The organism is Paenibacillus sp. FSL R5-0701, assembly GCF_037973995.1.
In the GTDB taxonomy this organism is placed as follows: domain Bacteria; phylum Bacillota; class Bacilli; order Paenibacillales; family Paenibacillaceae; genus Paenibacillus.
In genome coordinates, this window is sequence record NZ_CP150230.1 from 4,726,836 (window position 1) to 4,957,521 (window position 230,686).

Annotated in this window: 214 protein-coding genes, 4 tRNA genes, 1 other RNA gene, 1 pseudogene and 2 other annotated features (2 of these 222 only partly in view); of the genes and pseudogenes, 31 read left to right on the forward strand and 189 right to left on the reverse strand. The window is 46.3% G+C overall.

The window, feature by feature from the left end; translation table 11 throughout:
• Positions 1-71, forward strand: partial view of an aminotransferase class I/II-fold pyridoxal phosphate-dependent enzyme gene (locus MKZ13_RS20845; RefSeq protein WP_047844430.1) — the end only. It extends 1,405 nt beyond the left edge of the window; only the last 71 of its 1,476 coding nucleotides appear in the window; the start codon falls outside the window, past its left edge; the stop codon is at positions 69-71.
• 208 nt (positions 72-279) lie between these two features.
• On the opposite strand, the gene MKZ13_RS20850 is transcribed toward MKZ13_RS20845, so the two are convergent.
• The 5 genes from MKZ13_RS20850 to MKZ13_RS20870 form a co-directional block, all read right to left on the reverse strand.
• Entirely contained in the window at positions 280-597 is a 318-nt protein-coding gene (locus tag MKZ13_RS20850) for a DUF1292 domain-containing protein (protein WP_036614722.1), read from the reverse strand.
• 97 nt (positions 598-694) lie between these two features.
• Positions 695-1,249 carry a copper amine oxidase gene (locus MKZ13_RS20855; RefSeq protein ID WP_036614723.1) on the reverse strand — a complete coding sequence of 185 codons (555 nt, stop codon included), beginning with the start codon at positions 1,247-1,249 and terminating at the stop codon, positions 695-697.
• Positions 1,250-1,723: 474 nt separating this feature from the next.
• The gene (locus MKZ13_RS20860) at positions 1,724-1,903 is read right to left on the reverse strand and encodes a hypothetical protein (RefSeq protein ID WP_017687398.1); all 180 of its coding nucleotides are present in this window, start codon (positions 1,901-1,903) and stop codon (positions 1,724-1,726) included.
• Positions 1,904-2,012: 109 nt separating this feature from the next.
• A complete protein-coding gene (locus MKZ13_RS20865) occupies positions 2,013-2,579 on the reverse strand; it encodes a YdhK family protein (RefSeq protein WP_339177861.1) in 567 nt (188 codons plus the stop codon).
• Positions 2,580-2,751: 172 nt separating this feature from the next.
• The gene (locus MKZ13_RS20870) at positions 2,752-3,171 is read right to left on the reverse strand and encodes an organic hydroperoxide resistance protein (protein ID WP_017687397.1); all 420 of its coding nucleotides are present in this window, start codon (positions 3,169-3,171) and stop codon (positions 2,752-2,754) included.
• A gap of 219 nt (positions 3,172-3,390) precedes the next feature.
• Between MKZ13_RS20870 and MKZ13_RS20875 the strand changes: the two genes are divergently transcribed.
• Entirely contained in the window at positions 3,391-4,602 is a 1,212-nt protein-coding gene (locus tag MKZ13_RS20875; RefSeq protein ID WP_339177864.1) for a chromate transporter, read from the forward strand.
• Positions 4,603-4,726: 124 nt separating this feature from the next.
• Here MKZ13_RS20875 and MKZ13_RS20880 read toward each other — a convergent pair whose 3' ends face one another.
• The 5 genes from MKZ13_RS20880 to MKZ13_RS20900 form a co-directional block, all read right to left on the reverse strand.
• On the reverse strand, positions 4,727-5,413 hold the full coding sequence (locus tag MKZ13_RS20880) for a hypothetical protein (protein WP_339177866.1): 687 nt from the start codon (positions 5,411-5,413) through the stop codon (positions 4,727-4,729).
• A gap of 2 nt (positions 5,414-5,415) precedes the next feature.
• Positions 5,416-6,414: a hypothetical protein gene (locus tag MKZ13_RS20885; protein ID WP_339177869.1), complete on the reverse strand. Its 999-nt coding sequence runs from the start codon at positions 6,412-6,414 to the stop codon at positions 5,416-5,418.
• 1 nt (position 6,415) lies between these two features.
• Positions 6,416-6,673: a hypothetical protein gene (locus MKZ13_RS20890; protein ID WP_339177871.1), complete on the reverse strand. Its 258-nt coding sequence runs from the start codon at positions 6,671-6,673 to the stop codon at positions 6,416-6,418.
• Positions 6,674-7,013: 340 nt separating this feature from the next.
• Positions 7,014-9,224, reverse strand: coding sequence for a M1 family metallopeptidase (locus MKZ13_RS20895; protein WP_339177874.1), 2,211 nt, complete (start codon positions 9,222-9,224; stop codon positions 7,014-7,016).
• A gap of 183 nt (positions 9,225-9,407) precedes the next feature.
• Positions 9,408-9,480 (reverse strand) — tRNA-Val (locus MKZ13_RS20900).
• Positions 9,481-9,698: 218 nt separating this feature from the next.
• Between MKZ13_RS20900 and MKZ13_RS20905 the strand changes: the two genes are divergently transcribed.
• From MKZ13_RS20905 to MKZ13_RS20915, 3 genes are all read left to right on the forward strand, one after another.
• A complete protein-coding gene (locus tag MKZ13_RS20905) occupies positions 9,699-9,881 on the forward strand; it encodes a hypothetical protein (RefSeq protein WP_339177877.1) in 183 nt (60 codons plus the stop codon).
• A 238-nt stretch (positions 9,882-10,119) separates the two neighbouring features.
• A complete protein-coding gene (locus tag MKZ13_RS20910; RefSeq protein WP_036614958.1) occupies positions 10,120-10,563 on the forward strand; it encodes a GNAT family N-acetyltransferase in 444 nt (147 codons plus the stop codon).
• A 113-nt stretch (positions 10,564-10,676) separates the two neighbouring features.
• Positions 10,677-10,913, forward strand: coding sequence for a DUF3892 domain-containing protein (locus MKZ13_RS20915; RefSeq protein WP_105410271.1), 237 nt, complete (start codon positions 10,677-10,679; stop codon positions 10,911-10,913).
• A 423-nt stretch (positions 10,914-11,336) separates the two neighbouring features.
• On the opposite strand, the gene MKZ13_RS20920 is transcribed toward MKZ13_RS20915, so the two are convergent.
• From MKZ13_RS20920 to MKZ13_RS20935, 4 genes are all read right to left on the reverse strand, one after another.
• Positions 11,337-11,618 carry a hypothetical protein gene (locus tag MKZ13_RS20920; RefSeq protein ID WP_339177881.1) on the reverse strand — a complete coding sequence of 94 codons (282 nt, stop codon included), beginning with the start codon at positions 11,616-11,618 and terminating at the stop codon, positions 11,337-11,339.
• Complete coding sequence (locus tag MKZ13_RS20925; protein WP_017687387.1) at positions 11,602-11,823, reverse strand: hypothetical protein; 222 nt, start codon at positions 11,821-11,823, stop codon at positions 11,602-11,604. Before MKZ13_RS20925 ends, MKZ13_RS20920 begins: the two co-directional genes overlap by 17 nt.
• 147 nt (positions 11,824-11,970) lie before the next feature.
• Positions 11,971-12,291, reverse strand: a complete 321-nt coding sequence (locus MKZ13_RS20930) for a DUF3889 domain-containing protein (protein ID WP_221825383.1) — start codon at positions 12,289-12,291, stop codon at positions 11,971-11,973.
• Between the two features lie 56 nt (positions 12,292-12,347).
• A complete protein-coding gene (locus MKZ13_RS20935) occupies positions 12,348-12,656 on the reverse strand; it encodes a hypothetical protein (protein ID WP_339177885.1) in 309 nt (102 codons plus the stop codon).
• A gap of 259 nt (positions 12,657-12,915) precedes the next feature.
• Here MKZ13_RS20935 and MKZ13_RS20940 point away from each other — a divergent pair, with 259 nt between their 5' ends.
• Positions 12,916-13,818, forward strand: coding sequence for a manganese catalase family protein (locus MKZ13_RS20940; RefSeq protein ID WP_036614750.1), 903 nt, complete (start codon positions 12,916-12,918; stop codon positions 13,816-13,818).
• Positions 13,819-14,042: 224 nt separating this feature from the next.
• Here MKZ13_RS20940 and MKZ13_RS20945 read toward each other — a convergent pair whose 3' ends face one another.
• From MKZ13_RS20945 to MKZ13_RS20985, 9 genes are all read right to left on the reverse strand, one after another.
• The gene (locus MKZ13_RS20945; protein ID WP_047843715.1) at positions 14,043-14,336 is read right to left on the reverse strand and encodes a DUF6809 family protein; all 294 of its coding nucleotides are present in this window, start codon (positions 14,334-14,336) and stop codon (positions 14,043-14,045) included.
• Positions 14,337-14,476: 140 nt separating this feature from the next.
• Positions 14,477-14,656 (reverse strand): ribbon-helix-helix domain-containing protein, encoded by a 180-nt coding sequence (locus MKZ13_RS20950; protein WP_017687382.1) that lies wholly within the window; start codon positions 14,654-14,656, stop codon positions 14,477-14,479.
• A 186-nt stretch (positions 14,657-14,842) separates the two neighbouring features.
• Positions 14,843-15,928, reverse strand: coding sequence for a DUF3626 domain-containing protein (locus tag MKZ13_RS20955; RefSeq protein WP_339185423.1), 1,086 nt, complete (start codon positions 15,926-15,928; stop codon positions 14,843-14,845).
• A gap of 178 nt (positions 15,929-16,106) precedes the next feature.
• Positions 16,107-16,688: a DUF3221 domain-containing protein gene (locus MKZ13_RS20960; protein ID WP_339177889.1), complete on the reverse strand. Its 582-nt coding sequence runs from the start codon at positions 16,686-16,688 to the stop codon at positions 16,107-16,109.
• Between the two features lie 125 nt (positions 16,689-16,813).
• Positions 16,814-17,143, reverse strand: coding sequence for a hypothetical protein (locus tag MKZ13_RS20965; protein ID WP_339177891.1), 330 nt, complete (start codon positions 17,141-17,143; stop codon positions 16,814-16,816).
• 231 nt (positions 17,144-17,374) lie between these two features.
• A complete protein-coding gene (locus MKZ13_RS20970) occupies positions 17,375-19,090 on the reverse strand; it encodes an ABC transporter ATP-binding protein (protein WP_076250814.1) in 1,716 nt (571 codons plus the stop codon).
• 44 nt (positions 19,091-19,134) lie between these two features.
• Positions 19,135-20,166, reverse strand: a complete 1,032-nt coding sequence (locus MKZ13_RS20975) for an iron ABC transporter permease (protein WP_074095819.1) — start codon at positions 20,164-20,166, stop codon at positions 19,135-19,137.
• 2 nt (positions 20,167-20,168) lie between these two features.
• Positions 20,169-21,224: an iron ABC transporter permease gene (locus MKZ13_RS20980; RefSeq protein WP_339177895.1), complete on the reverse strand. Its 1,056-nt coding sequence runs from the start codon at positions 21,222-21,224 to the stop codon at positions 20,169-20,171.
• A gap of 278 nt (positions 21,225-21,502) precedes the next feature.
• On the reverse strand, positions 21,503-22,240 hold the full coding sequence (locus tag MKZ13_RS20985) for a glycerophosphodiester phosphodiesterase (protein ID WP_339177896.1): 738 nt from the start codon (positions 22,238-22,240) through the stop codon (positions 21,503-21,505).
• Positions 22,241-22,471: 231 nt separating this feature from the next.
• Here MKZ13_RS20985 and MKZ13_RS20990 point away from each other — a divergent pair, with 231 nt between their 5' ends.
• Positions 22,472-22,738, forward strand: coding sequence for a hypothetical protein (locus MKZ13_RS20990; protein ID WP_339177897.1), 267 nt, complete (start codon positions 22,472-22,474; stop codon positions 22,736-22,738).
• 219 nt (positions 22,739-22,957) lie between these two features.
• Here the strand turns inward: MKZ13_RS20990 and MKZ13_RS20995 are convergent, their stop codons facing one another.
• From MKZ13_RS20995 to MKZ13_RS21015, 5 genes are all read right to left on the reverse strand, one after another.
• Complete coding sequence (locus MKZ13_RS20995) at positions 22,958-23,086, reverse strand: hypothetical protein (RefSeq protein ID WP_255319930.1); 129 nt, start codon at positions 23,084-23,086, stop codon at positions 22,958-22,960.
• A gap of 120 nt (positions 23,087-23,206) precedes the next feature.
• Entirely contained in the window at positions 23,207-23,791 is a 585-nt protein-coding gene (locus tag MKZ13_RS21000; RefSeq protein ID WP_339177898.1) for a TIGR00730 family Rossman fold protein, read from the reverse strand.
• A 231-nt stretch (positions 23,792-24,022) separates the two neighbouring features.
• The gene (locus tag MKZ13_RS21005) at positions 24,023-24,442 is read right to left on the reverse strand and encodes a hypothetical protein (protein WP_017687369.1); all 420 of its coding nucleotides are present in this window, start codon (positions 24,440-24,442) and stop codon (positions 24,023-24,025) included.
• 19 nt (positions 24,443-24,461) lie between these two features.
• Complete coding sequence (gene ung / locus MKZ13_RS21010; protein WP_339177899.1) at positions 24,462-25,130, reverse strand: uracil-DNA glycosylase; 669 nt, start codon at positions 25,128-25,130, stop codon at positions 24,462-24,464.
• 240 nt (positions 25,131-25,370) lie between these two features.
• Positions 25,371-26,591, reverse strand: a complete 1,221-nt coding sequence (locus MKZ13_RS21015) for a MalY/PatB family protein (protein ID WP_339177901.1) — start codon at positions 26,589-26,591, stop codon at positions 25,371-25,373.
• Between the two features lie 248 nt (positions 26,592-26,839).
• Here MKZ13_RS21015 and MKZ13_RS21020 point away from each other — a divergent pair, with 248 nt between their 5' ends.
• Positions 26,840-27,547, forward strand: a complete 708-nt coding sequence (locus MKZ13_RS21020; protein ID WP_221825411.1) for a helix-turn-helix transcriptional regulator — start codon at positions 26,840-26,842, stop codon at positions 27,545-27,547.
• 154 nt (positions 27,548-27,701) lie between these two features.
• Here the strand turns inward: MKZ13_RS21020 and MKZ13_RS21025 are convergent, their stop codons facing one another.
• Positions 27,702-30,623, reverse strand: coding sequence for an insulinase family protein (locus tag MKZ13_RS21025; protein WP_339177903.1), 2,922 nt, complete (start codon positions 30,621-30,623; stop codon positions 27,702-27,704).
• Between the two features lie 1,152 nt (positions 30,624-31,775).
• Between MKZ13_RS21025 and MKZ13_RS21030 the strand changes: the two genes are divergently transcribed.
• Positions 31,776-32,732 (forward strand): IS30 family transposase, encoded by a 957-nt coding sequence (locus MKZ13_RS21030; RefSeq protein ID WP_076210700.1) that lies wholly within the window; start codon positions 31,776-31,778, stop codon positions 32,730-32,732.
• Here the strand turns inward: MKZ13_RS21030 and MKZ13_RS21035 are convergent.
• The 3 genes from MKZ13_RS21035 to MKZ13_RS21045 all read right to left on the reverse strand — a co-directional run bounded on the left by MKZ13_RS21035 (position 32,640) and on the right by MKZ13_RS21045 (position 35,587).
• A complete protein-coding gene (locus MKZ13_RS21035) occupies positions 32,640-33,500 on the reverse strand; it encodes an MBL fold metallo-hydrolase (protein WP_339177905.1) in 861 nt (286 codons plus the stop codon). The two genes, MKZ13_RS21030 and MKZ13_RS21035, sit on opposite strands and share 93 nt — an antisense overlap.
• Before the next feature lie 1,088 nt (positions 33,501-34,588).
• A tRNA-Leu gene (locus MKZ13_RS21040) sits at positions 34,589-34,674 on the reverse strand.
• 463 nt (positions 34,675-35,137) lie between these two features.
• The gene (locus MKZ13_RS21045) at positions 35,138-35,587 is read right to left on the reverse strand and encodes a general stress protein (protein ID WP_253501886.1); all 450 of its coding nucleotides are present in this window, start codon (positions 35,585-35,587) and stop codon (positions 35,138-35,140) included.
• Between the two features lie 207 nt (positions 35,588-35,794).
• On the opposite strand from MKZ13_RS21045, the gene MKZ13_RS21050 reads away from it, so the two are divergent.
• Positions 35,795-36,019, forward strand: coding sequence for a hypothetical protein (locus tag MKZ13_RS21050; protein WP_017687353.1), 225 nt, complete (start codon positions 35,795-35,797; stop codon positions 36,017-36,019).
• Positions 36,020-36,212: 193 nt separating this feature from the next.
• Here the strand turns inward: MKZ13_RS21050 and MKZ13_RS21055 are convergent, their stop codons facing one another.
• Both MKZ13_RS21055 and MKZ13_RS21060 read right to left on the reverse strand, forming a co-directional pair.
• The gene (locus MKZ13_RS21055) at positions 36,213-36,695 is read right to left on the reverse strand and encodes a NucA/NucB deoxyribonuclease domain-containing protein (RefSeq protein ID WP_339177911.1); all 483 of its coding nucleotides are present in this window, start codon (positions 36,693-36,695) and stop codon (positions 36,213-36,215) included.
• Between the two features lie 109 nt (positions 36,696-36,804).
• Positions 36,805-37,953 carry an ATP-binding protein gene (locus tag MKZ13_RS21060; protein ID WP_339177913.1) on the reverse strand — a complete coding sequence of 383 codons (1,149 nt, stop codon included), beginning with the start codon at positions 37,951-37,953 and terminating at the stop codon, positions 36,805-36,807.
• Between the two features lie 314 nt (positions 37,954-38,267).
• Between MKZ13_RS21060 and MKZ13_RS21065 the strand changes: the two genes are divergently transcribed.
• The 3 genes from MKZ13_RS21065 (at position 38,268) to MKZ13_RS21075 (ending at position 39,824) form a co-directional block, all read left to right on the forward strand.
• Positions 38,268-38,456 (forward strand): DUF6199 family natural product biosynthesis protein, encoded by a 189-nt coding sequence (locus tag MKZ13_RS21065; RefSeq protein ID WP_145323098.1) that lies wholly within the window; start codon positions 38,268-38,270, stop codon positions 38,454-38,456.
• A 144-nt stretch (positions 38,457-38,600) separates the two neighbouring features.
• Complete coding sequence (locus MKZ13_RS21070) at positions 38,601-39,230, forward strand: MFS transporter (protein ID WP_339177915.1); 630 nt, start codon at positions 38,601-38,603, stop codon at positions 39,228-39,230.
• Positions 39,231-39,260: 30 nt separating this feature from the next.
• Positions 39,261-39,824: an MFS transporter gene (locus tag MKZ13_RS21075; RefSeq protein ID WP_339177918.1), complete on the forward strand. Its 564-nt coding sequence runs from the start codon at positions 39,261-39,263 to the stop codon at positions 39,822-39,824.
• A gap of 41 nt (positions 39,825-39,865) precedes the next feature.
• Here MKZ13_RS21075 and MKZ13_RS21080 read toward each other — a convergent pair whose 3' ends face one another.
• The 21 genes from MKZ13_RS21080 to pyrR form a co-directional block, all read right to left on the reverse strand.
• A complete protein-coding gene (locus MKZ13_RS21080; RefSeq protein WP_339177921.1) occupies positions 39,866-40,195 on the reverse strand; it encodes a DUF1904 family protein in 330 nt (109 codons plus the stop codon).
• A gap of 159 nt (positions 40,196-40,354) precedes the next feature.
• Positions 40,355-40,480, reverse strand: coding sequence for a sporulation protein YjcZ (locus MKZ13_RS21085; protein WP_083657089.1), 126 nt, complete (start codon positions 40,478-40,480; stop codon positions 40,355-40,357).
• 116 nt (positions 40,481-40,596) lie between these two features.
• Positions 40,597-41,271 carry a hypothetical protein gene (locus MKZ13_RS21090; protein WP_339177925.1) on the reverse strand — a complete coding sequence of 225 codons (675 nt, stop codon included), beginning with the start codon at positions 41,269-41,271 and terminating at the stop codon, positions 40,597-40,599.
• A gap of 171 nt (positions 41,272-41,442) precedes the next feature.
• The gene (locus MKZ13_RS21095; protein WP_339177927.1) at positions 41,443-41,622 is read right to left on the reverse strand and encodes a hypothetical protein; all 180 of its coding nucleotides are present in this window, start codon (positions 41,620-41,622) and stop codon (positions 41,443-41,445) included.
• Between the two features lie 138 nt (positions 41,623-41,760).
• The gene (locus tag MKZ13_RS21100) at positions 41,761-43,317 is read right to left on the reverse strand and encodes a tetratricopeptide repeat protein (protein WP_339177929.1); all 1,557 of its coding nucleotides are present in this window, start codon (positions 43,315-43,317) and stop codon (positions 41,761-41,763) included.
• A gap of 240 nt (positions 43,318-43,557) precedes the next feature.
• Complete coding sequence (locus MKZ13_RS21105) at positions 43,558-43,983, reverse strand: hypothetical protein (protein WP_237174401.1); 426 nt, start codon at positions 43,981-43,983, stop codon at positions 43,558-43,560.
• Positions 43,984-44,164: 181 nt separating this feature from the next.
• Positions 44,165-44,238 (reverse strand) — tRNA-Ile (locus tag MKZ13_RS21110).
• 56 nt (positions 44,239-44,294) lie between these two features.
• Positions 44,295-44,368: transfer RNA gene (locus MKZ13_RS21115), tRNA-Met, on the reverse strand.
• A 71-nt stretch (positions 44,369-44,439) separates the two neighbouring features.
• On the reverse strand, positions 44,440-44,604 hold the full coding sequence (locus MKZ13_RS21120; RefSeq protein ID WP_017687342.1) for a hypothetical protein: 165 nt from the start codon (positions 44,602-44,604) through the stop codon (positions 44,440-44,442).
• A gap of 131 nt (positions 44,605-44,735) precedes the next feature.
• Entirely contained in the window at positions 44,736-46,187 is a 1,452-nt protein-coding gene (locus MKZ13_RS21125) for an extracellular solute-binding protein (RefSeq protein ID WP_339177932.1), read from the reverse strand.
• 21 nt (positions 46,188-46,208) lie between these two features.
• Positions 46,209-47,072, reverse strand: coding sequence for an ABC transporter ATP-binding protein (locus MKZ13_RS21130; protein WP_036614799.1), 864 nt, complete (start codon positions 47,070-47,072; stop codon positions 46,209-46,211).
• Positions 47,073-47,074: 2 nt separating this feature from the next.
• A complete protein-coding gene (locus MKZ13_RS21135) occupies positions 47,075-49,999 on the reverse strand; it encodes an FtsX-like permease family protein (RefSeq protein ID WP_307534351.1) in 2,925 nt (974 codons plus the stop codon).
• Entirely contained in the window at positions 49,999-51,108 is a 1,110-nt protein-coding gene (locus tag MKZ13_RS21140; protein WP_339177937.1) for an efflux RND transporter periplasmic adaptor subunit, read from the reverse strand. Before MKZ13_RS21140 ends, MKZ13_RS21135 begins: the two co-directional genes overlap by 1 nt.
• Positions 51,071-52,000 carry an ABC transporter ATP-binding protein gene (locus MKZ13_RS21145; protein ID WP_339177938.1) on the reverse strand — a complete coding sequence of 310 codons (930 nt, stop codon included), beginning with the start codon at positions 51,998-52,000 and terminating at the stop codon, positions 51,071-51,073. Before MKZ13_RS21145 ends, MKZ13_RS21140 begins: the two co-directional genes overlap by 38 nt.
• A 289-nt stretch (positions 52,001-52,289) precedes the next feature.
• On the reverse strand, positions 52,290-52,931 hold the full coding sequence (gene pyrE, locus MKZ13_RS21150; protein WP_339177940.1) for an orotate phosphoribosyltransferase: 642 nt from the start codon (positions 52,929-52,931) through the stop codon (positions 52,290-52,292).
• Complete coding sequence (pyrF, locus tag MKZ13_RS21155) at positions 52,928-53,668, reverse strand: orotidine-5'-phosphate decarboxylase (RefSeq protein ID WP_272907465.1); 741 nt, start codon at positions 53,666-53,668, stop codon at positions 52,928-52,930. Before pyrF ends, pyrE begins: the two co-directional genes overlap by 4 nt.
• A 103-nt stretch (positions 53,669-53,771) precedes the next feature.
• Positions 53,772-56,990 (reverse strand): carbamoyl-phosphate synthase large subunit, encoded by a 3,219-nt coding sequence (gene carB, locus MKZ13_RS21160; RefSeq protein ID WP_047843734.1) that lies wholly within the window; start codon positions 56,988-56,990, stop codon positions 53,772-53,774.
• Position 56,991: 1 nt separating this feature from the next.
• Entirely contained in the window at positions 56,992-58,134 is a 1,143-nt protein-coding gene (gene carA, locus MKZ13_RS21165; protein ID WP_047843735.1) for a glutamine-hydrolyzing carbamoyl-phosphate synthase small subunit, read from the reverse strand.
• Between the two features lie 455 nt (positions 58,135-58,589).
• Positions 58,590-59,894, reverse strand: a complete 1,305-nt coding sequence (locus MKZ13_RS21170; RefSeq protein WP_145323139.1) for a dihydroorotase — start codon at positions 59,892-59,894, stop codon at positions 58,590-58,592.
• 126 nt (positions 59,895-60,020) lie between these two features.
• Positions 60,021-60,935: an aspartate carbamoyltransferase catalytic subunit gene (locus tag MKZ13_RS21175; RefSeq protein WP_339185424.1), complete on the reverse strand. Its 915-nt coding sequence runs from the start codon at positions 60,933-60,935 to the stop codon at positions 60,021-60,023.
• Positions 60,932-61,495 (reverse strand): bifunctional pyr operon transcriptional regulator/uracil phosphoribosyltransferase PyrR, encoded by a 564-nt coding sequence (gene pyrR, locus MKZ13_RS21180; protein WP_017687330.1) that lies wholly within the window; start codon positions 61,493-61,495, stop codon positions 60,932-60,934. Before pyrR ends, MKZ13_RS21175 begins: the two co-directional genes overlap by 4 nt.
• 707 nt (positions 61,496-62,202) lie before the next feature.
• Here pyrR and MKZ13_RS21185 point away from each other — a divergent pair.
• Positions 62,203-64,878, forward strand: coding sequence for a YhgE/Pip domain-containing protein (locus MKZ13_RS21185; RefSeq protein ID WP_339177944.1), 2,676 nt, complete (start codon positions 62,203-62,205; stop codon positions 64,876-64,878).
• Between the two features lie 98 nt (positions 64,879-64,976).
• On the opposite strand, the gene MKZ13_RS21190 is transcribed toward MKZ13_RS21185, so the two are convergent.
• The 8 genes from MKZ13_RS21190 to lspA form a co-directional block, all read right to left on the reverse strand.
• Positions 64,977-66,281, reverse strand: a complete 1,305-nt coding sequence (locus MKZ13_RS21190) for a DUF6080 domain-containing protein (RefSeq protein ID WP_339177947.1) — start codon at positions 66,279-66,281, stop codon at positions 64,977-64,979.
• Positions 66,282-66,312: 31 nt separating this feature from the next.
• Complete coding sequence (locus MKZ13_RS21195; protein ID WP_339177950.1) at positions 66,313-66,633, reverse strand: EamA family transporter; 321 nt, start codon at positions 66,631-66,633, stop codon at positions 66,313-66,315.
• Positions 66,620-66,949: an EamA family transporter gene (locus MKZ13_RS21200; RefSeq protein WP_017687326.1), complete on the reverse strand. Its 330-nt coding sequence runs from the start codon at positions 66,947-66,949 to the stop codon at positions 66,620-66,622. The genes MKZ13_RS21195 and MKZ13_RS21200 overlap by 14 nt, the downstream gene beginning before the upstream one ends.
• Complete coding sequence (locus MKZ13_RS21205; RefSeq protein WP_339177952.1) at positions 66,937-67,569, reverse strand: HAD family hydrolase; 633 nt, start codon at positions 67,567-67,569, stop codon at positions 66,937-66,939. The genes MKZ13_RS21200 and MKZ13_RS21205 overlap by 13 nt, the downstream gene beginning before the upstream one ends.
• 18 nt (positions 67,570-67,587) lie before the next feature.
• Complete coding sequence (locus MKZ13_RS21210) at positions 67,588-68,478, reverse strand: decaprenyl-phosphate phosphoribosyltransferase (protein ID WP_339185425.1); 891 nt, start codon at positions 68,476-68,478, stop codon at positions 67,588-67,590.
• A gap of 203 nt (positions 68,479-68,681) precedes the next feature.
• Positions 68,682-69,935 carry an LL-diaminopimelate aminotransferase gene (locus MKZ13_RS21215; protein WP_036674844.1) on the reverse strand — a complete coding sequence of 418 codons (1,254 nt, stop codon included), beginning with the start codon at positions 69,933-69,935 and terminating at the stop codon, positions 68,682-68,684.
• Between the two features lie 110 nt (positions 69,936-70,045).
• Complete coding sequence (locus tag MKZ13_RS21220) at positions 70,046-71,017, reverse strand: RluA family pseudouridine synthase (RefSeq protein WP_221822048.1); 972 nt, start codon at positions 71,015-71,017, stop codon at positions 70,046-70,048.
• Positions 71,001-71,495 (reverse strand): signal peptidase II, encoded by a 495-nt coding sequence (gene lspA / locus MKZ13_RS21225; protein WP_091028497.1) that lies wholly within the window; start codon positions 71,493-71,495, stop codon positions 71,001-71,003. Before lspA ends, MKZ13_RS21220 begins: the two co-directional genes overlap by 17 nt.
• A gap of 222 nt (positions 71,496-71,717) precedes the next feature.
• Here lspA and MKZ13_RS21230 point away from each other — a divergent pair, with 222 nt between their 5' ends.
• On the forward strand, positions 71,718-72,455 hold the full coding sequence (locus MKZ13_RS21230) for a TraR/DksA C4-type zinc finger protein (RefSeq protein WP_076211518.1): 738 nt from the start codon (positions 71,718-71,720) through the stop codon (positions 72,453-72,455).
• Between the two features lie 31 nt (positions 72,456-72,486).
• On the opposite strand, the gene MKZ13_RS21235 is transcribed toward MKZ13_RS21230, so the two are convergent.
• The 37 genes from MKZ13_RS21235 to MKZ13_RS21415 all read right to left on the reverse strand — a co-directional run bounded on the left by MKZ13_RS21235 (position 72,487) and on the right by MKZ13_RS21415 (position 115,551).
• Positions 72,487-72,846, reverse strand: coding sequence for a DUF5665 domain-containing protein (locus MKZ13_RS21235; RefSeq protein ID WP_017687319.1), 360 nt, complete (start codon positions 72,844-72,846; stop codon positions 72,487-72,489).
• A 165-nt stretch (positions 72,847-73,011) separates the two neighbouring features.
• Positions 73,012-76,110, reverse strand: coding sequence for an isoleucine--tRNA ligase (gene ileS, locus MKZ13_RS21240; protein ID WP_339177955.1), 3,099 nt, complete (start codon positions 76,108-76,110; stop codon positions 73,012-73,014).
• Between the two features lie 338 nt (positions 76,111-76,448).
• Positions 76,449-76,740 (reverse strand) — a binding site (T-box leader).
• A 57-nt stretch (positions 76,741-76,797) separates the two neighbouring features.
• A complete protein-coding gene (locus MKZ13_RS21245; RefSeq protein WP_017687316.1) occupies positions 76,798-77,307 on the reverse strand; it encodes a DivIVA domain-containing protein in 510 nt (169 codons plus the stop codon).
• Positions 77,308-77,545: 238 nt separating this feature from the next.
• Entirely contained in the window at positions 77,546-78,328 is a 783-nt protein-coding gene (locus tag MKZ13_RS21250; RefSeq protein ID WP_091014083.1) for a YlmH/Sll1252 family protein, read from the reverse strand.
• A 199-nt stretch (positions 78,329-78,527) separates the two neighbouring features.
• Entirely contained in the window at positions 78,528-78,776 is a 249-nt protein-coding gene (locus MKZ13_RS21255; protein ID WP_339177960.1) for a YggT family protein, read from the reverse strand.
• Between the two features lie 28 nt (positions 78,777-78,804).
• Positions 78,805-79,272: a cell division protein SepF gene (locus tag MKZ13_RS21260; protein WP_036614853.1), complete on the reverse strand. Its 468-nt coding sequence runs from the start codon at positions 79,270-79,272 to the stop codon at positions 78,805-78,807.
• Positions 79,263-79,964, reverse strand: a complete 702-nt coding sequence (locus MKZ13_RS21265) for a YggS family pyridoxal phosphate-dependent enzyme (protein WP_339177963.1) — start codon at positions 79,962-79,964, stop codon at positions 79,263-79,265. The genes MKZ13_RS21260 and MKZ13_RS21265 overlap by 10 nt, the downstream gene beginning before the upstream one ends.
• 6 nt (positions 79,965-79,970) lie before the next feature.
• On the reverse strand, positions 79,971-80,870 hold the full coding sequence (gene pgeF, locus MKZ13_RS21270; protein WP_339177967.1) for a peptidoglycan editing factor PgeF: 900 nt from the start codon (positions 80,868-80,870) through the stop codon (positions 79,971-79,973).
• A gap of 51 nt (positions 80,871-80,921) precedes the next feature.
• Entirely contained in the window at positions 80,922-81,314 is a 393-nt protein-coding gene (locus MKZ13_RS21275) for a YlmC/YmxH family sporulation protein (protein ID WP_017687310.1), read from the reverse strand.
• Between the two features lie 174 nt (positions 81,315-81,488).
• Entirely contained in the window at positions 81,489-82,271 is a 783-nt protein-coding gene (gene sigG, locus MKZ13_RS21280) for an RNA polymerase sporulation sigma factor SigG (protein WP_017687309.1), read from the reverse strand.
• Positions 82,272-82,382: 111 nt separating this feature from the next.
• Positions 82,383-83,105 carry an RNA polymerase sporulation sigma factor SigE gene (gene sigE / locus MKZ13_RS21285; RefSeq protein ID WP_017687308.1) on the reverse strand — a complete coding sequence of 241 codons (723 nt, stop codon included), beginning with the start codon at positions 83,103-83,105 and terminating at the stop codon, positions 82,383-82,385.
• Positions 83,106-83,116: 11 nt separating this feature from the next.
• Positions 83,117-84,097, reverse strand: a complete 981-nt coding sequence (gene spoIIGA / locus MKZ13_RS21290; protein ID WP_091014080.1) for a sigma-E processing peptidase SpoIIGA — start codon at positions 84,095-84,097, stop codon at positions 83,117-83,119.
• Between the two features lie 261 nt (positions 84,098-84,358).
• Entirely contained in the window at positions 84,359-85,474 is a 1,116-nt protein-coding gene (ftsZ, locus tag MKZ13_RS21295; protein ID WP_017687306.1) for a cell division protein FtsZ, read from the reverse strand.
• Between the two features lie 150 nt (positions 85,475-85,624).
• Complete coding sequence (gene ftsA / locus MKZ13_RS21300; protein ID WP_036614863.1) at positions 85,625-86,908, reverse strand: cell division protein FtsA; 1,284 nt, start codon at positions 86,906-86,908, stop codon at positions 85,625-85,627.
• Positions 86,909-87,201: 293 nt separating this feature from the next.
• Positions 87,202-87,969: an FtsQ-type POTRA domain-containing protein gene (locus MKZ13_RS21305; protein WP_091014077.1), complete on the reverse strand. Its 768-nt coding sequence runs from the start codon at positions 87,967-87,969 to the stop codon at positions 87,202-87,204.
• Between the two features lie 58 nt (positions 87,970-88,027).
• Positions 88,028-89,311, reverse strand: coding sequence for a UDP-N-acetylglucosamine 1-carboxyvinyltransferase (gene murA, locus MKZ13_RS21310; RefSeq protein ID WP_221822039.1), 1,284 nt, complete (start codon positions 89,309-89,311; stop codon positions 88,028-88,030).
• Between the two features lie 17 nt (positions 89,312-89,328).
• Positions 89,329-90,234: a UDP-N-acetylmuramate dehydrogenase gene (gene murB, locus MKZ13_RS21315; protein WP_221822038.1), complete on the reverse strand. Its 906-nt coding sequence runs from the start codon at positions 90,232-90,234 to the stop codon at positions 89,329-89,331.
• A gap of 149 nt (positions 90,235-90,383) precedes the next feature.
• Complete coding sequence (murG, locus tag MKZ13_RS21320; protein ID WP_076211539.1) at positions 90,384-91,493, reverse strand: undecaprenyldiphospho-muramoylpentapeptide beta-N-acetylglucosaminyltransferase; 1,110 nt, start codon at positions 91,491-91,493, stop codon at positions 90,384-90,386.
• 7 nt (positions 91,494-91,500) lie between these two features.
• Positions 91,501-92,598: a stage V sporulation protein E gene (spoVE, locus tag MKZ13_RS21325; RefSeq protein WP_339177975.1), complete on the reverse strand. Its 1,098-nt coding sequence runs from the start codon at positions 92,596-92,598 to the stop codon at positions 91,501-91,503.
• A gap of 48 nt (positions 92,599-92,646) precedes the next feature.
• Positions 92,647-94,068, reverse strand: a complete 1,422-nt coding sequence (murD, locus tag MKZ13_RS21330) for a UDP-N-acetylmuramoyl-L-alanine--D-glutamate ligase (protein WP_339177978.1) — start codon at positions 94,066-94,068, stop codon at positions 92,647-92,649.
• Between the two features lie 3 nt (positions 94,069-94,071).
• Positions 94,072-95,040: a phospho-N-acetylmuramoyl-pentapeptide-transferase gene (mraY, locus tag MKZ13_RS21335; protein WP_047843751.1), complete on the reverse strand. Its 969-nt coding sequence runs from the start codon at positions 95,038-95,040 to the stop codon at positions 94,072-94,074.
• Positions 95,041-95,052: 12 nt separating this feature from the next.
• A complete protein-coding gene (gene murF / locus MKZ13_RS21340) occupies positions 95,053-96,465 on the reverse strand; it encodes a UDP-N-acetylmuramoyl-tripeptide--D-alanyl-D-alanine ligase (RefSeq protein ID WP_339185426.1) in 1,413 nt (470 codons plus the stop codon).
• A complete protein-coding gene (locus MKZ13_RS21345; RefSeq protein ID WP_339185427.1) occupies positions 96,465-97,952 on the reverse strand; it encodes a UDP-N-acetylmuramoyl-L-alanyl-D-glutamate--2,6-diaminopimelate ligase in 1,488 nt (495 codons plus the stop codon). The genes murF and MKZ13_RS21345 overlap by 1 nt, the downstream gene beginning before the upstream one ends.
• A gap of 139 nt (positions 97,953-98,091) precedes the next feature.
• A complete protein-coding gene (locus MKZ13_RS21350; RefSeq protein WP_237174383.1) occupies positions 98,092-100,044 on the reverse strand; it encodes a stage V sporulation protein D in 1,953 nt (650 codons plus the stop codon).
• A gap of 94 nt (positions 100,045-100,138) precedes the next feature.
• The gene (locus tag MKZ13_RS21355) at positions 100,139-102,481 is read right to left on the reverse strand and encodes a penicillin-binding transpeptidase domain-containing protein (RefSeq protein ID WP_339177980.1); all 2,343 of its coding nucleotides are present in this window, start codon (positions 102,479-102,481) and stop codon (positions 100,139-100,141) included.
• Positions 102,482-102,493: 12 nt separating this feature from the next.
• On the reverse strand, positions 102,494-102,922 hold the full coding sequence (locus MKZ13_RS21360) for a hypothetical protein (protein WP_339177983.1): 429 nt from the start codon (positions 102,920-102,922) through the stop codon (positions 102,494-102,496).
• 27 nt (positions 102,923-102,949) lie between these two features.
• Positions 102,950-103,900 carry a 16S rRNA (cytosine(1402)-N(4))-methyltransferase RsmH gene (rsmH, locus tag MKZ13_RS21365; protein ID WP_036614882.1) on the reverse strand — a complete coding sequence of 317 codons (951 nt, stop codon included), beginning with the start codon at positions 103,898-103,900 and terminating at the stop codon, positions 102,950-102,952.
• 18 nt (positions 103,901-103,918) lie between these two features.
• Positions 103,919-104,356 carry a division/cell wall cluster transcriptional repressor MraZ gene (gene mraZ / locus MKZ13_RS21370; protein ID WP_017687291.1) on the reverse strand — a complete coding sequence of 146 codons (438 nt, stop codon included), beginning with the start codon at positions 104,354-104,356 and terminating at the stop codon, positions 103,919-103,921.
• Between the two features lie 273 nt (positions 104,357-104,629).
• The gene (locus tag MKZ13_RS21375) at positions 104,630-105,895 is read right to left on the reverse strand and encodes an adenosylhomocysteinase (RefSeq protein ID WP_047843755.1); all 1,266 of its coding nucleotides are present in this window, start codon (positions 105,893-105,895) and stop codon (positions 104,630-104,632) included.
• 44 nt (positions 105,896-105,939) lie between these two features.
• Complete coding sequence (bshC, locus tag MKZ13_RS21380; protein ID WP_339177985.1) at positions 105,940-107,571, reverse strand: bacillithiol biosynthesis cysteine-adding enzyme BshC; 1,632 nt, start codon at positions 107,569-107,571, stop codon at positions 105,940-105,942.
• A gap of 157 nt (positions 107,572-107,728) precedes the next feature.
• The gene (locus MKZ13_RS21385) at positions 107,729-109,498 is read right to left on the reverse strand and encodes an ABC transporter ATP-binding protein (protein WP_339177986.1); all 1,770 of its coding nucleotides are present in this window, start codon (positions 109,496-109,498) and stop codon (positions 107,729-107,731) included.
• A 17-nt stretch (positions 109,499-109,515) separates the two neighbouring features.
• Positions 109,516-110,442, reverse strand: coding sequence for an ABC transporter permease (locus MKZ13_RS21390; RefSeq protein WP_017687287.1), 927 nt, complete (start codon positions 110,440-110,442; stop codon positions 109,516-109,518).
• 2 nt (positions 110,443-110,444) lie between these two features.
• A complete protein-coding gene (locus tag MKZ13_RS21395) occupies positions 110,445-111,377 on the reverse strand; it encodes an ABC transporter permease (protein WP_339177988.1) in 933 nt (310 codons plus the stop codon).
• 189 nt (positions 111,378-111,566) lie between these two features.
• On the reverse strand, positions 111,567-113,264 hold the full coding sequence (locus MKZ13_RS21400; RefSeq protein WP_339177991.1) for a peptide ABC transporter substrate-binding protein: 1,698 nt from the start codon (positions 113,262-113,264) through the stop codon (positions 111,567-111,569).
• Between the two features lie 153 nt (positions 113,265-113,417).
• Positions 113,418-113,792 (reverse strand): DUF3397 domain-containing protein, encoded by a 375-nt coding sequence (locus tag MKZ13_RS21405; protein ID WP_339177993.1) that lies wholly within the window; start codon positions 113,790-113,792, stop codon positions 113,418-113,420.
• The gene (locus MKZ13_RS21410) at positions 113,792-114,751 is read right to left on the reverse strand and encodes a 2-dehydropantoate 2-reductase (protein ID WP_339177995.1); all 960 of its coding nucleotides are present in this window, start codon (positions 114,749-114,751) and stop codon (positions 113,792-113,794) included. The genes MKZ13_RS21405 and MKZ13_RS21410 overlap by 1 nt, the downstream gene beginning before the upstream one ends.
• A 149-nt stretch (positions 114,752-114,900) precedes the next feature.
• Positions 114,901-115,551 carry an RsfA family transcriptional regulator gene (locus MKZ13_RS21415; protein WP_076211575.1) on the reverse strand — a complete coding sequence of 217 codons (651 nt, stop codon included), beginning with the start codon at positions 115,549-115,551 and terminating at the stop codon, positions 114,901-114,903.
• A 314-nt stretch (positions 115,552-115,865) separates the two neighbouring features.
• Between MKZ13_RS21415 and MKZ13_RS21420 the strand changes: the two genes are divergently transcribed.
• Entirely contained in the window at positions 115,866-116,102 is a 237-nt protein-coding gene (locus MKZ13_RS21420; protein ID WP_017687281.1) for a DUF2626 domain-containing protein, read from the forward strand.
• Positions 116,103-116,286: 184 nt separating this feature from the next.
• A complete protein-coding gene (locus MKZ13_RS21425; protein ID WP_339177996.1) occupies positions 116,287-117,366 on the forward strand; it encodes a hypothetical protein in 1,080 nt (359 codons plus the stop codon).
• A 23-nt stretch (positions 117,367-117,389) separates the two neighbouring features.
• Here the strand turns inward: MKZ13_RS21425 and MKZ13_RS21430 are convergent, their stop codons facing one another.
• Both MKZ13_RS21430 and MKZ13_RS21435 read right to left on the reverse strand, forming a co-directional pair.
• A complete protein-coding gene (locus MKZ13_RS21430; RefSeq protein WP_339177997.1) occupies positions 117,390-118,661 on the reverse strand; it encodes a hypothetical protein in 1,272 nt (423 codons plus the stop codon).
• Between the two features lie 221 nt (positions 118,662-118,882).
• Positions 118,883-120,217 (reverse strand): PhoH family protein, encoded by a 1,335-nt coding sequence (locus MKZ13_RS21435; protein ID WP_024628438.1) that lies wholly within the window; start codon positions 120,215-120,217, stop codon positions 118,883-118,885.
• Between the two features lie 152 nt (positions 120,218-120,369).
• Here MKZ13_RS21435 and MKZ13_RS21440 point away from each other — a divergent pair, with 152 nt between their 5' ends.
• Positions 120,370-121,065 (forward strand): YhcN/YlaJ family sporulation lipoprotein, encoded by a 696-nt coding sequence (locus tag MKZ13_RS21440; protein ID WP_339178000.1) that lies wholly within the window; start codon positions 120,370-120,372, stop codon positions 121,063-121,065.
• A gap of 7 nt (positions 121,066-121,072) precedes the next feature.
• Here the strand turns inward: MKZ13_RS21440 and MKZ13_RS21445 are convergent, their stop codons facing one another.
• The 6 genes from MKZ13_RS21445 to MKZ13_RS21470 all read right to left on the reverse strand — a co-directional run bounded on the left by MKZ13_RS21445 (position 121,073) and on the right by MKZ13_RS21470 (position 126,848).
• The gene (locus MKZ13_RS21445; RefSeq protein WP_076211583.1) at positions 121,073-121,525 is read right to left on the reverse strand and encodes a pyridoxamine 5'-phosphate oxidase family protein; all 453 of its coding nucleotides are present in this window, start codon (positions 121,523-121,525) and stop codon (positions 121,073-121,075) included.
• A gap of 97 nt (positions 121,526-121,622) precedes the next feature.
• The gene (locus tag MKZ13_RS21450) at positions 121,623-122,684 is read right to left on the reverse strand and encodes an LCP family protein (protein ID WP_036614987.1); all 1,062 of its coding nucleotides are present in this window, start codon (positions 122,682-122,684) and stop codon (positions 121,623-121,625) included.
• Between the two features lie 90 nt (positions 122,685-122,774).
• On the reverse strand, positions 122,775-123,071 hold the full coding sequence (locus MKZ13_RS21455) for a YlaH-like family protein (protein WP_036614990.1): 297 nt from the start codon (positions 123,069-123,071) through the stop codon (positions 122,775-122,777).
• A 304-nt stretch (positions 123,072-123,375) separates the two neighbouring features.
• Complete coding sequence (gene typA / locus MKZ13_RS21460; RefSeq protein ID WP_036674819.1) at positions 123,376-125,220, reverse strand: translational GTPase TypA; 1,845 nt, start codon at positions 125,218-125,220, stop codon at positions 123,376-123,378.
• 177 nt (positions 125,221-125,397) lie between these two features.
• Entirely contained in the window at positions 125,398-125,892 is a 495-nt protein-coding gene (locus MKZ13_RS21465; protein WP_143781059.1) for a hypothetical protein, read from the reverse strand.
• Positions 125,893-126,188: 296 nt separating this feature from the next.
• Positions 126,189-126,848, reverse strand: a complete 660-nt coding sequence (locus MKZ13_RS21470; protein WP_339178005.1) for a TerC family protein — start codon at positions 126,846-126,848, stop codon at positions 126,189-126,191.
• Between the two features lie 87 nt (positions 126,849-126,935).
• On the opposite strand from MKZ13_RS21470, the gene MKZ13_RS21475 reads away from it, so the two are divergent.
• Complete coding sequence (locus tag MKZ13_RS21475; RefSeq protein WP_221822006.1) at positions 126,936-127,646, forward strand: TerC family protein; 711 nt, start codon at positions 126,936-126,938, stop codon at positions 127,644-127,646.
• A gap of 121 nt (positions 127,647-127,767) precedes the next feature.
• Here MKZ13_RS21475 and thiI read toward each other — a convergent pair whose 3' ends face one another.
• The 6 genes from thiI to MKZ13_RS21505 form a co-directional block, all read right to left on the reverse strand.
• Positions 127,768-129,009 carry a tRNA uracil 4-sulfurtransferase ThiI gene (gene thiI, locus MKZ13_RS21480; protein ID WP_339185428.1) on the reverse strand — a complete coding sequence of 414 codons (1,242 nt, stop codon included), beginning with the start codon at positions 129,007-129,009 and terminating at the stop codon, positions 127,768-127,770.
• Between the two features lie 5 nt (positions 129,010-129,014).
• Positions 129,015-130,163, reverse strand: a complete 1,149-nt coding sequence (locus MKZ13_RS21485) for a cysteine desulfurase family protein (RefSeq protein ID WP_339178007.1) — start codon at positions 130,161-130,163, stop codon at positions 129,015-129,017.
• A 173-nt stretch (positions 130,164-130,336) separates the two neighbouring features.
• A complete protein-coding gene (locus MKZ13_RS21490) occupies positions 130,337-131,089 on the reverse strand; it encodes a lytic transglycosylase domain-containing protein (RefSeq protein WP_339178010.1) in 753 nt (250 codons plus the stop codon).
• A 189-nt stretch (positions 131,090-131,278) separates the two neighbouring features.
• Positions 131,279-131,620, reverse strand: coding sequence for a hypothetical protein (locus tag MKZ13_RS21495; RefSeq protein ID WP_339185429.1), 342 nt, complete (start codon positions 131,618-131,620; stop codon positions 131,279-131,281).
• A gap of 108 nt (positions 131,621-131,728) precedes the next feature.
• Positions 131,729-131,947 carry a DUF1540 domain-containing protein gene (locus MKZ13_RS21500; protein ID WP_074095869.1) on the reverse strand — a complete coding sequence of 73 codons (219 nt, stop codon included), beginning with the start codon at positions 131,945-131,947 and terminating at the stop codon, positions 131,729-131,731.
• 166 nt (positions 131,948-132,113) lie between these two features.
• Positions 132,114-132,620, reverse strand: a complete 507-nt coding sequence (locus tag MKZ13_RS21505) for a YpuI family protein (RefSeq protein WP_017687263.1) — start codon at positions 132,618-132,620, stop codon at positions 132,114-132,116.
• Between the two features lie 283 nt (positions 132,621-132,903).
• Between MKZ13_RS21505 and MKZ13_RS21510 the strand changes: the two genes are divergently transcribed.
• Positions 132,904-134,778 carry a S8 family peptidase gene (locus tag MKZ13_RS21510; RefSeq protein WP_339178015.1) on the forward strand — a complete coding sequence of 625 codons (1,875 nt, stop codon included), beginning with the start codon at positions 132,904-132,906 and terminating at the stop codon, positions 134,776-134,778.
• Positions 134,779-134,878: 100 nt separating this feature from the next.
• Here MKZ13_RS21510 and MKZ13_RS21515 read toward each other — a convergent pair whose 3' ends face one another.
• Both MKZ13_RS21515 and MKZ13_RS21520 read right to left on the reverse strand, forming a co-directional pair.
• The gene (locus tag MKZ13_RS21515) at positions 134,879-135,136 is read right to left on the reverse strand and encodes a hypothetical protein (RefSeq protein WP_076211601.1); all 258 of its coding nucleotides are present in this window, start codon (positions 135,134-135,136) and stop codon (positions 134,879-134,881) included.
• Positions 135,137-135,222: 86 nt separating this feature from the next.
• Positions 135,223-136,726 (reverse strand): annotated as a pseudogene (locus MKZ13_RS21520) (PLP-dependent aminotransferase family protein).
• Positions 136,727-136,833: 107 nt separating this feature from the next.
• Between MKZ13_RS21520 and MKZ13_RS21525 the strand changes: the two are divergent.
• Positions 136,834-138,063, forward strand: a complete 1,230-nt coding sequence (locus tag MKZ13_RS21525; RefSeq protein ID WP_221821996.1) for a PLP-dependent aminotransferase family protein — start codon at positions 136,834-136,836, stop codon at positions 138,061-138,063.
• Between the two features lie 255 nt (positions 138,064-138,318).
• Here MKZ13_RS21525 and rnpB read toward each other — a convergent pair.
• From rnpB to MKZ13_RS21645, 24 genes are all read right to left on the reverse strand, one after another.
• An RNA gene (rnpB, locus tag MKZ13_RS21530) (RNase P RNA component class A) lies at positions 138,319-138,728 on the reverse strand.
• An 82-nt stretch (positions 138,729-138,810) separates the two neighbouring features.
• Positions 138,811-139,926 carry a Nif3-like dinuclear metal center hexameric protein gene (locus MKZ13_RS21535; protein WP_339178018.1) on the reverse strand — a complete coding sequence of 372 codons (1,116 nt, stop codon included), beginning with the start codon at positions 139,924-139,926 and terminating at the stop codon, positions 138,811-138,813.
• Positions 139,902-140,660, reverse strand: coding sequence for a class I SAM-dependent methyltransferase (locus MKZ13_RS21540; RefSeq protein WP_339178021.1), 759 nt, complete (start codon positions 140,658-140,660; stop codon positions 139,902-139,904). The genes MKZ13_RS21535 and MKZ13_RS21540 overlap by 25 nt, the downstream gene beginning before the upstream one ends.
• 184 nt (positions 140,661-140,844) lie before the next feature.
• Complete coding sequence (gene rpoD / locus MKZ13_RS21545; protein ID WP_017687256.1) at positions 140,845-141,984, reverse strand: RNA polymerase sigma factor RpoD; 1,140 nt, start codon at positions 141,982-141,984, stop codon at positions 140,845-140,847.
• A gap of 43 nt (positions 141,985-142,027) precedes the next feature.
• Positions 142,028-143,848, reverse strand: a complete 1,821-nt coding sequence (gene dnaG / locus MKZ13_RS21550; RefSeq protein ID WP_221821991.1) for a DNA primase — start codon at positions 143,846-143,848, stop codon at positions 142,028-142,030.
• A gap of 47 nt (positions 143,849-143,895) precedes the next feature.
• A complete protein-coding gene (locus MKZ13_RS21555; RefSeq protein ID WP_047843776.1) occupies positions 143,896-144,384 on the reverse strand; it encodes a YaiI/YqxD family protein in 489 nt (162 codons plus the stop codon).
• Between the two features lie 208 nt (positions 144,385-144,592).
• Entirely contained in the window at positions 144,593-146,668 is a 2,076-nt protein-coding gene (gene glyS / locus MKZ13_RS21560; RefSeq protein ID WP_339178029.1) for a glycine--tRNA ligase subunit beta, read from the reverse strand.
• Entirely contained in the window at positions 146,661-147,548 is an 888-nt protein-coding gene (gene glyQ / locus MKZ13_RS21565) for a glycine--tRNA ligase subunit alpha (RefSeq protein ID WP_017687252.1), read from the reverse strand. The genes glyS and glyQ overlap by 8 nt, the downstream gene beginning before the upstream one ends.
• Before the next feature lie 410 nt (positions 147,549-147,958).
• Positions 147,959-148,711: a DNA repair protein RecO gene (recO, locus tag MKZ13_RS21570; protein ID WP_339178032.1), complete on the reverse strand. Its 753-nt coding sequence runs from the start codon at positions 148,709-148,711 to the stop codon at positions 147,959-147,961.
• Between the two features lie 33 nt (positions 148,712-148,744).
• Positions 148,745-148,885, reverse strand: coding sequence for a YqzL family protein (locus MKZ13_RS21575; protein WP_074095877.1), 141 nt, complete (start codon positions 148,883-148,885; stop codon positions 148,745-148,747).
• 104 nt (positions 148,886-148,989) lie between these two features.
• Positions 148,990-149,889: a GTPase Era gene (gene era, locus MKZ13_RS21580; protein WP_076211614.1), complete on the reverse strand. Its 900-nt coding sequence runs from the start codon at positions 149,887-149,889 to the stop codon at positions 148,990-148,992.
• A gap of 37 nt (positions 149,890-149,926) precedes the next feature.
• The gene (locus MKZ13_RS21585; protein WP_076211616.1) at positions 149,927-150,340 is read right to left on the reverse strand and encodes a cytidine deaminase; all 414 of its coding nucleotides are present in this window, start codon (positions 150,338-150,340) and stop codon (positions 149,927-149,929) included.
• 300 nt (positions 150,341-150,640) lie between these two features.
• Complete coding sequence (locus MKZ13_RS21590) at positions 150,641-151,009, reverse strand: diacylglycerol kinase family protein (protein WP_339178036.1); 369 nt, start codon at positions 151,007-151,009, stop codon at positions 150,641-150,643.
• Complete coding sequence (gene ybeY, locus MKZ13_RS21595; protein ID WP_036615036.1) at positions 151,009-151,506, reverse strand: rRNA maturation RNase YbeY; 498 nt, start codon at positions 151,504-151,506, stop codon at positions 151,009-151,011. The genes MKZ13_RS21590 and ybeY overlap by 1 nt, the downstream gene beginning before the upstream one ends.
• 113 nt (positions 151,507-151,619) lie before the next feature.
• A complete protein-coding gene (locus MKZ13_RS21600) occupies positions 151,620-153,869 on the reverse strand; it encodes an HDIG domain-containing metalloprotein (RefSeq protein WP_036674803.1) in 2,250 nt (749 codons plus the stop codon).
• A 16-nt stretch (positions 153,870-153,885) separates the two neighbouring features.
• Complete coding sequence (locus MKZ13_RS21605) at positions 153,886-154,857, reverse strand: PhoH family protein (protein ID WP_017687243.1); 972 nt, start codon at positions 154,855-154,857, stop codon at positions 153,886-153,888.
• Positions 154,858-154,863: 6 nt separating this feature from the next.
• Positions 154,864-156,057, reverse strand: coding sequence for a sporulation protein YqfD (yqfD, locus tag MKZ13_RS21610; protein WP_339178040.1), 1,194 nt, complete (start codon positions 156,055-156,057; stop codon positions 154,864-154,866).
• On the reverse strand, positions 156,054-156,347 hold the full coding sequence (yqfC, locus tag MKZ13_RS21615; protein ID WP_017687241.1) for a sporulation protein YqfC: 294 nt from the start codon (positions 156,345-156,347) through the stop codon (positions 156,054-156,056). The genes yqfD and yqfC overlap by 4 nt, the downstream gene beginning before the upstream one ends.
• Before the next feature lie 182 nt (positions 156,348-156,529).
• Positions 156,530-157,129, reverse strand: coding sequence for a hypothetical protein (locus MKZ13_RS21620; protein ID WP_339178043.1), 600 nt, complete (start codon positions 157,127-157,129; stop codon positions 156,530-156,532).
• A gap of 13 nt (positions 157,130-157,142) precedes the next feature.
• Positions 157,143-158,153 carry a flotillin-like protein FloA gene (gene floA, locus MKZ13_RS21625; RefSeq protein ID WP_339178046.1) on the reverse strand — a complete coding sequence of 337 codons (1,011 nt, stop codon included), beginning with the start codon at positions 158,151-158,153 and terminating at the stop codon, positions 157,143-157,145.
• A 161-nt stretch (positions 158,154-158,314) separates the two neighbouring features.
• A complete protein-coding gene (locus tag MKZ13_RS21630; RefSeq protein WP_339185430.1) occupies positions 158,315-159,637 on the reverse strand; it encodes an NfeD family protein in 1,323 nt (440 codons plus the stop codon).
• A 282-nt stretch (positions 159,638-159,919) separates the two neighbouring features.
• Positions 159,920-160,363: a GatB/YqeY domain-containing protein gene (locus tag MKZ13_RS21635; protein ID WP_017687237.1), complete on the reverse strand. Its 444-nt coding sequence runs from the start codon at positions 160,361-160,363 to the stop codon at positions 159,920-159,922.
• Positions 160,364-160,378: 15 nt separating this feature from the next.
• Complete coding sequence (gene rpsU, locus MKZ13_RS21640) at positions 160,379-160,552, reverse strand: 30S ribosomal protein S21 (RefSeq protein WP_005547957.1); 174 nt, start codon at positions 160,550-160,552, stop codon at positions 160,379-160,381.
• Between the two features lie 232 nt (positions 160,553-160,784).
• Positions 160,785-161,144 (reverse strand): histidine triad nucleotide-binding protein, encoded by a 360-nt coding sequence (locus MKZ13_RS21645; RefSeq protein WP_024628477.1) that lies wholly within the window; start codon positions 161,142-161,144, stop codon positions 160,785-160,787.
• A 247-nt stretch (positions 161,145-161,391) separates the two neighbouring features.
• On the opposite strand from MKZ13_RS21645, the gene MKZ13_RS21650 reads away from it, so the two are divergent.
• Positions 161,392-162,315 carry a cysteine synthase family protein gene (locus MKZ13_RS21650; RefSeq protein ID WP_339178050.1) on the forward strand — a complete coding sequence of 308 codons (924 nt, stop codon included), beginning with the start codon at positions 161,392-161,394 and terminating at the stop codon, positions 162,313-162,315.
• A 1-nt stretch (position 162,316) separates the two neighbouring features.
• On the forward strand, positions 162,317-163,450 hold the full coding sequence (locus tag MKZ13_RS21655; RefSeq protein ID WP_339178053.1) for a bifunctional cystathionine gamma-lyase/homocysteine desulfhydrase: 1,134 nt from the start codon (positions 162,317-162,319) through the stop codon (positions 163,448-163,450).
• 781 nt (positions 163,451-164,231) lie between these two features.
• Here the strand turns inward: MKZ13_RS21655 and MKZ13_RS21660 are convergent.
• The 6 genes from MKZ13_RS21660 to MKZ13_RS21685 form a co-directional block, all read right to left on the reverse strand.
• Positions 164,232-164,576 carry a hypothetical protein gene (locus tag MKZ13_RS21660; RefSeq protein ID WP_237174357.1) on the reverse strand — a complete coding sequence of 115 codons (345 nt, stop codon included), beginning with the start codon at positions 164,574-164,576 and terminating at the stop codon, positions 164,232-164,234.
• Between the two features lie 589 nt (positions 164,577-165,165).
• Complete coding sequence (locus MKZ13_RS21665) at positions 165,166-168,585, reverse strand: SMC family ATPase (protein ID WP_339178055.1); 3,420 nt, start codon at positions 168,583-168,585, stop codon at positions 165,166-165,168.
• Positions 168,582-169,766 (reverse strand): exonuclease SbcCD subunit D, encoded by a 1,185-nt coding sequence (locus tag MKZ13_RS21670; protein WP_339178058.1) that lies wholly within the window; start codon positions 169,764-169,766, stop codon positions 168,582-168,584. The genes MKZ13_RS21665 and MKZ13_RS21670 overlap by 4 nt, the downstream gene beginning before the upstream one ends.
• Before the next feature lie 59 nt (positions 169,767-169,825).
• Positions 169,826-174,253, reverse strand: coding sequence for a helicase-exonuclease AddAB subunit AddA (gene addA, locus MKZ13_RS21675; RefSeq protein WP_339178060.1), 4,428 nt, complete (start codon positions 174,251-174,253; stop codon positions 169,826-169,828).
• Positions 174,250-177,753, reverse strand: coding sequence for a helicase-exonuclease AddAB subunit AddB (addB, locus tag MKZ13_RS21680; RefSeq protein ID WP_339178063.1), 3,504 nt, complete (start codon positions 177,751-177,753; stop codon positions 174,250-174,252). Before addB ends, addA begins: the two co-directional genes overlap by 4 nt.
• Positions 177,754-177,985: 232 nt before the next feature.
• Positions 177,986-179,362: a class I SAM-dependent rRNA methyltransferase gene (locus MKZ13_RS21685; RefSeq protein WP_339178066.1), complete on the reverse strand. Its 1,377-nt coding sequence runs from the start codon at positions 179,360-179,362 to the stop codon at positions 177,986-177,988.
• 555 nt (positions 179,363-179,917) lie between these two features.
• On the opposite strand from MKZ13_RS21685, the gene MKZ13_RS21690 reads away from it, so the two are divergent.
• On the forward strand, positions 179,918-180,919 hold the full coding sequence (locus MKZ13_RS21690; RefSeq protein WP_017687227.1) for a Na/Pi symporter: 1,002 nt from the start codon (positions 179,918-179,920) through the stop codon (positions 180,917-180,919).
• Positions 180,920-180,976: 57 nt separating this feature from the next.
• Here the strand turns inward: MKZ13_RS21690 and MKZ13_RS21695 are convergent, their stop codons facing one another.
• From MKZ13_RS21695 to gpr, 18 genes are all read right to left on the reverse strand, one after another.
• The gene (locus tag MKZ13_RS21695; RefSeq protein ID WP_221821973.1) at positions 180,977-181,411 is read right to left on the reverse strand and encodes an NUDIX domain-containing protein; all 435 of its coding nucleotides are present in this window, start codon (positions 181,409-181,411) and stop codon (positions 180,977-180,979) included.
• A 113-nt stretch (positions 181,412-181,524) separates the two neighbouring features.
• Positions 181,525-182,871 carry a tRNA (N(6)-L-threonylcarbamoyladenosine(37)-C(2))-methylthiotransferase MtaB gene (gene mtaB / locus MKZ13_RS21700; protein WP_339178069.1) on the reverse strand — a complete coding sequence of 449 codons (1,347 nt, stop codon included), beginning with the start codon at positions 182,869-182,871 and terminating at the stop codon, positions 181,525-181,527.
• A gap of 2 nt (positions 182,872-182,873) precedes the next feature.
• Positions 182,874-183,638, reverse strand: a complete 765-nt coding sequence (locus MKZ13_RS21705; RefSeq protein ID WP_339178072.1) for a 16S rRNA (uracil(1498)-N(3))-methyltransferase — start codon at positions 183,636-183,638, stop codon at positions 182,874-182,876.
• Positions 183,639-183,776: 138 nt separating this feature from the next.
• Positions 183,777-184,457, reverse strand: a complete 681-nt coding sequence (locus tag MKZ13_RS21710; protein WP_339178074.1) for a site-2 protease family protein — start codon at positions 184,455-184,457, stop codon at positions 183,777-183,779.
• A gap of 3 nt (positions 184,458-184,460) precedes the next feature.
• Complete coding sequence (prmA, locus tag MKZ13_RS21715; RefSeq protein WP_339178076.1) at positions 184,461-185,426, reverse strand: 50S ribosomal protein L11 methyltransferase; 966 nt, start codon at positions 185,424-185,426, stop codon at positions 184,461-184,463.
• A 190-nt stretch (positions 185,427-185,616) separates the two neighbouring features.
• Positions 185,617-186,009, reverse strand: a complete 393-nt coding sequence (locus MKZ13_RS21720; protein WP_221821967.1) for a hypothetical protein — start codon at positions 186,007-186,009, stop codon at positions 185,617-185,619.
• Complete coding sequence (locus tag MKZ13_RS21725; RefSeq protein WP_339178079.1) at positions 186,002-186,181, reverse strand: YfhD family protein; 180 nt, start codon at positions 186,179-186,181, stop codon at positions 186,002-186,004. Before MKZ13_RS21725 ends, MKZ13_RS21720 begins: the two co-directional genes overlap by 8 nt.
• A gap of 28 nt (positions 186,182-186,209) precedes the next feature.
• On the reverse strand, positions 186,210-186,578 hold the full coding sequence (locus tag MKZ13_RS21730) for a hypothetical protein (RefSeq protein ID WP_017687219.1): 369 nt from the start codon (positions 186,576-186,578) through the stop codon (positions 186,210-186,212).
• Between the two features lie 240 nt (positions 186,579-186,818).
• Entirely contained in the window at positions 186,819-187,943 is a 1,125-nt protein-coding gene (gene dnaJ, locus MKZ13_RS21735) for a molecular chaperone DnaJ (RefSeq protein ID WP_062835521.1), read from the reverse strand.
• A gap of 129 nt (positions 187,944-188,072) precedes the next feature.
• Positions 188,073-189,917 carry a molecular chaperone DnaK gene (gene dnaK, locus MKZ13_RS21740; RefSeq protein ID WP_339178081.1) on the reverse strand — a complete coding sequence of 615 codons (1,845 nt, stop codon included), beginning with the start codon at positions 189,915-189,917 and terminating at the stop codon, positions 188,073-188,075.
• Between the two features lie 160 nt (positions 189,918-190,077).
• Positions 190,078-190,641, reverse strand: coding sequence for a nucleotide exchange factor GrpE (gene grpE / locus MKZ13_RS21745; protein ID WP_076211668.1), 564 nt, complete (start codon positions 190,639-190,641; stop codon positions 190,078-190,080).
• A gap of 44 nt (positions 190,642-190,685) precedes the next feature.
• Positions 190,686-191,717, reverse strand: coding sequence for a heat-inducible transcriptional repressor HrcA (gene hrcA, locus MKZ13_RS21750; RefSeq protein ID WP_076211670.1), 1,032 nt, complete (start codon positions 191,715-191,717; stop codon positions 190,686-190,688).
• Positions 191,718-191,972: 255 nt separating this feature from the next.
• Positions 191,973-192,443, reverse strand: a complete 471-nt coding sequence (locus MKZ13_RS21755) for an N-acetyltransferase (RefSeq protein ID WP_017687214.1) — start codon at positions 192,441-192,443, stop codon at positions 191,973-191,975.
• Positions 192,444-192,561: 118 nt separating this feature from the next.
• Positions 192,562-193,746 (reverse strand): radical SAM family heme chaperone HemW, encoded by a 1,185-nt coding sequence (gene hemW, locus MKZ13_RS21760; RefSeq protein WP_339178085.1) that lies wholly within the window; start codon positions 193,744-193,746, stop codon positions 192,562-192,564.
• Positions 193,747-193,953: 207 nt separating this feature from the next.
• Complete coding sequence (lepA, locus tag MKZ13_RS21765) at positions 193,954-195,768, reverse strand: translation elongation factor 4 (protein ID WP_036615097.1); 1,815 nt, start codon at positions 195,766-195,768, stop codon at positions 193,954-193,956.
• A gap of 145 nt (positions 195,769-195,913) precedes the next feature.
• Positions 195,914-196,273: a hypothetical protein gene (locus MKZ13_RS21770; RefSeq protein WP_076211674.1), complete on the reverse strand. Its 360-nt coding sequence runs from the start codon at positions 196,271-196,273 to the stop codon at positions 195,914-195,916.
• A gap of 53 nt (positions 196,274-196,326) precedes the next feature.
• Positions 196,327-197,622: a stage II sporulation protein P gene (locus MKZ13_RS21775; RefSeq protein ID WP_076211676.1), complete on the reverse strand. Its 1,296-nt coding sequence runs from the start codon at positions 197,620-197,622 to the stop codon at positions 196,327-196,329.
• A 145-nt stretch (positions 197,623-197,767) separates the two neighbouring features.
• Positions 197,768-198,769, reverse strand: a complete 1,002-nt coding sequence (gpr, locus tag MKZ13_RS21780; RefSeq protein WP_221821961.1) for a GPR endopeptidase — start codon at positions 198,767-198,769, stop codon at positions 197,768-197,770.
• Positions 198,770-198,944: 175 nt separating this feature from the next.
• Between gpr and rpsT the strand changes: the two genes are divergently transcribed.
• Positions 198,945-199,217 carry a 30S ribosomal protein S20 gene (gene rpsT / locus MKZ13_RS21785; RefSeq protein ID WP_024628504.1) on the forward strand — a complete coding sequence of 91 codons (273 nt, stop codon included), beginning with the start codon at positions 198,945-198,947 and terminating at the stop codon, positions 199,215-199,217.
• Positions 199,218-199,406: 189 nt separating this feature from the next.
• Here the strand turns inward: rpsT and holA are convergent, their stop codons facing one another.
• The 3 genes from holA to MKZ13_RS21800 form a co-directional block, all read right to left on the reverse strand.
• Positions 199,407-200,423, reverse strand: coding sequence for a DNA polymerase III subunit delta (gene holA / locus MKZ13_RS21790; RefSeq protein ID WP_036668560.1), 1,017 nt, complete (start codon positions 200,421-200,423; stop codon positions 199,407-199,409).
• 256 nt (positions 200,424-200,679) lie between these two features.
• Entirely contained in the window at positions 200,680-201,963 is a 1,284-nt protein-coding gene (locus tag MKZ13_RS21795) for a zf-HC2 domain-containing protein (RefSeq protein WP_339178088.1), read from the reverse strand.
• On the reverse strand, positions 201,960-202,508 hold the full coding sequence (locus MKZ13_RS21800) for a sigma-70 family RNA polymerase sigma factor (RefSeq protein WP_339178090.1): 549 nt from the start codon (positions 202,506-202,508) through the stop codon (positions 201,960-201,962). Before MKZ13_RS21800 ends, MKZ13_RS21795 begins: the two co-directional genes overlap by 4 nt.
• A 352-nt stretch (positions 202,509-202,860) precedes the next feature.
• Here MKZ13_RS21800 and MKZ13_RS21805 point away from each other — a divergent pair, with 352 nt between their 5' ends.
• Positions 202,861-203,163 carry a hypothetical protein gene (locus tag MKZ13_RS21805; RefSeq protein WP_221821956.1) on the forward strand — a complete coding sequence of 101 codons (303 nt, stop codon included), beginning with the start codon at positions 202,861-202,863 and terminating at the stop codon, positions 203,161-203,163.
• 136 nt (positions 203,164-203,299) lie between these two features.
• Here the strand turns inward: MKZ13_RS21805 and MKZ13_RS21810 are convergent, their stop codons facing one another.
• Entirely contained in the window at positions 203,300-203,689 is a 390-nt protein-coding gene (locus MKZ13_RS21810) for a hypothetical protein (protein WP_339178092.1), read from the reverse strand.
• Positions 203,690-204,364: 675 nt separating this feature from the next.
• On the opposite strand from MKZ13_RS21810, the gene MKZ13_RS21815 reads away from it, so the two are divergent.
• The gene (locus MKZ13_RS21815) at positions 204,365-204,817 is read left to right on the forward strand and encodes a hypothetical protein (RefSeq protein WP_339178095.1); all 453 of its coding nucleotides are present in this window, start codon (positions 204,365-204,367) and stop codon (positions 204,815-204,817) included.
• A gap of 15 nt (positions 204,818-204,832) precedes the next feature.
• Here the strand turns inward: MKZ13_RS21815 and MKZ13_RS21820 are convergent, their stop codons facing one another.
• The 3 genes from MKZ13_RS21820 to MKZ13_RS21830 all read right to left on the reverse strand — a co-directional run bounded on the left by MKZ13_RS21820 (position 204,833) and on the right by MKZ13_RS21830 (position 209,002).
• The gene (locus tag MKZ13_RS21820; RefSeq protein WP_339178097.1) at positions 204,833-207,706 is read right to left on the reverse strand and encodes a ComEC/Rec2 family competence protein; all 2,874 of its coding nucleotides are present in this window, start codon (positions 207,704-207,706) and stop codon (positions 204,833-204,835) included.
• Positions 207,707-207,808: 102 nt separating this feature from the next.
• On the reverse strand, positions 207,809-208,327 hold the full coding sequence (locus MKZ13_RS21825; protein ID WP_339178100.1) for a cytidine/deoxycytidylate deaminase family protein: 519 nt from the start codon (positions 208,325-208,327) through the stop codon (positions 207,809-207,811).
• 39 nt (positions 208,328-208,366) lie between these two features.
• Positions 208,367-209,002, reverse strand: a complete 636-nt coding sequence (locus MKZ13_RS21830; protein ID WP_339178103.1) for a helix-hairpin-helix domain-containing protein — start codon at positions 209,000-209,002, stop codon at positions 208,367-208,369.
• A gap of 185 nt (positions 209,003-209,187) precedes the next feature.
• On the opposite strand from MKZ13_RS21830, the gene comER reads away from it, so the two are divergent.
• Positions 209,188-210,033 carry a late competence protein ComER gene (gene comER / locus MKZ13_RS21835; RefSeq protein WP_036615122.1) on the forward strand — a complete coding sequence of 282 codons (846 nt, stop codon included), beginning with the start codon at positions 209,188-209,190 and terminating at the stop codon, positions 210,031-210,033.
• Here the strand turns inward: comER and leuS are convergent.
• The 17 genes from leuS to spoVAC all read right to left on the reverse strand — a co-directional run bounded on the left by leuS (position 210,014) and on the right by spoVAC (position 227,105).
• Positions 210,014-212,458 carry a leucine--tRNA ligase gene (gene leuS, locus MKZ13_RS21840; protein ID WP_074095915.1) on the reverse strand — a complete coding sequence of 815 codons (2,445 nt, stop codon included), beginning with the start codon at positions 212,456-212,458 and terminating at the stop codon, positions 210,014-210,016. The genes comER and leuS overlap by 20 nt on opposite strands.
• A gap of 78 nt (positions 212,459-212,536) precedes the next feature.
• Positions 212,537-212,806, reverse strand: a binding site (T-box leader).
• Between the two features lie 111 nt (positions 212,807-212,917).
• The gene (locus MKZ13_RS21845; RefSeq protein ID WP_339178108.1) at positions 212,918-213,874 is read right to left on the reverse strand and encodes an aminoglycoside phosphotransferase family protein; all 957 of its coding nucleotides are present in this window, start codon (positions 213,872-213,874) and stop codon (positions 212,918-212,920) included.
• Positions 213,875-214,097: 223 nt separating this feature from the next.
• The gene (locus MKZ13_RS21850; protein ID WP_339178110.1) at positions 214,098-214,868 is read right to left on the reverse strand and encodes a class I SAM-dependent methyltransferase; all 771 of its coding nucleotides are present in this window, start codon (positions 214,866-214,868) and stop codon (positions 214,098-214,100) included.
• 130 nt (positions 214,869-214,998) lie between these two features.
• Entirely contained in the window at positions 214,999-215,904 is a 906-nt protein-coding gene (locus MKZ13_RS21855; protein WP_221821946.1) for a S1-like domain-containing RNA-binding protein, read from the reverse strand.
• On the reverse strand, positions 215,901-216,248 hold the full coding sequence (rsfS, locus tag MKZ13_RS21860; RefSeq protein WP_221821945.1) for a ribosome silencing factor: 348 nt from the start codon (positions 216,246-216,248) through the stop codon (positions 215,901-215,903). The genes MKZ13_RS21855 and rsfS overlap by 4 nt, the downstream gene beginning before the upstream one ends.
• Positions 216,249-216,448: 200 nt before the next feature.
• Positions 216,449-217,015: a bis(5'-nucleosyl)-tetraphosphatase (symmetrical) YqeK gene (yqeK, locus tag MKZ13_RS21865; RefSeq protein ID WP_339178115.1), complete on the reverse strand. Its 567-nt coding sequence runs from the start codon at positions 217,013-217,015 to the stop codon at positions 216,449-216,451.
• Positions 216,999-217,589 (reverse strand): nicotinate-nucleotide adenylyltransferase, encoded by a 591-nt coding sequence (locus MKZ13_RS21870; RefSeq protein WP_076328126.1) that lies wholly within the window; start codon positions 217,587-217,589, stop codon positions 216,999-217,001. Before MKZ13_RS21870 ends, yqeK begins: the two co-directional genes overlap by 17 nt.
• A 15-nt stretch (positions 217,590-217,604) precedes the next feature.
• Complete coding sequence (gene yhbY / locus MKZ13_RS21875) at positions 217,605-217,898, reverse strand: ribosome assembly RNA-binding protein YhbY (RefSeq protein WP_017687186.1); 294 nt, start codon at positions 217,896-217,898, stop codon at positions 217,605-217,607.
• An 82-nt stretch (positions 217,899-217,980) separates the two neighbouring features.
• The gene (gene aroE / locus MKZ13_RS21880; protein WP_339178117.1) at positions 217,981-218,850 is read right to left on the reverse strand and encodes a shikimate dehydrogenase; all 870 of its coding nucleotides are present in this window, start codon (positions 218,848-218,850) and stop codon (positions 217,981-217,983) included.
• A 45-nt stretch (positions 218,851-218,895) separates the two neighbouring features.
• Positions 218,896-220,023, reverse strand: a complete 1,128-nt coding sequence (gene yqeH, locus MKZ13_RS21885) for a ribosome biogenesis GTPase YqeH (protein ID WP_017687184.1) — start codon at positions 220,021-220,023, stop codon at positions 218,896-218,898.
• On the reverse strand, positions 220,020-220,547 hold the full coding sequence (locus MKZ13_RS21890) for a YqeG family HAD IIIA-type phosphatase (RefSeq protein ID WP_221822062.1): 528 nt from the start codon (positions 220,545-220,547) through the stop codon (positions 220,020-220,022). The genes yqeH and MKZ13_RS21890 overlap by 4 nt, the downstream gene beginning before the upstream one ends.
• A gap of 110 nt (positions 220,548-220,657) precedes the next feature.
• The gene (locus MKZ13_RS21895) at positions 220,658-222,871 is read right to left on the reverse strand and encodes a transglutaminase domain-containing protein (protein WP_339178120.1); all 2,214 of its coding nucleotides are present in this window, start codon (positions 222,869-222,871) and stop codon (positions 220,658-220,660) included.
• The gene (locus MKZ13_RS21900; protein ID WP_339185431.1) at positions 222,868-224,052 is read right to left on the reverse strand and encodes a DUF58 domain-containing protein; all 1,185 of its coding nucleotides are present in this window, start codon (positions 224,050-224,052) and stop codon (positions 222,868-222,870) included. Before MKZ13_RS21900 ends, MKZ13_RS21895 begins: the two co-directional genes overlap by 4 nt.
• Before the next feature lie 66 nt (positions 224,053-224,118).
• Positions 224,119-225,075 (reverse strand): MoxR family ATPase, encoded by a 957-nt coding sequence (locus MKZ13_RS21905; RefSeq protein ID WP_221821935.1) that lies wholly within the window; start codon positions 225,073-225,075, stop codon positions 224,119-224,121.
• Between the two features lie 208 nt (positions 225,076-225,283).
• A complete protein-coding gene (gene spoVAE, locus MKZ13_RS21910) occupies positions 225,284-225,634 on the reverse strand; it encodes a stage V sporulation protein AE (protein WP_036615159.1) in 351 nt (116 codons plus the stop codon).
• 5 nt (positions 225,635-225,639) lie between these two features.
• The gene (gene spoVAD / locus MKZ13_RS21915) at positions 225,640-226,656 is read right to left on the reverse strand and encodes a stage V sporulation protein AD (protein WP_339178124.1); all 1,017 of its coding nucleotides are present in this window, start codon (positions 226,654-226,656) and stop codon (positions 225,640-225,642) included.
• Positions 226,653-227,105 (reverse strand): stage V sporulation protein AC, encoded by a 453-nt coding sequence (gene spoVAC, locus MKZ13_RS21920; protein ID WP_047844446.1) that lies wholly within the window; start codon positions 227,103-227,105, stop codon positions 226,653-226,655. The genes spoVAD and spoVAC overlap by 4 nt, the downstream gene beginning before the upstream one ends.
• A 630-nt stretch (positions 227,106-227,735) precedes the next feature.
• Here spoVAC and MKZ13_RS21925 point away from each other — a divergent pair.
• A complete protein-coding gene (locus MKZ13_RS21925; RefSeq protein ID WP_339178126.1) occupies positions 227,736-228,809 on the forward strand; it encodes a M42 family metallopeptidase in 1,074 nt (357 codons plus the stop codon).
• Positions 228,810-228,967: 158 nt separating this feature from the next.
• Positions 228,968-229,288: a hypothetical protein gene (locus MKZ13_RS21930; protein ID WP_076214284.1), complete on the forward strand. Its 321-nt coding sequence runs from the start codon at positions 228,968-228,970 to the stop codon at positions 229,286-229,288.
• Between the two features lie 230 nt (positions 229,289-229,518).
• Here the strand turns inward: MKZ13_RS21930 and MKZ13_RS21935 are convergent, their stop codons facing one another.
• Positions 229,519-230,226, reverse strand: a complete 708-nt coding sequence (locus MKZ13_RS21935; protein WP_339178129.1) for a metal-dependent hydrolase — start codon at positions 230,224-230,226, stop codon at positions 229,519-229,521.
• Between the two features lie 275 nt (positions 230,227-230,501).
• Here MKZ13_RS21935 and nirB point away from each other — a divergent pair, with 275 nt between their 5' ends.
• Positions 230,502-230,686, forward strand: partial view of a nitrite reductase large subunit NirB gene (nirB, locus tag MKZ13_RS21940; protein WP_339178131.1) — the 5' portion only. Its footprint extends 2,245 nt past the window's final position; the window shows 185 of its 2,430 coding nt (coding positions 1-185); its start codon is at positions 230,502-230,504; its stop codon lies off the right edge, out of view.

The window sequence follows — 230,686 nt, forward strand, 5'->3', positions numbered from 1 at the left end:
CCGTCAAAGGACCCGAAGATCGCAGCGTAACCAACGTTAAAGTGATCGTGGAAGCCGATGCCATTTTCTAAAACAACTCCATCACCATGTGAATGGAATAAACTTGAAGGATCAAGCCTTAAGCTTGGTCCTTCTTTTATTTTATGAGACAAGCAAGTTTGCATTTTTCCGTCTATTTTTCTTACAATACAGTCTTGATAATGCTCATATACCTCTTAAAAACAAAACAAAAGGCCCCCTGAGATCAAGGAGCCTTCATGTTATGTTCCAAAAGAATGACTATTCTTGTGATGCAACGAGTTCGTTGTAAGCCGCTTCAACGCGGTTCCACTCTTCTTCGTCTTCAATATTGTAGAGCACCATTTCCTCGTCTTCTTCTTCCATACGCAGGATGATGCCGTCAGCTTCAGGATTGTTACGTTCCAGCAGGAGCGCATAAACATGCTTCTCCACGTCAAACGTCTCCACCAAAACCATCTCCACGTCTTGGCCGTTCTCGTCTGTTAATGTGAGAAGGACTTCTTCATGCTCGTGGTCGTGGTCGTGGTCTTGCCCGCATCCGCAGCCATCGCCGTGTTCATGTGTGTGATCGCTCATTGAAATACCTCGCTTTATAAATAGAAATTGTGTAACCTTGCATATCGTAACATGTTCAATGACCCAGGTCAATTTAACTCACAGGGTTATTTTCGCTTCAATCGTTCAGCGCTGTAATGATTTTCTCCGCTACCAGGACGTAGCTGCTGTTTGCATTTTCTTTAATATGAAAGCCAACTTGATACTTGCCAGCACGACTGAAATCATACGTAAAATCATATGTGCGGAACCAGAAGTTATCCTTCTGTGTCGTAAGCTCCTGTGACTGGATATCCTTCACCTGACCGCTTGGATTGGTAATCGTTACTTTCACCGCAGCTACATCTGCTGTCAGACTGTCCACTTGTGAAAATACATTGAATTTCAGCTTACCTACGTTAACGTTGCCAAATACAGTGTCTCCCTTGAAGAGAAAAATATGTACATTCGGTTTGATCACCGTTACTCTCTTGTTACTGCTGTCCCATTTGACGACGCCTCCGGCTTCTCTTACAGGTACATAGGTCGTTCCATCAATGAGATAACCTCCATCAGCTGCTTCCTTGCCGTTAATGAGAACACGAATCTTCTCGTTCACTGAGTCAGCAAACAATAAAGACCCGCCGAGCAAGGAGAATACCGTGACACAAAGCAATATTCGTTTCCATTTCATCCCGTCAATATTCCCTCCCCTGCTGCTAGCTGTTGTACATTTATACTGCAGATTCATCCACAAAGTTGCGCTGTTTTTCATCATTTTTCATTTTTTATCCAGAATTTTTTCCACCCCTTGGAATGCACAAAAAGAGGCGATCCTCATTAAAGGATGCCCCTAATCTATAATTGTTATATATACGGGATTATACGAAGAGTTATGAAGAAGTATGGCGGGTCAATATACAGGGAACGCCCTTGCCTAAAGCCCCTTCAATTCTCATACGTGCAGCATAATCCATTCCTCGTGTACAGGGTGTCTTACATCTCTCACATACATCCGAAGTGACCAACTTCATGGATACACGTATTTTATCACTCTTTAATGCGGGAGCTTTCTTGCCCTTTGCTTTTGCCATCCCGGATTCCCCATTTCCCCAAGTGCTTACTGATGTAGTCCATCATATGGGGATTCGCCCGGTTGTGTGTCTATTTAGAAAACGTATTTAAATAATAAAAATATGACAAGGAGTATACCTCCGAGAATGAGCCAGTTGCTGATCTCATACCAAATGCTCTTGCCTCCGGACAGGTATTTCTGTTCATTCTCCTGATGACGCTGACGGTGAGTATCGGTCTCAGAGCCATGGGGTGGTTTGCTAAAATCCATCATAAGTACATTCCCCTTTCAGCAGTTATGTGTAAACTTAATACCATTATAACCCATAATTGAGTGTTAAATTGATTTTTATGCTTAAAAAGGCTGTTTCATACAAATGGTTCTATTCAATAGCAGATAATTCTTCTTCTGTGACCCATTTGTGATTCTTTATCGAATCTCCCCCTGTTGTAGGGGTATAATCAACCATATATACCGTTGTCTGTTCAGAAGAGTCAATTGTGGCCTTGGCGCCCTTCATTCCTTTCATGTGATCAGCGCTCAACACTACCTCAGAACCTGCCGCATACGCTTGATCCGTATGGCCCTCAATTTCCTCATGGATAACCCATTTATGGTTTTGCACGGGATCTCCGCCTGTGGTTGGCGTATACGTAACTGCATATACCGTAGTCTCATATGCTCCAACGATCTTTGCTTTCGCACCCTTCATGCCCGACATGTGGTCGGCACTCATCAGCGCCTGGCTTCCTATTGGGAAGGTAGGATTGTTTTTTTCGTGCAGTCCTTCCGGTAGCTCTCCCGATTCAGAATGGTGCATCTCACCTGCGGCAGCTGTATGACTGCCATCGTTACTTTTAATAGTCTGCCGAGTCTCCTTGCCACATCCACTCAAAACCAAACTGCTTGTAATTAATATAGTCGATATGGTCAATACGTACTTTTTCATGTTCTGCACTCCTTTAATTCTATTTATACCATCATTATACCCCCTATAGGTATATCACAATCATTAATATTGCTTTTTCAGGGCAAAGCAAATCTTACAACGGAACAAAATAACACCAAAAAAACCTCCGATTTCTCGGAGGCTTCTTATCAACAACAAATAGTATCAATGATTACGCCAGTTCCACGTTAACATTCACGTTTCCTTTAATTCCTTTGGAATATGGGCAGTAGTCATGGGCAAGTTTCACAAACTTCTGTGCTGTCTCCTCGTCCAGACCAAGAATTTTAACTTCCAAATCGACTTGAAGCTTCACGCCGTTATCCTCAGAGTCCGTCACCAACATTACGGTTGCAGCTACGGTACTTCTCTCAATCTCAACTTTGTGTTTCTTCAATTGAAACTCCAGTGCGGAGTTAAAACAAGCACTATACCCTGCTGCAAACAACTGCTCCGGATTAGTAGCTGTCGTCACTTGTCCTCCGAGTTCAGGCGGTGCAGCAACATCCAGCATAAACACGTTATCTGGGGATTGTACGATGCCTTGACGTCCGCCTGTATTGATGACTGTTGTTTCATATAATGTTTTCATTTGTGAAAACTCCTTTAGTTGATTAGATTTATTTTGACTAAATTTTGATCTTTCTTTAATAGCTAACAATTACATTGTACACAATTAAATTGCGTATGTAAATAGCTAATATAAAAAAATAATATAGTTTAATGCTGCGTTTAAATGAATAGCGATGATGAGAATTATAATGTAGTTATTGGATAGCCTGCATCGAACCGTTAAGGAGGAATAACACGTTTGGAGAATAATTCATTTCTAACCCCGGACAAGCCCAAACATACAGTCAGAGCACTTTCTGAGGTGTTGGCTGTATCAACTAAACTTGGCCTGACTTCATTTGGAGGACCGATCGCTCATCTTGGTTACTTTCATGAAGAATATGTTCGCCGCAGAAAGTGGATGGATGAACGAAGCTATGCAGATTTAGTTGCGTTATGTCAATTTTTGCCCGGGCCTGCCAGCAGTCAAGTCGGAATAGGAATTGGCATCATCCGCAGCGGTTTGTTGGGGGGACTGGTGGCTTGGCTTGGTTTCACACTTCCTTCTGTCATTGCGTTAGTTTTGTTCGCTTTCCTTCTGCAAGGATTTGATATCAGCAGTACTGGCTGGATTCACGGCCTTAAGATTGTTGCTGTAGCTATTGTCGCTCAGGCGATATTGGGCATGGGGCAAAAACTAACTCCTGACCGTTACAGGGCAACCATCGCTATCTTTACTGCAGCGGCGACTCTTGTGTGGCAGACTGCGTTCACTCCAATCCTTTTTATTGTTATTGCAGGCATAATAGGCATGATTCATTTTAGAAAAATGACAGGTATTAAGACAGCAGACTTGTCTGTTCCGGTGAGTCGTAACTTGGCAATAGTCTGTTTGGCTACGTTCTTTGGAATCCTGATTCTTCTCCCGTTACTCACACCATTTGATCGTTCGGGATGGCTGTTATTCTTTGATAGCTTCTACCGTTCAGGATCACTTGTATTTGGTGGAGGGCATGTTGTACTTCCGTTACTGGAACGTGAATTTGTCCCTCCAGGTCTGATGAACAAGTCCGACTTTTTGGCGGGATATGGAGCAGCACAAGCTGTACCCGGACCATTGTTCACCTTTGCCAGTTATTTAGGAGCGATGATGCGTGGGGTTCCAGGTGCTTTGGTTGCAACGATTGCTATCTTTTTGCCAGCGTTCCTTCTGATCGTAGGCGCATTGCCCTTCTGGAATTCTTTATGCAAGAGCTCAAAAATCCAAGGAGCATTAATCGGAATTAATGCAGCTGTTGTAGGTATTTTGTTAGCATCGTTGTACGATCCGCTTTGGACAACCGCGATCCTAACTCCTGTTGATTTTGCACTGGTATGTATGTTGTTTCTAATGCTCGTTTTTTGGAAAGTAACACCCTGGATCGTTGTCGTTGCTGGTGCAGCAGGCGGTACAATCATGAACCTTCTCTAAATATAAAAGGTACCCAAACACTGCACTTCATTTTCAAAGCGTCCGTGTTTAGGTACCACATTACTTCAAGTATATCTTTCACCTATCCATGCAGATAATCTATTTATTCTCTTTGTCATTCCAATCAGTTACTCCAGATATCCACTTTCATCTGTGCACATTTGAAATACTTGGCCTCTGCCTTACTTGTAGTCAGTTTCAAAAGACATTGCAATTCTCCATGTTGGAACAACCCACCGCTAAGGTCAGCAGCAACACCGCCATATTGATCATCCGCACCAAGCCATACGGACGGTCTCTCGAACCCAGCCGAGAACTGTAATCCGGTACAGAGCAGCACAGTGAGATTCTTACGGTTCTGTGCTTCATCTCCTGCTACGCCATGTGTGGTGAAGAACACCATGTTTTGATTAAAATCCGTGTACGTTCCATCTGCTTTATAGGCACGGACCATACCATACTTCTGATTTACATTTTGAAAAAAGGTGATTCCGGCCTTGCTATCCTTCGATTTAATGCCAACCTGAACTGAGATTCCAATGTTCCCGTTTAATTGTAGCGCTTCCAAAGTGATTGCAATTGCGGTTACTTTTGAGCTGTCAATCAGATGTTTCATTTTCAACTCTGCCGTGGCTCCTGCCGTTGTTGGTGTTGTAACGGTTATGGTCCCTCTGTCGGGCAAAGGCTCAAACGTAGGGGTGCCCACCACCTCCACCCAATCCGGTAACATTCCATAAAGAAAATCGGCCACAAGCTGTTTGTGAACCTTTCCAAAGGGCACGATCTGACCTGCTGCATCACGTATAACCATCTCTACACCCCCACCGAATAGGCTACACCGATATTATGATCGGTATTGTAATACACGTACACTACGCCGTCCATAACGGACACCATTAAGGATTGCATGTTGGTCGTTTCCCAATTCAATGCCGGAAAATATATATTCGTAGGTTTGTCCAGCAGTTGACGAAAGTCTGCGCTGATCTTGGCAATGGCTGGCCGAGCTACAGTCGTAACCCCACCGGAAGCATAAGCCGACAACATGCCTATCCACCACATGCTCCCTTTGTACATAAATACACCAGCATTGGGTCTCGAAATGTTTTCTCCCGCACTTAAAGTGGCATCATTACCACCCATTAATTGCCTTGGATCAGCTAACCAGCTACGTCCGTCATGTGAATGCCAGATACATTTACGACCAAAGTCACCACCGCCCATCACCGAGAAACCGATCCATTTGCCGCCATTTCTGAAACACGAGAAGTAACCGGTATGACCATCACCAGGGAACCCAGGAGGTTTGTCCAAAATCAAACCCACTCTTGTCCAGTTGATCATGTCTACAGAGGTCGCAAGTGCCGTTGATTGATTGATCCCTAGACCGTTTTGTTGATAATACATAAAGAACAATTGTTCTTCATCGTTCCAGATCACAAATGGAGTTTCCGTCGAATTCCCAACCACGGTATCGAGATACACTTGTCCATGTTTGGTCCATGGTCCTGTCGGGCTGTTCGAATAGGCTAGTCCAATTCCTCCGATGTGATTATGGTTGGTAGAATACGTAGCATAATAATCTGCTTTTGCATCAGGGATAAGCCCTTTTACCTTGATCGCCCGAAACCAATAGATCGATTGCAGACCCGCCATTGCAGCGGTATAGATAGGATTGTCCATTTTTTTATCAAATTGAGGCGTGTACATCCGTCTGGTTTCTGCATCGCAATAATCATAAGGTGAAGTGAAACTGTTGGCTGTGACATTAGCAGTCTGTTCTGCCTGGATATTTTTTTCAATCATTGACATGTTACACAACCTCCTTAACGTTCAGGGTGACAATGTCCAATGGAGAGAAGTATACTAATTCCGATGCGCCCTTTAGTAGATTTGAGAGATCAACAACATTACCCATATTCGCAGCCGGCCCCTGAATAACACGAATGATAGAGCGAATGCCTGCATTATATGAATACGCTTTCATTTTGTTAATTCCTTTGCTTTCCTTACCGTTGTGATCAGTGACTGTCTCTTTCCATGGCATGCCCGGATAATGTTGATCCTTCATATTAATCCCTCCTATTGTTTTCTCACGATAAGTATATTCATGAAGTTACCTTTCTGTTAAAGCATCATGCCCATTTTAAGGCCTAATATTCCAAGACTGGTTTGCAAAACAACATAAAATTTTATCTCCTTTTAGACTTTTTGAAGGTTATATCTTTCCTATGGAGGGGAGTGAGTTGTGCAACCATCGGTTTGCTTTTGTTAAAATGACTAAACAGGCTAACCAATAACAATTGGCTAACCTGATTAGAGGAAGAAACTGCAATATAGATGTTCTCTTAAACAATTATTTCGTGGTGTTACAAGGGATGCTCTCTTCACTTTTTAAAACCAATGACTTATTACTCCGCAAAAAATGAAGATATGGGATTCGCTATTTTTTTATTGGATTTCTCCTTGCCTTGGTGATCCAATAGATAGTATTGGTAAAAATCGTTAGTGAATCCGATAGACTCCTGTATTTTCAGCTTAAAAGGTTCATATGCCGCATCACTCAGATGATCCTCATTCCAAAAATAATGAAGCATCAATCGATTCTGATTAAAGGGATGTTTGATCACATATGCACCAGCAGCGAGAGGTTCATTCATGGTATTTTTCCAAGGAAAACCTGTCTGTTTCGCCCGATCGATCATGCTGAACTTTAAAGCCTGCACCAACCCGTTTGACTTGGCATTGCCAATGACAATAAGGTTGCTGTTGCCGATCTCTTTTTTCATCTTTTGCTTCAGTTCCTTACGATCCCGTATAACGTCGTATTTCATACCGGTCATATCAAGGAATCCGGTCAACTGATTAACCATATCTTCCTGCTGTTTAGTTGCAAGTTTACTCACCTGATCGCTGAGCACAATGGTTAATTCCTCGCCTTGAAGGACTTTGTCCATCAATCGATTCATTACTTCATAAGGCAGATTAGGGATCATTCTCATGACAGCCTGATACTGTAGTTGTAACATGTCATGTACATAGGCGGCGGTCTCTTCCTGTGATAATTGGTATTCCGGCTTTAAAACAAAGTTAGGCTGATATAGGGCCATTTGCATTTCTGTACGTACTTCCTTACCAAGCACATCTTCAATGGTGTGGAGCAGCCCCTCTACCGTTGCATTTTGGTACACGTAGCGTTTGAAATATGTCCTCATGAACTCGTCAAATTTCTCTTCACCGACGGAACGGTAAAGCTGATAGATCGCTTGTCGCCCCTTCTGATAATATACCAAACTTGCCAAATCCCCAGCTTCATCGTTTGTTGACGCAATCGCCATATCTACGGGCGCAGTATCAAACTGTATGGATCTGAACCCATTTAGCTTGTCTCCCTGTTTCTCGGCAAAATACACCATGGAGAAATCAGCAAAGCCTTCATCCAGGAAGGATTCTGTCTCCGAGTTATTACCGATCAATGCATGGAACCACTGATGCGCTATTTCATGAACAAATGTTGTGTCTTCTTCTGGAACAGCACCATTTTGAATCTGTCCCATCTGAATGAGCCTCGCATACTCCACGGCAACGCCTTGTACATACGTTTCGACAATTCGGAACTCTGGATAGGGATACTTGCCATATTTTTCACTATAAAAATCAATGACCTTGAATGCCTGATTAATGTACCGGTCAACTATCTTTTTCTTGGATGGATCATCGTTAAAATAATAGTATTCCACCGTTAGACCGTTACGGGTAGCACGTTCCACTTGAAGATTAGGACTTGCAAAGAAAACAAACTCCCTCGTATTCTCGGCTACAGCAGACACTATCTTACGATCATGTTCTGTACTGTCTTGAGTGGTGATCGTGCCCGGCATGGCTACCTGATACTCATCAGGAACATTTAATTGAACTTCAAAGTCCGATGAGGTGTAATAATCGCTCTCAAATGTTCGACTATACGGTGCCTTGTTCCATTGATGCTTAACCTCGTCGTATACAGACATCACCGGGAACCCGTGTGCACCATTGATCATGTCCTTGTAGTAGGACACTCGCTGTGAGCCATAGGGTATATTCAACTGAAACTCCAGTTGGAATGATACCGATTCGCCTGGTTGAACGGGCTCTTTCAACTGCACGGTCAACGCTTGGTTTTCCTTATGGAAATCCAGCGATTGGCTATCTGCGGTTACAGCCTGAATATCGATGCCACCCAGAAAGTCCTCCGCTGTCTTCTCCGGATGATCTTCACTAATCTTCTCATTATGCTGTTGGTACATGCTCGCCTGTGTAGACTTGGAGAGGTTCGCATCAGCATATGTATGAAGGACCAGCTGCTGGAGTGCATCCTTGCTTGTGTTGCGATACGTTACCATCTCGCTCCCCTGGATTGTCATGTCCTTCTCATTCAACCGAGCCTGGATCTGGTATTGAATCGGGGTCTGCTCAAGAGAGTCTTTCTGTGTGTTATGTATCTTTGTAGATACAGGCGATAGGTCTGCTTCCGCGGCAACAACCCCCATTTTGACAAGTGGGCTTGTTGCCAGTATTAAAGCCAGTGTACCCGCGATCCCTACTCTGGCTAACTTTGATGTAAATGGGTTTGAATAATTCATAAGTTCTCTCCTTCTCCTGTTCTATGTTGACCTCAGAACCAAGTATAGAAGACGAACCTTACGCTGAATTTATGTTTTATTTAAGTTTTGTTTAAAAAGAGGAGAGAAAATGGAGCTATCGCAAATCGCATTCATGTTTGTATGTAAAAAAAAGAAGCCTTACATTGTAAGGCTTCTCGTGTATGATCTGTAGTGGGCTCGAACCACTGACCCCTACCCTGTCAAGATAGTGCTCTCCCAGCTGAGCTAACAGATCATGTATATAATTGTTTCCCAATCAAGTAACAGTATCATATCAAGTAACCGTGTTCATTGTCAATGATTTATTTGGTTATAATTCACCCAAAATGGTGCACAATAAAGGAAAGATTACCATTTCTACAACGAGGTGAATTCCCTATGAGAAACTTAACAAAACGGTCAAAATCCAATAAACATACATTCACCAAATGCTTCGTCCCCTGCGTTGGGCTTATGATTCTCATTACAACCGTTACTGGTTGCGGCTTGGAGAGGGATGAACATACGGTACAATTCCAACAATTACAACAGCCCAATGAAAATGGTGAGTCTCTGCCCGTCTGGCTGGACGTGTACTCCAAATCTGTAATTCAAGATGTGTATTCTCCGCGAGGAAGCAGTGAAGTCTTGCCGTGAAGGTTAACAGGTGAATTACTCATCTTCATCCCACTTGCGTGAATATGCTTTCTTCGTAACGTAATACAACAGAGTAATCATTCCCGCCGACATTAACAATGTAATTACCATGATGCCTGTCATGCCCATCACTACCCCCTCCTCTCCCAATATGTTCCAGACTTCACTATACAGGAAAAACATTTTTTTGTATAATTCAGTCTGATATGTCGCGCAAGAGCAGAAAGAAGGAATGGAATTGGCAGCTGAGATTAGTTATGTATCAACAGAAGAACAACTGGAGCAAGCCCTGGGAATTCGCCATCACGTTTTTGTGATCGAGCAACAGGTGCCTGCCGAGATTGAGATTGATCAATATGATGTCATCAGTCCGGATGTGCATCATGTATTGTTAAGTACAGATGGGCAAGCTGTAGCCACAGGACGTCTGATCTATTACAGCAAGGATACGGCCAAAATGCAGCGGATCGCGGTGCTTGAATCACATCGTTCATTTGGTTATGGACGTGTGCTTCTGCTCGCGATGGAGGAGCTGGCACGTGAACTCGGCTTATCCTATTCTGTACTGGATGCGCAGTGTCAGGCACAGAAATTCTATGAAAAACTGGGTTATGAAGTGATTTCGGAAGAACCTTTTTATGATGCAGATATTTTGCATGTTCGTATGAGAAAGAGCCTGTAAAACCTCCGCGTTGGCAGGTCTTTATTAGCATATAGTGCATACTTCCGATGAATTGGGATAGGCTAATCAGGTAGGCAGATTCCTATCTCGTCATATAAGGAGAGTGTGACATCATGGATCAAACAACACGTGAGAGTTTCACAGCTGTACAGAAAAATGGTGACGGTGACCTGACGGCCTTTCAGACTTCAGCAGGACGTGTACTGGATTATCAGCAGGCCCTTACAGAAGTACAGGCTGGCGCTATTGCCGGTGTGAATGTATTTAAAGGCAAGGATGGCGAAATGTACATTCGCGGCGATGCCGACGGTGACCCAACCAACAACCTGGACCAACTTCCCCATTTCTAAAATAGATGCACATGTCTTACATGTGACACAATAAGCACCGATCCGGTTACCCGGGTTGGTGTTTTCTTATGTTCCTAGAAAGTGTCTTCAAACCTACTGAAAGCCGAACTCAGGCCTACGAGCGGTAACGAATCTAAGGCGTCTTATTCAAGGATTTGAAGCCACCTTAGAGATCTAAGGAATCTGAGACACGCTATATCAGAATTTTTGGCCTTTTATAGCGTTTTTGCCAGGGGATTGCGGGAAGTAACTTGTCTGATGTTCCATACAATTTTAAAAAAGGAGGAACGGAAGGCCAAATAAGACGTCCTGTGTTTCTTAGAAATCATCTGCTCATTCACCAGGATCAGCCAACTTGGACTGCCAGGCTGTTTAGATGCTGACCTCCATCATCGTGTGCTTACTTAAGTTTGAAAGCACACCCTAATAGTCCGTAAAATATTTTACGGAATCACCGGAAGGCTGGCTTTTGTGAACCGGCTGTTGTACCTGTTCCCATGCCTGCAAAATCTGTATCCCTTCCAGAGTAGACCGGCTCTCCCAGGCGATGTGCCCGGTGCGTTCAAGCTCCAGCAAAGACTCATGAATGTAAGCTCTGCTTCGTCCCGTCTTGTTCTCCAGTTCATCCATTCGCGGCAGCCTGCGCCGTTGCCCTGCATAGTTCACCATAATACGCAAAATCTTGCGTTCAAAGTCGTTCAGCATACTTTACCTCCCCATTCAGATCGGTAACAGGACGCCATGCCAGAATACCTTGCTCCAGAAATGTTCGGGGTGAGCCTTCTTTTCCCGCTGATGCTCTAATCATCCCGCCACGTACACTGTTAATTCGAATCTGTCGCTGCGTAATCTGCCCTGCACGATCCATGTAGACAAGCTCCACCATCTGGCCAATATATTTCCCTAGCATAATCATCCCTCCGATAAGAACGTTTGTTTGTATTTTATATTATATGCGAACATAAGTTCTTTATTCAATAGTAAAAAAAGGTTTTTTGTAAAATAAAAAAACCAGACTTTCACCTTAATCATTAAGGCAGTCTGGTTCATAACGGAATCAGTGTCGATCCGATTCTGAAAATTGTACTTTCTTTAACTGTTGTGTAGATGGATTAAAATCAACATTCACATAAACTGCGAATTGCTTGCCGTCTTTCGCACGAACCCATAGCTTGAACTGTTCCCGTGATTGATCCGCTGTTAGAGAGGTGCGACCGATATGCTTATAGTCCAAAATATCCACATTATACTTGGTCTGTGTTTCTTTGACCGCAATAATTCCCCACTTCGCATAATCAGGGATAGCGGTCCCTGATCCTGATGTAATTCCAGCCAAACTCAGGACTACCGACATGACGGTAACGATGAGCATTCTCATTTCACTCACTCCTTGGGACAATATGTTTCTGTTATATTGCCCGTCCGGGTTTCATTTTACACGAATAAACGAAAGATCCAGGCCAGTGGCCGCAGGGAAAAAGGAACCACATGAACAAGCCGGTCAAACGAATCAGGAGGCTCCGTCCGGAAACTTATCCCCCAGTCATCCGAGAAAAAGTGTTGTTGTGTCTGTGGTTCCTGAGGACGCTCCAACCCGTATTTCTTTTCAAGTAACTGCCTCGTTGCTTCATCCACCTGAACCTCGTTCGTAACGACATATGCTGTGGCAGTCTCGCTGCTAATGTACATCAGAATCATTAGAAACATTACAATCCCAACTATTTGTATCCAACGCTTGTTCATCTCTTACTCCTTTATGGATTAATGGCTCTCTTCTCTTGTACGAAGACTTGTTTGAATGTTTTATTATACAAAAATTTTACCATAGTAGGAAATAACAAGTGGTAGAAAATATGCGCTTGCGTTATGCGATGCTTAAGTCCCATTTGGTTGTTTTTTTGTTTAAAAAACCCAATAGACGTGTAATAGGCCATGACAGAGTGACTTCACGATCTGAAACCCTACACGATCTGTAATACCAATTTGAGGAGGTTACACCCGAATGTTCAAACGCTTGGATGAAATCCTGATTGAGATTCCCAATGTCGAGAAGCCAGATCCGAATGCTGCGGCAGCCATACAAGAATTACTCGGCGGCAAATTCGGAGAAATGTCTACGTTGAACAACTACCTCTATCAATCGTTTAATTTTCGATCCAAAGAAAAGTTGAAGCCTTTCTATGACCTCGTCATGAGTATTACCGCCGAAGAATTGGGTCATGTTGAGCTCGTGTCTCATGGCATTAACAAGTGCCTTAGAGGTTCAACCGAGTACAAAGAACCCGACGATACGCCGCTTGGTTCCGTAAAAGATGCTCGTCTGTCGTATCACTATCTGGCAGGTGCACAAGGCGCAATGCCTTTTGACTCTATGGGTAATCCATGGACGGGAGCAAACGTCTTTAACAGTGGCAACCTAGTCGAGGATCTGCTGCATAACTTCTTCCTAGAATGTGGCGCTCGTACCCATAAGATGAAAGTATATGAGATGACGGATCACCCGGCAGCCCGGGAAGTGGTTGGTTTCCTGCTGGTACGTGGCGGCGTGCATGTTGTCGCATATGCGAAAGCACTTGAGATTGCAACTGGCGTAAATGTGACCAAGCTGGTTCCTATCCCTTCACTGAACAACAAAGCCTTCAACGAGGCTCGCAAATATGAAGAAAAAGGGGTACACACCAAACTGTACACCTATAGTGATAAAGATTTCAACACGATTGGACAGATCTGGAAAGGAACTCACCCCGAAGATGGACAACCTCTTGAAGTCATCCAAGGGATACCTGAAGGATTCCCGATTCCAGAAGCTCCTGCGGTCGAGGAAGAATTTGCACCGGGCATATCGCAAGAAGACTTTAAGGAAATTGCACGTCGTCTGAAGATGGCAGGGAATATTGCGGATTAAAGAACAATTTGTTTAACAGGTTCTTTCCCTATATATAGATTTTTTAACTCTATGTTTAAGTGAAGCCCTCGAACCCTGCTGCTGAATGCAGAGAGGATTGGAGGGCTTTGTTCTACTAAATTTATGATACCATTTTATGGTGCAAGATAAGTATATTGTATGCACGTCACTTCCTGATAATTTAGCTGTAAAAGTAAACCGGATCTCTGCTCATATCAATAAACTTAGTTAAACTCCAACACCGATTCCTCCCGCTGACTCATGACTTCAATTAACATGTTGGCACCCAGACGAAAACCTTGTGCAAACGCTGCTTCGGTATGCATGCCCTCACATCTGCCACACAAGTCAAATAACTGTTCAAGCTCAAGAAATTCGTTCTCGCTCAATCGATTCTTCCACTGCTCTGTCAGAGCTGCAATCTGCCGCCCTAACGCTTGGTATTCAGGATGTGTCGGCATCATCATCTCATCCGGTCGAAGTCGTCCATTATATAATGCTTCTAATATCGAATTCATGTGCATCCTCCTGTATATCAATTCACACCTCGCTTGAATGAACGTTCTACACATGGTAGGATATTTATGCAGTCGCTCATTCAAGTGATTGCGGTATAGGAAGCAGCGTGTTCTTCGTGGGACTTGCGCTGCTTCCTTTTTTATTTTTGGAGTTCGTCGTAAATCTTCTCAATCCCTTTGCGAACGATGTCTGATCGATTCGTATTCAGCTTCTCAGCCGAAATATCGAGCTTGTTCATAATTTCCTCGTCAACACGTATCTCGATCGTTCTGCTTTTGGGTTTGTCAGATTTAGGGCGCCCCATCTTTTTGGCGGACATTGCTTCACCTCTTTTTTTGTCCTGACAACAATATATTATTGTCAGGACAAAAAGTCAATATAATTATAAAACATACGTTCGTTTTTGTGACAGCAGATTCATAGATAAATCTATAGTCAGTAATCCGTTTCAATGACAAAAAACAACCTTGAACGGCTAGGCGCTCAAGGTCGTTAGAGTACTATTTCACTCTTCCATTGGCTTTCCATATCTCACTAAGACATGCCAGAGTAATTTTAACTCTTGTAGAACTTCTTTGTAGGTTCCTCTATCGCTCCAATGGCTTGGGTTTCGTTTCAAGTCCATAGCTGCAGAACCAATGATATTTGCATCAATCAAATCACTTTTTGCAATTCTCTTGGCTAGTGAAGGCATCGAAGGACCTCGAAAATCCATGGGAATTTCATCAACCAATAGTGTAAAGCCCATGTGCCAGTGGAGATCAATTGAATACTTTAAACATATCTGCTCTAAGATTCTTCCTGTATGGGTGCCTTTAAATGATGGGTCGGCAACAAGCATCTTTACATCTTTTTCAAGGGAAATATCACCATGAACCTGAGCTTCGATATAATGGTCCAGATTTCGGTTCGGCTCTTGGTTGGATGGATTTTGGAATGGTTTCTCAAGATTGACGAGCATATGATCGATTAACTTTTGAACCGTTAGATTTCTTTCACCAATGGCAAAATCACTATAAAATACATCCCTCATAAGAGCAGCCAAAACGAGGTCAAATTCCTCATACGTTCCCTTTTCCTCGGGGTCTTGGTGAGAATCCAAATATGTATACGTGCAACGTTGAGAGACCTCAGTGGATAAAAGGAAGTAACATGATCCAAAACGCGGAGCAGGTCCATCGGGATGTAACATAACATTGAGTGCCCCATACTTGGGCCGTTCGCTATTGGTTGAGCCATTTATTTGGTACGCTCCGCCAAACATTTTATTCTCCCAAACGTCACGTTCACCGCCTGAAAATGCGGAGACACTTCCATTTGATAAGAAAGTCTCAAACTGACTTTTATAAACTCCCTGCTCAAGTAGTGCTTCAGCAACGCTTTTCATGGTCGGATCTAATCGATCTGGGTGAAAGTGTAGCGCAATACTTGCATGAGATTTTAGTTTATTGATAGCTTTTTCAAATGTCTTCATCTCGATGTTGGACATACGAAGGATTTCTCTAATAGTTTGCTCCGCCTCATTTTTACGGCTTCTTGCATAATTGGTTACATGCTCTTGAGCTAATTGCTGAGACCTTGATAGTTCCATGGGCAGAGGAGTCCTTTCCCTTTTTATAAAATCATAATACATGATGGACAGTAAGTGAACTTACAGGCGGTTCAAAAATCATGATATTGTGCAATGAATCAATCCGTGTCACTTCTTTCAATTTGAATCATATCTTGTGCAACGCACGCTTCTCCACCATCATAAAGCTATGAACCCCTTATTCTTCGCCTTGTATCTTAACTTGCTTCTCGTCCTTCACGGTCACCTGAACTACTTGCCCTTCATTCGCTGTCATCGCATCTCGCATAAGAAGGGTCCATGTCCCTGAATCTGCATCAAACCGCTTGTCCTCAATGACTGGAACACGGATGTTCTCTGCATCAGGTGAAAGAAGTCCGCTACGAATCGCATCCGCATCCGTCATATGCGCGCCATCCGGTGCCACTGGACAAGATACCGCTATCCTTTCTGCTCTGGCTTGCCCGGGGTAAGGCTCGTTTTCCGGGCCTCCATCCGTCCAGACTTTAACATAGGAGCCGATCTGCGGATCAGGCGCATTGGAGAACCATTTTGCCGGATAATACCGACTTCCTCCTCCGCTCGCACTGAAGTCTTCATATGCAGGATCAACCACAAGAATGGAATCGTCTTTGCGTTCAACCACATAACCAGTGAAGCCCTTTTCACTTGGTGCATTGGCTTGAGTCTGCACGGAGTTGCACTCGATATGTCCTGAACATCCCGTAAGGCATACGATCAGGATTGAGAGCAATATGAGGACTCGACGAAGGCTGGACATATGTAAATCCCCCTTTAATAACACCTCTTTCTAAATTTAACGTTCCATATCAGTTTATTGTTACAAATACAGCTGTCAGCTCACCCTTAACTTCCTGACGGGCTCAGCACGATCAACCCAAATATTCACTTCTTCCTATCCCTTTTGTACACGTACCTGCCCCAGATCACCAACGCCGCACACAACAAGATCACACAATAGGCCCAAACAAACAGCATGGCAAGCCCCAACCCAATGTTGGCATCCAGGCGCTCATCAAAGATCTCTGTGTATAGCGAAAAACCGAGTGGCACAGCGCCAACAATGAAAAGTCCAATGGACCATCCACCCCTGCGTTGGAAACCGGACCCCGCACGATTACTGGAAATTTTGCGAATCCCTTGAGTCAGTAGCCACCAAATCAGAATAAATAATAGACAGGTTATAAGAATTTTCAGCATATCGTTCAACTGCATATCGTGCACCTCCTACATCTTCAAGATGATGAACATATCTTACACGTTAAGCGTTCTCTTTACTATATTACCCGTTTCCACATTCATGATCAGGAGACAGATAACAACGTTGCACCTCAGACTCACACAATAATTATGAAAAAGAAAAAACGCCACCGTCCTGACTCCTTCCAAGTCAACAACGATGGCGTTACTTCTCGTATTTACATTGTTACATCCACATTGAATAGGTTACGCGCCAAACTGCGCATAGTGAAGGCGGCTGTACACCCCACCAGCTGCGAGTAATTCTTCATGGCGTCCCTGCTCCGTAATGCCTTGTTCAGCAACGACAATAATGCGGTCTGCATTTTTGATCGTAGCCAATCGGTGAGCAATAACCAGTGTGGTCCGACCCTCGGACAGCTCAGCAAGGGATTGCTGAATCGCCGCTTCCGTTTCTGTATCCAGCGCGGATGTGGCTTCGTCCAGGATCAGAATTGGTGGGTTTTTCAGGAACATACGGGCAATAGACAAACGCTGTTTCTGTCCACCCGACAGCTTCACACCGCGTTCACCAATTAACGTATCCAATCCTTCCGGCATGGATTGAATCAAAGGTTCCATCTGGGCACGTCTGGCGGCCATCCAGATTTCTTCTTCGGATGCATCCAGCTTGCCATAGGCAATGTTCTCCCGAATGCTTCCATCGAAGAGGAACACGTCCTGTTGTACAATTCCGATATGACTACGCAACGAGTCTAGTGTCATATCCTGTATCTCCTGCCCATCGATCGTGATGCGACCTTCCAGCACATCATAGAACCGCGGCAGCAGACTGCATAGCGTTGTTTTACCTGCCCCCGATGGACCGACAAGCGCTACAGTTTCACCTGCACGTACGTTTAGATCGATACCTTTGAGAACAGGTTCCTGATCGGAATAACCAAAGGTCACTTGCTCATAACGGATATCCCCACGCAAATGGGATACCGTAACGGCTCCTGGACGATCTTCCACATCCGGTTCCATATCAAGCAACTCCGTATAACGTTTGAAGCCTGCAATCCCTTTTGGATACGTCTCAATAACCGAGTTGATCTTCTGGATCGGTGTCAAGAACACATTGGATAACATAATAAATGCAATGAACTGACCGTAGGTCATACTGCCTTGAATGACAAACCATGTTCCGCATACCAAGACAAAGAGGGATACCAGCTTCATCAGCATATAACTGACGGAAGAGTTCCAGGCCATGATTTTGTATGCGATCAGTTTGGTCTGACGGAAACGACCGTTGTTCACAGCGAATTGTGCTTTTTCATGCTCTTCATTAGCAAAAGCCTGAACAACACGGATACCTGTAATATTGTTCTCTACACGAGCATTGAAGTCCGCAATATCACCGAACATTCGGCTGAATGCCTTGGACATTTTGCTACCAAAGTAGAGTGACAGATAAATAATCAGCGGTACGATGATAAAGGTTAACACCGCCAGATTCCCGTTAATGCTCATCATGATGCTGAATGCACCAATTAGCGTCATGACCGCGATAAATACATCCTCTGGACCATGATGGGCAATCTCACCGATATCCATCAGGTCATTAGTCATGCGGGACACGAGGTGTCCTGTTTTGGTATTATCGAAGAAACGGAACGATAACTTCTGCACATGATTAAACAGACTTTTACGCATATCCGTCTCAATGTTAATACCCAGCTTGTGTCCCCAATAGGTAACCACGAAGTTCAAAAATGAATTCAATAAGTAGATGCCTAGCAATGCCAGACATGCCCATAGAATCCAGTCCCAGCGACCACCTGGCAGCAGATCATCGACTACCCGGTTGACCGCCAGTGGAAAAGCCAGCTCCAGCAGAGCGACCAGAATCGCACAGCTGAAGTCAAGAATAAAGAGCTTTTTGTAAGGCCTGTAATAGGCAAAGAAACGGCGAAGCATGGACTGAAGTCCTCCTTATGCAATCACACAATGATGATTACGTTCTATTTCGTCTTGCTTAAGAGGTACAGGAAGTATGGCGCACCAATAATGGCAACCAGGATCCCCGCAGGAATCTCCGAAGGCTGCAGGATGACACGACCCAGCGTATCTGCAACCAGTACAAGCAATGAACCGATCAGTGCAGATGCAGGTAACAGGAATTGATGTTTTGGACCCACCAAACGACGTGCCAAATGCGGTCCGATCAGACCAACAAAACCAATCCCCCCACTCACAGATACACATGAGCCGGCAAGTCCTACAGCAGCCGCAAGCAAAATCAGTCGCTCACGCTCAACCGGAGTCCCGAGTCCACTTGCAGTCTGGTCACCCAGATTCAACACGTTCAGTACACGTGCCTTATACAGAACAAGCGGGACAAGAATAATAAGAAACGGTAGCAATGCCGTTACAAATTTCCAGTTCGAACCCCAGATGCTGCCTGCCATCCAGGTAGCTACAAATTGATATTTTTCCGGACTAAGCCGTAACGTAAGCACGATCATGGCAGAACTGATTCCCGCCGCTACCCCGATCCCTGTAAGCAACATACGCGTAGGCAGGATGCCCTCTCCTTTTTTGTAAGAGAGAATGTAGATCAGAAATGCAGCAAAACCGGAACCGATCAGGGCCAGAATTGGCAAAAGAAATACCGGCGCTGCTGTCGTTGTCGGGAAAAAGGAAACAAATAACATGACGACCAGACCAGCACCTGCATTAATCCCGAGGATCCCCGGATCTGCCAACGCATTCCGAGATACTCCCTGCAAAATACAACCAGATAACGCAAGTCCGGCCCCGACCAGCACCGAAATCACAATACGTGGCAGACGGAATTCAAACAGGATCAATTCCTGTTTCGCCGTGCCTCCACCAAACAGGGTTCGCATCACCTCAAGCGGCGAAAGCTTGGTAAAACCTGTGTTCATGCTCACCACAAAAGCCGTAATAATTAATAGGGCAAGCACAATGAGGACAATCGTACTCTTGGTTCTCTTCTTGCGCTCTGCTCCAACTATTGTTGAGGATTCCATCGTTACAGAGTCCTCCTTTCTTTACGCGCCAGATACAGGAAGAATGGTACCCCGATGAGGGCAACCAATGCGCCAATTGGCGTCTCGTACGGCGGGTTAATCATACGTGCAGCCAGATCCGCAAATACAAGTAACAGACTGCCCATCACAGCGGAACATGGAATAATCCAGCGATAATCGACCCCAACCAGCTTCCGCGTGAGATGGGGAATAATGAGTCCGACAAAACCGACCGCACCCACCACGGACACAGCTGTACCCGCGAGAATCAGTACAACAATCAGGCCTATGAGCTTGATCAGCCCAGTACGTTGCCCCAAGCCCACCGCAATATCTTCTCCGAGACTAAGCAGAGTTATGGAACGGGAGATGAGAAGACCTGCGATCAGTGCCGCGAGTACCCATGGGAACATGACCTCAAGTTGAGACCACTTCGTTCCGGCTACACCACCGGCCGTCCAGAAAGCCAGATCTTGTCCAATCCTGAAATATAATGCAATCCCTTCACTGAGTGCCGACAACATCGCTGATACAGCCGCACCTGCAAGTACAAGGCGTAGTGGTGTAAGGCCTGATTTGGAAGCTGCACCAAAACCATACACCAACAGGACACCAAGCCCCGCACCAAGGAAGGAATACATGATGATATACATAAATGGCAAGCCAGGGAAGAAGGCAAAACAAACTGCAAGTGCAAATCCAGCTCCCGCATTCAACCCAAGCAGACCTGAATCGGCCAGCGGGTTACGAGTCATGCCCTGCATGATCGCCCCAGCTACAGCGAAACATGCACCAACCATTGCTCCTCCAAGGATACGTGGTAACCGAATCTCCCATATGATCTGATGTGGTGTCAGCTCAGGATTGAAATCAAAGATAGCCTTCCAGACTACACTAAGCTTAATATCAGCAGCGCCAAAAGAAATGGACAACGCCATACCCAGAGCGAGTAGCAAAACTCCCCCTGTAAGAATAAGTGTGGCCGCCCACGGACGAGTGTGTATCTTCGCTGTGGGTGAATCCGGATTATGTTTTTCTGGTGAAGCTTGTGATCTCATACGCGCCCACCCTCGTTATGAGTGGAACTGCTCAAACCTATGTACATAACAATCACCTCTCTATAAATACCGAACTTTAATGATATTGATATTGATTCTCATTCCCATAGACTATTGTAAGTGAATCCACGGGCGCTGGCAATGGACAAATAGGACATGTTTATTGCATATATGAAGATTTGCACACAATTTTACACGTAAAAAGGCTGCGCAAGAGCCAAAAAGCTCGAACACAGCCTTATCATTGCATATGTAGAACATGTAAAATACAGACTCGTTTAACGGGTATGTACCGTAAGTAAAGATGCCAGGACATCCGGAACATCGGTAATGATCCCTTGCACACCCATGTCAATCAAGGCCTGCATCTCGGCAGGATCATTCACCGTAAATGGGTAGGTAACAACGCCATGTGCCAGTGCAGCAGCAACATCTTCTTGTGTGACCGCCAGCTTGTAGGGATGAAGGCCGGAAGCTTCGAGTTTGGCGGCATAATCATAGGGACGATACAACTTTTCCATATATAGTAGTGCTGTACGAATCTCCGGGGCAAGACGTTTACATCTCACGAGGGAAGCATGATTGAAGCTGGACAGCACGACCTGTTGCTCCAGATTCCAGTCCCGGATCGCTTGTATAACCTTCTCTTCCATCCCCTTATAACTCACAATACCATTTTTCAATTCCAGATTAAGCAGGGTTCCTTTCCCCTGTACCAGCTTGAATAACTCCTCCAGAGAAGGAATACGTTCCCCGGTAAAATCAGCATGGAACCAGGAGCCGGCATCCCTTGTGCGCAATTGATCGTAAGTCGTATCTTTAACCCAGCCTTCTGTGCCACCAGTTCGACTTAACGTCTCATCATGAATCAGTACCAGTCTGCCATCACTCGTCATCTGCACATCGGTTTCGATCCCTGTCGCTCCAAGCTCCAGACTTCGTTCAAAAGCGCTCATCGTATTCTCCGGGCATACGGCAGATGCACCGCGGTGGGCAATAATCTCCATGTTCCTCATTCCAGCGCCTCCTGTGTTCAAGCTTCGTTATATGATCCTTACTATAAACACGGTTTGTTAGACCTGTATTAACAGAGCGTATAATGGGTTACCTGCTTCGCTAATACTAGCGACCGGGCCCAACATCTAACGGGCTGGGGATTCACTCATTTTTGCGAACTCAATCTGAAAATCGACATAACATAGTATGAACGATGGAAGCACTGAACTCCGTTATAAGGAGGTTGACTATTGAGTCCCTCAAAGAAAAAATCGATACCTACGCGTCCTCACACATCCCAGTTACAGTCGGCTTCCAGGCATTCTAGAGCATCTGTCCATATCAAAAACAAATCCGGCAAGACGGCTAATCAGCGTTCTCTTAACTCCAGTTCACCCAACACACTGGATCAGCTGGCTATTGTTGCAGCAATACTCTCCTTAATTGCAGCCGCCATCGGGCTATATATCGCCTGGAAATCGTTAAGTAATCCGGATCAAACTGCTGTTGTGGTGTAAAGCTGCTTGTTGCGCAGCTAATGGCTCAGGAGGCTCTCTCCTGCTTCTGACCTTATTCAGGGGCAGGTTTTTGCTTTTTCAAATACTCAACGTATGCTGAAAACGTCAAAAAACCGTTCCCCTGAAACGCCAGCATATACCGGCGTCTCTTTGGAAAGGTCATTTGTTATTGGGGCGCTGCCTCTGCAGCTTAATCCCCGTCCCGGGATACTGACCGAATTACAGAATGAATGTGCGAGAGATAATAACCAACAGAATGAACAATACCAAAATTGCACCTGTCGATGTCCATGCTCCACCACCGAAGCCTCCGCAATATCCGTAACCTGTACCTTTGAGTTCGCTCATCAGTGACACTCCCCTCTTCATCGAAGTACACTATAGACTATGTCCAATAGCGCAACTTGCTTGGGCAGATCGAAAATTCTCCCGAGGAACGATTGGATACAGGCCCGTCTTCTTATACACTCATTTCCCGTTGAGTTGTGACCACTTCTGAGTCAGCTCTGCAGGAATATAGGATGACATTTGTTTGATCAGTTCAGCCGGATCAGATTCCAGACTCCACAGACTGAGATGCGAATTGTTGGAGAACCCTTCCTGTACGCTATGTTCTACCATCTTCATCAGCGGTCCATAATATCCATTGACATTTAATAAGCCAACAGGCTTACGATGAATACCGATCTGTGCCCAACACAGTACCTCGAATAGTTCTTCAAATGTACCCATGCCTCCGGGAAGTGCAATGAATCCATCGGATAATTCAGCCATCGTAGCCTTCCGTTCATGCATGGTTCCCACTTCAATCAGTTGTGTGAGCCCTCCATGAACAACCTCGCCCCGGAACAATCCGGTAGGCATAACCCCGATAACCTCTCCCCCTCGCTCAAGAGCAGCATCGGCTACTGCACCCATCAAGCCCATGCAAGAACCACCATAGACCAGTGCATAACCACTATCAGCAATCTGTTTGCCCAGTTGAACAGCCTTCTCTGTATATTCGGGGTGATTTCCCGGATTGGAGCCTGCAAAAACAGCTATACGTTTCATTGGGTTTCACTCCTTCTCGTGATCTATTTTAATAGTATACAACATGAATGTAATGGGTATGTACAATAGGTTAACAGAATCAATGGACAAAAAAAAACCGACCGTTTGCAGCCGGCCGGGCTCCCATTTCAATACACATCAATTTAGAAGGGGTTGTTATTACCTAATATACAGACCGAACATTAAATCCGTATGATCTTTGCATGAAATGAATATTAAATCTTCGTATAACTAACGTATCCCACGGCGTGAACGTACAACAAACATATGCTTGTCTTTACGAAGAACCCGACCATCTGCAAGTTCAACCTGATCCTCGTCATGACGCAGAATCGTCGTGGATAACGCTACAATTTTGGCCCGGCGCCAGATCATAACCTGTGACTTGAAATAGATCGCATTTTCGAACTGAATCGCCTTTTTCATCACATATCCAACCTTGTGTACTTCAGAACGTGCTTTCTTTAAGGGAAGACTCTCTTCGGGAAGAGGTCTGATCATTGCGATATTGTCAAACGATACCTTAATCCGTTTCGGTCCGATCCGTACACATTCCGCTTCTTCATCCCACTCGACCAGCGTTCCCTTCAATGGCTCCCGTATGCCTGTTGCACGATATACCGCTACTTTTCGTCCTATCCAATGTCGCAATGTTCTCACCTCCATCTGTCTAGTTTTCAGGTATCTTCCAATCGATCGGTTCAATACCTTTGGAGGTCAAGAAGTCATTGGCTTTGGAAAAGGGACGACTGCCGAGGAATCCACGATGCGCAGCCAGCGGACTGGGATGTGTAGACTCCAGTACAAGGTGCTTGTCCCTGTTAATAAAAGAACCTTTCTTCTGGGCATGACTGCCCCATAGCATAAATACCATTGGCTCTGAACGCTCATTCAACGCGCGAATGACCGCATCCGTAAACGTCTGCCATCCCAGTGCCTGATGGGAGTTCGGCTGACCTTCACGAACCGTCAGAACAGCATTTAATAGCAGGACTCCCTGTTGTGCCCAATGAACCAGAGATCCATGATTCGGAATCGGCAGGTCCAGATCGGCATGAAGTTCCTTATATATATTTTTCAGAGAAGGCGGTACACGCACTCCCGGTCTAACCGAAAAGCTTAATCCATGAGCCTGTCCTGCTCCGTGATAAGGGTCCTGACCAATAATAACGGCCTTAACCTGATGATACGGCGTCAGCTTCAGTGCCGAGAACAGGTCTTCTTTGGGCGGAAAGACCGTCTGCGTTTTGTACTCGGCGGCGAGAGTGTAACGAATCTTGTTAAAATATTCGGCTTCCGTCTCTTCCTGAAGCACCTTGTCCCAATCGTTTCCAAACATATGTATAGGCTCCTTTCCCCTGATGAATGCAGTTTCGTTCAGCCCAACTACTGGGCTCTTCCTTCTGAGAGCCGCATGTCATGCAACTCATAGACTATCCACCATTTTAACATAACCGGGGACAGCAGACCAGAATTGCGCATCAGGTATAGGTCCACCTCGAAATAAATCGTATTCTTGCTACATTCAGTATACTCAATCCAAAAAAGTCACCTCGCTGTTGCGTGATGACTTGATGATTTATACTTGAACGGGCACCTCTTCGACTTCTTTCACAAGCACACTGCTAATTCTCCGTAACCCTTCCTGAAGGACAGAACGGGGACAAGCCAGATTCAACCGAATACAACCCTCACCATTGGCTACAAACATATGACCATCTTCGAGCAATACACCCGCTTGCTCAGCGAAGAATAATGGTAAGCTTACATTATGGGGAGCATATGCCGAGATATCAATCCAGGCCAGATACGTGGCTTCCGGGATGTGAAAAACAGCCCGTGGCAGATGCTGCTTCAAATACTGTTCAACACAGGCGAAATTGGCGTCTAGATAACCTTTTAATTGTTTCAGCCATTCATCACCCGTTTCGTAAGCCGCTTGAGTGGCAGCGATGCTCAGTGGGTTTTTGAAACCATAATGGCGTGCCTGCCAGATGTCTCGAAGTTCATTATTCGGAATGATGACATTGGAGAACATCAGACCAGCCATGTTGAATGTTTTGCTCGGAGACATACATGTAATGATTCGATCCGTATCCGGGAACAGCTTTGCGAGTGGCGTATGTTTTTTGCCTGTCCGCAGCAGATCACAGTGAATTTCATCCGAAATGACCCATACGTTGTTCCTCAGGCAGATTTCACCCACACGTTGCAGCTCCTCCGTTGTCCAGACACGTCCAGACGGATTATGGGGATTGCAGAAAATACATACCCTTACCTTCTCATCCTTCGCTTTGGCTTCAAAATCCTCAAAATCAATCGAGTAATGCCCCTGCTCATTGATCATATCCGAACAGACCAGTTCAAGATTGTTATGCTCCGCAGCTGACTTGAAGAAACCATAAGACGGGGTCACGATCAGTACTTTCTCATCCGATTGACAGAGATATTCCACCAATTCATATAAAGCGGGAATGATCCCGTTTGAGGTCTCCAAATGCTCCTTCGCGAAGGACCAGTCATAGTATCTTTTCATCCAATTGGAGACAGCTTCGTAGTATGCGGGATCGAATACTTGGGAGTAACCCATGATTCTACGATCCAGACGATCCTTAACTGCATCCAGAATCTCGGGAGGTGTGGCAAATTCCATATCTGCAATCCACATGCGAATAAATTCTTCATCCTTGAATGGAAAAGTCATGTCCTCTGTGGCTTTAAAAATATATTGACGGAAACCATCCGTATTCATAGCATTTGTACCTGTGCGGTCTATAATCTCATCAAAGTTATATTTCATAGCTTCTGCTCCTCTGTCTGCTCAACATTTCATTGTCGTTTCATGTCGTATTACATCCATTATTCCATGACGCTGGAATTGCATCAAATGCAATACAATCTATCCTGACGAAACAAATGAAGTTAATTGTTTCTCCAGAATAGGTATTTCGACGAAAAAGTGATATATTTCTCATATAACATCATTTTTATGATGACTTTCATCATTTTCACGTACTCTCAAGAAACATTGCATAAGGAGAACCGTTTATGAACAATATCAATCAGGAAGTTGGCAAGAAAATACGAAACTTTCGGAAGTGGCGGGGAATGACCATTCAACAGCTTGCGGATCAGATCTTCAAGAGCAAGGGCACGCTGTCCAAATATGAGAGCGGAGATATTACACTCGATCTGGTGACGTTACATCACATTGCGAACGCACTCAACATCCAGGTGGAGCAACTCTTGTACCAAGAGCCAAGACATGCTTCTCCCCTGATGAATGCGGTCCCTTCCAGCTTTTTCAAGAACTCCACCCGTTTCTATTCCTACTTCTATGATGGGCGTAACAACAGTCTCATTCGTTGTGTCATTGACATGATGGCTCAATCGGATGCCAACCGTTATCGCACCGTGATGTATATGAATGTGAAGGATTTTGAGAACTATCAAGAGTGCGAGAATATGTATTGGGGCCACACCGAGCATTATGACACACTCACCACCCTGATTTTGAAAAATCAGGCCACGCCGCTGGAAAACCTATATATTAATATTTTGGCGTCTTTTCAGGAATCGGAGAAAAAGTGGGGACTGATGGCGGGTGTCTCCTTCAGACCTTTCATGCCGATCGCGCTAAAAATGTTATTCTCCAGAACCCCGCTGCCCGAGAATCAGGAGTTATATAATGAATTAAAAATCTCAAAGGAAGATCTGCGGACCTTGAAAATATACAACATGCTCGCTGTCACTTGAACAACGCAGCGCGTCACACATTCTCATATCATATGGGATGGAGACAGTTCCTCCCCATTAGAAAAGGCACTTCTATAAGCTGTTGAAACCAGCTCTCATAAAAGTGCCTTTTGCTTTGACGCTTATTGGATCGTGGAATAAACGAGACTAACGCTTAGTTTTTAATTAAATCCAGCGTCTCGTCAAACATTTGCTTCTGTTCCTCAATCTTGTTCTCATTACCGATCACGCAGCGCTGTTGCTGTTCAAGTATAGCCGATAAAAGCTCAGCAAAACCGATAATGTCGCTTTCCTTTGTGCTTAACACTTCGTCACGTTCCTGTTGCAGATCCGCTTCAGTCACATTTGACAGATAACACTCCAGGGAGAAAGCTCCTTCTCCATAAGGCGTTCTCGGCGTATCGAGATCCTGAATCGCACCAATGATATAACGCGTCATTTCCCGCTCGTCTGCCCGGAAATCGGTCAAATATTGCGGTATCTCTTCATATATTTTGTACGTTTTATCGAGATTTGGATCACGATACGATGCAACGTAGCTGTCTCCGTTCCGTCTGAAGCCTGACATACAGCCATAAGCTCCGCCTTTGGCGCGGATATTGGTCCACAAGTAATCCAGAGACAGGATTCCCTGCAAGACCCGAAGTGAACCGGTGTATTGATATCCATTGTCGATATAATTGCCCGTTTGCACCACGTACTGCACCTCTGACGGGGAACGGAATCCTTCCTTATGAGTTGCAGGTGTGAACGTAAACTCTTCCTTGGCAACCTCATGTGTGAACAGCTTCGCTTTCAGATCGGATACCTGTTGCTCCAGTCCCTCATATCCCTGTTCATCGGCAGTATAACTAACAAGCAAGTTCTCCGGTCTGAAAATATACCCCGTCAACTCTTGCAGACTGGAAGATAACTCTTCTTTTCTCGCCTCAAAGTTCTCCTGAAGATCCTCAAGCCACTGGTAAAACGCGATACCACTTACCGCTTCCCTAAAATCCGCAACCGCTGAATGTTTGGACGAAGACCGGCCAATTCCCGCAGAGTGTCCGCTATTGATCAGATTACGTTGCAGATTACCTTTCATCTGAGAGATGATCTCATACAACCGCTTCGAATTATCGAATCGGGATGTGAACACAATTTCTTTGATCATGTCAAAGGCAAATCCAAGCTTGTCATACAACACTTTTGCGTTGAACTCATAGGTCGCCTTGAATTCATTGTGCTTGTGCGCGTTAGCATAAGATCCAATACCGCTATGAATACCACCTGAGTGGATATGGATCTCATTGGACAGTTCATTGAACGAGTAGTTTTGAGTGTCCACGTAACCCAATACATTCTTGAGCAATCCTGCATACGGCAGGAGATGACGTGGCACTTCTTTGATATCAAACAGCAGTCTCAGATAACCAATTCCGTTGGTGTAGAGGTTATGATGCAGAATGGTTGTGCCATCGACCTCGTTCACCGTTTGATGCAAGGTAGAGGCCTTCGGTTCAATATCTTCAATCGATAACGTCGGAATGACCTGCTGCTGCTCTTTGGTTGAAGGTGTATTCTGATATTCGGCTAGTGCTTCCGTTTTCTGAATCAACGTCAGAACTTCTTCCTTACTAAGACCGGCCTGAATAGTTTTCAGACGTTCTTTCAACGCTTCCTCCTTGCGTGAGTTCAGCCCCTTATCCGGGGTAAGCGCCACAAAGGAAGTATGTGTGTTTTGCAATATATACTTCTCAATGAGTTGCTCGAAGTAACCTTCGTTCATTTTTGTCCGCAGTTCAGCAAATACGTCATTGGCCTCTAAATGGGTGAAAGGTGCATCTTCATCGTACAGCCAGCTTTGCAGGGAGGAGAATCCGTAGATCAGGCCTTTCGGCATTCTGCCATAGTCCGCTTCTCTGTGATTGAACTCATACGAGTTAATTCCAGCAAGCAGCGCTTTAGGATCAAAGCCTTCTTTTACCACACGCTCAAGTACTTCTTTGACCGTTCCCAGAAAATCCTCTTTGCTAGACAGATTGCTCTTCTTCAATCCCACAGTGAATACGGGTTGATACAGGCTGTCATCATACGAACCGTAAACGTCCTTCGCGATTCCTTTATCCAACAAAGCCTGCTTCAAGACTGCTCCCGGAGCGTTCAGCAGTGCGTATAACAAAATTTGGAACGAAATGTTCAGTTCCTTGTCCAGACTTGTGCCGATCACCGCATTGTAGGTCAAGAAGCTGTTATCAACTTCCGATTCCGTACTTCCCGCAGAGTAAGTCTTAACCGTGTCTACCCGTTCTGCAAAAGCAAGTTGAAGTTGAATGGCCGAATCAATCTCGATTCGATCATATGCGCTCAGATAGTTTTCATCCAGCCATTGCAGTTTCTCTTCCATATCCATATCGCCGTACAGATAGATGTAACTGTTGGACGGATGATAGTATCTCGTGTGGAAATCCAGCAGCCCCTGATACGTTAGATCCAGAATAGCTTCCGGGAATCCACCAGACTCGGAGGAGTATGTAGTATCCGGGAAAAGGGAGTTCAGCACTTCTCTGCGCACCATTCGTTCCGGTGAAGAAAAAGCACCCTTCATCTCGTTATATACAACACCGTTGTAGGTTAACTCATCGTCAGCAGAGGTCAGGTTGTAGTTCCAGCCTTCCTGCAAAAATATCTTTTCATTCTCATAAATATTTGTATTTAATACCGCATCCAGATATATGTCCATCAGGTTATGGAAGTCATGATCATTACGACTCGCGATCGGATAGATCGTCTTATCGGGATACGTCATGGCGTTAAGGAATGTATTCAATGAACCTTTCAGCAACTCAACAAAAGAATCCTTGGCCGGAAATTTCTTGGACCCACAGAGCACGGAGTGTTCGAGGATATGGGCTACCCCTGTATCATCTTCCGGAGGTGTGCGGAAACCGATACTGAATACTTTGTTGTCGTCCTGATTGGACAAAAGTACAATTTTGGCCCCGGATTTCTGGTGTTCCAACAGATACGCATCCGATTTCAGTTCTTCGATTCTGCGCTCCTGTAACACCTTGTATGGCTTAAGCTGTTTCAACATAAACTTGAGTCCTCCGTCCATAAGATTGTTTTATTGGTTTTGTGACTCAATATAAGTTCAAATATGGTTATTTACACGGGCACTCCGATGACAGAACAACAGCTGTCCTCTCCGTTGTCGTGTAAATGTGTAGTTGAACTTATATCGTTCAGCAAGGTAAAGGTAATATATGCCTATGGATAGTATACACCATTGTTCCGTCTCTTCATAAAAGTCAGATAAATGTACCTTCTGATATGTATTATGCAGGGTTTATGTTTATGAACTGCATGGTGATGTGGTCAGCTATAATATCAAATTCATGAAAGAACACAAAAAGATCGCATGCAGCTTGGTTTTAGAGAAATTTTAGCAATTTCATACAGCATAACCATAGGTGCCACCTGCTTATTTCTTCAAAGAACTAGCACCGGGCTTCAAAATCTAGCTTCCCTCTCTTAATGCAAACTCGGCTTGAGCTTTTTTAGATATTCTACCTTTAAGCGTTTTCTTTCTTCAGCACTACTAAAGTACTTCTTCGTCCAACATCCTCTATAATCCTCAAAACTCTCTTCCAACCCCAAATTTATCCACAAACCAACTGTATGTTCAAACATTCTTCCAATCGCAAACGAACAGCCTCTTTTTTAATATTTTCACTATATGATTAAATTTTTTCCTTTTTTCGCTGACATAGCAAAAATCCCCTCCGTTTTTTCAGTGTTGAGTTCATTTTAACACGGTCTCTTTTTTCACTGTCTACCTTGTGGGGATAGTACCATTAACAAACGTCATAAGATTTTTTATTTATATGCGAGGATCGGGATCAGAACGGTACGGTGGTCACTACCGCAGGATTTTAAATCCTGAAGTAGTCTTAAAAGTCCCTTTTCTAAACTACCGAAAGATCGACCACGCGGATTTAAGGCATTTTTTGTGTTCTATTCCTTTTAGATTCAGTAATTTGTATATGCAACCATGTTAGCAAGAATGTAAACGGAAAGATTCGAGTAGTAACCTTGAGCTTCCAATCTTTTATACGTGAATCATTTTCATAAGACAGATTGTAATATGAAGTGCGACACCCGCTGGAAATAAATAAAAAATGGCCCATGGCCGGATTCGTGTAGAATGAAGTCACCACAACAACCATTCACACAAGGAGAATCCACCATGAGCTACAGACATCTTAGCATAATCGAGCGCAGCAAGCTAGAAATCCTCCATCGGCAAGGTCAAAGTTCAAGAGGCATCGCAAAAGAATTAGGAAGACATCCTTCGACGATTTGTCGTGAATTGAATCGTGCTACTTCATCGCAAGCCTATCAGGCAGAACAGGCTCAGAGCGCGTATGAGGAGCGTCGTAAGGCTTCTGTCTCACCTGGTAAATGGTCCGAAGTCTTAGCTATTTCCTTGGAGGAAAAACTGCAGGCAACGTGGTCTCCGGAACAGATCACAGAACGTTTCCGCATCCAAGGTCTGCCGTCGGTCTCCTTTAAAACCATCTATCGTTGGCTCTATGCCGGACGTCTAGTTCGAGGCGTGTTACAGGTCCTTCGACACAAAGGGAAGCGTCAGAAACCCACAGAAACTCGCGGTAAATTCGCTATCGGCAGATCCATTTCGGATCGCCCCAATGAGGTTCGTTCCCGAGAAACGTTTGGGCACTGGGAACTGGATACCGTCGTATCAGGTCGTGGGAAAAGTAAAGGATGCGTAGCCACGCTCATTGAACGCAAAACCCGGCTGTATACCGCCATTCTCATGCCGGATCGTACCGCTTTGTCCATGGAAATTGCGCTTGGTGTAGCCATCTCCCAGTACCCTAAAGGCACCTTCCTTACAGCCACGGCTGACAGAGGCAAGGAATTTGCTTGCTATGCAAACCTGGAAGACACACATGGCTTTCACGTCTATTTTGCTGACCCGTATTCTTCCTGGCAACGCGGTTCCAACGAAAATGGGAATGGACTACTGCGGGAGTTTCATCCCAAGGGCACCGACTTCGCTCAAGTAGAGGATGAAGATCTCGGACACTCACTGGATCTGATTAACCACAGACCCCGAAAATGCTTGGGCTGGAGAACCGCTCACGAATCTTTCACAGAGGAACTGTCGCACTTGGTTTGACAATCTGTCAAATGTTAAATTTATTAATTTATTTCTTATAACATCATAATCACTATCCCCTAACATTAGCAGTGCATTTCCAGTTGAATCTTCTTCTACAAGAAAAGCTATACTTGCGCGATTATAAGGATTCAATTGTTCGATTGATGTGTTAGATTTTAATTCGTCCAGCAAAAACTCATAATCATTGTTTGATTTCTCGCCTTTTGTATCGGCCACCTTTTCCTTTTTAGTATTTTTATCTTTTAAATATTTTTCATAAAATTTAACTAATTCATGTGGAGAAGGTGATAGGAAAGTAATTTTAATTCCATCATAGCAAATATCACTTCTTCCGTTATTAACGGTGATTATATCTTCCAATAAATCTAAATCATATAATTTTTGCTGAATATCATCAGCTGATGCCGCACTAGTATCGGACGAATTAAATCTAAATTCATTTTTTTTCAATTCTTCAAATGGATAATTAAAAAATTTAGCAACAACATATGGAGAGTTATATATTACCCGCTTGACTTTGTCCTTTTTAGAATTATCATTTAATAATTTTTGAAACAAACGAGTAAATCCTTTTATATGATCATCATCAATATGAGTGACAATGATCAAGTCCAAAATATTATTCTCTATAAACCTGGTTATTATTTTTTCATTGTTAATAGAATAACTGAGAGCAGTTCCACTATCTACTAAGATATTAAATGCTTTACCTCCATTTGTTTTCAATTGAATTAATAAACAATCACCATAACCTGCTTTCATCATTTGAATCTCCATTGTCAGATCATATTTACTGTATACTAAGTAAATATATCCTCCCTTCTTTTCAAGTAATACAATCGTTACAGCTTTCCCCTCGTTTTAACTCATCTCACATCACTCTGTTCCGATCTATTGCTCTAAACATTCAACCTCTTAACAACCAATTGTAATCCAACATAATTTCGATCTTTAAAGGATTATATCCTTTATAATAGTAAAACACATAGGTGTTTTCGGACATTACTGAATCGAATGATTGCATGACAGCACATAAATTAACGGTATAATAACACAATTTATCCAAAAAAAGAAATCCTCAATTCAGAGGATAATGGCTATAAAGAAACTTTTTCGGTCATAGTAAGGATAAGCTAGAGTACAAACCGTCAACGCCGATTCAGAAAATACAAGAGTGAACAGACGACTAGTATTATTATAGATAACCCTGTTACCCACATAGAACGAACTTCGAGAATGTAAGAAATTCCTTGGCACATATAGCTTTTCTTTAAATATAGAGAATTTCACAAACACTAAAGTGTATCTTTAATGGACTTTATCAGTAACTCCTGATCTATGATACGTTTCTTTGTCACTTTCACAGGAATAGTGTCGAGTATTCTTGTCCCACACATCAATCAAAGCGTCAGTAAGTGTAGACTTGACGATTGTTCTAAACATAGTTCAAGATCTTCTTCCCCAAGTTATTCAAACGTATTGTTTTTCAAGTAGCCCATTTCTTCAATTAATGAGATGATGCAGATCTTAAAAAAATGAAGAACATGCTGGACATAACCAGACTTCATATAAGGCTTGCTTTGGAGCATAGCGATAAAAAATAACAATCTACCTATCGTAAAGAATTCATAAATCAGACAATAGTGTGACTGGAATGGAACGTGACAGAAACCTCTAAAAGCAAATCTGAACAATACGCACACGACCTATAGTTGATATAAGCAATATTCCAAGCATATTGGAAACCGCGAATCTACACGAAAAAAAGCGTTATTAGCAATAAAGTTAGGAAATCCGCTAAAAAAACAAACAAGGGTTTCAGCTCATTTGAGCTGAAACCCTTGTTTAATAGATGCCGAGGACCGGGATCGAACCGGTACGGTAGTCACCTACCGCAGGATTTTAAGTCCTGTGCGTCTGCCAATTCCGCCACCCCGGCAGGATTATGTATTTCTTGGCGACAAGAAATATCTTACCATGAACTAATTAATTTTGCAACACTTTTTATAAAAATAATCTAACTATATAAGTTTAACTAATGATTTACACGATAACGGAGAGGACAGAAAAAACTGAAAAAGCGAAGCGTTCGCCTAAAAGCTTTCTGAAAGAAAGCTGCATCGGAAGCATACGCTATCACCGGAATTTCCCTTGAGAAAAGGGAATCGAAAAAATCTGGGGATAACAGCGATTAGAGGTTATTCTGTCATCGAAGTGCCAGTGTAAATAATCTTTAGTTCAACTTATATAAATGAAACAGGCACTGCAAGCGTCAGCTCACAGTGCCTAGAAAGTCCGAGTTGCGGTCCCGGACTTCCGGTAAACCAATCTATATTAAGGGAGGTGTGAGATAAGAATACCTCCCCAACATTAAAGAAACCTAAAATCAGCCTTAAATTAAACTAAAAAAGTAAAATAGGTCGAACACGAGCCGCTTCTTCCTCACTGCACTCCACGATAACCAAGATATGGTCCTTTAACAGCCAATCTTCGTAATACCGCGCATCCTCCTCCGAGATCCCCGCTTCAGTCAGTGTAAGCACCAAATCATCGGTCTCACTCCCAATCTCATTACCAGCGAGTCTGCGCACTGCATTTCCGATCGACATCGTCTGATCCATTCGCTTCCCCAGACCAGCCAATATGCCTTTCAGAGCGCCAAAGGCACCATCTGTTCCGGCACCCTTCAAAGGTTTGGGCAGCCCCGTCTTTTCGCTCACCAGCTCCAGATTGAGCTGCTCCTTCGCCACCGCTCCCAAATATTTATCCTTGATGCCTTCCTCTTTCACTTGATTCAGCATAATTATAGCCTCGTTCTCGGTACGGGCCAGCCCAATAATCAATTGTGTCATTCCGTTCCCCTCCTTTTACCCTAATATAACCCCGTAATCCCCATTCAAAAACGGATCATCCACAGCTAAGACAAATCACCTAGAAGATTGTTGATTTCTCTTCTGGAAATCTATACCTAGTTCTGATAGACTAGATAAAGAAGACAAATTAACCATTGAAAACATTGACATATGGATTTAACATCTCATAATCAGGAGCAATGACTTATGAAAAAAGAGGTAGAAATTGCCATCCGGCGCAAACAACAGATCATGGTTCGTAATACAAGCGGTCAGACGGTAACCGGTTTTCCCGAGCGCACCGCTGATACATCCATTCTCTCCTTACGTACCGTTCACGGCAGTCTGTGGATACCGTTTGATGAGGTTGAACATGTTACACGTCTGTTAAGCATCCGGTCTCATCATTTGAGCGGAATGCAACTCGTTTAGTCGGCTCTGTAATCCTAGAAACTCAGTTCCCGTATAGATACGTTAACTAGATCTATTTATGCCAGCACTTTATACCAAAAAACCAGACGCATGCACGTCTGGTTTTTCTCTTCTACTTTTCCTGTACCACGCTGCCACTGACCTCACAACAAAGGCCTGACTATCCTTGTTTCTGCCCGACCATATCCTGTTGTTACTTCACTACAAACTTCACTCGTGTTCCATCCGGATATGTACTTAACTGATTCCCTACCCATGAACCTGCACCACGATTATCTTTCGGGGTAATGTACTGGATATCTGCACCTGTTCCTCCCTCAGCGCACATCGCCATGGGCCACTCGTCACGATCCTTACCTTTTTTGACCGGAACACCCTTAAGTGATAAATCCCGATTGCCTTCCGCTCCATTACGATCAATGGTGCATACATCCGAATGCCCTGCCTTGATAGCAGCTTTAATATGGTTGGCCGTTTCGGGATAACGCTCTGAAGGGAACGTAATGGTATGGTCCACACTCTTGTTAGTCCCTACGAATGGATTAGGTATCTCCTCCGGCCATTCTCCCCCAGCCCAGGCATAAAGAGCTACCAGCAGCATCGCTAGCAGCGTCAGAACCTGCTTTTTGAAACCTTGCTTACCTTTACGTTTTCTTCTTGTGCGTCTCTTACTCATGCTGTGTCTCCCCCATTCAACACTTGCATTATAACAGAACACCCGTTCGTAAAACAATCCAATAAAATAAAAAAACAGCCGAGACCGCCCGGCTGTCCAGCTTGTTTGATTATCCTACATTGGGAATGGCCTGTTGGCGCAGCAAGGGCAGTATGACCTCAAACTTTGTGCCTTTCCCCTCAGTACTCTCCACCGAAATCTGGCCATTCATCAGTTCCAGCAGTTCTTTGCAGATGGTCAGACCCAGACCGCTTCCGCCAAATCGGCGCGCATGGGAGATGTCGGTCTGAATAAATGCATCAAACAATTGTTCGATCCGATGCTGGGGAATGCCAATCCCCGTATCACGCACAGAGAACATCAGTACAAAGGTATCCATCAGTTGTTGCCTCACATCCACCTGTAACTGCACTTCACCTTGTTCTGTAAACTTGATCGCATTACTCAGTAAATTATCCAGTACCTGCCGAAGTCTTAGCGGATCACCGATAAGCACATCCGGAACATTCAGATCAGCATGACAGAGCAGACGTATGTGTTTATTCCGTGCCGCAGGCTCATGTGTCTTTACAATCTGTTGAATCAGCTTTAGAGGTTGAAACTCAATGTTTTCAACATCCATTTTGCCTCTGCCCAGTTTCGCCATATCCAGGCTATTGTTAATGATGTTAAGTAGCGCCTCACCTGATTGACGTGCTAACTCAAGATATTCTTTCTGCTCATCCGTAGTTTCACCCATACCGACAAGTTCGATCATACCCATAATGCCGTTAAGCGGGGTACGAAGCTCGTGATTCAACTTGCCGATGAATTCCAATTGCCCTCTGCTGTTCATCTCAGCCATGGAAGCGGCAAACTTCAATTGCTGTTCAGCATACTTCCGTTCTGAAATATCGTATTGAATGCCTACAAAATATAAACACTCTCCGGATTCATTAAAGATCGGATCAATATTCAGTTCGTTCCAGAACTTCTGACCACTTTTTGTATAATTTAAGATATCAATCTTAATGGATTGTTGTTTCTTTAATGCATCACGGATCTGCATTACCGTTTCGGAGTCTGTATCCTGCCCTTGCAAAAATCGGCAATTGAGTCCGACAGACTCTTCATACGTGTATCCTGTCAGCCGGGTAAAGTGTTCGTTTACATACATGAGCGGAAGCTCAGGCAAGGTAGCATCGACCACCGTCACGGAGGATTTCACTTTCGAGATGATAAATTCCCATTGTAATGGGAGTTGATTATGTTGGCTCATGCCTTCCTCCTTCATCTCATACACATTAATGTTTATATATTCTGCAATCGTACATTATAAGGAGAGAAAACTAACCGAATGGTATGTGTTGATATAAAACCAATATATTATAATTGTAACACAGTTATTCAAGTCATGTGGTTCTTGGGTAATAGTTGATAACTAACATCCCACAATAATCTAACAACTCATCAGGAGGAACATACATGAAATTTCTGTTAATTATCATCATTATCATTTTGATTGTAGTCTTTTTTACCAGACGCAAACGTTAAGATGAGATCTGTTATGTAAGTCAAGAAAGGAAGATGGGTATGAGAACCCTCTTTTTTATATTCATGATCCTGTGCATCATCAATTTCTGTTTCCCAAAATTCGGCTGGTATCTACGATATGGCTGGATTTCCCGGGGTGAAACGGAGCCCAGCAGGCCTTATATGACTATGGTCAGAATGACCAGCTTGTTGATGTTGCTTATCGCCTTCACTCTGACTATGGCATGAACTATAGAAATCCGAAGACAACTGTCCTATTGGGCAGTTTCTTTTTTTGTGCTGAAATGACGGGAAAATGATAACTTTGTTTGTGGTGCGAAGATGACAATGCCCGTAATATAGATATATCGTTTCGGAAAGGACATCATTGGCATGAACATCGCATTTTATCCGTACTGGGCCGCCAAAACGCTGCTCTCGCTTATTAATGTCATATATATCATGGTCATTACTACGTATATATACGGTCTCACTGGATCGGTACTCTCTGCTGCAATGTTTCCACTTATTCAGATCATTACACGCATAATAGCAGGTTTCACTTTGCCATTACTTGTGAACCGTTTCCCATTCTCCAGACTAATGATCAGCATTTCCATAGCCAAAACATTAATCATGACCTGTATAGCCATTTCGTTGAATCACTTGATTTCACAATTGCCGCTTCTATTGATCGGAGTGGTCATACTATCCTTTTTGGACGGATGGGAAACTCCGTTACTGAAGACTTTAACGCCACGATTGGTTCAAGGTGAAGACCTTATAAAAGCAAATAGCCTACTATCTTTCTCCAATCAGACTGTAACCATTGTCGGTTACGCCATGACGGGATTCGCCGTGATGAACTGGGGGGCGTCACAGACCTTCTGGGCAGCTACAAGCCTGTCCTGGGCCGTTCTAATCTTCATGATTGCCATGGGCTCGCTCACACGGAATGTAGAACAACCTCAGAAATCTGCTGTATCGCGGAATGTATTGAGGGAAGGTTGGAGTATACTTTAGAACAATCCATCCTTACGACTGATTACGCTTATGGACATTGCCCAAGCACTTGCGGGTTCCATCTGGATCGGAGCTGTTACGCTGGCCTTTGCAAAAGAAGCTCTGGGACGAGGAGAAGGTTGGTGGGGACTCATGAACTCGAGTTACGCTGCTGGAACCATGCTTGGAGGTATTCTGGCTCTTGCACTGGCCAAACGTATTCAGAAACATCTAATCGCTAGTATGACCATGGGTTCTCTTCTCTTCAGCCTGCTGACCGTCGTTTATGGTCTAAACAACCTGCCCTGGCTCGCTCTGGTGTTATGCATACTCATGGGTCCAGTTAATCAGATTCGTGATGTGGCTCAGCAGACAGCGCTTCAGAACAGTGTACCTGTCGAATCTCTAACCAAGGTATACACCACTCATGGCGTCCTGATATCCACGGTTATGAGTGTATCCATAGTCATCTTTGGTCTAGTCGCAGATCAACTGGGCGTTCGATGGGTATACCTTATCGGTGGAGCCTTGTTTATTGTGTCTGCGATATGCTCATTATCGTTGAGCAGGATTCACAGGAACCATCCCATTACTAAACATACGAAAAATATGTAAATCAAAAGAGACGAGCAACATTCTGCTCGTCCCTCACAATCTCAATCCAATCGATAATCTGTCAGCGGCCTGCCTTTTTTATAATACAAATTAGGTGACAATATATTGAAGAAAATATGCACATCCGGCATGTATGCTTCTTCCAAAATAGCTTGCACCGACGATGCAATCCGATTATGAATCTCCTGGTCACGTTGAAACATCAGAATCTCTATAGAAGCCGGAGAAGGTGTTAGCGATTGGACATCATGACGCTCTGCCTTCATTCTCTCCCTTGGAATATGAGTAATTAGGGCCATCTGCTCTGTAATTTGGGGTACAACTTCCTCTAGCTGAGGACCTGTGAATCCTTTAAAGCGAATAAACGGCATTGCTATCCCTTCAATCTCTGTTAATAGTCTCTTATGTGATTTTAAGCACATTGTTTTCAGTTGTCAAATGTCACGGATGGCATATGTGGCTTCTTATAAATAGGAAAAGCCCCGCTGAAGTCTCAGCGGAGCTACTGTTTGCACGTTTCTATACGTGACTTACAGCCAGAAAGATTTTGTGATGATCACGAGCAGAATGAACAGTACGAGAATTGCGCTTGTAGAAGTCCATCCGCCGCCAAATCCTCCAACATTACCACCACAACCGTATCCAACTTGACTCATTTGATTGGCCTCCTTTGAATTTCAAGGTATGCCATAACATATGCGTATTCCGCGCAAGTGACCGGGCGATTCGGCAAGTTCATCAGCCCATTCATCTGGTATTCATGCCTGGTAACTTAACCAGATGGGTCGATGGAGATTCTCAGTTGTATTTCATGTGACTCCTGAGGTGAAGGGTCTGTATTTCCTCTGATCAGAAGGATTGTACGAGTACGTGTATCACTTCGGGATGCCAGAACAACCTCTCCATCAGGAGTTATACAATAAGCGATTGGAATGGAGATCCCGCTATCACGGTATGAACCATCCGCATGGCTTGTCCCCATGACAATACATTGATGCTGCAAGGCGATCTGCCGAGCCCCTTCGACCCACTCACTGTACTGCTCTTCACTGAACATCCCCACACCAATGGAATGCATCACAATGTCCACATTTCCTATATTCTCGTTGCAAAATCCTTGCAGGACCAGCTCATCACACAACAAAGTGCTTATTACCCAACCCTGTTCCTGAGCCGTCTCAGCAGGTGTATATTTTGCTTTCTCCGATACAATCTCTCCAGCCTTACTGATCATAATCGATCGGTCCTTTGGACGTTCGTTCAGTCTGCGATGACCCGATACAATCATGGTCCCATATTCAGCCGCCAACCTGCAAGCTTCCTCAACATTCTGGTTCAGATAACCTTCAGGAAAAAATAATACATCTGCATCAGGATGTTGCTTGAGTTCGGCTTCAAGCTGCAACAAATCCTGTTCGAGCCTCGGTTGTCCAATGATAATCTTCATCTGGCATCCCCCATTCATAAATAAAAGCCGGTTCATACCTGAATAAGGTACGAAACCGGCTTAAAGGTTGTACGGACAGAACTCCTGCTCACCGTACTTCGCTTCAAGAGTAATTGGTTCTCATGTTATTGCTCGCTGAAACAATTACCTTTACAGTTGAATGATATGTAGTTAGGCATTTCTACGTTCAATACTATCATATATCGCCTGCCCATCATAGCTTCGATCTGTCGCGATATCTTTCACAAAAAGGGCGCTGCCTGCAGCACTGTTTGCATTAACAGACAGAACGCTAAATGCACCAACAACCCACATTAATGGATATAACACAACGGATAAGGCTTTTTTCATATTTTTGTCTCCTTTGCTGTTGAAATAGATGATTGGTTGAATATCCCATTAATGCGATTACACCCCAAATGAGTTTCAATTTTATATACAACCTTAACCAACATTTTACATACAGGAGACAAACTACAATCGTTCCGTTCAGATCAACTCGAAACTCTGGAGCAACGCTGCTGCCTCTTCATGATCAGGTTCCAGAGCCAATACTTTATGGGTATATGACAGGGTTTCTTTTTCCAGTTCAAGTTCATAACAGCACACAGCCAAATCGTATAAGACGGCTGGATTATGGTTACTCGGGTCTGCAACCAATGATATCTCCAGAAACCGTTTGGCATCCTCATACATATGCATCTCATATAACAGCTGCCCTGCCAGAAATGCGAGACCTCCTTGATGCTCCATCACATAGTAGGACGACCACATCGTATGAATACCAGACTGAATATCAAGCATTTCCTCATCACTTGCATCAGGAAGAAGACTGGAAATGTGCGTCGCACTGTGAATCAAGAACTCAGCATCATACCCGCCCAGACGCCAAAACGGCAAAATATGCTTCAACTCCATACTTTCGATCCGTTGGTCTATCCATTGTTTCATGCTGAAAAAGTCATCCGGGCCAAAACGTTCAACAAATCGATGGTAGGCCAGACGAGTGTTCACATAAATGATGGGTTCCTCCACCACCAACATGCATCCAACATTCAGATCTTTATAATGATGTGTTGTGAATCGTGTATAGGCACCCTGCTGTTCCAAGACATATTGAATGGCATGGTAGTTAGCCGTTAGAGAAAAGCTCCCATGAAGAACAAATTCAGGTGGCTCTGCGAACTTCCAGTTATCCAGGCGATGATCCCCTTTATCAGCGGTAATCAACACATAACCTGACTGTGACAGCTTGTTCAACCGTTCGAGACAGGACAACCCGATTGCAGGGAACAGAATGTGCGAATCCTCCAGTTCCTCTTTGTACAATGTGATAAGCTCCTGATAAGGATAGTTATCCGCACTGTATTCCGGCTCTCGGCGATATTCATAACTCAGCGTCATGTTCTTCAGCATCTCAGCAGGCTCAAGATCAAGACGACGATCCGGGGATTGTACAAGCAGATCGCACTCATAGATCTCGCCATCCCCAATGTAGATTAATTCCTGTGGAATGCTGTCAAAAAAGTAATTAGCAATCAACAACAACGGTTGTTTCAGATCACCGGGCCGAATAACCGTACCTGCAACGGCCAGATTCAACTCCGTATCCGCTACAGCGTCAAAACGTGCAAAATCCACTATACCTTGTTGAATAAAGGATTGCATGGATGGATGCTCCTGCCAACCCAGTACATTCTCCGCTACGAGATCCGTCATCACATATCTGAATGGAGGTAACTCTATTCCGGCAAAATCCTTTAACTCGATCAGTTTAACGAGGATTTGATGCGCCAAACGCCCTACTCCCGCCCCAAGTTCCAGAATGGTCACAGTCTCGGTGATCTGTCCCTTGTTCGCGAGGTCCTGGAGAAAACCAAAAATCATCTCTGCATACGCAGTTGCAATCATTGGATTACTGGTAATATATTGAGGCACCTGATTCTCAGTCCAAGCCTCTAGCCCTTTCTGTTCATAGTAAGCTCGCTGCCAATCCCAGACCGGGGCTTCGCTGTAACGAAAACGTTGAATTTCATTTGACGTCATTAAACGTTAAACCTGCTTTCTATCTATAATTTCATAAGATTCTTAGATGTTCATGTATCACTTTATTATCGAATACCATTCCAATCTCTGTAATGTATTATATCATAGAACCTTATCGACTCGATGAAGTCAGTGTTCCCTTTCAACAAGAAAAAAACCTGCTTTTGAGGGCAGGCCTGTGATGTCCTTCATTTTGAAAACTGATTGATCTAATCCACTTTGGAGCAGGTGCACTCAACATTAATCGGAATACAAAACTCCGTCGAAGTTCTCAGGGCCAACACGGACTGTTCCCAACAAGTTAGAGCTCACAAATGCAGTATACGTCAATTGCGGTGTGATTGGCGGATTGAAGTCATCGGCAGAGAAGGTAATAATCTGAGGTGCCAAGATGCTCAAGCTAAACGTAGAAGTTGCAGAATAAATGACAGGGTCTGTTGGCGCAGTTCCTCTGACAATCGTAATGGTTATTCCAGCAACCGCCAATGGAAGTTGCACAGACACAGTTCCCTTGAACTGAACCCGTGGGTTTGCTCCAATGCCAGCAGTGGTTATCAAACCAATCTGTCCAAATAACTGAGGCGTGTTAACTACAAGGATGGGTATGGAGATTGATCCTGCCAAACTCGCATTCTGCGAGGTTCTTGCATCAATAAATTGACTCATGAAATCTACCTCCTGTGTGTGGGATAGGATAGTATATGCGAGATTTGATATACGGCATGGACATACATTGAGATGCGCAAAAAAGGGCATACCAACAGTTCCTTGATGACTTTTTACCTTTTGACCCAGCCGCTAAATGCAGACAGAAAAAAACCCTTGCTAGGCAAGGGTTTTAAGAGTATGGGCCCTACAGGACTCGAACCTGTGACCAATCGGTTATGAGCCGACCGCTCTAACCAACTGAGCTAAGGGCCCTAGACATAATGTATAACGTGCAGATGATGGCTGTGAATCATCCAAGTGAAACTAAATTGCGGGGGCAGGATTTGAACCTGCGGCCTTCGGGTTATGAGCCCGACGAGCTACCGGGCTGCTCCACCCCGCGTCAGTAAGAAATATTAAAACAGCGACTTAATTAATATACACCATAATACCCTAATAAGTCAAGGGGTAATGTCAGGGAATAAAACGTACACCATAACGACCTTTGCGTGAACGATACACTTCGACTTCTGCTGGTTCATTATGACCATAAATCCACCCATCTTGCTCCATACGTTTGGCCAGACATCCTGCCTGAAATTTGGTTGCATACAACTTGCTGAAATATACCCAGTGCATACCGCTCGTCCTTTCCGGAGTCGTCATTTATTCCTGCTTTTTGTAGAATACCCCATTTTCATAAAAATAGCCGCCAAAGATTAAAATCTTCAGCGGCTATCCTTATCATGATATGACTACTTCATCAAATCTTATTGAAACGTAGCTTTAGGATCCTTTTTCAATTTCTCCAGCATCTCGTTTCCTTTAGCTGCCCACTCACCAAGCGCTTCTTTTGGTGTCTTTTTATTCTCTAGCACTTGGTTGAAATATTCCATACCTTTTTCATTGACTTGCCATAAGCCTGGGGATTTTTGATACATTTTATCCAGATTGGTATTGGTTGGCGGAATCGGCTTCAGCGCATAGAATGCTTGAATGTTATAATCCAGGCCGTCTTTGGGTTTAATGAAGCTCTTCCGTGATACCATCTCGTAGCTGCTACGTGCTTTGATCTTAGCCCAGTCCTCACTGTTCATGTACTTGATCAGTTCCCACGCATCATCCGGGTTCTGAGCCGCACTATTAATCGCCATGAGGTTGCTCAGATAGATGCTGCCTCCAATTTCAGGAGCTTCCGGGTGAACTGGCGGTGTTACCACATCCCAATCCACTTTCGTAAAGTCTTTCATTTTATCCGCATTTTTATTGGCATCAATTAATTGATTAATATAGCTGTAATCACCAATAACCATGGCTGACTTGCCACTCAGGAATAGGTCACCCTGTACTGGATCATAACGCCCACTCGGATCCTGATCCTGTGGTTCGTCGCCTTTAGGAATAACTTTGTCAATCGCAAGTTTGCTGATGGTGCTCCACACTTTCTCCCATTGAGGAGAATCTACTGTCATCTTCTCTGCTTTGTCATCAAACGTCTTCAGCTGCAACGAGCTGTAGTACTGCTGCATGGAGTAGTACGGCGAACCACCCTGATATGTCGTGAAGGAGAAACCAAATACATGATCTTTACCTTCACCTTTCGTTAGACGGGTACCCAAATTGAAAATATCATCCCATGTCATGTTGTCCGTTGGCGGTTCCACGCCTGCTTTTGCAAACATACCCTTGTTATAGAACAAAGCCGATGAGGAGAACGTTGGTGTCAATGCATAAATGCTCTGATCCCCAAGGTCCTTAATTCCCTCCAGTACACTAGGCACGATATCACTGGTATCAAACTTATCTTCCTGCATCAGTGGGTCCAGCTGTTTCACCAGATTCTCCTGAATTAATGATTTCACTGTGGCGGTATCAGCCACGATAACGTCAACCGGGTTATCCCCAGTCATAATCTTCTTCAGACTCTCCATCGTATCCGGAACTTCCGGCTGTTCTTCCGTGTTGCCATACCCATACATGCTGCTCTGATCAACAGCAGCCACAATTTCGATGGTTACATTGGGATGTGTCAATTCAAAAGCATCGGTGAACTGCTGACGGAAGTAACTATCATCCTGTCCTCCCCACAACGTTGCCACACGTAATACACGCTGTTCCGTATCCTTGGCCTCACTTGCCGTACAGCCGGCAATCAGCGGCAGTGCCAGCGTCGCAGTAGCGATGACTGCCAGCACACGTTTTCCCCACAAGCTGTTCTTCATCTTCCAATTCCCCCTCATTAATTATCTTGGCGGCGTAATAACAATACGTTCACCGTCAAATTCCAATGTAGCCCGATTATCAATGGATAAGGCCTCCAGATACTCTTTTGGCACCTGAAGCCGTCCTGCACGGTCAATAATGACAAATGCTTCGTGAATGTCCGGCATACCCGCTTCGGACAAGTTATGCTCATCATCCAAATTTGGATTGCGCTTCACAAACTCGGTACTGGTCAAGCCGTCCCGAATCGCAACGATCCGGTCTACCTTGCCAGCAAGCGTCAAGTCATGGGTAACGATGACAATCGTAACGCCGAGTTCCTTGTTCATTCTTCGGAAAATGCCCATGATGGTATCACATGTCTCGGAATCGACCGAACCGGTTGGTTCATCTGCAAGCAGAATTTTGGGACGATTGGATAATGAGATCGCAATCGCTACCCGTTGTTGCTCTCCTCCTGACAATTGATGCAATTTGTTATGCATCCGATCCTTAAGGCCTACCCATTCGAGCAACTGTTTCGCGTAAGCACGATCACGCTTGCCTCCCAGAATCATGGGAGTCTCCACATTTTCCAGTGCAGTGAGATAAGGCAGCAAGTTACGACCGTTATTTTGCCAGATAAAACCTACCGTATGACGTTTGTATTCGACCAATTGGGCATCTGTCATCTTGAGCAAATCCCAGTCTCCCACAACGGCCGTACCAGCCGTAGGACGATCAAGCCCGCCCAGAATATTCAGCAGTGTGGATTTACCGCTACCGCTGTTACCGATGATGGCCATCATTTCACCTTGATTGACAGTCAGGTTGAGACCCTGAAGGGCAACGACTTCCACATCGCTGGATTTAAAAATTTTGACAAGTCCTTCGCATTGGATCACGTTTACCTCTCCTCTCCCATTTTGACTGCCTGGTGAACCCGCAATCTGCGAATCTGCCAGAGCAACATCGTTGCACCAATGACTAGCATCACCACAGTGACCCCATACAGTTGCAACATATCTTGCTGTTCAAACACAATCCGGAACGGAGGTACCTGAGCAGATACATTATCCGTCGTTTGCAGGAATGGCAGGAATAAACGACTGGATACCTGACCAATCCCAATACCCAGCAGGATCGATAGCCCCGCTGTGAACACCTGCTCCAGCAGCAGCATACCGCTCAGTTGTGCCCGGGATAACCCCATGGCCCGTAATACACCAAACTGCACAACACGGCCAGACAGGTTGAAGAACCAGTACAGCACGTATCCAATCAACGAGATAATAACGGATACCAGGAAACCAAGGCTCAGAATCCCGAATACGCCACCTCTTGACGGATGTTTACCCTGAGACACCAATTCGGTGCGGACGTCACGCACAGAAGATAACTCAATGCCCTCTGCTGCAAGTTTCTCCATAAGCGGAGCCACTTTGGCATCCGGTTCCATTTTCAGCCATACCTCATAAGGAATCAGAGGCACCTGATCATAGATATAATCCAGATTCGCCACGAAAAATGGCATCTGATCCGGATACTGGGCTGGCCAGTAAGGAATGATCCCAAACACGACGAATTCAATCGCCTGTCCCTGTACACCCATGGAGACAAGATCTCCAGTTTTGAGTTTGAACTTGTCAGCAAATTTGGAAGAGATCAACACAGCCCCTTCATATTTACCAAGCAAGTCAAGGTACTTGTAGGGATGTGCCGGGAACAGATCGTTGCGGAACCATGCCACTTGAGCAAAGTCCACATTATCAATTCCGACCAGCATCCCCTGTCCGCCCGATTTACCAGAGACGATAATATTGCCCTTGGTCTGCAGCACGCGTGCTGCATGTTCAACCCCATCTAATCTGCGGAACACTTCGAATGGAGGTTCGGAGTAGATGACTTTGGATGGCTGTGAAGAACCGCCACCGCCACCACCTGGAGCACCTCCACCGCCATTTCCTCCGCCAGAACCCCCTCCAGCAGAACCTCCTCCTCCATTGCCACCACCTTGTTGACCTCCACCCGTACCGCCATTCTGTCCGGAACCACCAGGTTTAACCTCAGGTGTTCCTTCCCACACAGTCTGCATAATCACATCAGACCCATAACGGTACAAGGTACGCTCAGTGGAATTCAGATCAATCGTCCGAGCAGCAGCCGAGTTGTATACCCCAAGTCCCAGTGTCAGTACAAGAAGGATCATCAGCGGATAATATGAAGAAGATGAACGTGACAACTGTGTTAATGTCAGATACAGCGGGACCGGGAGAAACTTACGGCCGATCAGCTGGATGAGCTTCAATATCCATGGGAACAAGCGCAGGAAGAATAGTCCAAGCGCAAAGATCGCGAGTGCGGGTACAAAGAACAGAAACGGCTGTACCTGCAGCTGATCGGTTGTCATTCCCGTCTGGAAGGTCAACATCTGACGTTCATAGAACAGGTAGTATCCATATCCAGCCAGACCCAGCAACACAACGTCCAGGAACCAACGTTGCCATACTGGAGCACGGTCTGTCCGTGCTTGCCGCCGTTTGGCCGATACAATGGTTGCCCGTGCATAGGTTATCGCAGGGATAAGGGATGCGATGATCGCAACAAGGACCGCTGCTACGCCCAGGAGAATGGCTTCTTTTGATACACCGATCGGAATAGATTTTCGATCTACGAACGAGAGAAAGCCACTTGCTGAACCGATACTTTTGGCCATAAACCAACCAAGCAACGGCCCAATAACCAGTGCAATAGCGCCCAGAAATATGCCTTCAAGCAGGTAGAGAGAGAAGATCTGCCGAGCTGAAGCTCCACGGCTGCGCAATACCGCAATATCACTCTCTTGCTTTTGTAATGACTGTCTGGCATTCATCGCAATAAAATAAAAGACCATCGCAATCATCGGTGCTGCCAAGGTAAACAACATCGTCTGCAGTTGCAGACTCTGACTGCGGAACTGCTTAAGCAGATCACCAAAGGTGATGTCCACTTTTGTATCTTTCAGCCGCTGGTACAGATCAATATCCAGCCTTTCCAGCATGGAAGTCAGACCTGATAACTGGCTGGTTTGAATTTCTTTCAGATCAAAGGCATAATACCAACGTGAATTTTGAAGTGGAATCCCTTTTTCCTTCAGTAAAACATCATTAAAAACCGATTCATCCACATAAAGTCCATTCATCATGCCGTCAAATCCTTGTACCCAGTAAGGGCTGTTCGGATCATCTGCCTTGAAGGAACCCGTAATCTTCACACGTAACGTGATATCAAGACCGCTATATACCGGATATTCCAGAATGTCACCGATATGCAGGTCGTTACGGTACATACCCTCTTCCAACATGACTGCCTCGATCGTGTCATCTTTGACCTGGTTTCCAGGTTTCACCCCGGCAGAGTAATTCACCTGTGCATCCAGCCCACTCATCGTACCCAGACTCATACTGCGCGCCCTGCTGGCATCCACTTTGGTTGGATCTTCAGGGCTCACCTCTGTGCTGCGAATGGATCTCGAATTCACATACGTATGAAAAGGAAACCCAATGTCGCGAGGAACATCCTCACGAATATAACGATCGACTTCATCCAGACCCCGTGTGTCTGTCTTCACGCCACCGGGTGCCTGATAACTCATAAGCAACGAACCGGCTGGCAACCCTTCACTGTTATCCTGCAGCGTTTGCGCGACGACCCGTTTCAACGCACCATCGGCATACATTGGAATACTGACGGTGAACGCTACCGCCACAATCAATCCGATCAGTGTGCTGAAGGTCATCCAGCGCGTGTTCCACATTTTGCGGAACAGCAGCCGAAGCAATGGCAGCCCCATTAGCGTCCCACTACTTTCTGACCTACGGTCAGACCTTTCAGAATCTCGACATCTGTCGATGTCTGCTGTCCAACTTCAACGTCCACTTCACGCTTACTGCCATCACTCTCCACCACTTGTACGTACGTTCTTGAGCCGATGGAGCGCAAAGCGGATACAGGAATCACAATTGCGTTCTCGGTACGCTGCGTTACAATCGAGACCGATAGTGGTGTGCCACGTTCGACGCCTTTTGGCATTTTTGCAAGTGTAACGATGACATACTTATCCAGCGTTTCCTTGGTTGGAGGCGTACCACCTTCACCCGTCCCTTCGCCACTACCGCTTCCCGATGCTTCCGCGATAGGCATGACTTTAATTTTGCCAGCGACTTTACCAGCTCCATTAATATCTACTTCTGCCTTCATACCCGCGGAGAACTTCTCCAGATCCTCCTTGGCAAAGGTAGCTGCCACAACCAGATTGGATGTATCCGCAATCGTAGCAATCGGATCATACGCTTTCACGGCTGCACCCTTCTCTACCTGCACAGCAATAACGGTGCCACCAAACGGAGCGGTCAACGTGGCTTTGCCCAGTTGTTCCTCCAGATCAGCGAGTTCCTGGCGTAGTTCTTCAAACGCAATCGTTGATTCTTCGAACTCTACCGGGTCCATCTCATCCTTCTTGCGGAGTGTTTCCTTCATTTGAACTTCGGATTTGCGAATAGCCAGTTTCTTGCCACGGATCTCTTTCTCTACACTTTCCACATCGAGCACGGCCAGAAGCTGGCCTTTTTTCACTTTATCCCCTGGTTTAACATTTAACTCTTTGACATGCATGCCATCAAGCGTGAAGTACACCTTCTCTTCCCGCTGACTCATCATCTTACCGCTGCCACTTACTTTTTTCTCCAACGTTTCCGTCCGGACTTCATATTCCGGTTTCTTGGAGATCGTTGGTGGTGTGATAGGCGGAAGCACTTCTTCCTCTGTTTCTGACGGCAGCAATGAGCAGCCGGACATCGTTGCAACCATTATTGCACCAAGTACAATAAGTGCTGCGCGTTTCCCCCTCTTCGGAGCGGCCCCTTTACTTGATAAATCTGCCGTCCGCCATTTCATAAACATGGTCCGCAACCTCCAAAATAGTAGGATCGTGTGTTGTCATACATATCGTTACTTGTTCTACTTCAATAATATTGCGGAATACCGCCATAACCTGTGCGCCCATCTTGGAATCCAGTTCCGCTGTAGGCTCATCCGCAAGCAACAATCTGGGTCTGTGGGCAATCGCCTTGGCTATAGCCACCCGCTGCTGCTCTCCCCCGGACATCTCAAAAGGACGGTGCTTCACCCGTTTGGATAGTCCTACCAGATCCAGACAATGACCAACCCTGTCCTTCCATTCCGCTCGTGGCACATCCGCCATTCGCAGCGACAACTCTACATTTTCCCAAGCAGACAATAAGGGCATTAGTGCATACGCCTGAAAAATAAAACCAATCTCCTTGCGCCGCAAAGCGGTTCGCCGCCGGTCTCCCCAATCCTGAAGAGGCTGACCGGAGAACAGAATGTCTCCACTTGAAGGCTGATCCAATCCACCGAGCATATTCAGCAACGTTGTTTTGCCTGAACCTGAACGCCCCTTCAGCATGACCAGTTGTTGCGGATTCACTTCCATATCAATGCCTTTGAGCACATGGATGATGCGACTGCCTGTCTGGAAACTGCGATGTACATTACGAACTTCCAGTACAGGTCCATCATATGGAGGCAGCATATCCTTCTTTGGTTTGATCTTCTTCTGGGGTTCATCAACGGTAGTGACAGCCGTTGCAGCCACTTCATCCGAACCAATTTCATTTTCAGATAAAGATGCTTCACTTGTCGGGTGCGCAGGTTCACTTATGTATGTATTTTCCCCCGACTCCGTCGATGCCTCCAACGGTGTTTCCTCCTGTTGATGTTCATCGCCTGACTGGCTCTTGGCAGATCTCTTTCTGGAAAATAAATTCTTCATGCCATCAATCACGCTCATCCTTTCTTAAAATCCCGTTCATTTCTTCAAAAAACCTAAAATTAGAAATCTGTTCCATCCTACACTGAATTATAAACGACCGATCCCAACTAAAAGTTACAAGCTTTTTACAACGGTAGAGGGAAAAAGTTTATATTTTGATGAACAAACGAAAAAAGCATCCCAAAGTGCGGGATGCCTCTTGATATTCGATGGTTTTGCCGTTATGACAGCAAGTATTACAATTTTGATACTGTTCAGTCATGAACATTTTTTTGAGCTATCAATTATATTATTTACCAAATGAAGAAGGATCTTCACGCCAAGATTTGAGCAATTCAAAGTCACTCTCCTGAATCGTTCCCTGAGCCAAAGCCACATCCATCAGAGCCGTGTAATTGGACAACGTCTGAAGTGGAATTCCTGCGTCTTCGAATGCTTTAACACCCTTATCCAGCTGGTAGCTGAAGATCGCAAGCACGGCGAGAGGTGTTGCACCTGCTAGGCGTACGGCTTCTGCCGCTTTGATCGAACTGCCGCCTGTAGAGATCAGGTCTTCGATGACAACCACTTTTTGCCCTTCGGCAATCAGACCTTCAATCAAGTTCTTCTTACCGTGTCCTTTGGCTTTATCACGAATGTAGGCCATCGGCAGATTCAGCTTCTGGGCCACCCAGGCAGCATGCGGGATACCTGCTGTTGCCGTACCTGCAATGACTTCTGCATCCGGGTATTGGTTCCGAATAATCGTTGCAAAGGCTTCAGCGATATCATTACGAATCTCGGGATAGGACATCGTTAAACGGTTATCGCAGTATATCGGTGATTTGATGCCGGATGTCCATGTAAATGGCTGCTGCGGACGTAACGCCACGGCTTTAATTTTCAACAGTTGGGAAGCAATATGATTCGGAATCTCATTCAGTTCGATCATGCGTTCAACATCTCCTTCAAAATGGTTTCTGCCGCTTCACGCGGATTGGGAGCGCCAGTAATGGGTCTGCCTACAACAATGTAATGACTGCCTCTGGCGATGGCTTCACCTGGCGTCAAGACGCGTGTCTGATCTCCCAGACCGCTACCCGCTGGACGAATTCCTGGTGTAACGGTATGAAAAGCACTGCCACACGCTGCCCGAATTGCGGGCACTTCCAGTGGAGAAGCAACAACCCCATCGAGTCCGGCCTCTTGGGCTAGTCCTGCATAACGGACCACAGCAGCTTCCACACTTCCCGGGATGCCAATCTCGTTATTCATCGTTTCCAGACTTGTACTGGTCAGTTGGGTGACTGCAATGATCTCGGGCTTGCTAAGGGAAGGATCGGCAGCGATTGCTGCCTCAGCACCTTCACGTGCAGCGCGCATCATAAGGGCTCCACCTGCTGCATGTACATTGAACATGTCTACCCCAAGACGTGTGATACTTTCAGCACCGCCACGAACGGTGTTGGGAATGTCATGCATTTTCACATCCAGAAAAACGGAGTACCCTTTGGATTTCAGCTCCCGAATAAAGTCCGGTCCTGCTGCGTAGAACAGCTGCATGCCCACCTTCAGATAACAGGGAATGCCTTCAAGAGCTTGTACCAATGCTTTCGCTTCTTCCGCTCCAGGATAATCCAGTGCCACCATCAGACGGCCAGCCATTTCATTGAAACTCGCTTGATTCATCACCAGCGCTCCCCTCCACTTGCTCATTTTTTCCGTTTTTGCCCGATATAAAGGACATCCCGCCAGCCCGCAGGCTGACTGATGTCCTTCATCAGAGAGTTATTTATTTTACAAAGACAGGCATTGCTTCCGAAGAGAAGTTGATCGTTTGCAGCATGATCAGCAGCGCACGAATCGTATCCAATGAAGTCATACATACAATGCCGTTTTCTACCGCTTCACGACGGATACGGAATCCATCACGCTGCGGTGTTTTGCCTTTGGTGAGTGTGTTGAAGACAAAGTTTGCTTCGCCGCTGCGGATCATATCCAGAATGTTCGGCGAACCTTCACTTAATTTGTTCACAGTCGTTACTGGAATGTTCGCTGCTTCAAGCGCAGCTGCTGTTCCGCCGGTAGCCATGATTTTGTAACCCAGTCTGTAGAAACCTTCGAGCAAAGGAACCGCTTCGTCTTTGTCTTTGTCTGCTACAGTTACTACGATCGCTCCGGTTGCCGGAATTTTCATTCCTGCGCCGATGAGACCTTTGAACAACGCTTTAGCGTAATTCGGGTCACGACCCATAACCTCACCTGTAGACTTCATCTCAGGTCCGAGGGTTGGTTCTACACGACGCAGCTTCGCGAAGGAGAAGACCGGAACTTTAACAGATACATGATCCGATTCAGGCCACAGTCCATCGACATAACCAAGATCTTTCAGTTTCACACCCAGAATAGCTTGTGTTGCCAAGTTAGCCATCGGAATGTTGGTTACTTTGCTCAGGAATGGTACGGTACGGGATGAACGCGGGTTCACTTCGATAATGTACACTTGACCATCATGGATAACAAACTGGATGTTGACCAAACCTACCGTTTTCAGTTCTTTCGCAATTTTGATTGTAATCTCTACAATTTTCTCTTTCAAATCCTGGGACAGATGTTGAGGAGGATATACCGCGATGGAGTCACCAGAGTGAACCCCTGCACGCTCGATATGTTCCATGATTCCCGGAATCAATACCGTTTCACCATCACAGATGGCGTCAACCTCAACTTCTTTACCCATCATGTAACGGTCGATCAGGACCGGATGCTCCGGATTGATTTTAACCGCCTGTTCCATGTATGTCAGCAATTCAGCATCGGAGTATACAATCTCCATCGCACGACCGCCGAGTACGTAGGAAGGACGAACCAGTACCGGGTAGCCCAGACTTTGAGCTGTTTCTACTGCATCATCAACGGAAATGACCGTTTTACCTTTTGGCTGTGCAATCTCCAGACGGGAGAGCAGACGCTCGAACTTCTTGCGATCCTCCGCCTCATCGATACTTTCCAGATCCGTTCCAAGAATGGTTACACCTGCATTACGCAGTGGTGCTGCCAGGTTGATGGCCGTTTGACCACCAAATTGTACGATAACTCCTACTGGTTTCTCCTGTTCAATCACGTTCATGACATCTTCGAAGAAGAGCGGTTCAAAGTACAGGCGATCCGATGTATTAAAGTCCGTAGACACCGTCTCCGGGTTATTGTTGATAATGACTGCTTCATAGCCTGCTTTTTGCAATGCCCATACTGCGTGTACAGTAGAGTAGTCGAACTCGATCCCTTGACCGATCCGGATTGGTCCTGAACCCAGTACCACAACTTTTTTCTTGTCAGAAGGGATTACTTCATTTTCTGTCTCGTAAGTGGAGTAGTAATATGGCGTTGTGGCTTCAAACTCAGCCGCACATGTATCTACCATTTTGTACACTGGGCGCAGATTCTCTGCTTCCCGACGAGTTCTAACTTCCGCTTCAGTTGTTAATGTGCCTCCTGGTTGACCTTGCGCACGCAGTTCAGCAATGGCACGGTCTGTGAATCCAAGGCGTTTCGCTTGATACAGAATGTCGGAAGACAATTCGGATTCTTCGCGAATGCGATCTTCGAATGCGATCAGACCTTCGATTTTGTCCAGGAACCACCAGTCAATCTTGGTCAGGTCTTGCAGTTGTTGCAACGTATACCCTCTGCGGAATGCTTCGGCAATCAGGAAGATACGCTCATCATCTGCTTTGATCAGACGTTCGTTCAGGGTAGCTTCGTCCAGCGTTTCGGCATCCTTCAGGTAGAGGCGATGTACGCCAATTTCCAGGGAACGAACCGCTTTGTGGATCGACTCTTCGAATGTCCGGCCAATCGCCATGACTTCGCCTGTTGCTTTCATCTGCGTTCCCAGTTTACGGTTCGCCGAGATGAACTTGTCGAACGGCCAGCGTGGGATTTTGCTCACGATATAATCCAGTGTAGGCTCGAAGCAAGCATACGTTTGGCCTGTTACCGGGTTCACGATTTCATCCAAGGTATAACCCATGGCAATTTTGGCAGCCATTTTTGCAATCGGATAACCCGTTGCTTTGGAAGCCAGAGCTGATGAACGGCTTACCCGTGGATTTACTTCGATAACATAGTATTGGAAGCTGTGTGGGTCCAGTGCAAACTGTACGTTACATCCACCCTCGATGTTCAGGGCACGGATGATTTTCAGGGAAGCTGAACGCAGCATTTGATATTCACGGTCCGACAGGGTTTGGCTTGGTGCTACGACGATACTGTCGCCTGTGTGAACACCTACCGGGTCAAAGTTTTCCATGTTGCAGACAACGATACAGTTATCGTTTTTGTCCCGCATAACCTCATACTCGACTTCTTTCATGCCTGCAATGCTCTTCTCGACCAGACATTGCCCGATCGGGCTGTAACGAATTCCCGCTGCCACCGTCTCACGCAGCTCTTCTTCGTTCGCACAGATTCCGCCGCCTGTTCCGCCCAGTGTATAGGCTGGACGCACGATGATTGGATAACCAATCTCATTCGCAAATTCAAGTGATTCTTCAAGTGTCGTTACGATTACACTCTCTGGTACAGGTTGTTCCAATTCACGCATCAGGTCACGGAACAGATCGCGATCTTCCGCTTTCTCGATGGATGTCAGTTGCGTTCCGAGCAATTTCACATTTTCACGTTCCAGCACGCCTGCACGAGCCAGCTCTACAGCCATGTTCAGTCCTGTTTGACCACCCAGTGTTGGCAACAAGCCATCTGGACGCTCCTGACGGATGATTTGGGTTACAAAATCCAGGGTGATTGGTTCGATGTATACTTTGTCAGCCATGTTTGTATCTGTCATAATGGTCGCCGGGTTGCTGTTGATAAGTACAACTTCCACGCCTTCTTCTTTCAGAGCCTGGCAGGCTTGTGTACCGGCATAGTCAAACTCGGCCGCTTGACCGATGACGATTGGACCGGAACCAATCACCAGGATTTTTTTGAGATCTTTGTTAATCGGCATGTTATTGTGCTCCTTTCACTGCGGCTGCCAATACGGCTTGACGCGGCTTTTGCGGGTTAGTGATTTTGTGCTCGCGAATCATCTCGATGAAGCGGTCAAACAGATAACTGTTGTCGTAAGGACCCGGGGCTGCTTCAGGGTGATATTGAACCGAGAATGCCGGGAATGATTTATGTTTCAGACCTTCAATGGTCTTATCGTTATTGTTGATATGTGTAACTTCCAGGTCTGTACTCTTCACAGACTCTTCGTTTACGGTAAATCCATGGTTCTGGGATGTGATGAAGCAACGTCCGCTCTCCAGTTCTTTCACCGGGTGGTTTCCTCCGCGATGTCCAAACTTGAGTTTTTCGGTGTCTGCTCCTGCTGCAAGTGCGAACAACTGGTGACCCAGGCAGATACCGAAGATCGGGTATTCGCCAAGCAGTTCACTGATCATGTTAACTGCGTGAGGTACGTCTTTCGGGTCCCCAGGACCGTTGGACAGTTGAATGCCGTCCGGGTTCAGGCGACGAATTTCGTCTGCTGTTACATCGTGTGGAACAACAACAACGTCACAGTTACGTTTGCTGAGTTCGCGCAAGATTCCTGTTTTAGCACCATAATCCACGAGCACAATACGCTCAGCCGTTCCCGGGCTGTTGTAGACATGTTCTGTAGAAGTCATTGGCACCTGGTTACGCAGCTCGGCAATGGTGGTGTCTCCCATCATCTCCAGCAGTTCTTCCACAGGCTTCGATCCTGTTGTGAGAATTCCCTTCATTGTGCCGTGGTGACGAATCCGGCGAGTCAACATGCGTGTATCAATTTCGCTGATTCCTACGATGCCGTATTCTTTGAGCAGATTGTCTACGCTGTATTCCGCACGCCAGTTGCTTGGCGTTGGCTCATGACGACGCACAACGAAACCGTGCACGTATGGACGAATCGACTCAAAGTCATCACGCGTAATACCGTAGTTTCCGATCAGTGGATACGTCATGGTCACGATTTGACCGCAATAGGAAGGATCCGAAAGCACCTCTTGATAGCCTGTAATTCCCGTATTAAAAACGACCTCACCTGTAGTTTCACCTTCAGCACCAAATGCTTTCCCGGTGAACAGTGTGCCGTCTTCCAACAATAATCTTGCCTGTGCCTGCATCCCATTTCACTCCTCTGTGTTTATCAACGTTGAATATTTTGAGTTGAACATGCGTGACGTTACGATTGTGCGGCTCCGCGTACAGAAAACCCTTTGATCGCTGTTATCCCCGGATTACTTTTTATCATTTTTCAAATGATGTAATCCGGTGATAAAGGCGAACGCTTTGCTTCTTCGGGTCTTTTCTGTCCGCTCCGCAGTTACGTTGGAGTCCAAGTTCAAAATCATGACATTCAACTTTGCTTGTTTCGTATGTTAGACTCTCGGCATGATTTGCCTCGAGTTAGTTGAAAAGATGTTACTGGTGTAAAAAGTTATAGATTAAGTTCTAGAGTTAGAGCTAGAGTTAGATTTAAAAAAGATTTGTTGTTTTAAAAAAGTTAAGAGTTACTATTGCTGATTTAAAGATTTAAAGATATAGCGTTACTAATTTATCAATTTACTAAATTACCGTTTTATTGTTGTACAGTGTTGCTCCATACGCTTTTGCCATCCACCCATGTTTGTGTGGCCCAGCCTTTCAGCTTCCAGCCTGTGAATGGAGTGTTTCTTCCTTTGGTTGCAAACGTTGCAGGATCAACTGCTTTTTCTTCGTTCAGGTCAATCATCGTGATATCCGCTGGTGCTCCCTCTTCCAGTTTGCCTGTATCCAGTCGGAATACACGTGCCGGATCAGCTGTCATACGTTTCACCAGGAAGTCCAAGCTCCACAGTCCTGTTTCCACAAACTTCGTGTACAGCAGCGGGAAGGCTGTTTCGAATCCTACGATTCCGAACGGTGCCAGCTCCATGCCTTTGGCTTTCTCTTCTTCACTGTGTGGCGCGTGATCAGTTACGATCATATCCAACGTGCCGTCCAGCAAACCTTCGATACAAGCCTGCACATCGCGTGGTGAGCGCAGAGGCGGGTTCATTTTCCAGTTGGCGTCCATGCCCGGGATATCTTCATCCGATAACACCAGATGGTGCGGACACACCTCAGCAGTTACTTTAATGCCGATGGACTTCGCTAGACGAATCAAGCGAACCGATTGCTCTGTACTTACGTGACAGACATGGTAGTGAACTCCCGTTGCTTCTGCGAGCAGGATATCACGGCCAACGTGGATAGCTTCGGATTCATTTGGAATCCCTTTGATGCCGTGACGCTTCGAAAACTCACCTTCCGTCACATATCCACCAACAACCAGTGAGTCATCTTCACAGTGAGCGATCACGGGCATATCCATGCTTGCCGCGAGGCTCATGGCATCTTTCATCATTTGAGCGTTTTGTACGCCTACACCGTCATCTGTGAATCCAATAGCCCCAGCTTCTTTTAATGCGGCAAAATCGGTAAGTTCACGACCCAGTTCGTTTTTTGTAATGGCTGCATAAGGCAACACTTTCACCAGATCAGCTTCTTTGGCTTTATCCAATACCAGTTTCACAACTTCCGCTGTATCTGTAACTGGTCTCGTGTTCGGCATGCAAGCGATTGTTGTAAAACCACCTTGTGCTGCTGAACGGGCACCTGTCTCGATTGTCTCTTTGTGTTCGAATCCAGGTTCACGCAGATGCACGTGCATATCGATCAATCCGGGAATGACCAGTTTGCCTGATGCGTCTGTCACATGATGCGCTGACTTTTCGGCATCCAGTACAACTTGGTCTTCCAGACCAGCGATCTTTTTAATTTTACCTTCATCTATAATGATGGTTTTCCGTTCAAGTTCCCCTTGTTGGTTCAAGATGTTCGCGTTTTTTATAATCTGTAGCATAATTGTCCTCCGCTTCGGTTCTGTCCGGCTTACCAGGCAAGCCGGATGATTTTCTTTATCGTGTACTCTCATATTGCTCTATAAGAACTTCCGTACCATCAGCCTATGACCCACAGCCAGACCCTGTTACAGTTTCATCGCACGTTCCATAACCGCCATGCGGATCGGAACGCCGTTTGCCATCTGCGGGAAGATCCGCGATGCTTCACTCTCCACAACCGCGTCATCTACCTCGACATTGCGATTCACAGGAGCAGGGTGCATGATAATCGTACTTGGTTTTAGGCGTGACGCACGTTCTTCCGTCAATCCGTAGTGTTCGCGATAATCCTCAGCTGAAGTAATCAAGCCATGTTGATGACGTTCCAATTGAACACGGAGCATCATGACTACATCTGCATCCAGCGCTTCTTCAAGACCGACATAAGGAGCATGCTCTGCGAGTTCCGATGCTTGCATCGTTGGTGGTGCACAGAATCGTACATCTGCACCAAACTTTTGCAGCGCCCAGAGGTTGGAGCGTGCTACCCGACTATGCAGAATGTCACCAATAATGGAGACACGCAAGCCCTTCAGTTCGCCGAATGCTTTCCGCATTGTGTAGAGATCCAGTAGTGCCTGCGTGGGATGCTCATTGTTACCATCTCCGGCGTTAACAAGTGGTACATTCACTTTCTGAGCCAATTGTTGCAGAACGCCTGCCGGTTTTAACCGGATCACGCCTGCATCAATGCCCATCGACTCAAGTGTGCGTACCGTATCGTAGATGGACTCTCCCTTTTCCACACTGGATGCCGCTGCCGTGAAGTTCAGCACTTGTGCGCCCAAGCGTTTCTCTGCCATTTCGAACGAGAAGCGGGTACGTGTGCTGTTTTCGAAGAACATATTGGCGACGAAGCGTGATTCCAGTACTGGAACCAGTTTCTCTTTCTGGGCTTCCCAGTGAGCTGCTCTGTTCAGAATGGACTCAATTTCTCCTCGACTAAGTTCCTTCAGTCCAAGCAAGCTTCGGTCTCTCAATGCTGTCTGTGTAATCATTATGCTTGCTCCCCCCGGTTCTGAGTGATTTTGACTTCGTCCTGTCCATCCGTTTCCATGAGTGCAACTTCGATCTCCTCTGATTTGGAAGTCGGCACATTCTTGCCGATAAAATCAGGTCGGATCGGAAGTTCCCGGTGTCCGCGGTCTGCGAGTACAGCCAGCTGAATGTTCTGCGGTCTTCCACAGTCCATCAGGGCATCCATCGCTGCGCGAATCGTCCGTCCGGTATAGAGCACATCATCGAACAAAATCACTTTTTTGTTGTGGATCGAAAGTGATTCAGGTGTCATAATCAACATTTCCTTGCGATTCGCTTTATTTTCGTCCAAGCGGTCATCGCGGTAAGGAGTCACATCCAGTTCTCCCCAGGGGACTTTGGCGCCTTCGATTTCTTCAATCTTGGCGGCAATCCGTTCTGCCAGGTAAACCCCGCGTGTACGAATACCGACCAACACACAATCGTCGATTCCTTTGTTTTTCTCCAATATCTCATGGGCAATCCGTGTTAGTGCGCGGCGGATCGCCGTCTCATCCATAATGACATGTGTCTCTGTGCTCATGCGTTCAGCCTCCTCAGGATATCCCTTCAGCATCATGGCCCCGTGACGAGGAGAACAAAAAAGACTCCTTGCCGTGTTTATTGGCAAGGAGTCTCCGAACTTCAGACCGCTCTGAAGAAAGTTTACTCTCGGGGATACATCGTTTCATTTGCCGCAGCAAAAAACGATGTATCGTTCACGTTACCTTGCCAGTCTCACGGGACTGATTTAAAGGTGCTATTCATGTCGTTCATATTGCAGGACCTCACAGGGTTCTGTAATCAATATGTCCGTTTGTCTTCATGAATTATGACAGAAAGACAACCCCCTGTCAACACCTCACCATCGCAGGTGAAATCCCTCTGCTACGTTCTTCTTAGAATCAGCAGTTAGGCTGAAAAACATCCATGCACAATACATCTCATTGGTTATTCATAATTATACATCATTTCTGCATATTTATCCATAGGCAAATGAGAAATTTGATATAACCAAAATAAACCTCTGACTATACTCAAGTAGAGACAGACACTTCTTTTTAGAACAAACGGTGAGTTTTATTTAAGTAATATATGAAGACTCCGAATTAGCAACGAGTGAAATGGGTACAGTTTATAAACATGAACCCATTCATAGATGCTGCAATAATGCCGATATACATAAGATTCACAAATAAGCGACATAGAAATAAGATACGCCCTACATTTATGTACATTTAGGAGGAAGTCATGCGTCACATTTGGCACGTTTACAAAACAGACTGGTTGCATATTCTGAAGGTCCCCACAGGTATATTTCTAATTGTGGCTATTATTCTACTACCCGGGGTATATGACTGGGTCAATGTGAAATCCGTCTGGGACCCATACAGTAACACTCAAGGGATCAAAATTGCAGTGACAACCGAGGATGAGGGTGCGACTGTTGAAGGAACCAACGTTAATATCGGAGACGAACTGGTAACCAGCCTCAAACACAACGAGAAGCTGGGCTGGACTTTTGTAGATTGGACTGAGGCTAGTCGGGGGGTACAAACAGGAGAATATTATGCAAGCCTGCTCATTCCCGGAGACTTTTCGTCCAAAATTACAGGTATCGTTGACGGAAAGCTGGAACGTCCAGAGGTAATCTATACCGTTAATGAGAAAGTCAATGCCATTGCTCCTAAAATCACAGGCTCCGGTGTATCTGCCATAACAACACAAATCAATGAAAGTTTCACTGAAGCCGTCAGTGAGGCCGTTCTAACCAAGTTGAATGAAGCCGGGGTTGAGATTAATTCCCAGCTTCCAACATTGCGCAAGATGGAGAATGGCATTTTTACGCTGGAGAAAAATCTTCCGGCTATTCAAGCCGCTGGTCAAAAGGTTCTGGAAGTAGAAAAAGCCATGCCTGAGATTGTAAAAGATGCTCAAAAGATCGTTGAAATCGAGAAAAAACTGCCTGAAATCAATGAAGCAGCACAGTATGTGCTCAAGGTGCAGGAGTATTGGCCACAAATTAATGATGCGGCTTCCGAAGTGCTGGCTATTCAAGGGCGGATACCGGATATACAAAAAGCGGTAGAACGCATTCGAGAAGTGGATGAAAACTTTGGCCAGGTAGCAGATGTCATCCAAACGGCGTTGGATAAAACCAACAAAGCTCTGTCTATCGTAACGGCAGCAGAGCAAGATTTGGACAAAGTATCACAAATCGCTGGCAACGGGATTGAGCTTGCTGAGGGATTAAATCAGTTCGTGGATTCCAGTGAAGAAGTGTTTCAGACAATTGGCCCGGCGATCCGCCAAAATCTGCTGCTGGTGCAGCAGATTACTAACGCTGCAGGAGACGTATTTGCACAATTGCAACATTCGGATCTTAGTAACCTTCCTACAGCAGAAGATCTCGACCGGATTGCTTCGCGTTTAGGGATTGCGGTAAAACTCGTGGACAGTATGGCAGAACTACTGGGCAACATCAATAACTTGCTTCCAAGCCAACCACTTGCCGATAAAATTACACAACTGAACTCCATTTCAGATAAACTTCAGTTGCAAATCCGCTTGGCTAGCATCATCAGTGATGCCATGCGTCGTAATACAACTCCACCGACAGACGTCATCGCTCAGTTAAATACTCTCTCAAAGGACATCAGCAGCGGGATTGGCAATATCTTAAACACCTATGAAAGTGAAATATCGCCTGCACTTGCAGCTGGTACGGACAAGCTTAGGTCTATCCTCTCCACTTCAGCAGAAACTCTACAAGGAGCAAAAGATCGTATTCCGGATATTGCGGACATTCTTGCGTCTGCCAAAGAAGGAATTATGTTTGGGCGGACTGAGTTGACAAAAATCCAGAGCGAACTGCCCCAAATACAATCTAAGATCCATGAGATATCAGAGACACTCGCGAACAAAAGTGAAGGTTTTATCCAAGCTCTGAACACAGTGTCTTCATTAATTCGAAACGATCTGCCCAAGCTGGGAAACAAACTGAACGAAGCCGCTGACTTTGTTCGTAATGATCTGCCTAATGCCGAGAAACAGATAGGCAAGGCATCGGATTTTGTCCAGAACCAGCTTCCGGAGGTCGAAAAAGGAGTTCACAGAGTTGCCACGCTGGTACGTGATGATCTGCCAGCATTGGAAAGTGCCATCAGCAAGGCTGCTGACAAACTTCGTGAGGTCGAAGGTAATAACCAGTTTGCCGAAATCGCCAAACTTTTGCGCGGCGATATCGAAGAAGAAAGTGCCTTTCTTGCAAGTCCGGTGCAAATTAAGGAACAACAGCTTTACCCAATTCCGAATTATGGATCGGCTATGTCACCATTTTATGGCGTGCTGTCTCTGTGGGTTGGCTCAACACTGTTGATTTCTCTGCTTCGTGCCGAAGCTGAGAATCCTGGGGGTAAGTTCCGGGGATATGAGTTGTATCTTGGACGTCTCGCTACTTTTCTGACCATTGGGTTACTTCAGGCGATATGTGTCACCCTGGGTGATATCTTAATCCTGGGTACCTATGTTGCAGATAAACTGTGGTTTGTCCTGTTTGCCATGCTGGTGAGTGCCGTATTTGTCACCATAACGTACACCCTGCTGTCCGTATTTGGAAATATCGGAAAAGGGATCGCCATTATCTTCATGGTGTTCCAGTTCTCCAGCTCCGGCGGTACGTTCCCAATCAGCATGACATCACCCTTTTTCCAAGCATTGAATCCGTTCATGCCCTTCACGTATGCGATCAGTCTGCTGCGTGAGTCGGTCGGCGGCATATTGTGGTCTACTGCCATCAAGGATATTCTGTGGTTGTGTATGTTCATCGCGCTGAGTCTCATCGTTGCACTTGCTTTGAAACGCCCACTCAGCAGTCTCACCAAACGTTCAGCCGAGAATGCCAAAAAGACCAAAATTATTGCTTAACTCATGTGCTCAACACTAAATAAGATAAGGCCATTGGACTTTCCATCCAATGGCCTTATCTTATTTCATTATATGAATCGATACATTTGACTATTTGACTATTTCACTGAGCGTTCCTGTTCCAACTGATTATAGGATTGTTTGATTGTTGTTAATGTTTCTACATGGCGATAGATGTTGTTACTTACCGTAACGATGACACATAACATGATCAAGCCTATAACCAATTTTTTCCTCAATCCCGGACGAAGGCTGATGACGAAACCTCCACCCAACAGGAAAAACGCAAACAGATAATGCCCCGCATACAGGTACATATCATATTGAAATACAGCCAGACCAAAGCCCACGACGACATGAAGAAAAAAGGCAAACAGAATATATGGCACCAGGGTCCACACTTCACGTTCACGAATACCCTTAATGAAGCCCATGAATGCCAGTAGTAAAACAAAGATACCTGTCATCTGCACATAGATTGGATTGGAACGTGATAGATCCGTAACAAAGGCCGCCATGCCCGGGTCCAGTAAATGCATCTTCGGTGTCAGCATCGGATTAATGGTTAACATGTTCAATGCTTTCCAATGAACAGCGAACTGGAATGGTGTTGCATAGCTTGTTCCACCATTTTGAATGCCCAACAGCCAGTTACTAACCCAGCTGCGACCTCCAAAGGCAACATACTGAATGCCAGTTAATACGACGATGACCAGAACCGCCAGTGCCATGATGCCGATGTATTTTTTCAAATTCGCCTTATTGCGCCATGCATGCATATTGAAGAATGTGGCAGCAGCAAATGGTACGATATTGGTCGAGGTTAGTCCAAAGTTAATCGATGCAAGCAATGCGTTGGGTACATAACGTACGTCCTGACGCTCACGAGTATATTGCATGTAAACTACAGAGAGAAAGATAACGAACTGTACATACGGATACGAGTCCGGAATCAACGCAGTATACATCAGGTAGGAACTGAAACCAAACAGTAAGGCGAACAGCAACGGTACGATGGTCTGTTTATCTTCTTTTTGACTCAGGAACAGATACGCCAGCACCACCGAACCCGCATTCACCAGCGATTGCAGGATTAGAAAGAACCAGTTGCCTCCCAGAAGCTTCGCTACAGCCGCAAGGGTGACTGCGAGAAAGGAGATCAGCGGATGGATCACGGAAGAACTGTTGTCCCCATAATACATTGAAGGATCAAAGTTGAATAAATTGATTGGAAACAGCGTTGTATTAAATGGGCTATAGGCCCCAAGCATCTCTGCATTATTTTCAATGTACAGAACATACGAGCCGTTCATTAAACCATAGAACAGAGCAAATCCTGCAAACAGGTAAAAGGCTGTCCAGTTGGCTCTGCGATTATAAAATAAGTAATCTAAAAAGTTCATGCTTTCTTTTCACATCCTGATTAATTAAGTTCTAAAATACCAGTAATAGTAAGCCACCCATAATACATGCCACACCGATCCAGCGTAAAGGGCCCACTGTCTCTTTAAATACCAGTCGCGCTATGATAAGAGTCCACACATATGTTAATGCGTTCGCAGGCAACACTACAGTTAATGGAAGAAACTTCAGCAATACAATATTCAGCAACGCACCCGTTCCGTAGAATCCAAGTCCCATGGATACATGCAGACGATTGCGACTGGAAGCATAAGCTTTCAGTCCGGCCCCGCCCAGTGCACCACACAACGTCATGACAATTAATACGGCAACCATCCAGCTATCGATCAACACTGGTTAATGTCACCCCGATTCCAAGCAACACAACTGCTGCCAGCTTTTGCACCGTAATTTCTTCCCCAAGCAAAAAATACCCATAGATTAAGGCAAATACGTAGCTGGCACACATCAGAGGATAAGCAACAGAGAGTTTTTCCAGAGCAAAAGCTTTGATCATCAAAATCGCTCCAAGTCCATAACACAGAAAACCAACACCCAGGTAGATCCACTCGGTTAGTCCCCATTTCCAGAACAATTGACCCGTTGCTGTCAGAAAAGCGGAAACGAGCATCAACCATTTACCAGTATGACGCGATTTTATTTCCCCCACGTTAATGCCTCCATGTCTGGTACACGCTTGTTAATAAAGTATCGTTGACTTACAAGCTGCATGACTGGAAGGTCGGATAAAGAATCCGAGTAGGAACATGACTGGTCATAATCAATGACCATATTCTTCTCACTCAGATAAGCCTGAATTCGGCGTACTTTCTCTTCCCCTTTGCAATTGCTGCCATCAACTCTGCATGTGTAACCATTCGCATGGCGGACAAGTTCAGTTCCAATTACGTGATCCACCCACGGAAAATTATTAAAGTATTTCATATAGGCATGAGGAGATGCAGTTACCAGCAAGACATGATAACCTGCTTCTTTGCGATGTTGCATCTCTACACTGGCCTCGGCAAAAATGGACGTACGCAAACGAGTATCAAAGAAATGTTCGAGATCTTTTTCAGACATACGCTCAATTTCTTGAAAGTAGGATCGTTTGACTTGTTCAACCGTCATGAAGCCTGCCTTGAATAACACGGTATGTAATGCAATAACAGGTAATCTCCATACCTGCCACGGGTAACGGCGAACTCCGTAATGCACAAATTGAAACATGGAATCACTGCGTATGATCGTTTTATCAATATCAAAAATGGCAACTTTCGTGCTTTTCACCCTGATCCCCCTCAGCTTTTATTCAAAGATTGCAAAGATTGTAATAACACTTATCACATACAACGTAACCGTAATTAATATGGGCTTGTCCTCAAACAGCACACGATCGGGCGAACCTCCCTGGTCCTTCATGTGGATCAGATACAGGTAACGGAACATGCCGTAAATAACCAATGGAATCGTCCACATGAGATGAATGGTTCGATCTGAAGTGAATGTGAACAGGGAATAACTGATAATCGTAGCTGTCGTCACAATCGTATTGAATTGATCCAGTAACGTAATGGAGTAGTTATCCAAAACCTTACGATGTGATCCCGTATTTCCCTCAAGCAACGTAAGTTCATTTCTGCGTTTGCCAATAGCCAAAAACAACGACAACAGCATTGTACAGATCAAAAACCACGGCGTAAATGGCACATGGATCAGCACACCACCTGCAATGGCACGAAGTACAAAACCGGCTGCAATGGTCATCATATCCAGGATAACGAGATGTTTCAGCACAAATGAATATGATACATTCAACAGGAAATAGACGATACATAACACCCCGAATAGAGGGTTCATCATGAAGGCCGTTCCTACGGAAAGGATTAATAGAAGAATGCCAAACAACAAAGCATGACTCGGATTCACCTGCCCAGAAGCCATGGGACGATACTTTTTCACCGGATGCTGTCGATCCCTGTCCCGGTCTACAAAGTCATTTAAAATATACACACAGCCTGCAACGAGGCTAAATAGAATAAAACCAAGCAACGTCGCAAGAATGGTTTCAGTCCGAATCTCCTCAAAAGAGAATAGTAACGCAGCAAATAACAGCAGATTTTTGGTCCACTGTTTGGGTCTTAACAATCTGAATAATCCTGACACTGTACTACCTGTTCCTGTTGCCGGTGAGGACACCGTACTTGTTCGTGATGATAACAATTGAAATAACTCCCTTCAAAAACAACTTCTGTATATAACAAATAACGTAAAGATCTAATCATATGTTGCTTGTATAATTTTGTAAAGGGAGTAAATGAAAAAAATCTAATATGGGCATAAAAAAAGAGACCGTATCCGGTCTCTTCGTTAGTACATGATTTAACTATTGGGTACTGCGATTAAAATTCAAATTGTACGTCGCTCAGACGACGTTTGATCTCAGCAATAACACGTTTCTCTTCCTCTTCACCCTTCGCTTCAAAGGTTACGGAGAAACGAACAAAGTTACCCGCATCATCCCAAGGTACGGATGAGATCAGTTTCTCACGGATCAGGAATTGGGAGAAATCTTCGCCGGATTCGAAGCGACGTCCACCAACCACACCTTTTGGTGCTTCAACATACAGGAAGAATGAACCTTTAGGTTTTTCAGCCTGGAAGCCCAGTTCGTTCAGTGCGGCAACGAGCATGTCGTGACGACGGGAATATTTCTCTGCAATTTTTTCCGTGATCTCAGGGTGATTCAATCCATAAGCAGCAGCCTTTTGAATCGCGATGAACTGACCGGAGTCATTGTTGTCCTTCACGTCGCTGAATGCTTTGACTACAAGCGGGTTACCCGCTACAAATCCGATTCTCCAACCTGTCATGTTGTAGGACTTGGACAGAGAGTGCAGCTCTACGCCGACATCCTTCGCACCAGGTACCGAGAGGAAGCTGAACGGTTTTTTGCCATCATACGTCAATGCTGCATATGGAGCATCATGTACAACAACTACGTTGTATTTCTTCGCCCACTCCACGACTTCAGTGAAGAACTCCACTGTTGCACTTGCACCTGTTGGGTTGTTCGGATAGTTCAGGTAGAGCAACTTCGCACGTTTTGCGATGTCTTCCGGAATAGCCGTCAGATCAGGCAAGAAGTTGTTCTCTTTCGTCAATTGAATGTTGAACACTTCTCCACCCAGATACTTCGTATGTGTACCCATAACCGGGTAACCTGGAACGGTCATGATCGTCACATCACCCGGATTGATGAAGCATGAAGGCATCATCGCCAAAGCCGGTTTTGAACCAATGGAGTGCACGATCTCAGTATCTGCATCGATACCTTCTACGTTGAATACGTTTTTCAGGTAGGAAGCAGCAGCAGCTTTGAATTCAGGAATACCATTGTCAGCATAACCACGGTTCTCAGGTCTGGAAGCTTCTTCTGCAAGTGCAGCTACAATGCCTGCATCAGCCATTTCGTCCGGTTCACCTACACCAAGGTCAATCAGTTCCACATCGGGAAAATCTTTTTTGGCCGAAGCTTTGGCACGTTTGATTTTCTCGAATTTATAAATGTTCGTGTCTTTACCATAGTTGGAGCCACCGATACGGTCGGCAAAATTAGTCTGAATGTAAGTTTCTTGGTATTTATCGATACTCATAACGTTGTTCATCTCCTCATTTGACGCAAATTTCTACACTTTAATATGAAGCATTTGCGTGATCAAAGCCATGGACAAAGTATCCGAACATTTGTACTTTCTTGGAGCTGTTAACGACTGCGTAGCGAGGCGAGCACGTCTTCCATATCTTGCGGAATCGGAGCTGAAAATTCAAGGTATTCTCCCGTTGTTGGATGCACAAATCCAAGAATGGCCGCATGAAGAGCCTGTCCTTGCATTTTGATGCCTTTATTCCGTCCATAAGTTGGATCTCCTACAAGTGGGTGACCAATAAATTTCATGTGAACCCGAATCTGGTGAGTACGTCCTGTCTCCAGTTTCAATTCCAGCAAGGTGTAATCATTAATCCGCTCTGTAACGGTAAAATGCGTAACGGCATGTTTACTGTTACGTTCTGTGACCGTATACATTTTGCGGTCATTGGTATCGCGTCCAATCGGTGCATCAATGGTCCCTTGATCATGGTTAAGATGACCATGAACAAGCGCAATATACCGTCTATTCACCGTATGTTCCTTCAACTGAGCAGCCAGTGATGCATGCGCACGATCGTTCTTGGCAGCCATAATCAGGCCAGATGTATCCTTATCGATACGATGCACAATACCAGGACGCAACTCCCCATTAATACCCGAGAGGTCTTTGCAATGATACATGAGTGCATTAACGAGGGTACCCGACGTGTGTCCTGGTGCCGGATGCACCACAAGACCACGCTGTTTGTTGATCACGATCAGGTCGCTATCTTCATATACCACTTCCAGCGGAATATCTTCGGCAATGATCTCCACAGCAGCTGGTTCTGGAATCTGTAACTCAACCAGATCCCCTTCGGATAACTTGGCATTGGCTTTGACTACAGCACCATTTACCGTAACCATTCCGTCTCCGATCCACAATTGAACTTGGGAGCGAGATACGTTATCCACGGCTTCCGTAATATATTTGTCAATTCGTTCTTTTTTATGTTCAGCGGCAACGGTCCATTCCATACGTTCATTGCCATTCATTAGTTCTTCGTCGTTAATCTGTTCCTTATTCGGATTACTCATGATGTTCATTCCCTTCAATCTTCGCGGCTGCTTTTTCGCGCCGTCCTTCAAGCAACGTCTCCACAATGATCAACGCTACACCGATGCAGATTGCCGAATCGGCGATGTTAAAAATGGGAAACGTATAACTTCCAAAATTAAGCTGTACAAAATCTACAACTTCTCCGGTCAATGCCCGGTCAAGGAAGTTGCCAATTGCTCCACCAAGCACCAGACTAAGCGCCACAGGCAGCAATTTGTGCGGGGTATCTTTTACCTTTTGCAAATACCAAATCAAGGCAACGACCACAATCAACGTAACCACGATAAAGAACCAACGCTGGTCTTGCAGAATGCCAAATGCTGCCCCTGAATTACGATGTGATGTGATGACAAAGAAATTGCCGATGACCGGAATTTCTTCTCTGAGTTCCATCCGGGTTGCAATCAGATACTTGGTTCCCTGATCCAATAAAAATACGATAAAAGCGAGGATATAATACACCACGTTTGTTTGTCACTCCGTTCTTGTCTTTTCCAAACGATACCAGGCTTACGCCAGACTTGTTTATTGTAGCACAGCTGTTTGGAAATCGTCCACGACGCGCTGTATCAGCAATGCTTATGGCAAAAACGATAACATTTCCCTTCTGTAATCTTGCCCTTAATGGCACATCCTACAATAGAGTCAAAATCCGGATTCCAGCATGAAAGCAGAAAGGGGAAAATCATGTCACATTTTACTAACGAACAACTGCAATTTTTACGTTCCCAACTGATGTCCGATAAGCGCGATATTGAACATAGACTTTCGGAAAACGAGCATTATGGCCTTGGAGATTCCCTTAAACTACAGACAGGTGAATTATCACCAATTGATAACCATCCTGGTGACATAGCCACGGAGGTGTATGAACGCGAGAAAGATATTTCCCTGCTGGAACATGATGAATTCCAATTGGAACGTATCGATTCTGCACTGCACTCCATCGAAGAAGGACATTACGGTACATGTGCGGTCTGCCAGCAACCCATCCCTTATGAACGCATGGAAGCTGTTCCCTACACCAAATACTGCAAAAAACATCAACCGGAAACCGTTGTCTCTGAGAACCGTCCTGTAGAGGAAGAATTCCTTGCCCCGGCATTTGGTCGAACCAGTCTGGACGAACGTGATGACCAAAATGGCTTCGATGGCGAGGATGCCTGGCAGATCGTTGAGAGCTGGGGCACATCGAACTCACCAGCCATGGCTGAAGGGCGTGATATCGACAGCTATGATGTTATGGCGATTGAAGCCACCGATGAAGTGGAAGGCTGCGTTGAAGCGTACGAAAGCTTTGTTGCAACAGACATCTATGGTCATGACGTCTCCATCGTGCGCAATCGGCAATATCGCCAGTACCTGGAGAACCGTGAGGGCGAGGGTCTGTTAGAACCGGATATGGAGACGGATGACATGTACTAAATGCACTTTGATATCCTTCACCTTTAATCGCTTAATAGGTGTTCATATCAAGCTGACGCTGGACAATGCGCACAATATCAGCGATGTAGTCTCCAACAATGGGAAGATTGAGCGCCCCAAGTAGCTGTAAAACGTAAATGATCGTTGCTGCGAAAAAGGTAAACCCAATCGCGATCCCCACACCTCGGGCGGCTCCTGACAACAGGTTAAGTCCAATCAATTTCCATGGTCTGTTCAGCAATTCTGTGTATTGCGCTATTCGTGAACGTTCCAGTTCATTCGCCAGACGGTTCGTCAGGGTATGTAACTCTTCAATTTTGTCATGGGAATTCAGATTATCTGATGTTGATTGTTGTGAAGTGGATGCGGTTTGCTTGTCATGTTCGCTCATGTTTTGGTCAGTTCCTTTGATCAATATAGATTGACTGCACTATAGAATCATTGCCTTTTTGCCTAAAAAACAAACGAGCCCAGATACAGGGAATATGTCCCTGCCTCTGCGGCTCGTTTGTTTATGCTCTATATTCTGTCTTAATTGGATGGGACATGCTCCGAATTACGCTTCGATGTAAATACCGATCGATTTGCTTCCGGCTTCAACACGTTCCATGGACTCATTCGAGCCAAATGTAACTTCGGTTACGAGAACATTTTCACGCAACACATCATCAAACGCCTGAATAGCTTCCTGAAGGGATGCATCCACATCCAGCGTCAAACGTACTCTTTTCTCAATCGGCAGGTCCAGTCGTTTCCGGGTATCCTGCACAGCACGAACCACTTCACGGACCCAGCCTTCCTGTTCCAATGCTGGCGTGATTTCGGTATTGAGCGCAACCGTCAGACCGTAACCTGATGCTGATGCAAAACCTGATTTGGCCTGTTTATCAACCAATAATTCTTCGTTCGTCACTTGCAGCTCTTCGCCTTCCGGTGAAACGATGTTCAGCATACCCTCCGAAACCACTTTACGTGTCTCATCGGCCGACATTCCCTTGAAGAAGTTTTGCAGGAATCCTACGTTTTTACCGTATTTCTTACCTGCAACTTTCAGGTTCAGCTTCAATGTAAAGTCAACGAATTCCGCATCATTATGCTCCGTACGGATTCCTTTTACATTGATCTCTTCCTTGATGATTTCTTCATAACTTGCCAGGTCAAACCCTTTATCAAGAGAAACGATCAATTCGGACAGCGGTTGACGTGTCTTGATACCTGTTTCGTTACGAACGTTACGGGCAAGTTCAACCACGCGGCGAGCCGTCTCCATATCCTGTTCCAGTCCTGCATCAATCAGCGCTTCATTGGCTACAGGATAGTCTTCCATGTGTACACTCTCACCTGTTGCAAGGTTCAGATAGATGTCTTCTGCCAGCATCGGTGTAAACGGAGCAACCAACTTCGCAGTAGTCACCAGTACCTCAGTCAATGTACGGTAAGCGTCCAGTTTATCCTCTGTCAGACCACTTCCCCAGAACCGGTCACGGGAACGACGGATATACCAGTTACTCAACTCATCAACAAATGCTTCAATCGCTTTGGAAGAGTTCAGATAGTCGTTAACCAACAGCGCTTTTTCTACAACCAGGATCAGGCTGTTCAGTCTCGACAGAATCCAGCGATCCAGCTTGTGTGCAGACAGTTGGAACGGGTGCTCCTGTGGATCAAATCCATCAATGGTAGCATAAAGCGTCAGGAATGCATGGGTGTTGACCAGCGTATCCACCATTTTGGATTTTGCTTCGCCTACGATACCTTTGGAGAAACGTTTGCTGTTCCACGGTGCACTGTCAGACAACAAAGCCCAGCGGAATGCATCTGTACCGTATTCTTCAATCACTTCCCAAGGATCGATAACGTTACCTTTGGATTTGGACATCTTCTGTCCGTTCTCATCAAGAACGTGTCCTGTAGCCATAACCGCTTTGTAAGGCGCTTTGCCTGTCAAAAGGGTGGAAACCGCCAGCAAGCTGTAGAACCAGCCACGTGTCTGGTCAATCCCTTCACAGATCATATCAGCAGGATACTGCTGTTCGAATACTTCTTTATTTTCAAATGGATAGTGCTGCTGGGCAAACGGCATGGAGCCGCTGTCGAACCAGACATCGATCACTTCCGGTGTACGTTTCATTTCATATTTGCCACAAGAGCTCATGACTTTAACGTCATCCACATATGGTTTATGCAATTCAAGATTCTCAGGCACATCACCTACTGCACGAGCACGCAATTCTGCAATGCTGTGTGGAGCAAATTGTTCGCCAGTCTCCTCACATACCCAGATATTCAGCGGAGTTCCCCAATAGCGATCACGGCTGATGTTCCAATCCACCAGATCCTCGAGGAATTTCCCGAAGCGACCTTCACGAACGTGACCCGGGTACCAATCCACTTCACTGTTGTTGGCAATCAATTGGTCCTTGATGGCTGTTGTTTGGATAAACCAGCTGTCCATTGCATAGTACAGAAGCGGTGTATCACAACGCCAGCAGAACGGATAGCTATGCTCATATTTTTCTTTGCTGAACAAACGTCCATGCTCAGACAGATATCGCACGATATCAATATCACAATCCTTCACGAAACGTCCGGCAAAGTCAGTCACTTCAGCGACAAATTTACCTTCCAAGTCCACCATGTTCACAAAGCTGATGCCATTCTCACGGCATACACGGTAGTCATCTTCACCATGGGCAGGAGCCATGTGTACGATACCCGTACCACTTGCATCCGTTACAAAGCCTGCACCCAGAATGATGTTGGCTTTCTCAGCCTGAATGTAGTTGAACGGAGGATCATACGTTTTGCCAACCAGGTCGGCACCTTTCAGTGCACCGATGATCTCATACTCACCCTTGGTATCTTTCATCACTTTTTCAACCAGATTGGTTGCCATGATGTACACTTCATCACCTTGACGAACACGGGAGTAGTCCATATCCGGATTCACGGCAAGTGCAACGTGTGAAGGCAGTGTCCAAGGTGTTGTCGTCCAAGCCAGTACAAATTCTCCGCTGTCATTCAGTTTGAATTTCGCTGTAGCACTCAGATCTTTAACGTCTTTGTACCCTTGTGCAACTTCATGGGAACTTAGTGTTGTCTGACAAGAAGGACAATACGGGCTCACACGGTGACCACGATACAACAGGCCTTTCTCATGAATTGTCGCCAGGATGTTCCATACACTCTCGATGTAGTTGTTATCAAGGGTGATATACGGGTTATCCATATCCGTCCAGTATCCGATACCTTCTGTCAGATCACGCCATTGTTGCTCGTACTCGAATACGCTCGCTTTACATTCGTTAATGAATTTTTCCACGCCGTAATCTTCGATTTCCCACTTGTGGGAGATACCCAGCTTCTTCTGTACACCCAGCTCTACAGGCAGACCATGTGTATCCCAGCCTGCTTTACGAACAACACGGTAACCCTTCATCGTGTTATACCGTCCAACAAAATCCTTGATTACGCGTCCCAGTACGTGACCGATATGCGGTTTACCGTTTGCTGTAGGCGGCCCTTCATAAAATACGAAGTTTGGCTTGCCCTCCCGGTTTTCGATGGATCTTTTGAATGTGTTCTCCGTTTTCCATTTATCTAACACGCGTAATTCTCTGGCACGTGCCTTCTCTTTGACGTCAACTCGTTGCATGATGATTATCTTCCCTTTCTTTGGTTGGATTGTGGACCGTCCACAAAAAGCGTTTCAATCCCCCTAAATCCCCCTTGCCAAGGGGGACCCCATAGGCGCTCCGCCCTCTGGACACCCGAGATGGTTGTCGGTGTGGAATCGGTGGCGCTTATGGGCGAGGGGGGATGTGCGTAGTGGCGGCCATTTTGCGGCTGTTCCCTGCGTGAACGCCGCATGGCCTTACCGCGAGACGGGTGTTGCCGGGCGCTTCGCTCCCCCGGCGGGCGGCTCTCTCCTTGAGGTCCTTCGGGCCTCATAGACGTTCGCCCTTTTTTGAACACAAAAAAGCCCCATCCCTGGAAAGGGACGAGACTATACTCGCGTTACCACCCTAATTCTGTTCATCACAAACCACATCCAGGCAAGCCTGGGTATGCTCTGTCATCAACAGCGCTTATGCCCCGCTAAACTACTGCAGGGTGCCGTTATAACGTACGGCTTACGGTTCGGCTTACACACGGCAATCATAATCACCGCTTCAGCGTCACTTCTCCGGGAGATATTCGGCTATAACTCATCCATTGGTTTGCACCAACCACCAACTCTCTGAGGGATGAGATCATAACGTACTGAACCCGTCATGGAATCACTATTCATTATGAATATAGTTATAGCCTCTTTGCAGACAAAAGTCAACCAGGCGACAGACTAATAAATTTCTTTCATCTCCCGCTCACGGTCACGCACTTCCTGCTCCCGGCTCTCCAGCACTTCCCAACCATCCTGAGTCAACAGTTCAAGCTGCGCTTCAACAAGCGTGCGGAAACGGGCTCGATAAATCGATGCCTGCTTTTTAAGTTCTTCCACTTCCAAAGCAATTTTACGCGATTTGCCCAGCGATTCGTTCACGATCCGGTCTGCATTTTTCTCTGCTTCCTTCACGATCAACTGCGCTTCTTTCTTCGCATTACCCTTCACATCATCAGCAGCTTCCTGCGCAATGATGATCGTTTTGCTAAGTGTCTCTTCAATTGTAGAAAAATGATCCAGTTTCTCCTGAACGGACAGCAACTGATTGCTCAGCTCTTTGTTCTCGCGAATGACGCCTTCGTAATCTTTGATGACTTGATCCAGGAATTCATTGACTTCATCCTCGTCATACCCGCGCAAACGTCGGGAAAATTCCTTGTTGTGTATGTCCAGCGGCGTTAATGGCATGCTGTCCACCTCCTGTAAAAGTTCCTTCCCGTTTAGAGAAGGTTGCAGCATATGGGTACCACCCAAGGGGCCGTATCGTTGATGCCTAACCTTGGCAACGTATACGGAATGCAGGATCCAATTGCATCCTCCAACGTTCATGTAAAGCTTTGACTTAATGTATATCGGATACACCGCGTATTTTCTACACCTTTATGATAACCATTTCGACAAGAAAGCGGATTTTCCTGCAACAGACTCAGGCAAATTTGCCGATTTTCACTCGGCAGCGCCCTTTTTTAGTCATCCCATCCTGTTCCATAACCTTGAAACGGCCAAATCCCTGAATGGATACGACATCACCCGCTTTTAGCGATTTGGAGGGATCTTCCTCAACCTTCCAGTTCACACGGCAGCGACCAGCTTTGATCGGCACCAGCACTTTACTGCGACTAAGCCGATACACATCTGCGCAGATTCCATCCAAACGAAGAGAAGCGACCGTAATGTCCATCGTCTCCAGTTTACTCTCTGACCATCGCATCTGATCCAAAGGAAGTAACTCTGTGAACACATGTAACCGATGCACCTGATTCAGTTGAAGCGATAAAAAAGCGCCGGTTTCCGCCGCCACCACTGTATGGCAACCGTCCTCCAGCACTTGGATATCCCCGATCTTTCCACGTTTCATCCCAAGCCCGAGCAGGGAACCCATATAGTCCCCATGCTCCAGCTCCGAGATTTTCTGATCATCAGACGTGATACTGAGCACCTGCATTCCCATATCCTCATCATCCAGATACATATAATCAGGTGCAACCAGCGCACGCTTGCGTTCAGCAGCTTCGTAACCACCATCCAGACGAATCTGAACGTCGTTACGGCGATTGGCAAGAGTCTGTAATATAAAAACCTGTCTTGGATCAAGGAAGTCAGTTAGCTTCATGTCATGATACTTACCTGCCCGCTCAACCCAATCCGAAGCTTTATCTACAAAATCCCGCTCATCATGGCTAAAATGTTCGTAAATTTCACCGCTCATCTATGTCACCCTACCCTAATAGTCCGTGTTCAAAAAGACCGGTTTTCAGTACCGAGAAGATGGGATAAAGCTAGAAATGGAGTAGCGGAGCGTAGAAAAAACTACGTGAGCAACGGACATTTCGGCTGAATTCCATATTCGATGCTGACGATGCCACTAGGCATCCTTCGTAATCAAAAGCGGACTTTTTGAACAACCTCTAATATGCAAAATACCGAAGTATGGAGATCAACCCATTAAGCGCGAGTTGCAGAACAATCAGCGCCACAATCGGGGAAATATCCAGCACACCGAACAAAGGCGGTATAAATCGGCGAAACGGACTTAGATATGGTTCCACTAATTTGCCCAGCCATTCACCAATAAAGCTTTCCCGTGCGTTGGGAAGCCATGACATCAATATGTAGACGATGACCATGTAAAAGTAAATTTGATATGCAAAACCCAAAATATTAACTAACGACTCCAAAAACGGCTCACCTCATTCTGTTATAATCTTGCTCGCTGTCAGCCAGTATTTCCGTAATTGATCCCTGAATTTCAACCGTATCTGGCGTACAGAGAAAAATGTTTCCGCCGATTTTCGAAATACCGCCACCCAGTGCATATACCGTGCCACTCAAAAAATCAATAACGCGCAGCGCTTGGTCCTGGCGAATACGTTGCAAGTTCACCACAACGGTACGATGCGAACGCAGATGGTCGGCAATTTCCTGAGCCTCGTCATAAGAACGCGGTTCATACAGGACAACTTTAACATTTTTCTGGGAATGAATGCTCACCACATTATTCCCCCTTTGGTTTCTACGTTTATCGAGACTGGAGGTTTCAGCTTCCTGATGTTCAGCCTCATTTTCCTCCTGCGCAGCCATTCGTTCACGTTCCACAATCTCTTCCTCTTCCTGAAGTCCGAGGAAATTCATAAATTTATTCATTACGCCCATCGTGAACCCTCCTCTTTTCCTACGAGAATCGATCCTAGCCGTACCCAGGTTGCACCTTCTTCAATGGCCACTTCAAAATCATTGGACATCCCCATCGACAGATCAGTCAATTGCTCTGCTGTCAGGGCTTGTCCATTCAATTGATCCCTCAGCTCACGCAATCCACGAAATACGGGACGCGTCAGCTCCGGATCTTCCTCATGAGGTGCCATGGTCATCAGGCCGACGACCTTGAGATTGTTGAACGAACGAATATCACGCAAAAAAGAACTTGCCTGTTCAGGCTGTAATCCATACTTGCTCTCTTCACCCGAAATATTCACCTGCAAAAACGTTTCCACTTGGATGCCAAGTGAAGCTGCTTTTTTATCCAACTCCTTCGCCAATGACAAACGATCCAGTGAATGGATGTAACGAAACTTGCCAATCACGTCTTTCACCTTGTTTGTCTGCAAATGACCGATAAAATGCCAGGTACCCTGCTGACCAAAAGCTTCCCATTTGGCCTGTGCATCCTGCCACCGGTTTTCTCCAATATGCTCAAGACCATGATCCAGCACCGATCCCGTTGTTTCAAGTGAGACATATTTCGTGACCGCAATCACATTCACATCATCACGATGACGGTTACTGCGCCGACATGCATCCTCGATCTTCTGATTTACCTGTTGTATACGCTCCTCCAATGACACAGAGGGTCACCTCTCTTCCAGCCCAATCCAGCTCGCCATCCGTCCTGTAACACCATTTTCCTTCCGATAGGAGAAAAATAGTTCGGGATGACAACTTGTACACCATGTTGTACATTCGATATGATCCGGCATTATTCCTGCTTTCATCATAATGTGTCGATTACATTCTTTCAAGTTTAACATCGTTTTACCGTTATTCACGGCTCGATATGCTTGTTTAGAAGCAGAATCCTTGTATTCATCATTAACCGGGGAATCATCAAACCAAACCCGTACATGCTGCATGACCGCCTCATCCACTTCATAACAGCAATCCCCAATCGACGGACCGATTGCAGCTCGAATGTCCTGCCTACGGCTGCCATACTCCCGTTCCATCGTCTCTACCATGGATACAGCAATACCCGCGACTGTACCTTTCCAGCCGGCATGAGCAAGACCTACCGCCTGCTGCACAGGGTCATAGAAATAAAGCGGAACACAGTCTGCGTAGAAAGAAGTCAACAGCACACCAGGCACATTCGTGACCAATCCATCCGTATCCTGCAACGCAGATTGACGATCAAGTAATCCTCTGCTCCGATCTTCAACGGTAATTACAGCTACATGTTTGCCATGCACCTGCTCTCCACAGGTCCATGCTTCTGCTGCAAAACCAAGCTTCTCGGTTACAAGCCTGCGGTTGTTAAGTACAACTTCAGGGTCATCCCCCACATGATAAGCACAATTGAGCGTGGCATACGGAACTTTTCCAACTCCACCATGTCTCGTCGTAAACCCGACTGACAGCTGTTCAAATTGCTGTGTCCAAGGCTCAACATATAATAATAACGGATCAGGACCGAAATCTGAATTTGGGTTCTTGGTCCGTTCAAGTAATTCTTTATCTAATACAAAGGGTTCCATTATCTCACCTCACCACTTCCAGTGTACCAAATGAGCCACATTCTGTCTCATTTATATCGTTCGACGCTGATTACGTTCAGACCGTTCAATGCGTTCCACTCGCTCTGTGCGGTTATGTTGCTGTTCATCATACAGGCGCGCTTCACGATCACGCTCATCATACGTATTTTCCTTCACCTCATCCATCTTCACCAAAATCACATCTGAACCAATTTTTACGATATTTCTCCAAGGAATCACCAGATCTGTCCCCCCGCCAAAAAGACCCATAAAACGGCTGTACCCTGGCACAACAATCGCTTCAATTCGTCCCTGCTTCAGATCCAACTCCAAATCACTGATCTGACCGAGGCGTTTACCATCCGTAATGTTAATGACATCCTTTGTCTGAAAGTCCGAGATTTTCATGCCTCGTGCCGCTACTTCGCTCGTATTCACTTTCATTCATTTCCGCCCCCTGTTATTCCTCTTCTGCCCGTTCTTCACGCTTCTATACAATATATGTTTCAGGGGCGAAAAATGTCCTGTTTTTCACCGAAAGTGGCAACGTTCCAATACAAAAAGACGACCAACGGTATACACTGCCCCGATTGATCGTCCTTCTGCCCTTGCATCGTGTTACGACTTTACATGTTTTTGCATCTGCTGTATCGCTGATTTCTCCAGACGTGATACCTGAGCCTGGGAAATGCCAATTTCATCAGCCACTTCCATCTGGGTTTTCCCTTCGAAAAACCGCATCGACAGAATCATTTTTTCCCGCTGACCAAGACGATGCATCGCTTCACGGAGTGCAATTTCCTCGATCCATGACACATCCTTGTTTCTGTCATCGCTGATCTGATCCATAACATAGATCGGATCTCCACCATCATGATAAATCGGTTCGAAGAGCGAGACCGGGTCCTGAATGGCGTCCAATGCAAAAACAACATCTTCCTTCGGCACATTCAGTACTTCCGCAATTTCAAATATCGTCGGTTCCCGGGAATTTTTATTCGTCAGGCTGTCACGGACCTGAAGTGCTTTGTAAGCAATGTCCCTCAAGGAGCGAGATACCCGAATTGGGTTATTATCACGCAGGTATCGACGGATTTCACCGATAATCATCGGCACCGCGTAGGTTGAAAATTTGACATTCTGGGATAAATCAAAATTATCAATGGCTTTCATCAGGCCGATGCAACCAACCTGGAACAGATCATCGACAAACTCCCCCCGATTGTTAAAACGCTGAATGACACTGAGTACCAGACGCAGGTTGCCATTCACTAATTTCTCTCTTGCTGAGCGATCATGGTGTTGCTGAAGGGAATGAAACAATTCCCGCATTTCAGTGTTGGTGAGGACAGGCAATTTTGCGGTGTCCACGCCACAAATCTCGACTTTGTTTCGGGTCATCGTGATTTACCTCCCAAGGAGAAACATTAATGTACATTATCTCCGGGGCAGGCTTTTTTATTCGTACTTGGCACCCTTGCCAGTAATACCCATTCTGACCAAAGATGTATTTCAGACCATTTTATTGAACTCCTTGCGGAGTCTTTTAATGATTCTTTTTTCGAGTCGAGAGATGTAGGATTGGGAGATTCCGAGGAGATCCGCTACATCTTTTTGTGTCTTTTCTTCCCCATCCGTCAGGCCAAAACGAAGCTCCATAATCATTCGCTCGCGCTCCGTTAATTTTTCCAGTGCCTTGTGCAAAAGTTTCCGGTCTACCTGCTCTTCAATATTCCGATAGATTGTATCGTTTTCTGTGCCCAATACATCGGATAATAATAGTTCATTTCCATCCCAATCAATGTTGAGCGGTTCATCAAAAGAAACTTCAGTTCGGATCTTACTATTACGTCTCAGGTACATCAAAATTTCATTTTCGATACAACGTGATGCATAGGTTGCCAGTTTGATTTTCTTTTCCGGGTCAAATGTATTAACTGCCTTGATCAATCCGATGGCTCCAATGGAGACCAAATCTTCAATATTGATTCCTGTGTTTTCAAACTTTCGTGCAATGTACACCACCAGACGCAGATTGCGCTCAATAAGCATTGCGCGAATGGCCGAGTCTCCCGAGGACAATTTTTGCAGTAAAAATTCTTCTTCTTCCCTTGTCAAAGGCGGCGGAAGTGCCTCACTTCCCCCAATATAATAGATCTCTTCGCTTTTGAGTCCCAATAAAAATAACAGACGGTAATATTGCAGCTGCGCCACCAGTTTCCATTTCACAAGCATGTACGTTCCTCCTATACCACATTCAGCGGCTTTTCTGTTGCTCCCGCAGAGAGAGCCGTAGACTGCGCAGAAGCAGCGTCTTGCACAAGTTCAGGATGAATCACGGCCTGGTATTTCCCATCCGACGACAAAACACCTCCATCCAGCCCAATGAGTACCCTTGTCGTCTCATAACATGTTTCCTCCATCGTCACCTTCACCCGGTCCGGCTTCATTGCCAGCATAAACGCAGTCCCTTTGTTAATGCCCCGATAAGGCACTAGCCGCAGTCGATCCTGCCACTGAAAACTTTCCTGATCAAGCTCCAGAATAAGGTTGTCCGGCGCCTCGTCCTTGAGTCTACCCTTCCATGAAGCAGGTAACATGTCTTGCCATAACGAAACTTCCATCACCATGACCGGCATGCGCGATAAGGGATCAGTAAGTTGATTGCCCGTATCCAGAAGGCCTGTACAAGAAATGACTACCTCATCGATGCAGACCTCAACTTTACCCAAATAGGTCGTCATACGATCCGTTTTCCGTTTTGAGCTCTGCACAGCTTTGAATAAAAACAGAACAGCAAAAAATACGATAAACGTGAACCAGAAAGCAATTTTCAGATCAAATGACATACCGCCAGAAGCCGTAAACCAGATGCCGTTAAACAACTCACCGGAGCTCTGAAGCATGTAATGCACACCCAGAATACCTCCGGCAGCGACAAAATTAATCACATAGAAGGTACCGAGCGTCCTCGCAAAAGCCTGCAGACCTTTAAAACCAAAAGCAATCGTAAGCATGACCAGCGAGAACCCGAACTTGATCAAAAAGGTGAACATAAAATCAAACTCCGGTACAAACATCATGACCACGTATAATGCGCCCACAATGGCTGACAGCAACCACCGCCACCAAACCAGCTTTGTCTTGCGCATCCAGGCGGTCATTCCGATGAGTGCACCGTCAATACACAGGTTTGTCAAAAAAATTAGATCCACATAAACAACCAAAGTCTTCACCTGCCTGCGCGCAACATATCGAAATACCGGTACCCGATATCCTGATATTCATGAGCATATTCACAAGTATACGGAGCCCCCTGTTCAAAGTCTGTCTAATCATGGGGGTGTGGTTCCAACTTTTTTTGTCGGAATTGCTCAGGCCCTTTGTTCAGAATTTGTTCATTGCTGTATGCTATGATATCTGAATAAACAGAAAAAAACCGGTCGCTCCATAAGGAGTACCGGGTTTCCAATAAATTGATTTGCGTATTAATCGTTGTTATTATTGCGTGAACGATTGCGTAAAAATGTCGGAATGTCCAGCTGATCATTGCTCGGCTGATTTCCGAAAGGACGCAGGTTCGGCGAACGTGTATCCGTCGTCTCCGCTGTTGCTGGAGCTGGTTTACGTCCTGGTGGTGGTGGAGCAGGTTTATCTTCAAAACCGGTTGCAATAACCGTAACCTTAATCTCCTCTTTCAGGTCTTCGTCAATGATGGCACCAAAGATCATGTTCACTTCCGGGTCGGAAGCAGAAGTTACGATCTCTGCCGCTTCGTTCACTTCATACAGGGACAGATTAACGCCACCCGTAATATTCATGATTACGCCGCGAGCACCTTCAATAGAAGTTTCCAGCAAAGGACTCATAATGGCTTTGCGTGCTGCTTCTGCGGCACGATTCTCACCAGTTGATTCACCAATCCCCATAAGGGCTGAACCACGTTCGTGCATAATCGTTTTGACGTCAGCAAAGTCAAGGTTGATCAGACCCGGTACAGCGATCAAATCAGAGATACCTTGTACAGCTTGACGAAGTACGTTATCCGCTTGACGGAACGCTTCAAGCATAGGAGTCTTTTTGTCTACGATTTCGAGCAAACGATCATTAGGAATCACGATCAGTGTGTCGACTTTTTCCTTGAGCGCTTCAATACCTTGCTCTGCATGGCTGGAACGCTTGCGTCCTTCAAATGTAAATGGACGAGTTACGACACCAACGGTAAGTGCACCACACTCTTTAGCGATTTCGGCAATAACCGGAGCCGCACCTGTACCTGTACCACCGCCCATACCGGCTGTAACAAATACCATGTCTGCACCTTTCAACGTGTTCATGATCAGATCGCGGGACTCTTCCGCTGCTTTTTTACCTACATCCGGGTTGGCGCCAGCACCAAGACCACGAGTCAATTTATCACCGATTTGCAATTTATGCTCGGATTTCGCCAGGTGTAACGCCTGAGCATCCGTATTCACCGTAATAAATTCAACACCTTGTACACCATTTTCAATCATACGGTTGACTGCATTGCTTCCGCCGCCGCCTACACCGATGACTTTAATTTGAGCCAAGCTCTCCATCTCGAAATCAAATTCCAACATATTATTCCATCTCCCCCTCAATGTGCATGGATGGCCCGTCCAATTTTTGATTTGAACCGAATCAATTTCATATATCGACGAACGAAAGCGTTTATTTTAGTACCGGCGCATTCAGACGGCTTCAAGAATGTATGAAATGGATCCAACCTGTTATATAAATTCGCTGAACATATTCTTCAGCCGCTCGAACAGACCGGGTTTTTGCTCCGATTCCTGTGCCGTATTTGGCTTCGGACGGTTGGTCGGTTTCTTGTTGTTATTATTGTTGTTGTTGTTTCCACCGCCGTTATTGATCGAGGGACGAATGCGCAAACTGCGAATTACACTGTGCAATATGCCGACTCCGCTTGTAAACCCAGGGTCACGCACACCAATATAATCCGGAACTGCAACTCGTACCGAAGCAGCAAGCTCATGCTGAGCGACCTGCAGAACCCCCGGCATAGAGACCGTACCTCCCGTTAGTATATAACCTCCAGGAAGCTCGTTGTAACCAAGACGTTTCACTTCTTGGGATATCATCTGGAATATTTCTTGAACCCTAGGTTCAATAATTGCTGCCAGATCCTCCTGTGAAAACTCCTTGTCTACATTACTGCCAATTCGGGTGACTTTGAACATCACATCCGCAGCAGCATCATCCAACCAGGCGCAGCCATATTTCAGTTTCACCTTCTCCGCCTGATCCGTTAACGTGCGTAAGCCATAGGCGATATCATTTGTTACGAATTCCCCACCTATAGGCAACGTTGATGTTGCAACAAGACTGTCTTCTTCAAAAATGGCGATGGTTGTCGCACCTGCTCCAATATCAACAAGCACTGAACCCATCGTTTTTTCATCTTTGGACAAAGCCAGTTGACCCGCTCCAAGCGACATGAGAACCAGATCGCTTACTTTCAGACCCGCTTTTTCCACGCAGCGCAAAAGATTATGTATCGCGGTTTTTGCACCCGTTATGATCGTTGCTTCAACTTCCAGACGAACACCAATCATACCACGGGGATCCTGTATGCCCTCCAAGCCATCTACAACATATTGCTTGGCGACAACATCAATAATTTCCCGTTCCGGAGGAACTGCAATGACTTCGGCTGCTTTCAACACCCGTTCCATGTCTTCTTCTCCGATTTCACGATCCTCGTTAGACACAGCCACGACGCCGTGACTGCTCATCAGTCCGATATGATTTCCCGAGATTCCAACATACACTTCGGATATTTGAATACCTACCATACGTTCTGCATGATCCACTGCGTTGCGAATCGACTGCACCGTCTGATCGATATCTACGATTACACCTTTGCGAATTCCCTCCGAGTCGGCAGATCCAACTCCTATAATATTAAAGGTTCCATTATTCATTTCCCCAATAATAGCGCGAATTTTGGATGTACCGATGTCCAAACTAACAATGATGTCATTGTTGCTCAAGTCTGTGGCACCTCCTGACTCCAATAGTAAATTACGTTCGAATTTAAACACTCTTAAAACATATTCAACACACTTCAGGCTTTCCCTCTTTTTTCTACAATGTTTTTGGGTGTCAAAATCTGGTTGCCAGACATAAAACCTTGAAGAAAAAAGAAGGAGGCAACTCAGGTGCCATAAGTTCAAGTGTATCATTTTTTCTTCATCTCAGAAAGAACAAGTTTCATTGCTCTGACGGGGCCAAACCCCGACCTGCCTAGGCTTTCATATTCAGTCCAGCCTCATAATGGCAAAGATCAGGGGGTTGCTCCTGGTTCAGCATCATCTTCGGGATCATCCGGGATGAAAGGGACATAGGTATCTGCCTCAAGCATGGTGATTTTCCCAGGCCGTTCGGTCTCAATCACCTGATTCAGATACTCCACTTTATCCGATAAAAGAGAGACGGTTGTAATCACTTCAAACTGCGATTTGGTATACATCCGAATCTGATCCGGAAATGAAGGCGTTGGGTTCGGAATAATTTCCGAAATATCCGTCGTCAATTCATTTGGAATTTTAGCCAGTGTCTGGCTCAGTTTGGCTTTGAGTGGATCATCAGCCTTCCATTGGGTCAATATGGGCTTCTCCACAGCAACGCCAATTGTTGCCGGAACCGTCAAGCTTGTCCCACTGGCTAATATCGCTTTTAACGTACCGTCAGAACCAAGCTCATAAGCAACCGTGGCATATTCCTGAACCTTGATATGAATAATACCCGGAAATTGCTTGTCCACGGTAACGGTGGAAATCGCCTTGATGGTCTTGAGACGCTCAATAACCTCGGCAGTACTTGTCCCAAAAAATTGTTCGCCTTCTTTCAGCCCGCTTTTCTCCAGCAGTTCTGAAGTTGCTGTATATACATTACCCGTAATTTCAATTGCCGAAATCCGACTCATGGAAGAACGAAAGAATAGTACAGCGAGCAAAACAATAAATAATAATAAGAGAATAATTACAATTTTGCGGCTTGTGTTTCCTTTTGGCCGATTCTTCTTCAGAACCGGAATTTGACTTTTAGGCATAAGTAGCGCTCCACAAAGCCTCAGGTCCCCTCCCTTCAAGAAGGGGACTCCAAGGACGTTAATTGGCAAAATCCAACTGTTTCGAAACGGGCGACTGACGCTCAACCGATGCTCCAAGACTTTGGAATAACTTCTCGATCTGATCGTAGCCCCGGTCAATATGATGCACTTGCTCCACAACCGTTTTGCCTTGAGCAGCCAGACCAGCAATGACCAGAGCTGCACCTGCACGAAGATCGGTTGCTTCTACTGTAGCCCCGTACAGACGGGGAACACCACGGATAAATGCTGCGTTCAGATCGACTGAAATATCAGCCCCCATCACATTCAGTTCATCCACATGTTTGAACCGGCCCTCGAATACCGTTTCCTTCATCACACTGAATCCGTCTGCCAGACTGAGCAGCACCATGATTTGCGATTGCAAATCTGTCGGAAACGAAGGATACGGAGAAGTCACAATACGGTCTACTGATTTGGGACGGCTCATACAGCTCACCGTCATTATATCATTGCAGACTGTGATTTGAACACCAGTGCGCTTCAATACATGTATAAGTGAAGTAAGATGAGCAGGATTGCAGTGTGTAAGCGTAACATTGCCTCGTGTTGCTGCTGCTGCAATCATTACGGTTCCGGCAACGATTCGATCCGGTATAATCTCATAGGAACAAGGCTTCAGTTCCTCAACGCCATTGATCGTAATTGTATCCGTTCCTGCACCAATAATGCTTGCACCCATAGCATTCAAAAAGTGTTGCAGGTCCTGGATTTCAGGTTCTCTTGCCGCGTTGCAAATGGTTGTCGTGCCTTTAGCCAGAACGGCTGCCATCATGATATTCTCGGTTGCTCCCACACTCGGGAAATCCAGATGAATATCTGTACCCACCAGATTGTGCCCATGACAGATAATCTGTTGGTCCTGCTCTTCAATCAAGGCTCCGAGCGCTTCCAGGCCCCGGAGGTGAAGATCAATTTTGCGTTCTCCAATGGCACAACCACCTGGCTGATACACTGACACTTGCCCAAACTTAGCCAGCAATGGTCCCATCAAAAAAATGGAAGAGCGCATCTGCTTCATTAGATCTTCTGGCACATCATATGACCGGATAGACGAGGTATTAATCGTCACTGTTCCCTGTTCATGCCGACACGTGCATCCAAGCCGTTCCAGGATATACAGCATCACTTCAATGTCCAGCAAGTGTGGAACGTTATGCAGTGTAACTTCTCCATCTGCCAACAAACTTGCGGCCATAATCGGTAAAGCGGCATTTTTTGCTCCATGGATGCGTATGGATCCTGAGAGGGGTTTCCCGCCTTCAATCACCAATTTGTCCAATGTATCACCTCCGGGGTTTACCGCTCACCCACTACGAAGACTTCCGGTACCAGGTTAATACCGTTTTGAGATGATATAGTGCTCTGTATCTGCTGCATTAGGGTGATAACGTCCTCTGCTGTTGCTTGGCCTGTATTAACAATGAAATTGGCATGCATGGTGGATACCTGTGCGCCTCCCTGGGTCATTCCTTTCAGCCCTGCTGCTTCAATCAGGCGGGCTGCATGATCACCCGGTGGATTTCGGAATACACTACCTGCACATGCCATCTGCAGTGGCTGTGTGCGGCGCCGGCGATCTTTGTAAGCCGCCATCGTTTCCGAAATGACGTTGCGCTCTCCATGCTGGAGTTCAAATGTTGCTTCCAGCACAATGCCTCTCCGATCATGCAGAACAGAGTGGCGATAGGCAAAATCCATGTCCTCCTTGCTGTAACGTACCAATTCCCCTGTCTCCAGTACAATCTCAGCGAATTTGAATATCCGTGACACATCCGATCCATGCGCGCCTGCATTCATGTACACAGCTCCACCAACAGTGCCGGGGATACCGCTGCCGAATTCCAGACCGGTCCATTCCTTTTTGGCAGCAACCACACTGAGTTTAACAAAAGAATGCGCCGCTCCGGCGGTTACACCGCCTTCGTGAAATTCGGCATAATCAAAGCCCTCGCCTGGTTTCACCACAATACCGCGTATTCCTTTGTCTGACACCAGCATGTTTGAGCCCCGTCCAAGTTGCATCCACGGAATCTGATACGTGTGAAGCAATTGAACGAGATTCATCATCTGCTCTTTATTCTCGGGAATGACCAGTGCATCCGCAGGACCGCCGATCTTCCATGTGGTGTATTTGGCTAGCGATTCGTTTTCAAGAACTCTGCCAACATTATTCTGGGATAGTAACGATATCCACTGATGCATGTTTGCTTCCTCCTTTGCTTCAAAACCGATGAACACGGTATATTCTGTTGTTACAGACCGTGCTCTGGCGCCATGGAACGATGGTCACGATTTATACGGTATCTTATGTCAGCCCCGTCTTGTGTGTGACAATCGCCCACAAACACACTTTATCGGCGTGCAGCAAGACGCTGAATTTCATGAACAAGCACTTCAGCTGCATCGGGTTTCCCCAGTTTCCGGGAGGCTTCAGCCATTCGTTTGCGTCCCGATTCATCATTCATAATCTTGGCAATGGCTTCATACAGGACTTTGCCTGTAAGCTCCTTCTCCAGCATCGTGAGTGATGCGCCTCCACCTTCAAGCGTGCGTGCATTGGCTTCCTGATGATTATTAGTCACGTTAGGTGACGGAATCAGGATCGAAGGAATTCCCAGGGATGTAATCTCCGCAAGGAATGATGCACCTGCGCGGTTTACAATCAAGGATGTGCAGGCAAGCACCTCAGGCATATTATGCACGTAAGGCAGGACATGCAGGTGGTTTGGCATCGTACCCAATGAGCTGCGAATGGCTTCACGCGTTTCATCAAAATAGGTATCCCCTGTCACGTAAACGACATGTACATCGTCCAGTTGATCCAGCATTGGAGCCATGTCCACCATAGCCTGATTGATTGCTTTTGCCCCGCGACTGCCACCAACCACAAGAACAACACGGCTGTTCATCGGTACACCTAACGTGGCAAAACCACGATCACGGCTAGCCTGGGCTACCGTAGTCGCTCGCGGATTACCGGTGTAGATCACCTTTTTTGCGCCGGAAAACGATTTTTCAGAACCTTCAAAGCTAACGGCAACCGTGTCCACATAACGCATCAAAAATTTGTTCGTCAGACCAGGAATGGCGTTCTGTTCATGAATTATACTCGGAATTCCCAGTTTTGTTGCTGCGTATACCACAGGTCCACATACATATCCACCTGTACCAATCACAACATCCGGTTTGAATTCCTTCAGCATTTTTTTGGACTTGCGTACACCTTGAATGAAACGCATGACCGTTTTCAGGTTGTCGATGGACAATTTCCGCCGAAATCCCGTAATATCAATGGATTTAAAAGGAATATTTTCTTGGGGAACCAGCTTGCTTTCAAGCCCTCTGGTTCCTCCGATGTATAGAAATGTCGAGTCCGGGTTCTCCGCCTCGCATTGTCTTGCTATGGCAACGGCCGGATAGATATGTCCACCCGTACCGCCACCGCTAAGAACGACTCGCATCGCATAGTCACCTCGCATAACGGGATAAATTCACTAAAATGCCCAGTGCTGTGAGCATGAGGGTCAAAGATGATCCACCGTAACTGATCAGAGGCAATGTAATCCCCGTAACAGGCATCATGCCAATGACAACACCAATGTTAATAATGACCTGTACGGCGACCATACCTACGATACCAACACCAAGCAGACTGCCGAAGGCATCCGGAACGGTCATGGCTACACGCATTCCTCTCCACACCAGCACCAGAAACAAAAATAATACAATCATTCCACCTATAAAGCCGAGTTCTTCGGCCAAAATACTAAAAATAAAGTCCGTTTGCGGTTCTGGTACATAACTGTACTTCTGCCGGCTCATACCCAGTCCCAATCCCGCCAGTCCACCAGGACCAATCGCGTATAAGGATTGAATGATCTGATATCCGGCACCCAGTGGATCGGACCACGGGTCCAAAAACGCTGTGATACGCTGCAACCGATAGGGTGCTGCTGCAATCAAAGCTGCAAACCCCGCTACGCCACCAAGAGCAAGCAAGCTCAGATGTTTCATTCGCGCTCCGGCTGTGAAAATAATAAGCATCGATGCGCCCATCATCACGGTGCCAGTCCCCAAATCAGGTTGCAGCATAATAATCCCAAAAGCCAACCCGATCAATCCCAGCGGTGGCAGAAGCCCCGATGTGAAGGTTTTGATTTTACCCGGTTCCTTGCTCAGCCAGTGAGCGAGAAACAGAATCATGCCCAGCTTCATGAATTCTGAAGGCTGAATACCGAACGAACCAATGCCCAGCCAACTTCGTGCGCCACCGCGAACCACACCAATTCCAGGAATGAGCACCGCAATGAGCATAATAAAACAGGCAATCAGTATAGGCTTGGCATATTTCCTCCACACCCGGTAGTCTACATTAGCAGTTACGAACATGGCCACAAGCCCAAGCACCGCAAACAGGGCCTGTCTTTTTACAAAATAAAATGAATCGCCATAGTCATGAAAGGCAAGCACCGAGCCCGCACTATATACCATAATAATGCCGATGGCAAGCAATGCCAAAATACAAATCAGCAACCAAATATCTGGTGCCGGTCGCGTCTGTTTCATCAGGAGGCCACCCCTTGCATGGAAGTAGGGGCTTTTCCACCCCCCTACTTACAAGTTATGCGCCGCCTCTTTAAAAATGCGTCCCCGCTCTTCATAGGAAGCAAACATGTCCCAACTTGCACATGCCGGGGATAACAAAACGACATCACCGGCACTGGCAAGCTTCGATGCTTCCTGCACAGCAACGGTTAACGTCCGGGCAGCGTCCTCCTCATTATCGACGACCTTAATTTGCTTTAATCCGGCAAGTTCCGCGACCTTGGCAATTTTTGTCCGTGTCTCACCAATTGCAACGACAGCTTTTACCCGTTCCTGGAACAAGGGTAACAACTCCATCATGTCTGACCCGCGATCCAACCCTCCAGCAATTAATACGACCGGTTCCTTGAACGAATTCAGGGCCATAACCGTAGCTTTCGAATTGGTCGCTTTGGAGTTGTTGTAGTATGCAGAACCGTTATGCTCCAGGACATATTCAAGTCGGTGTTCAACTCCCTTGAAGTCTGCAAGCTGAGCAGCCAGCACCGCAGGATCAGCTCCTGCCGCTACAGCAATGGCCACAGCAGCCAGTGCATTTTCCACATTAAATCGCCCAGGAAGGCCAATATCCTCAACGTCGATAATGATGTGGTGATCTCCGTTTTCATCCGCGTAGATTACCTGACGCTTCACATCGTCCTCTTCTCCATCCACATAAGGAGGATCTGCATACACACCTGTATCCAATTTCTCTGTCACTGAGAAGGGGATCAATCTGCCTTTGATGTAAGGAATCAGACCACGACATACCGCATCATCCCAATTCAGAATGGCTACGTCGTCAGGATGCTGATTAGCGAACAGTTTGGCTTTGGAAGCCACATAATCATCCATGTTCCCGTGATAGTCCAGATGCGTCTCTGCAACGTTAAGCAAGCTGGCAATCCGAGGACGGAAATCAACCGTTCCTTTAAGTTGGAAACTGCTAAGCTCAACAACCATCCAGTTATCTGGAGAAGCTTGCTCTGCCGCTTCACAGAGAGGTGTTCCGATATTACCGGCAACAATCGGTTTGAGGCCGGCATGCTCCAACATTTTACCCACCCACGTGGTGGTTGTTGTTTTACCGTTGGAGCCCGTAATCCCGATCATGGGTGCAGCACATAGATGATAAGCAACCTCTACTTCGGTCACCACTTCAATGCCCAATGCCATAGCTTGCTGCACAGGAGCTGCATGGTATGGGATACCCGGGTTTTTAACGACCAGCTTCACACCACTGTGAATCAGATCATCCGGATGTCCTCCGCATACAACAGAAATTCCCAAAGCCTCCAATTCGGAAGCTTCGGGACATTGATCTCTCTCTTTTATGTCATTTACTGTAACCTTCGCTCCGGCGCGATCCAGCACTTTGGCGACCTGTACGCCGCTTTTGGCCAATCCGAGCACGACTACTTGTTGTCCGCGATATGATTCAGGATGATTCATGATCTACAACCCCTTGTTGAGATAAAGTCCAAGAGCGGCCAAAATTGCGCCTACCGCCCAAAAGGTAATAACAACCCGCCATTCTGACCAACCACTTAATTCAAAGTGATGGTGAATGGGGCTCATTTTGAATACACGCTTGCCACGAGTCTTGAAAGATACCACTTGAATGATGACAGACAGGATTTCGATAACAAAAATACCGCCAATGATGACAAATAGAAGCTCCGTCTTGGTTACAATCGCTACCGCACCAATCGCACCGCCAATCCCCAGAGAACCGGTGTCTCCCATAAACACTTTGGCCGGATGTGCATTGTATACCAGAAAACCGAGTACGGCTCCGATCATCGCTGCTGCACACACTGCTGCCGGCATCGACGTGGCTTGCATCGCCACAATGGCAAACGCGCCAAAGGCAATGGCACTTACCCCTGACAGCAAACCATCCAGACCGTCGGTAAAGTTAACCGCATTGGTAATGGCAAGCATCATGAATACAACAAACGGATAATAGAACCATCCGGTCCAGTCAAACGAGAATGACGTACCCGGAATAGAGATGGCTGTGCTGTGTCCATTCTGGATCAACAAGAAACACATCACTGCACTGAAGAACAATTGGCCCAGCATTTTTTGTCTGGCCGTCAGTCCCAGCGAACGTTTGAACACAATTTTGATGTAATCATCCAGGAAGCCAATCAGCCCAAATCCCAGCGTAGCCACGAGCAAGACATAAAAGTCTGTATTCTTGACTGCCGAAAATTTCAAAAAGGCCAATGTGAACGCAACTAAAATGACGACTCCACCCATTGTAGGTGTTCCGCTTTTTTTCAAATGGCTCTGAGGCCCATCTTCCCTAACTTGCTGTCCGAATTTCATTCGACGTAACAGCGGAATCAGGAGCGGTGCGGCAATCACCGCCAGAATAAATGAAACACCGATTGTTAACAGTAATACCTGAAAATCCATGGGTTCACCCCTCTAGTCTACTCGATTCTGTAATGGTGCTATTTGTAGTGCTTCGACCACGTCCTCCAGCTTCATGCCTCTTGAGGCTTTGAACAAGACAACGTCTCTGGGATGTAGTTTCTCCAGTAGATAACGGGTCATTTCTTCTTTATCTATAAAAGCATGCACAGCCTCTGCCGGCATATGCTTTCTTGCTCCTTCAGCAATATGTGCTGATAGCGGGCCATATACGAGCACCATGTCCATTTTGGCAGAGGTAATATACTCCCCAATTCCAAGATGCAGATTCTGCTCCTGAGGACCAAGTTCAAGCATATCACCAAGCACAGCCACTTTCATGCGGTATCCTTTCAGACCTTCTAGTACATCGATTGCGGCCTTCATGGAGGTTGGACTTGCATTGTATGCATCATTCAGCAAGGTTAGACCACTAACGCCTTGAGTAACCTCAATACGCATGCCTGTCAGTTTCAAGCGAGACAATCCCGCGGCAATCTGCTCCGTTGTCACTTTGAAATGACGGGCTACAGCCAAAGCAGCCAGACAGTTAACGACATTATGCGTTCCTAGCAGAGGTAGCGTAAATGCATGTTCTCCAGACTGTTTGGTGGTGAAAACTACGCCGTTCTGTGCATTCATAAGTCCGGTAGGATAGTCATCATTATCGGTTTGCAGACCAAATGTAAACCGCTGCAATCCATCAGGTTGTTTCGTTGCGGGCTCTTCAAGGACTTGTGCAATTAAAGGCTCGTCTCCGTTGTAGATCAGTAACCCGCCAGGCTTCAATCCCGCGGCAATCTCAGCTTTGGCTCTGGCAATCTCCAATCTGGACCCTAGCTGAAGCAGATGAGATTCACCAATATTGGTTATAATCGCTACATCTGGCTGAGCAATAACTGACAAATCGTTAATTTCCCCGCGACCACTCATACCCATCTCCAAAATGATAATCTCGGTATCCGGGTCCATGCTTAGTACAGTCAGTGGTAAACCAATGTGATTATTGAAGTTGCCTTGCGTCTTATGCACTTTGAACGTCGTTGAGAGAATGGCATCAACGATGTCCTTTGTTGTTGTCTTGCCGTTGCTGCCTGTAATGCCGACTACAGCCGCTTTATTCTCCGTTAGATAAGCAGATGCGAGTGCTTGCAGTGCAACAAGTGTGTCGTCAACAACAATGACAGCTCCTTGCGGCGGAATACCATGATCCTTTTGCCAGATCGCGCCTGCAGCCCCCTTCTCCAGACAGGCTTGCACAAATTCGTGTCCGTCAAACCTTTCACCCACTAGCGGGATAAACAAACTGCCTTCCAGAGGTTTACGCGAATCGGTAAACACTCCTTCCACCATTACATTGCCATGAGCAGCAACGTCACTTAATGTTCCTCCACACATCTCGGCCAATTGTGCCAATGTTCTTTTTATCAATTGGATTTGCCCCTTATCGCTTCTTTGGCTATGATTCGGTCATCAAAATCGGTTTTGGTTGTGCCGATAATCTGATAGGTCTCGTGACCCTTGCCCGCAATCAATACTACATCGGCTGGGCTTGCCATTTCAATAGCTTCATGAATCGCCTGGCGCCGATCCACAATCATCGTATAACGTTCAGCAGGAACGGATTCTTCAATCAGGCCCTGTTCAATGTCTTTGAGAATCAGATCCGGATCTTCTGTCCGTGGATTATCGGAAGTAACCAGTACAAAATCACTATAATTCGCAGCAATTTTCCCCATGAGAGGGCGTTTGGTACGGTCCCTGTCACCACCACAGCCAAACACACAGATCACACGTCCTTCGGCAAATTCCTTCACCGTCCGCAGCACATTCTCCAGTCCATCCGGTGTATGGGCATAATCGACAATAACAGCAAATGGCTGTCCTTCGTCCACTCCTTCAACACGTCCATCCACGCCCGGAACCGTCTCCAGACTGCGCTTGATCTCTTCCAGCGGAATACCTTCCACCAGCGCTGCAGAGATGGCTGCCATTGCATTGTACACATTGAATTTACCTACCATGCGCAATCGAATATCCGCGTTGCCTGCAAATGTATCCACATGGAAAGAAGTTCCCTGAGATGTAATTGAGATTTGGGATGCGCGTACATCCGCCTTTTCACCCATGCCATATGTAATCACTTCAGCCGCAGTCACAGAGATGAAATAAGCCGCAGCCGGATCATCTGCATTGATGACAGCGAATTTGCGCTGTGAAACATCTTCTGTATAACCGTTACCCAGACGTGCAAAGAACAATCCTTTGGCCCCGCGATATTCCTCCATGGAATGGTGGTAGTCCAGATGATCCTGCGTCAGGTTAGTGAATACCGCAGTACGGAAATTTGTTCCCTTTACTCGCCCTTGTTCCAATGCGTGAGAAGAAACTTCCATAACACAGCAGTCCGTACCCTTCTGAACCATATCATGCAGACTACGCTGCAGATCAAGCGCCTCTGGTGTTGTTCCTGACATCGGGTAGGTGCGACCGTCATACCGCATTTGAATAGTGCCGATCAATCCCGTCTTGCGTCCGTAATCACTCATGATTTTTTCAATCAAATAGGTGGTCGTTGTTTTTCCGTTCGTTCCCGTTACACCAATCATATTCATTTTTTGGCTTGGCGAGTCAAAAAAGAAATCTGCCAGAACAGCCATCGCAAACCGGCTGTCCTTCACCAGCAATTGTGGTACAGGCAGATCCAGCAGCCGTTCAACCACCAATGCGACTGCACCCGCATTTACAGCTTTTTCTGCATAATCATGACCATCTACCGTATGTCCCGGAAGACAGATAAACAGATCACCCGGTTTTACCTGCCGGGAATCTGTCTGAAGGTTTTGGCATTCTGTATTTGATTCGCCCACGAGGCGGGCGGTGGTCAGCATCGATGCAAATTGTTTTAAAAGCACATGAATAACCTCACTTTTCCAATTATACTTCTGTTTTAACATATGTCTGTATTTATTAATATCGTCAATACAACCCAATAATGAAACGCACTTGGATGAATTTTGTTGCGCTTGAAGCTCAAACTACCCCTAAGCCCTGTTATTCATCCTTTGTGTGATCATGTGCATCGTTCAGAACATCCCCCATATATATGCGGATGGTTGATCCCTGATCTACCCTCGCCCCAGGTTTGGGTGCCTGATTAATCACGTATTTACCACTGCCAGACTTCGCCAGCATAAAATTCATGTTCAGGTCTTCGTACAGATCTTCAACAGTAGCTCCTGTCAGGTCTGGGACTGTCACGATTTTGGTTTCACCATACTTGTATTCTTTGGCGACCTGATCCTTCCGAACAGGGACATTCATATAATGCAAAGCATCTTCAAGGATGTTCTGCACAATCGGGGCGGCAACCACACCTCCGAACTGAATTCCTTTGGGATTATCAACTGCCGTATAGACGACAATCTGTGGGTCATCTGCCGGTGCAAACCCGATAAAGGATACAATATGCTCAGTCGAGGAATAACGTCCGTTGATAACCTTCTGGGCTGTACCTGTTTTGCCACCGACCCGGTATCCATCAATGAATGCCGGACGCCCGGTACCTTTTGCGACAACACTCTCGAGTGCTTCACGTACTTGTTTGGATGTATTCTCCGAGATCACCTGACGAACCAGTTCCGGCTTGGCTTCTTCCATGACTTCTCCCGTGACCGGATGGACCCACGCTTTTGTAACATAAGGCTTGTAAAGTTTACCCCCATTGATGGCCGCTGACACAGCAGCTACTTGCTGAATGGGCGTTACCGATACGCCTTGACCAAAAGCCGTTGTTGCAAGCTCGACAGGTCCCACTCTGGACAGTTTGAACAGAATTCCACTGGCTTCTCCGCTGAGGTCAATCCCTGTTTTGGTACCAAAGCCGAAGTCTTTAATGTAGGAGAACAACGATTCTTTGCCGAGCCTCTGCCCCAAAGCCACAAAGCCCGGGTTACACGAGTTCTCAACCACCTGCAGGAAAGTTTGACTTCCGTGGCCGCCCTTTTTCCAGCAACGTAGACGGGCTCCACCCACCTCAACATATCCGGGATCAAAAAATTGATCCTGTTGCAGATTGACCTTTTTCTCTTCAAGCGCCGCCGCCAAGGTAATGATCTTAAATGTGGAACCCGGTTCGTAGGTCATCCAGATCGGCAAATTCCGATTGTATATCTCGGCTGGATATTGCTGATAATCGGCAGGTTCGTATCCCGGCCTGCTGGACATCCCCAAGATTTCACCCGTTTTGGGATTCATCGCTATGGCCAATGCTGAGTTCGCCTGGAACTTCACCATGGCCTGATCCAGTTCTCTCTCCATGATGGACTGAATGGATTTATCAATGGTCAGCTTGAGGTTAAGGCCGTCCTTCGGTTCCACATACTTCTCGGATGAGCCCGGCATTAGCCTTCCGGCCGCATCGGACAAGTAGGACACACTGCCATTCAAACCATTCAGCTTATCATCATATTTCTTCTCAACACCCGTTAAGCCCTGATTATCAATGCCCGTAAAACCAAGAATATGGGCAGCCAAATCGTCATAAGGATAAAAACGTTTATTGTCCTCAGCAACAACGATACCCGGAAGCTTCAAATCACGGATGCGCTGAGCTTTCTCCATCGTAATTTTGCGGCCGCCGGGTTGTAGTCGTACAATGAGTTCTCGTTTCTTGATGGTTGCCAGCACTTTTTCTTCCGTCATCCCAAGCAATGGGGCCAGCGCTTTAGCTGTCGATTCAGCTTCTTTAACCTGAGCCGGAATGGCCATAATGGTTGGTGTTGTCACATTATAGGCCAGAGAGGTTCCATTTCGATCCAGGATCTCCCCCCGCTTGGCTGAGTAAGGAATATTACGCCGCCAGGATTCTTCTGCTTTTGCTGACAATTCAGGGCCTTCCCCGAGCTGTACATAAGCAAGCCTGATCATCAGGGCCGAAAATAACAAAACTAAAATCATTAAACTCCATAGCAACCTGCGTCGCAGATTTACGCTTGATCCCTTCACGAAAAGATCCCCCCACTCGTCCCAAAATCATGACATTCGTTCCATTCATGAATATTCAGGACAACCGGGGGTTAGAACAAGCTGTCAGAGCTCTCTAAGGAAGCGAAGCTCCGTTTGTTGCTGGATCATCAGAGGATTCGGATTCATTGGCAGGAGCTTTGTTGTTATCTGTTTCTTCTGTTCCGTCTGTTTCGTCGGTTTTAGCTTCTCCGGCCGAAGCCTCTTGTTCCTTCACTTCAGCTTCTGACGACGGATCAGAAGAGATTGGAGCCTCATCGGCTATACCTGTCACTGCAGCTTTGGCAGTTTGCAAGTTCAACTGTACAGTTCTCTGCTCACCTGCGACCTGCTCCGTTTGCTTCACCACATAGCCCTCACCCTTGACCGTAACCCCCACCTTCATGAGAGAAAGTACTTCAAGGGCATCACGGAGAGATTCACCTGTTAGATCGGGAATCTTCATCTTGCTGCTTTCTTCCGTTAGCAGATAGATTCGTTGGCCTGGATTCATAGAGGCGCCAGCAACCGGATACTGCCGAATTACATTATCACCTTGACCAAGAGTCACATAAGCAATTCCTGCGCTTAGAAGCTGGCTTCTGGCTTGTTTGGCTGTCTTGCCACTCAAGTCAGGCGCCTTGGCTTGCACGACAGAGACTTCTTTTGACTTTTTGTCAGGAGTTTTGGCTGTATCTTTGGGTATTCCCATGTATTGAAGAGTCTGGCTGACAATCTTTTTGAACACCGGGGCAGCTGCGGTTCCTCCCCCAATGTTGGTTCCATCCGGTTGGTCAATGACAACAAGTATAGCAATCTTCGGATTATTCACGGGCGCGAATCCAATAAACGATACAACGTCTTTCGACTTGCTGTATGCTCCGTTAACAACTTTTCTTGCCGTACCTGTCTTACCAGCTACACGGTAACCTTCAATATAGGCGTTACGACCCGTACCAATCGTTTGGTCTGCAACGACTTGTTCCAGATAACCACTCACCAGTTTGGAAGATTCCTTGGAAATCACCTGACGAACAACTTTGGGTTTGATCACTTCCGTTGTCCCATCATTCGGGTTCTTGATCTCCTTCACCAGATGTGGCTCCAGCAATTTGCCGCCGTTGGCAATCGCAGAGATTGCTGCGACCTGTTGAATTGGTGTTACCTGTACAAGACCGTGTCCGTAAGCAGCAGTAGCAATCTCGGATTTGTAAACCAGTGGCTTGATCGGGGACGCTGCCTCGTTCGGCAGATCAATACCCGTCTTTTTGCCGAAACCGAATTCGTCTATGTAATGACGCAGACGTTCACCGCCAAGCATGTTGTAACCCAAGTTAACAAAAGCAATGTTACTTGACCGTTTAACACCTTCTAGATACGAGATCCAACCATAGGCATGACCATTATCACTAATGGGGAAACCACCGATATACATGCGTTTGGATTCAAAACTTGCATTGGGATCGAAAAGTTTTTCTTCAACAGCCCCTGCTAGCGTAACTATTTTGAATGTACTCCCTGGCTCATAGATGGATTGCGTAGCATGGTTAATAAAATTTCTTTGATCAGGTGTACTTCCATACGTATTTGGGTTAAAGGTTGGCCAGTTCGCCATCCCTAGAATCTCCATCGTATTTGGGTCCGCAGCAATGACCGTCATGCTCAATGGATTATACTTGGCAACGGCTTCTTTCATTGCATCCTCAATGTAGAACTGGATCGTATCATCGATGGTCAGCGTAAGGTTCTTACCGTTCTGAGGTGGCAGATAGTTATCCTGTGAATCCGGAAGTTTGATGCCTTTGGCATCTTTCTGATAATTCAGATATCCATCTGTACCTGTCAGTGCTTCATCATATGAGACTTCAAGTCCATTGACAGCTTTCCCATCACGGCTCATATATCCCAAGAGATGAGAAGCAAGTGTTTCTTCAGGGTAAAAACGCTTCGACTCCTGAGCCATCACAATTGCATTACGCGCCTTATATTCATCTTGCAGTTCTTCACGCAACTCGTTGACTTGTGCCGCAAGTTCAGGACTTATTTTATATCCTTCACTGCGTACTTCACGCTGTTGAAAAAACTCACCATCTTTTTTCTTCGCTGTGACCAAAGCACGCATCTCACTCTCATTTTTCCCAAGAAGGGCAGAGAGTTTCTCCGTAACAACATCCTGGATTCCGAGTTCATTAATTAATAACGGATTAACGGAAACCGTATACGCAGGCGCGTCAGTAGCCAAAATGTTACCGTTTCGATCCGTAATCGTTCCACGTGCAGCCTTAATCGTCTGTTCCCGCTCTACCAAACCGGCTGCCCGTTCCTGCCATACACCGCCATTCACAACTTGAATGAAAAAGATTCGGGTTACGAGTACAAGAAAAAAGAGGGTAATACATCCCCCTATAAGCAACGTGCGCATCTTTATTCTTTTTATCATCGGAACACCTCTTTACTTACTGCTTGCTGTATTCGAGGACGACTCAGTACCAGTTGAATTCGTACTTGTTGAGCGAGGTACATAAATGACATCCTTACCGGATGCTTCAACGTAACCAAGTTGTTTTGCATTTTCGATGACCTGGTTGTTCAATGTTTCTTTTTCCACCTGCAGGTCTGCAATCGTCTTTTCATACCCTTTGATATCCGAAATAGTGGACTGAGCCTGCTTGTTCAGATCATAGATATGAGCATAACGAGACATCAAGGCTCCTCCAACCAGGATAACTGCAAATAAGGTAATCAGATACAGAATCTTCTCGCGTGCCGGAAGACCCGTACGACGGGTCACCACTTTGGTGGTTTCTTTGTATCGTTGCTGGGTCACACGTTCCTGGGACGCTTTTTCTTTTACAGCGAGATTACCACGTGTATATGCCATACTCCGATTCTCTCCTCCACTCTTGATCTACAATTTCTCGGCTACGCGCAGCTTGGCTGAACGAGCACGTGAATTTTCGGTCAATTCCGTTTCCGTTGGAATCAACGGTTTTCTGTTAACTAAACGCAGGGTCCCTTTGCCGCCGCATACACACAACGGAAAATCGGGTGGACATGTACATTTTTCCAGATAACTGCTGAAAATCTGTTTACATATCCGATCCTCAAGGGAGTGGAAGGTAATAACAGATACACGTCCTCCTGGTGCCAGACAACGAACAGCCTGATGCAAGCCTTCTTCAAAAGCACCCAACTCATCGTTGACGGCAATGCGTAATGCCTGGAAGCTACGTTTGGCAGGATGTCCACCCGTACGGCGAGCTGCCGCCGGGATGCCTTCCTTGATCAGTTCCACGAGTTCACCTGTCGTCTCAATGGTAGACTGCGCTCGTTTTCCGACGATAACACGGGCAATTCTTCTCGAAAACTTCTCTTCACCATAGCGATACAAAATTCGAGCAATCTCTTCTTCTGGCCACTCATTCACAATCTCTTTGGCCGTCAGCATTGCATCCTGGTCCATTCGCATATCGAGCGGAGCATCGTGATTGTAGCTGAATCCACGTTCTCCTTCATCAAATTGCGGAGATGACACACCCAAGTCGTACAAAATACCGTCGACCTGTGGTGCACCATCCTTCATTGGTACATCCAGATCCTTGAGTACCTGTTCCAGATCTCGAAAATTGGTTTTCACCAATGTTACACGTTCTCCATAAGCTGCGAGCTTCTCGCGAGCATTATCCAAAGCCCAATCATCCTGATCAAGTGCGATCAGACGTCCCCCTGGACCGAGCTTGGAAGCAATCACGGAGCTATGTCCGCCACCGCCTAAAGTGCAGTCCACGTATATACCGTCCTGCTTGATGTTTAATCCCTCTGTTGCCTCTTCTTTGAGTACGGTTATGTGGTGAAACAACCTGCACCCCTCCTGACTTTATAAATCAAAATTAAAATCGACCAGCTTTTCGGCAATGTCGTTGAATGCTTCTTCGGATTGATTGAAATAACTCTCCCATATGCCTTTGCTCCAAATCTCCACCCGGTTTGACACGCCAAGAACAACACAATCCTTGTCCAGCTTGGCATACTCTCTTAAATTGCCCGGCAGATTTACCCTGCCCTGTTTGTCCAGTTCACATTCGGTTGCACCCGAGAAAAAAAAACGGGTAAACGCACGTGCATCAGATTTCATCAATGGCAGTGCTTTGAGCTTCTGTTCCATGACCCCCCACTCCTCCATGGGGTACACGAAAAGACACTGGTCCAAACCCCGTGTGACAACGAAAGACGGTCCCAGAGATTCGCGGAATTTAGCCGGAATGATAACCCGACCCTTATCATCAATGCTATGTTGGAACTCCCCCATAAACATTGGCCCACTCACTCCTCACCCGTTTCTCCCACTTTGCCCCACTTTCCACCACCTAAGCATAATAGATTCGCACAAAAAAATCAAAACCCTTCTTGCATGACTTGATTTTTTAATTTTTCAGCATAAAAAAACGCCCTTGATCCTGTCACTCAGGATCAAAGACGCTTCCCTTAAACGGGCAATCGTATGTCTACCCGCACATGAGCCATATCATCAATAAACCATTCTATACCTATTGAACCATTTCATCAGCTTGTAATTATTGGATAAAGCTTAAAATTTCCAGCTATCCAGGTATTTCTCTTGCTCAGCTGACAAGGAGTCGATGCCAATATTCAGGCTTTCAAGTTTATAGCTGGCAACTTGCTGGTCAATATCATAAGGTACATTAACAACGTTTTTACCCAAGTTTTCATAATTCTCACTTACATAACGCAGACCAAGTGCCTGCAGAGCAAACGTCGTATCCATGATTTCGGCAGGGTGACCATCTGCTGCGCCCAGGTTTACAAGACGACCTTCTGCAAGAAGGTACATTTTACGACCGTCTTTAAAACGATATTCCTCAATGTTGCGACGAACTGTGCGAATCGATTCGGAACGTTTAGCCAATTCAGGTTTATTCACTTCAACATCAAAGTGACCTGCATTACTCAGGATCGCTCCGTCCTTCATCACATCGTAATGCTCACCTGTGATAACATCCTTATTGCCTGTAACTGCAATAAAGAAATCACCCAATTTGGCGGCTTCCACCATCGTCATGACCCGGAACCCATCCATGTGTGCTTCTACCGCTTTGATTGGATCGATCTCGGTTACGATCACATTTGCACCAAGACCTTTGGCGCGCATCGCTACACCTTTACCACACCAGCCATAACCTGCTACCACTACGTTTTTACCAGCGATAACCAGGTTGGTTGTACGAATAATCCCGTCGAATGCAGATTGTCCCGTACCGTAGCGATTGTCAAACAGATACTTGCAGTATGCGTCATTAACCGCAACCATCGGAAACTTCAATTGGCCTTCTTTCGCCAATGCTTTCAAACGAATAATACCCGTTGTCGTTTCTTCTGCTCCTCCGCGAATTGTTGCTGCGAGGTCAGGGCGCTCGGATGCAATAATGGTTGCAAAGTCTCCACCATCATCAATAATGAGATCAGGCTTCACCTCAAGCGCACGCAGTTGCAATGATTTGAATTCCGCCGGCTCCGGATTGTACTTCGCATACACCGTAACGCCGTCTTCCACCAATGCTGCGCAAACATCATCTTGTGTAGACAATGGATTGCTATGCGTAATTGTTACTTCTGCACCACCCGCTTGGATCACTTTTGCCAAGTAAGCTGTTTTCGCTTCCAGATGAAGACAAATCGCAACCTTCAAACCTTTGAAGGGCAGATCCTGTTCGAACTGGCGACGAATGCGGTTCAGTACCGGCATATGCGCTTCTACCCAATCAATTTTCAGGTGACCCTCTGAAGCGAGTCCCATATCTTTAACAATACTGTTTTGCAATGCAGGTGTAGTCATTTCATATCCTCCTCATTTATGTGTTTCTTCTATTATAAAGGGCTCTACAGTGCAATAACCTTATGCTCTCCAAGGAATTCACTTGAGTCCTTAATCAGTTCATCGATCCACTCGGTGCCATAACGATTCAGGTAAAAGAGTGCATTATGTACTCGTTCCTGTGGTTTGCCCGTTGGGAATAAGGAGTTCTGAATGCCGTTCCAGTGCCTTAGACTCACATTGTGTTTATCTTCGATAGCTTTGTGAGTCTGCTGTTTCAGATACTGCATTTGCTCGTTGATTTTACTCAAATTGGTATCGCCAATTCGTTCCAGCCCCGGATGAATCTCCGCGATCTCATCAAGCAACGGTCCATACAGATCAAGAAACGCTTCCTGAACCTTGTCAAACTGTTCATCTACCTGGAACGTCTCCTGCTGTGCGAGCCACTGCTCTTTCTTTTCTTCCATATGATATTGAACATCCTGAAAAGAAAGTCCATATTGTTTCATATGTTTGTGATGAATATCTTCCATAATGGTGAAAGACAACCGCGGCAACAAAATGGGCATTTGCAGTCCGAACTGACGGAATGCTTCCCGAGTCAAACCCCAATATGCAATTTCACCTTGCCCCAAAATAACTGCGGCTACAGGCAGCACGGAATCTTGCATTAATGGTCGTGTCAATACGTTGTTACTGAAGCGCTCCGGATGTTCTCCCAGTTCCTGAAGCAAACGTTCCTCTGTGAAAGAAACCAAACCTTTGCGATCACTATATAAACCGTCCTTCAACAACAAGAGTAGACGCGCACCTTCATGAATGTAGAACAGATTGGCTCCATCCTCTGCTACTTCGGCAGGCATAGCATAGCCAGCTTGTTGTACCAGCGAAGCACCTTGTGTGTATGCGTTGCGCAGCACTGCATTTTTTCGTATCAACCGCTCAAACACGGGCTGTTCCAACCTGCGTAAATCTGGATCCGATGCATCCATTAGAACAAGTCCACTGCTGGCAAACAAGGCAGATATCATGCGGGCAAATGCATCACTCAGATTTGAACTGGATTGATGGATCTCTGTGATACATTTCATCAGTCCTGGTTTATGTATCGTATCGGGTAAAAGATGTTCCACCTGTTCGAGTACATTCATCCACTGCTGTGTATCCACATGAACATTACTCACAGAATCCCTTCCTGCGAATCGTCCTTGTAACTTAACCTTCTTCATGTCTCCCTGATGATCAGGTAGATATGTGTGGTTAACCTCATCCCAGTCATGGTCTTCACCGGCAATCCAAAATACTGGGACTACCGGGCGTTGAAGTCTTTCTTCCGCTTCACGCGCAGCTGCCACTACGCTGGCGGCTTTGTATATGACGAACAGTGGTCCGGTGAGCAGACCGCTCTGTTGTCCTCCTGTAACCACTAGTGCATCTTGTTCTGCAAGACGTGTGATGGACGCATGAACCTCTCCATGGTCGTTCACCCGCTTATTATATATACGTAAATACTCTGCCAGATCACGACGATCAACACGTGTGTTTTCCGATTGGTCCAGCCACTCGGCACGCGCCTGAAGTCCTGATTCCCAGCGAATGTCATACTCGTAAAGGCCACGCGCAGCATCTCTTGAACAGATATATTCTTCTGCAAGTCTTGATCCGCTGCGGAGTGCCTCGGTAATACCGTTCATGAGGTCTGCCTCCTATTCTGCTTCAAAGAGCCTTTCTTGATTGTACCGAATTCAAGGCCGCTTCGTCAAAAGAAAGTGATTAAAATACGAAAAAAACCGCCGAACGAGTCGGCGGCATTTAATACATCAATAATAGCATATCGCTTTAATATTCCTATTATACGTAAGGTTCTGCAACCCAGTGACCTTTGGAAACCTCAATCAATTGAGCATTTTCCAAGTTGTACGGGTCATTTGCAGGACCACCAGATCCATTCTGAATCGGGCTCATATGCTCTTCCGGCAGCAAGATGCGACGTTTGTTCGCTTCCACTTCCGGGTCAGGTACAGGGATTGCTGAGAGCAATGTTTTGGTATAAGGGTGGATAGGGTTCGCATACAGTTCTTCACTTTCTGCGAGCTCAACCACTTTACCCATGTACATTACAGCGACACGGTCACTGATATGTTTAACCATCGACAAGTCATGCGCGATAAACAGGTAAGTCAAGCCGAGACGTTGCTGAAGTTCTTCAAGCAATTTAACGACCTGTGCCTGAATGGATACATCCAGTGCAGACAATGGCTCATCACAGATGATGAATTTAGGGTCTACAGCAAGTGCACGCGCAATCCCGATCCGTTGTCTTTGACCACCGGAGAATTCATGTGGATAACGAAGAGCATGACTTGGATTCAAACCTACCAGATCAAGCAGTTCCTCCACTCGTCTCTTGCGCTCTTTAGAGCTGGAAGCCAGACCATGAATATCGAGGGACTCCCCGATAATATCCATAACATTGAAACGCGGGTTAAGAGATGCATATGGATCTTGGAAAATCATTTGCATATCTTTACGCATTTCTTTCATTTTGCGCGGAGACAAATTGTAGATATCCGTTCCGTTGAAGTTAACATTTCCGCCAGTTGGCTCATAAAGACGCAGAATGGTACGACCTGTTGTGGATTTACCACAGCCAGACTCGCCTACAACGCCAAGTGTTTCACCTTCAAAGATATCAAAGCTTACGTCATTGACCGCTTTGAGAATGTTACCTTTACCCAAATTAAAGTACTGTTTCAAGTTTTTCACTTGTACCAGAGGCTTATTGCTGCCTTTGATAATACCAGCCGGAGCTGGTTTTTCCTTTTTGGGCTCGTCCAGACGAGGCAAAGCATTCAGCAATTTAATGGTGTATGGATGTTGAGGGTTACTAAAGATTTCAGCAGTTGTTCCTGTTTCAACAACTTCGCCTTCCTTCATAACAACAACACGGTCACACATACCCGCTACGACACCAAGGTCATGCGTAATCAGCATGATCGATGTTCCCAGCTTTTGCTGCATGTCTTTCATGACATCCAGAATTTGAGCCTGAATTGTAACGTCAAGTGCAGTTGTCGGTTCATCCGCAATCAGAAGGGATGGACGACATGCAAGTGCGATCGCAATCATGGCACGCTGACGCATACCACCAGAGAATTGGTGAGGATAATGATTCATGCGAATAGCCGCGTTTTTAATACCTACAAGTTCAAGCATCTCCAAAGCCGCTTTATTCGCCGCTTGTTTGGACATGTTCTGATGCTTGCGCAATACTTCAGTAATTTGTTTACCAATTTTAATGGTAGGATTCAATGAAGTCATTGGATCTTGGAAGATCATACCGATATCTTTACCACGAATCGCTTCCATTTGTTTGTCTGTCTTATTCAGCAGGTCTTGCCCGTGAAAAGTAATTTCTCCGCTTTTGACCTTCGAAGGCGGGGAGGGAATCAATTTCATGATGGTTTGGGCGGTAACACTCTTACCACTACCCGATTCACCTACGATCCCCAGCGTCTCTCCTTTGCCAAGTTCAAAACTCACATGTTTAACGGCATCAAATTCACCAGAACGTGTTGAGAACGACACACTCAGGTCTTTGACAGTTAAAATCGGCTCCATAATCCCACCTCCTGTTTCTATTTACGTAATTTCGGATCGAGTGCGTCACGCAGACCGTCTCCGAGCAAGTTAAATGCAAGCATTGTAAGAACCATCAGACCTGCTGGGAACCACATCCGCCACGGGAATAGCGTCCAGCCTGTAAGTGCATCATTGATCATAGAACCTAGTGAAGATCTTGGTGCAGATACACCCAATCCAAGGAAGCTCAGGAACGCTTCGGCAAAGATTGCATTTGGAATGGACAACGTCAATGTTACAAGAATCGGTCCAATTGCATTGGGCAGCAAATGACGGAACAATTGACGCCCTGTGCTTGCTCCCATGGACCTTGCAGCAAGAATAAAGTCTCTGTTTTTGAGTTGCATAATTTCACCACGCACAATCCATGACATGCTGATCCAGCCTGTGATGGTGAGGGCAATGATAATCGTTGTCAGACTTGGTTCCAGTACAACCAGCAACAAAATTACAACAAGCATGTACGGCAAGGAGTAGAGGATTTCGGAAAACTTGTTCATAATTCCATCTACACGTCCACCGTAGAAACCCATGATCGCTCCATAAATAACCCCGATAACAAGGTCAATCAGGGCTGCGGCCAAACCTACAGTAAGGGATACACGTGCTCCTACCCAAGTTCTTACCCACACGTCGCGACCAAGCTCGTCCGTACCAAACCAGTGCTCCGCACTCGGTGCTGCATTGGCATTCAACAAATCATTGGAATAATAATTATAACTTGTAAACAAAGAAGTTGGACCAATCAAAGAGAAAATCACGACAAGAACCAACACGCTCAGACTGATCATTGCAGCCTTATTGGTTGCAAGTCTGTACATGGCATCTTTAAAAAGGGATACACTTTCTTGCGGTTTAACCGCTGCCTGACTAGTCAGGTTCGTGTTCGCCGTTTCATTCTTTTTATTATTCGTGCCAGACAACGTTATGCCCCCTTCCGGCTTTCCAGCTTAATTCTAGGATCAATCAGCACGTAAGCGATATCCGTAAAGAAACGAGCCAACATCAGGAGGATACCATAGAAAATTGTAATCCCCATGATCATAGTGTAATCACGGTTTGTGATACTCTCTACGAATACTTTACCAATTCCCCCGATGTTAAAGATCTGTTCAATTACAACGGAACCTGTGATGATATTCGCTGTCATTGGACCAACATAAGTTACTACTGGTAGAATACCGTTTCTTACAACGTGTCTGAACATAATTGCAGGCCATTTCAGACCTTTGGCTTTAGCTGTTTTGATATAATCTGCATGTAAGACTTCAAGCATGCTCGAACGCGTCAAACGAGCGATAAAGGCAATCGGAGATGCAGATAACGCTGCAACCGGAAGAACATAATCCAATGGACCATCAAAGCCCATAACGTTAAACCAGCCTAATTTAGTAGCAAAGAGATACTGCAATAGTGACGCAAGCAAGAAGCTCGGAACAGCTATACCTATGACAGCGAGGATCATCGTAATATCATCAATGAGTTTACGATGGTAAACTGCAGCAATAAGGCCCAGCAAAACACCCACGATAATGGAGATAACAATCGCAAACACTCCAAGCTTCAGCGAAGCAGTGAACGTTTCACCGATCATTCCTGCTACATCTCGATTGAGATATTTCATTGAAACCCCGAAATCTCCCTTAATGATTCCACCCATATACTTCAGGTATTGTTCATACATCGGTTTGTCCAAACCATACTTCTGTTCCAGCAGGGCACGAATTTCAGGCGATACTTTTTTCTCGGCTGTAAAAGGGTCACCCGGAATCGCCTTCATCAGGAAGAAGGTTGCAGATGCGAGTATGAAAAGCGATAGCAGCATAAATAGTAATTTTTTCAAAACGTACTTAACCAACCCTTGCACACCTCCACAAACAATATTTTGTATACAAATCGATTGTAGAATTAGACAGAAATAAAGTCCAATCCATTTATCGGAAATTTCAAGAATTATAAGGAAAATCGGTGCACATACAAAAAATCGGGATATATATGGAATTCCACATATATATCCCGAAGTATTCATATTAGACTTCAGAACAACTTATTTCTCTTCCAGATATGCACGAGTGTAGTCAATAGCTCCACTGAAATCAAGTTGTACGCCTTTCAGGTAAGGCTTAGTCAAAGATACGTTAGTGTAATAATAGATTGGCATAACGCCCATTTCATCTTGAACCAGGATTTTCTCAGCGTCAGCAAATGCAGCCATACGTGCAGCTGGATCAGCAGATTTCACAGTTTCTTTAACATCTTTGTCATACTGTTCGTTGCTGAATTTGGAATCATTGTTTGTGTTTCCAGTAGTCCACATTTCCAAGAAGTTGTATGGATCGTTGTAGTCAGCAGACCATCCTGCACGAGCTACTTGGAAGTTTTGGTTTTGACGGTTCTCAAGGAAAACGCCCCACTCTTGGTTTTCCGTTTTCACGTCAACGCCAAGGTTTTTCTTCCACATATCAGCAACAGCCAAGGCAATTTTCGCATGATTATCACTTGTGTTGTAGATCAACGTAACAGCTGGTAACGTTGTGTAACCTTCTTCTTTCATACCTTCAGCAAGCAACGCTTTTGCTTCGTCCACATTTTCTGTGAAATAATCATCTTTGTGCTCATCACGGAATTCGCCGTTTTCACCACGGATACCTGGAGGTACAAAGCCGAATGCTGGAATTTGTCCACCTTGTGTTACTTTATCAACAATAAGTTGACGTTCAATAGACATCGCAAATGCTTTACGAATTTTAGCGTTGTTAAATGGTGCTTCATTTACGTTGAACTGGTAGTAGTAAGTACTTGCAATACCAGTAGCTTTGAATTCGTCTGGCAATTCCGCTTTCACAGAAGGAATTTGATCTGTTGGAATCTCACCGTTAGGTGCGCCAGTGTAGTCCAATTGTCCTGATTTGTAGGCTTGCAGTTCGGAAGCACTGCTGCTTGTTAGAGACATGTTAATTTCAGACAATTTAATATCAGAAGCCGCATGGTAAGCATCATTTTTCTTCACGACGATTTTTTGACCTTTAGCGAACTGATCCATAGTAAATGGTCCGTTAACGATCATGTTTTTGTAGTCTGTGAAGAATTTATCATTGGACTCAGCAGACGCATGTACTGGGTAGTACGTGTAGAATGCTGTAAGACCCAAGAAGTAAGGTGTTGGGTTTTCCAATGTTACTTCCAGTGTGTGCTCATCCGTAGCTTTAACGCCTACTTGAGAGAAATCTGTGATTTTAGTACCCTTGTAAGTTTCGTCTTTGCTGAGGTTGTAACTTTCAGCGCCTTTGATGTAGTACAATTGGTAAGCATATGGAGAAGCTGTTTCCGGTTTCAAAGCACGTTCCCAAGAACGAACAAAGTCTTCGGCAGTGATTGCATCACCGTTGCTCCATTTAGCTTCCGGATTCAGGTTGAAAACATATTTCAAACCATCTTCGGAGATCGTCCAGTCTTTAGCTACGCCAGCTTGTTCTTTACCATCAGCATCGATGCGTACAAGACCTTCGTACAAGAATTTCAGAACTGTGTTGGTTTGGCTGTCTTTTGCTTGAGCCGGGTCCAACGTAGGAGGTTCAGCAGTCAGGTTGATTTTCAGGATTTGATCTTTAGCAAGACCATTTCCTTCGTTTGCAGAACCAGTATCGGTGTTACCTGTGCCTTCGTTTTTCGATCCGCACGCTGCAAGTACGGTACCGAACGCCAAAATCAGCGTCAAAAGGACTAATAGACTTTTCCTTTTCATCTAACACGTTCCCCCTAAATTGATATGGTTTATATGTTTATAGATTATACAACCACCGGTCAAAAAAATCTACATTACTTTTTCAGAAAGTAATGTTTTTTTCAGTTTTCGACAAAATCGACATATTTTTTAGCCTTTTTGCGTTATGTATCCTTACATCTGTTGCATGAAGTATCTAAATAATCCAAATAAAGTAAACAAAACATACCCGAAACTCATGATGACGAAAGACATGCGCCATACGGCCCGGAACATTCTACCCCTATCAACCTTCCCTTTTAGTCGATTTTGCGCACCCCCGATGAATCCAAGTGCTACTAGTATGAGTATTAATGTCAGATAAAAACCAAAATTCGAATCAAATGTTAAGTTGAATAACGCTGAAACTGAAAATACAAGAAAAAAAGTGGTTATATCCATTGCCATTCGCAATGCTTTACGTTTGTCTTTTTTCCATACGTACATGCCCCAATAGACAAGAAAGAACGGAAAAAAGGGCAATATGCTCAACACAATAAAAAGTCCCATTAATTCACTCCTTCCGGTTGCATTCCTTCAATCAGATGAAGCAGTATTTCATGTGTAGGTGCAACAAGGTCCAACTTCTGTGCCATCTTTATAATATGACCGTTAATTGACCTTACTTCTGTACCACGTCCAGCGAGAACATCTGCGAGCATGGAGGAAGTATTCGTGGCAGTAGAACGACAGACCGATATCAGTTGATCCCACATATCCTGATCCAAACATATTCCACTTGCAGAGTAGATTAACAATACTTCATCATATAACTGGCGCATTAGCCTCTTTCGTTCTTCCTTGACGATCAATTCTCCATTAGGGACTCGCCATAGTGCCGTGAGCGGGTTAATGACTGAATTAATCAATAGTTTCCTGTATATCAGCTTATCGATTTCATTCGACACTGTACAGTCAAATCCTGCCTGCTGCAACGATCCCGACAGAGTAAATGTTCTCTTCTCCTCTATAGAGGTAGAAGCTCCTATATGTATGTTGTATCTCCCCAGACTGGTTTCACCTGTACCTGCACGAGTCACCTGACTTTGTGTTCGCTTCGCACCTTCTGTTGTAATCGCACTACACAGAAGCGACTTGGGCAAAGCTGCTTGAAGTTTCTCCAGATGGCCCATCCCATTTTGAAAACACGCGATGTTCAGCACCTGATCTTTCAATAGACTAATCTCATGAATGAAATCATCAATGCTTGTCTGCTTAACCATAAGCAGTAACCATTCTCCTGGTGTGTTCTTCCAAGTGTCAGTCAGCTCACTTACTGGTTTCGCCTGTATTTGATCCGGTAGAATATGTATCTCCTCGTCTTGTTCCACAATGGTTACTCCATTATGACTGAGGAGGTCTGCCTGAGCTGTTGTTCTGGTCCAAAATCTGACCTGGTTACCTGATGCCAGCAGTTTCCCGCCATACAAAAGACCAAGTGCCCCCGCTCCTACGATATCAATGATCATATGATGCACTCCTCTCCGCTTCAGTAGTTGCCTTCTAATATCTATAATAGAACAAAAACACCAAACTAAAAACCCGTCATACCTGCCGTTGTGTAACGGAGGTGTGGCGGGTTCATACCTGACTTTCACAAAACAAACGTCTTAACTCGTTATTCAATTCGTTCCAGATTCCCGTTGGCATCCATCTTGAAACGTGTCTTAAGTTCCTCTTCTTCTTCGGACAAAAATGCGAGTCTGCGAGCCCGATCCATAATCTGAATCAAAGCTTTGTAGTCGTCATTCACCACACGGTAATCCGTCTGTACTTCATTCACTTCCTTGGAGAGACGGTCATTCTCAAGACGTAATTCAAGCAATTCATCTTCTTTCTCCCGAAGCTCCTTCTCCAGCATCTTGAGTTGACGATTACTCTCCTGCACTGTTCCCTTCCATTGTCGCAGGAAGCGGATTACTGCATCCATCGATAATGAATCGTCTGAGATCCCATCTGATTTGTACAGATGTTCTTCAGTGTCCAGTGTAGACAATGCTGCAACCTGTGGTCCGAGCATAGCTGGCTGCTTTCTGAGATAACTTCGTTTTTGTCGTTGTGCCTTGGCGTTACTGATGGCTGAATCATACTTTTTACGTACACAGCTGTTCCAGCGAAAACCGCATGCGGCAGATGTTCTGCCTATTTTTTCGCCCACTTCTTCAAAAGCGGCCAATTGTGTACTGCCTTCCCGAATATGACGCAAAGTAACCTCAGCCAATATCAAATCGTCCTCTGTACTCCAAGCATCCTGTCTCACTGCAGTCATGCTATAATACCCTCCTAACAACATCCTAAAATAACCGTCCGCATTACCGGAAGCCCGGTATGTGAATTAGGTATAAAAGCTGCTTCATTCATTCTTATGCCTCTCATAGAGTTCATAGAATTGATTTCATACTAAAATGTATTTCCACATTCAGGCTTGCTCATACGTGACATATGCAAAACATATCCCTCTATACTTACTTTTAGCAAAAAAAGAATTCGCTTTCATATCCAAATTTGTTTACACGTTTTTCCTTTCCCGGTATAATGTTGTGTAGACAATCTATGAACGTACTTAGGAGAGGAGGATTTACCGTGGCACGCATGTTTCGGGTACTCGGGTTCTTCACGCTTGCAATTGGCCTGATGGCTTTTGCGGGAGATCTGGTCGAAATGGCTTTGCTTTTTTTCCTGCAGACTGCGTTTTTTGTCATTTTGGGATACTTGAAATTTACCGAGCGAACGTACATATTGCTCTTCTGGGGTTATATGATCGTAACATTCACGGGGTTCAGCTACTGGACCGTATTCGAAATGGGGTTGCCGCTCTAATCCACCTGCAGCATCAAAGTGATCCGATATCTGTCGGGTTGCTTTTTTGTTGTGTTCAGATTAAATGAATGTTCGTGGTGTTATGTAACCACTAAGGATATTTCACGTATTTGTTTCATATATTGTCTGGAAGGCAACCAGCCTGTACGATAGTCATTTAAGAAGTGGAAAGGAGAATGGATCGGTGAAACGTCAATACGGCATTGCCGCCTTTATATTATGCATCATTTTATTCCTCCAGCTACCTTTAGCCCATGCCTATGGAGAGTCTTCACCTGAGGATACACGTGAGATATTGCAAAAAAGTCTATCTATTGTTGAAATCGATCACGAAATCGAACGCATCGCCGAAAGGCAGAAGCAGCTGGCTCAACAATACGAGACATTATCTGTCCAGCTTCAGGAACAGGAAGAACAGATACATATTCAGCAAGATCGGGCCGGAGCTGTAGTAAGATCCTACTACACAGGAGAACGCGATAGCCTCCTCATGACGGTCCTGGGAGCCAGGTCATTCAAAGACCTGTTTGTACTGTATGATTATTACCAGATTATTATCGGACGGGACCAGGCTGTGCTGGACAAGTATCAGGACCGTTATCACAACCTGCAACAGACTTCCACTCAGATTCGTCAGACTACAACAGAATTAACCGAAATGAAGACTAATCTTCAAAACCAGCGGGAACGTGTAGTCACCTTGCAAAAAGAAATGGATGCCCAAATAGCCACCAGCGGAGATGCGGCAGCGATTCAGAAACTGATGGATGAACTTACCCTTTATTGGGAGAATATCGGCATCTATGAGGTGAAACGATATTTCAAAGCTTTGGCATCTGCCATGCAGAACCTGCCCGATTTTATCCAAAAACAAAACGGAGGCATATCCACGACTGGAACAACCTATACGATTCGAATTGGGCAGGATGAGCTTAATGCATTTCTGCGTTCCCAAAATTCAATCTTTGAAGACTTTGCCTTTCAGTTTAACCAGGATAAGATTATAGCTTCCGGTCAGCGGGATCAGTTGCAATTAAGCATTGAAGGACATTATACGGTAGAAAATGAACCTCAAAACTCCATTCGCTTTCATGTGGACAAACTTGTATTCAACCAGCTTGAATTACCAGATACGACTCGTCGAATGCTGGAAAGAGAATTTGACCTTGGGTTCTATCCGCAGAAAATCCTGTCGTTTGTCAAAGCAACCGATGTTTCAACAAGTGAAGGCGTACTGGAAGTGAAACTAGCTATATCATTTTAAAGAGGTTGAACACGAACTTAAAGTTAATTCGTCGTTCTAATACTGTCTACGTATTGATTAGCTGTAATTTCTCCCTTTAAGAATTGTTGTACTTTTTGATGAAAACGAGTTATTAGAGCATGACTTTTGATCGTTGCAGCGGGGACATCTTGGGTGGTTAATAACCAGGATTGTCCCTTTGTCATGTCATAACGTCCAGCAAGTTTCTCAGACTCCAAATCCAGTTCCTGCTGCTTTGCGGGCAACCGGTTAACCTGTTGGTACCATTTCAACTGTGTCGTAGCAGACGTCATTCCTTCAATCCATCTACTTGCCTCCTCTGCCTCAACGGAACCCGCAGTAATGACAAGGCTTCTGGATTTAACAGTATCCAAGGTTTCGAAAGAAATCCGCTCCAAAGAATCTTTATCAACTGTACTCGCTTGATCCGCACTTAATAATTGAGATAACAATGATACAACCATCGGTGTGTCGTTCGGGTCAGCAGTCGGAGAGAACCCCGAATTGGTAGAATCAAGCCTAATAAGGGGCTGAATCTGATTCATCAACTGAATCCCCTGCTGAAGATCCCCCGTTTGCGAATCTATTTTCGTTCGTTTAACTTGATCTGGTGCCATCCTCGGTTCCAAATGATTCAGCCACGCATTCGTTCCGTACATATCATTGATGTTCATTGTAATTAAAGGGATGCCTTCCGCAATGGCTTGTTGAGTAAGTTTGACCCACTGATCTTTATTGCGAGGTAATGACTCCAGACCAACTCTCTTCAGAAATGAAGATTGTGCAGCCAGAATGTACGGATCAAAATCAAAAGGCATTCCCCACTGATAACCATTCCACTCTGTCATTCCCCGTAACCCCACTATCGTATCTCCTAGTGACTTTGATAATGTTGTTCCATTTAACGGATACAAATACCCTTTTTGGGCATAGTATTGCACTTCCTCACTATCAAGCAGAACAACATCACCGTTCTCTCCCAGTGAAAATTCAAGATCCAAAACATGTTTATATGTATCCGGCTTCTCATTCCGAAGATTAATCTCTACCAGCTGGGAAGCAGCAACTTCTTTGGCTATTTTTTGAAAGGCTTGAAACTCTTCATCCGGCATGGCCACTACAATCTCCAGCGGAGCTTGAGCATCTTCATTACGGGACAAAGACCCAGGAAAAGCCTCCTTCTCCTGATCACGTTCCTGATTAAGCTGTGAACCTCTAAAGTCAAAACTCGGTGACAAGATCGTTAACGAAAGCAGCAATACCGCGAACAAAACAACCTGATGTCTACGCTTCATTAACTTCCCTCCCTGCCCACCTAGTTTTTTCCTGCAGCAATTATTGTAACAAATAAGTAGTACTCTTGTCCTACCCTGCCGAAAAACACTTTTTCGGATTTTTGCATAATACGAGCATATCGAGTTCTGTGTAATAACGCTTACTTATTTTTTCAGCAAAAAGCCGGCTCCAGTAGCCGGCTTCAATAACAACATTTTCCGGGAAATAAATCCCCTAAATATTACAATAAATCAGCTGCAAGTTGTGCCAGCTTGGACCGTTCTCCTTTTTCGAGCATGATGTGTCCGCTGATTCCCTCTTGTTTGAACCGTTCCACGATATAGGTCAGACCGTTACTGGCAGAATCAAGATACGGATGGTCTATCTGTTCGGGGTCTCCCATCAAAATAATCTTACTGCCTTCACCGACCCTTGATACAATGGTCTTCACTTCGTGGCGCGACAGATTCTGGGCTTCATCAATAATGATAAACTGTCCAGGTATCGATCTTCCACGAATGTATGTTAAGGCCTCCACCTGAATACTGCCAAGCCCCATTAGAATTTTATCGATATCTCCGGCTTTTTTGGTGTCAAACAAAAACTCCAGATTATCATAAATCGGCTGCATCCACGGACGAAGTTTTTCTTCCTTCTCACCAGGCAAGTAACCGATATCTTTCCCCATCGGAACGACAGGGCGAGCGATCAACAGTTTTTTGTATTTATGATCATCCTCTACCTTAAGCAGACCTGCTGCAAGTGCCAGCAAGGTTTTCCCTGTTCCAGCTTTACCGGTGATAGTAACAAGCGGGATGTCATCATTCAAAAGCAGTTCCAGTGCCATGCGTTGTTGTGCGTTACGTGCACTAATACCCCAGACATTATCATTACTGAGGAAAAGCGGCTCCAGCTTTGTTCCCTCTGTGTTCACTTTAAGCAAAGCCGATTTATTGGTTCCCATCTCATCCTTGAGAATGACAAATTCATTCGGGTACAACGAATAAGACAACTGTAACGGTTTGATTGGTAAAAAACGATATGTGTAAAACTCATCAATCACTGACGGATGAACTTTTAGGGCCGTATAACCTGGATATAACTCACTGAGTCCTGCCGTCCGATCTGATAAGTAATCCTGTGTAAACAGACCAAGTACATCCGCTTTGATACGCACAAGTACATCTTTACTGACAAGCACGACCTGACGTTCGACTACTTCCTTTTCGTTCTCCTCAATCTGATAATTCAGTGCGACAGCCAAAATGCGATTATCGTTGGACACTTCACCGAACATTTCCTGAACTTTCACGAAACTCCGATGATTCAGCTCTACTTTCAGGTTACCTCCATTAGCTAAAGGTACCCCACTGTGCAGGTGACCCAGCTCACGTAATCCATCCAACAGTCTGGACACATTACGGGCATTACGCCCAATTTCATCGGCATTTCTTTTTTTGGAGTCGATCTCCTCCAGTACAACCGCGGGAATGATTACCTCATGTTCCTCAAAGGCAAATATGGCATTGGGGTCATGCAGAAGCACGTTGGTATCCAATACAAAAATCTTTTTCATTCAATCCCCTCCAAAGCGGCGTCGTTAAAGGCATGGATAGTGTGATCTTTCAGCAGCGGCATGGACAATCATGATCCCATACATAAATGTATTCGACTAGGGCAAAATAATTGTCAACCATTCTGAAAAACTCCAAGAAAGGATGAACATTTATGAAAAAATGGGTTTGCACGCTGCTTCTGATCTTTATACTTACAGGTTGCAACAGTTCCACACGCAGTGCTTCACAGGAGCCACATACCTCGCATCCAAGAAGTTACGGAGGAAATATAACAACTCAGCAAGATCAAAGGAAAGGATCTCACATGCTTAATGCACAGGAAGATCGGATGAGTCCTTCACGTTTGGACCGCCTCAATGAGGATACAGGTGAAGTCCATGATACCAACATTGCGGATGATGCAAAGAATGGCCGGATGCCCAATGAAAAACGAATCAATCACCTTAAAGCCCTTGCCAAGCAAGTGGAAGGTGTTGAAGATGCGAACTGCGTCATACTCGGTAATACAGCCGTAGTTGGCATCGATGTTGATGGTGAACTGGAACGTGCTCGGGTGGGTACCATTAAGTACGCTGTTGCCGAAGCACTTCGCAAAGACCCCGAAGGTGTAGATTCCATCGTTACTGCAGATGCAGATGTCACTGAACGAATTAAAGAAATCGGTGAACATATTCGTCAAGGGCATCCAATCTCCGGTTTTGCTTCAGAACTTGCTGACATGGTGGGACGAATTATCCCTCAACTCCCGAAAGACGTCAAAGTCCGTCAAAATCCGGATGAACACGAGGATCAAGAACAACAAATGCAGCAGCATTCAACGGACAAAAGACAACAAAAAGCCCAGTGATCTCTCACTAGGCTTTTTTCATGGCAGCAAAAACCTGCTCATCTAATTTCTCAGCAGCACGCTGATCATATATTTTGACATATTGAGGCACAGAGGACAATTGAGCGCCGTAAAACAGAGCATTCCTCACCGCTTCAATTGTAATGTCGAAACAACACATATTAAATGGAACGTCCTGCAGCGGATCTTGTCGTACCGCAGCACGTCCGTTCACTGCGTACACCGTCTCTTCTCCAAAGACAGTCACTGTAATGAGCGGATTAGTAATCATGTTATTCACTAAACGTGAACGATGATCGATCGCTAAACGAAAAGTAGAAGCATTCTCCGCATAAATCCAGGAGATGGCTGTTGAAGTCGGACCTCCGGATTCTACATCCACTGTGCTAAGAAGCACAAAGGTCTCATTCTTGAATTGCTGTAAAAGAGATTCAGTTAATTGTGTGACGGCTTCGGACATTCAACCAGCCCCTAACCTTCTTTATGCAATTCTTGTACTTGGTTTATGTTATTATAGCATACCGTTTAACGTGCTTCCAATCCCAAAAGAATGAAGGTTATTCGCCTGAAGGTGAAGCCGTTACTTTACCTGAAAGTGTATCTTGTAAAGCCTGCTTTGCATTGGCGAGTTCCGTCTCATTAATATACACATATGGACTTCTCCACTCTCCGGTAACCGGAGTATAGTGCACATCCGAAGTGGAAATGTTCCAATACGTCGAGATAAAGTTTTTCATTTGTTCCGATTCCACATCTGTCGTCATATTCTTGTCAACTGCACCAATCACTTTGCTGATCTTTGTAATGCCTCCAAGAGATTTCATCTGATCCAGCATGGAATTCAGCACTTGGTTTTGACGTTTGTTACGATCAAAGTCGTTGGATTCATCCGTCTTTGGATTACAATTGGATTTGCGGTAACGAACAAAATCCAGTGCTGCTTTACCATCGAGATGTTGTGCGCCTGCGACCAGATTGATATCTGTACCATCGGCTGTATCTCTATAACACATATTTTTATCCACAGTCACATCCACGCCACCCACGGCATTGACAGCATCACGGAATGCCTGGAAATTCAGGACGGTTGTATAATTAATATCTACATCCAAATACTTGCCCATCATTTCTTTCATCTGATCCTCTGCATTTTTGCCAGTGGTTTTTTCCTGTGCTTTGAATCTTGGATAATAGGAATTCAGCTTGTTGGATTTGTACCCATCCAATTGAATACGCGTGTCTCGAGGCAAAGATACAATGGTTGCCGTCTTGGTCTCCGGATTTAACGAAGCCACCATAACAACATCCGAGAGATATGTGCCAGTTTCAGGACGGTTATCTGTGCCTAATAACAGCATCGTGATCGGTTTGGTTGTGGCTGACATCCCGGGAGGTACCGGTTTATCGATGCCTGTATCCACGACTTGATTGTATACCCAGTACGCATATCCACCGCCTACCACAATGGCAATAACCAATAGACTTAAAAGGATTCTGCCAAAAGCATTCATTCTCTTTTTCTTCTTAGGCTGCTTGCCCTTGCCATTCTTCGATCCAGAAGCACCGGATTGCGTTGGTGCCTGTCTCCGTGGAGGCAGTCCGTTCGAATTTGAGTTCATATCTTCAACACCTTTATCACATCTGTTTTTGTCTAAATAAAAGACAACCGCTTTCCCTAAGGAAAACGGATGGTCTGTACAAGACAGGATTTATGAGTTTCGAGCGGCAGCTTCCGCTTTTTTCTTTTGACGACCTTCAATAAAATAACGCACTCTCACTAACAACATCAAACCAACCGCGACCAACAAACATTGAATGATGGGCAGCTTGTCGATCTGAAAAATAAGAAGCATGAATGTGCCCATCGCCATCAAAATATAGAGAACGATTTCCTTACCCAGTGGCAATTTCTGACGTACCCGAAACACCTTGTTATATACGTAAGTAATCAATACAAAGATGACGATGTAGGCTACGATCGGGTGTGATGCGAACCATGCTTGCATGCACAGCCAGCTCCTTTCGTGTTCATGCTAGGATATAAGTTAACTGGTTGATGGAGCACCACCAACAACATTAATTACAAAGCTCTGCATGTGACCGTTCCGGATTCGGATCGTTCTTTTGGTCGCTGTTATCCCCAGATTTTTTTGATCCATTTTTCAATGGTAAAATCCGGGGATAAAGGCGAACGCTTCGCTCCTACAGAATCGATTCCGCATCCTCCACTACTTTAGTGGGTTGTAATCAACGCCGATGGTGTATATGTGTTCCATCAAACGTTAACTTATATAAATTATTTTGTTGTTATTAGGCTTTAGAAGCCATTTTGCGTTGTTTTTCTGCACGCTCACGCTCGGATTTGTTCAGGATCTTTTTACGAAGACGAATAGATTTTGGTGTAATCTCACAATATTCATCTTCATTCAGATATTCAAGCGCCTGTTCCAATGAGAAGATAATCGGAGTTTTAATTTTAACCGTATCATCTTTACCGGAAGAACGAACGTTAGTCAGTTGTTTTTCTTTGCAGATGTTAACAACGATATCATTGTCACGTGTATGTTCACCAACAATCATACCTTCGTAGATTTCAGTTCCCGGCTCCAAGAAGAGCGTACCGCGATCCTCAACGCCCATCATGCCATAGAACGTGGATGTACCCGTTTCAGTTGAGATCAACACGCCTTGGTGACGTCCACCCACTTGACCGGATACTACTGGAGCGTAGCTGTCAAATGCATGGTTCATTACACCGTAACCACGAGTCAATGTCAGGAAGTTGGTGCTATATCCGATCAAACCACGTGCTGGAATCAGGAACTCCAGACGAACTTGACCACTACCTGTGTTAACCATGTTAACCATCTCTGCTTTACGTGCGCCCAGGCTCTCCATTACGGAACCCATGCTCTCTTCAGGGATATCAATCAACAAGCGCTCAACAGGTTCCATTTTCTTACCGTCAACTTCTCTTACGATAACTTCTGGTTTGGATACTTGAAGCTCATATCCTTCACGACGCATATTTTCAATCAGGATACCCAAGTGAAGCTCACCACGTCCGGAAACGATAAATGCATCCGGGCTATCCGTTTCGTCAACACGAAGGGAAACATCTGTTTCTAACTCTTTGAACAAACGCTCACGAAGTTTACGGGAAGTTACCCATTTACCTTCACGACCTGCGAATGGACTGTTGTTCACGAGGAACGTCATTTGCAGTGTTGGCTCATCAATTTTCAGAACTGGAAGTGCTTCCGGGTTGTTAGGGTCGGCAATGGTTTCACCAATATTGATGTCCTTGATCCCTGCAATGGCAACGATGTCGCCTGCTCCTGCTTCTTCCGTCTCAATACGTTTGAGACCCTGGAAACCGAACAGTTTCTCGATACGTGCAGTTTTACTCTTACCATCACGCATAATAACCGTTACCGATTGTCCTTGACGGATCACACCGCGGTTAACACGACCAATGGCAATACGGCCAAGGTATTCATTGTAGTCCATCAAAGTAACGAGGAATTGAAGCGGTTCTTCAACATTTTCGGTAGGATGTGGGATATGACTAACGATGGTATTGTAGATCGCCATCATGTTGTCATCTTGTTTGGCAGGATCATTATCCATGCTGGATGTTCCGTTCAATGCGGAAGCATATACAACAGGGAATTCGAGTTGTTGATCGTTGGCACCCAGTTCAATGAACAGGTCCAATACTTCATCAATAACCTCAGTCGGACGAGCCGCTGGACGGTCAATTTTGTTTACAACAACGATTGGTGTCAGGTTATGCTCAAGTGCTTTACGAAGTACAAACTTCGTTTGTGGCATACAGCCTTCATAAGCATCAACAACGAGCAATACACCGTCAACCATTTTCATGATACGTTCAACTTCACCACCGAAGTCGGCGTGTCCTGGTGTATCCACAATATTAATCAGGTAATCTTTATAAGTTATAGCCGTGTTTTTGGCCAAAATCGTAATACCGCGTTCACGCTCCAAATCGTTGGAGTCCATTACGCGCTCCTGTACCGTTTCGTGATCTCGGTAAGTACCGGATTGCTGGAGCAACTTGTCAACGAGTGTTGTTTTTCCGTGGTCGACGTGGGCAATAATCGCAATATTGCGAATGTGTTCTCTTGAATGCATGTTTTGTATCCATATCCTTTCCAATTTCAAATCATATCTACTTAAACTTCCCGCAATTTCGCAGGTTACTCACAAAATAAGCGTCGGTGATATCCCGACGCATGTCTATATCCCTTATATTATAGTTTATTATAGGTAAAAATCAAGATATTTCGCACGAGAAGACCACTGGGAATGTTACCAGCCTCTCCCTTGACGTCCTCGTCCAAGTAATAACCAGACTCCGCCCAAGATCAAAAGGACAGCAAGTACATAGATTATTCCCGTTTGCAGCAAGGTAAATCCGAATAATATGATGGACACCGCACCAAGGATCAAAGCTGCAGGTAACACATATTCCGGTCTTCGCCGCTCAGCCATTCCATATTCGAGCAAACCTATGGCGATCCCAAGCAAAAATGCTGGCCACAGCCTGCTCATAAGTCCAGCGCCCCATGTATTCGTTATACTGAATAAAACACCATACACCGTTAGTATGCCGGCAGGAACGAGTGACCACGATGGTGAAATACGCGCATAATATAACGCATGAAGGGCGATGCCTGGCAGCAGGATCAGCAAAGGCCAGAAATTGCGACCAATAAATCCAAACACGCCAAACTTGCCAAGCAGAATAATAATTCCCGCAGCTACAATAAATAGTCCAATCGCTTTTTCATTTCTCATCCTCATCATCAATCACCTCTTATACTATGGCTATGTACTTTATTTCTTCATAAGCGATACGCATTCCATGCTGACTGTTGATTTCCAAACCTGTAATCCTGCTACTAGTGTATCCGATGTTTCTGCAAAAAACTATACTTTATGTCGCACTTTGCGTGAGTTCTTTACCTGTATTACCCTAAAATGTGCAACTTATGACAGCCTAGTGGTCGTTGTATTCACAAGTGTACTCTCTCAACATAAAACCGCCTAAACCGGACGGTTCAGACGGTCATATGTTCAAGCTTTTATCCAAAATTAAACTATGCGTTCTTACGCACAAATTTATGTGCGCCTCCAATCGCAACCACAAGACAAGCCATTGCTACGGGAAGCAGCGTATGCACCTCTGATGCCATACCTCCCAGCCATTCTCCTAACTTGGGGTCTTTCATCACCATCTCACCTGCTGTGAAGGCCAGAATGCCTGATCCGACGAATACAAGAATCGGAAATCGCTTCAACAAACCAACAATTAACCCGCTCCCCCATACGACGATGGGGATACTGATTGCAATACCAATGACGATCAGAGCCAAATCACCATCAGCCAAAGCCGCTATGGCCAAAACATTATCCAAGCTCATTACAAAATCGGCAATCAGAATGGTTTGAATGGCTTTCCAGGTCGTAGTAGCTTCTCGAATATGTACTTCATCATCATTTTGAAGCAGCAGCTTTACTGCAATCCAGAGTAGCAACAGCCCACCTGCCGCTTGGATAAAGGGAATTCCCAGCAACAATACCGCTACAAAGGTTAATACACAACGCAGCAACACCGCACCAAAAGCTCCCCACCATACCGCTTTTTTGCGTTGTATTGGTGGCAGATCCTTGCTGGCAAGCGCAATAACAACCGCATTATCTCCACTCAACACCAGATTGATCATTAAAATTTCAGTTAAAAGCCAGAGTGTATCCATGTCCTCATCCCCCCACACTAACTTGTATGTCAGAGTTGTCCATGCTATTCTTAATGATTGAACCGTATATAAGGAGTGACATATCTCATGGAGCTATTTAGTCCCACATTCTGGCTGGCTTTGCTGAACGTTGTCTTTATTGATCTCATTCTGGCCGGAGACAATGCCATCGTCATTGGTCTCGCAGCTCGAAATTTGCACCCTTCTGTGCAGAAAAAGGCGATTCTATATGGAACTGGCGGCGCACTTTTGATTCGAATTTTAGCAACAGTTGTTGTTTTATGGTTGCTTAAAGTTCCGTGGCTCTTGCTTGTGGGAGGCATACTTCTGATCTGGATTGCCTATAAATTATTGGCGGATCAGGGTGATGAACACAATGATGTCCAGGCGGGAACTTCCTTGTGGACCGCAATTCGCACCATCGTAATCGCGGATGCAGCCATGGGATTAGATAACGTGATCGCAGTTGCTGGAGCAGCCCAGCAGCATCTCGTGCTTGTCATCCTTGGACTCCTGATTAGTGTCCCTATTATCGTCTGGGGCAGTACCCTGTTTATCAAGCTAATTAATCATTTTCCTTGGATCATCTATGTCGGAGCCATTGTTCTCGGGTATACGGCTTCTAATATGATCACGGAGGAACAGCGGCTCTTGCCTTACTTTACTGAACATCCGGCATTGCGCATTCTCTTCATCGTTGTGGTTATTGCAGGTGTAGTCTTTGCAGGTTATCGCAAACGCTCCAGTAGTTCCAGCCACAAGGGATCTGACGGGGAACAGCAGCGCTCCTATTCGTAGGCTAAATTAAACTAAAAATTTCATCTGAATACAGCAAAGGACTGAACGATATTTCATCGGACAGTCCTTTTTGCAGTTAACATAGCCCTTATTATGTCAGCCATGCTAATTTTTATTGAGTTTAGAACCAATCATCCTTCATGCCATTGTCTGCTGTCTGATTCGTTACCACAGAAGTTTCACCGGCATGCAGTGTGATCGTTTCAGTTTGTTCCACCGCCTGATCCACCCATTCTGACAGATGGCTCATTGTTGATTCTATTTTATCCACAATTCGAAGATTTGGATTGGTTGAAGGTGACTTTGGTACAAAGAGAGTACAGCAATCCTCATATGGCAAAATAGATATGTCATACGTTCCGATCTGTTTGGACAAGGTAATGATCTCCTGTTTATCCATCATAACCAGTGGTCGCAACAGTGGCAGATCCGTCGCACGACCAATGACATTCATACTCGGAAGAGTCTGACTCGCTACTTGGCCCAGGCTATCCCCGGTGATCAGTGCTAATGCCCGCTCACGCTCGGCAAGTTTGGATGCAATTCGCAGCATTGAACGTCGCATCAGCGTAATAATAAGATTGTCCTGACCCAGCTGGGTAAATGCCGTTTGAATCTCTGTAAATGGAACCAGATGCAGCTTGATTGTTCCTGCATGATCAGCAAGGGCACGCGCCAAATCAATGACCTTTTCTTTGGCACGCTGGCTTGTGAACGGGTAACTGTAAAAATGTACACATTCCACTTCAAGTCCACGGCGCATGGAAGACCAGGCTGCAACCGGGCTGTCTATTCCACCTGATAACAGTACCATCGCTTTTCCATTCGTACCCAGTGGAAAGCCACCTACTGCCGGAATGGTTTCGTTGAAAATATAGGTGCCCTGATCCCGAATTTCCACTCGCAGTTCGATATCAGGTTGACGAACATCAACACTTAATCGCTGAAACTTCCGAAGAATCGGGGAACCAACCAGATGGTTCATTTCATGGGAAGAATTCGGGAACTCCTTCCATACCCGCCTTACATTCACCTTAAATGTGGTACCTTCCTTGAATTCGTCTTCCCTTTCGTCCATAAATGCAACTGCTGTTTTCACAATCTCATCAAGCTCGGATGGAGTAACTTTAACCGGACTAATCGACATCACACCGAACACCCGCTTCAGCACCTTGATCAGTTCAGTATGTGATTCACCGCCAAGATCCACATAGACACGGCCATATTCTTTGCGAAGGCTCGCTCCTGGATAAGGTTTAAGCAAAGCTTTCACCTGTGTAATGATCGTTTTTTCAAATCGGGCACGATTTTTCCCTTTTAACATAAACTCTCCGAAACGGAGAAGCAGCATATCATATTTCATATCCATTACATCCGCCTTTCGAGGGGCCGCAACTGCGCCACCATCTGATGTAAAGCCCGCTCAAGCAAGGCTACATCTTCTTCTGTATGTTCATCTCCAAGACTAATACGCAATCCGCCACCAGCACAAGCTGCATCTCTGCCCATCGCAAGTAGAGCCCGACTCGGTTCAGCCGAACGCGAAGAACAGGCAGATTGAGTCGATATGGTTACGCCAAGTTGCTCCAAGGTGTGCAGCGCCACTTCTGCCTTCATCCCGGGATAAGAGAAGTGCACAATATGAGGTGCACCCTCTGTGCGACTGTTCAATTCAAATTCAGGAATGTCACGTATCGTGTCCATCAACCGATCACGGAGCACCGTTGTACGCCGGGCAAAATCAACCTGATCTTCTGCTGCCATTCGCATGGCCTTTGCCATGCCTACCAGCAAGGCCACGTTTTCAGTGCCTGCTCTTAGGCCTTGTTCCTGTGATCCCCCTGACATTAGTGGCGTAAGCTCCACTCCACTTCGCACATACAGGAGACCTGCTCCCTTCGGTCCACGAATCTTGTGAGCAGACAAACTGTACAGATCTGCACCCCAAGCGGCAGGCGTTGCCTTCATTTTTCCAAAGCCTTGAACACCATCCACATGGAAAAGCACCCGTGGTGCTTCCTTTTTGAGCTGTTTGCCGATTTCTGCAATCGGATGGATGGCTCCCGTTTCATTATTTACATGCATCAGACTTACAAGCACCGTGTCGGGCCTGATCGCGTCTACAACCTGCTGAGCGTTGACCACTCCATCGGAATTCACAGGAACTAATGTCACTTCCCATCCCCACTGCTGCAATTGCATAAAACTTTCATACACCGAGGCATGCTCGGTAGCCGTAGTGATGATGTGTCTGCCTCGTGACTGATAACGTAATGCCGCACCTTTTATCGCAAGATTATTACTCTCGGTCGCACCGGAAGTAAATACAATCTCCTCAGGCTTAACGCCGATTGCCGCAGCACAGCCAGATCGTGCACGACGCAGCAACTGATGAGCACGCTCTCCATACCCATGGATGGAGGACGGGTTACCAAATTGTGTCTCCATAATTTCGGCCATCGTACGAATCACATCGGGATGGGGAGGTGTGGTTGCAGCATAATCAAAATATTTCAAATGAGGTTAGACCTCCCTTTATCTCTTCGTTCATGAACCTACAGTGAGCATTGTAACACGATACCCATACAACACAAAAAGACCAACCGGGAACAGGCGTTTCAAGCGCTACTGCTCCCACATTTGATCTCATCCTGCCTATCATGTGTTTTCACAAATGTCTATCTGTGAGTTTAGATCACATATTTCGACTGTGCCTTCTCCACCTTGGAGATATAATTCTGTGTTTCGGAAGGCAAACGGTTAAGTACACTCATCAGTTCGCTATCACTAGACACGCCCAGACGTGAAACACGGCCCGGTCCTGCATTATATGCAGCAAGTGCCATCTTCACTTCTCCACCGAAACGCTGGAGCTGAAGGGAAAGATACTTCGTACCCGCATCAATGTTCTGGGCAGGATCAAATGAATTACTCACACCCAGCCCTGCAGCCGTACCATCCATTAATTGCATAAGCCCTTTGGCACCCGCGGAGGACACGACATTTGGGTTAAAATTGGACTCTGTGTCAATGACGGCCTTGATCAATGATTCAGGAACACCGTATTTGGCACTTGCCTCGGCAATCAAAGATTCATAATCCGTAGGTACAGATGCACCGGAATCCACGATTCCTGTATTGGATGAAGATAATAAAGACCCAACGATGTTATTGGAGACAGAGGACGATCCTGCCGTATTTATATCCGGATTGTACGTGCTTCCGAGTTGCAGCCACAACAAACCATCACTGGATCTTTTGGAGACCGTAGCGGTGGAATCCGTATTACTCATCGAATTGGTACCCGTACCTATCAGCCCGTCCATCACATTGGCGAAATCCACAGTTAAACCAGCATTTGGTTGTGATCCACTAGTTTGGTTATTCACATTGGACAATTGCAGTTCCAATAACTGCCGCGATCCGCTTGGATCAATCTGCATGAGTTATACCCACTCCCGTATAATTAAGCGTATTATGACCTTATTCTACATGGTTTTACAGCAAGGTTCCATTGTTTTCAAAAAAATATATGAATCTTCCCACCTAACCTGCACATATACGAAAAAAACCTTCTGTAATTCACCGCATTTGGGTGAGAACAGAAGGCTGTTGAATGAACATTTTACACTCTAGCGAGCAAATGGAATCATGAAAAAATAACTCAGCGTGGCTACAATACCGAGTCCGATGGACCAAGCTCCCGCTGTCTTACGACCATTCACATAAGCATAGTAACCCAGAACGGCTGCCGCTGGTCCAAGTACGATTGACCACATGAACAAGGACGCGATGCCGAAGGCCAGCCCCATATAACCTGCGACCTTGCCTGTTGACTCCATGACACGGTCTGCCTCATGTTTCTCAGGTACAGGTTCTGAGCGTTCGGTACCTCCAGTTCTTATGACAGTCGGAGGAGCAACCTCTGCCCCGTATTCTTCCCGATGTGTTTTTCTGGGATAATCGACGCGCATACGCTGTTTTTCACCGTCAACATTGGTTTCAGGGCGATCTTTAAAATTAAACTTATTATCGTCATTTTCCATTTGGAAGCACCTCCGTTATGAAATAGGGATGACTGCTCACTTGGGTTTGAACGTGTGACAGCATGTTGCAGAGGATGTGCGTGCATGATCATGGTGATCGGAGTCAAATGTCTCACCGGCAAATTCCTCATGCAGACGACGGGTGGCATGTTGGTCAATGTCAATCATGATGGCATCAGCGTGGCAGAAGTTGTTCTCTCCCCAAAAGTTGCAGTTGGAGACGCTGCATTTGACAATTGGTTTGTCTTGGCTCATTTTTTTATCACCTCGACTACTATTGTCTCCCCGCCACAAACCTGATATTCCCCGTCAAAATGCCAGATGATGACATGATCACACCTCGTCTGATTCTCACTAATAACACAAAAAAACCGCCACAAGGGCGGTTTCGTCCAATTTCATATTCAGGTTTAAACGTTCATTAGGCGTGATTCCGTTGATTTTGCATACGGCGCTGAGTCAGGTAATCACTTTCATAATATGCCAGATCATCGCGCAATTCTTCGTACGTTTTGGAAACCTCAAGAATGACATCCCGTACTGCACGGATTGGCTTGTCACGGAAACGAATGGCATCTTGTCCTGTGTAAGCGTATCTTCCGTCTTCGGAATAACATTCATTTTTAGGATAGAAAAAGCTGTTTACGCATTGGTGATACGTATTATAAAGAGCCTTTTCGGCAAAATCGACATCAAAGTTGGCACGACGCAGCACAACGCCAAGTTTTTCGTAAGAAACTTCAGAAAAAACGAGCAAATGACGGAGATCTGAAAGAAATCCTTTGTAGAAGGCTGTTGATTCTTCCGTCTGATTCTGATCCAGTTCAGGCAAAGCATTCTCATTCAAAAAATTTTCAATCCGATCGATAGCCGGTTTTAACTTTTCCCTAGTTGACTCACATGTTTTCTGTACATTGGCTGCTGACATAAAGGTAGCTCCCCCTTAAATAAGTCCTTACATATAGGTCGGCCAACGGTGGTTTTCCCCTGACCTTTGAATTCTCAGCTATAATCCTACCATAAAAAGATGACGAGCGGTATCCCTTAATCATGCTTTCCGCTTCTGCCGTTAAACATGCCTATTATACGCAGTCAGACTCGAACTCACCTGCATAAAAATATCCGCTTTTTCTAACGATAGATATAACCAGTGACAACGATGAAGCACTGTTAATGATTGTCCAAAATGAACGAAGGAGGTTCCATCCACCATGTCCAGACCGAAATGGATTAACTGGGCCCTTGCAGCTGGTACAGGAGCACTCGCCCTGACGCTTCTGCTTCCAACATCAAATCGTCAAGAACCCAAGCCAAGTGCCCTGTCAAATTCTGCTCATGAAGAGCACACGAGTAAGCAGCGTCTGAAAGTGCAGGATGTCAAAGCAACCGATCTTCTGACCCGTATGGATGCCAAGCAACATCTCAGTATCATGCTGGAGAAAACCGCCACAATGAATGCTGCGCAGGTTAGCCGATATGTGAATGATCTCCAAAGTTCACATGAACATATCAGATCCATTCATCTCATGAATACCAATGGCTCTTTTAACAAACCCTTTGATCAAGCCTCCACACAAGGAAGCAAGTTGGAACAACAAAAACTTCAACATGCGCTCAATCTTGCCAAAAAAGCGGCAAACAAACGTCAAAGTTTTGAATCCTCTTCTTTTCCTTTGGGAAAAGAAAAATATTTTGTTATGGGGCAACCCTCCAAAGATGGCAAAAGAGCTGTCATTGCCTTGTTCAGCCAGAACGTATTAAATGCTGTTGAACAACATCAGCGCAAAAATCTGCGCATGATCCCTTATCCGCGTGAGGGTAAATTCAAAATTGAATCTGTTCACCCGGATACGCTTAACGAAATCACAGTGAAGACCGGACATGATAATGCCAATGCCAGTCATTTTTATGAAAATGAAATCGTCATCCGTTTTCGCCAGGATCCCGGTGAACGGGACATGCGTATCATTAAATCTGATCTGAGAGCGCAATCTGCGCGCAAGCTGGGATACACGTATGTTTTTCGGTCAGAACACATGAGTTACAAGCAATTGCATAGTTATTTCGAAAGCAAATGGAATCCACTCTATATGGAGCCCCACTATATGTATTTAACCAATGATACTGTAACTGAACAAACAGATGTAACGATACCCAATGACATTTTGTTCTCCGATTATCAGTGGAACCTGCCTGCGATTGAGACAAACAGAGGTTGGAATATTACCAAAGGAAACAAAGATGTCATCGTTGCAGTGGTTGATACGGGGGTTGATATGAATCATCCTGACCTGAAGGGCAAGCTCCTTGAGGGTTATAATGTGGTCGAGCCGGGAAGCCAACCGATGGATGATGTGGGACATGGAACACACGTTGCAGGCATTATCGGCGCTATTGTCAACAATAACGAAGGCGTTGCAGGCATGAGCTGGTATAACAAGGTACTACCGGTTAAAGTACTCGACAACTCAGGTTCTGGTACCACGTATGCCGTTGCCGAAGGCATTATCTGGGCAGCCGATCATGGAGCCAAAGTTATCAACATGAGTCTGGGCAATTATGCTGATGCGCAATTTCTTCATGATGCCATTAAATACGCTTTTGACCGGGATATCGTCCTGATTGCAGCCACCGGGAACGATAATACAGAGCGTCCAGGATACCCTGCTGCTTATCCGGAAGTATTTGCCGTATCTGCTACGGACCCGGATATGAGTAAAGCTTCCTATTCCAACTATGGGGATTATGTAGATGTGATGGCTCCAGGGTCCAGTATCGCCAGTACCTATCCAAACAATCAGTATGCAGCCTTGTCTGGAACGTCCATGGCTAGCCCCCATGTAGCCGCACTTGCAGGTTTGATCCGTTCGTTGAACCCGGACTTGACCAACACGGAAGTGATGGATTTGATGCGCCAAAGTGTTATTGACCTCGGTGATCCGGGTCACGACAAGTATTTCGGCTATGGCCAAATCGATGTCTATAAGGCACTGCAAGCCGCATCAGGCAACAGCGCTCCTTTGCAGTTTTGGCCGCAACATGTCAGACAACAAATGGATAATACGATGAAAAAGTATACTCCTTAATCGTAATAACTCTACTCAGTAAAAATACAAAAGCAGCTGCGCCCCGGGGCGTACGCTGCTCTTTTGGTTTATATCCAATTCCCCGGGGCACCCGCTGCGCTTAGCGCTTGCGAGAAGATGTGCGGGCTTTACTTGATTTTTTTACGGATTTTTTCTTCGGATTATGGCTGGATACATAACAAGGGTCTTCTTCTTTGACAACAACAGGATACATGTGGTGATGAATCGGAACACAGTGATGTTTTTTGATCACTTCAATCGGGTGGATTACAGGCACGATTTGTGGAATGTAATAATCCTCAACAACCTGGATCGGGTCACAGACAATCGGGCAAAGCGGTGGACAGTAATGGTTCATTTCAAAACCAACTCCCTTTCTGGTGATACTATAACCTATTGCAGCAGGTCGAAAGTGGATTGGATGTATGTCCATAGTCCGAAAAATTATATAAGCGGTAGCCTGTCCGCCACTGTCCCACCCTGCCCAGGTGTTACTCTATCAATGACTTGGCACAGTACACGGAGTCCTTCACACAAAAGCTCAACGTTTGTTACAGTGAAGCAGATACGCAGACTTGGTGTATCCATCTCCCCTACATAACAGGCGGAACCTGGCAGGAAAGAAACCCCTGCAGCAAGTGACTGATGATGCAACTCACGCATATCCAGGTTACTCGGAAGTTGAAGCCACAGATTGAGTCCATTGCATACCCGTAGTAGCATGCTGTTCCAGCACTTCGGATGCTGCGCACAAGCGAGAATACAATTCATCCCTCAATCGGGATACATAGGCACCGTACTGATTCTGAATGAAAGATTGCAGCGCCTTTTGTGTAAGCAGCGGACTCCCCAAATCGGCCGTAGATTTCGCGGCCACAAGCCGGGTCAATACACTTCCGTCTGCGATGGCGCAGGCTATACGGCAACCGGGAGAGAGCACCTTACTGAAGCTTTTGATATATACGACATGACCTGTCCCATCCATCGATTTAATGGACGCCGGAGGAGGCTCACGAAAATAAAGATCGGCAAAAGGATCATCCTCCAGAATGAGGCAGTGGTAGCTTTGCGCGAGATTAAGAAGCTGTGCCCGTCTTCTTGCACTCATCGTGATCCCTGTTGGATTGTGATAGGTCGGGATCGTATAGATCAGTTTGGGCGGATAGGTATCACATAATCGGGTCAACAGATCAATACGCATGCCTTCGTCATCCATCGGGACCGTAACGATCTTCGCGCCTCTACTCGTAAATACATCAATAGCTCCGGTATAGCTTGGTGCCTCCATGTAAACAACATCCCCAGGTCCGACAAAAGTTCGTGCCACAAGATCGATCCCCTGCTGAGCACCACTTGTAATTAACATGCGTTCAGGTGCAGCCTGTAGTCCACGCTCGGCAAAATGTTCGGCAAAGATCTGTCTAAGTTCCCGATCCCCCTGAAAAGATCCGTAAGCTGCCATACGCTCTGTATGATCAGAGGAGAGTCGGTAGGCGCTGTCGATAATCTCGCGTGTAGGCAACAGTTCAGGCTGAATCGCTGACATATGAAGTTCATACCGTACTTGTGGTGACGTATCAAAATGTCTCCAGAGCTGGGCTCGCGGTAAATAATCCACCAGTGCCATCTGCCAATTCCATGACGTACTAGATTCACTGTTGGCATGGTTTCGCTGCGCTCGGTCCACATCCTCCATCTGATCCACGTTCAATGTACCTCTCACATAACAACCTTTCCCCTGGGAGCAGGTGATCAATTGAATCGCTTCAAGTTCAGCATACGCTTTGGATACAGTAACCAGGCTGACACCCAAATCCGCGGTCATTTTACGAACAGAAGGAAGCCGGGTTCCGGGTTCAATGAGTCCTGATCTGATGCGATCGGCAATCGTTAGCGCAATCTGCACGTACAATTTGGTACTGCTTCCCCCCTTTAATTCAATATGCATGTGTGCTCCCCCAACTGTTATGATCTTCATTTTACTGTTATAGTGTAGTTCGTCTATTATAGTTTATAATATCAGTATAACAGTGAATAACAGGAGATGAGAATAACATGAGTATCCCTTGGTCCAAAATGGCACAAAACACCCCGTCCTCTGTCGTTCGCGACATGCTCCAGGCCGCTCAGGCACCTGGAATGATCTCACTAGCCGGTGGATTACCAGCCCAGACTTCATTCCCGCTGGAAGCCATCCGCGTTGCATATGAAAAAGTATTTATGAGCGGAGCAGCCGCTCTTCAATATGCGGAGACTGAAGGTTACCGTCCTCTTCGCGCCAAAATTGCGGAACGTCTTGAATCCAAAGGCATTCCCGCTTCACCCGATCACATGCTTCTCACTACGGGTTCACAGCAATCCATTGACTTGGTTTGCCGCATCCTTCTTGACCCAGGTGACCGCGTATTGGTTGAATCACCAACCTACCTCGCTGCTCTGCAAGTCATTCATTCCTATCAGGCTGAATCTCACGGAGTAGCCTGTGATGATCACGGCATGTTGCCTGAATCTCTGGAGGAACAGCTCCAGTCGCATCGTCCAAAACTTGTCTACATTAATCCCACGTTCTCCAATCCTACGGGAAAAGTGTGGTCACGAGAAAGAAGACAGCAGGCTGTGGATCTGTGCCGCAAGTATGGTGTACTCATTCTGGAAGATGATCCCTATGGTGAAATTCGGTTCAATCCGGAGCAATTGGATGTCCCTGCTCTCGCAGAACTGGATGCAGTATCCTATGACGGCCCTTCTAACGTTATCTACACCAGTACATTCTCCAAAACGGTAGCACCTGGCCTTCGTACGGGCTGGATACTGGCTGCTCCCGATATTGTCAAAATGGCAGCACGAGCCAAACAAGGTGCAGACTTGCACTCCAGCAGCATTGACCAAAGAGCGCTTCATGCACTGCTTGAATCTTTCGATCTGGATGCGCATATCCGCCATATTTCAGAGGATTACGAACAACGCATGAAAACACTGACGACTCTCATGGCAGCCAAAGCCTGGGAAGGCATCTCGTGGAATTCACCACAAGGTGGCATGTTCTTGTGGCTGCAACTGCCTGAAGGCATGCTAGCAAGCAATCTGTTCACATATGGTATCCAGGAGAAAGTGTGCATTGTCCCGGGTGATTCCTTCTATGCAGGTACACCAGAGTTAAACCGCATGCGAATCAACTTTACTCATACGGACCCTGAGCTTCTTCCGGAAGCGGTGGAAAGAATGGATCGCGCCATCCAACGCTGGCATGCTTCCTTGACATCGGACAGTGTTGTTACACTGTAATGAACTGTCATAAACGTTTTGCTGTCCACTAGCGTATGAAGGTTAATGACTTGATATGAGAAACAAAAATAAGGCGGCATGCCCGAGAATCTCGGGCATGCCGCCTTATTTTATAGAACCTGTTATCAACAGGAGTTATGTTTGTTCAGATGTTCATGGGTCCTTCTGATCAGTCAGGCCATCGGATGAATCATACGAGTTGTCCTCGACTGATAGGTGGACTACATTGTGTTGCTATAATGTTGTTGTTGCAGTTAGGAAAGCTTACCGTAAGCCGGGTTCTGTGCTCTTCGTGGTTCATACGGGAACTACCCTCCCACCAGAAGCGACAATCATCTATCTAGGCCATACATTGCTGCACAGCTCAAGCGACCAACCTAGACACACCTCGGGCTAAGGTTGCCTCCTCCGAAAAGGCGGCTGTGTCCCATTAGGTCTTGCTCCAGATGGGGTTTACCAGGAACGAAGTCACCAGCGTTCCTCGGGGTCTCTTACACCTCGGTTCCATCCTTGCCTGTGCCGGAAAATCCGGCCATCGGCGGTCCATTTCTGTGGCACTATCCTTCAACTCGCGCTGACTGGACGTTATCCAGCATCCTGCCCTGTGGAGCCCGGACTTTCCTCTCGTGGCAACAAAGGCCACCAGCGATTGTCTGTCAAACTTTCCGAACAACATTACATAGTATACAGGCATTTAGGTTCCCAGACAAGCTTAATATTACTGGAAGCCGTACATCAACGGTCTTTTTAGATAAACTGGAATACTTCCGTATTTACCTCTGAAGCTGTAACTTGCGTATCATATCGTTTTTCTTCCAAACGGGAACGAAGCCAATCCGCTGTTTTTGGTTTCATAATCTTCTCGGAATTATGTCCCGGGTCGATGATACACATACCTGCCATTAACGCATCATGAGCCGTGTGGTAATCGATATCTCCAGTCACAATAACATCCGCACCTTTGAAGCGGGCAGTGAGCGCATAACGGCTGCCAGAGCCGCCAAGAACCGCAGCTTTTTTGATCTGCTTGTTCAGATCTCCTACTACACGCACATGAGGCACACTGAATTGGGTCTTCACAACCTCCACAAGCTCACCTAATGTCTTAGGTTCCTTAAGGGGTCCCAAACGTCCCAGACCAAGCGTACGGCCCTTTAAATCCATTGCATAGAGGTCATAGGCGACTTCCTCATACGGATGAGCCTTAAGCATCGCCTGAACGACCTTACTGCGCAGACTTTGGGGTACGATGGTCTCAATCCGCATTTCTTCCACACGTTCCATCTGCCCTTGGGTACCGATAAACGGTTGAGTCCCTTCACCAGGTACAAACGTTCCTGTACCTTCCGTGTTGAAGCTGCACTTGTTATATTGACCGATACTACCCGCTCCGGCTTCCAGAATGGCCTGAAGAACCTGTTCATGATGGGTACGAGGCACAAACACAGCCAGCTTGTACAGATGATCTGTGTGTACATCTTCCAACGATTCTTTACTCTCGATGCCAAGTGCCTCGGCCATCCAGTCGTTCATACCACCCTCGGCCACATCCAGGTTTGTATGACTAATATAGACAGCAATATCATGCTTAATCAGCTTTTCATACAATTTACCCATCGGTGTATCTGTACTCAGTGACTTAACCGGACGGAAAATGATCGCGTGATGAGCGATAATCAGGTTGGCACCGATACGAATCGCTTCGTCCACCACTTCATCCGTCACATCCAAAGCAACCAATACGTGACTGATTTCTTTTTGCAAACTGCCGAGCTGCAGACCAATGCGGTCATCCGGTACAGCCAGATGTTTGGGAGCGAGTTGCTCCATCAGTTGAATTACAGTTTGACCTTTGGCAAACATGCCAAAACCTCCTTCAAGTTTGCGATAAGGCGCTCTACCTCAGCCGCCTTGTCCCGGGAAGAATCCTGATCGGATTTGGAGATCGAGTTTACAACCCCTTGCAGCTTGATGATCTCACTTTCCCATTTGGCAAAAAATACATCCGATGGACGATCCACCAAATAAGGTCCCATACGCAGCAGCAAATCTTCCGTTAATTCTGCCCCGCCTTGAAGCGGACGTGCACGATACACCTCTACATTGGCAATCGGGCTTACGGATTGTGGCATCGCCGTTATAATCTCATAGATCTTGCCATCTTCTTCGAGCAACTGTTCTGCTACAACCACCCAGTGATGCTCCAACAACCAGCGTCTGAGGATATCCTCTCCCACATTTGGTTGCAAAATAAGTAACTGGACTCCTTCCAGTTTGGATAAACCTCGGTCCAAAATAGAGGCAATCAGGGCACCACCCATGCCTGCAATGGTGATGACATCCACTTCACCCGCAGTGATCACATCAAGACCGTCTCCACGACGCACCGTTATTTTTTCTTTCAAGCCAGCATCGCTGACTTGTTTGCATGCAGCATCATAAGGGCCAGGATTGACTTCCCCGGCTACTGCACTTGCAGCTTTCCCACTGCGGATTGCGGCTACTGGCAGCAACGCGTGGTCTGAACCGATATCAGCCATGCAGCTGCCATCGGGAATTTGATCATGTATTCGCTGTAATCGATTCGAAAGTTTCATGAAGCACCTACACCATTCATTTAATTTATTGATTTGCATTGAACAAGGAAAAGCGATAAAATAAAATCCAATAAAACATTTCAAGGATGAATTTCCAAAACCAAGAAATCAAGACGTTTAAATTAAAAATAAAGGAGACCCCGCCGCCGCTAAAGCGTCTTACGGAAAGTCTCCCATAGTTCGATTATTCGAGGAAATCCTTGAGTCGTTTACTACGACTCGGGTGACGCAATTTACGAAGAGCCTTGGCTTCGATCTGACGAATACGCTCACGCGTAACACCAAATACCTTGCCAACTTCCTCCAGCGTTCTCGTCCGTCCATCGTCCAGACCAAAACGTAGACGAAGCACGTTCTCTTCACGTTCAGTCAGTGTATCCAATACATCTTCGAGCTGTTCTTTGAGCAACTCATACGCAGCAGCATCCGCCGGAGCAAGTGCTTCCTGATCCTCAATGAAGTCACCCAGATGGGAATCATCTTCCTCACCAATCGGAGTTTCCAGAGAAACCGGTTCCTGTGCAATCTTCGTAATTTCACGAACTTTCTCTACACTCAGATCCATCTCAGCAGCGATTTCTTCTGGTGTCGGTTCACGCCCAAGTTCCTGCAACAGCTGACGGGATACCCGGATCAGCTTATTAATCGTCTCCACCATGTGCACAGGGATACGAATGGTACGCGCCTGGTCAGCAATAGCACGAGTGATCGCTTGGCGAATCCACCACGTAGCATACGTACTGAACTTGTATCCTTTTTTGTGGTCGAACTTCTCAACCGCTTTGATCAGACCCATATTACCTTCCTGAATCAAATCAAGGAACAACATTCCACGTCCAACGTAACGCTTGGCGATACTGACTACAAGTCGAAGGTTCGCTTCAGCCAAACGACGCTTGGCCTCTTCATCCCCGTTCTCAATCCGTTTAGCCAGTTGCACTTCATCATCTGCCGACAGCAGTGGCACACGACCAATTTCCTTGAGGTACATACGGACAGGGTCATTGATTTTGATACCTGGCGGCAAGCTCAGATCATCATCAAAGTGGAATTCGTCCTCTCCCTCTCTGGTGTTGTTCTCGGAATCTTCACTAGGACGAAGTGTAACCTCTTCATTATTTTCATTCACTACATCGATACCCAGATCGCTCAGTTGCTCATAGAACTCATCCATTTGCTCTGCATCCTGCTCAAAAGGAGAGAGTTTCTCTATAATTTCCTTGTAATTCAGCGAAGCTCTTTTTTTACCTGATTCAATCAATTGATCTTTAACCTGATCCAGTGTCAATTCTGTTTCTAGTTCAGTATGCTGATCATTCGCCATAACTCGACTCCCTCCTCCCTAGAAACATCTAATCATCAGACGTTCACTGTCTCTCTAGGGCAATCATTTCAATTGCAATCTGTGCCGCGCGTACAGAATCACCTGCCCGCTCTGCAGCAATCATTTCTTCTTTTTTCAAATCGTACTCTTTCTTACGCGGATGCTTCAGCACTTCCCTGATGCAATCATCGAGCATTTGAATACTCCATTCACCTGGACCATCCATCATCGAGATTGAACTGACCGTTTTTTCCAGGCGATCGTCATGCAGTGAAGACATAAAACGGCTTGTATCCGACGGTTTGCCTTGCGCATAGTAGGCATATAGATAAGCAGCAATAGCTGCATGATCCTCCAAGTTAAAAGCTTCACCAAGATGTTCATTCACGTACTGGGCAGCCTCATCATCCTGCAACATCCAGGCAATCAGTTTGCGTTCGGCAGCGTGATAAGCCGGCAACAGATTCGGTGTAGGCACCTGCCTATTTTGTTGCCTACCATTATTCCACCTTTTCGGGTTATTATCCCCGTACTGGAGGTTATTTTTCATTGCCTCCCGTTCTTCATTACACTCCTGCTTCAATGTTTCGAAGGATACGTCCACTTCTGCAGCCAGTTCACGGAGATACACTTCCCTCTCTGTTGGAGAAGGTAAGGGTGCAATCAATTTTACTGCTTCTTTCGAATAGGCGATTTGTCCGCCACCCTCTAGCAGTATATGGCTTTTTTTTAAGTTTATAAGTTTAAATTTTGTAGTTGTCACGGCACCGTCCACAATCTGGTTTCGGAACCGTTCACCACCATGCTTCCGGATAAAATCATCCGGGTCAAGTCCCTCGGGAATGAGAGCCACTTTGACCTGCAATCCAGCTTCCTCAAGAATAGGGAAATTTTTGAGTGCAGCAGCCTGTCCTGCTCTGTCGCCGTCATAACATATGATGACTTCGTCGCACATGCCTTTAAGCATCAGTGCCTGATTCTCGGTTAACGCAGTACCCATTGCCGCTACACCATTCTGGATATCCTGATCCCATGCGGAGATGACATCACCATATCCCTCAAACAAAATGGCTTGTCTTTGTTTGCGAATTGCATTTTTGGCATGATGCAGATTATAGAGAACACGGCTTTTGTTAAATAACCGGGTTTCCGGTGAATTTAGATACTTCGGTTGCCCATCTCCCAATATGCGTCCTGCAAATGCAATTGGCTTACCGCTCCTGCCATTAATCGGGAACATAATCCGGTCTCGGAATCGGTCCACATATCCCTGACCTTCATTTCGCGGTGACAGAAGTCCACCCTTTTCCATCTCTTCGAGCGGATAGTTACGTTTCTCGAGAAATTGTACCAGTGTGTCCCAACGATTTGGTGCGAAACCAATCTGGAACTGGTCGATCAATTTGTCGCCAAAACCTCTTGAGCGTAAATACTCCATAGCTGACTTGCCATGCTCTGTATTTTTCAACAAAAAATGATACAGCTTCGCGGTAAGCTCATAAGCCTCCAACAGACGTTCAGTCTCCGGATTCACATGAGCAGATTCACGCCCTTGCCAGTCCCCCATAGAGATGTGACTTTCTTCCGCCATCGTTTTGACAGCCTCGGGAAAGGATAACCCTTCGATTTCCATCCTGAATTTGATGGCATTTCCACCCGTGCCGCAACCGTAGCAGTAGAAAATTTGTTTCTCAGGTGTAACGGTGAACGAAGGCGTCTTCTCGGAATGAAAAGGACAGAGGCCCTTCATATACTTCCCCTGTTTGGTCAGATGCACAAATCGGCTCACCGTATCGACAATATCATTCTGCTGTAACACCGATTCAATAATACTTTCGGGTATACCGCCTTGTCCGGTACTCATCTCTGGCCACCTTCATCTCTTCAACACGTAAATATAATTCGATAAACTTACACATTCTCCTGCAAATCTTTTAAAAGTTTTGTCAGTTTATGTTGAAACATTTCTCGATCCTGCTCTGTGAAAGGCTTTGGGCCTTTCCCGTAATGGCCTCTTTTTCGTGCTTTTGCCGCAGTATGACGAGAATCCAACATGAAATCAATGTCACGATCGTTGAATTCACGACCACGAAAAGACAAAACATAACAACGTTTGCCGAGCGCAAGTGCCGCAAGTCCATAGTCCTGAGTGATAACCACATCATATGGCTTAATATGATTAGCAATATACAGGTCTGCGCTCTGATCACTGCGATCCACTTGCACGGTTCGTACCCCTTCTCCTCCTTGAAGCAAATGATCAAATGAAGAGACTAACAGTACGGGGATGTTGAAAAGGCGAGCGGTTTGCGCAATCTCGGTTTTGACCGGGCAAGCATCACCATCCACAACAATGTGACGTATATTTAACTCACTCAAACCCAGACCACCCGGTTTCATAAAATAGCTGCATATTGTTATATACGACCCCGGCCAGGCAAAATCCTTCTGGCACAACAAGGGAAATCAAAGGCTAAAATACGGAGCGGTTGTAAAAAATACATTTCACAACCCGTTCCGTATATTTATACCCTCATATATCCTTCTTTAATACTGAATTTTAGCTTTGCGCCAAGTCTGTGGAAAAGGACTCATGAAATACGCCCAATTACCAAACCAACTTGGAAAAATCAGCAAATCCTTTCAAGTCACGATCAATAGCCGCGAGCAAGGCAAGTCGATTCGCCCGAACAGCTTCATCTTCGGCCATAACCATAACCGAATCGAAGAATGAGGTAATACCATCCTTCCAGGCAGATGCAATAGCCAGTGCTTCAGCAGCATGATGCTGAGTCAACGCCTGACGATATTCTGCATTCGTTTTGCTCCATGCCTCATGTAGCTGACGTTCTCCATCTTCCGTGAACAGTTCTGGATGTACGGAAGCATTGGATGCTTTGGCAGCCAGATTACCCACACGGTTGAACGATTCAACCGTTGTTTTGAATGCGTCTCCTGTCATAACAGCCGCCATCAACGCTTCACCTTTTGGAACCACAGCGCTGATATCATCGAATCCGGAAGAAATTACAGCATCCACTACGTCGTAGCGAACGGTTTCGGACAACAATTTTTTCACACGAAGACCAAAGAAGTCTTGCAGATCTTTACGAACCTCTTCATCTGCACGTTTCAACAGGTTCATCTGGGCATGCACTTGAAGTGCTACTCCGAACACGTCTGACAATGTCAGCGGAAGCTTGTGATCCAGCAAAATCTGTACAATACCTGCAGCCTGACGGCGCAGCGCGTACGGATCCTGTGAACCCGTTGGAATAATGTTGATGGAGAAACAACCCACGATTGTATCCATTTTGTCAGCAGCACTCACAATGGCACCCACAAGAGAAGCAGGGGATTGATCTCCAGCGAAACGTGGCTGATAGTGTTCAAATACCGCTTTGGACACCTCATCTTTTTCGCCGGCTTTACGAGCGTAATCCTCACCCATCACACCTTGCAGTTCCGGGAATTCACCCACCATCAGTGTTACCAGATCGAATTTGCAGATATCTGCTGAGCGGCTAACGGATTCAGCAACATCACCGGATACTTGCAGTTTGGCAGCAAGTCCATCGGCAATCTTGCGAATACGGCGTACTTTATCTCCAACCGTTCCCAATTCTTCCTGGAAGACGATACTTTCCAGCTTCGACAATGCATCCTTAATCTGTAGCTTCTGATCTTCCTCATAGAAGAACTTGGCATCAGACAGACGTGCACGCAAAACTTTTTCATTTCCTTTGGCAATAACGTCCAATGAATCACTTCCACCGTTACGTACCGTCACGAAGAATGGCAACAATTGTCCTTCATTGTCCAGTACAGGGAAATAACGCTGATGCTCACGCATGGAAGTAATCAATACTTCTTGTGGAATATTCAAGAATGAAGAGTCAAATGTTCCGAACAATACGGTAGGTGTTTCCACCAGGAACAGGACTTCCTCCAGCAAGTCTTCCTTAATCGCGATATCCCATTTTTTCTCAGCAGCCAGTGCCTGAATCTGGGATACAATCATCTGTTCACGTTCCTGAATATCAGCAATGACATGTTCTGCACGCAACACTTCCACGTATGAAGACGGATTGGAGATCACGGCCTCCTTACCGAGGAAACGATGTCCGCGAGTTACATTACCCGACTTAACACCTGTCACTTCCAGATCGATAACTTCACTGCCGAGCATAGCCACAATCCAGCGGATTGGACGTACAAATTTGAAATCATAGGAAGCCCAACGCATGAATTTCGGGAACGTCATGGCATGTGATACAGAAAGTAATCCTTCGCCAACCACAGAAGCAGTCTCTACACCTTTGCTGCTCTTTGTTGCATAGATATATTCGACACCGTTCAGTTCCTTGAACGTGAACTGGTCGGGTTCAACACCTTGACTGCGGGCGAATCCGAGTGCAGCCTTGCTCCAATTGCCACTGTTGTCCAGTGCAATTTTGCGTGAAGGACCTTTCACTTCTTCCTCAATATCTTCCTGCTTCTCAGCCACATTTTGAATCAAAACAGCCAGACGGCGCGGTGTGGCATACGCGTTCACTTCACCATAAGCAATGCGGGATGCGTCAAGCCATTTCACGACACGCTCTTGCAGCTGTGCGATTGCTGCGCGCATAAAGCGTGCAGGTACTTCTTCCAACCCGATTTCAAACAACAGATCCTTAGACATGCTCGGCTCCCCCTTTCTTGATCAGCGGGAAGCCTAGCTTCTCACGCTCTTCCATATATGTTGCAGCGACTTGGCGAGCCAGATTACGGACACGTGTGATGTAACCCGTACGTTCCGTTACACTGATGGCCCCACGTGCATCCAACAGGTTGAACGTGTGGGAACATTTCAGCACATAGTCATATGCAGGGAATACCAGATGCTGCGCCATGGCCTTGTTTGCTTCTTCTTCATGCATGTTGAAGAGTGTAAACAGCATTTTGACATCAGATACTTCAAACGTATATTTAGAGTGTTCGAATTCTGGCTGACGGAATACATCACCATAAGTGATACCTTCCACCCATTCCAGATCAAACACATTCTCTTTATCCTGAATGTAAGAAGCCAAACGCTCCATACCATACGTAATTTCAACAGCTACCGGATTTGTCTCGATTCCACCAACCTGTTGGAAATACGTAAATTGTGTAATTTCCATTCCGTCCAACCATACTTCCCAACCAAGACCTGCACAACCAAGGGAAGGATTCTCCCAGTTATCTTCAACAAACCGAATATCGTGTTTGAGCGGATCAATGCCCAGACGTTTCAGACTTTCCAGGTAAATTTCCTGAATATTGTCCGGTGAAGGCTTGATGATTACTTGGAACTGATGATGCTGGTACAGCCGGTTAGGGTTCTCACCATAACGTCCATCCGAAGGACGACGGGAAGGCTCCACATAGGCTACTTTCCAAGGTTCGGGTCCAAGCGAACGCAAAAAGGTCATCGGGTTCATCGTACCTGCCCCTTTTTCCGTATCGTATGGCTGGACAATAATACAGTTATGCTCGGCCCAGAATTGTTGCAGCGTTAGAATCATCTGCTGAAAATTCATAATCATGCTCCTTTTCAATGGTTTGTTAGCAAGCTTAGGACGGTGAAGACAACAATAAATAGCCCCCGTCCTACGCCTGTTGTACAGACGTAGGGACGAGAGCTATTCCCGCGGTTCCACCCTACTTGGCTTAGATCAAACAGGATGATCCTGTTCGTTCCAGCCCACTTTTCCGTGTCCATTCATGCTCCCGAGTGCCGTTTCAAAGACCGATTCAGCCAGGCTCCCACCATCCCCGGCTCGCTCATTCATGATTCTCAAGTGTTATACAACGACTTGTCTCCATAAATGCAATAAATCTAGTCCTTTACTTTCTCGTTCAATGCATGTCTCATAAAGAGAAATTATATTTCATAATATATAAAATCTAGTATGAAGTCAAGATATAGTTTCACTTCCACCAAAACGCCTCAAATCCCGTACTTCTCCATCTGATCGAGGAAAGAACGGGATTTAAGATTCAGACCAAGCTGATGATCCATAAAGGCACGCATCAACTTTTTGATCTCATCACGGGTAGACTCACTCACTGATATATTCCCCAAGCGCTGCAGATCCAACTGTGCGAACAAACGCAACAACTTCAGAGCCTTTGGACTTACTGACATCGCTGGAGGATCGAAATGTTTGCATGCTCGACACAAGACTCCACCAAGTCTGGGGCTTATAAACAACTGCTCATCTGGTCGCTCCTGGTTACAGGAGATGCACTCATCGAACTGCGGACCATATCCGGATGCCTGTAATATTTTCATTTCGTACAGACTTGTAATAACAACCGGATCTTTCTCTTCCTTCAACGCCTGCAAACACGCCTTTAACTGTTTGAACCAAAATGTACCTGTCTCTTCATCCTGAAGCACCCGATCCAATAGTTCACACGCATAAGAAGCATATGAGGCCTTGACCAGATCTTCACGCAAATCATGATAAGATTCAACAATTTCTCCAGCGTTCAGTGTGCCTAGACCTGTATTGCGAAAATATACATATTGACCATACGTAAACGGCTGCACCAGTGCAGCATGTCGGCTCTTGGGCTTTTTGGCACCGCGGACGAGTACCCCTACTTTCCCGCCGCTTTCGGTGCAAAGCGTAATGATTTTGTTCCCTTCGCCGTAGTCCATGCTGCGGATGACAATCCCTTCCACCCTGTATAGCATGCCTCGTCACCTAACCATTCCCGAATCAGCCAATTATCCTTCGGCTTCTTCATCTTCAATCACTTCCCTTGCATTATCCGACTCCTGTCCTAACGAGTTACACGCCTCGGTATATAACAAATAGGACTCCACATCCCCCGTCATCGCAAAAACCTTCCACGAAAAATCTCGCATCGGAATTTCATCCTCTCTTCGGAAATGACGTCTGCATCTACCAAATAGGATGGAGTCTTGCAAGGTAAACTATGTGTTGCAATTACTGGATACAATTCCGAAGATTAGTCGCGGCCAAAGCCAAGGTCACGTAGAACTCTATCCTGATTTCTCCAGTCTTTTTTCACTTTAACCCACAGGTCCATGAAAATTTTGGAGCCAAGCAAATTCTGAATGTCATGTCGAGCTCGTTTACCCACTTCTTTCAGAAGGGCACCTTGCTTGCCGATAATGATGCCTTTTTGCGAATCCCGTTCCACAAAAATCACGGCTGAGATATAAACGACACCATTATCCTGCACTTTCATATCTTCGATCGTTACTGCAATGGAGTGAGGCACTTCTTCACGAGTCATTTGCAGAATTTTCTCACGAATCAACTCGGCACATACAAACTGCTCCGGATGGTCAGTAACCTGGTCATCAGGATAGTACTGTGGACCTTCAGGCAAATACTTGCCGAGCTGTTCCAACAACGTGCTGACGTTGCTGCCAAGCATGGCAGAGACAGGAACGATTTCAGCGAAATCGTGAAGCTTGCGATACGTCTCAATGAGTGGAAGCAGTGCTTCCGGCTCAATTTTGTCAATTTTATTCATGACAAGAATGACAGGCGTACGAATATTTTTCAACTGTTCCGCAATATAACGGTCACCGCCACCCATGCCTTCCGAAGCATCAATCAGGAACAACGCTGCTTCTACTTCTCCAAGTGTGTTCAGAGCAGTCTGGTTCATGTAATCGCCAAGTTTGGATTGACGTTTGTGAATACCCGGTGTGTCCAGAAATACGATTTGTTGATGTTCGGATGTATACACACCATGAATTTTATTACGTGTGGTTTGTGGCTTGTCCGACATGATCGCAATTTTCTGTCCGATCACCTGGTTCATCAGTGTGGATTTACCTACGTTTGGACGTCCAATAATAGCTACAAAACCGGATTTGAATGCTTGTTTTTTCATATGTTCCTCCTCAGGCGCCTAGGCCTGGAATATTGGTTTATTTTTTGGCAGAATTCAGATCAGAAGGCCCAAAAGCCCAAGGTAACAGTTCAGCAACGGTGGTCTCTTGAAGATCACCCTTCATGTTCCCCAAGATAACTTTCATATCCGGTTCACACAGTTCGTACATCACCTGACGACATACGCCACATGGAGCAATCGGACCATCCGTGTCGCCCACAATGGCAATCGCTTTGAAGCTGCGAGGCTTCTGCCCACCTGCAATGGCACTGAACATCGCCGTACGCTCAGCACAGTTACCTGGTGTATACGCAGCATTCTCAATATTACAACCATGATGCACATGACCTTCACTGTCAAGCAAAGCCGCGCCTACACCAAAATGGGAGTATGGCGTATACGCCTTCGTACGTGCCTTAATTGCCTCTTGCATTAACAAACCGTTATCCATCATTATTCTCTCCCTTAGGGTGCAATATAAAGTTAGTACCTACGAATTAAGTTCAACCAAAGCCAAATTCACACTAGTCACTCCGAGTCCAGAATAACCCTTCGATCGCTGTTATCCCCAGATTTTTTGATTCACTTTTTCAATGTGAAAATCCGGTGATAAAGGCGAACGCTTCGCTTCTACAGGTTTATTTCTGTCCTCTTCGTTATCGTGTGATGTCTACAAGTTCCACTTTTAAAAAAGGTCTAACTTCACAAATTTGTGTAGTATTAAAATCAAAACAAGGTTAAAACAAAATCATTACAAACCCAGCCAGCTCATCACCGGCTTAATGAAAACGATACAACCGATGATGACGGCGAATACCGCAGCCAGCAGAACTGCCCCAGCCGCGGAATCCTTTGCCGCTTTTGCCAGCGGATGGATATGGGGGTGTGCCAAGTCAACCGCTGCCTCTACAGCCGTGTTCATCAATTCAGTCACCAGGACCAAAAAGACAGCGGTCAGCACAAACATCCAATCCGTTCTTGAGATTCTGAAAAAAAAGCCGGCTACACACATCAAAATAGCCACTCCCGTGTGAACTCTCACATTACGCTGAGTCCGCAACCCATATGCGATTCCTTCCGCAGCATTGCGGAATACCAGACCCCAGGAGCGCCTTTTCATTATCGTGTCAACCCGGCCTGGGCCAATACCGCTTCTTGTTTGCCCATCATTTCAGCCTCACTTGCTTCATCCTGATGGTCGTATCCGAGCAGGTGCAAGAAACCATGGACAAACAGAAAACCAAGTTCACGTTCAAATGAGTGTCCATACTCTTCACTTTGCAGGATGGTCCGTGGTACGGAAATGATGATGTCTCCAAGAACATCCGGCATTTCTTCCATTTCTTCATCTTCGTCCAGCTCATAGATAATATCGAGCTCTTCATCCACCGTTTCGTTCATCGCAAAAGACAGTACATCCGTAGGACGATCAATACCGCGATAATCACGGTTCAACTCATGGATCTGCTCATCGTTTACAAAAGTCAGAGCCACTTCCCCGTCTGCAACACCTTCCGCTTCTCCGGCGAGATTCAGCAACTGTTCCAGCATTGCAATCATTGGGTCTGTAATTTCTTTATCCTGTTGTTCATTATTCCATGCCAGATTAAGACTCATTCTTTCATAACTCCTGTCTGCTCATATTAGAGGTTGTTCAAAAAGCCTTACTAGCTTCATTCCATCTTCTCGGTACTGAGAACCGACCTTTTTGAACACGAACTATTATTAAATTAGCCTGCTTCGGGTGAAGTCGGCTTTGGTTTCTTAATCTCCTCCGGATATTCTATCCTGGAGTGGAAGATACCCATCACCGTTTCCTTCAATGTTCTGGCGACGATATCCAGTTCACGCATCGTAAGGTCACAATCATTGAATTGATGATCGTCCAATCGACCTTTAATAATCTTCTCAATCATGGACTCCACTTGCTCCACTGTCGGTTTGCGCAAAGATCTCACAGCAGCCTCCACACTATCGGCAATGCCAACAATAGCCGATTCCTTGGACTGAGCCTTCGGGCCAGGGTAACGGAAATCTTCTTCCGTGAAATCAGGCTCAACGCCTGCTTCTTCCGCCTGGCGCAGTGCTTTGTGATAGAAATAGTGAAGAAATGTCGTGCCGTGATGCTGTTCCGCAATATCCCGAATAGGTCTGGGCAGCTTGTAATCCTTCTGCATTTCCACCCCATCGCGCGCATGGGCAACGATAATGGATTTGCTCAGTTTCGGATCAATTGAATCATGCGGATTCTCCATATTGTTCTGATTCTCAATAAAATAGATGGGCCGCTTCGTCTTGCCAATATCATGATAATACGAACCCACTCGGCAGAGCAATCCGTTAGCTCCTATGGCTTCTGCTGCTGCTTCGGACAGATTGCCTACCATAACACTGTGATGATAGGTACCCGGTGTCTCCGTCAGCAACTTACGTAGAAGCGGATGGTTCGGATTAGACAGTTCTACCAGTTTGAGCGCTGACAAAATGCCAAATGAAGTTTCAAAAAATGGCATCAACCCAATGACCAGTATGGCAGTCAGCACGCCACCAGCAAATGCAAACCCAACGCCATACAGCGTCGTGGTTCGATTCCAATCGCCCGAGTCAATCAAAGCCAAGGTGAAGACGGCTATGGACCCGAACAAGCAGACCATAATGGCCCCTTTCAGGATCGTGGATCGCTGGCTAGCCTTATGTGTTGCGAAGATCGCAACAAATGAAACCAATACAGCGAAGAAACCCAGTTCGAAGTCAAAAAGTTGACCCTGATGCGTATTCAAAATAATGCTGGATAACATACCGATCAATATCGAACATACAAAGGCAAGCGACGTATCCAGCAATAAGGCAATTAACATCGCCCCTACCGCAACAGGTGCAAGGAAGCCCACATAAGACCGCTCATTGGTTTGGATAATCGCTGTCACATGCATAACTACAATCGTAATAATAAAAATGAGAACAAGCATCAACAGCTGCGCATTATTATATTTAAAGTGCGTTCCGCTGCCTTGCTGAATATACATCAGAATTGCTGCTGACAACAGGCAGGAAAACATAAGAAGACCAAGCTGTGGCCAGTAGTTCACTTCATTTTTAAGCAAATCATTCTCATCCAGCAAAGTATACATCTCCGGGGTGATCATCTCACCCTTGGCAACTAATGTGTCCCCTTGCTTGATAAAGACAGTTTGAGTGTTCTCACGCGCCTGAACTTTCGCTTCCTTGGTTCCCTCTTCATCGTAGAAGCGGTTAGCGGTCACCACGAGCCGAGCAAGCTCTTGCACGACCTCACGTTGCGTACGCTTACCAAGAGAGCTGACACTCACCATCTCAGCTACTTTGGCACGGGCAGTGGTTGCATCGCTGATCTGATCCGTCATTAACCGGGCAACAATATCCCTCGCAACCGGTTTCATCTCCTGGATATCATCCGATGTCAGACGTGAGATTTTGATGTAAGTTTCTTCGGGAATACGGTAGCTTTGCTCCTGTACCACATTTCTGATCTCTTCCAAAAGAGTCTCGGAGTATGTACCGGCTTTCCGATTATTATTGATATAGTTGGTCACAAAGTCCTTCTGGCGCTGCGGAATTTCATCCCGATAAATATCAATCTTGTCCTGACTTGAAATCTGATCATCCTGATTTAATCGATCTACACGGTCAAGCAGGGTAGTCATCAAATTTTCGTTTCGCAACTGGACAATCTGAAATATCGGCTGTACCCGTTCAGCAGCTTCTTCCTGTGCTTTGAGTGTGGCCTTGTTATTCGGAATCTGCATGGGCGCAGCAATATCCACTTCACTCCGTGTCCCTTCCTGAATATCATACCGCTCAGGGAGCAGCTTGGAAGCCAGACTTACGTAGAAAAGAATCACCAGAAACAAAAACAGAAGATAGCGTGCCCACACGCTATACTTCCATCCTGTAGCCTTATTCTGAAAAGATTTGCCTTTTGACGGTTCCTTCGAGGTCACTTTAGACAATCCCTTTCTATGCTTGATTTTCTGCGGCGTGGTTGTAAGCCACGATAATTTTCTGGACGAGAGAATGCCGCACAACATCTTGCTCGGCAAAATAGACAAATCCAATCTCGTTAACTTCGTTCAAGATCGTATTCGCTTCCACAAGCCCGGATTTCTTACCACGCGGTAAATCAATCTGTGTAACGTCTCCAGTGATGACCATTTTGGAGCCAAAACCAAGACGGGTCAGAAACATCTTCATCTGTTCCGGCGTTGTGTTCTGTGCTTCATCCAGAATGATGAAGGAGTCATCCAGCGTACGCCCCCGCATGTAGGCGAGTGGCGCGATTTCGATTAACCCTCGCTCTAGTGCCTTCGCGGTCTGTTCCTGTCCCATAACGTCATACAGGGCATCGTACAGTGGTCTCAGATAAGGGTCTACCTTCTCCTGAAGATCACCTGGCAAAAATCCAAGACTCTCTCCCGCTTCAACAGCAGGCCGTGTGAGTACAATGCGTTTGACGCTGCCTTCTTTAATTGCGGCAACAGCCAGTACAACAGCAAGGTAGGTTTTACCCGTACCGGCAGGACCAATGCCAAATACAATATCACGTTTTTTAATTGTAGTTACATAGTGCTTCTGTCCAATGGTTTTAACACGGATTGGTTTACCTCGGTATGTCGTCGTAATCTCGCCTTTGAACAGATCCAATAGTTGGTCTGCCCGCATATCCTTGGCAAGTTCAATCGCATACTTCACATCTCTCTCGGTTAACACATATCCATTGCGTATCAATTGCAGTAACACATCAAATAATTGTTCAAGCGATTCCACCTGCTGTGCGTTGCCAAAAATCACAATCTCCGCTTCACGGGATGCAATCTGGGCAGGAATCTCGGATTCAATCAGTTTAAGAAAAGTATCTTGGGGTCCAAAAAGGGATTGGCCCTCTCCCGCACTCTGGAGGGAGATTTGTATGCTGCGTGTTTGCTCTGACAAATATCCTCATTCTCCTTGACTATGGACTAGCGGAAGTTCTTCCGCAATGCTTTCTTCTACTTCAAATAAGACTTTCATATAAACTTTACCATTCTCTTTCTTCTCATGCAAAATTTTTTCACTTATAATTTTTGTTCCTTTGCCGTTTTTGGCCATAATATCATTCCTTGCCCCTTCCAATCCTTTCGTTCTGGCCCATTCTATCGTCTGTTGTTGCTCATGCTCTCGTGTCTCCAGATCTTTCTCTGTCAGCCAACCCATGGGAAGTGTAAAGGATCGCCACGTCAATGGTTTATGATTACTCTCGGTATCAAATGAACTGAAAGGTGTACTTCCGTACCCCCACAGTTGGATTGCCCATTTCCCCAGCACCATGTAAAAACGTTCTTTGCTCTCACCTGTCATTGTATTATGTTTTTGCACCAGCGGAACCTCTACCTGATACTCACGCCATACCAGACCACGAACTTCACCTTTGGCAACAATGGTTTTGGTGTTCTCCTCATCCCCGAGAATCCCCGAGATCAATACCTGACCCTTTTTGACACGCATGTCCTTCTGAACAACAGGGCGTCCCTGCTCCGCATAGATTTGAGTGACAACAGCATCTGACTTACTGATCAGATGTCTGGGATTCAGTAATGGTTCGCGCTTTGGTTGTGCCGATTCCACGACCTGAATGGTGATGGTTGTCCCCTCTTTGCTCACGCCAATCCAGGTTACATCCGGCAGAGCGAGTGCAAGCTGCCTGGAGAGCTTGTCTTGGCTTTGCAAGCGGAACCCCCATTGGAAAGGATATATGCCCTCTTTCTTCGCTGCTGCGAGCACCTCGTCGGTAGGAATGGTGACGTTACCCTTGACCTCCACATCCCATACCATGGACGACAACGCAAACAAAGCTGCCACAAAAAACAGCATCCCCCCAAGAAAGAACTTCCTCCGCAATAATCGGGCCGCAAAAAAAGGGAAACCACTGCGATGGGTTACTTTCACCCTACAGCCTGTCCGTTTCAACACAGGACGCAACCTGAAAAAATGCGGCAGCAGAATGTTCATCTCTGCCACGCGTCCATCGTGAGCACGCAGGTTCCAAACTTCCAGCCCCTGCTCTGCCACCGTGTTGATTAATGTTTCAATGTCTCCCCCAGTGACCGTGATTCGGACTGCTCCCCGCAGTTTATACAGACTGGGCTGCTTCATCCGTTCCCCTCCACTCCATTCATATGAATATCCAGAATCGTTCCTTCAACAGCTACTTCATCCGGCAAAATGTTACGTATCACCAAGGCAGTTCCTTTGATCTCCAACTGGCCTTGGGAAAGAGCCAACACGATACGATCCGGGGTGAAATGGATGACACCGCGATGATTCTCTATATACAGTTGCTTACTGCCAATCAGGGTTAACCGTGGCATATCATAAAGCACATCCTGCGGCAGATCCAACACTTCACTGGTCCATCTGCGCAGCTTGCGGCTGATCCGGGTCATTCGAAGGTCTTCCCCCTTCCTCTACAGTTCAACTTATGCGCAGATTCATGAATTTATGAAAATTCCGGAGCGTGTTAGGGACGAATGTTGAGAAAAAAGTAAGGAACACAGAAAAAGCCGTCTCCGGCGGCTTTCTGCGCACCAGAGACGGCTCTATTTTTCTGTTCATTATGAAGACTTGTTTACAGTTTCCCTCTTGTACCAAACGGCTGTTTGGAACGAGGAGGACCCAGTACTTCTGCCCACAGCACACCTGTACGAATATCGGCAGGGCGAAGCGGAGATGCTCCCGATTCATCGGTGTTGGGTATATCCCAACTGGAATCAGACACAACAGGTTTATTTGCAGAAGAGAAGCGATTTAATCTCTCTTGAATCAAACGCTCCTGTCGTTCCACTTCTTTCATTTGTTGCTCAAGCGAGCTTTCCGTTTCTCTTGAGGAACTCTCACTTCTGTGGTTACTGGCTGTGCTAGAAGAAGCAGCAGGCTCCGAATATGGCTGACCATACTGATTCTCATATTGTTCGTCTTCGTACCGATCGTCATACTGTTCATCATAACGGGGATCAGTATGTCCGGAAGACTGCTGCGGAGATGAATTGTCTCTTGAGCGTTCTTCCCGGTCTGAATCACCGCCGCCTCCAAACGTAGGCATCCCGCTGGCAGGACGCTTTTTGTTTGGATCAGCCGATTTGGCAGCTTTCCCCAAGAATGAGAAGAGCGCAAAACCGACAACAGCTACAATGTACAAGTTATCAAAAATCCATTCGAATAGGCCCATATGCACTCACCGCCTATCTTCCGTTTTTGGAATCACCCTGATCGTTGGAATTCGAACCTTCACCAGGTTTTCCCAATGTATTGCGCATTTGAGTATCTGCTTCAATATTTTTGAGATTCATGTAGTCCATCACACCAATTTTCCCACTACGCAAAGCCTCTGCCATTGCAAGTGGTACTGCGGATTCAGACTCAACAACGCGCGCTCTCATCTCTACAACGCGTGCTTTCATCTCTTGCTCTTGTGCTACAGCCATCGCACGACGTTCTTCCGCTTTGGCTTGAGCAATTCGCTTGTCAGCTTCCGCCTGCTCAGTTTGCAAGAAAGCACCAATATTTTTACCGATATCCACGTCCGCAATATCAATGGACAGGATCTCAAAGGCAGTTCCAGAATCCAACCCTTTGGACAAGACTGTACGAGAGATCAGATCCGGATTTTCCAAAACCACTTTATGCGTTTCTGCTGAACCGTTGGTACTTACGATCCCTTCACCGACACGGGCAATGATTGTTTCTTCACCAGCACCACCAACGAGTCGATCGATATTTGCACGAACTGTAATTCTTGCTCGAACATTGACTTCGATACCATCTTTTGCCACCGCAGATACAACAGGCGTTTCGATAACACGCGGGTTAACACTCATTTGAACCGCCTGCAATACGTCACGACCAGCAAGGTCAATCGCAGCAGCACGTTCGAATTCAAGTGGAATGTTTGCACGCTGGGCAGCGATCAGAGCGTTAACCACACGGTCAACGTTACCACCAGCCAGGAAGTGACTTTCCAGTTGATTCATCGACAATTGAATACCTGCTTTAGTGGCTTTGATCATCGGATTTACGATTCGGCTAGGTGTTACACGTCTGAGTCTCATCGCAACCAGTGTAATAATACTAACACGCACACCGGATGCAATTGCCGAGATCCAGAGCATGACCGGGAAAAAGCTGAAGAATACGCTCAATACGATGATGGCAACTACCGCAATGAGCAAAACCGTAATCATAGTTGGTTCCATTGTTTAATTTCCTCCATTTGCAATTTGAATTTGATAAAAACATTTGAGAAGACATTCACGAGTCTGCTGCTAAATTAAAGAATGCACCACCTCGCTGGCAGCTTCAGCTACGTAGTTATGTACATTGCCGAAGCGTTAATCCGCTTCGACAACAGAGCGGGTTACACCGGTAATGCTTGCTGAACCACAATCCGGGTACCTTCCGCTTTAATCACAATAATCGGGGTGTCAACCGGAATGAAATCACCATCTGTCACAACATCAATTCGTTCTCCTTCAAACATCGCTGTTCCAGAAGGTCGAAGCGGTGTGAGACTAATGCCTTGCAGTCCAATCAACTCTTTACGCTCGGTAGCGGATGAGTATCCACGCTCAGCGGACAGACTGTCACTCAGTATGAATCGATTCCATATCCCTCGATCTTTAAACAGTACTGCGATAATCGCAATCACTACCAATGCTGCTCCGAAAGCGATTCCCAAGGATACGAATGCATCACTCGTATCATAAGCAGCCCTCACAACACCTGCAACAAGCGCAATTGATCCCAGAATACCCAAAATACCCATGCTTGGTATGAACATCTCCAGAATCATCAAGATGAGTCCAACAGTGAACAATACCCACGTCTCTGCTCCTGCAAAACCGGCAACGTAATTTCCTGAGAAATACAGGACAAAACATACGATACCGACAATACCAGGTACTCCGAACCCAGGAACGATCAATTCAATGGCCACACCTGCGATTCCGAGGAACAACAATATGGTCATGACAACCGGATTGGTAAGAAAGGATGAGATGTTCTCTGCTGTCGTCCGTTCTACCTTAAATACGTCATCCTGACTGTAACCTGCCCAAGCTGCCGCTTCTTCCGGTGTGTTGCTGATGTGGTCGGCATAACCGACTTTCAGCGCTTCTTCAGCAGAGAGAGCAATAATCTCACCTTTTTGCTTGGTTTTATTAATCTCTGGCATTTCCACAACCATGTTAACATCCGTCATTCCAGCTGCAATCTTGCCATCACGACCACTGATCTCAGCTGCTCCCTGCATTTTGCTTTTCCAGAATGCAACAAGCTTTGGATCATCAACATGTTTACCCGTACTGTCCACCATTGCTGCCGCACCAATCATACTGCCTGGTGACATTACGATCTTATCTGCATTCAGAGCCAGAAAACTCCCGGCTGAAGCAGCATCTCCACGAACAAATGCAACAGTCTCAATCGGACTGTCCTTGATCAGGGTACCCAATGCTTCTGCAGTGTCGACACGGCCTCCCGGCGTATTGATATCAAGAACGATCAGGCCAGCATTCATCTCTTCTGCTTGTTTGAACCCGCGTTCCATGAACTTGCCAAGTCCCTGCTCGATTGGTTTATCAACCGGAATAATATATACGGCGCCACTCTTCTCAGCTGCATGCGCTGACGGTGATCCAATCCAGACAGGAAGCAACAGCGTCAGCAGCATTAAGAGCATCAATGGCCCCGTAAGCTTCTTCCGGCGCTTTCCCTTCACAATAGTCCCCCCTTTTCCATTAATGTTATACTGTCCAGCTTATGGTATTTATTACGTGCAATGCAACATTTCGTTTCAAAATCTTAAAATTATATTTGAAAACTCAATCAATTGCAAGAATAAAAAACCATAATAATATATATTAACCATTAAAAAGGAATTCTGTCATCCCAAAGACATCATGCCTTCAGATAAATGGAAAAAACACCTCCTGACAAGTCAGAAGGTGTTTATTGATTTGCTTTATTGCAGAAATTGTTGAACTGCTTGATTTACCAGTTTGCCGTCCGCTTTGCCTTTAACTTTCGGCATAAGGGCCGCCATGACTTTCCCCATCTCGGCTTTCGAAGAAGCACCGGTTTCCTGGATGGTCTGCTGTACAATAACTTTAATTTCTTCTTCGGTAAGCTGTGTGGGAAGGTACTGGATGAGTACTTCAATTTCCGCTTTTGCATTTGCCGCGAGATCTTCACGGCCCGCTTTGTCAAATTCTTGGAGGGCATCTTTGCGCTGTTTGATTTCACGACTCAGGATATCAAGCACTTCGTTGTCATCCAAATCTCTTTTCAAATCTATTTCAAGATTCTTGATCGTCGAACGAATCAACCGAATGTTGGAGAGTCTGAACTTGTCCTTACTCTTCATCGCTTGCTTCATATCTTCGTTCAATCGTTCGCTAAGATTCATGTAGTTAAAATCCTCCTAAAACTTTCTCTTACGAGCAGCCTCGGACTTTTTCTTGCGCTTTACGCTTGGCTTCTCATAATGCTTACGTTTCTTCACCTCAGCCAATACGCCATCTTTAGCGATGGAGCGTTTAAAACGACGAAGTGCAGCATCAATAGTCTCGTTTTTGCGAACTTTAGTTTCAGACACCAGTTTTCCCTCCCTCCGACCAGACCGTCCAAGAGCAATAACACGGTTCATCATCTTACATTATAGGCGAAAGATAATAAAGGTGTCAACCTCAATGTAATGATCACTTATTTGAATCCATTTTATAACTCAAAGGTATTATGAAATGAATTCATTATATAAGCATTTGGTCACACATTCGTGGATTTAATGCATATGACTAAATCCTCAATATTAGTACCCATTAGCTCGTTTATTTGTGAGAATCGGACAGACTTGTCAACACGCCAAGTCTGGTACCACCCAACAAATGATAATGCAGATGATGAACGGTTTGTTCTCCATCCTTACCACAATTATTGATTAAGCGATATCCCGTTTCCTCCACGCCAAGACGCTTCGCCGCTTCTTGAGCAGCCAGATGAATCTCGCCGATCAATGGCAGATCTTCTGCAGTAACTTCATTCATGGAAGCAATATGTTTCTTAGGAATGACAAGAACATGTGTCGGTGCAGCGGGCTGGATGTCATGAAAAACGATAACATGGTCATTCTCCAGTACTTTATTGGAGGGAATGCTGCCCTCTACAATTTTGCAAAATAAGCAATCCATAGTTCATACCCTCCTTTGTATTCCAGTGTATGTATTCCCTTCTATCATACTAGAAGTAAAAACCCACGTCCAATCTCTAGACACACAACCAGGCATTCCAGGTCAACTCTCCATCTATCATCGAGCCAAACACTTTACAACATTGGAAGTATACCAAGCCATTTTATTGAAATATGGTTTTATCACGCACTTTTCCCAATTAAACAAATATGTATGGTTAATGACACACAAAAGGAGATTGGTTAATTTGACCGTTTATCAACATGTACAGGAACTTATCGGTAATACGCCACTGCTTGAATTAACTCGTTATCCATTACCGGAAGGAATCCGCCTGTTCGCCAAACTGGAATTCATGAATCCCGGAGGAAGTGTGAAAGACAGGATCGGCAAGTATTTATTGGAGAAGGCCTTGGCACGAGGAGATGTTAAGCCAGGTGGAACGGTGATCGAAGCTACCGCAGGCAACACAGGAATTGGTCTTGCAATGGCGGCTGTAGGCCTGAATTTAAAGGTCATTTTCACAGTACCTCAGAAGTTCAGCGTTGAGAAGCAACTGTTGATGAAAGCCCTTGGTGCTACGGTCGTCAACACACCCACATCCGAAGGAATCACTGGTGCCATACGCAAGGCGGAATCGCTCGCGAAAGAAATACCAGGTTCGTATATTCCAGGTCAGTTCTCCAATGCGGATAACCCACTCGCACATTATGAACATCTGGGCCCTGAGATTTGGCGTGATCTGAACGGGCAGGTGGATGTATATGTCGCCGGAGCCGGGTCTGGCGGAACTTTCATGGGGGTATCTCGCTTTTTGAAGGAGCAAAACCCGTTAATTAAAACATGTATCGTAGAACCCGAAGGTTCCATTCTGGCAGGAGGTCCATCGGGACCACATCGTACAGAAGGAATAGGGGTCGAAACATTATCTTCTTTTATGGATGTGAGTTACTTTGATGCCATTCATACGATCTCAGATGAAGATGCCTTTGAGCGGGTCAAGGATCTGGCCTTGTTGGAAGGCTTACTGGTAGGAAGTTCCTCAGGTGCAACTATGCAAGCCGCATTAAACGAAGCTGTTCACGCAGCTCCCGGAAGTAACATCGTTGTTATTTTCCCGGATAGCAGCGAACGGTATTTAAGCCAAAATATCTATAATGGAGGACAATGAAATGAAACCAAAAACCAAGCTGATTCATGCAGGTGTTGTTGGTGATCCACACACTGGAGCAGTGAGTGTACCGATCTATCAAGTGAGCACGTATGAGCAAGAATCGGTTGGCGTACACAAAGGATACGAGTATTCACGTACGGGCAACCCTACCCGTCATGCGTTGGAAGAAGTCATTAAAGAGCTGGAGGATGGCGTTCGAGGGTTTGCTTTTAGTTCGGGCATGGCTGCAATTCACGCTGTACTTTCTCTGTTAAAAACTGGAGATCACGTCATTCTGACGGATGACGTATACGGCGGGACCTATCGCATTTTCACCAAGGTGCTGAATCGTCTGGGGATCGAATCTACCTTTGTAGATACCACCTCACTACAAGCACTGGAACAGGCTTTGCAATCCAATACAAAGGCCATTTATGTAGAAACACCTACCAATCCGTTACTCAAGGTCACCGATATTGCTGCTGTAGCGAAATGGTCGAAACAACATGAATTGCTGTTCATTGTAGACAACACGTTTAGTACGCCTTATTGGCAAACCCCGCTGGCTTTGGGGGCAGATATTGTACTGCATTCTGCAACAAAATATATCGGTGGTCATAGTGATGTCGTGGCAGGACTTGCGGTTGTCAACAGCGAGCAACTTGGTGAAGATCTGCATTTTATTCAAAATGCAATTGGCGCAGTCCTGGGACCTATGGATTCCTGGCTGTTAATGCGAGGTCTTAAAACATTAGGATTGCGGATGGAAGCGCAAGAGCGCAATACAGAGCAGCTTGTGACATTTCTGAATCAGCATCCAACAGTGAGTAAAGTTTATTATCCCGGACTGCCCGACCATCCACAGCATAAGCTTGCTTCCACGCAAGCGAGAGGATACGGCGGTATGGTTTCCTTTGATGTAGGTAGTGCTGAAAAAGTAGATGACGTGTTAAGCAAAGTCCGTTATTTCACATTGGCTGAAAGTCTGGGCGCGGTGGAAAGTTTAATCTCTGTACCTGCCCGAATGACGCATGCCTCCATTCCTTATGAACGTCGGCAAGAATTGGGGATCACGGATGGTTTGATTCGTATCTCCGTTGGGATCGAGGATGTTGAGGATTTACTTGAGGATTTGAAATCTGCATTAAGTTGAGGGCATTTTGAAGTCCATGCTGGCTGATCTTGGAGAAGGAGTAGTGGACGATGGACGATTTTCCAAGGAACACAGGGCATCTTATTTGGCGTTCAGGCCAAATTTGAAATTATAAGGAACATCAGGCACGTTTTTCCCGAAATAACCTCAAAAAAATGCTGAAAGCGGCTGTTTATCCGGTTATAACGTGTATCAGATTCCTTAAAATTCTGAGGGCGCTTCAAAGCTTTGAATAAGATGCCTCAGATTCGTCAGCACTCACACATCATGCTTTGCTCCTCCAATCCTGGGCAAGAGAACAACATCGATCCCACCCAAAGCGAAGCTTTTAATCGGAATAGAGAATTAAAGCTTTTCGTTGTCTTGATCGTTGCTCGCACATGGGCACGTTCTCGCTTATTCAGGATGCAGTAAGCTGCTTGCTGCTACGGACACGTTAAGGCCCGCTTCTGATTTAAGCAGGTTTAAATAGAAGCTATTTGCCATCCGTTCATCATCGACCTTACACTAATTAGATTCAAAAAAAGGTCATGCCTTACAGAAGTTTGCTTCTGCACAGACATGACCTTTTTGGATATTCGGTATGTTGCCAGTTGTATTGCAAAGACTGTTGCGATACATCAGGCTGAGACTCCGTATGTGATAAGACCTCTCTAATTCATGCTGTACGGTACCATGAATGAAACATCCATCCTCAGCTAGTTATTTTCGAGGATTTTCATAGGATGCCCATAGGGTACATAAGAATGTGTCACTTGCAGTTATGACTGTTTTTCTAATTTCAATAGTACGGTAAAAGGGTTAACGCTGTAAGCGCAAATAACGGGAGCACCAGTCGGTTAAAACGTCTACGGCCATAACCATAATACGGATAAGGTGTAGGGTAGCCGTAACCTGGATAAAATCCGCGAGTATGACCTATCGGATAGTTTGCTCCCGGCATTGCATTTGGAGCCCAGTTCGCATGATTCACCATGGCTTCCGGTCCAACGGGAACAGCCAGGTAGATCATTTCGTCATCCACATTTTCCATAATGCCATCGTAGTGCATACCGTCACTCATCTGTACACATACATAACGGTGCATGTGTTCCTTGCATATTTTCTTTGCTTCCACTTTTTCCACTTGCCAACGCCTCCCTGATTCTGCTCTTGATCACCTTTTCATGGTATTCAGAACTGGGCGAATTGACACTACTGACGAGAAACACAAAAAAAGAAGCACCCCGTGAGCGGCTTCCTTGGAAGTCTGCTGCGCGGACATCTATTCAGGAAACGTCCTGATCAGATGTCCGCCGGGGTACTTAAATAAAGTTTGTCGGCTTAACTGTAGTATAACAGCGAGATGAACCTGTATCTGTGATGTAACTCACTCCGCTATGTTGTACAAGCAAGAAAAGAAATATTTTTACAATAAATAACATTCGGAAATAGTGCGTGTTTAAAAAGGGCGGTTTTCAGTACCAAAAAGACGGGATAAAGCTAGAAATGGAGTAGCGGAGCATAGATAGAGCTACGTGAGAACCGCAATGTTTCCGAAGGAAACAACCTTCGTAAGCCCCTACTTATTTCGGCTGAATTCCATATTCGATGTTGATGATGCCCCCTAGGCACCATTCGTAATCAAAAGCGGACTTTTTGAACAACCTCTATTATTCATTTTGCTTGGACTATTAGAGGCGCTTCTATGATCTATATTGCTTACACATTGCCCTCTACAGGGTCTCCAAGACCACACGTGAGCCGTTTCCGGCCTCACCTGCCGGAATCACCACAAGTTTGCGCGGCAAGCGTGCACGCAGTTCAGGTACGTGACTGATTACACCAACAGCCAATCGGTCGTCATGCAGTTTTTCCAGAGACGTAATGACGGTATCCAACAGCTCAGGGTCAAGTGTACCAAACCCTTCATCCAGGAAGAAGAATTGAAGTGGGTACTGACCTCGCAACTGAATCTGGGCTGACAGTGCCAAAGCCAGTGACAACGAAGTCAAAAACGTCTCGCCACCTGACAACGTTGATACCGGTCGTTTGACTCCCCCGTTGGCATCATCACAAATCACAAAACCACCACCGGAATCCACCTCCAGTGAATAACGCTGTTTGGTCAGGAAGCGCAGACGCTGAGATGCCGCATGACTAACCTGCATCAGTTGTTCTTCAGCAATATACTCGACAAAAGCATTGCCTCTGAACGCGGATTGCAGTTTGCTGAGCAGTTCGCCTTGACGGCTTACCTCCACCCGCTTGTTCTCCAGTTCGGTCCAGCGAACATGTCGCTGCTCCACATCCTCCAGATCACGTTCTGCACGTGCTTTGGCACGAAGGGCAGCCTCATCCTGAGTCCGGACCTGCTGCAATCGTTCGGTGCACGCTAACCACTGTTCCTCCGATACGGCAGCACCACCCAGCTTTTGTTCCAGTTCACGCAATTGGGATGCCAGTTCACGCTCACGTTCACGGTGCTGCTGGATCTCTCCTGCCAGTCGTTCTGCTTCCTGGGAAGGAATTGCCGCGGATACAACAGCATCATCCGAGTCAAACGGGGATTGTTCCAGCAATTGCTTCCACCGCTCCTGTGCCTGTTGCAGATGCTCTGTTGCCGAGGCGGCTGCCTGTTGAGCCATAACGTCTCTTTTGGCTGATTCCTGCTTCAGCGTGTCCGCTTCTTTGAAGCGTTGTGCCGAGTCCGAAGCTATTTTCCGCAGTCCATCCAGACGAGCCTGAGCCGCAGCAATCAGGTCTTCTACCCGCAGCTCCCCAACCCACTGACGCAAGCGTTCTTCCTTCTCGGCCAGTTGTTTGCTATTGCCCTGCCACTGCGTTTGCCACTGAATCAGTTGTTTGTCCAATTCGACCAGCTTCTGCTGAAGAGATTGAATGATCTGGTCTTTTTCCTCAAGGAACGTCACGCTTTTGTTCAGACGTTCCTTGATGTCTTCGGCGCGCGCATCGCGCTCCTGCATCGCCTGATAGAGGGCCTTGGCCTCCTCCTGAGCGATGCCCGGCAGTTCCGCGGCCCAGCGGCCCTGCAAGGCAGCCGCTGCGGCCTCGCTCTCGGCCAGCTTGCGCTCCGCCTGGGCGAGCCCGGCACGGCCGGCCTCTTGCGCAGCTGCCGCTTCCATGCGGCGCTGCTGCGCGCCCACAGCCGCCTGCTGCAACGCGGCGGCTTCGGCCTGGAGCGGCGCTGCTGCGGCAGCCAGCGCCTGCGCGGCTTCGCGCAGCGCAGCGGCACGCGATGCCCAGCCTGCCGGGGAGCGCCCGTGTTCGGGCGACCCGGCGGGCTCGGGCTCCGCTGCCGCAGGCGCGGCCTCGGCTGCGGCAGGAGCTTCGCCGGCCGCAGCGCCAAGCTGCGTCAGCAGGCTGCGACGTTCGTGCAGCTGCTGGCGCAGCCCAAAGCGCAGCTCCTGCAGCTCCGCGTGCAGGCTGCGCAGCAGTTCCAGGTCCGCATCGCCTGCGTGCGGACCTTCTCCCGGCGGCGCAGCCGGGAGCGGGTGGTGCGGCGAGCCGCACACCGGGCATGGCTCGCCGTCACGCAGCTCGGCGCGCAAGGCGGAGGACAGCCGGTGCAGCTCCTGCTCACGCATTGTGCCACGCAGCTGTTCCTCCGCTAGAGCCAGCAGGCTCTGTTCGCGACTGATGTCCTGCTCACAGGCAAGCAAGGCCTCAAGACCTGCTGACGCCTGTTCTACCAGATGCTGACGCTGATCACTCAGGCGTTTTTCTTCCTCAGCCGCCGCCTTCAGCTTGTCGGCTCCCTGTTCTGCCGATTGCTTATAGGCCTGCATGTCAGCCTTATTTTGTTGCAACTGCTCCGCGGCAGTATCCACACGATGTTTCAGTTCAAGTGCAGCTTGAAGTTGCCTGCGTTCCTCTGACTTCACTTCATTTGGCTTAAGGCTCTCCTGTAGTTCCTCACGCCGTTTGCGTCCACGCTGTTGCAATTCCTTTTCTTTCTCAAGCTGCTGTCCCAGCGCAGTCTGTTCGCTCTGCCCCTGTTCCAGCAACTGCGCGAGGCGCGAGCAATCGGTCTGAAGTCCGTCCCGTTCACGTTGCAGCTCTTTCGCTTGTTCGAGTTGCTCCAGGCGCAGCAAAAGTTTCGGTTCTTCCTCAGTCATTTGCTTGCGTGCCGTCTCAGCCTTCTCCGCTTCCTGAACAGCCAGACGCTCATGTTCCAGTGCTTGCTGATGAGCTGTCTCGGCAGTGTCCTGCCGCTGTTTCTGTGTAGCCGTGGCATCTCGAACCGTCTGCAATGCAGGCAGTATTGCATCTGCCGCAACGGATTGTTTCAGCCGTTGTTCGCCTGCCTCGACCTGCGGTTCCAGCGCTTTAAGCTTCTGCTGTTCATCCGTACGGGCATGCCGTTCGTTACTTAACTCACGAATTTTGCCCAGTTGTTCAGCTTCCTTTGCAGCTTCATCCAGCGCTTTGCGGGATAATGCAGACTGCTGAACAGCGGTTTGAAGAAGACGTTTCGTTTCTTCCAGCGTCTCCTTGCTGGCATTGCCCAGTCCCTGTTGCTCCGCAGCGAGAGATTGGTGAACCATATCATTATCCTTGACCCGACGGCTTAATTTGATGGCCAGCCGATCCCCATACTTCTCCAGATGGAATAAGCGTTGCAGCATCTGGCGACGTTCACTGCCTTTGAGTGACAAAAACTCGGCAAACTTCCCTTGCGGAAGCACCACTGCCCGTGTAAAATCATCCATCTTCAAACCGATCACATCTTCAACACAGCGATTCACATCTGCCAATTTGTCGGCAAGTACCTGTTCTTCGCCATTGACCGTCTCTATGAATTTGCTGATCGTGTTACTCACCGACACTTCATTATTTCGTTTGAAACGTCGCTCTACCCGGAACCTCCGAGTGCCTTCCGCCGACATCAGTTCAAATGTAAAAGCAACCGACAACGAATCCTCTGCATGATTCATAATGCCTTGCGTCCCGTTCACAGCACGTTCCACTTTTCCATACATGGCGAGTGTGATGGCATCGAGCAAGGAAGATTTACCACTACCCGTTGGACCGAAAATACCGAATAGCCCCGTCTCTGTAAGCACGGTAAAATCAATCTCCTGCATCTCCCGATAACTTTGCAGTCCGGCAACTTTTAATAGAATCGGCTTCATCTTTCCTCGACCTCCTCACGCACTCCCGGCTCGTCTTCATCCACAAGTTCTAGGAAAAGCTGTACCAGGCTGTCTTCCGGTTGTGCACCACCGGTCTGACGCTGATAAAATTTACGGAACAGTTCGTGGACCGGCAGTTCCGATCGTTGCTCCAAAAGTCCTGCTGCAGCCATCTCGGGATACACGGGGCGTATGTGAATGATACCTTCATGTGATTTTCGCAGCTGCTGAATCTCCTTCAGGGACATCGCCTCGTCCAGCCACACTTCCATGTCAATAAAAGCCTGTGGATCACGTCCCTCATCCAGCCAGCGATATACTTCTGCCAGACCACCACGGGCCTGCCAACGCACAAGCGGACGCCCGGATGTTAACAAAACTTCCTCTACCTGTGCAGCTCCGCCCGGTGCCAGATCAACCATCGTGACAGACTTGCTCTGCCCTGCTTCCGAGAAGCTGTAAGCGAGAGGAGAACCGCTGTATCGAATCACACCGTCTCCTTTGACAGCCTGTGCACGATGAAGATGCCCGAGTGCCGTGTATTGCGCACCTGTCGATAAAGACGAAGGGTCCACCGTGTAGGCCCCACCGATCTGAATCGGACGTTCCGAATCACTCTCAAGACCGCCGAGCACATAGATATGACTCATGGCCAAGTTCACGGTATCCGGGCGGAAAGAAGCTGCCAGACGCTGCATTAACATGCCCACCCGGTGGCTATATGCCTGACGAAGCACATTTTCATCCCCATCTGTTGTCAGCAGTTCATTCAATCTGGCTTCAGAAGGATAAGGCAATGCGGCAATCTGTGCAATCTCTCCGGTACGTTGTGCATGGATGGTTACTGCTTCTGAAGTAGGCATGCCTACGAGTGTGATGCCCTGTCTGTTCACAAGCGGAGTCACAGAAGCCACCCGCTCTGGCTGATCATGATTTCCTGCAATCACCACGAGGGGTCTTCCATGCTCCGTCAGACGCGCTGCCGCTTCATAAAAAAGTTGTTCCGCCGCTGCGGGAGGATTCACCGAATCATACACATCTCCAGCCATTAATATGGCATCCGCCTGCTGCTCATCAGCCAACCTGACGAGTTCATCAACGAAATCTTCCTGTTCACGCAGTCGGCTTCGTCCTTCAAGCGTTTTTCCCAAATGCCAGTCCCCTGTATGCAAAATACGCATCGTCCGTTCCACCCCTCTCCCATATGAAATCCATGGTTTACAATTCCGATCCAGTTCTTTTACAATTCCACTGCATGTCCACCATCAAAAAAGTACAGCCATTTCCGATCAACTTTCCGTCCCAATATATCTTCAATGGCCCGTCCATACAGATCTAGCTGGAAGCGATAATTTTTGGTGAGTTCACCCAAACCACCACGATGCTCCAATACCCGATCCGTCTTGTAATCAAGCAAGACAAGCTCGCCGTCCACCTCATACAGACAATCGATAATCCCCTGTACAAGCACGGTTTCATTTTCAATCGTTGCCTGCATTTTGCTATCTTCTTTTAACATCTGTATATCTGAGTTCGTCGCCCGTTCATGTAGCCATTCCACTGGAGACTGATGTGCCGGAAGTCCATACACAAACGGAATTTCCCGTTTCACCCACTTTGCACGCAATAATTCTTTCCCTGGTTCTGTATTGAAAAATCCGGCCAGTTCTTCAGGTTCGATAGCCGCAGCATGATGGGGCAGCAAAATCTGAAGCTTAATCAACCGCTCAATCGTCTGTTCAATAAGCTGTGAATCAACGGATGATCCATCTATAGGAAGATGCTGCATCAACGTATGATACACATTCCCCCGTTCTGCCCCTGTCAGCTGCGTTGCCTCCATGAATTTCGGACGACGCAGGTGCAGTTTGAAAGACGTACCCACAGATCCCGCATCCGGAACGTTCACCGTAGGGTTTGAATCTGACCCTGATCCAGTCTCGCGCTCGTTAAATTCATCGGATACGCCACGTAGTACATGGCCTGCTTCATCTTTGGTGTAATTGATTCCTGGGGTGTTGTGAGCCAATAATTTCTCGGACTGTTCTCCCAGTTCCTCCATCACCTCTACGGACTGGATATCCTGCATCGCAAGTAACGTTTTCAACTCCGTGACAGATGTACTGGCTGCTACTTGAGTTGCTGCTTCGTAGGGGTACGTCCATGAAAGCCGTTGATCAACCTCGTGGATCAGTTCTGTCTCCTCTAGTTGAAGAGCTACTGTATCGGCACCTTCATCTTCAATGTTTTGGTTAGCCGTATCTTGTGCACTCTTCGTCAGCTCTTCTACCGTTGAAGATGTAACCAACTTCACGGGTTGAACCGCTTTTAGTGCAGCAATTCGCTCTTTCCGAACCGCAGTCATCCCGTCTTCTTCTCCGAGTGTCTGATCCACCACATGGTCACGGGACACCTGATCGGCGGAAATAATAGAGATTGCCCATCGTGATTGATCATCTGCAAGACAAGCTGAGAACGAATCATTGCTTCCAGCAAGTTCACGCAGCACAACCGCATCTGGATGTCTCATCAGGGATGGTCCAATCCAGTCCAGGTAACTCCGTCCAGCAGCAAGCAGATAGTCTGGCAATGCCAGTTCAGGGCTGTCCTTGACCTGAGACCACGCGAGCGCTTTTTTCGCGGCATCTTTTACAGTACCCAGCAAAATCATTTTCTCTTTGGGACGGGTCAACGCAACATACAGCACACGCATCTCTTCAGCAAGCAGTTCAAATTGCGCACGACGACGAATCGCCAGATTGGCTAATGTAGGATAGGCAACCCGGTTCTCACGATCCACAAACCTCGGACCAAATCCCAGTTCCTTATGCATTAGAAACGGTGCGTTCAAGTCCTGCTGATTGAACATCTTGGATATGCCACCGACAAAGACAATTGGAAACTCCAAACCCTTACTCCGGTGAATCGTCATGATACGTACGGCGTTGTCCTGCTCCCCAGAACTACTTGTTACAGTCCCGAGGTCTCCCCCGTTTTCCCGCAGTCTGGAAACATAGGTCAGGAAACGGAACAAGCCGCGATTCGCAGTTGATTCCTCATATTGTCGTGCGCGATCGTACAATGCCTTAAGATTACTTTGACGTTGCAGTCCTCCTGGAAGACCACCAACCCAGTCCAAATAACCGGTTTCCCGATACATACGCCAGATCAGTTCACTTAGACTGCCTTGTCTTGCCTCAAGTCTCCACTGCTCCAATTGACGCATAAAACGAATTAATTTTTGCTGTAACTCCGAGCCTGAGATCTCCGTTATGCCCAGATCCTCACTTACATGTCCAGTAACACCAGCATCCTGCATTCCATCTGTATGCCCTGTATGCACATCGAATTCATACCCATTCTCCAGGATCTCTGCCTCGACTGAAGCTGCTGTCTCCCGCTGTCCCTGTTCCATCTCTGACCAGGCTTCCGGCCACTGTAACTGGACGATATTGGAATCAGGATCGTTATCCTGACGGGATTGCGGTACGGCATTAGTGGAGGAATTGTTCCATTCACCAGCAGCAGATACAACCGCATCATAGAATGACTGTCTTTTGTCACCAAGCCGAATCTGTGCCAGTTCCTCTTCATCCAGTCCGACAATCGGAGAACGAAGCACGGAAGCAAGCGGAATATCCTGCCTTGGATTATCAACAAGCTGAAGCAGAGACATCATGATTTCCACTTCTGTAGCCTGGAAGTAGCCCTTGCTCTGTTCTCCTCCAGCAGGAATTCCCTGCTGTCTGAATTCCTCAATCATGAGCGGAGCCCACATCAAGGTTGAACGCAACAAGATGACCATGTCACCGTAACGTGCCGGGCGCATCGTTTGCAGGGCTTTGTCATATACATGGAGGGCAGGTTTGTCCGTATCCCCAACCATCTCACGAATACGCCTTGCGATCGCCCTCGCTTCCAACTGGGCTGTTTCAAGCTCGGCACTCTCCAGTTCTGCGGAGATCGATGCATCCCCATTCTCATCCGTACTCTCTGTCAGATCAGGACCACCACCCTGACGATCGATCAGCATGAGTTCAGGTGTATACGCCTCATCGCCAAGCGTCTCTGACGGGAACGTAGCCCCATATGCCAGTTGCGCTCGTTCATCGTAAGCAATCTCTGCCACACCTTCGTTCATGAGTTGCCGGAATAACATATTGACCGAATGCACGACTTCCGCACGACTGCGGAAATTCCGTGCAAGATCAATACGTTGACCTGTACGATACAGACGATCTTCCACCATTCCATCCTCACGTGCGCTTGCTCCATACTGGCGATACTTGTTCATAAATAATCCCGGCTCGGCCAACCGGAAACGATAAATACTCTGCTTGACATCACCGACCATGAATCGGTTACCCGGGTTTTCTCTGGAGATGAGCTTCACGATATCTTCCTGAACCGTATTGGTGTCCTGATATTCATCAAGCAACACTTCATCGAATCGCGAACGGTACTCCATAGCCGCATCGGAAGGCATCGACAGTTCAGGCGTTGAATCCTCATGTCGCAAAATGTGAAGGCAGTAGTGCTCCAGATCACTGAAGTCAACTTGCCCCCGTTCCTGTTTGGCCTGTCGATAACGTTCTCCAAATGTACTAACCAGCCTCGACAGTTCCTGCATGAGTGGTGCCGCTTGCTCCAGCTCCTGCCAGAACGAAAAAGCACTTCTTCCAAACAATGAACCTTTCAGGTCGGTAACTGCCTTTTTCGCAGCCTCACGGAGTTCTTTCACCTGATCCTGTAAAGCCGGGTCCGTTTGATCCTTTTTGCAGGGTTTCAGTTTGCCAAATGCAGCGGGTTGAAACACTTCAGGCAACCTCTCCCATGGCATAATCTCAACCGCAGACAGCAGCTCTTCCACCATCACCAGATCTTCTTTTAACGTATCTGCATAAGGTGCCGGACCTTCAGGCTGCATGGAAATATGAATGCCTTGACGGAGTAGTCCTGCTGCACCACTCAAAGCAAGAGCCGCATCACGCAAAATACTCTGAACCCATGCTGAATGTCCAAGTGCCTCCACACTTTCCACCTGAAAAGCAGATGCCATCTCTGAGAGCCAATGATCCGGCCAGGAATGACTGCGGGAGAAATCATACAATCGTTGCACCAGTCGATGCATCGCATCATCATTTCGTTCTCCACTGAACCAGTCGACCAATTCGCGGAATGTACTACCTTCATCTTCTTCGCCATACTTTTCCTCAAATAGTTCTTCAAGCAGTTCCTGGCGCATGATTTCCGCTTCATTTTCATTCAATATACGAAAAGCCGGGTTCAACGGAATTTGCTGATAATAACGGCGAATGACTTCCATACAGAATGAATGCAGCGTTGTAATAGATGCCCGTCCAAGCAGCGACAGCTGTTTACGCAGATGCTCTTCTCCAGGCCGTTCTTCAAGCGCACGTTCCAGCGCTTCCCGAATCCGTTGTTTCATCTCGGCGGCGGCCGCTTTGGTAAACGTGGCTACAAGTAAACGATCCACACTGAATCCTTGGGAGGGATCTGCGATCTTGCGAATAATTCGTTCAACCAGCACGGCTGTCTTGCCTGATCCCGCAGCTGCGGCAACAAGGATGTCTTCTCCGCTTTCCGAGATGGCACTCCACTGGTCATCACTCCAGAAGCTTCCTTCCGGTTTTGGCATATTCGTCATGATGTTTCCCCTCCCTTGGTGTGAGATAACATATCCCAGATTTGCTGTTTGCCCGGTTTGGACAACAGGTTATATTCATTTCCTTCAATATTCTCATCAAACTGACAAACAGGTTTATACGGACAGAACGTGCACGCCACTTCCTGCTGAATACGATAAGGCTCAATGGCCACATCCCCATCCGTAATCCGGGTACCAATCTCGCGGATATTACTGCGAACCGAAGCAAGCAGCGTATCCCATTGCTCTGGCGTAGCTACAGCGGCGCTGCTATAAAAGCTTCCGTCCGCCTTAAGAGCAACTGGAATAATCGCTGAATACCCCTTATCCAGGGTGTTGTCCATTTGTGCGATTGCATCCAAGTCCGCGAGCAGCAAACCTTTCATTTTGAACCGTTTCAACAGTTCTTGTCCGGCCTGCTCCGATGTCATGCCATTTGCAGATTGCAACAGCGGGTTATGCACATGGAAATACAACGTTCCTCCCGGCATCGCCGTTTCTCCAAGCCATTCCTCGGCAGCACTAAGCAGCACCTCCAGATAGGTGAGCATCTGCAATGACAGACCATAATACACTTCATGAAGCTTGAGGTCCGTTTGGCTTGATTTATAGTCAATGACACGCAGGAGCAGACCATTCTCTCCTTCTGCGACATCCACACGGTCAATCCGACCCACGATCTCCATCACACAGCCGTTTTCCAGTTCAAAACGTAGTGGCGGCAACGTTTTATCCGGTCCAAAATCAAGCTCCAATCCAATCGGTTCAAAACTTCCGCGTCTGGACTGTTCACCGAGAATAACGGATGCCCGGCTCACGATGTCCTTCAATTTGCGGAAAATATAACCGTATCGCTTGGTGCTTAGCAAAATCTCCCCTTGCAGCTGTGGTGCAATCTGCTCCACGGTTTGCTCGGCTTCCTGACGACATTGGTCTGGAGTCAAGCTGCCCCAACTACGATTTTCTTCACGCAACCGCATAGCCAGTTGGCTAAGTGCAGCATGAAACAGTTGTCCGATATCAGGAGCCTGAAGGCGGTACAATTGCCGTTCTTTGAGACGCAACCCGTGCGAAGCAAAATGGGAGAACGGACAAGCGACGAAACGCTCCATTCGCGAAACACTCGTCCTCACCTCTGTGCCATACAATCTGCGACTGGTAGCTGTACGTAGTGGCAATGCCCGATTACGATAAAAGATCGATCCCATCAACCGCTCCAGCTGAGGTCTGCTTGTCTCTCGAGATACATGCCAATTGTAGACCGCCCACCACATTTCAGGGATGTCTTCTCCGCGGCGCCATTTGCGCAATTGTCCAATGAGCGCAGACAGACTCTGACCTGGATGGGTGACATAGGACCAATGCGCTTCTTCAGAGTTCGCAACCGGTGGTTGAGCGAGTAATGGCTGTTCTTGTAAACCAAACATCTTCCGTACATGGCGGACAATCTCGGAAGGAAACAGTGCTTTCCCCTCATCATCAGCAACCGGGTAACTCAGCCACAACTGGCTGCTTGCGGCTGTAAGTGCCGTATAGATCAGGAAACGTTCATCCAGCATCTGCCTTGTTGCACCTGGTCCAAGCGCCATGCCACGTTCCGTCAGTAACGCTCTCTCCAGTTCCGTTAATAAGCCATCATCCTGAGGTACGGCGGGTAATTCACCATCAACGGCGCCAAGGATAAATACGTATTTGATGTCCTGAAGTCGTGTACGGTCCATGGAACCCACCAAAACCTGATCAAGTGCCGGTGGTACCAGACCCAGCTTCAGTTCCGTCAATCCGGTCTCGATCATCCCGGCAAACAGCGTGATATCCAGCCGTTCATTCCCCATCATATCGACCATCTGATCCAATAAATCCAGCACAGCTCCCCACATCTGCCGATGTTCTCTCGAACGTTCGGGGTCCCCCTGAGCTTTAGCTTCAGCAGACATATTCTCCAGCTTCCATGGAATCTCAGCATCTTCCAGCAGTCTGTATAGTGCCTCGCACTGGGCTTTGGCTGTCTTTGCCTTTTTCATTCGTTTCTCAAAAACACCCAAGGAATCTGTAATGACCGTTCGGCAGTTCTCCATTAAAGAAAGCATCTGGTCCCGTCCTCGACTACGGCCATCCTGACCGTTGTCTTCCAGCGACAGGCTTGGTACATACTTCCATGGTTTGCCGTCGGTCCAGCGATACCCGTGAATACCACAAGCCAGTACATAATTCTCAAGCTGGTCCATATCTTCACGAGTGATGGAACCATCACGCGGAAGCAGCAGATCCGTTTTGACACAGCGAAATACATCCTCGTAACGCCAGTGGCGACGAACAATATCCAATGCGGAACGGATAAACTCGGATAATGGATGATGAAGTTCATTTCTTCTGCGGTCCAGAAAGACGGGTACGTCATAATCCCTGAATAGAGGTTCAGCTATATCGGCGTAGGTATCCAACTGACGAACAAGTACCGCCATATCCCGATAACGCGCACCTTCGTTTTGCGCCAAACGCCGCATCTCACGCAGTGCCCCCTCCATCTCAGCTCGTCGGTTCTCCGCTGCAACCAGTCGGATTCCGGAATCAAGGCCTTCACTTTTCCAACGAATTCGCCGGTCGAAACCAGCCTCCAGATGAGCAAGTCCCGGACGATCCTTGTATCTCGGTGGAATCTCCGAATCTAGCACGGTTATATCGCTCGGTATACCCAGTTCGTCAGCCATCCCTTTCAGGCGCGCATAGGCACTTGCCGTGGGATAGAACAGTTCCAGTTCCCCAGGCAGTGCGCCGTGATCATAAGGACGATCCAATGTCAGTGCAATCGTCACGGAAGAGGACTGCAACATCAGTCGACCAATCACACTCATCTCCTGTGGTGTGAATCCCTGAAAACCATCAATCCAGATCTGGGCATCCTGCAGCAATGCACTTTCCGACAAACGATCTGTCAGCTCAGTCAACGTGTCTTCATCATCAATATATAAATGGGTCAGTTCCTGTTCATAGTCACGATATATCAGATTCAAGTCATGCAACTTGTCCTCCAGAATCGGCGAAGTGGATGAGGTATTCTCTCCAGACAGCCCGTCTTCCAGCAATGATGGATCAACTTCATAACGTTTAAATTCACTATATAACTCATTTAATTCGCCTATAAAACCCAGCTGGCTGCCGGATGCACCAAACAGCTTCAATTCTTCCTTACGGCGCTGGATTACTTTGTAGAGCAGCATCTTTTTGCCTTCGGCTCCGATCGGAATACGAGCAGAACCGCCTGCTTCCTGCATTACGCGATAGGCTAGACGGCGAAAGCCCAGCACTTCTGCACGCATCGTACCTTTAATTGCTCCAGAAGACACCAACGCTTGCTCTGTTCGAAAGGAACTCTGTTCTGGAACGAGTAAAATCAAAGGTTTACCTTGCGGTTCTTGTTGAAGCAAGGTTGTAATTTCCCGGGTAATCAGCGAGCTTTTGCCGCTGCCTGCCCGGCCAATAACAAAACGAACGGACATGTCTAATCCTCCAAACTACACGTACAAGATTTTAATTCCCAGTATAACATATTTGACTTGGTTCGGAACATACGTTTGCCACTATCCGGTAAAAACGGAGATCATCTCCGTTAACACAGCCAAACAGCAAAAAGCCCGCAGCTATCACACTGTGGACTTTTTGCCAAAAGTATCATTTATTTAAACTTCACTTTATCTCACGAGAAATTAAAAAAAGTAAAACGAGACTCTTCTAATTCTTTTTACTGCGCACTTCGAAAATAGCAAATTTCAGGTAATGTCCTTCATCCACGCCCAAAATTTGCGGGTGGTCCTTACCTGCTGCCTTCCAGTCAATTAGACGCAGCACTTTGCCTGCATCTTCGGCTGCATCGGCAATCGTATCCAGGAAAAGGTCAGGACGCATGTGATACGAACAGCTGGCTGTTACCAAATATCCGCCCTCATTGACCAGTTTCATTCCTTGCAGGTTGATATCCTTATATCCACGGCATGCACCTTTGACTGCTGATTTCGTTTTGGCAAATGCAGGAGGATCAAGGATGACCACATCAAATGTTTTACCGCCAGCTGCAAGCGCTTTGGATGTATCCACTTTCTGTTCGCCTGCACGTGCACGTGCGGTACGTTCATCCAGCCCTTTCACTTGTTCACGCAAGTACTGGAATGCATCAGCAACTACGAATTCGACCCGGTCGGTGAAACCGTTAAGCTCCACATTTGTTCGTGCACTCTCAATGGCATGTTCCGAAATATCTAGACAAGTCACTTTCTTGGCTCCATACTTGCAAGCATTCAACGTAAAGCTTCCCGTGTGTGAGAAACACTCCAGTACGGTGGCACCGTCCCAATAAGGGAATGTAACTACCTTACCGCTTTTATTCACAGGCAACATCTGCTGTGTGCCATCCTGCTCGGTCGTTTGTAGTGTGATTCCACTCTTGTAGCCCCAACCCTTCATGAGCGGTTCGATCGCTGCACGATTCTCGCGTTGGTCGAAGAAGTAACCTGTCTTCTGCCCTTCCACGATATCCACTTTAATGAGTAGTCCATTCTCTGTAACCGTGACATGTCTTGGGCAATCTCCGTACAGTGGACCTTTGGTCTGCTCCAAACCTTCCAGTTCACGAATCGAGACATCACTGCGCTCATATATGCCTTCCGGCTGCATTACTTCAATGAGTGCCTGTACGATGGCTTCACGGCAACGTTCCATGCCAAGTGTAAGCAACTGTACAACGAGGATGCTGCCGAATCGGTCAACGATCAAGCCTGGTAGAAAATCAGCTTCGCCGTAAACGAGGCGGTATGCCTCTCCATCCTGGATAAAACGTTCCCGATGACGCAAGCAATCGCGGAAACGCGCTGCAAAAAACGCGGTGTCCATCTGTTCGGACTCAAGCGGTTGATACGCTACAACTCTTACAGTGATCTGAGATGCGGGATTGTAATATCCTGTCGCCAGATAGCGACCTTGATGATTCAATATATTGACCAGATCTCCCGGCTCCGGGTTTCCGTCAACAGAGGCAATTTCATTGTTAAATATCCATGGATGTGCATGTTCAAGCCGCTTTTTGCGACTGCGTTCGAGTGTAACTGATGGCAAGGTAGATCCACTTCTTTCATAGTTAGTTGAAAACTAGGTTTGGTGCAAAGGAGACGCTACGGCGACGAATTGTTCCTCTGATCGCTGTTATCCCCAGATTTTTTTGAACTCCCTTTTCTCAAAGGGAAAATCCGGGGATAAAGGCGAGCGCTTCGCTTCTTCGGTAACAATTTCGTCTTCTTCGCTGCGTTTGCACGAATCACCGTATCTTTCGAATTGGGGTGGGGCAGTTGAGAGCATGTTGGCGCTAAGCTGTTACTTTAAGCGCTGTATCAGTGACACTACAGCGACGAATTGTTCCTCTGATCGCTGTTATCCCCAGATTTTTTTTGATTCCCTTTCTTAAAGGGAAAACCCGGGGATAAAGGCGAGCGCTTCGCTTCTTCGGCAACAATTTCGTCTTCTTCGCTACGTTTGCACGAATCACCGTATCTTTCGAATTGAGGGGCCGATAATTTAGGTCGCTTCCCTCTGAATTCCTTTAGGCTTGTCATGGTTGTCTTTTCTTACTCATAGGATGAGTTAAGGAACCCGGACGGAAGGAATGATATTTCTATGTTTAGAGATGTGATATTGCCCCTACTCTATGGGCTTATTATCTTTTTTGGTGGCATGAAGCTGATGGAGACGGCCTTGCAGCGCATGGCAGGGCCCATGTTGGCAGGTTGGCTCAATCGTGCCACCTCTGCTCCTTGGAAAGGCATGGCCTTCAGTGCGGGCGCAACAGCCCTGTTACAGAGCAGTACTGCGGTCACCGTACTTACCATTGGACTGGCTAATGCCAGATTAATTACCTATGGACGCACACTTGGCATCATCCTCGGCACCAACATCGGGACATGCCTGACGACGGAGCTGGTGGGACTGCAGATCGGACGTGCTTCCCTACCGCTACTCGTCCTGTCGCTAACGGGCTGGGCCATGTTTGTTGTTCTTGGTGAACGCAATCTGGCCGCTCCTGAACGCACGCGCCAGACTCTGTTTAACATCCAGTACAGCTTCCTCGCAGCTGCGGGATTTGCACTTGTTATGACAGGCATTCAGGTGATGCAATCCATTGCCTTACCCTTGCGGAGCATGGGCGTATTTCAATGGTTTCTCGACCGCTCGGCCGACAGCTTGTGGTGGGGCTTCCTGGCAGGTGCCTGTCTGACAGCGCTCATTCACAGCAGCGCGGCTGTCATTAGCATGGCGATTACGCTCGCTGCCACAGGGGTATTGCCTGTGGAGATCGGCATCGCCATTGTGATCGGGTCCAATGTGGGGACCTGCATCACCGCTGTGATTGCTGCCGCGGGCGGAGCATCCGCAGGCAAATTTGTTGCAGCCTCCCATGTTGTATTAAACATTGCGGGAGCGCTGCTGTTTATGCCGCTGATCGGCCAGCTGCATGCAGCTTCGGCCTGGCTGTCAGCGGACAACGGGGCACAGATTGCGCATGCCCAGACCCTTTTTAACATCACCAGTTCACTGCTTGCTTTGCCATTCTGTTACTTGCCAATCTGGCACAAAAAACCACCGGTCCACGCCCCAGCGGCGAAGTCACCCGTGGCTTGATGATCTGCCTATCCATACCCACAGAGCGCGCGGCTAACTGACTCGAACAATAATGCGTTATACGTTAAAGCCTAACTTGTTCAGGGCTACACGCAAGATATCATCGTTATTATCATATCCGCTCTGCTGCTGTAAGGACCATGCTTCTTCTGGAGCATACCAATCCACACCCTTGATTTCTTCAATCTGAGGCTGTAGATCACCACTCTCGGCTTCAACGAGATAATAATGAACTTCCTTGTCCACCGGGCCAAAATCTGCATGTTGGTACGTGTAAGCAATGATATCGACCGGCTCTACAATGCGACCCACCATACCTGTCTCTTCCAAAATCTCGCGCAGTGCCGTCTGTTCGATTGTTTCTCCATCTTCCATCTTGCCCTTGGCGAGAGTTGTTTTACCATAACGATCTACGATAAGCTGAATTTGAAGACGTCCGTCTTCCCCTGTTCTATAAACAACTCCGCCTGCTGAAATTTCTTTTTTGTTCATCGTGCTCTCCCCCATCAACTTCGATATCTTTATCTTATTTTTTGCAAAAGAAGGACCTCATCTCCCCGGGTAAGCTCCCCAAGGAAATGAAATCCTTGTTTCTGACGCCTCGATCACATCGCGGCGGACTTAAGATTCTCTTCCAACACACGTACCAGCGTAGCCTGACTCTCGTTGACGCCGGCTTCAACCACTTTGACTCGGCACACTTTACCGACCATATCCATCGTTCCGTCAAAGACCAGTTGAATGTAGTTGTCGCTATAACCGTGCAGCTTGCCACTTCCCTCGCGGCCTTTGGCTTCACCTTCGGGAATAACATCCAGTACCTGTCCGACAAACTGCCCAGCGTACTCCAGTTGCATCTGCTCAGACAAGTCAATCAGTTCATGCACACGTGCATTTTTGACCTCTTCGTCCACCTGATCTTCCATCCGTGCTGCTGGTGTACCCGTACGCTTGGAATAAGGGAATACGTGCATTTCGGAAAAACCGATCTTCCGCATCAACTCATAGCCATTACGGTACATCTCATCCGTCTCACCTGGAAATCCAACAATAATGTCTGTTGTAATCGCTACATCCGGCATTGCTTCCCGAATGCGAAGCATCTTGTTGTAAAACTCTTCTGTCGTATATTTGCGGCGCATGCGTTTCAATACCGTATCATCACCCGCTTGCAGCGGAATATGGAAGTGGCGAACGAGTTTGTCCGAACGTTTGATCACGTCGAGCATACGGTCGTCAATCTGACTGGCTTCAATCGAGCTGATTCGAATACGCTCCAGCCCCTCTACCTTGTCCAGGTCCCACAGCAGATCGGTGAGATCATAATTCTCCATGTCATCACCATACCCACCTGTATGAATACCGGTCAGAACAATCTCCTTGTATCCGGCGTGTACGAGCTGATGCGCCTGTTGAATAATGCTATTCGCCTCACGGCTGCGTGAGAGACCACGAGACCACGGAATGATGCAGAATGTGCAAAAGTTATTGCATCCATCCTGAATTTTCAGGAATGCTCGGGTACGATCAGCAAAATCAGGTACATCCATCTCTTCAAACACACGGGTTTTCATAATATTACGCACCGCATTAACCGGTTGACGGGACTCCTGAATTTCATTAACATATGGCAAAATCTTGTCACGGTCCTGTGTACCGATAACCAGATCCACCCCTGGGATGTCCAGAATCTCTGCCGGAGAAGTCTGCGCGTAGCAGCCTGTAACTGCCACAATCGCCTCCGGGTTGCGCCGAATGGCACGACGAATAATTTGACGGCTCTTTTTGTCGCCGGTATTGGTTACTGTACAAGTATTAATCAAGTATACATCCGCTGTCTGTTCATCAAAGTCCACTTGATTGTAACCTTCGTTTTTGAACAATTGCCAAATCGCCTCTGTATCATAGAAATTAACTTTGCAGCCTAAGGTGTAAAACGCCACGGATGGCATAATTACATTCCTCCCATTTCTCCGGATTCATATAGCACGCAAGTTAGTGCTGCCATTCCAGCTGTCTCAGCACGCAAAATGCGTTTGCCCAGTCCAACAGACACAGCACCTGCCTGATCTGCCTCTGCCGTCTCCTTCTCAGAAAATCCACCTTCCGGTCCAACCACGATCAAAACTTCTGCACTTGCATCAGGTGCAAGCTGCTCTATAAACGGCTTCAGTGCATCTCTCAGCTGTTTACCGTTTTCTTTCTCATAACAATAACATACCAGGCTATAGCCCTCAAAAGAAGATAACAGCCCTTTCCAGGAAAGCGGCTGCTCAACGGATGGAATACGATTCCGGTGACTCTGTTCTGCAGCTTCCTTGGCAATTTTCCGCCACCGCTCCAACCGTTTGCCTTCTTTCTTGGCATCATATTGCACAATCGTACGCTCTGATAGGAAGGGTACAAATGATACCGCCCCAATCTCAGTACACCTCTGGATGACTGTTTCCATCTTGTCACCCTTGGGCAAACTTTGTGCCACGGTTACACGAATCCGTGCTTCACGGTCCATAGCCAAAGACTCTACAATATTTGCAGTAACTTGGCCAACTTCAATGGTCTCAATTTCCACGAGTGCTTCTCTGGAGTTTCCGTCACTGACAATCAGTTTATCTCCAGGTTTACCACGCATAACCTTGCCGATATGGCGTGCATCATCACCTGTGATGATCACAGCGTGTTCATTAAACTGTTCTGCAGATACAAAATATCGCTGCATTAGTCAATCCACCCATTCTGTCCTGTTATGACTGGAATTCACCCCGCCTGATGACAAGCGTGAATCCAATCGCCACAGATGATCATACAACTTTTACGTGTATCTGACCAGTATATCAGCCCAAAACACGATGCGCTTTTAGCGATATAATTCAATAACCAGCTTTGCCAGATCCACATACATCGTTTGCGCAAACTCATACAAAGGTTGAATCGTCACATTTTGCAACGGAGGTATAACAAGAATCAATAGGAAGATAAAAATGGACCATTGCTCCACCCCTTGCATCTTGCGGCTGATTGAAGGTGGCACTATATCTTCCAGAATCCGATAACCATCCAGTGGGGGCAACGGAATCAAGTTAAACAGGAACAGGAAAAAGTTGGTTAAGTTAAAGATAGCGAAAAACGTTGTGATTGCTGTCAGCAACCGTTCATTATCAATGCCGCCGAGTGCGCCCGAACCAACCAGTGAAGCATAGATGATTGTACCGATGATCGCGAGCAACAGATTGCTCAGAGGCCCTGCTGCGGATACGATGATGCCCATCAATCTAGGTTTGTCGAAGTTAGCACGATTAACCGGAACTGGACGTGCCCAACCAAAGCCGGCAATAATGAGCAACAGCACACCAAACAAGTCAAAGTGTACAACCGGATTCAGCGTGACCCGACCCAACAGCTTGGCTGTCGGATCACCGAATTTGTTGGCAAAATACGCATGCGAGAATTCATGCACCGTAAATGCGATCAGGATGGTCAGCAGGAAAAAAGGAAGCTGATCGATCGGATAACGAAAGAACGAATTCCAAAAGTCCATACGTTACCCCTTTCTGGCTACAAACGCCAGCCAATCCTCATCACGGTGGATCGCACTAACTTCAAACCCGGAGGATACCAGCGCGTCATGTACAACCTGCTCTTTGTTCTTCCAAATGCCGGATACAATATAGGTACCACCAGACTCAAGCGCATGATAGACATCGTCTACGAACAACAAAATGATCTCAGCCAGAATGTTCGCCACGACAACCTTAACTGGCAGTTGCACACCTAGCGCAGGGTCCTGACTCCCGAGGACGGACAACAGATCACTCTCTTTAACCGTAATTTGTTGCTCCAGCCCATTCAGTTCCACATTCTCTCTGGCACTGATGACCGCAACTGGATCCAGATCAAGCGCCAACACATGTTTAGCACCAAGCTTTATCGCTCCAATTGCCAAAATGCCAGAACCTGTACCTACGTCAATGATTTCCTCGCCGCCTTGAATAACCGTTTCCAGTGTGCGCAAGCAGAGGGAAGTCGTTGGATGAGTTCCTGTACCAAAAGCCATACCTGGGTCAAGTTCAATAATTTTCTCATCCGGACTTTCTGGCGTATACTCTTCCCACGTTGGTTTAATCGTCAGACGTTCTGATACACGTACCGGTTTGAAATATTGCTTCCAGGCCGTTGCCCAGTCATTTTCATCCACTGTACGTGTCTCATAACGAACCTCACCCGTATCAATTCCGAATTCAGTGAGTTCTTCGATTCTTGGATTAACTTCTGACTGCAATGCAACCATGTCCGTACCTTCGGAGAAGTACCCTTTGATGACCGCAAAGCCTTCCGGAATATCATTCAAAGGAACGTCGTATAACTCCCCATATGTCGTGTCCCGTTTTTTATTTAAAGTACCGGACTCTTCAATCGAAACCCCTCCAGCACCCGCTTCATGTAAAAAATTCGAAATCATCTCCACAGCTTCTTCTGTGGTATGTATTGTTAGTTCATGCCATAACATACTTGGTTTTTCCTCCTCATTTTTCAAACATCCCAACTATTGTACTACACAAGCTAGCCGGAGCACAAAGCCGCACCAGTAAAAGAAAAACAAAACAGGATATCCGCAGCCTGACTGCTCGAATATCCTGTCATCTATTCATACATATCTGTTTCATTTACTTCAGCATTTTGTATAATTCGAATCTCACTTAGCAAAAACGCCCACCATTCTGTGTGATCATCTCTGCGGCTTGCGGGAGCGAATCGTTGGATACGGACACGGTCAGCAAAATTTCTTGTTTCAGCCTGTTTGCCGAGTCCTCTTTGGGTGAATCATACACCTGACCATTGGACAACATTTCCGTTTCATCACTAATCAGGGCAAGTACATTCAGTTCGCCACTAAACCCTCCGACAACGGCCGTAGGAGAATTATCGAAGCTCTTAACATCGTTTGAGTCCAATGCAGACGCTTCATTGCCAAGGCTCTCAATACTCAATTGGTTCGGGTGCAACAATTCGAGGGCTCTGCGTGCAGACTCGGCCTCAGTCCAGCTTGTAAAAACAGCTTCGAGGGTCACTGCCGAGCGATCTTCAGTCATTAAGCTCCCGTCCCTGTCGTCGATCAGCCGCTTCACTGCGGCGTAGTGCTTCAACATCTTCATGATCCGCAGCTTCAGCGCTGAATTCCACGTCCTCATTTTTTGCGGATTGCATACGTTTCATCTTTTCCGTTTTCGTTAAAATCTTGCCTGGACGTTCATGTTCTGCCATTGTAATGCTCCTCCTTCAAATTGGGAAACTAGATCATTCCACCGGCTTGTTCGATAATAGACATAGCGCGGTGATGTACCGATTCATCTACGATGACCGTTAGTAATACATCTCTTCCTGTAGGGCCACCCTGTCCACCATCACTCATGCCGCTTGCAGAAGGGTCCGCCGCCGCCATGATTCCAGCACTGGCATTTGTTTGCATCGAATCGGGCACCCATGATGAAAAACTGCCGGAAACGCCCGGCTTGTAGGAAGCCCCACTTGGTCCTACACCCGCATAACGGCTGAATCGATTAATTGACAGGTCCTCCACTCGCAATGCCTCCAGTTTTTTGGCTGCCCCTTGAGCCTGCTCCGGGCTGTGAAAGTACGCCAAAATATTTTTCTCGGTCATCCGCTTCACCTGCTTCCCTAATTTCTCGCATATCAGCTATGCATATCATTCTCGCCATGCTATCTTTCCGCAAGTTCGCTCAGAATATACCGAATGCTCTCACAAATTGCTGTCGTTCTTTGTAGCATAGATCCATGAATTTTGCCAAAATCACTGAACCACTAAAAAAAGGCGTACAAAAAAGGACACCATACGGCAAAAACCGCTGTGGTGTCCTTAAGAATTTGCTTTATTTTATTCTCAGTCGCCGCGGAAGGCGCGTTTCACTCTATCAAAGAAAGATTGTTCATGCTCATGTGTTTGCTCTCCATCCAGCGCAGCAATTTGGCGAAGCAGATCCTTCTGCTCGTCATTCAGCTTACTAGGTGTAACTACAACCACTTTCACATGTTGATCTCCTTGCCCCATACCGCGTAGGCGTGGTACGCCTTTGCCTTTGAGTCGGAAATACGTTCCCGTTTGTGTACCAGCTGGTACTTTCAACTTCACTTTCTCGGTCAACGTTGGGATTTCAACTTCATCTCCCAGAGCTGCCTGAGCAAAGGTAAGTGGGATTTCGCAATAAATATCGTCACCTTCACGCTCGAAGAAATCATGTGATTTCACGCGAATGACAATATACAGGTCTCCCGCTGGTCCGCCACGCAGGCCTCCCTCGCCCTCACCTGTCATACGCAGTTGCGCGCCATCATCTACACCCGCTGGAATGCGGACATGGATTTTGCGTTGCTTGCGGACTTTACCGCTACCACTACACGTTGTACATTTTTCTTTGATAATTTGGCCCGAACCGCTACAGTTCGAACATGCACGACGATTAACCATACGACCAAACGGTGTATTTTGCACAACTTCCTGCTGACCGCTACCTTGGCAGACCGAGCAGGTTTCCGGTTTCGTTCCAGGTTTGGCACCTGAGCCATGACAGGTATCACAGCCTTCGGTACGCGGAATCGTAATATCCGTTTCTTTACCGAATACAGCTTCCTTGAACTCAATCGTCATCGTGTACTGCAGATCATTCCCCCGTTGCGGAGCATTTGGATCACGCCGTCCACCGCCACCGCCGCCAAAGAACATGTCGAAGATGTCGCCAAATCCACCGCCGCCAAAATCACCGCCACCACCGAATCCACCTTGATTCGGATCGACATGACCATATTGATCATATTGTGCACGCTTCTGACCGTCACTCACTACGTCGTAAGCTTCTTTAACTTCTTTAAATTTAGCTTCCGCATCAGCAGCCTTGTTTACGTCAGGGTGATACTGACGGGCAAGCTTACGGTAAGCCTTTTTAATCTCATCGTCGTTAGCCGTTTTACTAACGCCAAGCACCTCATAATAATCACGCTTTTCAGCCACTCTTCCACCCCCATATCATTCACCTTATCGCACATCGTGACAAAAGGAAAGCCAAAGCGCGGGAGCCCCGGCTATGACTTTCCCTCTAATTCGAACGTCACCGATGTTTAATTCGCGTAGAACTACGAATTAGTTTTGTTTTTTATCTTCATCCACAACTTCGTAATCAGCGTCTACGACGTTATCACGTTTAGCGGAACCTTGTTGCTCTTCAGCACCTTGTGCTTCTTGCTCTTGCGCCTGAGCTTGCTCATACAGTTTCACGGACAGTTGTTGAACGATCTCTGTCAGCTCTTCTGTAGCAGCTTTGATATCTTCCAGGTTGTCGGAAGCCAGAACGCCTTGCAGTTTTTCTTTGGCAGCATTTGCTTTTTCAACTTCGCCAGCATCTGCTTTTTCGCCAAGATCTTTGATCGTTTTGTCAACAGAGTAGATCAATTGATCTGCACTGTTTTTCGCTTCAACGAGTTCTCTGCGTTTTTTATCTTCTTCAGCGTGCAACTCAGCATCTTTCATCATTTGCTCAACTTCAGCATCGCTCAAACCGCTGGAAGAAGTGATTGTGATTTTTTGAGTTTTGTTAGTACCTTTATCTGTTGCAGATACGTTAACGATACCGTTGGCATCAATATCGAAGCTAACTTCGATCTGTGGAACGCCACGTGGAGCTGGTGGAATATCACCCAACATGAAACGTCCAAGCGATTTGTTACCTGCTGCCATCTCACGCTCACCTTGCAGAACATGAATCTCAACGCTAGGTTGATTGTCTGCATATGTGGAGAATACTTGAGATTTGCTTGTAGGGATCGTTGTGTTACGCTCGATCATTTTTGTGAATACGCCACCCGCAGTTTCGATACCCAGGGACAATGGAGTTACGTCAAGCAATACAACGTCTTTCACATCACCTGTCAGTACGCCCGCTTGTACAGCAGCACCCAAAGCTACAACTTCATCGGGGTTAACGCCTTTGTGTGGATCTTTACCCGTCAGTTTTTTGATTGCTTCTTGTACTGCAGGAATACGTGTGGAACCACCAACCAATACGATCTTGTCAATATCGTTAGCTGTCATACCCGCATCACTCAATGCACGACGAGTTGGTTCAAGCGTACGCTCAACCAGACCTGCAGAGATTTCTTCAAATTTCGCACGGCTCAGGTTCAACTCCAAATGCTGTGGAACGCCATCAGCAACCGTGATGAACGGCAAGGAGATTGTTGTAGTCAATACACCGGAAAGTTCTTTTTTCGCTTTTTCCGCTGCATCTTTCAAACGTTGAACCGCTGCTTTATCTTTACTCAAGTCAATGCCTTGATCTTTTTTGAATTCACTTACGAGATAATCAATGATTACTTGGTCAAAGTCATCCCCGCCCAGTTGGTTATCCCCGCTCGTTGCTTTAACTTCGAAGAAGCCGTCACCCAGTTCAAGAATGGATACGTCGAACGTACCGCCACCCAGGTCATATACGAGAATCGTTTGGTCTTCGGATTTCTCCATACCGTATGCCAAAGCTGCTGCTGTAGGCTCGTTGACGATACGCAGAACTTCCAAACCTGCAATTTTACCCGCATCTTTAGTCGCTTGACGCTGACTGTCATTGAAGTACGCTGGTACAGTGATAACGGCTTGAGTTACCGTTTGACCCAGATAAGCTTCAGCATCAGTTTTCAATTTTTGCAGAATGATTGCAGAGATCTCTTGTGCGGAGTAGTCTTTGCTATCGATTGTTTCCTTGTGGGAAGTACCCATGTGACGTTTGATCGACATGATGGTACGATCCGGATTGGTGATCGCTTGACGTTTTGCAGTTTCACCAACAACGCGCTCTCCATCTTTTTTGAAACCAACTACGGATGGAGTTGTACGTGCGCCCTCCGGATTTGGAATTACGACAGCCTCGCCGCCTTCCATTACTGCTACGCATGAGTTTGTTGTTCCTAAGTCAATACCAATTACTTTGCTCATCCGAAAATTTCCTCCCTCAACAATTTAAAATGAATGGGTCTGATCTGACCCTTATTTAGATGTTCATGTTGCTAATCGTGCTCTATGTGTACAAACCTTTATATTAAACTTCGCCCACATTGTTCAACTATGGAGCCGACTCATTCCTTCCTATAAGGAATTATGAGCTGACTTTAACCATAGCTGGACGAAGCACTTTATCTTTCAGCATGTAGCCTTTTTGGACTTCCTCAACAACGATACCTTCTTCGTACTCGTCGCTCTCCACTTGCATAATTGCTTGGTGGAATTCAGGATTGAACGGTTGTCCTACCGATTCCATTGCCGTCAGGCCTTCGTTATTCATTACGGTTTCCAATTGACGGAAAATCATTTGGATGCCCTTGGAGAAAGATTCGACCTCTGCTCCTTCCGGTACAGTAGCCATGGCGCGCTCGAAGTTATCAATAACCGGTACCAGTTCGGTGACCAGCTTCATCGAAGCGTATTTAGCCAATTCTTCTTTTTCCTTCTGAGTACGACGACGGAAGTTATCAAAATCAGCCTGTGCACGGACATAACGCTGCTGTTGCTCCTCAGCTTCTGCCTTCAGACGTGCAAGCTCATCCTGCTCCTGATCAGCCATCTCTTCAGCTTGTGCTTCTGCAGCGCCAGCTTCATTAATAGGCTCCTGCTCAGCTGCTGTTACCTCTTGTTCTTCTGTAAATGATTGCTCCTCTTTCAAGATGTTCACCTCCTTATACGAATGAAATGGTTCATTCCCGAATCTTATTTGAAACGATGCGTGAGCATCGCCGTCAAGTCACGGGATAGTGTATTTAGAATATGAATGACACGTGCGTAATCCATCCGCGTGGGTCCTAGAATACCGATCGAACCCAAAGCCTCACCGTCCAATGAATAGGAGGCTGTAATCAGGCTGCAGTTGGCAAAGGCTTCATGATCATTCTCAGTGCCGATTCGCACTTGAATACCAGATCCACCCGGCACGGGCATCATCAATTTCATGAGTGTTGGTGTCTCTTCCAGCAGGTCAAGAATATCTTTGACCTTTTCGATATCTTTAAACTCCGGTTGAGTCAACATATTGGTGGCACCACTGAGGAACAGACGATTATCGTGTTCGTTGTCAAAGGCACTGTTCAGCACTTGCATAACTTCCTCGTAACGTGTAATATGCCGTTCCATCTCTTGCCCAAGTTCAGTATAGAGACGGGATTTCAATTTGTAAATTGGCACACCAACCAGCTTGGTGTTCAACAGTCGAACCACTTTCTCCATCTCGGCTACCGAGATTTCTGGAGGAATCTGGACCGTCTTGTTCTCCACCTGACCGGTATTGGTCACAATGATTGCCACAGCTTCACTTTCGTTCAGCGGAAGCAATTGGAAGTGGCGAAGGGACGTATGGAATACTTCCGGTCCAAGCAGGATCGAAGTATAATTCGTCATATGTGACAAAATATTGGATGCATGTTGAATAACTTGTTCCATGACATTCAGCTTTTCGGCGAAGAACGACTTCAGATCGTCCAATTCCTGAGGCTCCACCTGATTCCAGGGAACCAAATGATCGACGTAATATCGATAGCCTTTATGAGAAGGAATGCGTCCTGCCGATGTATGCGGCTGTTCCAGGAAACCCATATCTTCAAGGTCCGCCATTTCATTACGGATCGTCGCCGGACTATATCCAACATCTCCCCTTTTGGAAATGCTCCGGGACCCTACGGGCTCAGCTGAACGGATATAGTCATCCACTATAGCGTTCAGAATCATTCGTTGACGCTCAGTTAACATGGTGAGTATTCCCTCCTTCTGACTGTACTGTCCCATGTCGTTAGCACTCCAGTTAGATGAGTGCTAAGCGGTAATACAAAAATACCAAACTGACGTGAACATTGTCAAGTGAGTTTGATGAGTGGGCTCATCTATTTATAGTATAGACCAATGTCGACAAGTCCTAACAACTTTAATGAACATACTTTGAAGTAAAAAAGGACTGCATGTAGGGCAGAGGCTGACTCGGCTCGATCCATGCAGTCCATTTAGTTGTTAGGCTGAAACGTTAAGCTCTTTTAATACCGCGATCTCATCACAACAATCCTGCTTGCTGCAATGAACACAGTCGGTCCATACTTTCTCAGGGAAAATCTCTTTTTCCACTACGGCAAAGCCGTTTTTGAGGAAGAAGGATACTTCATATGTCAACGCCATAACTTTAGGAATCTGTTGTTTCTCCGCTTCTTCTACCAGTCGATCCAGCAATCGGGAGCCAATACCGAGCCCTTTATGCCCTTCCGAGATACCGAGTGATCTGACTTCCACCAAATCATTCCCCAGACGACAAAGCGAGCCGCAGCCCACCACTTCACCATCAACTTCGGCTACAACAAAGTGCTCCAGCTGTCGGTGCAGTATTTCCCGTGATCGCGGAAGCATGATCCCACGCTCTGCATAGCCCTTAATCATTTCATACAGTGGTTCAACATCTTCCGGCACGGCTTTTCTGCATATTACCGACATCCTGCTCTCCTCCTATTACCAAGCTTTCCAGAGGAAAGCTGACTTCGTAGTTGTTAAATTAACACGCCCTGTAAAATCAATATGAATAAATATACAACAGAGCGTATAGAATTTCAAGCTATGAATTCAGCGATATGGACCCGATAAACTCCGCAAAAACGTCATTTCCGAACAGGATACCCTGCTCGCTCAGTCGGAAGCCGTCTGCCGTCCGCTCAAGCAACCCTGCGTTCAACATTTTGCCCAAAGGCTTCGCAAACACTTCTTCCATGGACTCTCCGAACTGTTCGCTAAAACGTGAGGCCGAAGCTCCCTCCAACATTCGCAGTCCAACCATCAGATAATCTTCCATGGCTTCCGGGAGAGCAATCTCAAAATGATCCAGACGAGGCAGCCCTGCTCGTGAAGCTTCAACATAAGGATTTATACCTTTAATATTCATATGCCGTTCGCGGCCCACATATCCATGTGCACCTGCACCCAGACCATAGTAGTCCTCATTACGCCAGTAGGTAATATTGTGACGACTCTCAAAGCCCGGCTTGGCAAAGTTACTGATCTCGTATTGTCCATAGCCTGCTTCTTTCATACGTCTCATTAATAGAAGATACATCTCCAGCTCATCATCTTCATGAGGAAGTGGTAACTGGTTCTTTTGATACAGTGTATGGAAGAGTGTATTCTCTTCCACTTTCAGGCTGTAGATGGAGTAATGTGGCAGATCCAGTTCCAGCGCTTTGTCGATACTCTCATTCAACATCTCTACGGTCTGGTTTGGCAACCCAAACATCAGGTCAATGGACAGGTTATTCAAGCCTGCTTTTCGAGCATTCTCCAAACTGCGATATACATCATCCGTATTATGAATACGGCCAATGCCTGTCAGCAGATCATTCTGAAAAGCCTGTACGCCAAAGCTGACACGGTTGACGCCGCCTTCTTTCATCGCAGCGAGTTTCTCCGCATCCGTTGTTCCCGGGTTGGCTTCCATCGAAAATTCAATATCGTCTGCCCAATTTGGGAAATACGTCTTCACGGAACGAAGAAATACTGCCATCTCATCCGGTTTCAGAGCTGTTGGCGTACCCCCACCTACAAATATGGTCTTGATCTCGCCCGGTGGATTGGCCTTAACTGTATGTTCCATCTCCCGTTCCAGCGCTTCGAGATATTGCATCACGGGCTGATCTTTCAGAACGTAGGAGTTAAAGTCGCAATAAAAACATTTATTCGTACAAAAGGGAATGTGAAGATACACCGCTTGGGGCGCACCTGTCTTCCGGCTGTGTGCTGCCAATGTCATGGCAAGTCCCCCTCTATTTGAAAAAAGGAAAGCCATCCGGCTTCCCTTTCAGCTTAGTTATTTAATATTCTGTGTTGTACCCACGTTTGCAAGCAAACGTCCTACAATTCAATTTCGATACACACATTATGTGATGTACCCGAAATTGAATTCTCCTTAATCTAATTTGAATACACACATTCTGTGTTGTACCTCAAAATAGATTGTTTAATCATCAATTTTCAGTACCGCCATGAATGCCTCTTGCGGCACCTCAACGTTACCAACCTGCTTCATCCGCTTCTTACCTTCCTTCTGCTTCTCAAGCAGTTTCCGTTTCCGCGAGATGTCACCACCATAACACTTGGCAAGTACGTTTTTACGCATTGCTTTTACCGTTTCACGAGCAACGACTTTGGTACCTACAGATGCCTGGATTGGCACCTCGAACATTTGCCGTGGAATCAGCTCACGCAGTTTCTCACAGACAATGCGTCCGCGGTTATAGGCACGGTCACGGTGAACGATGAAGGACAGAGCATCCACCTGTTCGCCATTGAGTACAATATCCATTTTCGCCAAATTGGACTGACGGTAACCGGACAGCTCATAATCCAGGGATGCATATCCTTTGGTACCGGATTTCAACTGGTCGAAGAAGTCATATACAATCTCGGACAGCGGAATCTCATAGGTAATGGTAACCCGAGTTGTGTCCAGATATTCCATATTCACATATTCACCGCGTTTAGTCTGACACAGCTCCATAATGGTACCTACATAATCATTCGGTACGATAATATCTGCCTTGACGTATGGTTCCTCGACGTAATCAATCCGGCCCACCTCAGGATAGTTGGATGGGTTGTCGATTTTCATCACTTCACCATTGGTTAAGGTGACGTGATAGATTACACTTGGTGCCGTTGTGATCAACGGAATGTTAAACTCCCGCTCAATCCGCTCCTGGATAACGTCCATGTGAAGCAGTCCAAGGAATCCGCAACGGAATCCAAAACCGAGTGCACTGGATGTCTCCGGTTCAAAGCTCAGAGACGCATCGTTCAACTGCAATTTCTCCAACGCTTCACGCAGATCAACATAGTCCGATGTTTCGATCGGATAGAGACCACAATACACCATTGGGTTAATTTTACGATAACCCGGCAAAGGTTCCGGTGTTGGATTTTTGGCATCCGTTACCGTATCCCCGACTTGTGTATCGCCAACATGCCGGATACCTGCAACGATAAATCCAACATCCCCGACGTTCAGCTCGTCCACGATGGTCATACGAGGTTTGAACGCTCCAACTTCAATGACTTCAAATGATTTCCCTGTTGCCATCATTTTGATTTTGGAACCGGATTTGATTTTGCCGTCAACAACACGCACATATACGATTACACCTTTGTACGGGTCGTAGTGCGAGTCAAAAATCAGCGCTTTCAAAGGCTGGTCAGGATCACCAGTTGGTGCCGGAACACTTTTCACCACTTGCTCCAAAATTTCTTTGATTCCGATTCCTGATTTGGCCGAAGCCAAAACCGCATTACTTGTGTCCAAACCAATAACATCTTCCACTTCCTGCTTCACCCGTTCAGGATCAGCGCTCGGAAGGTCAATTTTGTTGATAACCGGTAAAATTTCAAGATTGTTATCCAATGCCAGATACACGTTGGCAAGTGTTTGGGCTTCAATTCCCTGAGCCGCATCCACAACCAGCAGAGCACCTTCACATGCAGCAAGACTGCGTGATACTTCATACGTGAAGTCTACGTGTCCCGGTGTATCAATCAGATTCAATAAATACTCTTCACCATCATCCGCTTTGTAAGTCAAGGCTACTGCTTGTAGCTTGATCGTTATTCCACGTTCACGTTCAAGGTCCATCTTATCCAGAACTTGTTCCTGCATTTCACGTGAAGTGAGCGCACCTGTGTGCTCCAAGATCCGGTCCGCAAGTGTTGATTTGCCGTGATCTATATGTGCAATAATAGAAAAGTTACGAATTTTACGTTGTCTTGCCCGAATGTCAGTCATTCCTTACCCCCAGAAACAGCCTAGTGTCAATCACTTCATTATAACAGTTGAAGCACAGTGCATCAATCCCGTGATGTCTCAACTTTATAATAAAGTGTCATCATGCACTCCCGGAGGTTATATTGTACCTTAAAATTATGGTATTTTATTCAGCGACGCCGCTAAAAAGAGAGACCACCCACTTGATTCCACTGTGTGAGAGATTTTGCAATAGTCCAGCCGTTTTGTCTGCCAACACATCAACCGGAGCCTTATTTTGATCTGCCCCAAGCACTTGGCTTGGTGACTGAACAGGTACAAATGGTGGTTCTTTAATTTCCTTTTGGACAGGAGCAGTCGGAACAGATTCGGTCACCGATGAAGTTGGCTCAGTTGTCACAACGGTTGACGTGCCTCCTGAGGGATTGCCCATATGAAAGTTGCTGCCAGCCAGCTGCATTCCAAACAGAACACCCAGCAACATTAATACAGCGATGGATAACAGTCTTTTACCGAATCTGGACATGTGCATTGCCTCCTGTCACTCTCTACTATTTTTCCTTCTAACATATATGGTTTCTACCCACCCTGCGACGAGGTTTCCACACTGGCTTTGTCCACCTTCTGATCTTCCCAATACACTTGAGAAATCATGTCTGCGAGAATCTTTGATGTCCGTTGGAGCTCAGCTCCTGTATTGTCGATACCACCAATCTCAATCAAAATGCTGTTAGGTGAGAGGGTTTGGTTATACTCTCCATTGTTGGCTCCTCCGCCATCCTTGCCCCACACACCACGGGATACCCCAGGATACTTGGCTTCCAGTTTCTTATGAATTTTCGCTGCAAAGGCTTCATTCTGCCGCCAATTTGGATTTTCATGTCCAATAATGAAATATACTTTGGCGTAGCCCAAGTCATTAATAGTTGTTGTTGTTTTGCCATGACGCTGTGAATCGCGATGAATGTCTATGAGATACGTCAGATCATCATTTTGGGCGAGTGCCGCTTTTACCGTTTGACGGGAGTATTTATAGGAATAGTTCCAGTTATAGTCCTTTACTTTGGTGGGGTAATCATCCTTGGCGTGTTCTACGCCGATTCCCAGCTTCTCCAGACTGTCTGAGAGGTAGGTTCCCACTTGAAACACATTACCTGTTGATTTGCCTGATGATGGATTATCACTTTTCGTACCAAGCAGTGGATTATAGCCTTCCCGTGGATGGGAATGATAGATAAGAATTGACTTTTTGCCTGTTGTCGGTGAGCCTGAATTGTCTTTCTCGCCATTCTTCGCTGGGGGATCTTCTTTACCTTCTCCATCTCCAGGCTCAGTCGACTCAGGTGGATCCGTATTGTCCTGGCCTGGTGGAACATGCAGCTCACTACCGGGTTTCCCTCCACCTGCGGAAGCTGTATCCGTAAGACCGGGACCGGGCTGATAATCTTCGGGAGCCTCGGCTTTTTCGTTACCCGATCCAGGACGGAGCAGAACAGGTTGGTTGGAACCCATGCCCGGCATTTCTCTCGCAATCAGGCTCTTCGGATCTTGTGGATTTACATTTGTTAGTAATTGGAAAACAAAAGAGGTGAGATTCTCACCAGATATGGCAGAGGTCTGTTCCTTCTGGGTGAGATGAGGCATCTCCATACCGAGCATATCGACGAAAAAGCGGCTTGACACGGCACTTGCAAATCCTTTCATGGAAGAAACGGGTGAATTATTCAAGCGTTTCTCTGCCATGCCCCCCAGACCCAGTACGACAAAAAACAAGGCAGATATGATCATAAGCAACAACAACGTACGGCCCATGGCCAGCACGTGCAGACATCTTTTTTTCCATTTCCCAATATTCCAGGCCAATATCTTGTTCATTCTGCTGTCTCCTTCCCTGCTGGACAACTCTTATACTTCAACTCTATGAGCCGGTCCAATTTGATAGAACAGGAAAATGAAAGATTCCAGAAACAAAAAAAGAAAGTCCGATAGATTCGGACCTTCTTCTCAGCAGTTTTAAGTTTTAATGTGTATAAGCGGCTACGTTATCTGGATTCACGGCATCATGGAGCGCGGCGTTAAGTCCTGAAGCGATAACATTGGCAATTCCCTCAATAAACTCATCGATTTCCTTTGGGGTCACAATGAGGTCATGACCTAGTGGCTCCAGTACCTCTTTCACCAGACTCAAGCGATCTTGTTCACCGATGTCGTCCAGCATGCCCATGATCTGTTTGGTCTGATCCGTTTCCTGGCGAAAGTGTGAGCTCATCATCTCAATCACATTATTCACGATGGTGGACGCATAACATACGGTTGGTACTCCGATGGCGATGCAAGGCACACCTAATATCTCACGAGTCAGGCCACGCCGTTTGTTTCCAATACCGGAACCCGGGTGAATACCAATGTCCGCGACCTGAATCGTTGTATTTACACGTTCCAAGGAACGGGAGGCCAGCGCATCAATCGCAATAATGGCATCCGGCTTGGTCCGGTCTACAATCCCCTGTACGATGTCACTGGATTCAATGCCTGTTGTACCTAATACACCGGGAGCAATCGCGCTGACTTCCCGATACCCTGGCGCAACTTGATCTGGCACCAATTCGAAATACTGACGGGTTACCATCAGATTTTCCACAACAAGTGGTCCGAGTGAATCCGGGGTGACATTTAAGTTACCCAGGCCAACAATCAAGACCTTGGATGTTTTGTTGATTCCGGCCTTAACCATAAAATCTTCCATTTCACGGGTGAACTCGGCAGCAACTCGCTCCTGTAACTCGGTATCACCATTCCGTAGTGAAGGTACTTCCAAGGTGACATAGTGACCTTTCACCCGTCCAATCGCTTTGGCTGCTTCTTCATTCAGGACATCAATACGTGTAATCGTAATACCCTCTTTTTTCTCTACATCTTCCCGTAGTCCGGGAATCGTCTGTTTCTGTCCACCTTGCGCCATTTCCTTGGAGTCGATTGCCAAATCGGTACGAACTGTATAGTTTTGCAAATCCAGTGTCATTCTGTCCCTGCCTCCCTTACCGCATTTGAGCATATTGTGTGGGAAAAAGAGTTTCTTTATACAGCATGTCGAACATCGTAGGAATATCTGTTGCATTTTACATGCTAGCGTGATAGAATATTTTAAGTTGTGAAACGTTTGTATTCATGCAAATGCCTTACAGGAGGTGAATGTAATGCCAAACATCAAATCCGCTGTTAAACGCGTAAAAACGAGCGACAAGCGCCGCGCACTCAACGCTTCCCAGAAGTCTGCACTCCGTACAGCTGTTAAAGCTGCTGATGCTGCTCTGGTAAGTAACGAAGTTGATACTGCAAAAGCTGCGATTCAAGCTGCTTCCAAAAAGCTGGACAAGGCTGTAACTAAAGGTCTGGTTCATAAAAATGCTGCAGCACGCAAAAAGTCTCGCTTGGCGAAAAAACTGAACGCTCTTTCCGCACAAGCGTAAGAAGCGTTACTTATACGATCCAATGGAAAAATCCTGAACAGCATAGGCTTTCAGGATTTTTTAGTATCTGATTCGATAAGTATAAGACACAAACAAAAGCGACCTTTATTCCGATGATTTAACCATCATGGAGCAAAGGTCGCTTTGTTTGTTATTCACACTAGTAATCTATTACGTTTACGTATTCATTCACGCACCAAGTCTCAATAAGAACAGCTCCAGACCAAGCACTTTATCCACCGCTCCTGTTTTCATCTGGTAATCCAATTCGCTGAGGTGACTCAGAATCATTCTTAGACGTTCCGGCTGAAATTTACGGGCTTGCTCACCCGCAATCTTAACAGCATACGGATGCAGCCCAAGCTGACTGGCAATCTGCTGCTGGGAGTAACTTTGTTGGCCCAACTCTTTCACCTGGATCATGATCCGAAACTGGCGTGCGATTAATGCCGCAATTTTAATCGGTTCTTCCCGCTGCTTCAGCAACTCATAGAAAAGAGCCAACGCTTTCTCCAGTCGCAAATTAGCAAGTTCCTCCACCAGTGAAAATACATTTTGCTCTGTACTACGGGCAACCAGTGACTCGATATCAGCACGCTTGATTGTCCCCCCATTACCCGCAAACAAACATAACTTGTCTACTTCAGCAGACAGGGTCTGAAGACCTGTTCCTGCATAGCTGATCAACGTTTCCGCCGCTCCCGTCTCCAAGGAAACATCCCGCTGCTTCGCAAGTTTCACTATCCAATTCAATAACTCTTCTCCACTGAGTGGAGCAAAAGCAAGAACTACTGCCTGTTTCTTGACAGCTTTCACCAGTTTCTTACGCTCATCCAGCTTATCCCCTTGGGCCAGGAAAACAATCGTACTGTAATCTGCCGGATTCTCCATATATGTAAGCAGACGATCAACCTGATGTTCAATCTTGGATTCTTTACCTGCGGTGAACAAGCTCGCGTCTCTTACAATTATTAATTTGCGTGGAACCAGAAAAGGTACAGTCTCTGCTTCTTCAATAACGACCTCCACAGCCGTTTCAGACAAATCATATGGAATAATCGCAAAATCACGATGTTCTTCTTCAATAACCTGTTCTTTTAACATATCCGTAAATTGCTGTATCTGGTACTTCTCCGTTCCGTACAGCACATAGATCGGTGCCGTTTCTCCATTACGTATTGCCTTTGTTGCACTTTTTACATCCATTCACGGCGCCTCCTTATCCCTCTTATCCTACCAGAAAAAACGCAAGACAACAAAGGGACCTTACATCCAGTTATGGATGAAGGTCCCCTGTCCTACATCTATATAAACGCTGACACCAGCAGTTCTAGAAAAAGCCGGTGCGCGGTCATACGACGTCAGTTGTTTGAACTGAGATAGGACGTTTTGTTACTTCCACTATATGCTTGTCATACTGAAAATGTTCTTTCGTTTAGAGGAGCGCACTCCCCATTTTTAATTATTTCGCAGGAGCTCCACCTGAAACAGCAGGTACATTAAACGAGTTCTTCGCTGTTGTTCCGTCCTTGTCCGTTTCGTAATTAAATAGGGTACCATCCTTCGACCAACTCGCTGACTTCAGTGTCCCCTCTATGCTGCGTTGTTCAACCAAATTTAGAACATCCGGTTCGTCGGCAGGTTTGGAGTATATGCTGATTTGATCACCAATAAGCATAACTACATAAGAGCCGTCAGGTGATTTCCATTCTTTCGGTGCTGCTGTTGTAGCCATTCCCTGATCCGGTCCTGCTGCGAATCCTTTGTTTCCTCCAGAAGCGTCTGCACCTGCACTGGAATCAGGTACAGTGTTACCTTCAACCGGAGCATCTTCAGTCATATTAGGTGTTGTATCCTGAGAAGTGAAGGATTGCGCATCTCCATTTTCTGTTTCTGTTACTCCACTCTCTTCCCCATCTGCAGAAGATTTAGGAGAATCTCCTGATCCCTGAATTCTCTGCTCAGAATCTTGGTTTTGAGCAGGATTCTTCTGATTATCGGTCGAAGGAGTTCTGGACGAATTATCCTGCGGTCCTTTATTCGGAGCAGGCGTTGATTCAGTAGCCGGTTGTTGAGGTGTCGGATCTGACTGAACTTCAGGCTCCTGTACCTCATCTCCACCGTTCTCTTCAGGCATTGTTTCTACGTCTTGGTTATCTGGTTTAGTTGGTGAAACATTCGATTGATCCACAAACACATCGTTGCTACTTGGTTGGGACGAAGTGGCAGGATCATAATTTTCAATATTCTTGCTTAATGGATTTTCATCCACATTGCCGCTCTCTTGAGAAGCTCCAGAGCTCATCAACATGGAATCGGCATTCTCAATCTGTTCAGGCTGATATCCCCAGATGGCGAATCCCAATACAACTGCCGCAGCCGCTGCACCCACCGACATACGTCCTGCCATCGAGTTAAGCCATTTTTGCTTCGTTTTCCGCTCACTTGAACGTTGTAGATTCTCAAATGCAGCGGGGACAGGATTCATTTCCTGTATGGTGCTACTTTGTTCCTTCCACGCTTCGTCAATAGCATCAAGCTGTGGCATAATCGCATCAACCAGACTAAATTTCGGGCTTACTTGCGGTAATTCTTCCAGTTCTCTGGAAAGAGCTCTGAGTAAACTAAAATTCTCGGCGCACTCCGGACACTTCGCCACATGCTGTAGCATCTGAGCGGTTTCCGCCTCGCCCAGATCATGATCCAGATAGCGGTGCATCCATTCCACCACCTCTTCGCATTTCATCCTGTCACACCACCTTTCTGATATTCCTGTAGTAGATTCTGTAATTGCTGTCTGGCTCTAAATAAATAAGATTTCACCGTATTCAACGGAAGATCGAGACAATCCGCAATTTCATTGTAGGATAAGTCCTGCAAATATCTTAGAACAATAACGATACGATGATGCTCGGGAAGCTTGTTGATCGCATCCTGAATGTCTTGGGCCACATATGTAGACATGACCTCGTACTCCACATCCTGATTATCCTGAAAAACCATGTCATGTTCGTCAATGGAGACAGACGGCTTGGTTCTTCTGAATTTATCAATACAGATGTTTGTGACGATGCGTTGTACCCATGTTTTGAATTGGGCCTTTTCTTCGTATGAATTGATTTTGGTGTAAATTCGGATCAACGCTTCCTGCGCAGCATCCAAAGCGTCCTGTTCATTATTTAGAATGTAATATGCGGTCCGATAGACATGTTGTTCAATCTCCCGCAATAGGGTAATTAGAGCGTCGCGATCGCCCGATTGAGCGGCTCTGATGAGTTCCGGCTCTACCACAAAGGATCCCCCTCTCCCTGCAACCTTACAGACGTGATCATCAATAAAATTGTTGCAAAGTTAAGTTTTTTTTTAATTTGCCATAACAAAATAACGGCGTATGTATTAGGGCCGCTGAAATCTTCTCTTAGAATAACAGAAATTGCATAACGAGTCACCAAACGTATCCAAAAGGGATTCCATTACTTACACGACTCAATTCAAATGCAATGGCATACATTATAGATAAGCACTTTTTTGGGTCCTAAAATAAAAAAAAGTCGAAATTTGTCCAAATTTAAGCTGTTTTTAATGCAATTTTCATGAAAATAGTGTATTGTAAATTTACATTCATAAACACGAGGTGATGAGCATGCCAGCTCTTGCGAAAATTCAAGCTTTAAAAGAACAAATGCCCAAAGAATATCAAAGTATTTCCCACTTTGTGGAACATGCATTGGACTCCATTGATACTCTGGTTGAGGAACATCGGAAGTACGTAGCTGCACAGGCATTATACGGCGATAAAATCGTTGGAACGGAAGAACGCTTGTACAGAGAAACCGTACTTGATGTGAGAGCACAACTGTTGATGACTCTTGAGAAAACGGTAGAAGATCTGTTGCACAAGGGCGATAAACACTGGAACAAACACTTTAAGGATGGCGTAGAATAGTTCTTATATTTCTTCTACATTTTGAAAAAATGGCCCGTTTTCCGATATTCTCCCTCGTGGAGTGTAACGGAAAGCGGGCTTTTTTTGTGCTGTGCTGTAACCTGCAATCAAATGAAGCGATTAATTGGTATATTCATCAGTAAATCGCCATCAGTTTGCCATTGAGAAACCCTAAAGCTCTTATGCCTGCGGAGCTGGCATACACCCAAACCTCGATTTTGCCTTTTGAACTCGTTTCATACGTAATGCTCGATGGATCTCCCCATGCAAGGCGCACCTGAGTTATGTTCATTCCTAAAGCTACTTCTCCAGCAATGATTTTATTCCAAGTGGACTTGGACCAATTGTATTTCTTATACGGATCAGAAGAGAAGAATTGGTTGGAATCGGCAAGCATCTCCGTCACACTGGAAGGTGCACCTCCTGCGTAGGCAGAAACGGTTTTTCCTTTTGCATTACGGAAGATAATAGAGTAACTTCGATCACCGTATTTAATCTTCTCAATTTTGATATCTGATATGGTCACTTTGGTATCTCTAGCCCTTCCTCAAGGCGGGCCTAACTATTATTCGGTAAAAACAACCATAATCCTGCAACAAAAATCACCTAACAATAATAAAACCGCAACTAAAACCATACATTTACATAACTCCAACAAACCAAATACAAATGATTGCATTTAATAATCTAAAATAGAAAACATATTACAAACGAAATAGGGCGTGCAACCGTAACAAACATCTAAATGGATATGCGGGAGACTAGATGAATCTAAAAATATTTTTCAAATACTTCCTGGGATTCTTTCTACTCAGTAGTGCTTTATTCATTGCATTTAATATGATAATAGGGCATAAAAGTTGGGATCAAATTGATCACATACTCAACTTATTCAGCGCAACTATAATTAGCTTGCCGATTAGTATCTCAAAAGCAAGAGAGTAATTCCTTCCTAGTCAACTTCCCTAAGAGACAGCCAAAGTATCCTTATAGCGCATAACGATTGAAATGTGTTATTATCATGCAATTCAAAAAAAGTCGTTCGCAGCGGAACGACTTTTTTTCTGTTAGTGGTCAATCATGTACTACTTTCTCAATGTTGCTCACTCATTCTTTCTCAGCCTGTGTATGTTAAAATATAGTATCCCTAAGTCTATCAGTTGTTGAATATTGTTATTCAAGATGGAGGTTAATACTCATAATGACAAAAAACCATAGAATTAAAATCCCCCGCGGAAAAATACTTGCAGCTGTATTAACTGCAGTGTTCATTTCACTTGCAATGGGGATATATCACTATGTCCCTATAGATGAAAGATTAGAGAATACTTACTATTATTCATTCGGGTATAAATTTGCAGTTGGATTATTGATTAACCTCGCTATTTTACTTTTCTTACTTACGCCCCTTTCTATATTGGTGGATGGATTACTTTTATGCAGAAAAAAAGATAATACGTATATGAGATTGCTCGTTGCTATTGCCGCATATGTTCTATTAGGCTTCACAGGTGGGGTCACCTACTCGATATTTACACGTAACTTCAATACTTTTTCTGCTCAAACTATCCACATTGTGGTATGTTCTCTTGTCTTTTTAACCTTACAGTTGGTATTAAATCGGAGTTTTCTTCACTCTTCTACTCACCGATAAATAGATCGTGTGCCGTCACTCAACTCCAAACAACTTGTACCTAATATCAATCTTCCCATCCTTTACTCTAATCTGAACCTCGCCCATCTGATCTGTCCGATAAATATCCGACCCGGTAGCCTCCAGACGTTCCATCACTCCCGGATTGGGATGCCCATATGTATTGTTAACTCCTGCAGATATCACAGCGGTTTTGGCGCTCCAGTATTGGAGCCAGGCTTCGGTGGACGACGTTTTACTACCATGATGAGCGACCTTTAGAACGTCAATGGATACAGACGCCGCCGCTGAAGCATCTTTTGAATCAACCTGCAACGGGCGTGTAAGTACCCTTTGTACAACTCCCTCTGTAACTCCAATATCTGCACCTTTGTGTTCAAACTGGGCAGCCAACGAGCCATCCTGAATCATATAGAGCAGGTCCTGCTCGGCCGCAGCATCCATATCTCCGGTGAACAACATGGAAGCCCCCGCCATTTCCAGCAAAAAGACAACGGAATCATGATTCTGATGTTCAGATACAGGTAAACTGCTCGATACATTCACATCCATATGTGCCAGATCCGGAGCTATAAAATGTAAACTTGTCTCCTTATCAGCCTTATAGGACATGCCCTGCTGAATGGCGTACAGAGGAATTTTCCTTTCCATGGCTGTATTCAGTAACTTATCAAAGTTTTCTTTACCACTGGTTGTGCCATTAAACATGAAACGTTTAACCGGAATCTGTTCCAGTACAGCCTGTAGTCCTCCGGCATGATCCTGATCGGCATGCGTTACAATTACAGCGTCCAGTTGATGGATACCTCTTTTTTTCAATAAAGGAACAACCACCTTGGCACCTACCTCATACGGATCACGTCTTGTTTTCCACGATTGTTCGGTGTTCCCAAAACTAACCGTTCCCCCGCCATCTACCAGAATGTGTTTGCCTTCCGGGGTCGTAATCAAAGTGCTGTCCCCTTGTCCAATATCCAAAAACTGCACGATGCCGGTTCCAGCAGGCTTGGGAGTCTGATATGCCCACCATAATCCAGCAATAAAGCTGAGCGCCAGCAACCCGCACAACCATTGCTGAGCTTTACTCATTCGTACATTTGAATAATAACCTGCACCTCGTGCGGTAAATGCACTTGCATACTCCGGCCAGGCAATACTGGCTCCTAATGTCGTTAATGAAGTTTCTTTTCCATCTACACGGTTCTTACCTTGATCCTGTGCCATGGTAGACATCGAAGAGCGAATACCCATATTCCCCATTGAAATTGAAGGTTGTCGCCTCACAAGCGGAGCCGTCTCTTCCTCAACAAACGTTGTTTCTCGCTGCTCACCGTTGCCACGATGCAACAAGTAGAGTAAGGCATACAACACGGCATAATATGCAGCTATCCATAACAAGGGCGGTGTTGCCCAGATCAATACAAAACCTGGCAGGCTGTTCATCCACTCCACGCTTACAAATGTCAGTTGATTCAGTTGCATCGCGATCCATGCGAGGGGTTTCGCCAAGGGAACCCATATAAACGACAATAACATGGCGACCGTCCCCAGAGGTAATACAATGGCGCTAATCAAAGAAACCAGCAGAAAGTTAGCCACAAATGAGAGTAATGAGAACTGATTGAAGTACAGAATGGTTACCGGGAACGAAATCAGCTGAGCGGTTACGGTAACGGATGCTGTTGCAGCCAGAGATTTCGGCCAACTGCTGAACAACCGGTTTATCAGTGGCATATAGATCATCAAACCTGCGGTTACAAGAAAGGATAACTGGAAACTCACACTCAGCAAAAAGTACGGGTCCCACCACATCATCAGCAACGCTGCTGCACTAATCATCTGAAGGCCGTCTCTGGCGAGACCACGACGTGCCATGTACAACCCAAGCATGGACATCATTCCTGCCCGAATCACTGAAGGTGAACCTCCGGATAACAGTACATAAGCTGGCACCAGGATCAGAACAATCGTAAGTGCCGTCTCTCTGGTAAGCCTTAGCCAGGATAAAATAAGGAGAAGAGAAGCTACATATACAGCGACATGGGTCCCGGATATTGCCAGGATATGCGTTAGACCCAGTTGTGAAAACTGACCATAGGTACCCGGATCGATATCAGTAGCCATCCCGATAATAAGCCCCTTCATATATCCTGCATGAGGCTCTGGAAATAACTGCTCAACCGCCGAGCCCAACTTATGCCTAGTCCAATCTGTCCACCGTAGTATGTTATATTGTCCAAGTCCCTCAGGAGCAACTGCTGTTACCGAACTGGCTCCCTTCACTTTGAACAACCAGTGGATATGCAGGGTTCGCAAATAACTGCGATAATCAAACCCGCCAAAGTTTCTTGCTTCGCCAGGAAGGGCAAAAGAACCATTAAGTACAATCAAATCGCCCCTCTTCCAGCCCGCTGCTACCTGTTGTTCTTCTTCCTCCAACAGTCTGACTTGTACCATTAATTGTTCATCTATGTTGAATACAGATGATACTGCAAGATCTGTATCTGCTAACGAATCCGACGTTGGCAATATTGAAGACATCTGCATCTTAAAGTTAGCCCGATCTCCATCAATACGTACATCTGACACCAGTTCACCCTGAATTTCAGCTGGCCATCCGTCCAACTCATGAGCAGCGATATGCATGGTCTCCGGCAGACTGCTATGATTGCGTGCGTCATTCCACTCCCAATGTGCAGCACCTCCAATAAAGGCAGCGAGTAAAAGTAAAACAGACCATCCACGTACATCCATAAAACGAAGTAAAAGTGGCAAACATGCCAGAGCTCCAATTAACCCCCAGATTAACGTCCAGCCTGTTAACGCGCATGCTATCCCGCTCCCGCACAACCAACAAATCGTAAAACTTAATAACGGCCTGCCTTTCATTTCTACCCCTCCTTCATTTCACCCGTTGAACGCAGAAAAACCCCCGGAAAGCCAATTCAGGCTTGCCGGAGGTTCTCCCTCACATATTCGACCATATTCACATTAATTGCTCACGGTCATCATCGTTTCCCGCGGGGGCTGGTAATTCTCCAGCCTGCGGAACGTTATGCCCTTCTGGTCCATCATATTGGTAACCTTGCCGGTATCTTTAGGATAAGAACGATGAAACACGATTTCTGTTATCCCGCTATTCGCCAGCATATTGGCACATGTCCAGCACGGTTCGTCAGTCACGTACACGGACGAGCCTTCGCGGTCGATTCGATCTGTGAATAAAAGCAAATTTTGCTCCGCATGGATTGTGCGAATGCATCGTTGCTTTTTCACCATTTCTTCTTGCCCATCGGTCACGACCAACTCATACTCTTCCGATATCATGCAACCTGCTTCAGAACAATCCGGGACGCCGGTGGGTGCACCATTATAGGCTGTTCCCAGCAGTTTCTTTCCCTGAACAAGAACGGCACCCACATGTCGACGCGAACAGCGGGAACGAGTGGAAACCATATACGCGATGTCCATAAAATACGTATCCCAGTCCTTGCGTACCTCTGTACTCATGCTGCTTTCCTCCCGCTTAACACAATTTATATTTTAATATTAACGGATCTGCACATACGGCGCCATCTTCTCCAGCATCTTCATACCGATTCCTTTGACCTTTGTCAGATCACTGACTTTTGCAAAAGGACCATGTGCATTCCGATAGTCCACAATAGCCTGAGCTTTCTTCTCTCCAATTCCGGGAAGCTCCGTAAGTTTGGAGACAGGTGCAGTATTCACATCAATCTTCCCATTGTCGCTAGCTTCCTCACGAACTACAGGTGGGTTACTGTTCGAGCCCGTCTCGGAGGTAACCGAAGGATTCGAATTCGTACTTTGCGCCACTGGTTCAATTGAAGTAGCCGTATCTGAAGGATTATCGTTCGTCTGATTTGGAGTTTGAACTCCCGAATCACCTTCAACCCCAACGCTCGCAAGCTCTTTAGACTCTTCTGCCTTAGCCTCATTCCCAGTCTGCATCCCACTTGCATCCGCTCCCGAAGATGCTCCTGTATTGCCCTGAACCGAAGTAGCCGACAGTACAGCAGGGAGTTCCTGCTCTATCGTCGGCTTCTCGGTGCCGAGCTGCAAGGGTTCCCAGCCACTAGGTGGTTGTTCACTTTTGCCCGACCATAATATAAGTATACTTCCAACCACCGCAGCAGCAATGGTCATCCCTTTGTTCCATCTCATTCTTCCACACCTCTCCCTGAATTCAAAATCATTCATTTCGAACACGGGCGGTGCTTCCGAACCGTTGAACTTTCCTGATGAAACAAGTTGTGCATTTTTCATGTCATGTGAAACAGGTCCTCACGCATAGAATAGAGGGAATGAACTGCGCCAGTACCGTAAAGCATGAAAGGAGGCCTGAAACAATGAAGGTTGGATTTATCGGAACCGGCAGCATGGGCAGCCTGCTAATCTATGCCCTGATCCAATCGGGTGCACTTGAGCCCCGGCAGATCGCGGCCAGCAATCGAACCCCGTCCAAAGTACGTCAGTTATCCCTCCGTTACCCCGGTCTGCATGAATCCCAGAGCAATCGGGAAACGGTGATCCGAAGTAATATCATTTTCCTGTGCGTGAAGCCGCTTGAATTCAAACATGTTATTGACGACATCCTGCCTGTCGTGAATCCCAATCATATAATTGTCTCGATCACCAGTCCCGTGCAGCTGCGACATCTGGAATCTTCACTTCCTTGCAAAGTCTCCAAGGTAATTCCCAGCGTCACACACCAAGTCGGCAGTGGAGCATCCCTCTGCATACATGGCGAACGAATGACCAGTGAAGACCGCGCTGTGTTGGAAAGTCTGCTCAGTCATATAGGCAGGCCGTACCAAGTGGATGAAGCCTGTACACGAATCACATCCGACTTCTCCAGCTGCGGACCTGCATTCATATCGTTCTTTTTGGAACAGTGGATCGAAAGTGCAGTGAAGCTGACCGGCATCAAAAGGGCAGATGCCTGCGCTCTGGCTGGCGAAATGCTCCTGGGAACAGGCAAGCTGCTCACCGAAGGAGGATACACCCCGCAAGAGCTTCAGGCTCGTGTCGCTGTACCTGGCGGTATTACCGCTCAGGCACTCGCACTGCTGAAGGTTAGTCTTGACGGCGTTTTCGACAGCCTGATCCACACGACACATGACAAATATGATGAAGATTTGTTAAAGCTGGATGAACTATTCCGAGCCGGTGAGATTAACCGGCAACAATATTAACGAGTTTGCCTGGAACGGCAATGACCTTACGAATGGTCTTGCCTTCCAGCGCCTGCTTAACAGGTGCCAGCTCCATCGTAAAGTCCTGCATACCTTGTGCATCCAGATCCTTCGCGATTGTAGCACGAGTTACAATTTTACCATTTACCTGAACAACGATTTCTACTTCCGCATCCACTGTCATGGACTCATCATATTCAGGCCAAGCCACGTAAGAGATTCCACCTTCATGACCCAAACGGCTCCACAGTTCCTCTGCCATATGCGGTGCCAGTGGTGACAACAGCTGTACAAATTTCTCCATCGCTTCACGAGGCAGTGTGTCCGCTTTGTATGCATCGTTGATGAAAATCATCAGCTGGCTGATGGATGTGTTGAAGCGCAGATGTTCCAGATCTTCCGTAACTTTTTTGATCGTTTTGTGAGCAGTCCGTTTGAACTCATCCGTTCCACCGTCCACCGTAATCTTGTCATTGATGGCTCCTGTGTCTTCGTTAATGAAGAGACGCCATACACGTGACAGGAAGCGGTGCATGCCTTCAACCCCGTTTGCATTCCACGGTTTTGTCGCTTCCAATGGTCCCATGAACATCTCGTACAGACGCAATGTATCTGCACCGAATTCATTCACGATTTCATCCGGGTTAATGACATTACCACGAGATTTACTCATTTTCTCATTATTGGTACCCAGGATCATACCTTGGTTCACCAGTTTGTGGAAAGGCTCTTTGGTCTCCACAACACCCAGATCATACAGCACTTTGTGCCAGAAACGAGCGTACAGCAAGTGAAGCACCGCGTGCTCTGCTCCGCCAATGTACAGATCAACTGGCAACCACTGCTGCTGTTTCTCCTTGGAGATCAGTTCCTTGTCATTGTGCGGATCGATAAAGCGCAGGTAATACCAGCAGCTACCCGCCCATTGTGGCATGGTGTTGGTCTCACGACGTGCCTTCATTCCCGTTTCCGGATCTACCGTATTCACCCACTCCGTAACATTCGCCAGTGGTGATTCTCCTGTACCCGAAGGTTTGATCTGGTCGATATCAGGCAGCAGCAGTGGAAGTTGATCCTCCGGTACGGTCTTCATCGTTCCGTCTTCCAGATGCAGAATCGGGATTGGCTCACCCCAGTAACGCTGACGACTGAACAGCCAATCGCGCAGACGATAGGTCACTTTCCCTTGTCCTTTACCGTTCTCTTCCAACCAAGCAATCATTTTGGCAACCGCTTCTTCATTGTTCAGTCCGTTCAAGAAATCGGAATTCACATGCGCGCCATCACCCGAATACGCCTCTTGTGTAACGTCTCCACCTTGAATAACCTCGATGATATCCAGACCGAACTGCTTCGCAAATTCCCAGTCACGTGCATCATGACCTGGAACAGCCATAACTGCACCTGTACCGTAACCAGCAAGGACATAATCGGCAATCCAGATCGGCAGTTTTGCACCATTAACAGGGTTGATTGCATAAGCTCCAGTGAATACACCTGTTTTGTCTTTGGCCAAATCTGTACGTTCCAGATCACTTTTACGAGAAGCCTGCTCCTGATAAGCCTGAATCGCTTCACGTTGGTCATCGGTTGTAATTGCTTCTACCAATTCATGTTCCGGAGCAAGTACTGCAAAGCTCGCACCGAACAATGTGTCCGCACGGGTAGTAAACACCTTGATGACTTCCTCGCGACCCTCAATGGCAAATACAACTTCTGCACCTGTCGATTTACCGATCCAGTTGCGCTGCATATCCTTGATGCTTTCAGACCAGTCCAGCTCTTCCAGGTCTTCCAACAGACGCTCTGCATACTCGGTAATTCTCAGAACCCACTGACGCATCGGTTTACGTACAACCGGGTGTCCACCACGTTCACTCTTGCCATCAATAACCTCTTCATTAGCCAGTACCGTTCCAAGTGCTTCACACCAGTTAACTGCTACTTCATCCACATAAGCGAGGCCTTTATTATACAGTTGGATAAAGATCCATTGCGTCCATTTATAGTATTCAGGGTCCGTTGTGCTGATCTCACGATCCCAGTCATAGGAGAAACCAAGCGATTTGATCTGGCGACGGAAATTGTCAATATTACGGAATGTAATATCTCGTGGATGTTCACCTGTATCCAGTGCATGCTGCTCAGCAGGCAGACCGAAAGCATCCCAACCCATTGGGTGCAATACATTGTAACCGCGCATACGTTTGTAACGGGAAACGATATCCGTTGCCGTATATCCTTCCGGGTGACCTACGTGCAGACCTGAACCGGATGGATAAGGGAACATATCCAGCGCATAAAATTTCGGTTTAGCAGGGTCCTCACCCGTTTTAAACGTTTTATTTGCATCCCAGTATTGCTGCCAACTTTTTTCCATGACTTGTGGCTGATAGCCGTGTTTCGGCTGGTTATTTTCACTCATCTATTGTTCCTCCTTCAGGTTATTCGCGTTAGCTTTAATTGCAACAAAAAAACCTCAGCATCCCGTAGCGTTTGCAGCGCTAGGGACGAGAGGTTGAATTCCCGTGGTACCACCCTAGTTAGCGGACGAACGTACTTCGTCATCCACTCCCTTTGGACCTGTAACGGCGGTTAACCGATGCGGATTTCCATTCCTGAACCCAAGTTTTATACAAGCAGGTTAAACAGAATGGTGTAATCACCGCATTTCTCCAAGGCGAGTTCGCAAATCACTGTCAACCGGCTTGCACCAACCGCCGGCTCTCTGTTATGTACAGGAATTACTACTGATCCTTATCATCGAAATATGTATACAATATCGGGACCATTATATAAAAAAGCAAGCCCAAAGTCAATATTACACGTTATAATCGCCATCATGAAGTCTACGGTTCGTACCGTTCATAATACTCGTTGCTGTTCAGGATATCCGAAAACGCTCAATGCCTTCCTCCAGATTATGAATAGTCCAATTCACATGTTCCTGATTATCATATTGACGATAGGCACACTCAATGCGCAGCACCAGATCAAAGTACAAGTCATAGAGACTTCTTCTTTTCAGCTCACTTTCAGTGGTAATCGCATGCCCATATCCCTTCACGAATCCGGGAGTATAGTTAAAATGACTAAAGTAATGCTCCATCAGAGGATCTGCCCACAGAGAACGTTCAAAATCAATAATCGCTGTGATGCGACCTTTGTCAACCAGAACATTGCCATCCCACAGATCCCAACTCACAAGCACAGGTTCTTTGACATCGTCCAGCACATCCGTTTTTTCTTCAATCAAACGTCTCAATTCAGGGTAATCAATCGAAAATGTGATTCCAGCTTCTTCCCCGTCGGTAAGAATATCATCCATCAGATTCATAAATGCTTCTTTCCATGTAGAATAACGTTGTTTATGCTCCGAAAAATATCCGAACTTCTCGCCCTTGATTTCATTAATTCGACGATTGTACAGACCGAGCTGGTGTTCAATGGCCTCCTGCTCTTCCACAGAATATTGATCCTTGACCTGATTATAGGGTGCTCCAGACATGTACTCCATGATAAAATAACGCGCTGAAGCCATAGTTAATGAATCATCATAAGCCAACACTTGGGGTACGGGAACATCCTGTAGCTCCGTGATGAGGCGTAGTGCCTCAACTTCGGCAATCATGAGATCCTGCTCACAGCGCATCAGATTTGTCGAATCCGACGGTGCAATTTTCAGTACCACTCGCTGTGCGTCACTCAGTGTGATGAGATATGCATGATTGGCCCAGCCATCCACCATTTCCTTGTAGTCCTCTATACTTGCAGAGAAATGCTGCTCTATTATGGCATTCAACTGTTCTGACGTAAGTCTTGTTTTATATGTACTTTCCATTTCTACACCTCACATTGACATTTGATTTATTTCCTCAGAAAACGTTTTCTATCCGACTATTATCGCCTCCTTTACTTTAACTGGCAATACTTTTTGTCACCTCGTTATGTCTTTCCTAGCATTCCTTTATCCTATTTAAGACTATTGCTATTCATTCTCCATGGAAAATCAAAAAAAACTGTCCTTATGCACGATACATAAGGACAGTTGTCATCTTTCCTTCTTACTTCACAGCCACGTAGAACAAGCGCTGTGCGCTGTCTCCAGCTTCTTTCCATTCAAAATCCGCATATACCTTCACGTCTTTAAAACCTGCCTTGGATAACTCCAGCTTCATCCAGTCCGGATTATACGCGCGCTGGACATGAACTTCTTCAAAACGCTGGTACATATCCTTGCTACCATCATCCACACGTGAAAAGATACTCAGATGATGCTCAATCTCACAACGATCTTGATCCAATCCACAGGTCCAAATATACGATACGGAGCGTTCATCCAATACAAAAGGCTGTTCCTCATCATAACGAATAAGGGTATTGGGATGGTGAACATCAAACAGGAACGTTCCACCAGGTTTCAACATCTCATATGTGCGCTGGAATGTACGAACAACATCTTCTTGTTCGAGCAGGTAATTAACGCAATCACAGAAAGATATAACCGAATCCACAGGCTCCGGAACTCGCCAATCCCGCATATCCTGCTGCACCCAACGTACACTGCCTTCGCGGTACAAGCGATGACCCTGAGGCGTGGCCTCCATCTTGCTGCGCGCAACCGACAGCATATCTGCTGAAAGATCAATGCCTGTAACTTCAAAACCGGAGTTCACGAGCGGGATCGTAATGGAGCCCGTTCCACAACCAAGTTCTGCGACACTTTTGGGCATTCCATGATGTTCCCAGGCTGTTCTTGCAAACCTTATCCAGTCCGGATAAGGCATATCTTCCATTAATTCATCATAGACATAGGCAAATTTCCGGTAAGACATGTCAGGCACCGCACTTTCAATTTCATTTTCCAATCCTGATCTAACAAAAGAAAAAGCAGGGTATCCGGTGTTTACCCAGCCTAGCCCTGCCTTCTCCTAGTTCAATGTTACAAATATTTAATCAGGAAGATTACTTGTCTTCACTTTGATCTGCAGGAGCAGATTCGGCCAGATACGTCCAGCTTTCCTTTTGAACCACCAGTCCATCCTTCATCAATTTGCCCAAGGCACGCTTGAACGCAGACTTACTGATGCCAAAGCGCTGCTTGATGATATCCGGCGGAGTTGCATCCGAGTAAGGCATGCCGCCCATTGGACGCTCTTTCATAAAGGCGAGCAGCTTGTCTGCATCTTCGTTACGTCCAACTTGTTTGAGTTGAGTCATGGCCAGATTCACACGTCCGTCTTCACGTACCAGTGTCACCCGACATTTCACTTTTTCACCAAGACGCAGCATATGACTACGTTCGGATGAATGAATCATGCCAATTGCGCCAAAGCCCAGTACACCGCCCTCTACAAGTACAAAAGTACCCATCTGCAGTGGCTTGTATACCGTCGCTTCAACCCACTCGTTTAACCATGAAGTTGGAGCATGGAAAGACAATGGTGAAAGTTCACGTTCCCCGGCCAATTTGGCACGCAGACGTCCTTGCTTGTCATGTTCCATGATTACAAAGACTTCATCCCCCACTTGAGGACGCAGTTCTTCCAGTTCAGGCAGTTCACGAATAGGAAGCAGCAATTGCCGTCCAAGTCCCATTTCCAGGAAACAGCCCAGTCGTGGGTGAACATCAGCCACAACCAGTCGTGCCATTTCGCCGAGCATGAGATAAGGCTTTTTCATCGTTACGGCCAGACGATCTTCCGTATCAAAGAACACAAATACCTCAAGCGTCTCACCAATCTTAATATCCCGCGTTAACTCGGTGTAGTGAAGAAGTACATCTTCCGATCCTGTCGTCAAAAAGAAGCCAAACGGAGACACTTCACGTGAAACCGGCAAAGAGACGACTGTTCCAGCAATCAAACTCATACAGTTTCCACCACTTTGGCATCAGACCAGAGTCGTTCAATGTTGTAGTATTCACGCTCGTCGCGGTGGAAGATATGAACAACAACATCGCCCATGTCCATCAGTACCCAACGTGCAGAATCCATACCTTCGATACCTTTGATCGTCGCTCCGGCTGCATGAGCCTGTTTGCGAATTTCAGTGGCAATGGCTTGTACCTGTGTATCGGAATTCCCGTGACAAATAACAAAATAATCCGCCACCAGAGAAACATTAATCAGATCCAATGCTACAATATTGGATGCCTTTTTGTCGTCAGCGGCAGTAACCGCCATATTCATAAGTTCTTTCGATGATACTGTCATGAACCAACCTCCATAATCTATAATTGTGTGTTCAAAAAGATCAGTTTTCAGTACCGAGAAGATGGAATAAAGCTAGAAATGGAGTAGCGGAGCGTAGGATAACTACGTGAGCAACGGACATTTCGGCTGAATTTCATATTCGATGCTGATGATGCCGCTAGGCATCCTTCGTAATCAAAAGTGGACTTTTTGAACAACCTCTATAATTGTGCAATTAAGTCATTCCGCGACAGCATGGTCAAAGGATAAATGACACGTCGTTGCGAGATCAGCAAGCTGATCGTCGAATCGAATCCGGCAATTAAACCTTCCTCTAGACTACGTTCAGCCTGTTCGCGAATGTGATCCACTCCTGGGAAATCTCGTCCCGGTTCAATGTAATCGGCAAGACATACCACTTTGTCCAGCAAGCTCATGCCTACCCGACCCGAGGTATGCCACCGGATGGCATTAATAACTTCGGAATCCGTTACACCGTAATCACGCTCGGCTACAAAAGCACCGACTTCGGAATGCCATAGCTGCTTGTCATGCTGAAGAAGTTCCTGGTTTAATCCGTTATCACGGATGACCGCTTCCATCTCCGCTACGGGCCAGTACTTCGCCACATCATGCAATATCGCTGCCAGATCTGCTTTCACAGGATCAGCACCGTATTTATTAGCCAACATCACTGCCGATTCCATCACGCCCAGTGTATGCTTCCAGCGTTTCTCCGGCATTTGTCCGGATACGGCTTGAATCAGTTCCTCACGGCTTAGTCCCATATAAACCGCTCCTTACAATGTATTGGTGCACTTCATCAGGAATCATGAAGCGTACCGAATGTCCTTTGGCCAGACGTCTGCGCACGGCTGTCGATGAAATATCGACCAAGGGCATCTCGGCCAGCAGGACCCGATCCTGTAACTCGTCTGGCAAATCATCCAGATGTAACTGGAAGCCCGGCCGACCAACACCTATAAAGGTTAAGCGTTCTGCAAGCTCTTCAATCTGCTCCCATTTGGGAAGATAGTTCACCATATCCGCCCCGATAATGAAATAGAATTCATGTTCAGGATGGCGACGCCACAGTTCCTTCATCGTATCAATGGTATAAGACACTCCGCCCAATTCCATCTCGATATCCAGCACCTCATATTGCTGCACACCCTTCACAGCCGCTTCCGTCATGTCGAGACGTTGCTGTCCCGAAGCTCCGGCTCCGCGTTTGTGAGGTGGAACATGGGAAGGCATGAACCAGATCTCATCCAGTGCATGCGAGTCCCTTGCCGCTTCAGCTGCCAGGAGGTGTCCCATGTGGATCGGATCAAACGTACCACCCATGATGCCGATCTTCACCTGCGTCACGCTCCCTTATCTAGGTAATTCGATTTGTTTGTTATCGCGAGATTCTTTGTACAGGATGATTGTGTTACCGATGAGTTGTACAAGCTCACTTCCCGTTTCACGGGCAACTTCTTCTGCCATCTCTTTTCTGTCCTCGTCATTGTTGTTCAACACTTGCACTTTCATCAATTCGCGCTTCTCAATCGCATCTTCGATGTGACGGAACAGGTGCTCGTTGGTTCCACCTTTACCAATCTGAAATACAGGGGTCAGGTGATGTGCCTGTGACCGCAAAAAGCGCTTTTGTTTACCGTTTAACATGAATACTCCATACTCCTTATGTTGAGCAGGACCTGATCGACAGCACAAAAACTGTCCGGACCTGACCATTCAATTATTATTTTCACACTTCAAAACTGTTTAGTACAGCACGTCTCATCGTCTCCACAGGAGCCGGAATGCCGAGCCAATGTTCAAAGGCCACTGCGCCCTGGTATACAAACATCCCCAGACCACCGTGCACTGTGCATCCTCGTAACCGCGACTCCCGAAGCAGACGGGTCTCCAGCGGATTATAGATCAGATCACTCACTGCTGCGCCTTCACGAATTAGTGCGGGATCAACCGGCACGTCATCAACATGAGGATACATTCCGGCAGCCGTTGTGTTGATCACAATATCAGCCGTAGCCAAGACCGTCGCAGCGTCTTCCATGCCACTGCCTGATATTTCTCCCAAGCCATGGCCCCGTAAATCCGAAGCAAGTGCAACAGCCCTGTCCGCTGTACGATTCAGAATGTGAATCTGCTCAGGCTTCTCCAATGCAAGTGCGTATATAACGCCTCTTGCCGCTCCACCTGCTCCCAGTACAGCAATACGTTTACCCGCAAGCTCAGGCACAGCCTCTTCCTTCAACGATCGGACATAGCCAATACCATCCGTATTGTACCCTGTCAGTGTTCCACTTTCATTGACGATGGTATTCACCGCACCAATCAGGCGAGCACTTTCATCGATCACATCCAGGTACTGCATCACCTGCTCTTTATGCGGGATCGTGACATTGACACCACGATAGCCCAATGCCACAATTCCCCGAACTGCCGCTTCCAATTGATCCGGATGAACATGCAGCGGCATATACATTCCATTCACTCCTGCAGCCTGCAGGGCCGCATTGTGCATTGCCGGTGATTTGGAATGAGCAATAGGATCACCCATAACGCCAAGCAACACGGGAAGTGAAGGGTTGTCCTTTTTATCCTCAGACATAGGTCCGCCTCCAATCCGCTCTGATGTACAGGTTCTGAGATTACATTAGATTAAGGATGGACGGATCTGTACACGAATGCCTTTTGGAGCATGCACAGCAACAAGTGCTCCAATATCGCCATTAACCTTAATCCAGCCCAGACCCGAGATGAATACATCCGATTGACTGCCGCGTTTGATGCGGAATTCATGTCTGGTCCATTCCGCCATCTCTGCTGCATCCTCACGGGTTGGCGGAGATAACAATTCTCCCAGGTGGTCGCGGTATAGATCATCTGCACGCTCCAGCTTCGTCCGATGAATATCAAGCGCAGTGCTGATAAAACAAGTGAACGACTGGCGATCACCTTCCACAAAGTCAAATCGAGCCATGCCGCCAAAGAACAGCGTCTGACCGGAATTCAACTGATACACAGCCGGTTTAAGCGGTTTTTCAGGCATGATGGCAGCGAGATCCTTACGTGAAACAATCTCGCTGAAACGCCATGGATACACAATTCCAGGCGTATCAATGATATATTTTCCATCATCCAACGGAATGTTCACCATATCCAGCGTTGTTCCCGGATAACGGGATGTGGTCAGCTCCTGCTCCAGATCGCTGTAATCACGAATCAGACGGTTAATCAGTGTGGATTTACCCACATTGGTACCACCAACCACGTACACGTCACGATCTTCGCGATACGTTCCTACAAGCTCAAGCAGTCGGTCGAAGCCCTGATTTTGCTTTGCACTGCACAAGACTACATCCACGGTACGCAAACCCTGTTCTTTGGCTTGCTTCTGTACCCAGTTGCGAACCTTGTTCCAGTTGGTTACTTTCGGAAGCAAGTCCGTTTTGTTCACAGCAAGCAATACCGGATTGTTGCCTACAAAACGTTGCAGACCGGAGATAATGCTGCCATCAAAGTCAAACAAATCAACGATATGGATGACAAGTGCATCCTTATCCCCGATTTTGCTAAGCAGCGCCAGGAATTCGTCCTGATCCACCGTAACGGATGATGACTCATTGTAGTTTTTGATGCGGAAACAGCGCTGGCATATAACCGGTTCACGATCCAATGCCTTCTCGGGGATAAACCCTGGTAATTCCGAATTTTCTGTTTGCAGATGCACGCCGCATCCGCTGCACCTTACGGCAAGATTGCCGTTATGCGGTTCTGTCATTTCTTCTTTTCCTCCTCAAGCCATAAGCCTTTCCTGCGTAAACTCGTTAGAGCAATCCGTTCCACGCGTCGATTGAAGCGGGTCATAAAACCTTCGTCCCCAATGGAGATTGGCAGTACCAGAACGGTATATAACCCCATTCGGTTCCCTCCATAAACGTCCGTAAGCATCTGATCACCTACTACAATCGTGTTTTCAGGAGATAACTCCATCATTTTCATTGCTCTACGAAACGGTACATTCGATGGTTTGCGTGCACTATGCACAAACTGGATATCCAGCGGGGTCGCAAACAGGGATACACGATTCAAATTGTTATTGGACACAATCATCAGCTTGAAACCCGCCTCTTTCACACGTGCAAACCATTCAATCAGTTCGGGCGTAGCGTCAGCGGCTTTGGCTCCAACGAGTGTGTTATCCAGATCAGTTATAATTCCACGGTAGCCTTGAGCGTACAGCTCTTCCAGATTAATGTCAAAAACCGTGTCTACACGCAGCTTGGGCATTAACATTTTAAACAAAGAAGTCACCTCAGTTTCATACGACACACTATATCACAAATCCGTCTTTCCTGAAAATGCATACAGCGCCTGATGGCATAGGAAAAAAGGAAAAACGGGACGGGCAACAACTATGCCCGTTCCGCTTTCAGTTCCTTCCGCAGCTTCAAGGCGGTCTGATAGACGCCCTTCCAGTCGTCGGCAGTTACGGACGCTGGACTGTAACGAGTCTGTTCAAACTTCGTGAGAAGCTCATGCAATGTTGCTTCTGCAGCAGGTTTTGCCTGGCTCCAGCGGGTTACCGATTCACGAAGTGTCTCGTCTCCGCTCCGGGTCAACCCTTTGCGTTTCACATACTGAATCCAACGCTCGGTCTCTGCCACTACCTTCTGTTCAGGGGTGAGCGGTCCACCTGTCCGTAGACGAAGCAGGAAGAATCGCATGGAGAAACGATTACGCCAGAACATATATGTTACCCACAATACGATAATGGCTCCTGCAGCCCAGATAACAAAAGTCGGGATGGCAGACGATGTCTGCTCAGGTGCAGGGGTCTGCTCTTCCTCTTGTACCGGCTCCTCTTCTGGCTCTTCTTCAGGCTCATCTACAGGTTGTACATCAGGCTGTTCCGTCAGCAGCGGCATATCAAAGCCCGGCGTTGCTTCAACAGGAATCCATCCATACTCACCAAAATAGACCTCTGCCCAGGAGTGTGCATCTGCATTGGTAACGGTGTAGGTCGTCTCAATCTCCGCGCCAGGTTGACGTGGAGCCTGCATGTCCGAATTCAGGGACAGTTGTCCAGGCGCATAACCTTTAACCCACCTTGCAGGAATGCCCTCCGAGCGCGCCATCATCACCAGCGCAGTGGAGAAGTAATCACAGTAGCCTTCCATAATGTCGAACAGGAAACCTTCCACAAAGTCGCTGCTTACTTTTCGAGATAAATCCGGATTGTTCGTGTATTCAAAATTAGTTTGTAAATAGTTTTGCAGTAATGCCACTTTTTCATACGGAGTATTCGCAGATGCCGTTATCTCGGCTGCTAGATCTGACACCCGGTCAGGGAAACGGGATGGTAACTGCAAGTACATATCATCTGCCGGATTACTGTTATACAGATCTTCAAATGACTTCGTACGAAGCTCATCTTCCACAATCACAGGGGCTTCCGATACGACAGTATACGTCTTGGGATACTGCGGTTGCTGACGGTCTGTCACCACATGAAGTTCAGCCTGTTCGGCATTCCACAACATCCGTTCCGTTCTGTCTTCACCATTAATCGAGCTAACTTCAGCGATCGAATAAGCACCGAAGAGAATCGGATAGACATTATCATTCAGCATCGTTACATTCTGAGTCACTTGTTTGGTATTCACATTACCGGATTCCTGGTTCTCCAGAGGCTGTCCGGCTTCAACATTCTCTGTTGAACCCCGTCCACGGTCATCCCAGCCTGTGCCTGTATACTCTGCACGTGTCTCACCGCGCCAATAACTGCGCTCATTGGTGGTGACAGACATGACAGGGGTATAGTCGAAGTTGAATCCTCCACCAAGCTGATTGTCTTCCCTGCTGTATCCCGATTCGGTAGCCGCCGGAATATCAAGGTTTCCATTACCAGCCTGATTGGTAGAAGTTCCGGTATAGTTACGCCAAGCTGTGTATGGATCCGTCAAGGTGGGTGGAATCTCCGGCATATTAACGCTGGCTACAATAATCAAAGAAAAGATAATAGCAATATTGGCCAGGACCTTATAAGGATAACGGATGATTCGTTTCCAACCTTGTGGATACTGTAGCTGATAGTTACGGAAATGCTGACATACGAGCCATCCCATCCCCGCAAACATCACCCACGCGATTTCAATCCAGAGCGGAATCTGAGTGAAAGAATCGAGAATCCCCATCGAAATGATGTTAACACCCAGAAAAACAAGAATGCGACGTGTTGTGGTCACGAGTCGAAGCGCAGCTTCAAGCATCACCCATGCACACAGGGAGAACCAGATGTACGGCGTCATGTGTAATATGAATTGTTCCGCTCGGTCCGTTAAAGAGCCATAAGGGATGTACACCGTATAATCAATTAGCGTTTTATGCAAAATGTAACCAACAACGACCGCCTTGATGATCGCCCGATACATCGTTTTGAAGGGCAGAATGACCTCCAGCACACTGACCGCTGCAAGTGTCCATAACACCAGAGAAGTGGTTTCCGTGTACCACGATTCCTGCGTAAATGAAATCCACTGCATTCCAATCAGGAAAATCCAGAGCAACGACGCTGCATGATACCAGGATCGCTTGCCTGCAATACTTTCATTTCCTTTTGTACTCATACAGAACCTCCCCCCATCACCGTTGGAAGCTCCTGCAAGTGAGAAACAGTGAATGACCTCGTGCCTCTTCCACGCAACATGGCATTCCACTCCGCACTCCGGCGGGATTCACTGGTATCGATCAGAATATGACATGGAGTCATGCCCCGCGTATCGGCCCAGCGCAACAGTTCCATTATTTTTTCATCCTTCTGGGGAGAAATCACGACAAAGTAGGCTCCCTGAGGCAGTTGACGTACGATTCTTTCCACGCCGGGCAACAGATGGGTATCCTGACCGTTATATTGAATATCCACCAGATGATGCATCATCTTCTGTCGTTCCATCAGACTTTCACTGGGGGCCATGAAGGATGTCTGTTCTGACAATGTCAACAGCCCCATCCCCATTCGTTCCCTGACACCATACTCCAGCAGAGAGGCAGCCGTGGAAACGGCAATTTCGAAAGCATCCCCATGTTCATAACTTGATGCCAGCGCATCCAGAACCAGAATGGTTTTGGGCACAGACTCATGTTCAAACTCCTTGGACTTCCAGTTCCCTGTCTTTGCCGTGGCATTCCAGTGAATGCGGGAAAGTCGATCTCCGTATACGTAGTCACGTACACCATTGATCTGAGTGGTCTCTCTCCGTGAACGGGTTAACGCCGTCTGAGGACCGGATAACCGTGATTTGCGGTCGTAGAGCTGCCAATATGGAATAAATACGGTTCTTGGCAGTACACGAAACTCACCTTTGGCCTTAAACTTTCCTCGATGTTCAATCAGTCCAAATATGTCCTCGCTGGCACATTCCGTTTCCGAAAAAACATACTTTCCCCGCTCAAGTGGCGGTGTCTGAAAAGACAACTCGCCATTCCCTCGCATATTGGGAATCAAACTTTCCTTGAACGACCACGATTCTCCGTTGTGCCGATGCAGCATTTCACGTACAACAACATAGGGAAGCGGGAGGAATCCCGGAATCGTCAGACTCAGCTGTACTTGAACCTGGTCACCCGCATGCAGCAATTCTTCGTGGTCTGGACCAGAAGATAACCTACGAACTCCTTGAGCACGTCTTACCCCGCTAAATCCAGCAATGGCAAGATACACACAGAGCAGGGTCACCATCGACAGCAACATAAGGGATGTCTTCCCGCCCTGAAACAAAACATAAGCCAGACAGCACATCCACACCATTGCGATGCTCCATACGCGTGGGTGGCGTAACCCTCTATTGACTGTTCTAAAAAGCGGCTTCATGAACTATTGCCCCATGGAGACGGGCACGCGTACTTGCTGGAGTACGGCTTTCAAAACGGCCTCGGAACTCATACTGTCCAGTCTCGATTCGGGACGAAGCACAATACGATGAGAGATCACATAAGGGGCCATCGTTTTCACATCATCCGGAAGCACATAATCACGTTCCTGCAAGAAAGCAAAGGCTTTTACGGCCATCATGAACGATATGGCTGCCCGTGGGCTGGCACCCAGCAATACAGATGGGTGGGAGCGGGTTTGGCGAACAACATCCAACAAATAGTCCATAACCGGATCACCGATAAAGACCTCTTTAATCTCCTGCTGGATTGCCGAGATCTGGTCCATATGAGTCACGGATTCAAGGCGATCTACAGGCTGACCGAGCTGATGCTGTTTCAATAGAATTTTCTCAATTTCCTTATCAGGATAACCCAGACTTATTTTCAACATAAACCGGTCGAGTTGTGCTTCCGGCAAAGTATACGTACCTTCAAAATCAATCGGATTCTGAGTTGCACAGAGCATGAATGGATGTGGCAGATCATACGTATCACCATCAACGGTTACACTGCGCTCCTCCATCACTTCGAGCAGAGCCGATTGGGTTTTTGTTGTGGCCCGGTTAATCTCATCAGCTAGCAAAATGTTGGTCATCACAGGACCTGGCCGGAAGTAAAACCGCTCATCCTTCGGATGAAACACAGATACCCCCGTAATATCACTTGGTAGAATATCAGGATTACATTGAATGCGTCGGTACTCACCACGCATGGATTTCGATAATGCCTTGATTAATTGCGTTTTGCCAGTTCCCGGTACGTCTTCAATCAGAACGTGCCCGCCTGCAAGCAAAGCTGTAAGTAAAAGTTGAATTTCAAAGGATTTCCCCATAATACAGGATTCCAGATTTGAACGAACTGCGGATATGATTTGGATCGACTCTTTGCGCACAGGCATGTGGTCTAACCTCCTAAAAAAGCATACAGATTTCCTTTTATTGTACATGATCCAGAGTCACGAGTACACTCGAAGGAACTCACAATTTGTTTCCAGCCCGTCAGATTCACCGCAGTTCTCGCATGAATACGACAAAAAAGGCCCGGATAGAAGTTATCCGAAGCCTTTGTTGAATCGCAATATGTTCAAGTAGATTTCTCATTCTATGTTAGCCTTTTGGTCTAACGACCAATGCCGCGAGAAAAGAAAAGATGATCGCTGACGAAATCCCCGCCGCAGTCAGATCGAAAATCCCTGTAATCACACCCAGCCATCCCTCTTTTTCCAGCTCCGTCAATGCCCCGTGCACTAAGGAATTACCGAAACTTGTGATGGGGATGGTTGCACCCGCACCTGCAAATTTAACCAGGGGGTCATACACGCCAAATGCATCCGCAAGCGCACCTGTCACAACAAGTGTACTCATGGTATGAGCTGGCGTCAGTTTAACCCCATCCATTAGAAGCTGTCCGATAACACAGATTAAACCGCCAACAATAAATGCCCACAAGAACTGCATTACCCTTATCCCTCCTTTTCTATGGCTACGGCATGTGCAATACAAGGAATACTTTCACCCTGCTGGTACGAAATCGGAGATAACAGCGCACCCGTAGCAACGACGAGCACCCGTTTAAGATCCCCCTTCTGCATCCGGTTCAAAATGTGACCATAGGTGACGGTGGCAGAACATCCGCAGCCACTTCCACCGGCAACAACATAAGGCTGTTTCTCCCGATCATAGATCATCAGGCCGCAGTCATTAAAAACCGTCTGTTCCATGGGAATGCCTTCTTTTTGCAAAAGCTCTTTCGTAATTGGCAGACCAACGGAAGCCAGATCCCCGGTCACAATGAGATCATAATAGCCGGGTTCCAATCCCGTATCCCTGAAATGAGAGATTATGGTGTCGGCTGCTGCTGGCGCCATGGCTGAACCCATGTTAAAGGGATCTTTGATGCCCAAATCCATAATGCGTCCAATCGTGGCTTTGGTAACAACGGGACCATCACCAGTACGGGAGACCACACCACACCCTGATCCTGTGACGGTATATTGCGCATAAGGCGGCTTTTGGGAACCATACTCCGTCGGATACCGAAATTGTTTTTCCACCGTACAGTTGTGGCTCACCGTTCCTGCAAGGACATAATCTCCAGCTCCGGAGTCAACAATCATGGACGCTAACGCTAACGTTTCCATGGAAGTAGAACAGGCTCCAAAGACACCCAAGTAAGGCACACCCAGTTTTCGCGCTGAAAAGGAACTGCTGATAATCTGGTTCATCAGATCTCCACCCACAAAAAAGTGAAGCTCTTCCTTGGTGATATTTGCATTAACCAATGCCAGTTGGGAGGCCTGTTCGAGCAGTTTGCGTTCTCCCTTTTCCCACGTTTTCTCGCCGATCTCGAGGTTGTCATAGACATAATCGAAATCAGATGACAGTGGACCCTCGCCTTCTTCTGGTCCTACAACTGCGGCTTTACCGATGATCCGCGGACGATTCTCAAACTGCCACGTCTGGCGACCCAATCGTTTCACAGGTGCCCACCTCCAAATCCCAAAAAGGCGTAAACAATCCCTACGACAAATGCTGCCACGACACCAAACACGATAACGGAACCAGCAAGTTTAAACATGTTGGCCCCTACACCGAGCACCAGTCCTTCAGCACGATGTTCCAGTGCAGCAGAACACATGGAATTGGCAAAGCCGGTAACCGGCACAGCAGTTCCTGCTCCTGCCCATTGAGCCATTTTATCGTAAACGCCGAGACACGTTAGAATAACCGATATGAGAATCATGACCGCCACTGTAGGACTAGAAGCTTCCTTCGATGTCATGTCGAAACCGGCCATAAAAGCCTCTTGAATGGCCTGTCCAATCAAACAGACCGTACCCCCAACCAGAAATGCTTTGAGGCAATTTTTCAGGATTGGACGAGGCGGCTCATGTTTTTTTGCGACTTTTTTGTACTCCTTTTCATCCATGGACAGGGACGACGATTTTTTTTCGCTTCCGGATGCAGATTGAGCTGGCAAGATACAAGACCTCCTCTATGTGAAATGGTTCAAAGCTACGGCTGAATGCCAATGTGTGTAATCCTATATTCATTGTTTGTTAATAATCGGAAGGTTATGTATCCGGCGACAGACAGCATATGTTTCCAACAAGATCATGTTGTGGAAGCAGGATGCGAATATGCCGGTTCTGAGGACTTCTAGATACGTTCTATAAATAAAGAAGAACAATCACGAGCAAGATAAAAAGAACGATAAACAGTACTTTTTCCGTGCCCTCTTCTGGAGGTTTCATTGGATATTTAGCTCCTTCCTGAAACAGACAAACAAATATCGAACATAAAGAACATCACAAAATGATGACATCTTCTCCATCTATTCATATTCATCGAAGTGTCATCAGGACTATGACTAAAGCGGATAGAATCATGAAACTTGGACACGGTAAGCGCCCAAAACATGCCTTAAATACGTGACATAAACATGGACAATCACTTGCGCAAGGTTCATACTGTAATGTGACCAGTGGTTAAATAACAACAGGCGGGTAGCCGTTCTACTGTGACCTGAAATACATACCAACAGAGGAGTTGTTGACACATGAATGAAAAAACGATAGATATGTTTCGTACGTTGACGGAATTTCCTTCCGCATCCGGTTTTGAACGTGAGCTTCGCGGCTGGATGAAAGATAAGCTTTCCGCTTATACCGATGAGTTCGTCCAGGATCGCCTGGGGAGTCTATTTGGAGTATTACGCGGGGAGGAATCCGGTCCCAAAGTTATGGTAGCCGGACACTTTGACGAAGTAGGTTTCATGACTACGGGCATTACGGAAACAGGCATGATCAAATTCCGCCCACTGGGTGGATGGTGGAGTCAGGCTGTACTGTCTCAACGATTGGAAATTATCACACCTGATCGTCGGATTACCGGAGTGGTAGGTTCTACCCCTACACACTTGCTGGATGAGTCGCAGCGGAACAAACCTGTGGATCTGAACACCATGTATCTCGACATTGGGGCGGACAACCGTGCGGAAGCAGAATCTTGGGGCATCCACCCAGGTATGCAGATTGTGCCGATCTGTGAATTCACACCTATGGCCAATCCTAAGAAGATTATGGCTAAAGCGTGGGATAATCGTTACGGCGTAGGACTTGCACTTGAACTGGTTGAAGCGCTTCACAAGGAAAAACTGCCTAACACACTCTATGCTGGTGCAACGGTTCAAGAAGAACTGGGGCTTCGCGGTGCACGTACGGCGGCCAACTTGATTCAGCCTGATATCTTCTTTGCACTTGACTGTAGCGCGGCGAATGATATGACAGGTGACAAACAGTCCTTTGGACATATCGGAGAAGGCGCATTGCTTCGTATTTTTGACCCGGGTATGTTCACCCATCGCGGAATGGTGGAATATGTTCAAGATACGGCTTCATCCAATCAGATCAAAATGCAGTATTTCATCTCACCAGGTGGTACCGATGCAGGTCAAGTTCACCTGAGTGGCGTTGGTGTACCATCAACAGTTATTGGTATCTGCGCACGTTATATCCATACCTCATCTTCCATCATTCATACGGATGACTACGATGCAGCCAAAGAACTGATCGTGAAGCTGGTCAAAGGTCTTGATCGGACAACGATGAATACCATAATTAATAACGCGTAATTGCTGACAAGAGACCTCCTAACAATCGGGAGGTCTTTTTTTATATTCACAACGATATCAGTTAGACACGTAGATTAATAGGCCGAACATTATAGGGAATTATACATAAGATACAATAACGGAAGATGAATTAAACACCAAGCAGCGGGGGACCTGTTATGGCAGTGAGAAGGAATGGAAAATCGAATAAAGGCTCCAAAAAAACAAATGCCGCAAACACCCTTCTCAATGGCAACCTTAAAGGAAGAAATCTGGAACTTATCGTTGCAGCATTACTGGTCAGTGGGAAGTTAAGAGTGGATGCGGTCACGTTGTTTCGAGAAGCTACACTGGTCGTTGAACTGGTCGGACAATATAAAACGTTACAAAATATCACACCATCGAATCAAGACAAACTGGTGCAATTCCTGGATGAGATTGGTGGGGACATGACGTTGAATGATGTTATACGGGCTTTCCAACAAAGAATCAATTCTTAACGCCAAGAAATGAGGTTGAAGTGATGTCTGACTTTGACGGAAATGGGTTCGCTGAACTACTGATCATTGTCATTCTTATTGTTTTATTTGTATTTGGTTCTTCCGATATTGACGACCTGACTGATTCTCCTTCTCAATCCTGAATTGGCTAGGTTAATACGATCCATTCATTATGAAATGCATTCCTGTAAACGCCAGCCCACAATATGCGGGCTGGCGTTTTTGGATGGCTATAGAAATAGCGGTGAGAATGCAATCCAGGCCAAAATAAGAGTAAGCACAATGCAGACATTCTCTACAACGGCCCCACGCTTGGTCCCTGTACTCATCAGATTCACCCGTATGCGCCACTTAAGCGGTGGTAACGGACGAATACCCCGATTGGTTAGTGAATCGGCCAACAGATGCATCGCATATGCCGTGCCTCCCGCTACCCAGATCTCCGGTCCCTGCTGCTGGGTCGTGCTGTACAACAAGCCCGCCCATATTGCTGTTCCATATAAGGTATGCGTCAACCCCCTATGAGTTAGCGTGGTGCACAGCATAAGCAGGCTACCTGCAATCAGATTCCACGGGGCAAATGCGTGACCATAAAAGACCAGCCCGAGTCCAATCGCAAACATCAACACTTTGCGAAGCGAACGCGAAGGAAGGAATGACACAAGCGCAATGAGGATCGCAAGCAACAGGTTCCATGGTTTGGCATGAACATAGAAGTACACAAATACAGCTGTGGGCAACAGAATCGTCTGTAACAGCCTGATCAGACTGTTAGGCAAGGCTTTGGATACCAGCAGCGAATTCGGCTCATCAATGTCAGGCAATAACGAACCAATCATAGCAACCGTAACTGCCGGCGCTGTCACCGGCATACCGGCCAACTGCAGAACAGAAAGCGACACGCCTGTCCCGATAATAAGGTGGGATCTTCCCATCATGATGCAAAAACGTCCTTTCGAAGAAATCGGGAACAATACGGCCCATTTCCGATTTTACAACGAAAACAAAATAAGAACAATAGTTCGCATTTCTTATTTGTATGAAAATAAATATCATTTTCTGTGATGGGGCTCACACTATTATATTTATGACTCTTTTATCTTTATTAGTGAATTAAATCACATAAACTGTCGTCAACTACTTGTATAATTTCAAATATAAACCACTAAAATTGTTGGTAATGTACAGCGTCTAACCAAGGAGGCATACACACATGAACGGAAAAAAAGAGAAACTCGTTATCATAGGTAACGGAATGGCAGGAATCAGTACCGTAGAACAAATTTTGAAATTAACTACGCGATTTGATATTACTGTTTTTGGCACAGAGCCCTACCCTAACTACAACCGCATTATGTTGTCCTATGTATTGGAAGGAAGCAAAACACTGGATGACAT

What these genes read in the sequence shown, in the direction of transcription:
- MKZ13_RS20850 (WP_036614722.1), bottom strand. Translation starts at nt 597, where the DNA reads ATGAGCGATCACACACATGAACACGGCGATGGCTGCGGATGCGGGCAA.
- MKZ13_RS20855 (WP_036614723.1), bottom strand. Translation starts at nt 1,249, where the DNA reads ATGAAATGGAAACGAATATTGCTTTGTGTCACGGTATTCTCCTTGCTC.
- MKZ13_RS20860 (WP_017687398.1), bottom strand. Translation starts at nt 1,903, where the DNA reads ATGATGGATTTTAGCAAACCACCCCATGGCTCTGAGACCGATACTCAC.
- MKZ13_RS20865 (WP_339177861.1), bottom strand. Translation starts at nt 2,579, where the DNA reads ATGAAAAAGTACGTATTGACCATATCGACTATATTAATTACAAGCAGT.
- MKZ13_RS20870 (WP_017687397.1), bottom strand. Translation starts at nt 3,171, where the DNA reads ATGAAAACATTATATGAAACAACAGTCATCAATACAGGCGGACGTCAA.
- MKZ13_RS20880 (WP_339177866.1), bottom strand. Translation starts at nt 5,413, where the DNA reads ATGGTTATACGTGATGCAGCAGGTCAGATCGTGCCCTTTGGAAAGGTT.
- MKZ13_RS20885 (WP_339177869.1), bottom strand. Translation starts at nt 6,414, where the DNA reads ATGTCAATGATTGAAAAAAATATCCAGGCAGAACAGACTGCTAATGTC.
- MKZ13_RS20890 (WP_339177871.1), bottom strand. Translation starts at nt 6,673, where the DNA reads ATGAAGGATCAACATTATCCGGGCATGCCATGGAAAGAGACAGTCACT.
- MKZ13_RS20895 (WP_339177874.1), bottom strand. Translation starts at nt 9,224, where the DNA reads ATGAATTATTCAAACCCATTTACATCAAAGTTAGCCAGAGTAGGGATC.
- MKZ13_RS20905 (WP_339177877.1), top strand. Translation starts at nt 9,699, where the DNA reads ATGATTCTCATTACAACCGTTACTGGTTGCGGCTTGGAGAGGGATGAA.
- MKZ13_RS20915 (WP_105410271.1), top strand. Translation starts at nt 10,677, where the DNA reads ATGGATCAAACAACACGTGAGAGTTTCACAGCTGTACAGAAAAATGGT.
- MKZ13_RS20920 (WP_339177881.1), bottom strand. Translation starts at nt 11,618, where the DNA reads ATGCTGAACGACTTTGAACGCAAGATTTTGCGTATTATGGTGAACTAT.
- MKZ13_RS20925 (WP_017687387.1), bottom strand. Translation starts at nt 11,823, where the DNA reads ATGCTAGGGAAATATATTGGCCAGATGGTGGAGCTTGTCTACATGGAT.
- MKZ13_RS20930 (WP_221825383.1), bottom strand. Translation starts at nt 12,291, where the DNA reads ATGAGAATGCTCATCGTTACCGTCATGTCGGTAGTCCTGAGTTTGGCT.
- MKZ13_RS20935 (WP_339177885.1), bottom strand. Translation starts at nt 12,656, where the DNA reads ATGAACAAGCGTTGGATACAAATAGTTGGGATTGTAATGTTTCTAATG.
- MKZ13_RS20940 (WP_036614750.1), top strand. Translation starts at nt 12,916, where the DNA reads ATGTTCAAACGCTTGGATGAAATCCTGATTGAGATTCCCAATGTCGAG.
- MKZ13_RS20945 (WP_047843715.1), bottom strand. Translation starts at nt 14,336, where the DNA reads ATGAATTCGATATTAGAAGCATTATATAATGGACGACTTCGACCGGAT.
- MKZ13_RS20950 (WP_017687382.1), bottom strand. Translation starts at nt 14,656, where the DNA reads ATGTCCGCCAAAAAGATGGGGCGCCCTAAATCTGACAAACCCAAAAGC.
- MKZ13_RS20955 (WP_339185423.1), bottom strand. Translation starts at nt 15,928, where the DNA reads ATGGAACTATCAAGGTCTCAGCAATTAGCTCAAGAGCATGTAACCAAT.
- MKZ13_RS20960 (WP_339177889.1), bottom strand. Translation starts at nt 16,688, where the DNA reads ATGTCCAGCCTTCGTCGAGTCCTCATATTGCTCTCAATCCTGATCGTA.
- MKZ13_RS20965 (WP_339177891.1), bottom strand. Translation starts at nt 17,143, where the DNA reads ATGCAGTTGAACGATATGCTGAAAATTCTTATAACCTGTCTATTATTT.
- MKZ13_RS20970 (WP_076250814.1), bottom strand. Translation starts at nt 19,090, where the DNA reads ATGCTTCGCCGTTTCTTTGCCTATTACAGGCCTTACAAAAAGCTCTTT.
- MKZ13_RS20975 (WP_074095819.1), bottom strand. Translation starts at nt 20,166, where the DNA reads ATGGAATCCTCAACAATAGTTGGAGCAGAGCGCAAGAAGAGAACCAAG.
- MKZ13_RS20980 (WP_339177895.1), bottom strand. Translation starts at nt 21,224, where the DNA reads ATGAGATCACAAGCTTCACCAGAAAAACATAATCCGGATTCACCCACA.
- MKZ13_RS20985 (WP_339177896.1), bottom strand. Translation starts at nt 22,240, where the DNA reads ATGAGGAACATGGAGATTATTGCCCACCGCGGTGCATCTGCCGTATGC.
- MKZ13_RS20995 (WP_255319930.1), bottom strand. Translation starts at nt 23,086, where the DNA reads ATGAGCGAACTCAAAGGTACAGGTTACGGATATTGCGGAGGCTTCGGT.
- MKZ13_RS21000 (WP_339177898.1), bottom strand. Translation starts at nt 23,791, where the DNA reads ATGAAACGTATAGCTGTTTTTGCAGGCTCCAATCCGGGAAATCACCCC.
- ung (WP_339177899.1), bottom strand. Translation starts at nt 25,130, where the DNA reads ATGTTTGGAAACGATTGGGACAAGGTGCTTCAGGAAGAGACGGAAGCC.
- MKZ13_RS21015 (WP_339177901.1), bottom strand. Translation starts at nt 26,591, where the DNA reads ATGAAATATAACTTTGATGAGATTATAGACCGCACAGGTACAAATGCT.
- MKZ13_RS21020 (WP_221825411.1), top strand. Translation starts at nt 26,840, where the DNA reads ATGAACAATATCAATCAGGAAGTTGGCAAGAAAATACGAAACTTTCGG.
- MKZ13_RS21025 (WP_339177903.1), bottom strand. Translation starts at nt 30,623, where the DNA reads ATGTTGAAACAGCTTAAGCCATACAAGGTGTTACAGGAGCGCAGAATC.
- MKZ13_RS21030 (WP_076210700.1), top strand. Translation starts at nt 31,776, where the DNA reads ATGAGCTACAGACATCTTAGCATAATCGAGCGCAGCAAGCTAGAAATC.
- MKZ13_RS21035 (WP_339177905.1), bottom strand. Translation starts at nt 33,500, where the DNA reads ATGATGAAAGCAGGTTATGGTGATTGTTTATTAATTCAATTGAAAACA.
- MKZ13_RS21045 (WP_253501886.1), bottom strand. Translation starts at nt 35,587, where the DNA reads ATGACACAATTGATTATTGGGCTGGCCCGTACCGAGAACGAGGCTATA.
- MKZ13_RS21050 (WP_017687353.1), top strand. Translation starts at nt 35,795, where the DNA reads ATGAAAAAAGAGGTAGAAATTGCCATCCGGCGCAAACAACAGATCATG.
- MKZ13_RS21055 (WP_339177911.1), bottom strand. Translation starts at nt 36,695, where the DNA reads ATGAGTAAGAGACGCACAAGAAGAAAACGTAAAGGTAAGCAAGGTTTC.
- MKZ13_RS21060 (WP_339177913.1), bottom strand. Translation starts at nt 37,953, where the DNA reads ATGAGCCAACATAATCAACTCCCATTACAATGGGAATTTATCATCTCG.
- MKZ13_RS21065 (WP_145323098.1), top strand. Translation starts at nt 38,268, where the DNA reads ATGAGAACCCTCTTTTTTATATTCATGATCCTGTGCATCATCAATTTC.
- MKZ13_RS21070 (WP_339177915.1), top strand. Translation starts at nt 38,601, where the DNA reads ATGAACATCGCATTTTATCCGTACTGGGCCGCCAAAACGCTGCTCTCG.
- MKZ13_RS21075 (WP_339177918.1), top strand. Translation starts at nt 39,261, where the DNA reads ATGGACATTGCCCAAGCACTTGCGGGTTCCATCTGGATCGGAGCTGTT.
- MKZ13_RS21080 (WP_339177921.1), bottom strand. Translation starts at nt 40,195, where the DNA reads ATGCCGTTTATTCGCTTTAAAGGATTCACAGGTCCTCAGCTAGAGGAA.
- MKZ13_RS21085 (WP_083657089.1), bottom strand. Translation starts at nt 40,480, where the DNA reads ATGAGTCAAGTTGGATACGGTTGTGGTGGTAATGTTGGAGGATTTGGC.
- MKZ13_RS21090 (WP_339177925.1), bottom strand. Translation starts at nt 41,271, where the DNA reads ATGAAGATTATCATTGGACAACCGAGGCTCGAACAGGATTTGTTGCAG.
- MKZ13_RS21095 (WP_339177927.1), bottom strand. Translation starts at nt 41,622, where the DNA reads ATGAAAAAAGCCTTATCCGTTGTGTTATATCCATTAATGTGGGTTGTT.
- MKZ13_RS21100 (WP_339177929.1), bottom strand. Translation starts at nt 43,317, where the DNA reads ATGACGTCAAATGAAATTCAACGTTTTCGTTACAGCGAAGCCCCGGTC.
- MKZ13_RS21105 (WP_237174401.1), bottom strand. Translation starts at nt 43,983, where the DNA reads ATGAGTCAATTTATTGATGCAAGAACCTCGCAGAATGCGAGTTTGGCA.
- MKZ13_RS21120 (WP_017687342.1), bottom strand. Translation starts at nt 44,604, where the DNA reads ATGCACTGGGTATATTTCAGCAAGTTGTATGCAACCAAATTTCAGGCA.
- MKZ13_RS21125 (WP_339177932.1), bottom strand. Translation starts at nt 46,187, where the DNA reads ATGAAGAACAGCTTGTGGGGAAAACGTGTGCTGGCAGTCATCGCTACT.
- MKZ13_RS21135 (WP_307534351.1), bottom strand. Translation starts at nt 49,999, where the DNA reads ATGGGGCTGCCATTGCTTCGGCTGCTGTTCCGCAAAATGTGGAACACG.
- MKZ13_RS21140 (WP_339177937.1), bottom strand. Translation starts at nt 51,108, where the DNA reads ATGTTTATGAAATGGCGGACGGCAGATTTATCAAGTAAAGGGGCCGCT.
- MKZ13_RS21145 (WP_339177938.1), bottom strand. Translation starts at nt 52,000, where the DNA reads ATGAAGAATTTATTTTCCAGAAAGAGATCTGCCAAGAGCCAGTCAGGC.
- pyrE (WP_339177940.1), bottom strand. Translation starts at nt 52,931, where the DNA reads ATGATCGAACTGAATGAGATTCCGAATCATATTGCTTCCCAACTGTTG.
- pyrF (WP_272907465.1), bottom strand. Translation starts at nt 53,668, where the DNA reads ATGAATCAAGCGAGTTTCAATGAAATGGCTGGCCGTCTGATGGTGGCA.
- carB (WP_047843734.1), bottom strand. Translation starts at nt 56,990, where the DNA reads ATGCCGATTAACAAAGATCTCAAAAAAATCCTGGTGATTGGTTCCGGT.
- carA (WP_047843735.1), bottom strand. Translation starts at nt 58,134, where the DNA reads ATGCAGGCACAGGCAAGATTATTGTTGGAAGACGGCACACTGTTCACC.
- MKZ13_RS21170 (WP_145323139.1), bottom strand. Translation starts at nt 59,894, where the DNA reads ATGCTACAGATTATAAAAAACGCGAACATCTTGAACCAACAAGGGGAA.
- pyrR (WP_017687330.1), bottom strand. Translation starts at nt 61,495, where the DNA reads ATGAGCACAGAGACACATGTCATTATGGATGAGACGGCGATCCGCCGC.
- MKZ13_RS21185 (WP_339177944.1), top strand. Translation starts at nt 62,203, where the DNA reads ATGCGTCACATTTGGCACGTTTACAAAACAGACTGGTTGCATATTCTG.
- MKZ13_RS21190 (WP_339177947.1), bottom strand. Translation starts at nt 66,281, where the DNA reads ATGAACTTTTTAGATTACTTATTTTATAATCGCAGAGCCAACTGGACA.
- MKZ13_RS21215 (WP_036674844.1), bottom strand. Translation starts at nt 69,935, where the DNA reads ATGAGTATCGATAAATACCAAGAAACTTACATTCAGACTAATTTTGCC.
- MKZ13_RS21220 (WP_221822048.1), bottom strand. Translation starts at nt 71,017, where the DNA reads ATGAACATCATGAGTAATCCGAATAAGGAACAGATTAACGACGAAGAA.
- MKZ13_RS21230 (WP_076211518.1), top strand. Translation starts at nt 71,718, where the DNA reads ATGTCACATTTTACTAACGAACAACTGCAATTTTTACGTTCCCAACTG.
- MKZ13_RS21235 (WP_017687319.1), bottom strand. Translation starts at nt 72,846, where the DNA reads ATGAGCGAACATGACAAGCAAACCGCATCCACTTCACAACAATCAACA.
- ileS (WP_339177955.1), bottom strand. Translation starts at nt 76,110, where the DNA reads ATGCAACGAGTTGACGTCAAAGAGAAGGCACGTGCCAGAGAATTACGC.
- MKZ13_RS21245 (WP_017687316.1), bottom strand. Translation starts at nt 77,307, where the DNA reads ATGCCATTAACGCCGCTGGACATACACAACAAGGAATTTTCCCGACGT.
- MKZ13_RS21250 (WP_091014083.1), bottom strand. Translation starts at nt 78,328, where the DNA reads ATGAGCGGTGAAATTTACGAACATTTTAGCCATGATGAGCGGGATTTT.
- MKZ13_RS21260 (WP_036614853.1), bottom strand. Translation starts at nt 79,272, where the DNA reads ATGGGCGTAATGAATAAATTTATGAATTTCCTCGGACTTCAGGAAGAG.
- pgeF (WP_339177967.1), bottom strand. Translation starts at nt 80,870, where the DNA reads ATGGAACCCTTTGTATTAGATAAAGAATTACTTGAACGGACCAAGAAC.
- MKZ13_RS21275 (WP_017687310.1), bottom strand. Translation starts at nt 81,314, where the DNA reads ATGAAAGTGAATACGAGCGAAGTAGCGGCACGAGGCATGAAAATCTCG.
- sigG (WP_017687309.1), bottom strand. Translation starts at nt 82,271, where the DNA reads ATGACCCGAAACAAAGTCGAGATTTGTGGCGTGGACACCGCAAAATTG.
- sigE (WP_017687308.1), bottom strand. Translation starts at nt 83,105, where the DNA reads ATGCTTGTGAAATGGAAACTGGTGGCGCAGCTGCAATATTACCGTCTG.
- ftsZ (WP_017687306.1), bottom strand. Translation starts at nt 85,474, where the DNA reads ATGTTGGAATTTGATTTCGAGATGGAGAGCTTGGCTCAAATTAAAGTC.
- MKZ13_RS21305 (WP_091014077.1), bottom strand. Translation starts at nt 87,969, where the DNA reads ATGCCTAAAAGTCAAATTCCGGTTCTGAAGAAGAATCGGCCAAAAGGA.
- murB (WP_221822038.1), bottom strand. Translation starts at nt 90,234, where the DNA reads ATGCATCAGTGGATATCGTTACTATCCCAGAATAATGTTGGCAGAGTT.
- murG (WP_076211539.1), bottom strand. Translation starts at nt 91,493, where the DNA reads ATGCGAGTCGTTCTTAGCGGTGGCGGTACGGGTGGACATATCTATCCG.
- spoVE (WP_339177975.1), bottom strand. Translation starts at nt 92,598, where the DNA reads ATGAAACAGACGCGACCGGCACCAGATATTTGGTTGCTGATTTGTATT.
- murD (WP_339177978.1), bottom strand. Translation starts at nt 94,068, where the DNA reads ATGAATCATCCTGAATCATATCGCGGACAACAAGTAGTCGTGCTCGGA.
- mraY (WP_047843751.1), bottom strand. Translation starts at nt 95,040, where the DNA reads ATGGATTTTCAGGTATTACTGTTAACAATCGGTGTTTCATTTATTCTG.
- MKZ13_RS21355 (WP_339177980.1), bottom strand. Translation starts at nt 102,481, where the DNA reads ATGATAAAAAGAATAAAGATGCGCACGTTGCTTATAGGGGGATGTATT.
- MKZ13_RS21360 (WP_339177983.1), bottom strand. Translation starts at nt 102,922, where the DNA reads ATGGCATATACACGTGGTAATCTCGCTGTAAAAGAAAAAGCGTCCCAG.
- mraZ (WP_017687291.1), bottom strand. Translation starts at nt 104,356, where the DNA reads ATGTTTATGGGGGAGTTCCAACATAGCATTGATGATAAGGGTCGGGTT.
- MKZ13_RS21375 (WP_047843755.1), bottom strand. Translation starts at nt 105,895, where the DNA reads ATGACTACACCTGCATTGCAAAACAGTATTGTTAAAGATATGGGACTC.
- bshC (WP_339177985.1), bottom strand. Translation starts at nt 107,571, where the DNA reads ATGAACGGTATTACCGAGGCACTCCGCAGCGGATCAAGACTTGCAGAA.
- MKZ13_RS21385 (WP_339177986.1), bottom strand. Translation starts at nt 109,498, where the DNA reads ATGGAGCCGATTTTAACTGTCAAAGACCTGAGTGTGTCGTTCTCAACA.
- MKZ13_RS21400 (WP_339177991.1), bottom strand. Translation starts at nt 113,264, where the DNA reads ATGAAAAGGAAAAGTCTATTAGTCCTTTTGACGCTGATTTTGGCGTTC.
- MKZ13_RS21405 (WP_339177993.1), bottom strand. Translation starts at nt 113,792, where the DNA reads ATGGGACTTTTTATTGTGTTGAGCATATTGCCCTTTTTTCCGTTCTTT.
- MKZ13_RS21410 (WP_339177995.1), bottom strand. Translation starts at nt 114,751, where the DNA reads ATGATCATTGATATCGTAGGAGCGGGGGCACTTGGTCTTTTGTATGGC.
- MKZ13_RS21415 (WP_076211575.1), bottom strand. Translation starts at nt 115,551, where the DNA reads ATGACTGCAGTGAGACAGGATGCTTGGAGTACAGAGGACGATTTGATA.
- MKZ13_RS21430 (WP_339177997.1), bottom strand. Translation starts at nt 118,661, where the DNA reads ATGAAGCGTAGACATCAGGTTGTTTTGTTCGCGGTATTGCTGCTTTCG.
- MKZ13_RS21435 (WP_024628438.1), bottom strand. Translation starts at nt 120,217, where the DNA reads ATGAAAAAGATTTTTGTATTGGATACCAACGTGCTTCTGCATGACCCC.
- MKZ13_RS21440 (WP_339178000.1), top strand. Translation starts at nt 120,370, where the DNA reads ATGAAAAAATGGGTTTGCACGCTGCTTCTGATCTTTATACTTACAGGT.
- MKZ13_RS21445 (WP_076211583.1), bottom strand. Translation starts at nt 121,525, where the DNA reads ATGTCCGAAGCCGTCACACAATTAACTGAATCTCTTTTACAGCAATTC.
- MKZ13_RS21450 (WP_036614987.1), bottom strand. Translation starts at nt 122,684, where the DNA reads ATGAACTCAAATTCGAACGGACTGCCTCCACGGAGACAGGCACCAACG.
- MKZ13_RS21455 (WP_036614990.1), bottom strand. Translation starts at nt 123,071, where the DNA reads ATGCAAGCATGGTTCGCATCACACCCGATCGTAGCCTACATCGTCATC.
- typA (WP_036674819.1), bottom strand. Translation starts at nt 125,220, where the DNA reads ATGCATTCAAGAGAACACATTCGCAATATTGCGATTATTGCCCACGTC.
- MKZ13_RS21465 (WP_143781059.1), bottom strand. Translation starts at nt 125,892, where the DNA reads ATGAGGATGAGAAATGAAAAAGCGATTGGACTATTTATTGTAGCTGCG.
- MKZ13_RS21470 (WP_339178005.1), bottom strand. Translation starts at nt 126,848, where the DNA reads ATGGATACACTCTGGCTTTTAACTGAAATTTTAATGATCAATCTGGTG.
- MKZ13_RS21475 (WP_221822006.1), top strand. Translation starts at nt 126,936, where the DNA reads ATGGAGCTATTTAGTCCCACATTCTGGCTGGCTTTGCTGAACGTTGTC.
- thiI (WP_339185428.1), bottom strand. Translation starts at nt 129,009, where the DNA reads ATGAAATATGATATGCTGCTTCTCCGTTTCGGAGAGTTTATGTTAAAA.
- MKZ13_RS21490 (WP_339178010.1), bottom strand. Translation starts at nt 131,089, where the DNA reads ATGCAGATTGATCCAAGCGGATCGCGGCAGTTATTGGAACTGCAATTG.
- MKZ13_RS21495 (WP_339185429.1), bottom strand. Translation starts at nt 131,620, where the DNA reads ATGCGCGTCGATTATCCCAGAAAAACACATCGGGAAGAATACGGGGCA.
- MKZ13_RS21500 (WP_074095869.1), bottom strand. Translation starts at nt 131,947, where the DNA reads ATGAGCCAAGACAAACCAATTGTCAAATGCAGCGTCTCCAACTGCAAC.
- MKZ13_RS21505 (WP_017687263.1), bottom strand. Translation starts at nt 132,620, where the DNA reads ATGTCAGCAGCCAATGTACAGAAAACATGTGAGTCAACTAGGGAAAAG.
- MKZ13_RS21510 (WP_339178015.1), top strand. Translation starts at nt 132,904, where the DNA reads ATGTCCAGACCGAAATGGATTAACTGGGCCCTTGCAGCTGGTACAGGA.
- MKZ13_RS21515 (WP_076211601.1), bottom strand. Translation starts at nt 135,136, where the DNA reads ATGAACCATTACTGTCCACCGCTTTGCCCGATTGTCTGTGACCCGATC.
- MKZ13_RS21525 (WP_221821996.1), top strand. Translation starts at nt 136,834, where the DNA reads ATGAGTATCCCTTGGTCCAAAATGGCACAAAACACCCCGTCCTCTGTC.
- MKZ13_RS21535 (WP_339178018.1), bottom strand. Translation starts at nt 139,926, where the DNA reads ATGTTTGCCAAAGGTCAAACTGTAATTCAACTGATGGAGCAACTCGCT.
- MKZ13_RS21540 (WP_339178021.1), bottom strand. Translation starts at nt 140,660, where the DNA reads ATGAAACTTTCGAATCGATTACAGCGAATACATGATCAAATTCCCGAT.
- rpoD (WP_017687256.1), bottom strand. Translation starts at nt 141,984, where the DNA reads ATGGCGAATGATCAGCATACTGAACTAGAAACAGAATTGACACTGGAT.
- dnaG (WP_221821991.1), bottom strand. Translation starts at nt 143,848, where the DNA reads ATGAGTACCGGACAAGGCGGTATACCCGAAAGTATTATTGAATCGGTG.
- MKZ13_RS21555 (WP_047843776.1), bottom strand. Translation starts at nt 144,384, where the DNA reads ATGAAACCGGGTGGTCTGGGTTTGAGTGAGTTAAATATACGTCACATT.
- glyS (WP_339178029.1), bottom strand. Translation starts at nt 146,668, where the DNA reads ATGTCTAAGGATCTGTTGTTTGAAATCGGGTTGGAAGAAGTACCTGCA.
- glyQ (WP_017687252.1), bottom strand. Translation starts at nt 147,548, where the DNA reads ATGAATTTTCAGCAGATGATTCTAACGCTGCAACAATTCTGGGCCGAG.
- recO (WP_339178032.1), bottom strand. Translation starts at nt 148,711, where the DNA reads ATGCTATACAGGGTGGAAGGGATTGTCATCCGCAGCATGGACTACGGC.
- MKZ13_RS21575 (WP_074095877.1), bottom strand. Translation starts at nt 148,885, where the DNA reads ATGCGAGATTTTTCGTGGAAGGTTTTTGCGATGACGGGGGATGTGGAG.
- era (WP_076211614.1), bottom strand. Translation starts at nt 149,889, where the DNA reads ATGAAAAAACAAGCATTCAAATCCGGTTTTGTAGCTATTATTGGACGT.
- MKZ13_RS21585 (WP_076211616.1), bottom strand. Translation starts at nt 150,340, where the DNA reads ATGGATAACGGTTTGTTAATGCAAGAGGCAATTAAGGCACGTACGAAG.
- MKZ13_RS21590 (WP_339178036.1), bottom strand. Translation starts at nt 151,009, where the DNA reads ATGAAAAGGCGCTCCTGGGGTCTGGTATTCCGCAATGCTGCGGAAGGA.
- ybeY (WP_036615036.1), bottom strand. Translation starts at nt 151,506, where the DNA reads ATGAGTCTTAATCTGGCATGGAATAATGAACAACAGGATAAAGAAATT.
- yqfD (WP_339178040.1), bottom strand. Translation starts at nt 156,057, where the DNA reads ATGAAGCAGCCCAGTCTGTATAAACTGCGGGGAGCAGTCCGAATCACG.
- yqfC (WP_017687241.1), bottom strand. Translation starts at nt 156,347, where the DNA reads ATGACCCGGATCAGCCGCAAGCTGCGCAGATGGACCAGTGAAGTGTTG.
- MKZ13_RS21620 (WP_339178043.1), bottom strand. Translation starts at nt 157,129, where the DNA reads ATGGGCCTATTCGAATGGATTTTTGATAACTTGTACATTGTAGCTGTT.
- floA (WP_339178046.1), bottom strand. Translation starts at nt 158,153, where the DNA reads ATGGAACCAACTATGATTACGGTTTTGCTCATTGCGGTAGTTGCCATC.
- MKZ13_RS21630 (WP_339185430.1), bottom strand. Translation starts at nt 159,637, where the DNA reads ATGCTCTTAATGCTGCTGACGCTGTTGCTTCCTGTCTGGATTGGATCA.
- MKZ13_RS21635 (WP_017687237.1), bottom strand. Translation starts at nt 160,363, where the DNA reads ATGAATCTTAGCGAACGATTGAACGAAGATATGAAGCAAGCGATGAAG.
- MKZ13_RS21645 (WP_024628477.1), bottom strand. Translation starts at nt 161,144, where the DNA reads ATGGATTGCTTATTTTGCAAAATTGTAGAGGGCAGCATTCCCTCCAAT.
- MKZ13_RS21655 (WP_339178053.1), top strand. Translation starts at nt 162,317, where the DNA reads ATGAAACCAAAAACCAAGCTGATTCATGCAGGTGTTGTTGGTGATCCA.
- MKZ13_RS21665 (WP_339178055.1), bottom strand. Translation starts at nt 168,585, where the DNA reads ATGAAGCCGATTCTATTAAAAGTTGCCGGACTGCAAAGTTATCGGGAG.
- MKZ13_RS21670 (WP_339178058.1), bottom strand. Translation starts at nt 169,766, where the DNA reads ATGCGTATTTTGCATACAGGGGACTGGCATTTGGGAAAAACGCTTGAA.
- addA (WP_339178060.1), bottom strand. Translation starts at nt 174,253, where the DNA reads ATGACGAATATGCCAAAACCGGAAGGAAGCTTCTGGAGTGATGACCAG.
- addB (WP_339178063.1), bottom strand. Translation starts at nt 177,753, where the DNA reads ATGTCCGTTCGTTTTGTTATTGGCCGGGCAGGCAGCGGCAAAAGCTCG.
- MKZ13_RS21690 (WP_017687227.1), top strand. Translation starts at nt 179,918, where the DNA reads ATGTTTAGAGATGTGATATTGCCCCTACTCTATGGGCTTATTATCTTT.
- MKZ13_RS21695 (WP_221821973.1), bottom strand. Translation starts at nt 181,411, where the DNA reads ATGAACAAAAAAGAAATTTCAGCAGGCGGAGTTGTTTATAGAACAGGG.
- mtaB (WP_339178069.1), bottom strand. Translation starts at nt 182,871, where the DNA reads ATGCCATCCGTGGCGTTTTACACCTTAGGCTGCAAAGTTAATTTCTAT.
- MKZ13_RS21705 (WP_339178072.1), bottom strand. Translation starts at nt 183,638, where the DNA reads ATGCAGCGATATTTTGTATCTGCAGAACAGTTTAATGAACACGCTGTG.
- MKZ13_RS21710 (WP_339178074.1), bottom strand. Translation starts at nt 184,457, where the DNA reads ATGGACTTTTGGAATTCGTTCTTTCGTTATCCGATCGATCAGCTTCCT.
- prmA (WP_339178076.1), bottom strand. Translation starts at nt 185,426, where the DNA reads ATGTTATGGCATGAACTAACAATACATACCACAGAAGAAGCTGTGGAG.
- MKZ13_RS21720 (WP_221821967.1), bottom strand. Translation starts at nt 186,009, where the DNA reads ATGACTGAAGATCGCTCGGCAGTGACCCTCGAAGCTGTTTTTACAAGC.
- MKZ13_RS21725 (WP_339178079.1), bottom strand. Translation starts at nt 186,181, where the DNA reads ATGGCAGAACATGAACGTCCAGGCAAGATTTTAACGAAAACGGAAAAG.
- MKZ13_RS21730 (WP_017687219.1), bottom strand. Translation starts at nt 186,578, where the DNA reads ATGACCGAGAAAAATATTTTGGCGTACTTTCACAGCCCGGAGCAGGCT.
- dnaK (WP_339178081.1), bottom strand. Translation starts at nt 189,917, where the DNA reads ATGAGCAAAGTAATTGGTATTGACTTAGGAACAACAAACTCATGCGTA.
- hrcA (WP_076211670.1), bottom strand. Translation starts at nt 191,717, where the DNA reads ATGTTAACTGAGCGTCAACGAATGATTCTGAACGCTATAGTGGATGAC.
- MKZ13_RS21755 (WP_017687214.1), bottom strand. Translation starts at nt 192,443, where the DNA reads ATGTCGGTAATATGCAGAAAAGCCGTGCCGGAAGATGTTGAACCACTG.
- hemW (WP_339178085.1), bottom strand. Translation starts at nt 193,746, where the DNA reads ATGACATTGGCAGCACACAGCCGGAAGACAGGTGCGCCCCAAGCGGTG.
- lepA (WP_036615097.1), bottom strand. Translation starts at nt 195,768, where the DNA reads ATGACTGACATTCGGGCAAGACAACGTAAAATTCGTAACTTTTCTATT.
- MKZ13_RS21770 (WP_076211674.1), bottom strand. Translation starts at nt 196,273, where the DNA reads ATGTCCAGATTCGGTAAAAGACTGTTATCCATCGCTGTATTAATGTTG.
- MKZ13_RS21775 (WP_076211676.1), bottom strand. Translation starts at nt 197,622, where the DNA reads ATGAACAAGATATTGGCCTGGAATATTGGGAAATGGAAAAAAAGATGT.
- gpr (WP_221821961.1), bottom strand. Translation starts at nt 198,769, where the DNA reads ATGACACTGGATTTGCAAAACTATACAGTTCGTACCGATTTGGCAATC.
- rpsT (WP_024628504.1), top strand. Translation starts at nt 198,945, where the DNA reads ATGCCAAACATCAAATCCGCTGTTAAACGCGTAAAAACGAGCGACAAG.
- holA (WP_036668560.1), bottom strand. Translation starts at nt 200,423, where the DNA reads ATGGATGTAAAAAGTGCAACAAAGGCAATACGTAATGGAGAAACGGCA.
- MKZ13_RS21795 (WP_339178088.1), bottom strand. Translation starts at nt 201,963, where the DNA reads ATGAAATGCGAAGAGGTGGTGGAATGGATGCACCGCTATCTGGATCAT.
- MKZ13_RS21805 (WP_221821956.1), top strand. Translation starts at nt 202,861, where the DNA reads ATGCCAGCTCTTGCGAAAATTCAAGCTTTAAAAGAACAAATGCCCAAA.
- MKZ13_RS21815 (WP_339178095.1), top strand. Translation starts at nt 204,365, where the DNA reads ATGACAAAAAACCATAGAATTAAAATCCCCCGCGGAAAAATACTTGCA.
- MKZ13_RS21820 (WP_339178097.1), bottom strand. Translation starts at nt 207,706, where the DNA reads ATGAAAGGCAGGCCGTTATTAAGTTTTACGATTTGTTGGTTGTGCGGG.
- MKZ13_RS21825 (WP_339178100.1), bottom strand. Translation starts at nt 208,327, where the DNA reads ATGAGTACAGAGGTACGCAAGGACTGGGATACGTATTTTATGGACATC.
- MKZ13_RS21830 (WP_339178103.1), bottom strand. Translation starts at nt 209,002, where the DNA reads ATGAGATGGAACAAAGGGATGACCATTGCTGCTGCGGTGGTTGGAAGT.
- comER (WP_036615122.1), top strand. Translation starts at nt 209,188, where the DNA reads ATGAAGGTTGGATTTATCGGAACCGGCAGCATGGGCAGCCTGCTAATC.
- leuS (WP_074095915.1), bottom strand. Translation starts at nt 212,458, where the DNA reads ATGAGTGAAAATAACCAGCCGAAACACGGCTATCAGCCACAAGTCATG.
- MKZ13_RS21845 (WP_339178108.1), bottom strand. Translation starts at nt 213,874, where the DNA reads ATGGAAAGTACATATAAAACAAGACTTACGTCAGAACAGTTGAATGCC.
- MKZ13_RS21850 (WP_339178110.1), bottom strand. Translation starts at nt 214,868, where the DNA reads ATGTCTTACCGGAAATTTGCCTATGTCTATGATGAATTAATGGAAGAT.
- MKZ13_RS21855 (WP_221821946.1), bottom strand. Translation starts at nt 215,904, where the DNA reads ATGAGTTTGATTGCTGGAACAGTCGTCTCTTTGCCGGTTTCACGTGAA.
- rsfS (WP_221821945.1), bottom strand. Translation starts at nt 216,248, where the DNA reads ATGACAGTATCATCGAAAGAACTTATGAATATGGCGGTTACTGCCGCT.
- yqeK (WP_339178115.1), bottom strand. Translation starts at nt 217,015, where the DNA reads ATGGGACTAAGCCGTGAGGAACTGATTCAAGCCGTATCCGGACAAATG.
- yhbY (WP_017687186.1), bottom strand. Translation starts at nt 217,898, where the DNA reads ATGTTAAACGGTAAACAAAAGCGCTTTTTGCGGTCACAGGCACATCAC.
- aroE (WP_339178117.1), bottom strand. Translation starts at nt 218,850, where the DNA reads ATGTCTGAGGATAAAAAGGACAACCCTTCACTTCCCGTGTTGCTTGGC.
- yqeH (WP_017687184.1), bottom strand. Translation starts at nt 220,023, where the DNA reads ATGACAGAACCGCATAACGGCAATCTTGCCGTAAGGTGCAGCGGATGC.
- MKZ13_RS21895 (WP_339178120.1), bottom strand. Translation starts at nt 222,871, where the DNA reads ATGAGTACAAAAGGAAATGAAAGTATTGCAGGCAAGCGATCCTGGTAT.
- MKZ13_RS21900 (WP_339185431.1), bottom strand. Translation starts at nt 224,052, where the DNA reads ATGGTGTGGATGTGCTGTCTGGCTTATGTTTTGTTTCAGGGCGGGAAG.
- MKZ13_RS21905 (WP_221821935.1), bottom strand. Translation starts at nt 225,075, where the DNA reads ATGCCTGTGCGCAAAGAGTCGATCCAAATCATATCCGCAGTTCGTTCA.
- spoVAE (WP_036615159.1), bottom strand. Translation starts at nt 225,634, where the DNA reads ATGCAGTTCTTGTGGGCATTTATTGTTGGCGGTTTAATCTGTGTTATC.
- spoVAC (WP_047844446.1), bottom strand. Translation starts at nt 227,105, where the DNA reads ATGGATGAAAAGGAGTACAAAAAAGTCGCAAAAAAACATGAGCCGCCT.
- MKZ13_RS21925 (WP_339178126.1), top strand. Translation starts at nt 227,736, where the DNA reads ATGAATGAAAAAACGATAGATATGTTTCGTACGTTGACGGAATTTCCT.
- MKZ13_RS21930 (WP_076214284.1), top strand. Translation starts at nt 228,968, where the DNA reads ATGGCAGTGAGAAGGAATGGAAAATCGAATAAAGGCTCCAAAAAAACA.
- MKZ13_RS21935 (WP_339178129.1), bottom strand. Translation starts at nt 230,226, where the DNA reads ATGATGGGAAGATCCCACCTTATTATCGGGACAGGCGTGTCGCTTTCT.